Origin of the sequence: Proteus sp. fly-1089 (genome assembly GCF_040138965.1) — a bacterium.
GTDB classification, from domain to species: domain Bacteria; phylum Pseudomonadota; class Gammaproteobacteria; order Enterobacterales; family Enterobacteriaceae; genus Proteus; species Proteus vulgaris_B.
On record NZ_JBEETS010000002.1, the window covers coordinates 137,363 to 368,048 of the forward strand.

Consider the following 230,686-nt stretch of genomic DNA (forward strand, 5'->3'; position numbering starts at 1 on the left):
CACAGGTTATATCGAAAGCCAAAAAGATAAAACCACAGATTAGTCAATATTATGGCTCTGGATGATTACGTGTAGCCCCTAAAACTCGACCTTTTACACTCATGCGTGGCAATGCAAATTTCATGGCTGTGGGTGTTAAAGGAAGCGTTCTTTTACGTGCAATGATTAAATTTAAACAGCCACCGATGTGATAGCGGCTACCATCACGTTTTATTGGTCTTGAAAATGGCATAATCTGAAAATTCTGTTGTGTCATCACTTCATAATTTAACACACTAAGCCAATCTATTTGGCGACGAAGTGAAAACATACGACTAGAGTAAGGCTGTTTTTGTCGTAATATCGGCGTGCATTTCCCAAGTCCTAATAAACTAATAGGGTTAAAGCTCGTTAATACAATCCAGCCATCATCAATTAAAACGCGATCTGCTTCTCGTAATAGCCAATGGGGATCTGCACTATAATCCAGTACATGTGCCATAAGGCAAACATCAATCGATTTATTTTCAAAGGGTAAATAATCTAAAGAGGCAATAACATCTGCATTTATTTTATTAGATGTCACATTGACTTGATGTGACACGATACTTAATTTGGTATCCAGTTCAGCACTGAGTTGACCGAGTTTCAATAAATGAAAGCCATAAATTTTCGGCCACCAATTTTGTAAACGCAGTTCGATAGCTATGCGATAATATTCCCCCCAGGGAATATCACGCCAAGAATCTGGCATCATAATTGGTTTTGCTGAACGTGCTGCTTTCATCGTTTAACCCTTTATAATTTATAAGTAAGGTAACTTATATGGAGCTTATCAGAATTCCTGCTTTATCCGATAACTACATTTGGCTATTAAGTAATGAAAATAGTGAATGTGTGATTGTTGATCCTTCACAAGCCGAGCCTGTTATAGAAATGCTCTTACAGCGTTCGCTTACACCTATCGCGATTTTGCTCACCCATCATCATGATGATCATGTGGGTGGTGTTGCTGAACTTGTAAAAAAATATCCTAATATTAACGTTTTCGGCCCACAAGAAACACAAAGTAAAGGTGCTGAAAACATTATTCATAACCAAGAGCATATTATTGTCAGCTCTTTTTCTTTTTACGTAATTGGCACCCCTGGTCATACTCTTGGCCATGTAGCTTATTATTGCGAACCTTATTTGTTTTGTGGCGATACGCTATTCTCAGGAGGTTGTGGTCGTTTATTTGAAGGTACTGCACAACAAATGTTTAGTTCATTACAAAGATTAAGTGCATTACCTGATAACACATTAATTTGTTGTGCTCATGAATACACCTTATCAAATATGACCTTTGCACACCATATCATGCCAGAAAATGCGCTTATTACCGATTATTTAGCCCAAGTTAGTGAAATGCGTAAGAAATTACAACCTACAGTGCCAATAACACTGAAAAACGAAAAGAACATTAATCTTTTTTTGAAATCTGACGATATTGATTTACAAAGGATTTTAGGTATAACCACTAATACTTATGCTCCAATTAAGACATTTACAAAATTAAGGGAATTAAAAGACAACTTTTAATACCTATTAGTTGTTTTATTTTGGCACACTAAGTATTATTTGGTTCAAAAAACACACAGGATGAATTTTTCTATTATGAAGACAAAAGCGATTTTGTTCTCCATATTGCTATTGGCGGGTTGCCAGCAATCAGAGAGCATTAAACCTAATTTGTCTGCGACTACGCCAATATCAACGAAAGGGACTTCAACTTCTCATCAACCTCAATATGATGTAAAAACCAATTTATGGGGTTATGTGATAAGTGAATTGAAAATGGACCTCCCTGAGAATGAAAGGATCTCGCAGCAAGAATTGTATTTTTTAAATAATCCCAAACATATACAAAGCGTTGCTTCTCGCGCTGAACCTTATATGTATTCGATTATTGATGAAATCGAAAAACGTGAATTACCGATGGAGCTAGCTTTAGTTCCTGTGGTTGAAAGTGCGTTTAATCCCCATGTTACCTCTTCTGCAAATGCAGCCGGTTTATGGCAATTTGTTCCAATAACCGGTAATTACTATGGCTTGGCACAAAACCAATGGTATGACGGTCGCCGTGATGTCATGGCATCAACCAAAGCTGCTCTTGATTTACTTGAACGCCTGTATGTAATGTTTGATAGTGATTGGGCACTTGCCCTTGCTGCTTATAACGCTGGTGAAGGCCGTGTTATGCAAGCAATAAAGGCAAATGAAAGTAAAAATCTACCAACAGACTATTGGTCACTCTCTTTACCTAAAGAAACAATGAATTATGTACCTAAAATCCTCGCTTTAAGTAAAGTTATCCGTGAAAACGAAGAAAACATTACTTTTCCTAAAAGTAATTATCGTGATAAAGCATTAGCTTCCATTGATGTCGGTGAACAAATCACGCTAAATAAAGTTGCTGAATTAAGTCAGCTGCCTATTAACACTGTGAAAGATTATAACCCTGGCTATAAACGTGGAATAACCGCACCTAATGGCCCTCATGTCATTATGTTGCCTCGTAATAAGCTTGATCAATTCCGTAACGCTTTTGAAGATGAAGCGGTATTAGAGACTATTCGTTTAGCAGTTGCCAAAACAAATCAGTCAATTAAGCAAGAAGGTGTTTATAAAGTTCGCTCAGGAGATTCATTTTACGCTATTGCTCGTCGCTACAATATGAGCATAAAAGATTTACAACGTATTAATGGATTAAATGCAAAAAGCACCCTATTAGTAGGACAAACATTAAAAATTCATAATGCAGGCAGTATCAGTAATACTCCGGTAACAAAACCGACAAAACCGTCTCCGAGTTATTACAAAGTTCGGCAGGGAGATTCTTATTACAGCATCGCTCGTCGTCACGGTATTAACCTCAAATTATTAATGGGTTGGAACTCAGACATTAAAATGTTAAAGCCGGGTACACAACTTACACTTTACACAAAATAATTAATTTATTTTCTATTTTAAATAGCCATCAATGTTACGACATTTTTAGTCTTAATATTGATGGTTTTTTATAGTCCATAAAAGTCATATCACCTCTCATTTTTCTAGAGTAATCCCTATGTTAACGAGAATACCAATCCAAATGACAGATAAGAAAAAGGCAATAAAAAAGCGCCCGATATAACTATCAAGCGCTCTATTTTTATCTCATCAAGGTTAATTTAGTGTATTGACTTACAACCAGAAGAACCAAGCAAACAGAGAGATAACTAAGATACACACTAAGTTCAGCACACCACCTACTCGCACCATCTCGGTCTGTTTAATATAGCCGGAGCCAAAGACAATCGCATTTGGTGGGGTTGCAACAGGTAACATGAACGCACAAGATGCACCGATACCGATAATCATCGTTAACGCCATTACTGGCATACCTAATGCTTGAGCTACGGTTGCAAAAATTGGCACTAATAACGCAGCACTCGCTGTATTACTGGTAAATTCAGTTAATACGATGATAAAGGTCGTTACTGCAAGGATGATGACAAACCAGTGGCTATTACCAAAGGTATCTTTCATAAAATCGGCCATAACCAAGCTTGCACCAGATGATTGTAAAATTGCGCTCAGTGTTAAACCTCCACCAAACAGCATTAATACGCCCCATTCTGTGTTCTCTTGAATTTGGCTCCAACTTGCTACACCGGTTACACCAATAACAATTGCTGCACTAACTGCAATCACAGTATCTAAATCTTTTACACCACCAAAAGCACTGCTGATGAAAGAGCTGAAGATCCAGCATAATACCGTAATTAAGAAGATGATCATGGTAATAACACGTTTGTTATTCCACTCTAATACTTCTAATTTCAGATCAAACTTATGTTTTAAGTTAGGACGCAACATCAGATACATAACGATAAACATGATAGGTAATAATACCAACATGATTGGTACACCGTACTTCATCCACGTAATGAAATCTAAGTTTAATTGGGCTGCAGCAATCGCATTTGGTGGACTACCCACTAACGTACCTAAACCACCAATACTCGCACTATAAGCAACACCTAATAATACGAATACGAAAGTATTACGTTCTGAACGAATATCTAAGTTAGATAAAATACCTAATACTAAAGGCAACATCATCGCAGCTGTAGCAGTGTTACTGATCCACATAGAAAGCAATGCAGTGACACCAAATAACAGCAATACGGCGATTGAAAGTTTACCTTTTGCAATCATCAACAAACGGTTAGCAATTAAGCGGTCTAGCCCTTGAATGTGAAGTGCCGTCGCTAACGCAAAACCACCGAAGAATAAGAAAATGATGGGGTTCGCAAATGATTTTAATGACTCATTGGTATTCATTAGCCCAAGTACAACGGCTAAAATAGGTATAAATAATGCTGTTATCGTAACGTGAATAGCTTCTGTCAGCCATAACACACCCACAAACACCATTAATGCTAAACCTGCATTGGCCTTTGGATCATAAGGTAAAAATTCTAGCAAAAGTAATAATAAAACTACATCGATTGCCAGAATGATTAACCCTCGTTTGTTTATCGGGCTCGACTTCGCCGATGGGGCTAAATTGGACGCGTCCATGATAATACTCCACATTAGCTGATATGAACATTGGGTTCACTAAGCCATAATTGTTAACGAAATAGGTTATATGTGAAATATAAAAACATTTCTCGTCATTGAAAATGCGCAAAACTAATAATTGGGATCTCATCCACGAGAATTAACCAATTTATTAATAAAAGAGTAATAATTGAACACTATTTCCTCTTATACATCACACTTTTTCAAAGGTATTAAAAATAAATATTCTGTTTTCTCTGAAAAAAATCAAAAAAAAGAGGAGAACTTAAGGTTCTCCTCTTTTAGATTAATAAGATTTTTTAATCAAAAAAGCAAGATTATGCTTGGCCTTTAACTTCTTTCAAACCGTTGAAAGGCGCTTTGTTACCTAATGCTTCTTCGATGCGGATCAGTTGGTTATATTTAGCAACACGGTCAGAACGGCTCATAGAACCCGTTTTGATTTGGCCTGCTGCTGTACCCACTGCTAAGTCAGCGATAGTTGCATCTTCAGTTTCACCAGAACGGTGAGAGATCACAGCTGTGTAGCCTGCATCTTTCGCCATTTTGATTGCAGCTAAAGTTTCTGTCAGTGAACCAATTTGGTTGAATTTGATCAGAATTGAGTTAGCGATGCCTTTGTCGATACCTTCTTTCAGGATCTTAGTGTTAGTTACAAACAGGTCGTCACCAACCAGTTGGATTTTGTCACCAAGAACTTTAGTTTGGTATGCAAAGCCATCCCAGTCAGATTCGTTTAAACCATCTTCGATAGAAACGATTGGGTATTGTTTAGTTAGTTCTTCTAAGTAATGAGTGAACTCTTGTGAAGTGAAGGTTTTGCCTTCGCCTTTCAGTTCGTAGTTACCGGTTTCATTGTTGTAGAACTCAGAAGCTGCACAGTCCATAGCCAGAGTAACATCTTTACCTAAAACGTAACCTGCTTTCTCAACTGCTTCTTTGATAGCAGCTAATGCAGCAGCGTTAGATTCTAAGTTTGGTGCATAACCACCTTCGTCACCAACTGCAGTGTTCATACCTTTTGCTTTCAGCACTTTTGCTAAGTGATGGAAGATTTCTGAACCCATACGTACAGCTTCTTTCAGTGAAGGTGCGCCAACAGGTTGGATCATGAATTCTTGGATATCAACGTTGTTATCTGCGTGCTCACCACCATTGATGATGTTCATCATTGGCAGAGGCATAGAATATTGACCGTGAGTACCGTTCAGATCAGAAATGTGCTCGTACAAAGGCATACCTTTTGCAGCTGCAGCTGCTTTTGCGTTTGCTAAAGAAACCGCTAGGATTGCGTTTGCACCAAAGTTTGATTTGTTTTCAGTACCGTCTAAATCGATCATGATTTTATCGATGTTAGCTTGGTCTTTTGCATCTTGGCCAAGGATAGCTTTAGCGATCGGGCCATTAACAGCTGAAACCGCTTTCAGAACACCTTTACCTAAGAAACGTGATTTATCACCATCACGTAATTCTAATGCTTCACGAGAACCTGTTGATGCGCCTGATGGAGCAGCCGCCATACCAACAAAACCACCTTCTAAGTGAACTTCAGCTTCAACAGTTGGGTTGCCACGAGAATCAATAATTTCACGACCAAGTACTTTAACGATTTTGGACATTCGGTTTTCCTCTGTACAAGTTAAATTTCCGAGAAGAGATACCCTATCTCTTCTCATATATCCTATTTCAGCAAACCTTTTTGGTTATCAAAGGCTGCTTTCACAAAGCCTGCAAATAACGGATGGCCGTCACGCGGCGTTGAGGTAAACTCTGGGTGGAATTGACAAGCAACAAACCAAGGATGATTTGGATTTTCAATAATTTCCACCAGCTTGTTATCTACTGAACGACCTGCAATACGTAAACCCGCATCTTCGATACGTTTTAAAAGTAGATTATTTACTTCATAACGGTGACGATGGCGTTCTGTAATGGTGTTTTTTCCATACAGTGTACGTACTAAGCTATCACCACTTAAATGGCAAGGCTGAGCACCGAGGCGCATCGTGCCACCTAAATCACTATCATCTGAGCGTACTTCAATGTTGCCGTCTTCATCGCGCCATTCGGTAATTAATGCGATAACTGGATATTTACAATCTGGTGCAAATTCAGTGGAGTTCGCACCTTCCATACCAACAACATTACGTGCAAATTCAATCATAGCAACCTGCATACCTAAGCAAATGCCTAAGTAAGGGATTTTATTTTCACGCGCATACTGAGCAGCCATAATCTTGCCCTCAATACCACGTTCACCAAAACCACCCGGTACTAAAATTGCATCTAACCCTTTAAGCATTTCTACGCCACGGGTTTCAACGTCTTGTGAATCAATTAGTTTGATATTTACAGCAACACGGCTTTTAAAACCACCATGTTTTAATGCTTCAATCACTGATTTATAGGCATCTGGTAATTCAACATACTTACCAACCATACCGATGGTTACTTCGCCTTCAGGATTAGCTTCTTCATAAATAACTTGTTCCCACTCTGCAAGATTTGCAACTGGGCAATCTAAGCTGAATCGTTTACAGATATAATCATCTAATCCCTGAGATTTCAATAGTGCAGGGATTTTATAAATGGAATCGACGTCTTTTAATGAAATAACCGCTTTCTCTGGTACATTACAGAACAGTGCAATTTTTGCACGTTCATTAGCAGGAATAACGCGGTCTGAACGGCAAATCAACGCATCTGGTTGAATGCCGATTGACAGTAATTCTTTTACAGAGTGCTGTGTTGGCTTGGTTTTCACTTCACCTGAAGCGGCTAAATAAGGCACCAATGTTAAATGCAGGTAGAATGTGTGCTCACGGCCCACTTCTGCCGCCATTTGGCGAATCGCTTCTAAGAAAGGTAAAGATTCGATATCACCAACAGTCCCGCCGACTTCAACTAAAACGACATCATGGCCTTCGCCACCACGGATGATGCGTTCTTTGATTTCATTAGTGATATGAGGAATAACTTGAATTGTAGCCCCAAGATAGTCACCACGACGCTCTTTACGTAATACTTCAGAGTATACGCGGCCTGTCGTAAAGTTATTACGACGAGTCATTTTAGTGCGAATGAAGCGCTCATAGTGCCCTAAGTCGAGATCAGTTTCAGCACCATCGTCAGTAACGAAGACTTCCCCGTGCTGAATTGGGCTCATAGTACCTGGATCGACGTTGATATACGGATCCAACTTCATCATGGTGACATTGAGTCCACGGGCTTCGAGTATAGCCGCCAGAGAGGCTGCGGCAATGCCTTTACCCAGAGAGGATACGACCCCGCCGGTCACAAAAATATAATTCGTTTTCATGCTGAACCTGAAAGTTTAGGTGTATTAGGATGATGGATATAACTGGACGGGAACACAGTATACCCGAACCTTATTTTCGCTACAAACATTCTTAGTAGTATAAAGTTCTTTTTCATCACGCCACTTATCCGTTTAAACACGAAAAAACAGTAAAAATTCAATAAACTAAACCCGTGAAAATATTTCTCAAGCATTTTAGCTTAATCCTTTCAGCTAAGATATCACTTTTACAGAAGAGATGCTTTATTTTTTTCACGATATTAAGTGTAGCAGGTTTCTAGCGCGATATTTTGCTTCTGATCATGCGTTTAATTTTTTTGAGGTCAATCACATTTTTAGTGCAAGAAAATGAAATGACGATATTTTAAGTCACCTAAAAACAAAAAAGCGAAATTAGCTTTTATAATTTCGCTTTTTTCATTTTTTTATAAAATAAGATAAAAAACAATGGCTTTTGCTATTCTTTTTATCGCATTTAATGTCACACCAATAAACATTTTCGAGTCACAATTCACTCAATCAATTGTATTTTAGCTTTCTGCCAACAGATCTCCATCTCTTCCAATGAGGCATTTTCTATGCCTATGCCTTCTTCTGAAAGCATTTTTTCAACAAAGCGAAAACGTTGTTCAAATTTTTGACATGCTCGGTTTAAGGCTTGTTCTGGTTTTTGTTTTAAATGCCGAGATAAATTTACAACTGAAAATAGTAAATCCCCCAATTCATCTTCAATTTTAGATGCATCTTGAGGTGTTTTTTTCACTTCAGTCATCACTTCATCAATTTCCTCAAATACTTTACCTAAAACAGGTTCAAGTTCATTCCAATCAAATCCAACAGAAGCACATCGCTTTTGAATTTTTTCTGCTTTCATCAAAGCTGGTAATGTGACAGGAATATCATCTAATAATGAAAATTGTGCTTTTGCCTCACGCTCTTGTGCTTTAAGTTTTTCCCAGCGATGTTTTTCTGTTGATAAATTGTTTTCGCTTTCAGAGGCAAAAATATGAGGATGACGGCGTTCTAACTTATTACTAATGGCTTCACAAATATCATTAAAATCAAATAACTTTTGCTCTTGTGCCATTCGTGAATAAAACACAACTTGATAAAGCAAATCACCTAACTCTTCTTTTAAATCAGAAAAATCTTTGCGAGCAATAGCGTCTAACACCTCATACGTTTCTTCTAATGTATAAGGCGCGATAGTGTCAAAAGTCTGCACTTTATCCCATTCACACCCAGTATCAGGATCACGTAGCTGTGCCATAATTTCTAATAAACGAAAGATTTCACGATTTTCTGACATCATATTGCCTTTTAAATAAGAGTTGACCTTATCCTGCTTAACACTTTTTCAGATAAAAAAATGCCGAGAACAGTTGTCTCGGCATCTTATCATTTCAAGCTCAAAATCTTAAAAATAACTTTTTTGAAAGAATAATGACATTTTAAATTGAACTATAAATTTGTTATTTACAAACATACTCCTCGCTATAAATCCACGTTTCAACACCATATAAATACGTCATTTTTATCAAAGGATTAATAAAATGAGTGAAAATATAATTCAATTTAGTTCATTAACTGTAACGCCACATAATGCTTATATTCCTGAGTATGCTTTTAATAATGGTTTTTCTTTTAATCAAGCTACAAATATTATTTGTAATAATTTTATACAGGATAAAAAACAAGAATGCCCTGTTTGCGGAAAGAAAAATTGCCCTGTGTTTAAAAATGAATGTAAATCTTACTTGAAACAAAAAACCGAATTAGCATTAAAAAAAGCATTAAGAATGCGACCCTATGGCCGTGCTTTAATGCATAGATCAAACGAGTTTAATGAAAGTTCTCCATTGCTATTATTAAATATGGAAGAAAATAACATTCCATTAAATAATGAAAATATAGGTCGTATATTTGAAACAGATCTAAATCTAAGTAGAATGTTTTACCAAAAAATGAACTATATAAATGGTTTTCTCTTTGATATTCATTTTAGTCCTCATCCAGACCCTATGTTACAAAATATAGGTGAAAGATTTGGGGAATATTCCCGCTGGTTACCCTCAGTTCGATTAGCTTTACATGCCTTATATGCAGATAAAGGTGCAGACAATATAAATAATTTCCCTGAGATGCAAAAATATATCAGAGAACAAGATTTTAAATCCGCATGCCAAGATTTCCATAATAATATGACGTTTACACGTCGTAATTTCCAAATTGCTGATATTTTAGCTCAACAAGCAAATAAAAAAGAACAAACAAACGATGATTTTAAGCAGTTGCATGATTCAATAAAGTTTACTGCTGATTTTTATAAAGAAGTGTTTAATGCTTATGGTGATAAAGCAAGAAAATTAGCGGAATCTTTAGCACAACAAACCAGAGGAAAAACCATCCGTAACGTTGATGATGCGCTAAAAGCTTACGAAAAATACAAAGCGGATATCAATAGAAGAATTAATGCCAAAGATCGTAAAGCTATTGCAACCGCATTGGAATCGATCAAACTCGATGATATAGCTCAAAAATTAAAAAAATTTAGTAAAGGTATGTTTTTTGTGAGTAAAGCTCTTGACGTCAAAGATCTATCGATAGAGTTAATAAAAGCAACAGAAACAGATAATTGGCGTCCATTTTTTGTTAAAGCAGAGACTATATTTGTAGGAATGGCGGCTACATCTGTAGCAGGATTCACATTTAGTGTACTTCTAGGTGGTCCCATAGGGATATTAGGATATGCATTGCTTATAGCAAGTATTGGAGCATTAATTGATAACGACTTAATTGAAAAAGCCAATAATTTGATTGGTATTTAATTAATACTTTAAAGGTTGTTTATTTAGAGGAACAACCTTTTCACTAACACAAATAATATAAAAATTATTGTAATTGGTATAGATAATAAAAACACGATGAAACTATATAAAGCTAAACCACCAGCTTTACCAGCTGTATCTAAAAATAGTCCTCGATTCCAAAATTCTCTAGTAGTAAATTGAAGAAAAAAATATTCAACCCCCCATTTAGCCAATGGATACAATCCAATACCAGCAATACTAATTAACAATATTAGACTTTCATACTTCAACTCATACTCTAAGCAAGAGTATAAAAATAGAGCGCCAATAAACCATCCCCAACACATATTCTTAATATAATATTGTTTAGTTATCTTCATATTTATCTACGAGATCTCTTTTATTTAAAACCATATTTATTTTAAATAAACCCTAGCAATTAAATCACTAACTAAATATACAGTTTTTCTGATTTTTAGATAAAAAAATGCCGAGAACAGTTGTCTCGGCATCTTATCATTTTAATGTTTTAGTGAGAAAAGCGTTTCGCTTCTATCACATCAGGTAGCTGATTAAGTTTTGCCAAAATACGACCCAATACTTGGAGATTATAAATCTCAATATTCATATCAATGGTCGCTATTTGTTGCTTCACATCACTACGGCTACTCACACCAAGTACGTTTACTTTTTCATTCGCTAAGATAGTTGTAATATCACGTAATAATCCACTACGATCATTAGCGACAACACGAACGACTAATGAATAACCGCTGGAATAATTCTCCCCCCATACCGCATCAACAATACGTTCTGGTGCATGAGAGAGTAACTCAGCAAGTTGTTCACAGTCAGCACGGTGAATCGAAATACCTCGGCCTTTAGTAATAAAACCAACAATATTGTCACCCGGAATAGGTTGGCAACAGCGAGCAATATGGTGCATTAAATTACCAACACCCTCAACGACAATACTACTCCCTGAGCCTGTGGTTCTTGGTGCTGGTGTTTTGCTCTCGAGTGTTCTCAGCGCTTCTTTATCTTCATCTTCCGCAGTGGCTTTATTTAATTTACTTTGAATAAAGTTCACTAACTGGTTAATTCTGATATCACCGACACCAATACCAGCTAATACTTCATCAACACTATGCACGTTATAACGCGCAATCAGCAGTTTTTCTGCTTCTTTCATGTTGATATCCATATGTGCCAATTCGTTATCTAAAATCTGGCGCCCCGCAAGAATATTTTTATCACGATCTTGCTTACGGAACCAATTGTGAATTTTCGCACGTCCACGACTTGTAGTGACATAACCTAAGTTAGGATTTAACCAATCGCGACTTGGGTTAGGATGTTTTTGTGTGATGATTTCAATTTGGTCACCCATCTGTAATTGATAGCTAAATGGCACAATACGTCCGCCGATTTTCGCTCCAATACAGCGGTGCCCTACATCACTGTGAATATGATAAGCAAAATCAAGTGGCGTAGAACCAGCAGGTAAATCAACCACATCACCTTTTGGTGTAAAGACATACACTCGATCATCAAAAACTTGGCTACGAACTTCATCGAGCATTTCGCCAGAATCCGCCATCTCTTCTTGCCACGCAATCAGTTTACGTAACCATGCAATGCGGTTTTCATAGCTACCTGTACCGCCTTTCGTCGCAGCACCCGTTGCACCTTCTTTATATTTCCAGTGCGCAGCAACACCCAATTCTGCATCTTCATGCATTTGGCGAGTACGTATTTGGATTTCAACCGTTTTGCCTTCAGGTCCTAACACAACCGTATGAATTGATTGGTAACCATTAGGTTTTGGGTTTGCAACATAATCGTCAAATTCATCAGGTAAATGACGAAAATGCGTATGCACAATTCCCAATGCGGCATAACAGTCTTGAAGACGTTCAACGACGATACGAACAGCCCTCACATCGAATAACTCATCAAATGCGAGGTTCTTTTTCTTCATTTTACGCCAAATACTGTAGATATGTTTGGGACGCCCATAGATGTCTACATCGACATTCTCTTCTTTCATAAAACCACGTACGGTACTGACAAAATTATCAATATACTGTTCGCGATCGATACGACGCTCATGAAGCAAGCTTGCTATTTTTTTATATTCATCAGGATGAAGATAACGGAAACAAAAATCTTCTAATTCCCATTTTAATTGACCAATACCCAATCGGTTGGCTAATGGCGCATAAATATTAAAACACTCTTTGGCAGCCAGTACGCGCTCATCTTCTGTGGCATCTTTCACTTCACGTAAATGGGCAATACGCTCTGAAAGTTTGATGACTACACAACGGAAATCTTCCACCATGGATAACAACATACGACGTACATTATCCACCTGAACTGAACTTGTTTCATTGGTATGTGTCGCTTTTAATTGGCGTATGGCATCCATTTCCATAACACCGCGCACTAAGCTCCAAATAGCATCACCAAAATGTTCAGTAACGATTTCCTGATCAATAAGATTTTCTTCAGCAAGCGGGAAAAGGAGCGCCGCCCTCATGCTGTCTTTATCCATGCTTAGTGTCGAAAGAAGCTCAACCATTTCAACACCACGCCACAATAACAGTTCGGCATTTTCACGCCCTTGAACAGTACGATGGCAGTATTCCCAGGTTTGCATGATTTCACTACCTGCATTGACATGGGTTAAGTTCAAACTGTTGACCCATTTATCAACAGCAAACTCTCCTGCAGGTGTTAAGTGAGCACTTCTTACTGCAACCATATTCTCTCCCTACACGGTATAAATCTTATTTGCGACTTATTTACTGGCTAACTGTTTATTTTCGACTAAACAGTGCCATTGATTCCAGATGACCCGTTTGTGGAAACATATCCAACATTTTTAAACTGGTTAACTGATATCCAGAATCTAATAATATCTTACTATCTCTGGCTAACGTGGTCGGATTACAGGAAACATACACGATTTTTTCTGCGGATAACTTCACAATATGTGACATTACCTCCAAAGCCCCTGCTCTTGCTGGATCTAACAACACTTTGTTAAATCCTTCTTTCGACCACGACATCGCAGAAAAATCAGCCGATAAATCTGCATGCCAAAAATGCGCATTACCTAATTGGTTTAGTTTTGCATTCTGTTTCGCCATTTCAACCAGTGAGGGCACACCTTCTATACCCACCACATCACGGGCTCGTTTCGCGATAGGTAAGGTAAAATTTCCCATACCGCAAAACAGATCTAACACGCGATCTTCTGGCGATAAATCAAGCCACTCAATGGCTTGAGCAACCATCTTAGGATTTATTTCATCATTCACTTGAATAAAATCAGTGGGTGCAAAGCGTAAATTAAGACCGTCTATTAGATAGAAGGGTTCCTTCTCAATTGAAGTTAATCGTGCTATCTCGCTATTATCACCTGCAAGATATATCGTAACTTGATGAGTTTGAGAGAAATCTCGCAAACTTTGTTTATCGTGCTCAGGCAATGGTGATAAATGACGTAAAATCACCAATGGCCCATTATCGGCAAGCACCATTTCAACATGCCCTAAATCACGCACTGACGTTAATTTTTTAAGACATGTCCAAAGAGGCGTTAATAAATCATTTAGCTGTGGTTTTAACACTGGACATGTTTTTATCATGACCAAGTCATTAGAGCGCTCTTGACGAAAGCCCATTACCAAACCTTTTTCAGGTTGATAGCGTAATCCCAATCTTGCTCTACGACGATAACCATATTCAGCGCCTGCAATCACAGGCTCGGCCGAAATCACCACACCGGTTTCGCGTTTAATAAGATGTGATAACACACTCGCCTTTGTTGTTCGTTGCAATGTAATTGGTACATGTTGCTGCTGACAACCGCCACAACGCTCATAATATTCACAATGAGGAGCTATACGCTGTTCACTGGTTGTTAAACGCTTAATAACTTCGCCTTTAGCAAATTGGCGCTTTTCTTCTGTTAAACGAATTCGAGCAGTTTCTTGTGGGAGTAATCCTTTTACAAAAATTGTTTTGCCCTCAGCATGAGCAATACCTTGACCATTTGCATCCAATGCACTGGCGGTCACTTCCAACGTTGCTACCTGTTTTTTCACAGGACGTTTTTTAGGGGAATAAAACTGCACCATAGTATTAAATTAAGTTTCAATGATGGATTAACAGTGAAATGACATCGTTTTAGAATACGCTGTATGTTTTTCAGCGTTACATGAATGACTATGCATTTCAGAAGAAAACATGGGAGGAGTATAACATCGAACAAGTTATTTACTTAACTGATATAAGCAATATTTTTATTAAAAATTGAGAAAACTTTTAATGATAACAACCTAAGACACTTGTCTTGTGGATTTTATATTGTTCTATAACTAACAAATATTATATATAACTTTTATATTGAATATATTTACAATTAACAACACCTATTTTCTGTTATTTTAATAAATCTTTCTTATCACTAAGAAAAGCCTAAAAATTATCATCAATCAATTAGATAGCATTTCTCTTAATGATTACAAATCAATCACAAACCATTAATTTTCTATATTCTTCATAAGCATAATGATCGGTCATTCCACTGATATAATCTTGAATTAATCTTGTGCGATAATAAAACTCTAAAATTTTTCCTCTTTCAGTATTTATATCATCTAGCTTTTCTAACATTTCGTTATAAGCCAGTTTATGTTTAACAGAAAGCTTATGATATAAACGAGTCTCAATGACATATTTAGGGTGTTCGTTATATTTATGCAACCTTACAAAATCTTCAGCTGATAATAAAAGCAAGGGCTTATAGATATCGAGTAATCCACTGATCACGCGATATCCTTTCATTTCAAGCTCTTCAACTTCAGGATGGCTAAACACCCATTTTTTAGCGACACTTTTTAAGGTTGTTAATAAACGATGCTCAGCACTATTACCTTCCAATAGGGCATGGTTAAAACTTCCTTCATAAACTTGAGAAAGATTTTTTATAAATCGATGTGCCGTATAAGGGACTAACTTCCCTGTAATATAAACTCTCAAATACATAAAAAATTGATCTTGCATACTACGTTTGGCTTCATTTTGATCAACTTTTTTATAAGCCCGATTAACTGTTATATCGAATAAATCACCTTCAGTCACATCGCCATTTTCACGCCAAGCATCCCGTAAAAGGTGAACAAGACGGTTGATATCAAAAATCCCCTTTTCTACCGCATCATCTAAATCCGCAATGCAATACGAGATGTCGTCGGCAGCTTCCATAATATATGTGAGAGGAAAGCGACAAAATTCACCCATATCTAATTTTTCTTGTACTTCTTTTACGAAAGCTAATTCAGACCAGTAATACCCCGGTTTTTTCATTAAATAGCTATATTCTTTGGGGATTTCTCCTTGCCAATAAGCAGGACGAGTATATTTTAATACACAGCCAATTTGAGCATAGGTTAAATTCAATTTAAGAAGATGATGTGCCATTCGAATAGCTTGAGCATTGCCTTCAAATTGGCATAAATCTTGGCGTAAAGTTTGTCGTAATTCATTTAATTGCACTTTAGCTGAATACTGCATTGGGATAAACGGACAACTATCGAATTCGGCTGTTGCCTCTGGTGGTAATACTTTTTCAAACCAATGCTTAATTGCGGCTTCACCAAAATGTCCAAAGGGGGGATTACCAATATCGTGCATTAAGCACGCCATCTCAATTAAACTTTCAAGACTATCAATGCGATCAATTAAGCCATAAGCTTCAAGCTTATTTTGCTTTTTTAATTCACCGATGATTTGTTTAGCGATATAACGACCAATTTGCTGAACCTCAAGGGAATGAGTAAGGCGGCTACGGACTGCGGAGTTTTGCTCTAAAGGGAAGACTTGAGTTTTTTGTTGTAAACGGCGAATGGCTGCTGAGTTAATAATACGCCCACGATCACTTTCAAATTGACGAGAAACCTGTATTTCATCGTTAATATCGATATCACTGCTGTTATATTTGCGTTGATAATTTAACTTCAGCTTAAAATCGATCATTTCTGTCCTCTTTCTGGTTTCGATGAAACGAATTCTCTATTCTTTGTGTTATATCGTGTTTTTCCAATAGATGTTAAACTCTATTTAAATTTCTATTTATTATTAACCTACAAGTGAGTATGACACAATGAGAGTTGGCGTAATAGGTGCAATGGAGCAAGAAGTCACACTTCTGCGTGAGAAAATTGAAGATTGCCAAATCTTATCACGTGGCGGTTGTGAAATTTATACAGGCACAATCAACGGTGTTGATGTTGCATTATTAAAGTCAGGTATTGGTAAAGTTGCAGCGGCAATTGGCACAACACTATTACTTGAGCATTTTCGTCCTGATGTCGTTATCAATACTGGCTCTGCGGGCGGCTTAGATTCAAGATTAAATGTCGGTGATATCGTTATTTCAACAGAAGTTCGTTATCACGATGCTGATGTGACTGCATTTGGTTATGAACCAGGCCAAATGGCACAATGTCCTCCTGCTTTTATTGCAGATCCTAAACTTGTTAGCATCGCAGAAGAGTGTATTGAATCGCTAAAATTAAATGCTGTGCGTGGTTTAATTTGTAGCGGTGATGCCTTTATTAATGGTGCTGAGCCTTTAGCACGCATTCGTCGTACATTCCCAGATGTTGCTGCCGTAGAAATGGAATCAACCGCGATTGGCCATGTTTGCCATCAATTCGACACGCCATTTGTTGTGGTTCGTGCTATTTCTGATGTAGCCGATAAAGAATCACATTTAAGTTTTGATGAGTTTTTATCTGTTGCCGCAGAACAATCGAGCTTAATGGTGACAGCGATGTTGGATAAATTAAAAGACTAATTAAGTCGAGATAATCCTAATATCGCTTTATCAATACCCCACCTTTATTTTTTGCTTATTCTAAGATAAAAAATAGGGGGGTATTTTTACTATTGGAAAAGTAATGCGTTTATTTATCAATCTTGGATTATTGCTCAGTTCATTATTTTGGCTAAATTTTGCTATTGCTACTACGCCAGCTGATCGTGTTATTACACTATCGCCGTCAGCCACCGAAATGGCTTATGCCGCTGGAATGGGAGATAATATTGTCGGAGTTAGTGCTTACTCTGATTATCCAGAGGCTGCTAAAAATATTGAACAAGTCGCTAATTGGCAGGGTATTAATATCGAGCGCATTCTATTATTAAAACCCGATTTAGTGATTGCATGGCAAGGCGGTAATCCACAGCGTCCATTAGATCAGTTAAAAGCTTTGGGTATTCCTATTATTTATTCTGATCCACAAAGTATTGAAGAAATTGCAGACGATCTTGTTACCCTTTCCAATTATAGCCATCATCCTGATATTGCAATAAAAAATGCCCAACAATTGCGTCAGCAATATCAAGCATTGCAGCAACAATATGCATCAAATATATCAAATCAACCCAAGAAAAAAGTGTTTATTCAATTTGGGATGCAACCGTTATTTACTACATCAAATAGTACATTACAGAGCCATATTACAGCGCTTTGTGGTGGGGAGAATATCTTTGCTAACAACCCAGTAGTATGGCCCCAAGTAAGTCGTGAGCAAGTACTTACAAAGCGACCTGATTTGATTATATTCAGTGGTAAAGCAGATCAAATACCGACAATAAAAGCATTTTGGCAACCCCAACTTACTGTTCCCGTTATTGCTATTGATGAAGACAGTTTTAGCCGCCCTTCACCACGAATTATTAATGCAGCACAGCAAATTTGTGAGGCGATAGCAATGAACAATTAGTAAAATTATTAATTACTCAATAGCCACTAATACACAGCCATTTAAACAACCGCATTGCACTTTATGTCCTTCTAACGCGACGGGGATATTGTTTATTTTCATCATCGCATCCCCTTCAATAATCCTGCCTTTTTGCTGACAATCAGGGCAATAGACTTCATCGCCTAAACAGGCAATTTCATGAGTTTGTTTTGCTAATAAAGAACCGCTTAATACGGTTCCATTTGTATTGGTCGTATCATTTTTTAAAATGATCTTTCGTCCTTGAATTGTGCTACGCATTTTTTACCATATATTTTAAAATGAAAATTATTACTTAATTAAGGAAAGTAATTTTTTATAGTCTGGTTTTCCATCTCTATTTGAACTCTTTGTACCATCTGGGTAAGAATATATTGTACTTACACCTTCAGTTTTACGCTCTGCTGGATATTCAGAATAAACCACAATATTGGGGTGAATGATTGGTTTCCAAGTAATTTGCTGAGCATCACGAGATTTATAATAAAGATAAAGTTCTTCTCCATATAACCATAAGTTAACATTATTACTATTCTTAAATGAATTACTTACCCAAGGAAAATAATTTTTGACAATATCGAAATCTCCTTTTTTATCAATAGGTTTATGGCCAGTTTGTTGAGGCTGGTTATTATCAAATATAACAATTACTCCAGCTCCCACTATACCAGTAATATTTTTTGAAAAGTGATCATTAATCTTCAATGTCATCCTTAATGTGATATTACTTAATTGCCAATCACATTTCCCACCTCCTCTATAAGGGATCTCCGCACTATATAATGAAAAGGCGGTCGCCATTCCTGCGTACCGGGAATAAAAATGACATTATTTGACAGTTGAGTTCCCTCACCGCCACCGTTAGCCCTTCGTTTAAATCAAACTGAGTGACTTGAAAAGTGCTTTTAGGTAAATCGCCAATTTGGCAAGTAAACACTAATCCCGTATGAAGTAATCCCTTTCCTAGGGTGTCGAGTAATTCGCTGTATTTTTTAATGCGAGCGTGTTGTTCAGAAAATGTCATCCCTATTTCAAAAGGTTGTGATGATGTCGGATCATCTAATACCAAACGGGGTTTAGGGGTGTTGTTAGCGTCATTCGTTGACATAAAAGCTCCCATTTAAATGTGACAAACACGCAATAAAAAAGACAAAAAATGCAGAGAACAATGGGCTCATGACAGAGCCCATAAATAAAGTGTGAAGAATTAACCTTCGAGTGGTGCACGCCAGTCGTCAGAGCCTGAAGTCCCTGCAACCGTGTGTTCCCAATCAATTTTGCGATAAGAAAGAGACACTTCGATCAGTTGAGAAAAGTCAGACTTAGTCGGATCTTGGCTGTGGGGCATTTGGCAATCGATATTCACGATGGTGGCATCAGTTAATGTGGTGGTGAAGAAATGCTCTTACTTCCCTTCAACCGAGGTGCGATACCATTTAAATAGAGACAGAAATATCACCCATAGAGTAATTTTATGAAATAAGCTCAGAAAGAATAAAGAAGAGAAGAGAAGAGAAGAGAGTTTTAACCAATAACCTCTCACAAACAAAAGTCGTGAGCGAGCAAGCAGTGCAACAAGGCAGACAGCGCACAGTAAGCGGAGCATACATTAGTATGTGAGCATTACGAGCACTGCTCTAACGCCGTGGCACTACTGCACAGCCACGACGCCAAAGAATAAAAACAGCGTAAAGCATTACGAGTGTTGCTATAACGCCACAGCACTACTGCACAGCCACGACGCCAAAGAATAAAAACAGCGTAAAGCATTACGAGTGTTGCTATAACGCCATAGCACTACTGCACAGCCACGACGCCAAAGAAGGATCAAATACTAAAGGAAGAGCCACAACCACACGTACTCTTAGCATTAGGATTCGTCACAATAAAACGCGAACCCTCTAACCCCTCGGTATAATCCACACAACCGCCCACTAAATACTGCAAGCTCATTGGATCAACCACTAAGGCAACGCCTTGTTTTTCTATGGTCATATCGCCGTCATTCATGGCATCATCAAAGGTAAAACCATACTGGAATCCGCTACAACCGCCACCCGTGATATAAACACGTAAACGCAGATTTGGATTTTCTTCATCTGCAATCAGATCTTTTACTTTATTTGCAGCCGCGTCAGTAAATTGTAACGGCAGAGCCATATCATCACTCATTGTTCACTCCAGACTGGGTATTCCAGCAAAAAAACAGCCAGCAAAAATTTATCTTTCTTGCTGATATAATGTGATGATTATCTAATACCTGCTCATAACCTTCAAGTTTGTTGTGGACAAAATACACTTTTTGCTACCTATCACTTTTTACGATAAATCACGTACCCACAATAACAGTGATAAATCAAAATGTTGTTGCCGTGTATTTGGCTTCATCTGCGCAGTGCTTTAGAATACGCCTTAATCTTACGCTCACCCATCATTAGGAGTCTGACATGAGCAAGTCTGAAACGCTTTATAATCTCGCACAACAAGTGATCCCCGGCGGTGTCAACTCACCTGTTAGAGCATTTAACGGTGTAGGTGGAACCCCTCTTTTTATTGAACGTGCTAATGGTGCGTATATTTATGATGTTGATGGACGAGCTTACCTTGACTATGTCGGCTCATGGGGACCGATGGTTTTAGGTCACAACCACCCTTCCATTCGTCATGCTGTTACTGACGCGGTACAAAAAGGCCTAAGCTTTGGCGCACCAACGGCGGCTGAAGTTGAAATGGCAAACCTAGTCACTGAACTGGTACCTTCCATGGACATGGTTCGTATGGTGAACTCAGGTACAGAAGCGACGATGAGCGCGATTCGCCTTGCTCGTGGTTACACGGGGCGTGACAAAATCATTAAATTTGAAGGTTGCTACCACGGCCATGCAGATTGCCTATTAGTTAAAGCGGGCTCTGGCGCACTAACGATGGGACAACCCAATTCACCAGGTGTACCCGCTGATTTTGTAAAACACACCTTAACCTGTACTTACAACGATTTAAATTCTGTACGCCAAGCATTTGAAAATTACCCTGAAGAAGTTGCTTGTATCATCGTTGAACCTGTTACGGGTAACATGAACTGTGTACCGCCAAAAGCAGACTTCTTACCGGGCTTACGTGCATTATGTGATGAATTTGGTGCACTACTGATTATTGATGAAGTTATGACAGGCTTTCGCGTGGCATTAGGTGGCGCACAAGCTTATTACGATGTTGATCCTGACTTAACATGCTTAGGTAAAATCATCGGTGGCGGTATGCCTGTGGGTGCATTTGGTGGACATATGGAAGTGATGTCTAAACTCGCGCCAATAGGCCCTGTTTATCAAGCAGGTACGCTATCTGGTAACCCAATTGCAATGGCGGCTGGTCTAGCGTGTTTACACGAAGTATCACAACCAGGTGTTCATCAAACATTAGATGAACTAACAACGATGCTGGCTGATGGCTTACTTGAAAAAGCACAACAAGCGGGCATTCCAATGGTTATCAACCATGTTGGTGGTATGTTTGGTCTGTTCTTTACCGATGCAAAAGAAGTCACTTGCTACCAAGATGTCATGAACTGCGATGTTGAACGCTTCAAACAGTTCTTCCATTTAATGCTAGAAAAACGCGTCTACCTTGCGCCTTCTGCATTTGAAGCTGGCTTTATGTCTATCGCTCATACCAAAGAAGATATTCAACGCACGATTGATGCGGCGGAATATGCTTTTGCTCAGATGAAGGGCTAATATTCCATTAGTTTTTTGATATAAACTTTCTATTGTTAAAGCCATTCATTTTTGAATGGCTTTAACATTTTTTCTGGTCATTAATAAATATAAAAAATCAAACTCCACTAAGAAATAATTATATGGTTATAGTATTATATTTAAAATATTATGACTTTATTTTAGATAAATCTTTCATTAAATCCAGATAATAATCCAAGTCACCTTCACGAGTCATTGTGCTTAATATATAAAGACATTCATTAATATTAAGTTTCCTCTTACCATTAACGACATCCGCAATATTAATATCCTTCTGATTATTGCTATCATCAATATTATAAATATCTTTTAACAGCTCTTTTTCAAAACCTGTAAGAATAACTCTATCCCATTTCTTATTAATTTCTTCTTTTATTTCATTGAGTTTGTTTATACATTCACTATAAATTTTGTTTTCTTTATTAACCTGTGACTTTAAAGAAATATCACCATCTCTTTTTATTAAAAATTTATCTTTAACCTTCCCCAATAAACAAAAAATATCCTGTTGATATTCAATAGACTTTTTTTTAGCTTCTTCGAGCTTACCTTTATTTTCAGGATATAAAATCCTATATTTTTCACACAATGTTTTAAAACTATCCTCTATTTTCTCTAAATCACGAAAAATAGAATCAACTTCCAACAAAATTTCATTATATTTAGAATTTATCGCCTTAATAATACCGTCATTTCTTTTATTTAAATTTATAACCGCAGAATTATTCTCAAAAAGAATTCGTCTCGCTTTTAAAGAGTTAAAATATTTATTTATACTTTCTTGAGTTTTCCCTTTCGTATAAATACTCATCATGTCAGTCAGAGTATGATAGTATTTACTATAATCTTTATTATAATCAACATATTTATGGAAGTCGTTTTCTTCAGGATAAAATTTATTTGAATTAATACAATGTAATAAATCAATAAAATTACTATGGTGTGACTCTTTACTATCATTGTTTTTATTTGATTTTTTTTCGTATTTTTCTATTGTATTACTTAGTTTCTTTATTTTATTTTCCTCTCCAATCTTCCAAAAACATTTTTCACTTTCTAGTTTCCTTATTTCTTCAAATAGATTACTTACTCTAGTTTCACCGGGTATTTTTAACATAAGCTCCCTCTTTTTTAATAAAAAATAATCAATTAAATGAAATAGGCACTTAACCCATACATAACATGACATAAATATTTTATTTTCGTTATCAAAAAAGAAAGATATTAACTTTTATTATTAATAAAAAAGTAAAGGTTTAAAAATGATATTAAATAAAGTAAGAATAAATTAAATCAAAAAAGAAATTAATAACCTTTAGAACAATATATCAAGCTTGTAATAATAAAAACGGCACTTATGTGCCGTTTTTATTTTAGCTAACCGACGTGATTACTCACTCAGAAAACAGATCTTGTAACCACTTTGGTGCCCCGCTTTCATCGGTATCTTGCTGAATAGGTGTGCATAATCCATCAGGGTTTGCTGTCCATACAGGTAATGTACGCACGCCGCCGCCATAACAAGCAAAGTTACCTTGGGCATCAACAGACATCTCTGCAATATCTTCTGGCACTGGTGGATTTAATTTCAGCGGTGCTTGGTTCTCTAAATAGTTGCGATATAACAATAACGCACCTGTTGATCCCGTTAAGTTTGTTGGACCATTATTGTCACGCCCCATCCATGCAATGGTAACTTCTTTACCATCAATTCCCGCAAACCAACTATCACGTAAATCGTTAGTCGTACCTGTTTTACCAGCAAGGTTGTAATTACCAAATTTTGGTTTTAATACACGCCATGCTGTTCCTGAATTAACCACTTGTTGCATACCAAATAACGTCATATAAGCGGCTTGAGGCGAAACAGTCGTTTCAGCTTGAGGATAACTTTGATAAAGCACAGTACCATCTTGAGTAATAACCGAACGCAATGACGATATTTTTGCTCTGTTACCTAAACTACCAATCGTTTGAAATGTTTGAGCAACTTCCATGGGTGTTAAGTTTAACGCCCCTAGAAGCATCGCTGGTACTTTTTCCAGATTCTCCGCAGGTGCTCCCAAGTTAATCCATGTTTTGATCACTTGGTCTAACCCCACTTCTAAACCAAGATTCACAGTGGGTATATTACGCGATGTTGCTAACGCATCCACCAGCATTAATTTGCCTTTATAACCACGATCGTAGTTACGAGGTTGCCAAGGTTTGCCCCCTGGAATAGGCACAGAAATAGGTTCATCTGCAAGCCATGTATTTAAGCGGAAACGTTCTGGTTCACTTAATGCCGTTAAGTAGGTAGCCGGTTTTGCTAAAGAGCCGATTGAACGACGGGCTGATAATGCACGGTTAAAACCTGCATATTGTGGTTGTGAGCCCCCCACTAAGGCACGAACTTCACCACTTAAGCGATCCACAACAACCATCGCCCCTTCAAGATCGTCAATTTTACGAACTTTACGTATATCCGCGACACCCACTTCAACGGCTTTTTCAGCTGCATCTTGCGATACAGGATCTAATGTAGTGAAAATTTTTGTACCTGATAAATCATTTACTTTATCGCCTAAAGTTGTTTGTAGCTCTTGGCGAACCAATTGCATAAATGCAGGTTGCGGTGTTAGTGCTTCACTGCGTGGCTTCACACCTAAAGGACGTGCGCTAAGTACATTGTAAAGCTCTTGGTCGATGATCTCTTGAGTTTGCAGTAGCTTTAACACCACATTACGGCGTTCAAGTGCAGATTTAGGATTACGCCATGGGTTATAAGCCGAAGCACCTTTTACCATTCCTACTAGAAGCGCTTGCTGATCAAGACTTAATTCATCAACAGGACGGCCAAAATAGTAGAGGCTAGCTAAAGGAAAGCCACGAATTTGCTCATCACCACTTTGTCCTAAAAAGACTTCATTAAGATACAGCTCTAGAATGCGATCTTTGCTATAACTTGCATCCATAATGATCGCCATATAGGCTTCATTCAGCTTTCTTTTTAACGTTCTTTCATTTGTTAGGAATAAGTTTTTGACTAACTGTTGCGTGAGTGTACTCCCGCCTTGAACTGCTTTACCCGCGGTAAAGTTTGCCAATACAGCACGCCCAATAGAATAAAGGCTGATCCCGTCATGCTCATAGAAACGGCGATCTTCTGTTGCAATTAATGTATCCACTAATAATTGTGGGAATTTATCTCTCGCCAAGAACAAACGTTGTTCACCATTGGCAGATTGCATCATGGTAATTAATTTAGGATCAAGACGGAAAAAACCAAACTGACGCTGATTTCCCATATTTGTGATGCTAACGAGAGAATTTTGCTCAAAAGACAACTTAGCCAAAATTTGCTCTTCACGGCCATCTGGGAAATCAAAAGGTCGACGCAACATCTCAATCGTGTTGCCTCTTACCACAAATTCACCGGGACGTGTGATTTTGTTGACATTACGATATTGCATGCCTTCAAGTAAGCTCACCATCTCTTTTTGGCTATAATTCATGCCCGGCTCTAAGTTAACGGTGCGTCCGTAAACAGCAGCAGGCAATTCCCAAACATTGCCATCAAGGCGCTCTTTGATTTGAGAATGTAAATAAACACCATAAATGCCCATTAAAACCGCAACTACAACCGCAATTTTGACAAATAACCAAAACCAAAAACGACCTCTTTTGGCTTGTTTTGCTGGTCTTTTCTTTCTACTCATGAACTGTATCTCTCATTAAAACCCCTTTATCACGGGATAAAGAAGCCTAACATTGTCGCTATTTTTCTGTGTGATCACACAAGAAAGCTCTCAAATATAAATAACACTAGGTTAAAACTTGCATTTATTTATTGGCTATATTTTTTTACTCGCCGTGTAGGTGCAGTATTAGCGGGTGAATCAGGCCACAAATGTTTTGGGTAACGCCCTTTCATCTCTTTTTGTACCTCTTTATAACTTCCAACCCAAAACGTTGCTAAGTCTTGTGTTTTTTGAATAGGCCGATGAGCGGGTGATAATAACTCCATTACAACAGGTAATTGACCATTTGCTACAATAGGGCTTTGTTTCTCACCATAAACTTCTTGAATGCGGATCGCGATCACTGGTGGTAACTCTAGATCATATTGGATAGCCACTTTTGTACCTGTTGGTGCTAAATAGTGCGTTGGAAATAAATTTTGTAGCAACTGATTTTCATGCCATGTTAATTGGTTTTTAATAATTGTATTAATATCAATTTGTTGCAATGCTTTTAATGTTTGAATTTCACCCAATTCAGGCAACAACCATGCTTCTAAAGTTTCAAGTAATACAGATCCACCTAAATCAGGTAATAAGGCTTCTGGACACCATTTTTTCGCTAAAGAAAGCCGTATAAAAAACTGATTAGTCTCTTCACTAAGGGCTAATGCATTTAAGCCGTTATCTCTCAACCAACTCAATAATGCTTGTTGCATTTGTTGTTTATTGGGTTTGTCTAATTGACGCTGACTTAAGGTTAGTCGCCCTAATTGGCGTTGTTGCCAAGCAATTAACGTACCGCGTTTTTCATCCCATTCAACCGTGGTATTTTCTTCAATAAGTTCAGAAAAGGTCGTTGATATTTCATCAATATCAATAGGCAGCGCTAATAAAATCCTCGCATCAGCATAATGTGTATTTTGAAGTAACAACGGCGCTAAAATCCAAGGCGCACCACTTATTGCTTGAGTGTCGTCCATCATTGCCCCCTGCCCATTGGCTAAACGAAAACGGCCTTGATTATCACGATTTTTAGCAATTCTATCAGGAAACCCGACTGCTAATAATGCCCCTAATAATTCTGGACAAAAAGTCCCTTTTCGATGTTGAGAAAGTTGCTTTTCACGCCGTGTCCAGAAAGTATTTTTTTGTTGAGCAATCCACTCTAAATTAATTTCTTGCCCTCGTGGTGGTTCTTCTAGGATTGCACATAATCGAGAAGCCGTAACAAGATGATTGTCACTTTGTTCACTAGCATAATCTAATATTGCCGCGAGTCGAGGCTCTATTCCCCATTGCGCCATACGCAAGCCACGCGGTGTTAACCCATCTTGTTTATCAATAGCGCCTAAACGATACAATAAATCTTTAGCTGCATTCAATGCTTGTGACGAAGGTGTATCTAACCAGTTTAACTGGTTAATATCGCGACATCCCCATTGCAATACGGAAAGCCATAATGAGGATAAATCGCTACTTAAAATTTCTGGTACTTGATGAGAGGCAATGCGTTGTGATTGTTCTTGGCTCATTAAATGCCAGCAAATTCCAGCCTCAAGGCGACCCGCACGCCCAGCTCTTTGTGTTTGTGATGATTGACTAATTCTCTGGCGTAGCAAGCTGGTGATACCGCTTTTTAAATCAAACTGAGCGCGTTTCTCAATTGTACTATCCAATACAAGGCGGATACCTTCAATTGTTAAGCTGGTTTCTGCGATATTGGTCGCAAGTACCACTTTTCGATAGCCTTGCTCTGTTGGTTCTATCGCCTTTTGTTGTTCAGCTAATGAAAGAGCGCCATACAGTGGGAACAGCAATACTGAATTGTCTACTTTATCTTTTAGTATTTCAGTAACACGCATAATCTCTGCGCTACCCGGCAAGAATATCAACATGGAGCCTGTTTCTTGTGCCAGTAATCGCAAAGCCATGGTGGCAATTTCTTGTTCAAAAGGTTGATGTGTATTGATAGGAAAATAGCATCGTTCTACGGGATAACTGCGCCCTTGAGCGCTGATTATGGGCGCCTCAGGTAATAATGTCGTGAGTTTTTGATTATCTAATGTTGCAGACATAATCAAAACACGCAAATCATCGCGTAATCCCATTTGGACATCGAGTAATAGAGCCAGCGCTAAATCAGCCTGTAAACTGCGTTCATGAAATTCATCTAATATCACAAGACTGATACCTGTCAGTTCTGGATCTTGCTGTAACATGCGGTTTAATACACCTTCTGTTACCACTTCAAGTCGAGTGTGCTGGCTCACTTTGCTTTCTGCTTTCATACGATAGCCTATCGTATGACCCACTTCTTCATTAAGTTGGCTTGCTAAACGATAAGCAATGCTTTTAGCGGCAATTCGTCTTGGCTCTAGTAAAATTATTTTGCCATCAAAAAGGTTTTGCTGAAGTAAATAGAGGGGAAGCGCTGTTGATTTACCTGCACCTGTTGGCGCATGAAGTAAGACTTGTGGGGATTGTTTTAACGCAGTAACGATATTTTCCGTTACCTCAAAGATTGGCAATAAATGCACACAGGCTCCATGACTCATTAACTTTCTCGGCTTGGCATTGTAGCATTAGCGCTTTATTAAAGATCGTATTTTCATCGGAGTTGTCATGAAATTTGAGCAACCGCTACAATCTGCCACTTTACTAAAACGATATAAGCGTTTTTTAGCAGACGTTGTTACCCCTGATGGGGAAGAATTCACGCTTCATTGTGCCAACACAGGCGCAATGACAGGATGTGCGACTCCCGGTGATACGGTTTGGTATTCCACCTCTTCAAATGCAAAAAGAAAATACCCACATAGTTGGGAACTGACACAGACTCAAACTGATGATTGGATTTGTGTTAATACCTTAAGAGCGAATGGTATTGTTGCAGATGCCATTGAAGCAGGTGACATTCCAGAATTATCTGAATATGAAGAGATAAAAAGAGAAGTCAAATACGGGAATGAAAATAGTCGTATTGACATTTTACTTAAATCAAATCATAAAGTTGACTGCTATATTGAAGTGAAGTCAGTCACATTATTAGATAGCGGAATGGGTTATTTTCCTGATGCCAAAACACAACGTGGCCAGAAACATCTTCGAGAGTTGACGGCTATCGCAAAATTGGGCTTAAGGGCTGTCTTATTCTACGCAGTTCCCCATACTGGCATTACGGAAGTGACTGTTGCTAAAGAGATTGACCCTGACTATGCTTCATTGCTAAAAGAAGCGCATGATGCAGGGGTTGAAATTTTGTGTTATCGCATCAATATTAGTGAATACAATTTAACAATTGGACAGCAATTACCTTTCATTTCAAATGGTTAATTGTTTTTCATGGCCTTAGTTAAGCATTTTTTAACTAAAAAGGGACATTTACTTGCGTGCCTTCACACCATGAGAAAACTTATTAAAGGAATAATTGCTATCCTCGCGGGCATCTGCTATTTATAGCGCCCTATTTTTTCCCCTTCCTGTTTTGAAGGTGGGGATTATTCAGAAATGCGTATGTAGGAGAAGCATTATGCAAGAAGGGCAAAAGCGTAAAACATCGTCCATGAGCATTCTCGCTATTGCTGGCGTTGAGCCATATCAGGAAAAAGCGGGCGAAGAGTACATGAACGAAGCCCAATTAGCGCATTTTAAGCTAATACTTGAATCTTGGCGCAATCAGCTCAGGGATGAAGTCAACCGCACCGTTACTCATATGCAAGATGAGGCGGCAAACTTCCCTGATCCCGTTGACCGTGCTGCACAAGAAGAAGAATTCAGTCTTGAGCTGCGTAACCGTGATCGTGAACGTAAACTCATTAAGAAAATCGAGAAAACACTGAAAAAAGTTGAAGATGATGACTTCGGCTTCTGTGAATCTTGTGGCGTTGAAATCGGCATCCGCCGTTTAGAAGCTCGCCCTACCGCCGATTTATGTATCGACTGTAAAACATTAGCTGAAATCCGTGAAAAGCAGATGGCTGGCTAATTGATGAGCCAACGCCTCAACCTGATACGTTGAGGCGTTTATCTGAATCTTTCGATGCACGAGATTACAGACTATATTGGGCGCTTTGCGCCATCACCAACGGGTCAACTTCATTTTGGCTCATTGGTTACTGCACTTGGTAGTTACCTTCAAGCTCGCGCATACCACGGGCGTTGGCTTCTTCGCATCGATGATATTGATCCTTCTAGAGAACCTCCTAATACGGCATCCTTAATTATTCGCACATTAGAGCGTTATGGATTGTTTTGGGATGGTGATATTCTTTATCAATCACAACGCCATGATGCTTATCATGAAATACTGTCCGCACTTTGGCGAGAAGGTATCTGTTATCACTGCCAGTGTAGCCGTCATCGTTTGCATGATTTGGGTGGCGTGTATGATAATCACTGTCGCCACCACGCTCCGTTAGTGAATAGCGAGACACCTTTTGATAAAAACAGTGCATGGCGACTGATCCAGCAGCATCCTGTTTATCATTTTGAAGACATGATCCAAGGCACCTATTATTCTAAAAGTACATCTATCGTACTAGAAGATATGATTATTCACAGAAAAAATAACTTATTTGCGTATAATCTAGTGACGGTGATTGATGATAATTATCAAGGTGTGACCGAAGTGGTAAGAGGTGCTGATCTACTTGATCCCACATTGCGACAAATCAGTTTACATAAACAACTGAATTTACCTATTCCGCGTTATGCACATTTGCCTTTAGCAATAAATCATGACGGTAATAAATTATCGAAACAAAATCACGCGCATGCGTTGCCGGATTCTGATCCAAGACCCGTCATTATCGATGCTTTACAATTTCTTAATCAGCCAATTATCGCTGGCTGGCAGGATTATTCGTTAGCATCATTATTAGAGATTGCGATTGCGCAGTGGTCACCTTCTGAGATTTTAAAACAAAATCATCAGCAACAAGGATACGAATAAACCACACAAAGCATTCTCAAAAAATGTTCAGTAGGCTATGATTAGCCGCTTAATTTTTTTAATTATTAGAATTTATTATTCGAGGTGTCATATTTTTAATCGAGTAGCACATTTCTGCCGTAATCTGCTAGGGCGACAAACAACGTCATCAGACACACAACCGGTAGCAAGTGAAAGGCCAGTCACAACTGCATCTGACCGACCAATACAAGAAACACAGAAACCTGTGCGTCGGCGTCCTGCTATATCCGCAGACCGTCCCCGTAAGAAAAAGAGTAATAAAGAAAAGGCGAACGGGAGTGATTTGCCAATGACTGTGATCCCAAGAGATCAACACCCAATTTCACGTAAAGACATCAGTGACAATGCATTAAAAGTGCTTTATCGCCTAAACAACTCTGGTTTTCAGGCTTATTTAGTCGGTGGTGGTGTCCGTGACTTACTACTGGGAAAAAAACCAAAAGATTTTGATATTGCCACAAATGCAACCCCTGAAGATGTACGTCGATTATTCCGCAACAGTCGTTTAGTTGGTCGTCGTTTTCGTCTTGCACATATCATGTTTGGCCCTGAAGTGATTGAAGTGGCCACTTTCCGTGGCTCTCATGAAGATCATGAAATTTCAGATAACAACCAATCACAGCAAGCACAAAGCGGTATGTTACTGCGCGACAATATTTTTGGCTCCATTGAAGAAGATGCCATCCGTCGTGACTTTACATTAAACAGCCTCTATTACGGTGTTGATGATTTTGCTGTGCGTGATTACGTTGGAGGTTTAGCTGATCTTAAAGCTGGCATTATTCGTTTGATTGGCGATCCTGAGACGCGTTACCGCGAAGATCCCGTTAGAATGTTAAGAGCTATTCGCTTTGCCAGTAAGCTTGATATGCAAATTGCACCTGAAACCGCAGAGCCAATTAGCAGACTTGCGCCATTATTACGTAATATTCCTTCAGCTCGTCTGTTTGAAGAATCACTGAAATTATTACAAACAGGACAAGGCTATAAAACATATAAACTCATGTGTCGCCATCAGTTGCTTGAGCCGCTGTTCCCGCTAGTAGCATCAAAAATGACAGAACAACATGATACGCCGATGGAGAGAATGCTGGATCAAGTTCTCAAAAATACAGACTATCGTATTAATAAAGATATGCGTGTTAATCCGGCATTCTTATTTGCGGCAATGTTGTGGTATCCATTAATCGAACATGCAGAGAAATTAGTCCAAGAAAGTGGTCTTTCTTACTATGATTCTTTCGCTATGGCAATGAATGATATTTTAGATGAACAATGCCGTACAATTGCAATTCCAAAACGCATTACAACCATGATGCGTGATATCTGGCAATTACAGCAACGTTTACCTAAACGCCAAGGTCGTCGTGCAAATAAACTGCTTGAGCACCCTAAATTCCGTGCAGCATTCGACTTACTGGAATTACGTGCCAATGTACAACGTAATCCAGAACTTGAAGCATTAGCTAGTTGGTGGGCAGATTTCCAAGCCTCTAACAATACACAACAACGCTCAATGGTCTCAGAATTAGGTCAAGCACCTGTTCGTAGACGCCCTCGCCCACGTAAGCGTCCTCGCCATCCAAGTGCAAAAACAGCATCAAGACAAGAGAACAATAATGAGTAAACAGACAAAACGTGTTTATATCATTTTAGGTAGCAATTTGAATTCACCTGAGGATCAGGTAAATTCAGCAATTAAAGCAATCAGTGAGATCCCACAAACCACACTGATTGCTCAATCTTCCTGGTATCGTACTCGCCCTATGGGGCCACAAGATCAACCAGATTTTCTTAATGTTGCCGTCGCCGTTGATACAACCTTGGCGCCAGAAATCTTGCTTGATAACACTCAAGCGATTGAATTAGCACAAGGTCGCGTCAGAAAAGAAGGTAACCGCTGGGGCCCTAGAACGCTGGATCTCGATATTATGTTATTTGGTGATGAAGTGATCCAAACAGAGCGTTTAACAGTGCCTCATTACGGGCTAAAAGTCCGTGAATTTATGCTCTATCCATTAGCCGAATTAGCACCAGATCTTCGCTTTCCTGATGGTGAGTTATTAGCAGATAGATTAGCGTTAGTGCCTGAAAATGGCATGGAAAAGTGGTGATACCACGTAAATCCTCCACTAAAGCTAAAGGTTGATACTGTAAAAAATAAATACGGTATCAGCCTCTATCTCACTCCCACACATTCACTGTATTACAACCCCACCTTTATGACCTTCTCGCCATTTGAATGATTGTAGCTTTATTCCTATCACTAACTGATTGACATATATAATCTTTTCTTATTAATAATTCTTTTTTATTACTCATTTAACTACTTTTTCTTCGTTTTTAGTCCTTAAATGCTACAATCGAAAGCGGCTTTATATTTGTGATTTAAAAATTTACTTAATAAACAAATAATTATGTGAAGCATTTTATTTTATCTGCACACAAAAACCAACAATGATGGAGTTTGTTATAATGAAACCCACGACGCTTTCAACGCTAAATCGCTATAAGCAAGAAAAGAAAAAATTCGCTACGATCACCGCTTATGATGCAAGTTTTTCCCGCCTTTTCGCACAAGAAGGTATTCAAGCCATGCTTATTGGTGATTCATTGGGAATGACGCTACAAGGCCATAGCAGTACATTACCGGTTACTGTTGAGCAAATCGCCTATCACACCCGCTGTGTCAGAGCAGGTGCGCCGGACGCTTTTTTAATTGCTGATATGCCCTTTATGTCATATGCAACCCCAGAACAAGCTTGCCTTACTGCTGGTACCTTGATGCAAGCAGGGGCAAATATGGTGAAAATTGAAGGCGGTAATTGGCTTATTCCTACTGTTAAAATGCTAACAGAGCGCGCAGTACCCGTGTGTATTCACCTAGGATTAACGCCACAATCAGTCAACGTATTTGGCGGTTATAAAGTCCAAGGCAGAAAAGATTATGAAGCAGAGCAATTAAAGCAAGATGCAATCGCTCTTGAGAATGCAGGTGCTCAACTTGCGGTATTAGAGTGTGTGCCGGTTTCACTCGCCAAAACCATCACCGATGCATTAACAGTACCTGTGATAGGTATTGGTGCTGGAAATGTCACTGATGGGCAAATTCTGGTTATGCACGATTTATTAGGTTTAACACCTCAAGCACCGAAGTTCTCAAAAGATTTTTTACAAGAAGCCGGCTCATTAAAAGGCGCAGTTAGCCTTTATGTTCAGCAAGTAGAACAAGGCCTGTTTCCACAAGAGCAACATTCATTTAACTGATTTACCATCTCAATTTATAAATATCGTTTAAAGGAGTCACGCCGTGCTAATTATTGAAACTACGCTTATCTTACGCAGAGAAATCAAGCGATTAAAGCAAGAAGGTAAACGCATTGCATTGGTTCCAACAATGGGCAATCTTCATGAAGGTCATTTGAAACTGATTGAAGAAGCTCGTATTCATGCCGATGTGGTGATTGCGTCTATTTTTGTTAATCCACTTCAATTTGATAGAGAAGCCGATTTAGCAAATTACCCTCGTACTTTACAAGAAGATTGTGAATTATTGCGTGATAAAAATGTAGATATCATCTTTGCACCATCAGCAAAAGAGATGTATCCACATGGTATGGAAAATCAAACAACGGTTGATGTACCTGTACTTTCTACTGTATTGGAAGGTGCAAGCCGCCCAGGACATTTTCGTGGTGTAACTACTGTCGTCAGTAAACTGTTTAATCTTGTTCAACCCGATATTGCAATGTTTGGTGAAAAAGATTTCCAACAACTGCAAATTATCAAGAAGATGGTAAGTGATTTATGTATGGATATCAGCATCGTTCCTGTTGCTATCGTACGTAATAAAGAAGGGCTTGCATTAAGCTCTCGTAATCGCCTGTTATCCGAGAATGAAAAACAGCAAGCCCCTAAGCTTTATCAAGCTATACAAGTTATTGCCGAGCAATTAAAGTCAGGCAATCACGATGTAAACCAATTACTGCAAAATGCAAAAAGCACATTAGAAAGCCAAGGCTTTCGTACTGATGAATGCTTTATTTGCGATGCAGATACACTCACTCCATTAAATGAAGAGAGCCATCGTGCTGTTATTTTGATGGCTGCGTGGTTGGGTAATACTCGCCTTATTGATAATCAGCAAGTTGATCTTGTTTAATTAATTTGGTGTATTGATTATAAAAGAATAGGAAACACAACAATGCTACGCACTATGTTACAAGGCAAACTTCACCGCGTAAAAGTAACACAAGCCGATCTGCATTATGAAGGCTCTTGCGCGATTGATCAGGATTTTATGGATGCCGCTGGTATTCTTGAAAATGAAGCAATTGATATTTATAACGTAGATAATGGTGAACGCTTTTCAACTTACGCAATTTGTGCGGAAAGAGGTTCACGAATTATTTCAGTCAATGGTGCAGCTGCACGTCGAGCCGCCGTTGGTGATCGCTTAATTATTTGCTCTTATGTACAAATTCCTGATAGTGATGCGCGTAGCCATAAACCCAATATTGCATATTTTGAAGACAACAATGAAATGAAACGCATAGCCAAAGCCGTGCCGGTTCAAGTTGCCTAATTAATAAAATATTAATCACTTCCCATAGGCAGAGGTTCCCTGCTTATGGGAAATAATAACAATAAATAACCTATTGTTATTATTTGCTTGTCACGATTCACCTTGATAAAAACGAGATATAAGATTCAAAACCGTATTTCTTCTCCCTTTTTGCTCGCTTATCATCCTGTAGCTTGTTATAAATCAGGTAAGTATTATCTGACTACTCTCTGACTAATAAAAAATTATGATAAAAGTTGCTTTAGTGGATGATCACATTGTTGTGCGTTCTGGCTTTGCACAGCTGTTAATGCTAGAACCCGATATTCATATTGTAGGTGAGTATTCTAATGGGCAAGAAGCATGGCCTTATTTAGCATATGATGATATTGATGTTGCTGTCATGGATCTCTCTATGCCGGGTGAAAGTGGTTTACAACTGCAGAGCCGTTTAAAACAAAAACGCCCTGATTTTCGTACAATTATTTTAAGTATTTATGATACCCCCGCCTTTGTTCAAAGCGCACTTGATTCAGGTGCTCGTGGTTATTTAACCAAACGTTGTGGCCCCGAAGAATTAGTTCAAGCAGTACGCGCCGTACATCAAGGTGGCTGTTATCTTTGCTCTGATGCCATGAAAGCATTACGACATACCCCTGAGAAAGAAGATGCTCTGCATACATTAACGCCCCGTGAAAGAGAAATTTTCAACCTTTTAGTTCAAGGCGTTAATGTCAAAACAATTGCTGTACAACTTAATCTTAGCCATAAAACTGTACACGTTCATCGCGCTAATGTACTTGGTAAATTAGGCTGTGAAACAACCATCGACTTAGTCCATTTCGCCTTAAAAAATCAGTTGATCACAGGATCGCTGTAACATGAAAAGAGGACTGCGTTTTCTTCTTCAATCCCTCTTTTTATTACTCACCTACTCTTTACTTTGGCTATCACTTTGGGTGATTGGTTTCTATTTAAGTAAAAATGGGCAACAAGCAGCCCTTTTCTTACCTCAAGGTCTACGATTAGCCTTGATTATTTTGCTTTGGCGGCGCTTTTGGCTACCGATGTTATTTGCTGAATGGGGGCTTTATTACTGGCTAACACAAGAGCAGTTAATTACCCATGCTATTATTTATCTTTCTCCATTATTAAGCCTAATTATCGCCTTAGAAGTTCAACGTATTTGGTGGCGGTATCCACTCTACTGGCAACGCTTAACCTTGTTAATTGGCGCTGTTGGCTTTAATAGTCTGTTACAAGCCTTTATTCTTGGCTTTTTTATTAATACCACCAGCGGAGTTTTTCTAACCTCAGTCACCGGTGGCATATTACTCGCACCTTTTGTTTTTTTACTTTATGAATATCTTCGTGAATTACAAAGTCGAGCGTTAATCTCTGATGGAACACCTGATCCTCCATTAAGAACATCATTATTAATGTGGGGATTTTTATTTTGCCTTATTGGATTAAGCGCACAGTTTTTCTTAACACCAGAAATAGAGCGTTTATTAGTTATTCTCGTTTTTATTCCTAATGTCTTTATGGCCTACCGTTATGGCTGGCAAGGTGGCGTATTATCGGCATTACTCGGAAGCTTAATTATTACCTTTGCTCGCCAAGTAAACGGTGCTTTTAACGACTTACGTGAATTAGAAATGTTCTTAACCACGCAAGCCATTATTGGCATTGGTTTAGGGATAGCAATAAGCCGCCAACAGCAATTAGCCCATAATTTACGTCATTATCGATTACGTCTAGAGCAAGAACTTCAAGCCAGACGTGAATTAATGGAGCAACTGGTTCACACCGAAGAAGATGTAAAAAAAGCTATTGCCCGCGAGTTACATGATGAAATTGGGCAAAATATTACTGCAATCCAAATTCAATCGATGCTAATGAAGAAAACGGCTAATAACGATAAAACGCGACAAACGGGCGAACAAATAGAACGCCTAGCATTGCAAATTCATCAATCTACACGTCAACTTCTGCGACAATTGCGCCCGCCTGTTTTAGAAGAAATGTCGCTTGAAAAAGCCCTTCACCATTTAATCAATGAATTTGCCTTCAATGACAATGACATCATCTGTAATTTTAATTATTCATTAGATAAAGAGCCTGAAAACGAAACCATAATTTTTACGCTCTACCGTTTGGTACAAGAGTTATTAAATAATATTAGTAAACATGCCAACGCAACCTATATTGAAGTCTCATTAACCCAAAACAAAAACCGCCTACGGTTGATCATTAGCGATAATGGTATTGGTATGCTCCCCACATCATTATCAACACAACAAAGTAGCGGTTTTGGATTGCGCGGCATTGAAGAACGCATTCGCGCTTTAGGTGGAGAATGGGAAGTGATAAATCATCACGGCACGAAAATAATTGTTAACTTACCCACAAATTCAAAAGAAAACAGTGAAAACTAAGAATAAGTCTTAGTCATCTACAACCTTATCTCATTCTTTTTCGCGACATTTTTTTTACATTTGCAACATCAAAGAGGATGTTATGTCAGGTAAAAATTCGGCATCAATAAATAAGACCTATAACTTTTGGCGCAAAAACTTAATGCTGTCGATGATTATTGGTTATGCCACTTTCTATCTTACACGTAAAAGCGTCAACTTTGTGATGCCCGTTATGCAGATTGAATTGAATTTAGATAAAGGAGATATCGGTTGGATAGCCAGCCTTTTTTATCTCACTTACGGTTTATCTAAATTTGTTTCTGGTATTTTCCATGATAGATGGGGATACCGCTGGTTTATGGGTGTGGGATTAGTGATGACTGGCATTATGAATATTATTTTTGCCTATTGTCTTTCATTTCCTGCACTGCTTTTGGTCTGGGCACTAAATGGTTTCTTTCAAGGCTTTGGCTGGCCGCCTTGTGCAAGGTTGTTAACACACTGGTATTCACGTAATGAGCGCGGCTTCTGGTGGGGATTATGGAATATTTCAATCAACCTTGGCGGGATGAGTCTTCCCATTTTAACAGCGTGGCTAGCGACGCATTATAGTTGGCAAGTGGCACTGCTTGTACCCGGTATTATCGGCATTATTATTGGGTTATGGCTATGCGTGCGGTTAAAAGGCACTCCGGTAGAAGAAGGATTGCCTACCGTCGGTGTATGGCGACGTGATGTTTTTGAACTACGTCAAGAGCAAGCTTCTCCACCTAAACCGATGCTAACTATTTTGAAAGAGAGCATTTTATTTAACCGAATGATTTGGTTGCTAGGATTTTCTTATATTTTGGTTTATCTCATACGTATGGCGATAAACGATTGGGGAAATATCTGGTTATCAGAAACACATGGTGCCAACTTATTGAGTGCTAATGCCATCCTCTCTTTATTTGAAGTGGGTGGTTTATTAGGGGCGTTATGTTCAGGTTGGGGCTCGGATCTCTTATTCCGAGGCCAACGAGCACCAATGATATTACTGTTTTCACTCGGACTTTTTACCGCAGTGGCAGCCCTTTGGTTAATTCCAATTCATCATTATGCTCTACTCGCAGCCTGTTTTTTTAGTATCGGTTTTTTCGTGTTCGGACCACAGATGTTAATCGGGCTTGCTGCAACAGAATATTGCCATAAAAACGCGGCAGGCACGGTAACTGGCTACTTGGGATTGTATGCCTACTTAGGGGCAGCAATGGCAGGTTGGCCATTAAGTCAGGTCATGGCGCATTATGGTTGGACTGGGATGTTTGCATTATTAACCAGTGCTGCGGCCTTAATGGGACTACTGCTAATGCCGTTGTTGATTGCTGATGTCAGCAAACAAGAGCATTTAGTAGGCCCTCTTTCATTTTCCGATGACGACACATTTAAAAGGTTCTGAACATGAAATTGAAAACCCTCTCTACACTTGTTGCTACTGGTCTGGCACTTTCTGCTGTTAGCTTATCAACCCACGCTGCCGGTCGCTTAGTGGTTTACTGTAGTGCGACAAATGCAATGTGTGAAGCTGAAACAAAAGCCTTTGCCGAAAAATATGATGTTAAAACGACCTTCGTTCGTAATGGTTCGGGGAGTACTTTAGCCAAAATCGAAGCTGAAAAACGTAATCCACAAGCTGACGTTTGGTATGGCGGTACAATGGATCCTCACTCACAAGCGGGTGAAATGGATCTGCTAGAGCCTTATGTTTCACCTAATCTCGATCAAATCATGCCACAATTTCGTGATCCCGCTAAACGCAAAGGTAACTACTCTTCTGCGGTTTATGTCGGTATCTTAGGCTTCGGCGTTAATAAAGATCGCTTAAAGGAAAAAGGAATTGCTATTCCAACTTGTTGGAAAGATTTAATCAAACCTGAATATAAAGGTGAAATTCAAATCGCCGATCCACAAAGTTCAGGAACTGCTTATACCGCACTAGCAACCTTCGACCAGTTATGGGGTACTGAACAAGCCTTTGATTATCTAAAGAAAATCAACACCAACATCTCTCAATACACAAAATCAGGTATTGCCCCAGCACGAAATGCAGCCCGTGGTGAAGCAGCCATTGGTATTGGTTTCTTACATGATTACTCATTAGAAGTTGAAAATGGCGCACCACTTGAATTGATTTCACCTTGTGAAGGTACAGGCTATGAAATCGGTGGTGTCAGTATCATCAAAAATGCCCGTAATATGGATAATGCTAAATTATTTGTAGATTGGACACTCTCAAAAGAAGCGCAAGAAATTAGTTGGAAAGAAGGTAAATCTTACCAAATTCTAACCAATACCTCGGCTGAATCTTCACCAATGGCACTGAAATTATCAGACTTAAAACTCATCAACTACGACATGGATAAATATGGCGATAGTGAAGTACGTAAAGAACTGATTAATAAGTGGGTTACCGAAGTAAAAATGGGTAAATAGCCCATTAATAGAGCGAGATAACCTCTCGCTCTCTTTTTCACATAATAATAAATATATTTACTCTCGGGGGATTTATGTCTCACACACTCGCTTTACCTGAAAAAAAGAGGCGGGACCCCATATTTTTATGGGTCCTAATTGCTTGGATGGCTTTTGCATTACTGCCGTCATGGAGCCTTGATTACGGTCTTTTAGATTCTACAGCAGATGAATTACTCACCTATTACGGTTGGAGTAGCGTCAATATCAGTTGGCTCTGGTTTGTATTACCGAGTTTACTGCTCTTTCGTTCATTAAACGAACCTAAGCGTGAAAATCGCTCTCGCCACTATTTTGATGCCGGTTTTGCCTTATTTTGTGCTGTTATTACAATAGTTAGTGCAACGTTTGAAGGACGAGGTTTAGGTTATTCTGCGATCATCCTCTTTATTTCTCTGGGAATGATCATGAAAACCGCCTTAACACGCTTGGAATGGCTTGGCGGTGATAGCTTTGTTATTGGCTCTTTGATAGCCGTTGTTGCTCTGATTGGCGCCTTTATTATCTTTCCTAGCATCGCTATTTTTATTCCAATGTTTAAAGATAGCGCAGGCAATTTCGCTCCATTTGAATTTATTGCTATCTTAAGCCAAGCTCATATTGTACAAGTGATGCTCAACTCCATAATGCTCTCTATTGCTGTGGGCATAGGTTGTACTTTCTTTGGTTTAATTCTAGCAATTTATACATCTCGTATTGCGGTACGCTCTGCCATTATTGGTCGCGTATTTTCTATCTTACCTATCGTAACGCCTCCTTTTGTTGTCGGTTTAGGGGTCACACTTATGATGGGGCGCTCTGGTTATGTGACAGAGTTTCTTGCCACTTACGCTGGGCTTGAAAATACCAACTGGTTATACGGTTTTACAGGAATTTGGTTGGCTCAAGTTCTCGCCTTTACCCCAATGTCGTTTATGATTTTAGACGGTGCTATTAAAACCATTCATCCTTCATTAGAAGAGGCGTCTTACACATTAAGAGCTAACCGTTATCAAACCTTCTTTAACGTCTTTATGCCGTTACTTAAACCCGCATTAGCTAATGCGTTTTTAATTGTGATTGTGCAATCTCTTGCTGACTTTAGTAACCCATTGGTTTTAGGGGGTAACTTTGATGTTATCGCCACACAGATTTATTTCTATATCACCGGCTCTCAACTAGATTATCAATCAGCCAGTACATTAGGTGCGTCACTCTTAGTTTTCTCACTATTAGTGTTCTGTGTGCAGTATATGTGGATTGGTAAACGCTCTTACGTCACCGTATCAGGGAAATCCTATCGTGGTGATGTTCAACCTTTACCATCGTCATTAATTGCATTTGTAACAACTGTTCTTGGCATTTGGGTTGTCTTTAATATCTTGTTATATGGCAGTATTTTCTATGGTAGTTTTACCGTTAACTGGGGTGTTGATTACACCTTAACCCTTGATAACTTTATCAAGTTATTTGGTCAAGGAATGAGTGATGGAGCATGGCCTTCATTATTGGATACCTTGTTATATGCGGGTATTGCAGCACCTATTACAGCCATTCTTGGATTGCTAATCGCCTATATCGTTGTGCGCCAAGACTTTAAAGGTAAGAAAAGTATTGAGTTCACAACCATGCTTTGTTTCGCTGTGCCGGGAACTGTTGCGGGTGTCTCTTATATTCTTGCGTTTAACGACTCACCGTTCTATTTAACGGGCACTGCGGCGATTGTGATTATCTCTATGACAATGCGTAATGTGCCAGTAGGGATACGTGCAGGTATTGCGGGATTAGGGCAAATTGACAAATCACTTGATGAAGCCTCTTTAAGCTTAAGAGCAAATTCAATGAGAACGATTTTCTATGTGCTATTACCGCTATTGCGCCCAGCTATTTTGTCTGCGCTGATTTATAGCTTTGTGCGTGCCATTACCACAGTCAGTGCCATCGTCTTCCTTGTTACACCCGATACGCGTGTTGCAACTGCTTATATTTTAAACCGTGTTGAAGATGGTGAATACGGCGTCGCAATTGCCTACGGCTCGATTTTAATCGTCGTTATGTTGGCAATTATTTTCTTATTTGACTATTTGATTGGCGAAGCCCGTGTTTCACGCTCTAAAGCCAAGAATGCACAGTAATACGGAGTATCAATCATGACACAACAACATTTCGTTGAACTGAAAAATGTCATTAAGCGCTTTGGCTCTAACACAGTTATTGAAGATCTCAGCTTGTCTATTCCACAAGGTAAAATGGTTTCATTATTAGGACCTTCTGGTTGTGGTAAAACAACTGTTTTACGTTTAGTGGCCGGGTTAGAAAAACCAACAGAAGGTAAGATTTTTATTGATGGTGAAGATGTCACTGAACGCTCAATTCAACAACGCGATATCTGTATGGTGTTTCAGTCTTATGCCCTTTTCCCTCATATGTCATTAGGGGAAAACATTGGTTATGGCTTAAAAATGCTCGGGCGTCCGAAAGCAGAAATCAAACAACGAGTAACTGAAGCCTTAGAGCTGGTGGATTTAGCCGGCTTTGAAGATCGTTTTGTTGACCAAATTTCAGGCGGTCAACAACAACGTGTTGCATTAGCTCGTGCGTTAATTTTAAAGCCGAAAGTGCTGCTTTTTGATGAACCACTCAGTAACCTTGATGCGAACTTGCGTCGTAGTATGAGAGAGAAAATTCGTGAATTACAACAACAGTTTAATATCACTTCTCTTTATGTAACCCATGACCAAAGTGAAGCTTTTGCGGTTTCTGACATGGTATTGGTGATGAATAAAGGTAAGATAATGCAATTAGGTTCACCACAAACTCTTTATCGCCAACCGGCTTCTGAATTTATGGCCAGCTTTATGGGTGATGCAAACTTATTCCCAGCCACGTTAGGCGCTGATTATGTTGATATCTTCCAATATCGCCTACCAAAGCCAGATACATTTAATACCACTAAAACAGACGTTAGAGTTGGAGTTAGACCCGAAGCTATCACCTTATCTCAACAAGGCGATGCCTGCCAGCAATGTAAAATAGTGCATGTGGCTTATATGGGACCTCAGTATGAGGTAACCGTCGAATGGCAAAATCAGACTTTACTATTACAAGTCAATGCCACACAGCTTCAACCAAATGTAGGTGACAGTTATTATCTCCAAATTCATCCTTATGGCATGTTTATTTTAGAATAAATTTAATATTTAAAGCGGTAGATATAAGTGAGGCACCCTATGGGTGCCTCTTTTTTTATGATTATAATACTACGACATTTTCCCCTGGTGCGACATCCTGGTGTGAATGTTTGATGTAACACTTGGTTTAATCCATTGTTACTATATTATTGTTTTATATAATAATTATTGGATACTCGCACTACTCCCTTTTATTTTATATGGAACGATAAAGGCAAACCTTATCGCCCCAGATCTACGCTCTATTTTCCTTGAGCGAGATATTTTTGCATTTCATCCGCAGGAACCATGCCACCACCTGTGGCCCAGACTAAATGCGTTGCATTTTGCATTTTTTGACTGTCTAGTGATAAATCTTGCAGATAATCTTTAGCTTGAGTGACGTGTACAGCTCCCGCCATTCCTGCTAATGCCGAAGGTTCTAACTTAATGCCTTCTTCTTTATTTAACAGACTTAGCAAATCATAAAGCTCTTGATCATCAATAGTGTAATAACCATCAATTAAGCGCTCCATTGCACGCCCCACGAAGCCTGATGCGCGACCAACAGCCAAACCGTCAGCGGCAGTCACGTTGTCGATGCCAATTTCTTGTACTGAAATACCTTCATGTAACTGGGTATAAACGCCCAATAACATACAAGGTGAATGTGTTGGCTCAGCAAATAAACAATGCACTGCATCACCAAATGCCAGTTTTAGCCCAAACGCAACACCACCAGGACCACCACCAACACCACAAGGCAAATAAACAAACAGAGGATGTTCACTATCAACACGAACACCTTGCTCTTCAAATTGACGTTTCAAACGTAATCCGGCAACGGCATAACCCAAGAACAAGGTTTTTGAATTTTCATCATCAATAAAGAAGCAGTTAGGATCTTTTTCTGCTTCTTTACGGCCTTCTTCTACAGCAATACTGTAATCTTGTTCATATTCAACAACATTAACGCCATGGGAGCGTAATTTGTCTTTTTTCCACTGACGTGCATCAGCAGACATATGAACGCTTACACTAAAGCCTAATTTCGCACTCATGATCCCAATAGACATACCTAAGTTGCCTGTTGAACCAACCGCGATGCTGTATTGGCTAAAGAATTTACGGAATTCATCAGAGAATAATTTTTCATAATTATCATCTGTATTCAGTAATCCCGCGTTTATTGCCAATTTCTCAGCGTGCGTTAATACTTCATAAATTCCACCTCGTGCTTTAATTGAGCCTGAAATTGGTAAATGGCTATCCTTTTTCAAACGCAACTGACCGCAAATGGTTGTGTTATAACGCTTTTCAAGAGCAATTTTCATCTTAGGAATATCAACCACTTCTGATTCGATAATTCCTTGAGTAATCGCCGTTTCTGGAAATGCTTTAGCTAAATAAGGTGCAAAACGTTGTAACCGTGCTTGTGCATCAATTACGTCATCTTGCGTTAAACCAACATATGGAAGTCCCTGGTCAGTGGTGGTCACCTTTGGGTTAAACCAAACCACTTCTTTTAAGTCCACTAAGTCACGAACTAGTGGAAAATTACTTATTAGTTTATTTATATCTATATGGCTCATAGTCGTTCTCTTTTATATGACAAAAGAAAGCATAAATGTACCGCCTAATGCGACAAAGGAGGCAATAAAGGTCGCGACGCTGTAAAAACGAAAAGTTTCACTTAAAGTTGCATTACAATACTGTTTCACTAACCAAAACAGTGAGTCTGTGACGATGGTACAACCAATAGCACCTGAACCAATTGCTAAGGTAATAATTTCAGGGCTAATGTCTGGGTATAAAGGCATTAATGGTGCAACAATTGCAGTAGCTCCCATCATTGCAACCGTTGCAGAACCAACAGCAGCATGAAGGATAATGGCAACCAACCAAGCCAATAAAATAGGATGCATGTCCAAGTTAGAAAGAATTAACGCTAAAGATTCACTTAAACCACTGCCTTTTAAAATACCATTAAAAGCACCACCAGCACCAATGATTAATAAGATATTGGCAATAGAGCTAAAACTATCTTCTGTTTTCTTTAATAAGATATTCATACCCATATTACGGCGAATACCTAAAACATAATAAGCGACAAAAGCAGCAATAAACATCGCAGTAATTGGGTTACCAATAAACTGTAATGCAGTATAAAGCGAAGTGCCTTTTGTCATATTTAATTCTGCGGCTGTTTTTATCAGCATCAGAACAATTGGCAATAATACCGTAAAGAGAGTGGCACCGAGCGAAGGCAAATCTTTTTCTTCACGCACTTCCATATCTGAAAATTCTTCAGGTACAGTTTTAAACGGCAAACGCTCACCTAATACTTTTAAAAATAACGGACCACCGACTAATGAAGCTACTAAACCAACCGCAAGTCCGGCAACAATCACGGTTCCCATATCTGCGCCTAATTCATTAGTAACAAACAGCGCGGCTGGATGAGGAGGAACAATACAATGAACGGCCATTAATGCCGTACATAAAGGAATGGCTAATTTTAATAATGATGTATTTGTTTTTTTCGCAATTGAGAAAGCAAGTGGAATAAGTAATACCACACCAACTTCAACAAAAAGTGTAATACCACAAATAAGACCAACTAATACCATAATAACGTCTGGAGATAACCAACGGCACTTTTGCAATGTAATACCGATGCGTTCTGCGGCACCTGATATTTCCATCATTTTACCTAAAATAGTACCTAAACCGATAATTGCTGCTAAAAATCCGAGTGTACCGCCAATACCATTTTCAATCGCATTCACCATTTCTAAAGGGTTCATCTTCATTGCAGTGCCTACAAAGAAGCTGGCCAATAGTAAGGCTAAAAATGGGTGAAACTTAAGTTTTATTATAGTAAAAACAATGAGCAAGATACTAATTATAAGAGTACCTAGTACCCATAATGTTGAATCCATATATCCATCCCAAATCTTTTATTTATTGTTAAACATATTGAATATTAATCATTCGATACTTACAAATGATGAAAATTTACACTAAGATGAATTCAATTAACTCAAATAAGTGATCTTATCCACAAATAATCACATTTTGATGAGTGATAGCATGGTATTTCATCTTAACATTACCTTGATTGTTAACTAACGTTACTATCAATAATAAAATGAGAATAAAAGAATGTTTGAATCTTCTAGCGTGATTTTAAGAAATAAACGATTATCTAGTTATCAATTAGCCAGACTTCACACTTTTGAAGCAACAGGTCGTCACCTTTCATTTGCTTTAGCAGCAGAAGAGCTATCATTAACTCCCAGTGCTATTAGCCATCGTATTAATACACTAGAAGAAGAATTAGGCATTAAGTTATTTAACCGCTTTCATCGCCGAATTGAACTAACAGAAGAAGGTGAACGTATTTATTGGGCACTTAAAAAAACGTTAGAAGACATTAACCAAGAAATTTTAGATATCCATAACCAAGAAATCTCTGGTGTACTTACCGTTTATTCACGTCCTTCTATTGCCCAATGTTGGTTAGTTCCTCGTATTTCAGATTTTACTGAGCGTTACCCCTCCATTGAATTGAATCTGCTCACAGGAAATGATGACATTAACTTTCGAGGCTATGGTATTGATCTCGCAATCTATTTTGATGATAAGCAACTACAAAATCTTTATTGCGAAGACTTAATTTCAGAATCGATTATTCCGGTATGCAGCCCTGAGTACGCTAAAAAACATGAGCTTACAAATAATATTCATCATCTCTCTAATTGCACTTTGCTACATGATAGACAAGCATGGAGTAACAATTCTGATTTTGATGAATGGAGAGCTTGGAGTGAGCATATGGAGCTTTCACTTTTCCCTAATCGCAGTAATATCTGTTTTGATCGTTCTGATCTTGCAGTGATTGCTGCCGTTAATCACTCTGGCGTCGCGATGGGAAGAAAACGTTTAGTACAGAAACAACTGGCCAATAAGGAATTAATTATCCCTTTTAATAATAGTGAGCTTTTTTGTGCTCAGCGTTATTACCTTGTCACTCGAAACGAAAAGAATAATGCCAAAGTACAGCTTTTCATTCAGTGGCTGAAAAAACAGATCAAGGAAAGCATGTAATTTTTTAAGGAAAACCCTATGAAAGAGATGACATTTTCAACACAACAGATAGTCGCTATTGCAGAATATGCTGGTTTATCCATCAGAAATAAAGAACAACTCACTGAGAATAAACGTTATATCTTAGTTGACTTAATGGATCTGAAAACAGATGAAGGGCTTTATTATGGTGCTGCGGTACTAGATTTTAGTGACGTTTATCGCAAAGCACGTATTTTAGAATTTGGTGACGAGGGCTATCAACGAGCTCAAGCTCGAGAAAAACAAATTCAAGACTATAAAAATAATCGAAAAGCCCAAGAGCCAGATACCTACCAGCCACCGATCCATCGTTATAGTCACTACACAGATTTTCAAATAAACCTAACAGCTATCTATCGCCGTTATGGTTATGAAATCGAATTTGATACAGAAACCGAAAAAGTTTGGAGCTCTTTAGATCCCGATGGCGCACTATTTGATCTACTCAAAAATGCTGATGATGCACTTTCCTTATTAGAAGATTGTGAAATGTCATGCTCTTATCATCAAGAAAACAAAGTGTGGTCTGTCATTTCAATAGAAAATGATACCGTTGAACATAAATCTTTAAACCGTGCCGTGGCTGAATGTTTTTTATTAATGACAGATCATTATGCTGATGATTGGCCTAACATTGAAAACATTCTTTATTAAAACAAAAAAATCACAAATAAATCATTAATTATCAAATAATTATAGTTTATTACTTGATAATTATTGCTAAAGCAACATCTAACTCAAACACCGAAAAGCATCATATTCACGATAATAGTTAATTTCTTCAATAACCCACTGTAAGGTTTTTTTTTCGACTTGTTGAACTTGATAGAATAATGCCAAATCACAAATCACCATCCAGCCTCGTAAATTTTTATCTTTAACAATTTTTGGCATTTCCAGATCTTCATCATCAAGGTAAATCTCATCATCAGGTAATTCTTGAAGATAATCCCAAGGAATATAATAAAAAATCGCCTGATTAGGATCACTATTCCAAGTTGCAATTTCCGTATAAATCCACTCATTAGATTCAAGTGTTGAAAGCGCTGCTAATAACTCACTAAGCGTTTCAAATTTTTGTATCATTCTATTTCTCACTAAGCATTCTGGTTATTTTTAAAATAAACCCGCCAATTAGGCGGGTCTATTATTTCTTAATTCTAAACGTGATCTTATTTAGTTAAAAAGTATTTATCTTCAACCACGATCAACGGTTCTATATCACTCTCTTTTTTAATGACTAGTGTAGGATCAGAACGTAAACAACAACCACCGTAATGTCCACCGACTGTAAAGGTGCAAACTTGAATATAACGGTTTGCGACTTTCGGTAAACACCATAATTCCTGATAAATATTTTCTTGGTGATCAAATTGACCTTGGGTTTCATCTAACACATTTTCTTTATGATCAACTAAGCCAATGTTACTACCACAACGTCCCGCTATTGGTTTAACTGCATAACCACTTTGTGCAAGATGAGGAGTCACTTTAAAATCCGTATCTAGCAAATAAGGATTATCAGGGAACAGTTGCCATAAAATCGGTAAAATGGCTTTATTACTTGGGATAAGTGTCCAAAGTGGCTCAAAAACGGTAATTTCAGGACGTAAAAGTACATCGACCAAACGGACTTCGTCTTCAGGATGCCCTGTACGAATAGGGATCAGTGCTTGTTGCTCACTCTCTTCTCTTAGTTGATCTAATGCCGTTTCCCAAGCCCATGTTTTCCAGACACACTCAACAACGCGTTTGTCTGCATCAATCAATTGACCGCGACTATTCCAATGAAGCTCATCTAATCCACGTAGAATTTTACTGTTATAACCTGCTTGGGTCAGTGATTGTTGCATAAAGAGAGCATGATAATCTTCTTCACTATCATCATCTTGAAGAATATGTACAAAAGGTTTTGCATCACAATGTTTCCAAGCATCGGCTAATGCATCAAGTAATCGTTCGCCGGGGTTAAATCCCTCTTTAATTCCACCTTTCTGTGCCCATTTTTCGATGATTAAGCCAGCTTCTGTATGGCAAGAGGCTGAGTCTGCATTATATTCATAAACTTTGACACCACGTTCATCCATACAAAAATCTAATCGTCCCGTGATCATTTGATGACGTCTGTTTTGCCATGACAAACGAATGCGAGGCCATAGAACTTCAGGGATATCGAATAAACGCAGTAAATTATCATCTTTCAACACTTTTTCAGTTGCATGCAAATACATCAAATGCATTTCATTACTTGCGCGAATAAGCTCCTGCTCTGCACTTTCTGAAATGGTAAAATATTCGTAACTATCTTGATTGATAATATGACCATGTTGCGCATAGATATAAGCTTTCTCTAATGGCGAGCTCTCATCTAGCCATTTCCCATCGAATTGACCTTTATTTTCAAGTTTTTCGGCATGAATATTTAATAGTTCAGGTGTGATTTTAGGCTCAGGAAGACTATAAGCATTAGGTTCAGTTTGGATCATCCAACCTAAAAGCGTTGTGTTCTCAAAAGTATCTTGAATAAAGTAGCCGTCATCACTGACGCGAAGCGGTAATTCTCGTGTCCATTGCTGGCCTGCTGGTAATCTAGTATGGATAACATTTTGTTCTGCAATACGGATTTTATCTTCGAGCACTTCAGTGATCACTGCAACATGACCGGTCACTTTAAACTCACCACCTTCTTGCCAAATCAGCAAAGCACCAACAGCTGGTGCCTGCTTACCGCCATTAGCAAACGCTTGGAGAGGCAATATATCGTCATCAATAGTTTTACGTAAAAAACGCAATGAAAAAATCTCATAAGCCATTCCCACATCAGTAAATACAGCGCCGTAATGCAGATAAAGGAAACGACGAGCAAATTCAACACACTGCCACTTGTGTCCCATATATTCATTACCAATATAACTACGGAATGAATCATTAGCAGCATAGTCTTCTTTATCGATACTACTGTAATCTGAAGAGTAAATCGCGACACCACCAGGCGCATAACCTAGCAATGTTCCAAATGGTTCATGACGAATGATATCTTTTACATTCATAATCTCGACCTTGACGATAAATAGATAATTACCTGTAATACTTATAATCTACCTAAGTATTATAGATAACAATATTAACGCCATGGACTATTCGAAGTGAATGTAATTTTAGTAATTTCGATAAAGTAAAAAGAGGTATGTCGCTTTAAAGCTATTTAAGAAGAAAAATTGGGCCAAATAAAAAAAAACTCAAAAATAACCCATCATAAAAAATATATAAAAGGTATTTTCGAGTATAAACACAGTCAAAGAGGGCTTTATCTTTTTTGTTATAGTTTCATTATTTACTCTTTATCAATCATAAATGCGAGCACAAATAATGGATAAAATGGCATTTTGACAATATATAGCACTGTTTATCAAATTTTTCTCGATTTTCCTGCTAGAAAAAAGAATGATATCAAAATAGTTTAATAAAAATTATTATCATCTTATAGCCTGACGGGTATAAATAATTCCGCCTATTAACCGATAACACTATAGAATGGATTTTACTCATTCAAGCCGGAGTGCTTGTTTACTTTGAAGATCCATCACAGAAACTTGATATTCGAATTATTGAATATTATTGGTGGTTGATAGGAAGAATGAGGTCACTAATGTCAAAGATTTATCCCATTTCTCAAATTATTGGGCATAAAATTCGTAAACAACGCCAGCAACTTCGCTTATCAGCAAAGGTTGTCGCTGAACGAGTGGGTATTAGCCAGCAACAATTTTCACGATATGAGAATGGGCTATGTAAAATTGATGTTGATATGCTCTTTCATATTGCTCAAGAGCTAAAAGTGACACCAGCGTTTTTTTTACCCCCTAATGAAGAGCAAGTTTCTGCTATCGCACTGACACAATCCAAACAATTTTGGAGTGCTCAAAGCCAAATTTAATATTCTTGGTATGGAAATCTTCTATTTTATCTTTTTATTAAGATAAATAAGGTTTCCATATATCACTCTTAATTTGATAATCATAATGAGTATAATTACTTTGAGTTATCAATTCTATTTATCTTTTATATTTAAACCAACAAATTTTTTTCTTTTATAAAATAAAATGTTAATACATTTTTCACTGTTTTTTTCGTAACTTAAGCGATATTTTTCGTATAGATTATCTCCTCTCTTTAATACAAATTGTGTTAACCTAATTAAGAATAATAACAATTATCATTTGAAATAAGGGTTAAACATGAAATATCGCTATGCACTCTCTCTTACTGCATTATCGTTTCTCTCAACCTCGGCTTTTGCTCTAGAGTACCCTGTAGGTCATCCTATTATTAAAAATGGTATGGAAATTCAGGGGGTTTACCTTCAACCTATCACTATGGATACCGAAGAAGGTCATCATGCAATGAGCCATCTCGCGGCTGATAAAGCCGATATCCATTTAGAAGCCGATATCCATGCTACAGAAGACAATCCTAATGGCTTTGCAGAAGGTGACTGGATCCCTTACCTCACTGTTGAATACACCGTGACAAAATCAGATGCGCCAGCGAAAAAACAGCAAGGCGTTTTTATGGCAATGGTGGCTAATGATGGTCCTCACTATGGCGAGAATCTGAAACTCGATGGTAATGGCCAATATAATGTTACTTATAAAATTTACCCACCTTCATACAATAAAGATATTACATTTGGTCGCCATATTGACAAAGAAACCGGTGTTGCACCTTGGTTTGAACCCTTTGAAGTTTCATGGGATTTCACCTATAGCGGCACAGGTCGTAAAGGTAGTTATTAATTAGCTTGATAACGGATAAGCTCAATAAAATTGAGTTTATCCTTTTTCTCTTTTTTTAAGTGAAACGCTGATGATGAAACATCTCTATAAATACACGTTATTACTGCTATTAATGATAACAAGCTCTGTTTTTGCTGCTGAGAAATTTACTGTTGAATTAGAAATGAAAGACGGCGAGCTTATTCCTCAAGTACTTGAAGTACCTGCCAAAACCCCCATTAGAATAAAAATCCGTAATACAGGCACCAGCCCTGTTGAATTTGAAAGTACACAGTTACGTAAAGAAAAAGTATTAGCTCCTGGCGCAAATTCTGTCGTTGTGATAGCACCACTAAAACCCGGTCGTTACACCTTCTTTGATGATTTTCACCTTTCTCACCCTCAAGGTGAAATTGTTGCAACTGAAAAGGCAGAGTAAATATGGGACAAGTTCTGTTTGTTGTCTGGCGAGAAAGTTTTGAAGCGCTACTGGTAATTGGTATTATTTATGCTTGGATAAAGCGCTCTCCAGCGCCAAAACAAGGTATGAAATACTTGTGGAGTGGCGTTATATTTGGACTATTTCTTGCTGTTATCTTGGCTCTGAGCATTTATGGTGTATTTAGTTCACTGGAAGATATGTGGCAATCTCTATTTATGATCGCAATGGAGATCCTCGCCTGTGTGCTTATTGTTCAAATGGTTTATTGGATGAATGGGCAAGGAAAGTCACTAAAAACCAACATAGAAAATGAACTCACACAAAAAACACAGCAACAAAGTGCATGGGGTATTTTACTGATTATTGCCATTGCAATTGCCAGAGAAGGCAGTGAAGTTGTTGTCTTCCTCTCTAGCCATATTATGGCTCTCAATGCACAAACAGCACTGCCTTTCTTTATTGAAGTCTTTATTGGCTTACTTGTCGCAGCATTCACTCTATGGCTATTTTTACTGACGTCAAAAGTTATTTCATGGCGTTATTTCTTTACTGTAACGGGATTTTTACTGCTATTCCTTGCCGTTTCTTTGCTCTTAAAAGCCGTAGAAGAAATTGCAAATCTACTCATTGAAATGGATTTTGAATTACCTGATTTCTTGATATATCCGCTTTGGGATATTAGCCACATTCTGGATGACTCGAGTGTCTTTGGTAATTTCTTAGTATCATTCTTCGCTTATCGCTCTCAACCCATTGGTTTAAGCGTGGTGACGTTTATTGTCTACTGGGTGATTGTTGCACTGTTATTTAAGCGAGGTACTCAGCATGCGAAATAACACAAAATTTAAAAGAAGAAATATTACTGTTTTTTTCTTTATTTTGCTGTTTTCTCTACCTATTTACGCTGAAAAAATCATTCAAGGAATTATTCAAGATAGCGAAAATATCATCGTTGCAAAAGGAGATATTCCTACTCCTGAAAAATTTAAAACTGATATTTTAATGTACCGAGAAAAGGCTGTTGAGCAATTAACTCAAGTTGAAAAAGCACTCAATAAATTAATAGTAAATAGCGAAAAAAATCAGCTTATTAATGCTCAAAATGCCTATCAACAAGCGCATTATCACTATGAAGTTATTCGCCCTATTATTGCGCTTTTTGGATCAAGCGAACGTTTATTAAATAATCGAGCTGATTTCTTTATTGAAAGAGAAAACTCATCGCGTTTTTCAGGATTTCATTTAATTGAATATCAACTCTTTAAATTAAAAGATACGCAAAAAGCTACAGAGTCCGCAAAAGCGCTATTAAGAGGCATTAGTGATCTAAAAAAACGTTTAGCCATTGAAGATATCCCAATCCCCAAATTAGTCCAATCGGCGGGGGATAGCTTGGAGTTTATTTTAACGGACAAATTAGCAGGGATTGAAAACCAATACTCAAATAGCGATCTAGGTGATAGTTATGCAAATTTATCCGGATCACGCTTAATAGTGGAGAGCTTATCCGAACATATTCCCCCTACTGAATATCAATCTCTGATCAAGCAATATAATGATATTGGTGCTCTGCTTTTAAAATACCAGCGTGATGAAGGTTTATTCCAGCCTTTAAATGCGCTTCCTGAAACAGAAAAAAGCTGGCTTTTCTCTCAAGTAACACAATTAGCAGAGCAAGTGGCGAATTTACGTAGCACGCTCGATATTGATGTTTACTATCACTATAAAGAAGCAAGTGATGAAAAATAAAACTCTCTTTAAACCGTTATTAAAAAGTCCAGTTAACCTCGATAAACGTACAACGTTAAAATGGTTAGGTGGAAGCTTATTACTCGCCAGTATAGGGGCTAATGCACAACAAAAACAAAGTGCTTCATCTGTGCCCCGTTATCAACGTACGATTGCTTATTTAGGTAAACACCAAGCAGGCGTTATTACTCCAGAACAAAAACACGCCTCATTTATTGCTCTTAATCTAACAGTCACTACTGTTGAGGAAGTAAAAAAAATATTCGCAACTCTGACACAACGAATTGCTTTTTTAACGCAACCTCGTGAGCTAGAGCAGAGAGCAAATCCACATCTTCCTCCTGCTGAGTCTGGTATTCTGGGCACTCAATTACACCCAGATGAATTAACCATTACTGTCGCGTTAGGTGATAGCTTTTTTGATAATCGTTTTGGTTTTCAGCCTAAAAAACCCAAACGCTTAGAGCCCATGAAACCCTTTCCTAATGATCGATTAGATCCAAAATGGTGTGGTGGCGATGTTCTACTCCAGTTTTGTGCTAATAGCCAAGAAAGTGTCATTTATGCGTTAAGAGATATTTTAAAATATCTTTCTGGTCAAGTTTATGCGGTGTGGAAAATTGATGGTTTTCTTCCTGCTCGCGATATTGATAATCATCAAACGCCGATTAACCTTTTTGGTTTTAAAGATGGCTCAGGGAACGCGCCTTCATCTGATAATAACCTGATGGACTCGCTAGTCTGGATCACAGAAGAACAAAAAGAGCCACAATGGTGTTTAGGCGGAAGCTATCAAGCAGTGCGTCTTATTCGGTTTGCATTGGAATTTTGGGATAGAACACCGCTTGAAGATCAAGAGAATAATTTTGGCCGTCATCGATCAACGGGTGCGCCAATTGGAATGAAGCAGGAAATGGACGATCCACAGTTTGAAAAAGATCCTCATGGTGACCGAGTGCTGTTTGACTCTCATATGCGAAGAGCAGAGCCAAGAAATCCAGAACGTTATAGCGCCAAACTACGCCGACGTAGTTACAGCTATTCATTAGGTTTAACACCTTCAGGTCAATTAGATATGGGACTGATTTTTATCTCATTTCAAAATAACCTTAAAAAAGGCTTTATTGATACCCAAAAACGCTTAGATGGTGAACCATTAGAGCGCTATATCAAACCTTTTGGTGGCGGATACTACTTTGTATTACCCGGCATCCCACACCAAGGTGATACCCTTGCAAAAGGGCTATTTGATTAATTCTTCTCTGCATATTAGGCACTTGGCTTTTCCTGCCAAGATGCCTAAATTCAATACTCCACTCAATTAACGTGAAAAGCGTGTCATCTTAGCTTTAAGTGTATTACCCAATTCAGTTTGTCTTTCAGACTCAATAAAACCCATCGTTAATACTGCTGCCACCATTTCTCCTTTTTTATTAAAAACAGGGCATGAAATGGATTGTGCACCAGGAATACCTTCAGCCGGTTCATGACGAATAGCAAAACCTTGTTGGCGAATAGTATTTTTCTGTTTTTCTGATAAACCCGCATCTATCTCTAAATTACTAAAAACAGCAAAAATAGAGCCCGCAGCACTAATTTTATAAGGCACAGGTGTATCGGGTAAAAAATCAATATCAACATGTTTAAAACTGCGATTATATCGCGTTAAAAAAAGCTGATTGCCTTGCGCAATAACTAATCCTGTAGACATATTATGTTCATCTCTAAACTCACATAATAGCTGATTAATTTCATCCACCATGGATTGTGGCTTAGGTGTTGCCTGCGCTAAAAGAAGAATTTTACTCCCCAAGCAATACTGGCTTCCGCCGCTTTCTTGGTACAACATTTCAGAGCGACAAAGTGACACTAAATATTTATGTAAGCGACTTTTTGAAAGCGAACAGGCTTTTGCAATATCTGACGATCGGGCGATACCTCCATTCGATGCAATAAATTCGAGAATGGTAATAGCAATATCAACCGAGTTAACTCCTTGAGAATTCTGCATTTATTTATTTCACACCTATTCGTTATTTATTTTGATTTATGACGATATCCCATTATTCTTTTTTTGTCATTTTTGCTAGTTTATTTCACTAAAACCTTATTTTAAATATGGCTTTTTAGCTATTTTCTGTCGATTATTTTCTTTGTCTATTTTTAGATGATCTACCTCAATGTTAACTATATATGAATTGAGTTTATATATAGTTAACTTTTCTTGTGCGTGAGAATGTCTATGTCTAAAAATCAAAAGTGGGAATTAAATAGAAGAACGCTGTTAAAAGGAATGGGTGCCATTGGCGTGGCAGCTCTTTCTCCTAACGCGTTCAGTCTAGTTAATGAAAATAAACCCATATTTAACCAGAAACCACGGATAAAATTATCCGAATATAAAACCTTTCGTTCAACCTGTGCGATGGAATGTTTGCACTGTAACCTAACAGCTTTTACACATAAGGGGCAACTTATCAAAGTTGAAGCCACTGAAGGCTTTAATGTGAAATGTTGTTTACGGGGTATGAGCCGAACCAAATGGGTATACCACAAAGATCGTTTAACCACACCTTTATTGCGTGTCGGTGAAAAAGGAAAAGCAGAATTCAAACCCATTAGTTGGGATGAAGCACTTGATCTCATTGAAAAAAACATCAGAGAAACCATTGATAAGTTTGGTAATGAGGGACTGTTTATCTCTACTCATGCCGGCAATATGGACTCGATTAAAAATGATATGGGTAAGGCCTTTTTCGATTACTTAGGTGGCTCCACAAAACAAGCGGGATCACTTTGTTGCTCTGCCGTAACAGCGGCAATGATCCCAATGGTGGGTCTACGCTACGCAGATACCCGAGATACGGTAAAAGATAGTCGCTATATCCTTTGTTGGGGTAATAACCCCGCAGTGACGATGCAGGCCTATTTCAAAAATTACAACCAAGCTCGTCGAAATGGCGCCAGAATGGTGGTTATTGATCCTCGCTTTAATGAAACAGCCGCTAAAGCAGATGAGTGGATCCCTATCGTTCCTGGTACTGATACGGCACTTGCGTTAGGTATGATCAAAATTATCATTGAAGAAAATCTCACTGATAAACCTTTTTTACGTGCACACACAGGTGCCGTCTACCTTGTTGACTCACAGCAAAAACTATTACGTCAATCTGATGATGATCAAGATAGTTATCTAGTTTTTGATACTTTAAGTCAGCAACTTGTTCACCATGAGACACCGAATATTATTCCTGCGTTAACTCATGATGAACTACCTACTAATGCTGATTATGTGACTGTCTTTGAGCAAATTTACCAACAAGCACAACCTTGGACTGTCGAAAAAACCAGTCAAGAAACGGATATCCCGAAAGAAACTATTATTCGTTTAGCTCGTGATTATGCCACCACCAAACCCGCTATGATTGTGCAAAATATGTCCGGCGCTCAACGTACCGAATTTGGTGCTTATGTTGCAGCTAGCCAATTTTATCTTGCATTATTAACCGGCAATATCGGTAAAAAAGGTGCTGGAATTTGTGATGCCGGTGGTGCTCGCCAAATGGCAAAATTTAGTCCAATTATTCCACCAGCACCTAACGCAAAACCAATAAAACCCATTCCTGTTGCGAAAGTGGGTGATTGGATTGTCAATGAAAGACCACACCCAATTAATTTTTGGTGGATCATGACCATGGGTGTGATGACGCAACTTCCTAACACTAATATGGTACGTAATGCACTGAAAAAAGTACCTTTTGTGGTTGTTGCTGATAACTTGATGTCATCCACTGCACTTTATGCCGATCTTGTACTCCCTGTTACGACTATTTTTGAAGATACCAGTTTAATGGCAGGTGTTCGTAGTCAATATGTACAATTAATGGAAAAAGCGGTTGAGCCACCAGGAGATGCAAAACCTGATTATTGGATCTTTGCTCGTCTTGCCGAACGTTTTGGCTTTGGTGACGTTTTCAACCAACCTATTGAACACTATATTGATGCTTGTCTTAAAGGCTCCGGCATTACACGTGAAATGTTAGAAAAAGGCCCAGTGCGCCCAGTTGAAGGCGACTGGATCCCTTTTAAAGATGGCATTTTCCGTACTTCAACGAAAAAAGCACACTTCTTTATTGAAGAGTGGCAGGATAAAAACTTCTCTCCGATTGTCACCTATTATCCCGTAAAAGAATCGACAAAAGGCTCACCTGAACTTGCTAAAAAATACCCACTAATGGCGGTGCAACGCAAGCTCGCTCGTAGTGTTCACTCTAGCCATGGTATGAATGAGTGGATCTTAGAAGTACAGCGTAATCAACCTAATATTCTTATCCATCCTAATGATGCTTTAGCCAGAGGAATTAAAGATGGTGAATGGGCTATTGCATTTAATGATCGAGGAGAGCACCGTGCGATTGCCGTTGTGACCACGCATATTAAGCAAGGCGTTATTTCATTAGATAATGGATGGTGGGAACAACAAGGCGGAAGTAGTAGCCATGTTACCAATGACCACGTTGAACCTTTAGGTAACGGCCATTGCTGTAATAGCACCTTAGTTAACGTAAGACGGGAGGCTTGATCATGGCGAAGAAACAGTATGGTTTTCTAATAAATACCAAAGATTGCTATGGTTGCCGAACTTGCTCGATGGCCTGTAAATCTGAAAATGTCACGCCTCCAGGTGTGTTGTGGCGTCGAGTTCGCGAATTCAATGAAGACCAACCCAATGCACAAGCTTTTATTACCATGTCTTGTAACCATTGTGACGATCCACAGTGCCTAAAAGTTTGCCCTGCTGACACTTATACCAAACGTGAAGACGGTATTGTCGTGCAAGATCATGACAAATGTATCGGTTGCCAAATGTGCATCATGGCGTGCCCTTATAACGCTCCGGTTTATGATCCAGTAGAAGGAAAAACCAGTAAATGCAATATGTGTGCGGATAGACTTGATGAAGGCTTAAAACCCCGTTGTGTTGAATCTTGTCCTACTGGGGCTATTGAGTTTGGTGAAATTGAAGATCTACGTAAAAAACACACGACAAATTGGGCTTTATTAGAAAAACGCTATGGTGTACCTGATCACACCATCAGTAATCCTAATATTGTCATTATTGGTATGGAGGATTAATCATGCATGATTATCAACTGCCGTTAGTCCTGTTTACGGTTATGAGTCAATGGGGTATTGGTGCGGTATTGGCACTTTCACTGTATCAATGGCAAAACCAAACTCAAAATGTTGCAATGCTAAACACCAAAGCATTACGAACAACCATTGCACTCATTTGGCTGATTGAAGTTGTGGGTTCATCAATGTCGATGGGACACTTAGGTGATCCGCTCGGTGCTTATCGTTCAGTATTAGGTATTGCACATTCTTGGTTAAGTCGCGAAGCAATTGCCTTTGTGATGCTAAATGGCTTAATTTCATTATGGGCACTAGCCAGTTGGGTACAACCTCATGCTATTCGCCGTAATAGTCTATTTGGGTTGTTTTGTGGCGTTATTGGTTTACCTGTTATTTTGATTACAGCACAAATCTACTACCAAATGCAGGCTCATCCTCTTTGGCATACACCAGCAACACAAATTAGCTTTATTGGCACAGCGTTATTGCTTGGTTTTGGCTCGATGATCCCTTGGTTGCGTTTACAAGGTAAAACCATTAGTAACTCATTAAAAATAGGAACCTTAGTTGGTGCATTCTTAGTTCTCATAGGCTTGGTTATGAGAACACAAGTACCCGGTGCAGATGTTGCAAGCTTATTATTATGGTGGCAAGTCATTGCTAGTCTAATTATTGGTATCTGCATTATTACTTTGTCTCACAGCACGTCATTTAACAAAACTTCGCTCTCTATCATCACTATTTTGATGTTATTTAGTGGTGAAATCACGGGAAGAATGCTGTTTTATGGCAACGTAATGGCACAAGCACCTTGGTTCTAAATGTTTTACCTCTGAGTTAAATAGTTTCGTTAACTCGATTATTTAACTCAGATTCATCCCCTATGTTTCACTTGATATTTTTTATTTGCCCTAGCATTACCTTTAATTTTTACCTCGAATTTATTCGGGGTATTTTTTTATCTCAATCAATATCATTAATTTTACTTTATTCATGTTCTTTTTGTTTTTGATGAAATAATCATCTAGCTATCTTTATCAATAATAGGCAAAATTAACATTAAAGATTTAACACAATTTCCTGTTTACGATTAGAAAAGAGAGCACTTCACCATGACTGGATTAATTATTACTATCGCGTTATTGGGTCTTATTTTTTATTATTACAACCGTATTATTTCTATGCGTGAAGCTGTTATCTCAAGTGAAACCGAAATTTCGGTACAATTAGATCGTCGTGGTAAAGTCTTTGATAGCTTATTAGCTACAGTAAAAAAATATCTCAGCCATGAATCTGACGTATTTACTAAAATCACTGAATTAAGAACACAAACTCAAAGTGCCAATGGCAAAGAAGCCAAAGCAGCTGAAGACGAATTATCAAAAATTGTTTCAAGTGGTGCCATTAATGTTGCGGTTGAAAATTATCCTGAATTAAAATCCGATACCATTATGGCAAATTTACAAGAAGAGATTGTTTCAACGGAAAATAAACTCTCTTTTGCAAAACGCGGTTATAACCGTACTTTAGAACAATATCGCGCTTTTATTGCTTCTATTCCTGCTGTGTTTATTGTCAAGATTTTCCCAAGCTTAGTTATTGATAAAGAGTACTGGCGTCTTGATGAAGGAACTATTAAAACAGAAGAAGCTCGCCGCATTAATTTCGATTAATTTTTAAAGTGATAAAAAGATACTTATGCCTTCTTGATTGATAAAACAGCACTTAGCGGTGCTGTTTGGAGTCACCAATGGATTTCAGAAATGTTCTACGAAAAAATGCTATTCGAACTCGTTTTGTTATAGCAACTTATTTACTATTAATGCTAATGATCGGTTTGCTGGTGGATACAGCTATTGGAGCAAATCCTTATCTAGATCTCACTGATAATATGTTGGCATTTCTGACTTTCCAATCTATTCCCATTGCTTCACTCATTATTTTAGCTATCTCGATTTTATTGCTTCTTTTTATTCATTTTAAAGGGCACAAAATCATGCTGACAGGAATGAATGCTAAATTAATTAGCCCAGATGAAACAGTAAATGCACAAGAGCGCCAATTGCTCAATATTGTGGAAGAACTTAGTTTAAGTGCCACGCTAGGCTATATTCCTAAGCTCTATATTCTTGATACACCTGAAGCAAATGCTTTTGCAGCTGGTTGGTCTGAAAAAAACGCCTTTATTGGTGTAACCACTGGCTTATTAAGTCGCCTTAATCGCCAAGAAGTGCAAGCAGTATTAGCCCATGAAACAGGGCATATTATTCATGGTGACTCACGACTAACGTTATATGTTGGCATCTTAGCCAACGTTATTTTGACGGTTACGAATATCTTTGGTAGCCGTTTATATATTGCATCAGGCAACCGGGGTGGAAAAGGTAATGATGCAGCAAGCAAGGCTCGCCTTATTTTGATTGTATTAAACCTTGTTTTACCGATTATTACCCAAGTCCTTTATTTTTATTTATCTCGTACTCGTGAATATATGGCTGATGCTGCCGCTGTCGATTTAACGCAAGATAATCAAGCAATGATTAATGCACTAAAGAAAATTTCGGCACAACATAACACTGAAAGTTTTGAAGATGGTTCAACGGGACGTGCTTATCGCAAAGCGGCCTTTATTTTTAATAAAGGAGACTCATTTTTCTCAACACATCCATCCATTGAAAATAGAATTGCGGTACTTGAAGGTAAAAAGACTTTTTGATCCGTATGATACGATGCAATAAAAAGAAAAAAGCGTTTACACCTGTTTATTAAAACGGTTAAAACGCTTTTTAAATACTTATTTCTTAGTCATAATCCGATTAGCGATGTTTTTCGCCGTGATGGAAAATAGCTGTTCGTAAACGCTCTTGTTGCTCATAACGTAATGGAAATTCAATCGTTTTATCTTTACCTAATTCCACTAAAAGTTCATTCATGGTTTCAATACTGGTTGTCGCAATAGCATCATCAACCTGTTTAACCACTTCATCATAATGAGACATCTTTTATCCCCTTTCTTCATAAAATTCTTAATCGCTATCATATTACAAGTAAGGGGATTTCTGTATTTTTAGCCACATAAAGTGTGATTAAATTGAGTTAAGCGGTTTATTCTTTGTCTCTTTACCCAATAACATCACTGCCAATATCCCAATAACAATTGAAAAACTGAAAATAAGAAATATGGAGCTTATTTCAAATTGATATTGGACTAAATATCCCACCATTAAAGGCCCTAATATTCCACCAATACGCCCTATTGCTGTTGCTGTTCCTGCACCTGTTGCTCGTATTCCATCAGGATATTGCTCTGGCGTATAAGCATATAAAGCCCCCCAAGCCCCTAAATTAAAGAATGACAGTAACATGCCAAAAATAAGTAGCGTTGTCGTGGTATCAGCCACACTAAAATAATAGGCACTAATAGCAGTTCCTGCTAAATAAGTGACTAACACAAATTTTCGCCCATAACGTTCAATTAACCACGCAGCGGTAAAATAACCGGGTAACTGTGCTAATGTCATAATAAGCACATATTGAAAGCTTTTTATTAAACTAAAGCCTTTTAACATAGCCACACTTGGTAGCCATAAAAAAATACCATAATAAGAAAAAACGACACAGAACCATAAGATCCACAACATTAGCGTTGAACGTCGGTACTGAGGTGACCAAATTAATGCCATTGATTGACGGATCGATAAGCGTGTTTTTTTCTGTGAGATATGGGATGGAGTTGGTTCAGGTAATTTTGATCGTAAATAAAGAGCATATACAGCTGGTAATGCACTTAATAACATCGCCATACGCCAGCCATAATCAGGAATAATAAAATAAGCAATCAAAGCCGCAATTAACCAACCGACAGCCCAAAAACTCTCTAATAAAACAACAATTCGACCTCGCTCATGAGTTTCAACACTTTCACTGACAAGTGTTGAAGCAACAGGTAATTCCCCACCCAATCCCATTCCAATAAAGAAACGTAAAATAAGCACCACCATCAAAGAGCTTGCTAATGCAGTTAATCCACAACCTAAGCTAAACAGCAACAAAGTAAAGATAAAAACGGGTTTACGTCCTTTTCTATCTGCAATAATACCAAATACAAAAGCACCGACAGCCATTCCAATTGAGTTTACGCTACCAATCCAGCCTAATTGTGATGCAGTTAATCCCCAATCTTCTTTTAATGCTGTGAGCAAAAAAGCAAGTAGCCCTACATCCATTGCATCAAAAGTCCAGCCCATACCAGCGATACATAAAAGCTTATTACGAGAGATTGCCTCAGGTGCTTTGCCTGTTTGGCTTGCCGTTGTCATTACATTTCCTTTCTATCCCCTACCAAAGTGTTTAGTATACTAAACAAGAAAAATCATTTTGTTAATAGCAAAGCGTCAATTTAAAGAAAAATTAACATTTATGCTGAAAAAACAGTTAAAAAAAATCGGTATCTCTAATTAAGATACCGATTTCAAACATTATAACTATTATTTTCGTTTTATTGATTAGCTTCTTAAACCTCTGCCTTTTTCAATCAAGTACCATGCTATAACATAAAACACGGCAATGAAAAGACACAACACACTGATGGTAACCGTTAAAGAAACATCGGTAATACCCAAAAAGCCATAACGAAAACCACTAATCATATACACAATAGGGTTTAATTTTGACACACCTTGCCAAAATTCAGGTAAGAGTGAAAGTGAATAAAATACACCACCTAAATAGGTTAAAGGCGTTAAAACAAACGTTGGAATAATGCTGATATCATCAAAGGTTTTCGCAAAGATTGCATTTAACAATCCGGCAAGTGAAAACACAATGGATGTCATCAGCAATGTCACCACGACCATTGTCCAAGAATGCATTTCTAAAGGTACAAAAAATAGCGAAACTAGAGTCACTAAGATACCGACACAAACACCACGAGCCACACCACCACCCACAAAGCCCGCAATAACAACATGCGTTGGCACCGGAGAAACTAATAACTCTTCGATACTACGCTGAAACTTGGCACCAAAAAATGAAGAGGAAACATTGGCATAAGAGTTTGTTATTACTGCCATCATAATCAGGCCAGGAACAATAAACTGCATATAATCAACACCACCCATATCGCCAATTCGCTTACCAATTAGGTTACCGAAAATAACGAAATAGAGAGACATAGTTATTACAGGTGGAATTAACGTTTGTATCCAAATACGACCAAAACGGGTAACTTCTTTAATCCAAATTGTTTTGAGGGCTACCCAATACAGCTGAATCATTCCCTCTCTCCTTCTACTGTATGCTCTTCATTAACTAAATGAACAAATAATTCTTCAAGGCGATTGGCTTTATTTCTCATACTTAACACTTGAATACCTTGTGTATTAAGTTGAGCAAAAACACTATTTAAACCTTGTTCTCTTTTAACATCGACTTCTAATGTTGAAGTATCCATTAAACGATATTGATAATTTTGTAATTCAGGCAATGGACTTTTTGGTGCTAAATCTAAAATAAAGGTTTCAGACTCTAGTTTACTTAATAAGCCTTTCATACTGGTGTTTTCGACCAGTTCACCACGTTGAATAATACCAATATTCCTACACAACATTTCTGCTTCTTCTAAATAGTGTGTCGTTAAAATAATGGTGGTTCCTTCAGTGTTTAATTGTTTTAAAAACATCCACATTGAGCGACGTAATTCAATATCAACACCTGCTGTTGGTTCATCAAGGATCAGTAATTTTGGCTGATGCATTAATGCACGAGCAATCATTAAACGGCGCTTCATTCCCCCAGATAAAAAACGGGCTCTATCATCACGTTTTTCCCATAAATCTAACTGAGTTAAATAGGTTTCAGCACGTTCTAATGCTAACTTACGAGGAACACCATAATAACCGGCTTGATTGAGGACGATTTGTAATACGGTTTCAAATGGGTTGAAATTGAACTCTTGTGGCACTAACCCTAGCTGGCGCTTTGCATTAACCATATCGGTATCTGTGTCATAGCCAAAGACTTTAACTTTGCCACTACTCTTATTAACTAAAGAGCTGATAATACCAATGGTGGTCGATTTTCCTGCGCCATTAGGACCTAATAAAGCATAAAAATCTCCCGCTTCCACGGTGAGATTAATTCCTTTTAGCGCTTTTACGCCATTGTGATAAGTTTTCGTTAACTCCGTTAACTCCAATGCATACGTCATAAGTGGGAATTACCTTTTATCAACTGCATTATTCAGCATTGACTGAGCTGAAATCAGAAAATAGCTATTCAACTAAGCCTTACTAACGCTACGTATTGCTCACACGCTTCGAATTAGAAAATAAGCTTAGTTCAATATGATCAAAATGGAATAAGGATATTCTAGAGAAAATAAGGCCGTAAATAAACCGTTTTAGGGTTTATGACACAAACGAATAAATAAATTTATTTTAACTATTACAGATAATAAGAATAAAACTTAATGTAAGAAAAAATCAGAGATGAAGATGCTATATACTGTTACTTCTTGCTTATATTCCTAATGTATTAATCAATTCATCCCTTGATGTAATCATTTAGCCTCGCTGATAGCAATAAAATTATTGCCCTTGTTCCTCAATCTTACTGATTGATATTATCTCGCCATTTATTATCTCAATCAATGCTGACTATCGATTTTTATCATCCCTGTATTTATCCATATCAAAAAGCAAAAAAACATAAACATAAGATTTATTTATAATATGTTTTAATAAACCTATTTTTGGATAGTATAATAGTAGTCTTAACAATCAGTTATCTTTTTACACATTTGATTTACATCAAAGAATGTATTGATAAATTCATTAAACAAATGCTATAAAAAGATCTATCTTATTTGAAAGCGAAAAAATACAGACAATTATCTGTCACTTGGCTTTAAAAAGCCTTCTGATTAATTCAAAAGTAATGGTATAAAAATACCCTTTCTTAGTGGATCTCTCGCATCCAACAATAACACAGTGCTATTTCGTGTTGGCGTACTGTCAGCGCAAATGGTGAGAAACCGAATTTACAGGCAGTCACGTCATGATGAGAAAAATTGAAGAGCTGTTAGCCAATAACAAGCAATGGTCAGAATCTGTTACTGAAGAAAATCCTCAGTTTTTTAAAGATCTCTGTAAAGGCCAAAAACCCCATTTTTTATGGATTGGTTGCTCTGACAGCCGCGTTCCAGCAGAAAAATTGATCAATGCTGCACCCGGCGACCTATTTGTTCACCGTAATGTCGCAAACTTAGTGATCCACACCGACTTAAACTGTCTTTCTGTTATTCAGTATGCTGTTGATGTATTGCAAGTTGAACATATTATTGTATGTGGCCACTATGGTTGTGGTGGTATTGAAGCTGCTATTGAAGGAACTGAATTAGGACTTATTAATAACTGGTTATTGCATATCCGCGATATTTGGTACAAACACAGTTCAATGTTAGGCGAACTTGCTCCTCATGATAGATTAAACCTACTTTGTGAGCTAAACGTTATTGAACAAGTATATAACCTAGGCCACTCAACGATTATGCAAGCCGCATGGAAACGTGGGCAAAAAGTGATGATCCACGGTTGGGTTTACGGTTTAAATAATGGTGAATTACACGATCTCGATGTCACCTCAGATAGCCGTGAGAAACTTGAACTTTCTTATCGCCAAGCGATGGCAAAATTGAGTCACCCTCGTTAATAAGCACATTCAATTCAATAAAAAACCCGCCTAAAGCGGGTTTTTTTACTTCTATTTAAGTAAATAAATTACTCATCTAATAACGTTACATGCCCAATATAAGGCAGATGGCGATAACGCTGTGCGTAATCAATGCCGTAACCAATAACAAATTTATCTTCAATAGAATAACCTATCCACTCAACCGGTACATCCACTTCACGGCGTGATGGCTTATCCAATAAAGTACAGATAGAAATAGAAGCTGGCTCACGTAAGCTTAAAATCTCTTTAACACGATTTAAGGTATTACCTGAGTCAATGATATCTTCAACAATCAGAACATCTTTACCACGAATATCTTCGTCGAGATCTTTAATGATTTTAACGTCACGTGTTGACGTCATACCATTACCGTAACTTGATACAGTCATAAAATCGACTTCATGGTTCACGTTAATTTCACGGCATAAATCTGCCATAAAAATAAAAGAACCTTTTAACAAGCCGATTAAGACAAGATCATGTTGATCTTGGCGTGGGCGGTAATGTTCTGTGATTTCACGACCTAGCTCAGCAATACGCTGTTTGATCTCTTCTTCAGAGATCATGACATCAACAATATGTTTCATGATTAATTTCGATTGGGTTAACGGGGAAAGCAAACGATTGTACCAGAACTTCCCTCATCATGCGATGATCTGATTTAATGAAAATAAAGGCACAAAATATTAATCCTGTGCCTTTTTTCAACTTATCTTACTGATATTAATGATTTTTATAGTGATAGATTATTTACTAACGGTAAATCCCGCCATCATACCTGTATCTTCGTGCTCTAATAAATGGCAATGCGCCATAAATGGGTGCTCTTTTGTTGCTAAATGGTCAAATTTCACAAGAATTTCGCTAAATTGTCCTTCAACTTTTACTATATCCTTCCAACCTTGGCGATGTTTCTCTGGTGCACGACCGTTTTCAGATAAAATACGGAACTGTGTACCATGTACATGGAATGGATGTAGCATCATATCACCACGACCTGATACAACCCATTTTTCATAAACACCTTGCTTCACATCAAATGCAGGCTCTGTCATTGAGAATGGAATACCATTGATACTATTAGCATTATAGATATCTAAATCACCATTTCCATGACCGCAATTCATCCCACCGCCCATCATACCATTACCGTTACCTTGGCGCATATGGCTCATTCCATGATGAATACCCGCTAATGCTTTATCACCATAACGTTCTGTTAATAACATCATACCTTGCATATCTAAACGCATATCCATACGTAAATGTAATGTCCGCGTTGAAATATTGCTGAGTGCTGGTAATGCTGGCATAAGCGCTAATTGATCAGGTAATAAGCCTTGCCCTTTTTCTGCTGATGGTAATAAACGCAACACAGGGAGTACATTATCAAATGGCGCTAAAACCATCCCCATTTGGCGTACAGGTAAAGTAACAATATCAAAATCACGCCCATCAGACGTATCCACTAAAACTTCAAAACGCTCCCCCATTAAAATCGGTAATTCCGTCACTTTGACCGGTTCCGCTAACAATCCACCATCACTGGCGATCACATACATCGGTCTGCCATCACTGGTTGCCAAATTTAAGCTACGCGCATTACAACCATTTAAGAAACGTAATCTGATCCAGCCTTTTGGCACAATATGTTGTGGCTGAATAGCGCCGTTAGTTAACATCATGTCGCCAAACCAACCAATTGCGGCACTCATTACATCAAGTTGATAATCTATCTGCCCATTACTGTCTAAACGTTTGTCTTGTAAAATCACGGGCAAGTCATCAATACCCCAACGATTAGGTAATTTACGGTTTGCTGTTTCATCATCTTCAATAATGACCAATCCACCTAATCCCATAGCAACTTGTTGTCCAGTAACACCATGAGTATGAGGATGGAACCAACACGTTGACTCGGCTTGATTAGGTGTAAAAGTCACTGTACGAGATTTTCCTGGTTCAATCATGGCTTGTGGGCCACCATCTTCTTCACCACTAATCTCAAGACCATGCCAATGAACCGTTGTCGTTTCAGGCAATTGGTTATTGATATTAATAGTGACTGGTTGGCCACGTTTAAGCTTTAGTGCAGGGCCTAATAAACTGCCGTTATAACCCCATGTGGTTGTGCTTGCCGTGGGAATAAATTGAGAAACACCTTGTTGAATATTAAGAACAATCTTTTGTTGAGCGTCTGGGATAATTTGAGGTGGAATCGCCAATGAAGGCGTGTTACTTTGGGCAAACGCAAAACGACTCCAGCTTGGTAATAATGTTACAGCACTTAATGTGGCGCCTAATTTTAAAAATTCACGACGTTGCATAATATATTCCTTTGAATAAAAACAAGTTGTTCTGTCTTTATCGAAATAAGATAAGTAAAGAAGCCTTGTAAACTATTACCGATGCTAAAGTTTCCCCTTACTGGAAGGTCAATTTAAAACCCAACAAAATAGCGGGTCTTTGCAAAACTTTTAACTACATTAAGCCAAATAACAAAACTTGCTAAATCATCACACAAAGGAACAACACACCTAATGAAAAAAATGTTCGCCTTGTTCTGCACGCTAACGCTTTCTTTTTCTATGCTCTTTTCTTCGGGGGCAAAAGCGTTAACCTACACGCAAGCAGAAGACTTGGCAGATTTAACTGCAATCTACCTTTTTTTAAATAAAGATTGTGGTTATGAGCAAATATCAAAGTCTAAAATTGAAAGAGCCTTAATGGTCTTTTCTCGCTCGCAACAATGGGATGTCAGTAATTATTCAACATTACCGATGAGCCAATTAAATGAAGACAGTTACAATGATTTAAAAGGTATTGAAGTGTCACATAATAAGAAATGTCAGCTACTCGCGAATAAGTCATTAAGTCTATTAAATTATTAATACCTGTTGAGTAACATTGAGATAAATAGAAAAAGATAGCCTCTTGGAATAGCTTGCTTATTAACAAGAACCATATAAAGCAACTAATTAGAGGTTATCAAAGAAACTGACTTTCTTTTCCTGCTCTTTATTCCTTTTTGTGCTGATTATTTTTCTTCTGCCTATACTCATTCCAATACAGAGCCACAGAAGGAATACTTTGAATAATCAACATTCTAAAAATATGATTCGACATCACAAAAGCGGCATCCACGTTCATTGTGATAGCGGCAAAAGTCATGGCTTCCATACTTCCCGGTGCCCATGCTAATACTAATGTTTCCCAAGGAACACCCGTTAGATAAGCGGCTCCATATGCTACTATTACCGTTAAAATCACATTAATAATAACTACTTGAACAGAAGAAAAAGCATTTTTAATTAGTGAGGAAAATGGGAAAACAACAAAATGAGCCCCGATATTCATGCCAATTAAAACCATACTCAATTCATTAAGTAACATTGGAAAAGCAATAGGTTCACTGATAAAAGATTGAATAAATATTGCACTACCTAATGAAGTCAACATAAAGGGTGCAGGGAATCGGATTTTCTGTAATAAAAGCCCAGTACCTAACCCTAAAGCTACAATCAATAATAACCACAACAATGAAACCAGTGTCATTTCGGGTATAGCAAACTCAGGCATATTGGCTTTATCAGATCCCACAATAAAACCTGCCAGAATAATCAATACCATTAAACGAATAGTATGAGAAATAACAATTTTTTGGGGTGGTGTTTTAGTATGATCAGTCAATGCCAAAATAGCAGCCATAGCACCAGGCACAGCACCTAACATTGACTCTTCTTTCGTCCAACCAATATGGCGATGGAACCAAAAATAACTCACAAAAAACTGAATAGCTAAACAAACAACAAGAGTGAGTAAAAGAATAATTAAATTATCAGCACTGCCTAAATGAACTTGGTTAAACATTAAGCCAACCGATGTACCTAAAGTCAGTTGAATAAACGTTAATGTATGTTTAGGAACCGCAAGCTCCCATTTAAAGCGATAAGCAATAATGACAACAAGGATCGGCCCAAACATCAGCGCCATGGGCAAACCAGAAAGGGTAAGAACACCACCTATTAATGCACAAAATAGAATACCTGGTAGAGTTTTTAAAAACGACATGTTGTGTTACTCAGTTTTTTTAATTATTGTTTCCATCCTAGCATTTGTATAAATATTTAATAACCAAATAGTGATAAAGTAATTATTATTTTTTTTAATACATAGAGCCAATTATGTCGCTAAAAATAACCACAAATCCCTCATCAAATGAGATCAATGAAATTTATGAAGGTTTGTTAACACATAACCTCAACTATATTCATATGGATCAATACACGCCACTTGCTGTTTTTAAGGAAGAGAATGGTAAAAAAATAGGTGGGATCACTGGTGATATTTTAGGAAATTGGCTACGTATTCGTTATTTGTGGGTAGATAAAGCCTATCGTAAAAAAAACATAGGTACAGAATTACTGCAAACAATGGAAAACACGGCAAAAGAAAAAGGTGCCAAATATGCTGAAGTTGATACCTTTAGCTTTCAAGCCCTGCCTTTTTATCAAAAGCAGGGATTTGAAATATTTGGTACGTTAGAAAATTATCCGGTTAGTGATAAAAAATATTATTTAAGGAAAGATTTATAGTTTTTTGTTATTTTTATTTTCTTCACTTATTTCATTAGTATTTCCCTCCTTCTCAAAAAACAATCGATAATTATCTTTTGAATATTTTACCTTCTCATCTAAATTCAAAGTAGTTTCTCCTTCAGTAGAACTTTCATCTATATCGAAAATAATTGAGTCTAATTTACTTATTATTTTATTGAATTTTTCATTTGACTTTAACTCTGAATTAAGACTGTCTATTTTTCCCATTAAAATATCCAATTCTAATTTTTCCTCATGAACATGATTTATATTAAGACCTTCATAATCCCATTGAAAATCCAAACTATCATCTTCATCTATTTCACTTTTATTATCTATTTTACTTTCTGATATTAGTTTATAATTATCAACATCTGAATTATCATCCTTATCTATCTCATTTACATTTTCTGCTTTACTTTCTAATATTGGTTTATAATCTCCAACATCAAAATAATCAACATTAATATATTTATCACCCAAGTCTTTTTTAGGTGCTTTTTTAGGTATTTCTATTATTTCTTCCGTCTCAAAATCATTAAGTATGTCTGTATATTCTGATATATCTGTATCTACTTGTGTATCTGTATCTACTTGTGTAGCTGTATCTACTTGTGTATCTGTATCTACTTGTGTAGCTGTATCTACTTGTGTAGCTGTATCTACAGTCATATTTCTTTTTATCGCATTATGGTTATCACTAATATATTTTCCTATCCATTCTTGCATTAAATCATTAAAGGAACATTCACTCCCCACCTTTTTATCAAGAGCCATCATCATAATAGTAGATAATTTACTTTCTATTTTATTTTTTATATTATTATCAAATTTATTAAGAACTTGAACTTCTTCGATAGCAATAAGTAAAATATTCATTGATTTTATAAAATTATCTCTTTCTTTTTCTGTTGAAAAATTATATATAAAATCATATTTTTTATTTAAATGAATGTTTTCAAAATTAAACTTAGAATTTATTAATTTAAATATATTTTTTATACTATCATTATTTATTGCATTAATTCTATTTTTAATAATTTCATTTAAACATTCTACAATTAACTTATTGTCAGAGCCTTCTTTTCCTATATCATCTTGTGCTGAAAAAAAATCTTTAGCTCTTTTTACTTCAGTCAAATAATCACAGTAACTATAGAAATCAAATTTATCATTTGCATGAGAAATTATGTTACTTATAGTGTTTAAATTTTTATTTCTTATTTCATTTTCCTTATCTGGTAAATTCTTTATTTCACACTCTTTTTTATTTATTTCATTATCTACTCCATTAAAGATGTGACTATGTTTACTTATATCTACAATACTAGATTGTTTATTATTTTTTATATCTCTTATAAGAAAATGAATCTCTAGTTTATGGAATAAAGAAGCCAATGACTGAATAATTTTCTTACCAAAAGAAGGTATGACAGGCGTATTTTTTATTTCACTTATGTTTTTTGTGAAAATATAACTTTCCTTTTTTGGAAAGTAATGCGGTTTATTTAAAAATAATAATTTTGGTTCAAATAAATTTGTTTTAACAATCATAGGTTATCCATCCATATGTAAATCAATATAACTTTATTATTACGCATATAAATAAAAAACATTTAATAAAACAATTATATATGTTCAAAGTAATTTGAAAAATATTTTCTCAACACTTCATCTTTAGAACCATCCAAGTTGTTCGTATCCAAACCTATTCGACTAAAAATACCCTTTAAATAATTTTCTATTTCTGTATTTTTAGTACTCACAACTCCCGCTCCCCCTAAATCTCTTACGCCATTGTTTGTATAAGAGCTTATTTTACTTTCTTGGTTTTCAAATGTCTGATAACTAATTAATAAAACTATTGCATCTTGAGCCCATTTATAATTAATGTTATTGCTTGTATTTTTAAAAATTCGAATAAGTAATTCATTACCTCTTTCATTACTCTTTATATTTTCATAAAAACTTTTATCCAATGATTTTATAATTTTCTTTGTTGCAACACCTATATTTTTAGAGATATCTTTATTTGTCAACCTTATCAAATTATCTATTTTAGAAATAGTATTTCCCTCACCAATAAAATCTTTATTTTGTGACAATTGATTAAATAGCTCTTTTGTTAATGTTAAAGAGATAATATTTTTGTCGTATTTAAAATCGCCATTAGATTTAGAAATAATATCAGCCCTACTTTTCTCACTCATTAATGAATCAAATATTTTTACAATAATACTATCTGTATCAATATTTTCATTTAATGTATTTATTCTATCTCTTAGTAAATTTTTTAGTTCATTAACTGTATCCCTAGAAAAAACCATGCCTATATTCTTGTTTATATCATCAGATTCTTCCTTAAGAATTAAATTCAATTTACTATTAATTTCAGAGGGTAAACCAGCATAGCTTTCTTCAAATTTACTTTTAGCTAAGTCAGCAATAAACTCACTTTTTAGTATTTTAATATCATTAATAAGTTTACATTCTAATGCTCTTTCTAATGTTTGATATTTTATTATATTATCTATATTTTTATTATTATTTTTTCTATTTATTACTTCATTTGTATTTTTGATAAATGTGTTATTTAATTCATTTAAGCGTTTAATTAAATTATCAACAGGTTTGTTATTCCCTGATATTGAATCAAGTTTAAACTCACTTAATGCTTGATTAACATTTAGATTTACAGTGTTTATTCTTAAAGGTAGTAGATTTCTATTGATAAACTTAAAAGGAGAAATTAAAATTTTAAATAAGTTTTTAATGCTTCTTTTTTTCTCTTTTTTTAATTTAATATCTTCATTAACATTTAATTTTTCTCTCCCTGACTCTGTGACAAAATCAGATAGTTTATTTATGTTATTTTGTTTTTCTAAGCTATTAATTTCTGTTCTATTTAAATTATTTTTTTCATTTAATGTTTCAATACTTTGTTGAATAGTAGAAAGTATTTCGCTAAATTGATTATCTATATTGCTCGAATCAATAACCGGATAATTATCTTCAGGGATTCCATCCAAACTATTTTTACAATTTCTTATATACTCTGAAATATTCTTTACTGGTGATCTATAATCATTTACTTTATTAAATTTCACGTTATTTTTAGAAATAGAAAGTAATGAATCTATACATTTAAAATCCTGAGTTATTTTATTATCCACATGATGCAAATTTGTAGTCAGTGAGAAACTATACATATTAATGCTTTTCATTTTATCACCCTTAATAAACATTATTACAAATAGTTTATCCCTTAATTTTTTTTAAGTTTGTAAAAATCGCACAATAGTAATCAATTAATAACTTTCAATAAAAACACGATATATTATTTAAAAATAAGACACCCCAAAAAAAAGATATCAACTAAGTGATATCTTTTTTTGGGGTGTCTTTTAAAAAATGCCTCTTGTTTTATTCTTTTAAATCGTTATACACCGTTGCCCTTGAAACGCCTAAATACTGCGCTGTAATTTCCATTGCCTTACGCAGTGAAAGATAACCTTCATCCTGTAAACACAATAGCAATTCACGTCGCTGATGCGGTTTTAATGCTCTTGGTGTAACAGAATAAGTTGCTGAAAATTCATCAATACGTTTTTTCAGCGAATCTTCTGTCACTGAGCTAAAGGTTTCAATAATGTCATTACCTTCTTCAAGGGTTGCGAATTGGTTTAGTACCATTTGCAATCCTTTGATCATTGAAATATCAATATTTAAGCATAATGCCGCAACATAATTCCCTTGTTTATCTTTAATTCCAATAGACGTACTTTTTGCGGTTCTACCATCAGGGAATTGATTTGGGTAATTAGCTACAATTTGTGGGAAATCAGACGATTCAATACGTGCCATTCCCAATTCTGTTGCTCTATCCCCAACTTTTCTACCTGATAGATTATTTTCAATGACCATAATGGTATTTTCACTATCAGTTAGATCATGAAGTACAACCTCACAAAAAGGCGATAATGTTTTACCAATGCCTTGTGCAATAAATTGTAGTTGTTCTACCAGCCACTCTTGGTCTTCTGTTTTGTGTGACATAACGATCCCTGCAATAGCTAAAACGTAAATGATTTATACAATTTTAACCGATTTATTCAAATAATTAATCGTTATCTGCAGGATAATCAGATTTTGCCTGATTTAGAATAGCTTTTGCCATCCATTGAGTCATATCAATGACCTGTTGATCATCCATTTTCCAGATATCTTTCATTACCAAAAAGACTTCTGACCCATAAATTAAAGAGAACGATTTAATCACCTTATCCCACATTTCTTGAGGATAGTGTGCTTTTAAAGGTTCAATAACTTTGAGTAAAATCTCTTTACGGTGACCACGAATAAATCGTTTTTCTGCATATTCACTCGATTGTCTCTCTTTTGCCCATTGCTGTAATGAAACTTGCAAAGCACCACGCAGTGCGCCTTCATGTTTAAACATTTGTGGATAGGCAAGATTGAGCAACTCAGTAATGCGTTGTTGCGTATTATCTTCGGGAGTTGGTGTCCATGCAATGATCGGCGCTAAACTTGCATCAACTGTGGCACTAATTAAATCACTTTGTGTGGGAAAATAACGATATGCGGTTGCCCTCGAAACACCGGCATGTGCAGCTAACTCTGACACTGTCGGTAACATTCCTTGCTCAAAAAGCCCCAATGCAGTTGTTACCAATAATTGATAGGTTCTTTTTCGTGTACCGGACATGGCATCCGTTTCATCACTATAACTCATAGAAAATCCTTCGTTATTCCTACACTTTTATGTCTGGGCTTATCTTAAGCGAAATACTCACAACACTTAACGTTTACTTTAGGTGATTAATTACACCTTATCGACCTTTAATGTGCAAAAAATAAAAATAATGAGACAGCAGTCTCAAAACAGTGCTATGATAAATGAAACTCAAGTCTCATTATGATTATAATCTATCCGTCGATAATTATAAAAGGTATGGGAAGGCTTATGAAACAGTATGCTGGTTCTATTTATATTGCCACAACGCTTGATACTAAAAGTGCTGAGATTTTTTATGTCAGTGATTTAATTAAAAAAGCAGGCCTTCCTGTTAAGACCGTTGACTTGACAACCAAACCCACGGCACTCGCACGAGAAGCGGATGTCACAGCAGCCGAAGTTGCACGCTTTCATCCAGATGGCCAAGAAGCTGTGTTCTGTGGTGATAGAGGGAAAGCAATAGAAGCGATGTCGGTCGCTTTTGAACACTATTTAACTCACTGTGATGATGTCTTAGCCATTCTTGGACTAGGCGGCTCAGGGGGGACGGCTCTGATTACACCAGCAATGCAATCTCTGCCAATTGGTGTTCCTAAATTGATGGTATCGACGATGGCGTCTGGCGATATTTCAGGCTATATCGGTGCAAGTGATATCTCAATGATGTATTCCGTTACAGATGTATCAGGCCTAAATCGTATTTCTCGTAAAGTTTTAAGAAATGCAGCGAATCAAATCGCTGGCGCTGTTTATTTTTACCAAGAAGAGCATGTTGTTGATAAGCCTGCGGTAGCACTGACAATGTTTGGTGTAACCACTCCTTGTGTACAACAACTCACTCAAAAACTTGAAAATAATTATGACTGCCTTGTTTTTCATGCAACAGGAAGTGGCGGCAAAGCCATGGAAAAACTGGTAGACAGTCACCTTCTTCATAGTGTGTTAGATCTTACAACAACTGAAGTGTGTGATTACTTGTTTGATGGTGTACTTGCTTGTGATGAAGACCGTTTTGGTGCAATCGCCCGTACTAAAACCCCTTATATCGGTTCTTGTGGCGCATTAGATATGGTCAACTTTGGTCGCCCTTCTAGTGTTCCTGAGAAATATAAAGGGCGTCAATTTTATCATCATAATGCACAAGTCACCTTAATGCGCACAACACCAGAGGAAAACCGTCAATTGGGTGTTTGGATCGCTGAAAAAATGAATCAGTGTGAAGGCCCATTACGGTTTGTATTACCACAGGGCGGTTTTTCTGCTCTGGATATTGAAGGGGGCCCTTTTTGGGATCCAAAAGCAAACCAAGCGTTTTTTGATGCATTTATAACAACATTTAAAGAGACAGAGACTCGTCAATTAGTCATCAGTCCTTATCACATAAACTCAGCTGAGTTTACTCAGCAAATTTATGATTTACACCAGGAACTTATTTGTTAACCACGGAGAAAGAAGAATGACTCATTCACGTGAAACGTTACTAAAAAAATTCAACGAAATGATTGCACGCCATGAACCAATTATTGGTGGTGGTGCAGGTACTGGCCTGTCAGCTAAATGTGAAGAAGCAGGTGGTATAGACCTTATCGTTATTTATAACTCAGGTCGTTACCGTATGGCCGGTCGAGGATCTTTAGCGGGTTTATTAGCTTATGGCAACGCTAATGAAATCGTTATGGATATGGCAAAAGAAGTATTACCTGTTGTTAAACATACGCCTGTACTTGCAGGAGTAAATGGTACAGATCCATTCTGTAACTTTGATAAGTTTTTAGATGATGTCAAAGCAACAGGTTTTGCAGGCGTACAAAATTTCCCAACGGTAGGCTTAATTGATGGTAATTTCCGTGCCAATTTAGAAGAAACAGGTATGGGTTATGGGCTTGAAGTAGATATGATCCGCCAAGCTCACGAAAAAGATCTACTAACCACGCCTTATGTCTTTAGTCGTGAAGATGCCATTGCAATGACTGAGGCTGGTGCCGATATTATTGTGCCACATATGGGATTAACGACTGGCGGTAACATTGGTGCAGAAACTGCATTAACATTAGCGGACTGTGTTCCTTTAATTAATGACTGGGCAAAAGCAGCAAAAGCAGTACGTGCTGATGTGATTGTGCTTTGTCATGGTGGCCCGATTGCAACCCCTGAAGATGCACAATATATCTTAGATAATTGCCCTGATTGTCATGGGTTCTATGGTGCAAGTTCAATGGAACGCTTACCAACAGAAGTGGCATTAACTGCAACAACAAAAGAATTTAAAAGTATTAAACGCTAATTCAAAATCATCAAGTTTGCCTAAGCGTTAATCCATATTGCCCACATTATGTGGGCAATATTTTATGCAAAAAATCCTAATTCAAATTAGACTAATTTTGCAATTAATGTATTTAAATCACCCGCTAAGAAATCCACTGGTGGAATTTCAATAACGGTATAAGCACCCGCACGTTGTTTCATACTTGCTCTTGCCGCTGAAACCATAAATTGAGACGTCAATGCAGGGTTGTTAATACGCATTGAATATTCAAATAATTGGTTATGTGTTTTACCCGAAACACCTTTATGAGTCATATGAACACCATGCCCAACATCTTTTAAGCTATCGACACAATCGACTTGCTTCACATGGGTTTCATCAGAAGAGAAATAGCTATCAGCTTTAATCGCTTGCTCTACTTGATTAAAATCTACACCCGCTTCTAATTCGACATAAACCATACGGCGATGAACGCCCGTACCTAGCGGAATAGTCATTGAAAGTGCATCTTTAACACCTTCAATGCTTTTAGCCGCAACACTGTGCCCCATACTCATACCTGGTCCAAAATTAGTATAAGTAATGCCTTTGGGTGCCATGGCTAACATTAATGTACGAATAATAGAATCAGAGCCAGGATCCCAACCTGCTGAAATAACAGCAACACGGTCATGTTTTTTAGCCACCTCATCTAATTCTGTTTTTAATGACACAATTTCGCTGTGAACATCAAAACTATCTACTGTATTAATGCCTAAGCCTAAAATAGATTTAGCTAACTCTTTAATTGCACGGGTTGGTGAACATAAGAGAGCAACATCAACATTACCTAATGTTTTAATATCGTTAGTTACGGTAATATTTTGTAGCTCTTCTGGGATGTTGTTTATATCGCGGCGAACAACTCCCATTAATTCAAAATCTTGTGCCGCTTGGACAGCTTCTAATGCAAATCGACCAATATTACCGTAGCCTACAATCGCCACTTTTATTTTAGTATTCATTAATTCCCCTGACTTTAACGTTAATCATCTCTTAATGATAATAGTGATTAGTTATCAATGAATAAACCATATAAATATCTTTTTTGCCAGATAAACATTATTTGCGCTATTCCCTTATAAATAAACCTTGTAGAATCCCCCTTCTTCCGACACGTTTATATTAATAAATCGATTTCACTCTGTTTTTAAGAAGGTTTTCAATGCATCAGTCTGATGTAGCGGATCGCTCGCTTTTCTCTCTTAGTTGGCCAATATTTATAGATATTTTCCTACATCTAGCCACACTATTAATTAATACTTACATGGTAAGCCACGTTTCTACCGCTTACTTAGCCGCAATGGGCGTCGGCAACCAGGTTTTTGATCTTTTCATCACCATTTTTAGTTTTATTAGTGTGGGATGTAGCGTCGTTATTGCCCAATATTTAGGTGCGGGTAAAAAAGAAAAAGCCAGTCAGGCAATCCATATCTCTATTGCATTTAACTCATTACTGGGGATAAGTAGTGCTGTAATTATTCTCTTTTTTGGCTACAACATTCTTAATTTAATGAATACGCCATCTCACTTGGTTCAAGATGGCTACAATTACTTGCATATTATTGGTATTTGTCTTATTCCTGAGGCAATTTCAATTATTCTTGCTGCATGTTTAAGAGTTTATGGCAAATCAAAAGCCGCCATGTATGTCACATTGATTGCTAACATTGTTACCGTCATTGGTAATATGATTGTACTTTATGGCTTCTTTGGTTTACCACAATACGGATTAGTCGGTGTTGCTTGGTCTACTGTTGTTGGTCGTATTATTGCCGTAATTTTATTATGTGGGTTATTGTTCTACGGCTTACGCATTAAATTTCAAGCAAGACAACTCTTTATCTGGTCCAAAAATATGCTGGGGAAAATCCTACATATTGGATTACCGGCTGCTGGTGAAAATCTAGTTTGGATCTTACATTACATGACTGCATCCGCCTTTATTGGTTTAATGGGCGAAGTTCCTCTTGCAGCACAAACGCTCTATTTCCAATTGTCATTATTTTTAATGCTCTTTGGTATTGCTATTAGTATTGGTAATGAAATTCTTGTGGGGCATTTAGTTGGCGCTAAACGCTTTGATGATGCTTTTGTTAGAGGCTGGAAAAGCTTAAAAACAGGCGTGATATTTACGATTGGAGTAGTTATTGTTTATTGGTTTATGCGTGATCCTATTTTGTATTCCATTACAGAAGACCAGCGCATTATCGACCAATTGATCCCACTGTTTATTTTGTCCGTCTTTTTAGAGCCAGGTCGTACTTTTAATATCGTAATGGTAAATGCCTTACGTGCGGCCGGCGATGCTAAATTTCCTCTGATGACAGCAATTTGTTTTATGTGGGGAGTGGCAATTCCGGTGGGTTATTTCCTCGGTATAAAAATGGAAATGGGCCTAATTGGTATATGGATTGGCTTCCTTTGTGATGAGTGGTTACGCGGATTAACTAACGCATGGCGTTGGCGTTCACGTAAGTGGCAAACTAAGCGTTTGGATATTTAAATAATAATACAATAAGCCCTACAATATAGATAAAGTGTAGGGCTAAAAGTATGAGAAAAATACCATTATTTAATTATAGATCTATTTTTTGATAAATTAAGTCTAATTGGTAATCGATTTTATCATATAAATCAACATTTTTATTAATTTTTATTATATTATTTCGCTTTAAATAATCAACAAAAGACTCAATAATACTCTTTGTAAACGTTCTATTTTCACGAATAAAAAACAATTCAATTGGTATATCATTTATTCTATTAGATAATAAGTCAAACATTTTCTTTTTAGATTCACTTTTATCAACTATTATTTTAGATAACTGTTTACAAAATTCATTTGAATTCGTTTCTTTCAAACTTAATATTTCTTGTAAAATTTCAGCCTTACTCTCGTCTGATAATTTAATTTTATTGAATGTATTTTCTTTATTTAGTTTTTTAATACTTTCTTCAATAACTTTCTTTATAGAATCATATTTATGACCTTTTTCTTGAATATTTTCCTCCTTATCATTATTTATTGATCTTCTTAACTCTTTTAAAAAATTAATTAATCTACTTTTTTCTAAAATCATACTCAATGAAGAACTCACGCCATCCTTATTAATAATATTACCATACACCACATCTATTACATCGCCATTTAACTTATCTTTTACAGTTTTATTTAACTTTTCAATTTTAGAAAAGTCTTCAATAAAGAACTCACTTTGATTATTCTCAGTCTCTTTATTAAAAATATAAGAATATAGGAAAATATAACTTATAAAACTATTTTTTAAAATTTCATTTTCTTTAATATTCTTATAGTGTAAGGTTGGAATATCATTTATACATTGAAGCATAACACGTTTAAAAACTTTACTATTTATATCTTTTTCTGAAAATAAATCCAAGTTTTTATTTAAAATAATATGTAAGCTATCTTTAGATACTTTCAATTTATTTTCAGTAAAAATACGCACTAAATGCTCAGTGAGTTCTAATTTCTTTTTCTCTAATATAATTCTTTTTCTATCCTGATTTATAGGTGGCAAGCTTGGTTTTTCTTTATTTTTATTAATTTTCATTTCAAATTGGCATTCAATCTCTGATTCATTACCACCATCTAAATCCATATAATCATGATACTCATCGTCTATATTGTTATTTTCATTCATACAAGTATAAATAAGCTCATCTTGTGTATTTATAGATTTATTATTGAAAACTTGAGTGACAATGGCCCCCTTGTCCATATTAAAATAAATAGACTCTTTTTGTGTATTTATAGATTTATTATTTAAACGTTCAGTGACAATGAGGCTATTTGGTGTATTTTTTATTGAAGATATTTTATAAGATTCTTTATTTGATGTATTACCTTTTGAAATTTCAGTGATTATTTCTGTCCTTGAACTGCTAATGCTACTACTACGGTTAACATCAACGCACATAATTATCATCCTATTAGTTTAACATAGGCACTATTCTATAAATTCCCCCCTATTCTTCTATCATTTATCTGCCATATATGCCATTGACTCACTTAATGAATGCATCAAACTAACTTTCATTAATTGCTAAAAAACCTCATAAAAAGTCAATAAAATATAATTATTAAAGAAAATAACACATTAAAATAAATAATGATTAGTTTTATTCTTTTAACATATCTAATGCGATGTGTGTTTTTTTACATGATTTAGATCACAGAAAAGTATCTCGATAAGGTAAACAAAAATAACCTCACCTACAAAAAACACTAATTTTTTTAATAAAGAAAAAACCAAAAATTAAATATTAATCAACATTAAACTTTTCTTATAAAAATAATTATTTTCCTCTAATTCCCTGCTGGTTTTTTTATGATACAACAAGTAGGTGTTGCCCTTTCCAATAAATGAGACAACTAAGCTTTAATAGAGAGAATACAAAAAATCAAACACAATGGAGTCTTGTCATGAATCTCGTCGAACGGTTTATTTCTTATACAAAAGTTAACACCACCACAAATAGGGAAAATGGCGCAGCTGGTATTATGCCTTCTTCAGAAGGTCAGCGAGTCCTAGCATTACAATTGGTTGAAGAACTCAAGGCTTTAGGCGTTGAAGATATCAAAATTCGCGATACTGCCATTGTTACCGCAACACTACCTTCCAACCTTGATTATGAAGTACCTACTGTTGCTTTCTTTGGTCATTTAGATACCAGTGCAGAACAAACTAATGACACCAAAGCGCAAATTCTACCTTATAAAGGTGGTGACCTCTGCTTAAACAAAGAACTTGATATTTATCTACGCCAAAGTGAATTTCCAGAACTAGAAAACTATATTGGTGACGATATTATCGTGACAGATGGCACCAGTTTATTAGGTGCTGACGATAAAGCCGCTATCGCCTCAATTATGGATATGTTGCAATACTTTAAACAACATCCCGAAGTTAAACACGGTACGGTTAAAATTGGTTTTGTGCCAGATGAAGAGCAAGGTTTACGTGGTGCAAAAGCCTTTGATACTAAAGAATTTGGTGCTGATTTTGCCTATACATTAGATTGCTGTGGTATTGGTGAGTTAGTGTATGAAAACTGGAATGCAGGAGATGTTGAAATTACCTTTACTGGTGCTTCAGCCCATCCAATGTCTGCGAAAGGTAAATTAAAGAACTCACTATTAATGGCACATAAATTTGTTGCTATGTTACCGGGTGGCGAAGCACCAGAGTATACCGAAGGCCGTGAAGGTTATTATTGGGTAAAACAATTAGCAGGTAATAGCGCTCGTACTGTATTAAAAATGGATGTGCGTGATTTCACCGAAAAAGGTTATGCCCACCGTATGGCATTTTTAAAACAACTTTCAGATTATTGTGAAGGTTTATGGGGTGAAGGCTCTGTAACTTGTAAACTCGCTGACCGTTATGCCAACGTCTTTAATAGCCTACAAGGTGATAATCGCTACCCTATCGATATTGCAGTTGCCGCTTATGAAGCAAATGGAATTACTCCTCGCCCGATCCCAATGCGTGGTGGTTATGATGGTGCAGCCCTTTCTCAAAATGGCTTACCTTGCCCAAACATCTTTACTGGTGCTCATAATTTTCATTCTATTTATGAATATCTGCCTGTTAAATCCCTTTATGCTGCCAGTGATGTCTTAAAGTCCGTCGTGAAAATTACAGCAGAGCGTTTTGCACCTGGAGCTAAAGAATGATCCAAATTCTTGCGGTCTTAGTCGTCGTTGTTATTGTCGCTAGGATGATTTTGAAAGGATATAAAGCAGAACCTGTTTTGTTAGTCGCCGGTCTAGCCTTAATGGTGCTAACCATGATGTTTGGTTGGGGAGATATTCTTCCTAAAAATGTCAAAACAACAGGCATTGGCTGGTTAGATCCTTTTGAAGTAATGCGTGATCTCTTTAGTAGTCGTGCTGCTGATCTTGGTTTAATGATCATGGCACTGATGGGGTTCGCACATTATATGGATCACATTGGCGCTAATGAGGCCGTTGTACGGGTTGCAACTCGCCCGTTGAGAAATATGCGTTCACCTTATGTGTTGCTATTTTTCTCTTTTTTACTCGCGAGCATTTTACAACTTGCTATTCCTTCAGCAACTGGATTGGCTGTTCTATTAATGGGTACAATGTTCCCAATTATGATAGGACTTGGTTTATCTCCTGCATCGGCCGCAGGTGTAATTGCAACTTCATTAGGCGTGGCTTACACCCCAACGGCTATTGATGCCATTCGTGGTGCAAAAGCGGTTGATTTAGGGGTCGTTGAATATGTACTTTATTACCAAGGGCCTGCGGCGATTGCGACTGTGCTCGCTGTTGGTATTACACATATCTTCTGGCAGCGCCATTGCGACCGTAAATCTGGATTTGTGCCTCAATTAGGCAAAATGTCTGAAGAAACAAAGAGTGATAAAAACGTACCTGGCTTTTATGCCTTACTGCCAATGTTACCGATCATTATGGCGGTAAGTTCATCAAGCCTATTTGTTGCAGGAATTCACCTTGATGTAGTTACTATTGTATTGATTTCAATGGCAATTTGTATGCTAATTGAAACATTACGCTTACGTGATTTTAAATCAGTGTGTGCGGGCTTCCAGCATTTCTTAAAGGGTATGGGTTCTGCATTTAGTAACGTTGTGGGGTTATTAGTCGCAGCGGGTGTCTTTGCTCATGGTATTAAAGTCAGTGGTGCAATAGATAGCCTGATTGTGATGGCGGAGTCTGTAGGCTTGCCACCATTTGCTATGGCATTGGTCTTCGCTATCGTGACATTAGCGGCTGCAATTATTATGGGTTCAGGTAATGCTCCCTTCCTTGCATTTGTTGAACTTATTCCACAAATTGCACATAGCATGGGTGTCAACCCAATTGCGATGATTTTACCAATGCAACAAGCGTCACATATGGGACGAGGTATGTCTCCTGTAGCTGGAGTTATTATTGCAGTATCTAGTGGTGCTAAATTGCAACCGTTTGATGTTGTAAAAAGAACAGCGATCCCGCTTATGGTCGGCTTTGTATTTCATAGTGCTATTATTGCTATCTTCTATTATTAATAAATATACCTGAAGCAATATTTGTTGCTTCAGGTTGTTTTCAAATAATAAACATATTAAAAATAGACAAAGATATTTTATTGTTATTTTTATAAATAAAAACTAGTTAACTGTTTTTCTAAATATAGACTTAATTATTTATTTAAAAAAACATCAAATCTATCATCATGAAAATATTAACAAAATAATAAATCATTATTCTTATACACTAAAATTTAATGAGCCTATTATCTGCTTTGTTAAAATAAAAATGTGATATTGAAAATATTCATTATTTTTATTTTAACGATTCTGAGTTAGCCCACATTAAGTATGATGATTATACTAGCAATAGAATTGTGTATTCGTTCTATTGCCTTTTTATTTAATCTTATCGTCAATTTTTTAAATTATCTTATTTAACTTCATTTTTATCCTCCTTAATTTATACACTAGATACAAAATATACCTTCTTTAACACTCATAAATTACATTAAAGAGTCAGAACGTTTGCTTTTATTTTATGTGGAAAAAATTACCAATACAGAAGCTATAAAGGGTAATATTTTCTCAAAATTTGTACAATGTTAGTAAATTCAGAAAAAACTTTCTCCAATAAATTCAGTATGATGGTGGTATTAAAAATAGAATAACCCTTTGAATTCTCATACTGTTTATTGGATGCATGCAATGAAAGAACAACTATCTTCTCGTTGGAAAATATTGATAGCGGCAGTTAAGCAACAAGTTAAACCCGCTTTAGGTTGTACTGAACCTATCTCGCTTGCATTAGCGGCTGCAACAGCAGCAAGTTACTTACAACACCCTATTACCCGTATTAGTGCAGAAGTTTCTCCCAATTTAATGAAAAACGGTATGGGCGTAACTGTACCCGGTACGGGTATGGTGGGATTATCCATTGCTGCGAGCTTAGGTGCCGTTGGGGGTGACTGTAATGCAGGTCTTGAAGTATTAAAGAATGCAACGTCAGATAACGTTGAACAAAGTAAAGCACTGTTAGCTTCTGGTATCGTTAATGTTTCTATTAAAAAAGCGTGCCAAGAAGTTCTTTATAGCGAAGTCACTGTTGAAGACGGTGAAAACAGTGCAACTGTCATTATTGCAGGCAATCACACCAATATCGTTAAAATCATTCATAATGGTGATATTGTTCTTGATAACACTTGTGATAGTACAGAACAATCTACATCGCCTTGCGAAATAAAAGAAACACTAACTCAAACAAACACCCAAGAAATTTATCAATTTGTTACTCAGGTACCAGTAGAAGAAATTTCTTTTATTCTTGAATCAGCACATTTAAATGATGCACTATCAAAAGAAGGCTTGAACAATAGTTATGGTTTACATATTGGACAAACTTTACAACGCCAGCAACAACGAGGCCTATTAGCAAAAGATCTATTATCAGAGATAATGATCCGCACATCTGCTGCATCTGATGCACGTATGGGGGGCGCTATATTACCTGCAATGAGTAATTCTGGCTCAGGTAATCAGGGCATTGCTGCCACCATGCCTGTGGTTGTTGTCGCTGAATACTTACAAGTTGACGAAGAGAAAATGGCTAGAGCATTAATGCTTTCCCATTTACTGGCTATTTATATTCACCATAAATTCCCTGCTCTGTCTGCATTATGTGCAGCAACAACAGCATCAATGGGTGCTGCTGGTGCAATTGCGTGGCTAATGGATGAATGCTATGAATCCATGGCAATGGCGATTAACAGCATGATTGGTGATATCAGCGGTGTGATTTGTGATGGTGCTTCAAATAGCTGTGCGATGAAAGTTTCAACTGGTGCAAGTGCCGCTTATAAAGCTGTATTAATGGCTCTTGATAATACATTTGTGACAGGTAATGACGGTATTGTGGCACATGATGTTGACTCAACGATTGAAAACTTATGTGCATTAGCAAGTCGAGCAATGCAACATACCGATATTCAAATTATTGAGATTATGGAATATAAAGCCGTTGCTAATGGCTAATTTCAGTAATTAAAAAAGCACCCCATAATAGTGATTATTATGGGGTGAAACATAAGATCCTAGGAACAGGATCCTCCTCAAGTCAGGAGCTTATCAATATTCGTTACTGCTATTTACGGCTAGACTACGGTTACTTCTATTACTTGCTTTCTAACACTCACTACAGGGTATTGGGTTAATGTGCATTCTCTTGCGTACTTGGCATTAATGCATCAAAACTAGCTCTTATCTCATCTTCAGGTAATTGAATACCAATAAAGACCAATGTGCTTTCGCGAACTTCGCCTTCATTCCATGCTCTATCCCAATCAGCACTATAAAGGCGTTGCACACCTTGGAATAACAAGCGATTAGGTTGATCTTTAATATTTAATATCCCCTTATAACGTAAAAGATTATCAGCAAAGCTTAATAATAATTTTTCCATTACATCAGAAACTTTTTGTAGCTCAACGGGATAATCAAATTTCAGTACAATAGAATGGATATCATCTTGTTTTTCTGCTTGAAATCGGAAAAGAGGCTGTTTTACTTCAAGGTTATCATTCAACATAAAGCCTTTTACATTAAACAATAAACCTAAATCAATTTGTCCATGAATAACCGTATTAACGGGCGCTCTTGCATTAATGCGTCTTAATCGAGCCATTAATTCGGGTGATGCTGGTGCAACATCAGTTTTTGTTAATAAGATGCGATCAGCATAACCAATTTGAGATTGTGCAATAGTAAATTGATCCAGTTGTTGTTGAGCATGAATATTATCAACAAGAGTAATAATCCCATCTAACAAATAGCGTTGACAGATCACCTCATGAGAAAAAAATGTTTGGCTAATAGGACCGGGATCAGCCATACCTGTACATTCAATAACTAGCCTATCAAACTCAATTTCACCACGATCAAGGCTGTCACATAAGTCTAATAATGTGTCTTCTAATTCATTCGATTTACTACAACAAATACAACCATTGGTAAGTGTTTTAATTTGAGTGGCTCTATCACCAATAATTTCGTCATCAATAGGCACTTCACCAAATTCATTTTCAATAACTGCGATTTTATAACCATGCTCTTCATTAAGCATATGACGCAAAAGCGTTGTTTTTCCTGATCCTAAAAAACCAGTCAATATCGTCACTGCAATAGGTTCCATTATGTGTCTCCTTTACAGATTATTAGCAACAGCGAAAACCGCCTTTACCATCACCACCACCATAACGGGCTTCCTGACGTTCACGGAAAAACTCGTTATAGGTCATAACTGGCTTATCAGGATGGTTATCTTTCATATGCTGTACATAGTTATCATAATCAGGAATACCTATCAGCATACGGGCAGCTTGCCCTAGATATTTTCCAGCTTGTCCTAAATTGCCAAACATAAGTTTCTCCTAAACCCCGTACTAGCTAAACCAGTACGGGGCTAAACTATTTACCTAAGATTAGTGACCAGAGGACACTTTAACGTCTTTTGGCATAGGCACATACGGGGTTTCTTGTGCTGTTTCTTCAGGGTTTTTACGCGCTTTCATTGCTGTACGGAAACCGTAGAAAATGATGCTGTAAACAACCACTAAGAACAGAATACTTAAGCCCGCATTGGTGTAGTTATTGATTACAATATGATTCATATTAGTAATCTCTGCTGCAGTTAAGTCAGCACCACCTGCTAAGATCTTCGCTTTGTATTCATTTGCTAAGTAGAAGAAACCTTCCATTTGTGGGTCATCGCTGAGAAGTTTCAGACCTAATGCCCATGTTGTACAAATTAATAGCCATACCGCAGGAACCACTGTTACCCAAATATATTTAGTGCGTTTCATCTTAATTAAGATAACCGTACCTAATACTAGTGCAACAGCGGCTAACATTTGGTTTGAGATACCAAATAATGGCCATAAGCTCTTAACACCGCCTAATGGGTCAACAACACCTTGGTATAACAGATATCCCCATAAGCCTACACAACCCGCTGTACCAATAACACCTGGAATGAACGAATTTGTTTTCTTTAAGTAAGGAATAAAGTTACCTAATAAGTCTTGAAGCATGAAGCGACCAGAACGTGTACCTGCATCTAACGCAGTTAAAATAAAGAGCGCTTCAAACAAGATCCCAAAGTGATACCAGAAGCCCATATCCGCAGCAGGAATGATTTTATGGAATACCATCGCGATACCAACCGCTAAGGTAGGCGCACCACCAGCACGGTTTAATACAGAAGGTTCACCAATATCTTTCGCTGTTTGTAAGATTTCTTCTGGAGAGATAACAAAGCCCCATGAACTGACTGTTGCAGCTGCATGTACGGTAACTTCTTTTAACTGCCCCATGATAACAGCTGTATTTTCACCACCTAATTCATGTAGATTCGGCATCGTAATACCTAAACCTGATGGTGGGGTATTCATTGCAAAATACAGACCTGGTTCAATGATAGATGCAGCGACTAATGCCATGATCGCAACGAATGATTCCATTAACATTGCACCATAACCAATAAAACGAGCATCCATTTCATTTGCAATAAGCTTAGGTGTTGTACCTGAAGCAATTAGAGCATGGAAACCAGAAACGGCACCACAAGCGATAGTGATAAATAAGAATGGGAATAAAGCCCCTTTCCATAATGGTCCAGTACCATCGATGTATTGAGTAACTGCTGGCATTTTCAGTTCAGGGTTTAAAATTACAATACCCACAGCTAAACCAACGATAACACCAATTTTCAGGAAAGTTGCTAAATAGTCACGTGGTGCAAGAATTAACCATACTGGTAATAATGCAGACACAAAAGCATAACCAATAAGACCGAAAGTAATTGTTGTGTCTTTAAAGGTTAACGCTGGGCCCCAGAATGGGTCGTGAGCAATAACACCACCAAACCAAATCGCTGCAATCAGTAAAACAATACCAATAACTGACACTTCACCCACACGGCCTGGGCGAATATAGCGCATGTAAATACCCATAAATAGGGCAATTGGTACTGTTGAACAAACAGTGAACACACCCCATGGGCTTTCAGCTAATGCTTTAACAACAATAAGTGCAAGCACAGCAAGGATGATGATCATGATAAGGAAACAGCCGAATAAAGCGATAGTACCCGGAATTGGCCCCATCTCTTTCTTTATCATCTCACCAAGTGAGTTACCATTACGGCGTGTAGAAATAAACAACACCATAAAGTCTTGTACTGCACCCGCTAACACTACCCCAGCTAATAGCCAAAGTGTACCGGGTAAGTACCCCATTTGAGCAGCAAGAACAGGACCGACTAAAGGACCTGCACCAGCGATAGCCGCAAAGTGGTGACCAAATAAGACATAACGGTTGGTCGGAACATAGTTCAAACCATCATTGTTAATAACAGAAGGTGTCGCTCTCGTTGGGTCAAGCTTCATCACTTTTTGAGCGATATACAGACTGTAATAACGATAAGCAACTAAGTAGACGGCAACAGAAGCAACAACTATCCATAGCGCACTAACGTGTTCACCACGGCGAAGTGCAACCACTGAAAGACAAAAAGCACCGATAATCCCGAGGATCACCCAAGGTACGTGCTTTAAAAATGCATTTTTGTTCATGAGACACCTTTTTTTCAGGCAAGACCGAACAGCCAAAGAGTAATGCGGGACAGCAAAGAATGATTTGAGCGAATCTGAAAGATAACTGCCCGCAGCTACATAATAAGAATTTTGACTCAAGAATGGTGTGACTAAATCGCTTAGCGGTTGTATACCGAATTAAGCGGTCTGTTTTCTCAGTTAAGTGGTTTTGCTGTTTTCAAAAGACGTTTTTTTTGTGATCAAGATAACAATTTTATGTCTTTCAATAAGTTAGCGAATAAAAAAAGATAAAAAAACGCCTCAACATCAACAAAAAAGGCGTTTTTTCATAACATTTTTTAAACAAAATAAGCTTATTGACTAAATTGAACGGATATCAAAAATACATTACCTGTTCGAGAAGGTGAGCCATTAAATCGCCACTGATAAGCAACATCAATTACTGCATTATCAATATTCATATCACCACTATTGGTTTTTAACATAACCACAGTAGGAACACCTTGAGGATCAACATCAAGCTGTAGGATCATATCGCCCGTTTTAGGTGCAGTAATTGGAGCATTTACTTTCGGTAATAGCTGAGTACTACCTTTGATATTTGCTGATGCAAAATCGACACTAAAGGTACGGTTTGATTGCTCAGTTTTATCTGTATTTAAAGGTAAGCGAACCACTTTGCTATTCGGATCTGATGCAGGTATCGCACGTTGAGCCAATTGAATCTGCGTTAAGTCATCACTGAGATAATCATCTGAAGGCTTAACTTCAACACCTTCAGGTAAATAGCGCATATCCATTCTTGCTCTCAAAGTTTGGTAACGTTCTAAACGAGCACCTTCAAGAGTATTTATCACCATCCTCATTTCCAGCATTTGCATGACAGAACTAATGCTTTCTTGTGACTTTTGCTGTGCTGCTTTCGCAAATGCGCCCGCTGCAATTTCAGGATCTTCATCTAGCCACGTTATCCCCCAACCTAACCAAACATCTTCACGATTTGGATTTAGTGCAATAGCTTGCTCAAAATGACGACGTGCTTGTGATAACAAGTTTTGCCAATACTCTTTATTTTGTGGGTAAATATCAGGAGATTGAGATAAATTATTTGTTCCCACATTGTAATATTGCAATTCAAAGCGGGCTACCATTCTTACAACATCTTCATTATCTTGATGAAGTGCCAATTTTTCGTTTAAGAAACGTAGACTATTATCCCAACTTTCGTGGTTATTTTTTCCATTCGGTAATGTCTGGATCTCTTTTAAAATATTTTGTAATACTGCCCGTTCTTCTTGCTGTTGTGCACGTTTTGAATAAATAGAAGAATAGGGATCATAAGTAGAATGCGATGACGATTTACTCGACTCTTTTTCTGGTGCTTGCTTTTGTAAAGCTACGAACGCATTTTCAGCACTCGAAATACCTTTAATGTTTTGCCTTGCATAAGCTTTTGCCAATGTGATTAATGTAGGTTGTTGTTTAATGGTGTAGTCATTCCAACCAAGACGTGTGCTTTGAAAACGAACGGTAACACGTTGATGATATCCCTCTTTTGTTGGCATAAAACGCCAGCCACGAGCATCACTTAATGCTTTTGTATCAAACGCATTGTATCCACTACTTTTTTGTACCCAAAGACCTAAAACGCGTCCTTGCGGATCAACATCAACGGATAAAATGGTTTCTGCAATAGGAATATATTGCCCAACAGAAGGGTAATGCATTTCCGTCCAATTCTGTATTTTATTTGGTGAATCAACAAGAACAATCCCTGGATATTCCCTATCATTCATCATTGATTTCCATTCGACATAAGTTTCATTGTTATCCGCTATTGCATAAGTGACAGGCAGTACTTTTTCTGCCAATTTAGCCACCTCGTCAGGAATTGCATTTTTTTGTCGATATAGACGGTCTTCTATCACCCGTGCTTGAAGGATTTGATAAATCTGACGCTGATTTTCTGTCAATTCAGAAATCGCTTTTTCAATAAGCGGTTGTAATGAAGGATTATGATGCCCCAATTTGTCATATTTTAGCGTATCGGCAACCATTAACGTGGCCATTGCTTTTTCTATCTGCATATTGGGTGGCGTATGAGCGATATAGGTTAATGCTAACGTTTGCCATGCTTCAGGTACTAATGGTGCAGTAGTAATAGCGTTAATACCTGATTGTACTAATTTTTCATTACTACTTGTAAGAAGCGATGATAATGCTTGGGCAGTAATAATTTCGGGTTGATTCAGCAACCAATCACCATAAAAAGAGAGCGTTTTAATTGCTTCTTTTTGTTCTGGTGTTCCTTTTGCATGAGTCAGATACGCCTCTTTAGCTTGCATTGCAGAAGTTACATCATCCGTTAAATAAACAAGTCCCGGTAATTCGATACGTTTTTTTTCAAGCTCTTTGAGATACCCCAGCGTTTTAGGCTGATTAACAACAATCGTTTTAATGATGTTATCTTCAGCATTAATCACGCTATAACGAAAATCACTCCACTGTGACTGTTCTATATTTTGTAAAACAAAGCGACGGCGATCTTCTAATTCACTATGAGGAATGATTGAAAATGAAAGACTAAATGTCGTTAGAACAACAACAACGCTCCCCAAAAAATAGAAGATATTTTTAGCCCGCCACGATTGCAATAACATGACAATCGTCATAATGACAGAACCTAACCATAATCCCAGCAAGAAATTACGCTCATCGAAACGAACTGATGAGGGAAGGATCTTGATACTAACGCTATCGATAGTGCTAATGATTGAAACTAATAATGCAGGTAGCCAAAAAGGAAATAAAAGTGTGGTAATCCCAACAATAATGAGGATCGGTTTAATTGTTTTATTCATATAAATTCCCTCTCATTAAGGTTTTCTTTTCAAAATACGTAATGAAGGGAGAATAAAAATGATGAGTATAATAATGGCTATCATCATAAAAAAAATCACACTTAACATTGTTATTAGTAGCTGCTCAATATAATTCGCTTTTATTAAGTCAGTGATCCAAGTAAAACCTAAATCGCCACTTATTCCTTGCGGAATAAAATACATCAAAAATAATCCGAAAATAATCGGCGTTATGATGGCAATAGCGGTGTGAAAAATAACAGCAGGAACTTTACTTAGTGCTTGTTTTAACGCGATAAAAATAGCAGGTGGCTGTATTGGTTTAGCTGGAGCCGTGTGTATGGGGGTATGCCTAATATTAGCATTTTTGACGCTATTTTGACGTATTTGCTCTCGTTGTTTTTGGCTTTGTTTTTGAGTTATAGCCACTTGCTGTAGCTGGGTTTGTCTTGCACATGCTGCACAGGCTTTACCCGCAAAATATTGGTGGTTTTTATCCTTCTGACATACCAACATTTGCTGCTTTTCAGGTTGTGCGTATTCATAAAGCGCCGTAGCCCATGTTTTCGCACTGGGTCTTAATGTAGGATTTCCTGAAAAAGCTTTATCAAATAATGTTCTCAGTTTATCGGGTAATTGTTTATGGCCACTAGCAACATTTGGGGTAATTAAATTATGCGCCTTCATACCATAACCATAAAAACGACCAGCAATACGTCTAGGAATATCCGTAGGAACTGTATCGTTTTTAGGGCGACCACTAAAAGGATGGATACCAAAATTAAGCAGTTGAAAAATAATAACAGCTAAGGCAAATAGATCTTGTCGCTCTTCTTGGTCTTGTGGGATAGCTTGTTTTGCGTGAAATTCTGGTGCTAAATATTCGACAGTAAATTGCCCTGCGGGATAGCGTATGTTTTCCCCTTGAATACTAAAACCATCACAATCAAGAAGAGACATATACAAACTTGATTTATAAAACCGCAGGTTTAATGGCTTCATATCAATAATACGATGCCCTTGTTGATGCAATGCATCAATCAATGAACAAAGATTATAAGCAAGGATAACTTTAGCACCCATTCCCGTGGGTAAATGATGGGCTTTAGCTTGACGCTCTTGAAGAATATATTCCAACTCAATGGTGTTTTTCACATCAAGTTCAGGCATCACGAAGCCAACAAATTGCTTTTGACTATTGTATAAACGTGCTTGAGGCCAGGCGAGTTGAATTATTGGGATATCATTAACAGAAACGGCCTTTAATGTGGGCTCTAGTTTCTGCATTGCGGTAATTTTTTTCAGATAATAGGCTTTATCAATTTTATCATGATAAACTTTTGATACTTGGAAAGGTGCATTGTTAATGTGACTAACACTCCCTGCCCCCCCACTTTTTATCAAATCGCCAATCTGATAAATCTTGCCATTTTCATCTTGTAGTTGTGTCGTCCCAGATATCGCCATCCCTTTTTTTCTCGCTTTTACCACAACTCTTCATCCCTGATACAAATCACTAAAGTTTTATCATCTCCCGTAATTGAATGTGTCCGAGGATCGGCTAATGTTCCCGCGAGCGCTTCACTTCCGCTATCTTCAGATACTGTTTTTAAATAACGGATCACTGGCGTGATAAACGGTTCATAAAGGGCATCACACGCTTTATTCATGGCAAAAGGCTGTACACCATCAGACATCAAAATAACTTGTTTTACTGGTTTATCAAGAGGAATAACGCGTAAATGCGCTTCCCAATTTTCTGACGTCACAAACCACGTTTGATTAGCATATTCTCCATTTTCAGGTCGTGATACATAACTTGTACCATCGCAATATTCCACTACTGCAATACCATCACCCAAATGGAATAAATAGCCACTATCATCACCAACCCAACATGCAACCAGTGTTGATGCATATTCATTAAGCGCACATTGTTTTATTTCTGCATATTCAGCCAGTTGGAGTCGAATATCTTCAATAAGTTGTTTTGCGCCTTGTGTTATCTGTTTTTCGGTTAATAAATTAATGTTTGGCCACTCTGTGATACGTAACGTAAATAACCGAGCAACGAGCTGAGCACCTTGCTCACTATAACGAGAGGAGCCAGCACCATCACAAACAGCAGCGATAAGATACTCACCTTTACGACGAATAAAATAAGCATCTTGGCAAGGAATTTGTCGTTCTTGATGGGCAATTCCTGTCACCGATGCCCCATAAGCTAACCAATCGTTCATCAAACAGGTACACTCGCCCAAGGATCTGTTGACGGTAATTGTGCAGTGCCACCCGGCGTTGATTGAGAAACCACTTGCATACTGGCACTTAACCACAAGAATAATTCTTTAAATTGCAACCCTTTAAGCATTTTCACGCCATTAACACCATTACGACTAAAACTTCCCATCACTTCTGCTGATGCACCATCAACCATAATCGGAAATACAGTTGTTTTTTGGTTTTCTTCTGCTTCGCGACAAAGCTGCGCTGCTTGTTCCCATTGATCGGTTGGTACACCATCAGACATTAAAAATAACCAAGGACGTGTATAAGCAACGCCTGCTTGTTTAAAGCGCTGTTTTTCAGCTTCTATTTCTTCAAGCGCCAGCGTAACAGCTTGCCCCATCGGGGTTGTGCCATTTGCTTCTAAAATGGGGGCGGTAAAATCCATAGCATCTTTCCAATCACCATGCACAGTACATTGATCATATCCACCATACTCAATCACTAAAATACGTACGCGTTTTGCTGCAATAACATCATTTTTTAGTTCTTGTTCTAGTAGCTTAAGGCCTTCATTTAATTGTTGAATAGGCTGACCATACATACTACCGGAGCTATCTAATACTAAGATCAGAGGGGTACGTTGTTCACTGTTATCAACTAAGGCTACGTCAGGGATCATAAGATGCTCCATCATTCAGTTATTATTTTTCATGATAATGATTAATGTAACATAAAGGTGCTAAATTCATCAGAAAGAAAAAAGGAATAAATTGAAGATAAAGATATTTCTTAGAAAAAGAAATTTTAAAGGGTAATTACCTTACTTTTAATAAAAATTGCGAAGCTTTCCATGGTGTTAAATGAAAAAAGCACCTTATTACATCAAGTAAAAGGTGCTTTTTTAATAATTGATTTATGATGTTAATAGTGGATCTTTTGGCGTCCAGCAATAGAGTGTGAAAGTGTTGTACCATCAACCATTTCAAGCTCGCCTCCCACAGGAACCCCGTGAGCAATCCGACTTGCTGTAATATCATACTGAGCACAGATCTCAGCAATATAGTTGGCTGTTGCTTCACCTTCCACTGTCGGGTTTGTAGCCAAGATAACTTCTGAAATTGTTTCCTGGCTCAAACGCTCTTCAAGCCTATCTAAACCTATATCCATCGGTCCGATACCATCTAAAGGGGATAAATGTCCCATTAAAACAAAGTATCGCCCCGCAAACTGCCCTGTCTGCTCGATAGCATGAATATCCGCAGGACTTTCCACAACACAAATTTGCCCATTTTGCTGGCGACGAGCATTGGCACAGATAGTACAACGCTCTTCTTCAGTAAAAGTTCGGCAATCACAGCAATGACCGATTTCAGACATTGCACGTGTTAACGCTTGTGCAAGCCGCATACCACCGCTTCTATCACGCTGAAGCAGTTGGAAAGCCATTCGTTGCGCTGATTTAGGCCCGACGCCGGGTAAACAACGCAACGCTTCCATTAATGATTCAAGAAGTGGGCTAGTTTGCATTAGAATGGCATCTTAAAGCCTGGTGGTAATTGCATACCATTAGAGACAGAGGCCATTTTCTCTTTTTGCGTTTCATCAATACGACGCGCAGCATCATTAAAGGCGGCAGCAATCAGATCTTCTAACATCTCTTTGTCATCTTCTAACAGACTAGGATCGATTTCAACACGACGGCAATTATGAGCACCATTGATAGTGATCTTGACTAAGCCAGCGCCAGATTCACCGGTCACTTCTAAGTTTGCGATCTCTTCTTGCATTTGTTGCATTTTGTCTTGCATTTGTTGGGCTTGCTTCATCAGATTGCCCAAACCACCTTTTCCGAACATAATTGTCTCTCTTTGTAAAAGCCACACAGTATGAAGTCATACAATATGTTGCGATTAAACAGGTCGGATACTCTCTTCATCCAATTCAGCATCAAAATATTGCTGTAATGTTTGAATTGTTTTATCCGTAATAATCGATTGACGCGATAACGCCAATTTTTCATCATAAATGGCTTGTCGCCACTCCAACGGCGTTTTTACCGCTGGATTATCATCTTCTATAATTGTGAGTGAAATTGCTTTTCCATGCAATTCACTTAATGCATTTGTGAGTGTGCGTAATGCATTTGCTGAATTTAAATGTTTCTGTCTAGTTCGTAAATGCAAAATCACATTTTCTTCACTTACTGTCTCTTTATACGCATTTAATGCCAGTTGTTGCACCAACTTAGGTAATGGCATTTTTTCAATTTCAGCAGCCCACGCATCTCTTTCTTGTGATTCTTTCGCAATTTTGGCCGCTAATTCTGGCGTTTTTTCGTATTCGAGAACTTCTTTAATTTCTTTAGGCGAAGACACTGTCTCTTGCGTTGACATCAACTCAGGATTTTGAGGACGCCATTGATACGCTTCTTTTTTCTTTTTTTCAGGTGCATTAGGATTAGGTTGACGCTTAGCAACTTGTTGGCGTCTTTCACTCACGGCTGCTAGCCGTTCTAATGCACTAGCAGCCGGCTTAGCCTGGTTTGGCGTAGCCGGTTCAGACTTTTTTGGCGGGGTTTGTTGTTCTGTCCCCTTTATTGCCTGCCGTGCTCTTAAAAGTTGTGCCGCTGGACTATTACCTAACGAGGCATTATCCATGGGCGAAGAGGAACGAGTATTTTGTGACGAATGAGTTTGAGGCACTTGTTGCGCATGACTCACTGGCATTCGATTCGTTGGCGATGACGTAGAGGGCAAAGTTTGCGCTAATGGCGCAGAAGAAACCTCATCAATCACTGTTTTGGGATGAAAAGCTAACGCCCTTAATAGCGTCATTTCAACGCCCATGCGTCTATCTGGCGCATAAGCCAGTTCTTTTCGTCCAACTAATAAGGTTTGATAATAGAGTTGTAAATCTTGTGGTGAAACAGATTTAGCCAATAGACGTAAACGCTCTTGGGTAAATTGTTCTTGGGGATTATCCTCACTAGGCAATAATTGCAGCATGGCAACTTGATGCAATAATGAAAGAGTTTCAACCAAGAAGTTTTCCCAATCAGTTCCTCTTGAAGCCACTTCATTGACCAACGACATCACTTGTTGACCATCTGCTTTTACCAGTGCTTCAATCAATGCTAAAGGTTGTGCATCATCAATAGTGCCAAGCATTTGGCTTACAACATCTGCTGTGACAACACCTTCACCACTTGCTATAGCTTGATCTGTTAAGCTTAAAGCATCTCGCATACTACCATCGGCGGCACGAGCAATAAGCTGGCGTGCTCTTACATCATTTTCAATGTGTTCGGCAGTAAGCACTTTTTCGAGTTGCGTTGCAATTTGGTCAATGTCTAATGCACGCAAATGAAATTGCAAGCAACGCGATAAAATCGTGACTGGTAATTTTTGTGGATCGGTTGTCGCCAGTAGAAACTTAACGTGCTCTGGTGGTTCTTCTAGTGTTTTTAATAGCGCATTAAAACTGTGGCGAGAAAGCATGTGAACTTCGTCAATCAAGTAGACTTTAAAACGTCCACGTGCTGGCGCATATTGCACATTATCAAGCAATTCACGGGTATCTTCTACCTTGGTACGCGATGCAGCATCGATTTCGATTAAATCGACAAAACGCCCTTGTTCTATTTCAAGGCAATTTGCACATTGACCACAAGGTTTACTCGTAATACCTGTTTCACAATTGAGCCCTTTGGCAAATAATCGGGCAATAGTGGTTTTTCCGACACCTCGAGTGCCAGAAAAAAGATAGGCATGATGAAGTCGCTGATGATCAAGACCATTAGCTAAAGCCGTCAACACATGACGTTGACCGACAACATCGTTAAAAGTTTGTGGGCGCCACTTACGGGCAAGTACCTGATAGCTCATTGATTCCGCTAAATTTGAACGAGATTTATCTCTATGCTAACACAGGGATGCCCCATTGAGCGAGATTTGTCAGAAACAAATGAGATATTGATGAAAGAACCGTCAAATATTTGACATGTATTAGAGAGGAAAATCAATTGTGCGGGCCGTAGATATTTATATATCACATCATAAATAAAACAAAAGCACCCGCACTATTACTCATGTTTAAAATAATGGCGTATATCACCCCATTTTAAACAGTGAAGAAATTAATGTCCTGGAAAATCAACCAGAGTAAAGCTGTGAACACCTTGTTTTTCTAAGCGTTCAATACCGCCTAAATCAGGTAAGCAGATAATAAATGCAGCTTCTGTCACGGTTCCACCTAAGCGACGGATAAGACGTGCAGTTGCTTCAATGGTGCCACCTGTTGCCAGTAAATCATCAACCATTAATACTTTGTCTTTATCCGTAATGCTATCTTTGTGGATCTCTAAAGTATCTGTGCCGTATTCCAAATCATAAGTTTCACTGAGCGTTTCGCGAGGCAATTTACCTTTTTTACGAACAGGAACGAAACCAACGCCGAGGCGTAAAGCAACCGGAGCACCAAATAGGAAACCGCGAGCTTCGGTACCCACGACTTTAGTGATACCCTGACCTTGATAGTGTTCTACCAATAAATCAATGGTTGCCTGATATGCAGCAGGATTATCCAGTAATGTAGTGATATCACGGAATAATATCCCTTCTTTTGGATAATCAGGAATGGTTTCAATACTGTCTTTAATAAATTGCAGTTGTTGCGCGTTAGCAGTCATAATCAGTGCCATAATAAAAAACGAAACGATAGAATCTATGCAATATGCCGTTAAAATGCAACAGAAAGCCAGTTAACAACTCTTTTTTTGTTGCTTTAAGTCAATTCATGTTTTTATCAAACCAGGAACAAGAACCAGATGAATAAACCCGATCCTTTAAGCTTGTTTAAAAAACAGATAGACAATCTTGCCGAAACACTGGCACCTATTGCAAACAAAAAAATTGCAGCACCTTGCTTCGACACAGCACTGTTCCACCGCCGGAGTGATTCACTTGGCGGCTATATGCAACAGATCCGCGATAATTTTACCCAGTTAATCGCTTGTGTTGAGGCACAACGAAGCCAGCAGGTTAAATTTCTGGCCACACAAATCCTACAACAAATAGAAGCATTAACTCGTGAATTATCGACACAAACACTAAGAAAGCAAGAGAACCAGCTTACTCAACGAAAAAAAAGTGTCGATTTATACCAAAAACTTGCCCAACATCAGGATTATGAGCGCAGATTACACGCCATGATCCAAGATAGAGAGCTTTCATTAACGCAAGCACAGAGTTTTATGCAACAACAAGAATTGCAAAAAGAGATTGCCGCACTTGAGAATCGCCTAGCGCGTTGTAAAAACGCCCTTTTCTCCATTGAAAAAAGCATTGAAAAACAAGAAGATAAATTTTAAAGGCGATAATTATGAGTTTAAAAGAAGCACCAAAATCTGTTCAGTTGGCCGTTGATCTTATCTACTTACTTGAAAGTCACCATATTGATCCTAAAACAGCACTAGAAGCCCTTGAGATTGTGCGCCAAGATTATGAAAACAAATTGGCGACACAATCAACAAACACGCCCCTTAATTAAGCAAAAGGGGTATTGGCTTCAGGTGTCGAACCATCAAGGGGTCGTTTTACCTCTTGTATTTCATCACCTTGTTTATTATGCAAATAAACATCAAGTTGGTTAAACGCAATATTAATATCGTTTTCATTACAAAGCTTATCAATTGCACGGTTTACTTCATCAATTGCAATGCTTCTATCACCTAATGTTCTGACATAAAAACGTAAATCGTGGTTTAGCGTACTGGCGCCGAACTCGGTAAATAATACGACGGGCTCAGGTTCAGTCATCACTCTGGTATTCTCTTTCGCTGCTTTCATTAAGATAGCTTTGACCTTATCAAGATCAGATCCATATGCCACCCCTACCTGAATAATAATGCGTGTGACAGTATCAGATAATGTCCAGTTAATAAGCCGCTCTGTTACAAAGGCTTTATTAGGAATAATCACTTCTTTACGATCAAAATCTGTCACTGTTGTTGCTCTAATTCGAATTCGGCTAACAGTACCGGAATAACTACCAATAGTAACCGTATCACCAATTCTGACAGGCCTTTCGAACAAAATAATTAAACCAGACACAAAGTTTGCGAATATTTCTTGTAAACCAAACCCTAATCCTACCGTTAAAGCCGCCGCTAACCATTGTAGTTTTTCCCATGCCACACCTAATATACCCAGAGAGACAATAGTACCTATTGCAATAATAACGTAGGTTAAAATAGTCGTAATAGCGTAAGAAGCGCCTTGTTGCAGTTTGATACGCGATAAAATTAATACCTCTAATAAACCCGGTAAATTTCGCGTCATAAACCAAGAGATTGCCATGATAGAAACAGACAATAAAAGATCTGCCACTGTGACGGCTTTAACAACATTCCCTAACTCTGTGGGTAATGTATAACTCCAGAGTGAAATACCATCTAAATAGGTAAACACAGTAATAAAATCGGACCAAATCCCGTAGAAACTAGACGCAAAAATGATAAACAAAATCATTGTTGTCAGTCTTAATGATTGCTGATTGATTTGATCCATATCCATTGGAGGCTCTTGGATAGGCTCCAGACTATTATCTTCGCCCTCTTTTTTTTCTTTTAACATCGCTTGTCTACGCTCAAGAGCTCGACGGTAAGCAAGTCTTCGAGCCGCCACGGTTAATCCCCGCAAACTGGCATGATAAGCAATAAACCACAACATAAGCAGATATAAGCTATCAATCCAGCGATTTGCTAAACGCAACGCCGTATAGTAATAACCAAAAATCACTAATCCCATTAAAATTAAAGGCGAGAACGTTAATAGGGTGATCACAACCGTTCTAACAACATGATTACCCTTTTCTTGCCACATTTCGCGACAAAACGGCAATGCACATAAACTAATACAAAACAGTGAAATAATCGCAACCAACTGCCCAATAACATCGCCCACCAGTGATAATGGGTTATTAATACCGTAAGCAGAAAGTAAAATAATCGGCAACATAGGAAGAGAAAGACGCAATAAACGTTTACGATTTTGCTGAACTCGCTCTACAGGGATTTTAAAATGTTTTACAGCAACGCCATTATCAGACATTAAACGATAAGACCATTCAAACATCAGCCAAAATACCGCAAATTGCCAAGCAAAAGACCAGATAAACTCTTGTTGCACGTTAAAACTATTTATTAGCCAATAGCCAATTGCTAAAACAAAACAAGAAAGAGGTAATGTTTTTAAGAAAACAATACCTAACGCCAGTGGTGTATGTAGCTGAGAATCTTTATTGAGCTTATTAATGTCCCCATTAAGTTTTTCAAACTGAGTATCAAGTTTTTTACGTTGCCAAATTAGTATTAAACCAAACAGGATCAGGGCAATAAGGACAGGGAGTGATTTCTTAGCCCCGATCAACAGATTTTCATTTGACCAATTCAATTTAAAACTTTGGAATTCTGCCACCGCTTGTGAAGGAAACGTTGAAAACCAATTGAGATTGATAGGTTTATTACTACTCACCCAGAAAATTTGTTGTGCTAATGTACTTTCTAAAGAGCTTACGACACTGCGTAATTGTTGCTGATCCATTTGCAGGTTAATCGATCCTGAAATTTGATTACCTAATTGATTATTAAGTTTATCAAGCAACTCCCGACGCGCATCAACAAGTAATTCTAATGCACTATGTAACTCTTTTAGTGCATTAGGATCGGTGACTTCAGGATGCGTGATTTGGTATTCCTGCATCAACCGATCAATATAGATATTGGGTTGTATTATCTGATCACGTTGTTTATTAATTTCAAATTGCTCTAACCGCAAATCAGCAATTTTATCCGGCAAATTATTAATAAAAATACCATCTGGTAAATCAACTTGCTCTTCAAATAAAATTCTGGAAAGTAATAAACTTCCTTTTAATACATCAATTTGTTCTTTTAGGTTTCGTTCAGATTGGATGGCTCTATCTAAGCGATTTTTCACCATTAAGCTATGGCGATTTAGTTCGTTATTATTTTGTGTTGTAACGATCAGTTTATCACTAAGATGCTTATTGATTTCTGTTTGCGCTAAATAGAATGGATCAGTATTAATGGCTTGATTATCTAGTTCTGTGCTTTGTGCTTCTTTAGCTGTTTCTTCTGAACTGTCTAGACGTTTATCACTGATAGCATCTTGAAGCAGTTGTGCACGTTCCTGTGAAAGGTCTATATACGCAGAGCTATAGTCACGTTGGAGTTGTAACAAGCTTTGTAATTGCACATTTGACTGTAATGTACGCTTTTGAAAATTATTTTGTTGCTGAAGATAATATTGCTCTAATTGTAATAACTGCACAGCAGAAGGCCGCATTTGTGCTTTATCTGCACTACTTTTATTCAGCAATGTCCTTATTTGTTGCAATCTATCTGAATTATTAAATAAAACAGATTGGGCCCTTTCAGGTTGTGTCTGTAATACGATAAGTTCATTACTGTAATTAGCTAAATCATCTTGGGATTTTTGTAAGGATTGTAAAACACTTTCTAATTGTGATTCTAATGTTGATAATGGCAATGCTTCCAATGATTTTTGGTAGTCACCCACTTCTTTATTGGCGACTTTTTGCTTTAATTGATTAAGTTGATATTGCGTACTACGCAGCTTTTCAGGTAGTTGATCTACCGTTTTATCGTAATTTACTGATTTTTTTTCTAGCTGTTGAATATTATCGAGTAATAAAAGAGATTGTTCTAAATCCGCAATTGTTAATTTATCTTCTGCGCTTAACTCACTACGTTTATTTAATAAATTAAGCTGGTTTTGAATATTTTCTTGAGTAGGTAAATTACTGGGAACCGCAGCTAAAACTGAGGTAATGGAGAGGCACCAAAGAATAAAAATAATAGCAGTGGCGGCGACAATCGTCGTCATTCGATTATTGAATTGAGAAAAAAAAGTTTGTATCCGCATGGTTAAGCAACTTGTTCAATTAATATTGAAAAACTGTTTATTAGTATAATCCAATTACGTTCAATTGGCAGTGTAAACAGAACAAGTTGCTTGGGTTGTTTCTCGCCTGAGAAAATGAAGTGACAATCAGAATGTTAGAATTTTATCCGCATCGAGCGTCCATTGTGCCAAATCAACTAATGTACCTAACTCGGCACCATCAACTAATGGTAACTCACTGATACCACGAGTATCTGTACATGTTTTGCATAATTTAACCGGAACATTTTGTGCCGTTAAAATTTCCAGCATTTGTTGTAAGTTATAACCTTCTTTAGGCTGTTGGCGAGCTAAAGCCCCAGTAACAGCATCTGACATTAAAAAGATATTTAATTGAGTTTCTGGGTGTTGTTCTTTTAATGTAATAGATAAACGCAACGCGTTAAATAATGACTCATTACCATAAGCTGCACCATTAGCAATAACTAAGACCTTACTCATAAATGTCTTCCTTTTGTTTAATAATAAATTAAGAGGACGCAGATATTCTCATATTTGCACTGTGCTTTATCATATCAATAAAGCTATCAACCAAATATTGACTTTCATCTTTGATAGAAAAGCTTTCTGGTGAAAATAACCAATTTTCAGCAAGACCAGTCATCATAGCTCTTAACATAATGGCGGCTCGTCTTAAATTAAGGTTGGCAGGAAGTTGTTTTTTTTCAACACAACGAGATAAAGATTGCTCTATTCTAGAGTAATCAGCTGCACACAATTCTCTGCGAATTTCAACAATTGGTGTCATTTCACCGACAAATTCGCATTTATGGAAATATATTTCTAAAAGTGCATTATGTTTAGGATCTTCGACAATCGATGTCAATATGTAAATAAGCAATTCTCTTAATACAAATAGTGGATCATCTGGGTATTTTGTTTGATACTCTATTTCTAAAGATTCTATTTTTAAGTCGGTGAGTTCGCACGCTTCAGTAAATAAATCCACTTTATTTTTAAAGTGCCAATATATTGCACCACGGGTAACTCCTGCAGCGGTTGCAATATCTGAAAGTGATGTGGCAGAAACGCCTTGCACAGTAAACAGCCTAAGTGCAGCATCAATAATCTGCTGTCTTGTCTCTTGTGCCTGCCGTTTAGTTTTTCGTGCCATTAATCCTCGATTTTGACTGAAGTTAATTTACATACATTCATGTATGTTTGTACTATACATCGCAATCAATCATCAACTTAATTATTTTTATCCCGGGAAACAACGTTTGAATAGAGGTTTTCTTATGCGAAAAAACAGAGGGGTTTTGCCTCTGGCTCTGTTAGTGCTATCAGGCAGCTTGGTTCTTGCTGGATGTGACGACAAAGCTAAACAGTCTGCTGGAGGTCCACCTCCTGCACCTGCTGTAGGTGTTGTGACGTTAGGCTCGCAAGCTCTGACAATCACCACTGATTTACCAGGTCGTACATCAGCTTTCCGTATTGCTGAAGTTCGCCCTCAAGTTGGCGGTATTATTTTAAAGCGCAATTACACAGAAGGAAGCTATGTAGAAGCAGGTACATCACTGTACCAAATCGATCCAGCTCTTTTTGAAGCAACTTTAAATAGTGCACAAGCTGAACTTGCGAAAGCGAAAGCAAATGCTGAAATAGCGCGTCTCACTGTGGAGCGTTATAAGCCTCTGCTAGGTACAAACTATGTCAGTAAACAAGATTTTGATGCCGCAACATCTCAATACGCACAAGCCGTTGCTGCTGTTAGAGCTGCAGAAGCTGCTGTGACAAGTGCAAAAATCAATCTTGAATACACAAAAGTAACATCTCCAATTTCAGGCCGTTCAGGTAAATCAACTGTCACTGAAGGCGCATTGGTTTCAATGGGTCAACAAGTTGCACTGACAACTGTTCAGCAAATCGATCCGATTTATGTCGATGTGACACAATCGAGTGAAGATTATCTGAAATTAAAAAATGAAATTGATAGTGGTGCTATTCGCCAAGAGCAAGGTAAACCAGTTGTTCATTTAACACTGACCAATGGGCAATCTTATGCACAGAAAGGGCATTTAGAGTTTTCTGATGTCACTGTTGATGAAACAACAGGTTCTATTACTATGCGAGCTATCGTACCTAACCCGAAAGGGGAACTATTACCAGGTATGTTTGTTCGTACTAAATTAGAAAATGGTATTCGTCAAGATGCTATTTTAATCCCACAACAAGCTGTTATTCGTACTGCGCGTGGTGATGCAACAGCAATGGTTGTTAATAAAGACAACGTTGTTGAAGTTCGTACTATTCAAGTATCACAAGCTGTTGGTAATAAATGGCTAGTAACTAGTGGTGTTCAGGTAGGTGAGCGCGTTATCGTTTCTGGATTGCAAAAAGCAAAACCAAAAATGACCGTAACACCTCAAGAAGAGAATTTAGATGCGAAGCCATCACCTGAACAAACTGAGCCAGCTAAGAATCCTCAATAAGGAGTCGGTGATCCATGCCTAAGTTTTTTATAGATAGACCGATATTTGCGTGGGTAATTGCGATAATTACCATGCTCGCAGGTCTTCTGGCACTCATCAAACTGCCTGTTGCCCAGTATCCAACGATTGCACCGCCAGCGATTTCTATCTCTGCGGTTTATCCAGGTGCTGACGCCACTACGGTGCAGAATACAGTTACCCAAGTTATCGAACAAAATATGAATGGTATCGATAACATGGTGTATATGTCTGCAACCAGTGACTCTGCAGGTATGATGAATATCACTCTGACCTTTGAAGCAGGTACTGATCCTGATATCGCGCAAGTCCAAGTGCAAAATAAACTGCAATTGGCAATGCCGCTATTACCTCAGGAAGTGCAACAGCAAGGGATTAGTGTTGATAAATCCTCAAGTTCATTCTTGATGGTCGCCGGTTTCATCTCAAATGACGGTTCAATGACACAAGATGATATCGCAGACTATGTGGGTGCAACGATTAAAGACCCGTTAAGCCGTGTAACCGGTGTGGGTGAAACCCAGTTATTTGGTACTCAATACGCAATGCGTATCTGGTTAGACCCAGATAAACTGGTGAAATACAACATGACAACACTTGATGTTACTAATGCGATTAAAGCACAAAATAACCAAGTGGCAGCAGGTCAATTAGGGGGCACACCTCCTGTACCTGGTCAGCGTTTAAACGTCTCTATTATTGCTCAAACCCGACTTAATACCGCAGAACAATTCGGTGATATCCTGATGAAAGTCAATACAGACGGTTCACAGGTTAAACTAAAAGATCTCGGTGTAGTTGAGATGGGTGCTGAAAACTACAGTACTGTTGCTCGTTTTAATGGATTACCCGCTTCTGGTATCGGTATTAAGCTAGCAACGGGCGCTAACGCATTAGATACAGCAACCGCTGTGCGTGCTGCATTAGCTGAAATGGAACCGTTCTTCCCAGCGGGATTAGAGGTCGTTTATCCTTATGATACAACGCCGTTCGTTAAGATCTCTATTTTCGAAGTGGTAAAAACGCTTATTGAAGCCATTATGTTGGTATTCGTAGTTATGTATCTGTTCTTACAGAACTTCCGAGCTACGTTAATTCCAACTATTGCAGTACCTGTTGTATTGTTGGGTACTTTCGCCATACTCTCGGCGTTTGGTTATTCGATAAATACCTTGACGATGTTTGCGATGGTGCTTGCCATCGGACTTCTGGTGGATGATGCCATCGTTGTGGTTGAAAACGTCGAACGTGTTATGCAAGAAGAAGGTTTATCACCTAAAGAAGCAACACGTAAATCTATGGGGCAAATCCAAGGTGCACTGGTGGGTATTGCCCTCGTGCTTTCTGCGGTATTTATTCCAATGGCATTCTTTGGTGGTTCAACAGGTGCGATTTATCGCCAGTTCTCTATCACCATCGTATCAGCAATGGTTCTGTCTGTTTTCGTTGCATTGATTTTAACACCAGCGCTTTGTGCCACAATGTTAAAACCAATACCAAAAGGCAGTCATGGTGTGCAAACCGGCTTCTTTGGTTGGTTTAACCGCACCTTTGAAAAAAGCAGCCATCACTATACTGACAGTGTATCCCGTACTCTTCGTGGTACTGGCCGTTACTTATTAATTTACGTTTTATTAGTCGCAGGCATGGCATTAATGTTTATTCGCTTACCTGCATCGTTCTTACCAGAGGAAGACCAAGGGGTATTACTGACAATGGTTCAGTTACCTGCGGGCTCCACACAAGAACAGACTCAAGACGTATTAGAAAGAGTAAACGACTACTTCAATACCGATGAAAAAGAACTCGTTAAATCCGTCTTTACCGTAAGTGGCTTCGGCTTCGGTGGTCAAGGCCAAAATATGGGTCTGGTCTTCGTTGTATTGAATGATTGGGATGAACGTAAAGCAGATGAAGACAAAGTTCCGGCAATTGTAGGTCGTGCCAATATGGCATTATCCCAAATTAAAGAAGCCTTTGTTTACTCCTTTAACATTCCAGCGATTGTTGAATTAGGTTCTGCGGGTGGTTTCGAATTCGAGTTAGTCGATAAAGCTAACCTCGGTCATGAAAAACTAATGGAAGCCCGAAATCAACTTCTTGGACTTGCTGCACAACAACCTCAAATGTTAACGGGTGTGCGCCCTAATGGTCAGGAAGATACATCACAGTATCGTCTATATATTGACCTAGAAAAAGCGCAGGCTCAAGGTGTTGCAATCAGCGATATCTATTCAACATTAGGTACCATGTTTGGTGGTAGCTACGTAAACGACTTTATCGACCGTGGTCGTGTTAAGAAAGTTTATGTTCAAGCTGAATCACAATTCCGCATGTTGCCACAAGATATTGGTAATCTTTATGTTCGTAACAATGTCGGTCAGATGGTTCCATTCTCATCGTTCATTGATACAAGTAAAGATCCTTGGTTATATGGCTCTCCGCGTTTAGAGCGTTATAACGGTTTACCAGCAGTCCAAATTCAAGGTAGTGCAACACCAGGCCAAAGTAGTGGTGATGCAATGCTAATGATGGAAGATCTCGCAAGTAAATTACCAAGTGGTATTGGTTATGAATGGACAGGAATGTCATATCAAGAACGTTTATCTGGTAACCAAGCGCCTGCGCTGTATACCATTTCCTTGATAGTTGTATTCCTCTGCCTTGCGGCTCTTTATGAAAGCTGGTCAGTACCGTTCTCCGTTATGCTCGTGGTTCCTCTGGGTGTTATTGGTGCGCTGTTGTTTACCACATTCCGAGGCCTTGAGAACGACGTTTACTTTAAGGTTGGGCTCTTAACAACCATTGGGTTATCGGCGAAAAACGCAATCTTGATTGTTGAATTCGCCAAAGACTTGATGGAAAAAGAAGGCAAAGGACTCATAGAAGCAACGTTAGACTCTGTTAGAATGCGTCTACGTCCAATTCTAATGACCTCTCTGGCCTTTATGTTAGGGGTTATTCCTCTGGTATTAAGTAATGGTGCAGGTTCTGGTGCACAAAACTCAGTAGGTACCGGTGTATTCGGTGGTATGATTGCCGCAACCTCTCTTGCTATCTACTTTGTTCCTATTTTCTTCGTCGTGATCCGTAGACGATTTGCGAAGAAAAACGAAGATTTAGAGCACCCAAGTAATTCACACTAATTTATCGGTGAATACCAAAAAGGTCGCGTAAGCGACCTTTTTCTTTATCTATTGATATATCATTTAAAATGAAAACTTATCTCAGTATATTATTTTAAAAAAATATCTCTTTAATCAATAAACTCATTTTATTTTTTTTCTTATATATGACTTTTTGTCAAAATCAAACAGACTGTTATTTATAAATAACAACGCTAAATAGACCTCATTTACACGCTTAAACATGTAAAACACAATAAAAACAAAGATAATCATAATGTTAAAAAATTACCATCTTGATTGGAATATATTAATTTTTACGAAAATAGACAAAATTCTGTTGTTCAGATAGTGACTTATGCGATAATAGTGCTATATTAAGCAAAGAAACATTTTATTGTGTGTTTTTTAAACTCCCTTGTATGCAATGAGTATTTGATATCATCTTTTGGTATGCTATTACTTTGTTAGAAATAATATATATAATTATTAAACTCTTTTAGCATACGGGTAAATATAAATGCCCAATCTCGAGTTTGTGTTTTTTTATTAATCCATTAATGAATTATGTGAAGTGTCTCATTAATAAGTCTAACTCTACGTATTTACCATTATTAATGAATATTTTCTATTAATTCAGCCACGATAAGTTATGGACGAATATTCACCAGAAAAAGTAGATTTAGCTGAATTGTCGTTTTTATGTGAAGAGCTATTACAGCAAGCTTTAGGCTCATTAGATAAAGGCAACACCGTTTGGCACAATGATCTGAGTAGCACAAAAAGCGTTGACCTTAATGTCTTAATTGAACACATTATGGACTTTAGTTGGAAATTTAAGATTAAACACCCAGATAAACAAATAATTAACACTCTTATAGAAGAGTACCTTGAAGAAACATATCGTTTATTTGGTAATACATCAATTTCTTACTCAGACATCAATAATTGGAAAGAGTTAAATCATTCGCTTTTAACCCTTATAGCCAACAACCCAAAAAGTTATATTAAGTAAATTTAATTATCTTTAGTTTTATTCTAAATAATAGAGAAAAGACAACATGACTAAGACAGACTATCTAATGCGTTTAAGAAAATGCACCTCAATCGAAACATTAGAGCGAGTAATTGAAAAAAATAAATACGAACTCTCTGATGATGAGCTGGAGCTATTTTATTCAGCGGCTGATCATCGTTTAGCTGAGCTCACAATGAATAAACTCTATGACAAAATTCCAGCATCTGTTTGGAAATTTGTAAGATAATTTAGTTCTATTTAATTACCTTAATTTTATTTTTGCTATTTTTATTTTTTATAGTAGTAGGGTTATTAGTTCTTAATTTAGATATCGTTTTTATTCACGTTTTCTTATCAGTAGTATGATTACACACCATCATGCCGTTAACTTATTACGGCATGACTGCATTATTTTACCCAAAATTCCCCTTCTATATTATAAATATCATCATTCGTTTTCTAAAAATACGGCCATATACATTGAATTTATTATTTTCTACATACGTAATGTTGATATTCAAAAATGGGGAAATAACACACAAAAAGCGTATTAGTGGAAAATTAGGAAGAGATAAATTACGAAGGCTAGAAATTGGGTGGGGCCTTGCCAGCGACATCCCGGCACACGCGACACCTGCCATGGCTGCTTCCTTCCGGACCTGACCGAGTTAACAAGTTAGCGTTGCGGGAGAACCAACAAGACCCCATAGATTGTCTTATTGCTAAGACGTCACGCATTATGTTTTAAACTCACAAAAATAGCAAGGACAGTGAGCCTAAGTGATGATTAATTACCCAAATTAAGGCATATCTCTTATTCATCTACCTTTAGCGCTCTTTTTGTCTTTCATAAACCCATAAGATCGTATTCAATAAGCTAATAAACAATAATCTCATTGCCTATGTTCATTTATCATTAGGTTGCTATTGAAGATAAAAAGGAGATTATTTTTTTATATTTTTAGGATTGTATATAATCACTTTATAAAAAATAACCCGATCTAATGGTACAGGTACACTATGAGTCAGGCATTGAAAGATCTCATCAATTTAATGGCACTTGAAAAAATAGAAGAAGGTCTATTTAGAGGGCAAAGCGAAGATTTAGGATTACCTCAAGTTTTTGGTGGTCAAGTTGTAGGACAGGCACTGTATGCAGCAAAACAAACTATTGCAGATAATCGCTATATTAATTCCTTTCACAGCTATTTTTTACGTCCCGGTGATAGCCATAAACCCATTATTTATGACGTAGAATTTATTCGTGATGGAGGTTCATTTAGCACACGCAGAGTCAGTGCTATCCAACAGGGTAAACCTATTTTCTATATGACGGTTTCTTTTCAAGAATTTGAGGAAGGTTTTGAGCATCAAGATACAATGCCTGATGTTCCTTTTCCTAATGAGCTTATCTCACAAGATGATATTTTGAAAAAATTGGCACCTAAATTACCAGAGCCGATTAAATCTTTAGCATTACGAGAAACCCCTTTTGAAGCTCGTCCAGTACAATACTTTAGCCCTTTTGGCTATTCTAAGGCACCCCCTGAACGCTATGTTTGGTACCGTAGTCGTGGTGAAATGCCATCAGATCCTTTTTTACATCAATATATGTTGGGCTATGTTTCTGATTTTGACTTCTTACCCACTGCACTCCAACCTTATGGTTTAGGATTTATGGACCCAAATCTTCAAGTAGCAACAATAGACCATTCAATGTGGTTTCATCGTCCATTCCGTATTGATGACTGGTTACTGTATGTGATTGAAAGCCCTTCAGCATCAGGAGGGAGAGGATTTGTTAGAGGTAAATTCTTTAACACGAATGGCCAATTAGTTGCTTCATCCGTTCAAGAGGGAGTTATTCGTCAAAAACGCCCTAAAATTAAATAAACATATTCCCCCCTCAAAAGAGGGGGAATAGACAATTACTGCTGATAAGCACGTTCACCATGAGAAGTTAAATCTAATCCATCATGCTCTTCTTCTTCAGAAACCCGTAACCCCACCAGCTTATCTGCGATTTTAAAACTAAGATAAGCGACAACACCTGACCAAATCACTGTAATAACAACACTCATTAACTGTATTAAAACTTGCTTGCTTAATGTCATGCCATCGCTATAACCCACTCCCCCTAAAAATGAAGCCGTAAATACCCCCGTTAATAAACACCCCACAATGCCACAAGTTCCATGAATGCCAAAAACATCACAAACATCATCGGCTTTTAGCCACCGTTTTAAAATAACAACTCCCCAAAGCCCGATAATTCCACCTGTCACACCAATAAATAATGCGCCCATAACACCGACTGTACCCGCTGCTGGCGTAATTGCCACCAGTCCAGCAATACAACCCGAGCAACTGCCTAACATTGATGGCTTTCCTCTGACTAGCCATTCAGATAAAGTCCAAGAAAGTACCGCCCCCGCAGTTGCAATCACTGTATTCAAAAATGCTAAGGCTGCAATTGCATTTGCACTTCCCGCAGAGCCTGCATTGAAACCAAACCAACCAATATAAAGCACAGCCGTTCCAATAAATACCATCGGTAGATTATGAGGTTTAAGGGCTGTATGTTGGTAATCACGTCGTTTACCGAGTAAGTAAGCACCAACAAGGGCAGCAACAGCCGCATTGATATGGACCACTGTTCCGCCTGCAAAATCAAGAGCGCCATCATCAATTAACCAGCCACCTTCTCCCCATACCATGTGAGCGATCGGAATATAAGAAAACGTAAACCAAATAATCGTAAAAATAATCAACGCAGAAAAACGGACTCGCTCACCCAATGCACCAACAATCAAAGCAATCGTTATCACAGCAAAGGAGCCTTGAAAGGCAATGTGTACATATTGATTAATGGAACCTGAAACAGACGCCAAAGAAATATTACTTAAAAAAGTAAGTGACCACCCACCCCACACTTTATTACCCGCAGTAAAAGCTAAGCTGTAGCCAAAAGTTATCCAAAGAATGACCACGACACTAAAGATCATCATCACTTGTGTTATCAACGAGAGCACGTTTTTACTTCTCAGCAATCCTCCATAAAACAAGGCAATACCAGGGATAGTCATAAAAAAGACCAGTGCAGTGCAAATCAACATAAAACCATTATCAGCTTTATCGATAACCGAGACTTCAGAGGCAAATGCTGATGAAGAAAAGTTTGTAAGCACCAACATTAATAATAAAGAAAGTAAGCTTTTCATCGAAATTCTCCTTTAAAGAGCCTCATCACCAAACTCACCCGTACGAATACGAACAGCTTGTAATAATTCTAAAACAAAAATTTTGCCATCTCCCACTTTACCCGTATCTGTCGCTTGCATAATTGTTTGCATAACAGGCTCAAGTTGATCATCGCTGATGGCGAGTTCTATTTTCACTTTAGGAAGAAAATTGACTTCATATTCGGCCCCTCGATAAAGCTCAGCATGCCCTTTCTGTCGCCCATATCCCTTTACTTCACTGATTGTCATCCCTTTTATACCCAACTCAGAAAGTAACTCTCTGACCTCTTCTAATTTAAATGGCTTAATTATGGCGATGATATATTTCATATAAACCTCGTCTATGTAAGAAAGAACAACGTTTATAAAGCAAAGGACATGCCAATTTTTAATATAATGATATTTAAAGAAAAATTTAAATTATTAAAAAATAGAACTAATAAACTCACCGAATTGGTGCAAACAGAAGCCTGCTATTTTGATAAAAGCGAAATAATGGGAAATAAAAAAGGGCACATTGTTTTATGTGCCCTTTAAAAAAATCAGATATTAATTTTAAGTCAATTATTCTACTTCGACAGGATTTTGTTCTTGTAAAGATTCCCTAACCTGCTGTAATTGAAACATATTATAGTATCGTCCTTTTTGTGAGAGTAATTCCATGTGATCACCCTGTTCAACAATTGCACCACGATGAAGCACCACAATTTCATTGGCTTCAATAATAGTTGAAAGTCGATGAGCAATAACAATCAGGGTTGTTTTTTCTCTTACTACTTTTAATGCCTTTTGTATGGCTTGCTCTGTTCCTGAATCAATATTCGCTGTTGCTTCATCAAGAATAAGAATACAAGGTGGTATTAATAATACACGTGCTAATGCAAGTAACTGTTTTTGCCCCGCAGATAAGCGACTACCTTGTTCGCCAAGTTCTGTTTGTAATCCTTCTGGTAATGCTTTAGCCCATTGATCAAGTTGTACTGTTTCTAACACCTGCCATAAATGTGATTCATCACATTCTCGCCCTAATGCAATGTTGTCATACAACGAACCTGATAATAAAACTGGATCTTGCTGCACCATAGCAATACCACTGCGCAACGCATAATGAGAGTAATCCTCTAAAGGTTGCCCATCTAAATAAATATTCCCTTTTTGCCAAGGATAATTTCCCATCAACAGACTTGCTAATGTACTTTTACCGCTCCCTGTATGTCCAACAAATGCCACAAAATGACGAGCAGGAATAGCTAAGTTGACATTCTTTAATACCCATTGTTCATCACGATAGGCAAACCATAAGGAATTAACATCAATATTACCTTGAGTAATGATATGTGATGATGAGCCGTAATGTTGTGAAGGTGCATCCATCAATTCAAAAACACGTTCACCTGAAACAACCGCTTGTTGCAAAATGGACTGCTGCGATGTCAATGTGATTAACGGTTCATTTAATCGCCCCAAATAACTAATAAACGCATAAATCACCCCAACGCCGATAACTGCACTGCCTTGATAGCCAAATAGCATCAATAAGCCACACAAAACCAACGCAGAGAGCATGCTTAGCAAAGGACGCAATAACAGTCCATCAAGTTTTAATGCTTTCATACGGGCCTGATAATGCTGCCAGCTATCATCTGACATTCTTTGACCAAATCGAGCTTGTTGCCTAAATTGCTGGATCACTGACATTCCATTGATAACTTCATGGAAACCATCATTAATATTGGCAAGAAAATGGCGTACATTGCGGACTATCGGTGTACTGAGTCGCTGATAAAGCATCATCACACCAATAACAGCAGGGAAGATAGTCATCGCTACCAATGCCATTTGCCACTCTAATAAGAACATGGCAATTAACATAACAACCACTAACGCAATGGCACGAAACAATGTCGGTAAGACGTTAACAAACAAATCCTTAATTGTTTCGGTATCATTCGTTACACGAGAAATTAATTGACCTACAGGTTGATTATCAAAAGCACTTAATGGTTGCTTTAGTGCAGCGCTCATCACATCTGTGCGTAATTGTTGTACAACCCCAACAGCCGCATGGTTAAACACAATTGCCTGATAATAATGAAGTGTCGCTGCAATTATTTGTAAAAGAATAAATGCCAATGCCAAACCTAATGAAGATGTTAATTCAACATTATTCGTAGCCACTTTTTTATCAATGAAATACCCCACAATTAATGGGCCTCCCACCTCTGCAACTGCGGCTACCCACAACATAATGACGCCCCATGTCATAGGTTTGCGATAGGTTTTACCATAAGTTAAAAGACGCTTTAATGCAGGGAATAGCGCTTTAACGGATTTATTTTTACTGATCGTCATCCAGCGCGGCCTCTAATTGCTGATAATGGTACATATCTTGATACCAACCAGGTATTGAAATTAATTGTTGATGCGTACCTTGTTCTACAATTTCGCCTTGTTTTAACACTAGGATATTAGTAGCACCAACCAAAGCAGATAAACGATGTGCACTGATAATCAACGTTCTATCTTTTCGCCATTGCGACAAATTTTGTAAAATTTGATATTCAGTTTGTCCATCAACGGCAGATAATGCGTCATCTAATAACAAAATTTCCGCATCTAAGAGTAGCGCTCGCGCAATAGAAATACGCTGTTTTTGCCCGCCAGATAGCATCACACCTTTTTCACCTACCTGCGTTTGATACCCTTCAGGTAAACGCAGAATATCATCATGAATATTTGCCAGTTTAGCTACCGCTTCAATTTCATCTTTAGTTGCATTAGGACGTCCTAATGCGATGTTTCCTGCAATGGTATCTGAAAATAAAAAAGGTGTTTGATTAACTACAGCTAAACGCGCTCGCCACTCATCGAGTTTTAATTGGTAAATAGGTATGGATTGAAAACAAATTTCACCTTCAGTTACATCGTAAAGTCGTTGGATAACGGTGAGTAGTGTACTTTTCCCACTACCAGTCATTCCGCAAATTCCCAACATATCGCCGGGAGATAAGGTGAAATGAATATTTTTAAGCACATCTGTTGTTTGTTCAGGATACTGAAAGCGATCGATATCAACAGATAATATCCCTCGACCTTGTTTCGGTGATAAATCACCATCAATCATATCGAGTTTTTCATTCAATAAGCTATTAATTCGGCTGTAGGCAGCACTGCCACGTTCAACAATATTAAACATCCATGCCAGCGCTAACATAGGCCAAATCATTTGACCTAAATACATAACAAAACTAGTTAATTCACCTAATGTCATTTTGTCATTGAGTACCAGATAGCTCCCACCAGCAACTGCGAGCAAATTAGCAAAACCGATCGCCATAAAAATGGTGGGATCAAACAAAGCATCAATTCTTGCAACACGCATATTTTGACGCCCAGTTTCTTTTGCAACATCATCAAAACGAGAAGCATGCTGTTGTTCAAGCCCGAATGATTTGATCATGCGAATACTGCTCAGGCTTTCTTGTGCTTGGTTATTCAGTGACGAAAAAAGTGCCTGCGCGGTTTTAAAACGGCTATGTAACTTATCACCATAACGTTTAATCAAAATGGCCATTAGTGGCATAGGTAATAGTGAAATTAGTGTTAGTTCCCAGCTTAACTGGATACTCATCATCACAAGGACAGCAAGTCCCATCACCATTGAATCAACTAAAGTTAGAACGCCTTCTCCAGCCGCAAAAACGACTTTATCAACGTCATTAGTGGTACGAGCGATCAAATCGCCAGTACGATAACGATGATAGAAAGAAGAGGATTGCTGATTAAGCTGTTGATAAATCTGCATTCGCAGTTTTACGGCTAATTGATAAGAAGCACCAAATAACCAAAGTCGCCAAAAATAACGTAAAAGATAAACTGCGAGGGCAATTAACACCATCACACCAACCCAATTCATTACTTGGCTAAACGACAGACTATGATTATCAACACCATCCACAATGATCCCTACAATTTTAGGAGGGATCACCTGTAATACTGCGATAACCATCAATAAGAAAATGGCACCGACATAACGACGCCATTCACTGAGAAAATACCAACTGAGCTGTGAAAATAGAGCCACGCCTTAAATCCTAAGGTTATACAAAAAATAAAAGTGCCAGTTGGTAAAGATGAACCTTATTCAGGTATCGGCATTGCCGTTGTGTATTTAATTTTTTCCATTGCGAAGTTAGAAGTCACGTCAATAAGACCTGGTACACCATTAACCATACGCTTATAAAACAAGTCGTAACTTTTCATGTCTACCACTTCAACATGCATTAGATAATCACACTCACCCGCCATTCGATAGAATGTCAGTACTTCTGGCATTTGCTTAACAAATGAAACAAACTGTTCGTACCATTCGCTATTATGTTGCTGTGTTCTAATCATAACAATAACTGTTAGACCTAGCCCAATTTTTTCGCTATCAAGTAAGGCAACTCGTTTACGAATATAACCGTCATCCTCAAGTCGTTTCAATCGTTTCCAGCAAGGTGTTGAGGTTAGGTTAACAGCCTCAGCCAAAGTATTCAGTGAGAGGCTTGAATCTTCCTGTAATAGCGCTAATAATTTACGGTCAATCTTATCTAACATAGATACTCCTTCAAAATATGCCCCTACAAAAAATAATGATAACCTGCCCCTTAGTATAAGAGTAATCATCTAATGATAAATCGGTAATAAATTGTCATAATATATGTACTTTTATGCGTACTAATCCTTATGTAAATTCGATTTTCAGGAGTATTCCGATGAAAAAAACGGTCGTTGTCTTTAGTGGTGGGCAAGATTCGACAACATGCCTTATTCAAGCAAAAGAAAAGTACGATGAAGTACATTGCATCACATTTAATTATGGGCAACGTCATAAAGAAGAAATTGAGGTAGCACAAAAAGTAAGTCAATTACTAGGAGCAACTGCGCATAAGGTTTTGGATGTAAATTTACTCAATGAACTCGCTATCAGTAGCTTAACTCGCGACAATATACCTGTTCCTGATTTCAAAGAAAGTGAAGAAAGTGATATTCCAAGTACCTTTGTACCGGGTAGAAATATTCTTTTCCTCACTTTAGCCGCTATTTATGCCTACCAAATTGGGGCTGAAAGTGTCATTACAGGAGTTTGTGAGACTGATTTTTCTGGCTATCCTGATTGTCGTGATGAATTTGTCAAAGCACTAAATCATGCAGTCAATTTAGGTATTGCGCGTGATATTAAATTCATCACTCCATTAATGTGGCTAGATAAAGCTGAAACTTGGGCATTAGCAGATTATTACCAAAAATTAAATTTTGTTCGCCATGAAACCTTAACCTGCTATAACGGTGTTCAAGGTGATGGCTGTGGTGAATGTGCCGCTTGCCATTTAAGACAACGCGGATTAAACACTTATTTAGCTGATAAAAAGCAAATCATGCAGGCAATGAAACAGAAAGTAGGATTAAAATAGTTACTGTAATATCGCCCACTTGATCGTTATCACTGCAACTTGTTCGCTTAGGCAGTGATAACCACTCATGCATTATCACTACCTTAAATTACGTTGAGTTAACTCATCTTGGTCAAATTACTCTTATTTATAATGTGAAATCACTCTAGATTATGATGCTTGACGTACATACTCTAGTTTTTCTCTTAACTGATCCGTTAAGGTCAGTGCTTTTTTGGTATTAATGTCTACAAGAACAAACGTGATTAATGCATCAGAAATAAGCGCACCATCTTTTTTTCTGACTATCTTTTGAGACAATACACCACTTTTAATCCCAACTTCAGCAACTTCACAGTCAATAATTAACTCATCACCAAGACTTGCAGGTAAGCGATAATTAATATTGATATTAGCGACTACTAACGCCAAACCATTACGCTTAAACCAAGCAAAATCTAAATGTTGTTCAATCCAATCCCATCGGGCTTGTTCTAAAAACTCAAGGTAACGTGCATTATTCACATGTTCAAAAACATCTAAATGAAAACCATAAACTTTAATTAATGTACTCATACAAATCCATTACCTCTTGATTATTATATTAAAAATTTTGATAACGTTTCTTTGCGATACAATAAATATAGTCAAAAAAATAAATTTAGTAATATCTCAATTTAGCTGTTTTATCTTTCACTCCATTTAACGAATCAATTCAATGGAAATGTGTTTCTCTTATTACAAAGAGAAACACACGTTATTAAAACAATATTTGTCTTTTCAGTAAACGAGCTACATGCAATATAAAATGCAAGTTAGCTCATTAGTTTATGACGATAAAGTCACGATTTTGTTCGACTAATTTCATCCCTATACCAAATGCTTTTTCAAGTTGTTCAATAGAGGTAAATCGACCCAATTGTTCACGGTAATCAATAATAGCTTGAGCTTTTGCTTTACCAATACCTTTAAGTCCCATTAACTCATCAACCGTTGCTGTATTTAAATCAACCTTATCTCCTACATTTGCTTTTACTTCTTTTGCATCTTTATCAACAGATGTGCTCGTTTCAATAGAAATCGAGGGGGTTGAAACAGGTGTTTCTTCTGCATAAGAAAGCGGTGAAAGTCCTAGTCCTAAAGCAAGGCAGATTGATGCCATAAATCCTGATAACACTTTTTTATCCATCGTCATAATCATAATTTCCTTTTATAAAATAACTTTAAATTCAATAGCAAACAGTGTTTTCTGAATGCAAAAAAATAATGACAAGATATTAATAAACCTGCAATTACATAAAAATAAAATGTCGAGAGAAGAGGAAAAACAAAATGAACAAAAGCTGAGTTACAAAAAAATTATCGGGATTGCTCTCAAATATTCTTTTTTAAGAAAAAATAGATATAAGCCCTCAATATCAATATTTGATACCCATAAAAAAACCCAGCCTAAGCTGGGTTTCTATTAAGATTTAAAGATAACTTATTGATAATCTTTGTCGAAAATCTCAATTTTAGCGTTGTCTTTTAAATCACGTAAAATCAGTTGTAAGGCTTCTTCGCCCATCTGCGCACGATAGAGGTTAGCCATAAACTCTAATTGCTCTGATGTTGGTTTGCCATCTGTCACGCTATCTAATTGAATAAAGACAACCTTAGTGCCGGGTACATTAGTCATACCATATTCTTTTTTGCCGTCAGCAGGCTTAGGCATAGCAAAAATAGCGGTTTGAACTGCATCTGTCGCAGATGAATGAACAATGCTTTCCACATTACCAAAAGAAAGGTTAGCCGCTTTTAGTGCTTCATCACCTTTGCCTTCTTTTAATGCAGCTAAAATTTTCTGCGCTTGTGTATTCATTGCTTGCGATGCTTTTTGCTGTTTAACAAGCATAACGACTTGATCACGTACTTTATCTAACGGTAGGCTTGCAGAAGGCTTATAACCCTCTACACGCACAACAAATGCACTGTCATTGCCTAACGTCACCATATCTGAGTTCATGCCCGTAGGGCCATTTTCATCAACTAATGAGCCACCAAAAATTAATTGGGTCAGTTTTTCATTATTTAATGGTGCTGGTACGGTATTTTCATCAAACCAATCTGTATCAACAACCGTCACATTACCCGCTTTAGCCGCGGGCGCTAATGTGTCGTTATCATTAGAGGCTGCCTGACTCACGCGTTGTTGCAATGCAAAGAAATCATCGATAGCTTTGTTTTCGCGCATTTTTGCCAGTAAATCTGTTTTCACTTCGTCAAATGGTTTTACAACAGATTGTTTAATATCATCAAGGCGGAAAATTGCGTAACCATTGCTGATTTTAACAGGCTTAGAAAGTTGGCCTTTTTCTGTCAAACTCGCATTAGCCAGTTCTGGTAATTCTTGCCCTATGGTTATCCAACCTAAAGAACCATTTTGTTTTGCAGAGAATGTATCAACTGATTTTTCTTTGACTAACGTAACGAAGTCTGCACCTTTTTTCAGTTCTTCTTCAGCTGCTTTCGCGGTAGTTTCATCAGCTAACACTAAGATGCTGTATTGTTTCTGTCCCGCGGCTGTAAATTCATCGATGTTGCTGTCGTAATACGCTTTTGCTTCATCATCGGTAATATTAATGCTATTAAGATCTTTTTGAGCATTTAATTGAATATAACTGACTTTAAATTGCTCTGGCGCGATAAACATTTGGTTATTTTGTTCATAGAACGCCTTCACTTCATCGTCTGACGCCGTTTCTTTTTCAAGGAATGGCTGAATATCTAATGACGCTAAGCGTACGTTACGGCTTTGCAACATCAGTCCTGCAAATTCTTTAACTTCGCTTTCTAAGGCAAAATCAGTGCCTTGGATAGAGAATCTTAATTGCTGATTGATAAGATTTTGGCGAATACCTTCTGCAAATGCATCAGCATCAATATTATTACCTTTCAATAAATCGACGTATTTTTTATTGTCAAATTTGCCATTAGTTTGAAAGTAAGGAAGCGCAAAAATTGCTTCTCTAATTTGTTGATCGCCCGCTGAAATACCAAGATTTTGTGCAAATTGATCAAGTAAAGCTTGATTAATAAGTAAATCAAGTGATTGTTGGCGGATCAGTTTCTGACCTTCTTCTGAAGAAGCAAGAGCAGCAAAGTTTTCACCCATATCTTGTTGTAACTGAGCGCGACGTTGCTGGTAAGCTTGCTCTAATTGAGAACGGCTAATTTTATATCCGTTAACTTCCGCAGCATCATTAACGCCAGAACTAAAGAGATATCCGCCCACACCAGTTAGGACGAAAGAGAGGATGATCACAGCTAATAATATCTTGATAAATGGATTATTAGCAGTTGAACGAATGTTGTCCATCATAACGAGACGAGGCTCCGTTTGGTGAAATAAAAATTATTTTTATGAGTGTTACACGACTATTTTGAGCACAGCGAAAAGATAATATGCCCATGCTGGCTTAATATCAAAATATCGCGACACGCGACAATCATTAAAAACAGCCAGTCCCGTATTCAATGTGCAGTCTTAAACACGCACTTTCTATCACTAAGAAAACTAAACAGCATTATTTGATTCATTGATTTAACTCACCACTGAATCCTTCATTGTTGTCTATTTCAGTTATAGAACAACGCGACATTCTATCAAATGACTACTTTAGTTTCACGTCTTATCGCCAGAGAATTCAAGGTTTAATCGTGATTTAACATCTAAAAAAAGAAAAGCGCATCTCAAAAAGATGCGCTTCATTTTTTAATTGAGTCGTTTTCTGTTTATCCATAACGTTAAATTAATAACTCTTTGGCAGAAATTTCGTTCAACTATTATTGATTAACTGCGTCTTTTAAGCCTTTACCCGCACGGAATGCAGGAACTTTTGCAGCTTCAATTTGAATTTCTTTACCAGTTTGTGGGTTACGGCCAGTACGAGCTGCACGATCACGTACAGTAAAAGTACCGAAACCTACTAATGCTACATCATCACCTTTTTGTAAAGATTCAGTGATAGAAGCAACCAGAGCATCTACAACACGACCTGCTGCCGCTTTTGAGATATCTGCATTTGCAGCAATTTTGTCGATCAGTTGAGTTTTATTCACGCTTTCATCCCCATAATTTTATGCGTTATTTTTCACCATTAATGGCAAATTTTGCAAACGTCGTTATATCAAGCCTTTTTAGATATAGCAAGACCGATAAAACAGCATTATTAATTAAAATCCCCATTAAATTAGCGACACAAAAAAAGGCTGGCAAGCTTTTATTACTTATCCAGCCTTTTTTTTAGCTATAATTTATGACTAGCATCACTTTTTAGTGCGATTTATCTGTCACAATTTCCATGCCAAACGGCGAGTTTTGTAGGGCTAACGATAAAACTTCCTCAATTGTTTTCACCGGGTGAATATCCAGGTCAGCAACAATATTTTCAGGAATTTCTTCTAAATCACGTTTATTTTCATCTGGGATAAGAACAGTCTTAATTCCACCACGATGTGCAGCAAGTAACTTTTCTTTCAGTCCGCCAATTGGCAATACTTGTCCGCGTAACGTAATTTCACCCGTCATAGCAACATCAGAACGAACAGGGTTACCTGTTAAGCTTGATACCAAAGCGGTACACATTGCAATACCCGCACTTGGGCCATCTTTTGGTGTCGCACCTTCAGGAACGTGTACGTGCATATCACGTTTTTCATAGAAATCGCTATTGATACCCAGCTTATCCGCACGAGCACGAACAACCGTCATTGCTGCTTGGATAGATTCTTGCATAACTTCACCTAAAGAACCGGTGAATGTTAGCTTACCTTTACCTGGGACACTCGCTGTTTCAATTGTTAGTAGATCACCACCAACTTCTGTCCATGCAAGTCCTGTTACCATGCCTACTCGGTTTTCAGTATCAGCACGACCGTAGTCTACTTTACGAACACCTAAATAGTCTTTGAGATTATCTTCGTTAATCTCAATATGTTTGATTGTGCTATCCATCAGCAGTTGTTTCACTGCTTTACGGCATAATTTAGAAATTTCGCGCTCTAAACTACGTACACCTGCTTCACGAGTGTAATAACGAATAATACCCATAATGGCGCTGTCATGGATTGTCAGCTCACTTGGTTTTAATGCATTACGTTCAATCTGTTTTGGTAACAAGTGCTGTTTAGCGATGTTCAGCTTTTCATCTTCGGTATAACCCGATAAACGAATAACTTCCATACGATCTAACAACGGTGCAGGTATATTCATGGAGTTAGATGTCGCCACAAACATAACATCAGACAGATCGTAATCAACTTCCAAATAATGGTCGTTAAATGCGATATTTTGTTCTGGATCTAACACCTCTAGCAGTGCAGATGCTGGATCACCTCGCATGTCTGATGACATCTTATCAATTTCATCTAATAGGAAAAGTGGGTTTTTCACACCAACTTTTGCCATTTTCTGAATTAATTTACCTGGCATAGAACCAATATATGTACGACGGTGACCACGGATTTCGGCTTCATCACGTACTCCACCTAACGCCATACGAACATATTTACGACCTGTTGCTTTAGCAATAGATTGGCCCAGAGAGGTTTTACCCACACCAGGAGGCCCTACCAAGCACAGAATTGGCCCTTTAATTTTGCTAACTCGAGACTGTACCGCAAGATATTCAAGGATACGCTCTTTAACACGTTCTAAACCATAATGGTCTGTATCAAGCACTTCTTGTGCTTTCACTAAGTCTTTTTTAACTTTGCTACGACTATTCCAAGGAACTTGAACCATCCAATCGATATAACTACGTACAACCGTAGCTTCTGCTGACATTGGCGACATCATTTTTAATTTCTGAAGTTCTGCTTCTGTCTTTTCTTTTGCCTCTTTTGGCATTTTTGCAGCATCGATTTTACGTTTCAGCGATTCCATTTCATCAGGTGCATCATCCATCTCACCTAACTCTTTTTGAATCGCTTTCATTTGTTCATTGAGATAATACTCTCGCTGACTTTTTTCCATCTGCTTTTTAACACGGTTACGAATGCGTTTTTCGACTTGTAGCAGATCGATTTCTGATTCCATCATCGCCATTAAGTACTCTAGGCGTTCAGTCACATCAGACATTTCAAGTACAGCTTGCTTATCTTTCAGTTTCAGCGGCATATGAGAAGCAATGGTATCTGCTAATTTTGCTGATTCTTCGATAGCATGTAATGAGGCCAATACTTCTGGCGGAATTTTTTTATTCAGTTTGATATAACCTTCAAACTGATTAATCGTTGTACGATTTAAGACTTCTTGTTCACGCTCATCAACAGCTGGCGTTTCAAGGTATTCTGCTTTCGCCTGAAAGTACTCACCATTGTCAGATAACATCGTAATTTTGGCACGACGAATACCTTCAACAAGGACTTTTACTGTTCCATCAGGCAATTTTAGCATCTGTAAAACAGAGGCAACGGTACCGACAGAAAAAAGATCATTAACACCTGGTTCGTCAGTAGATGCATCTTTCTGCGCAACCAGCATAATTTGTTTGTTGTCGTTCATCGCGGCTTCTAAGCAATGAATAGATTTTTCACGACCAACGAACAACGGGATCACCATATGCGGATATACAACGACATCACGTAATGGCAATACAGGTATTTCAATACGTTCTGGACGCTCAGGATTCATAGAGCTCTCTCTTCGTTTTTAGCTTAACGCTTTTACAGGTAATTTTATTCGCATGTCACCAAATAAAATTAATTCCACGGATTGTCAAAATATATAAGGGCACTTTTCTGACATTCAATAGCCTTACCCATTAAAAAAACAAAATGAGGGAAAATTCCCTCATTTTTATTGCGTTGGCGCGCTTTATCTTAAATTTCTCGTCTATTTAAGAGAAAATTACAGATAATGTCAGATAAGAGACATTGCCAAATTACGATGCATTATTCACCTGATGCTTGGTTTTCTGGTTGGCTATAAATAATCAACGGCTCAGATTTTCCATTGATGACACCTTCATCAATAACAACTTTCTCTGCATTTTCAAATGAAGGAAGGTCATACATCGTATCAAGTAATGCAGCTTCAACAATTGAGCGTAAACCACGAGCACCTGTTTTACGTACCATGGCTTTTTTTGCGATTGCAGTCAGCGCTTCTTTACGGAATTCTAAATCCACACCCTCTAACTTAAATAATGCCTGATATTGTTTTGTCAGTGCATTTTTAGGTTCTTGTAAGATTTGGATCAATGCATCCTCGTTTAACTCACCTAATGTCGCAACAACAGGTAAACGTCCAATAAATTCGGGAATAAGTCCAAATTTAATCAGATCTTCTGGTTCAACTTGAGCTAATAATTCACCTTCACTGGCTTTTTCTTTTTGGCTTTTGACTTCTGCACCAAAACCAATACCAGAGTGTGTATTTAAACGCTGTGCAACAACTTTATCAAGGCCAGCAAATGCACCGCCACAAATAAAGAGGATTTTAGAGGTATCAACCTGTAAAAATTCTTGTTGTGGGTGCTTACGTCCACCTTGGGGAGGAACCGAAGCCACCGTTCCTTCAACTAGTTTCAATAATGCTTGCTGTACACCTTCACCAGACACATCGCGTGTAATTGATGGGTTTTCAGATTTACGAGTGATCTTGTCAATTTCATCAATATAAACAATACCACGTTGTGCTTTTTGCACATCGTAATCACATTTTTGTAGCAGTTTTTGAATAATGTTTTCAACATCTTCACCCACATAACCCGCTTCTGTCAGCGTTGTGGCATCTGCCATAGTAAAAGGAACATCAAGGTAGCGTGCTAATGTTTCTGCTAATAGCGTTTTACCACTACCTGTAGGCCCAATCAGCAAAATATTACTTTTTCCTAGCTCAACACCATTGGCTTTATCGCCATTACGCAGGCGTTTATAGTGATTATAAACGGCAACAGCCAGAACTTTTTTAGCCAATTCTTGACCGATAACATAGTCATCAAGGTGCTTACGAATTTCATGTGGCGTTGGCAATTCACTGCGTTCATGATGAGGCGCCAGTTCTTTTATTTCTTCACGAATGATATCGACACAAAGATCAACACATTCATCACAGATATAAACCGACGGGCCAGCGATCAATTTCTTCACTTCATGCTGGCTTTTACCGCAGAAAGAGCAATACAGAAGCTTCCCTGAGCTATCTTTGCGCTTATCTGTCATCAGTCAACCTCACTTAGTTATTCTTCTTATTGATTGATAAGAAGAAGAAAGACTTTTTACATAGAGATATTAATGGCAGTTTCCTTTGCCTAATTCTATAACAAAGGAAACATGTTAATTCAGTTGCTATTACAACGCGCTGTAATTAACTACGTTGTGTATAGACTTTATCCACTAATCCGTATTCTAACGCTTCGTTAGCGGATAAGAAACGATCACGCTCAGTGTCTCTTTCTATTTCTTCAATAGATTTACCCGTATGCTGAGCCATTAATTCATTCATACGCGATTTTACTTTCAAAATTTCTTGTGCATGAATTTGAATATCTGTCGCCTGACCTTGGTAACCACCTAATGGTTGGTGGATCATCACACGAGAGTTAGGCAAGCAAATACGTTTACCCTTTGCACCCGCTGATAATAAGAAAGCGCCCATTGAACATGCTTGTCCCATACAAATCGTGCTGACATCAGCTTTGATATACTGCATGGTGTCATAAATGGACATACCCGCAGTAATTACACCACCTGGTGAATTGATATATAGATTGATGTCTTTTTCTGGGTTTTCTGCTTCTAAAAATAGCATTTGAGCGACGATCAGATTAGCCATGTGATCTTCAACTTGGCCAGTCAGGAAAATGATACGTTCTTTTAATAAACGTGAATAAATGTCGTAAGAACGCTCTCCTCGCGAAGTTTGCTCTATAACCATCGGCACCAGAGCCATATTAGGTGCGAATTGTTCCTGTGTGTCGTTAAATGACATGTCTGTCTCCTATTGCATTCTTATTGGTGCCAATGACAACAATTTTACTTGAGATAATTGATCATGACCATTTCTAATGATCTAATCTCTCACAAGACATTCAAGGCGCCTCGCGAGGAGTGATAAAGAGAATATAGAATTATCTGGAGATAATCGCTCAGATTTCAAGGCTAATTTTGATAAATATATACAAACTGAAAAAAACCCGTGGTAAAAACCACGGGTTTTTGCTTAAAACCGATATCGCGGTTAAGAATTAACCCATTTGAACTTCATTCATCAGTTCAGTGAAGTTAGTCTCTTTTTCAGTTACTTTAGCATTTGCTAAGATTTTTTCTACCGCTTGCTCTTCTAATGCAAGATTACGGATGTTATTCATAAGCTGTTCGTTCTTGTTGTAGAACTCAACAACTTCTGATGGATCTTCGTAAGCTGAAGCCATTTCGTCGATCAGTGTATTAACACGCTCGTCTTCTGCTTTCAGTTCATTACTATTGATCACTTCACCTAACAATAATCCAACGATTACGCGACGTTTAGCTTGTTCTTCGAACAATTCACGTGGTAATTGCAGAGCTTGTTTCTCGTCGCCACCAAAGCGTTGAGCTGCTTGACGTTGCAGAACTTCAATTTCGCTGTCTACAGCAGCTGCAGGTACGTCAACTTCGTTTGCTTTAACTAAGCCATCAATAACTTGTGTTTTAACACGAGTACGGATTGCATTTTTCAGTTCACGTTCCATGTTTTTACGTACTTCTGCACGCAAACCATCAACAGAACCATCAGCAATACCAAAACGCTTGATGAACTCTTCAGTTAATTCTGGCAGTTCACGCTCTTCAACTTTTTTCAGGTTGATAGCGAATTGTGCTTTTTTACCTTTCAGGTTTTCAGCGTGGTAATCTTCTGGGAAAGTCACATCAATTGTGAATTCTTCACCAGCTTTATGACCGATAACGCCTTCTTCAAAACCTGGGATCATACGACCTTGACCCATTGCCAGTACGAAATCTTCAGCTTTTCCGCCTTCGAATTCTTCACCGTCAATAGAACCGTTGAAATCAACAGTTACGCGATCTTCTGCTGCAACTTCGCCGTCTTTGTCTTTCCACTCTGCTTGTTGCTTACGCAGTGTTTCTAACATGTTATCAACGTCTTCGTCTTTAACAGTGACAACTGGTTTTACAACTTCAATGCTTTCCAGACCTTTCAGTTCGATTTCTGGGAAAACTTCGAATTCCACAGAGTAAACAAAGTCTTCACCTTCTTTGTATTGCTCTGGTTTGTAGTCAGGCGCGCCAACTGGGTTTACTTTGTTTTCGATGATAGCGTTAATGAAATTACGCGACATTAAATCACCAAGAACATCATTCAGTACAGACATACCGTAACGCTGTTTAACCATAGACATTGGGACGTGACCTTTACGGAAACCATCAATGCGAACAGTCTTAGCAGCTTTTTTCAGTTCACTGTCTACAGCAGTTTGGATATCAGCGGCTGGTACGGTGATTGTGACACGACGCCCTAGGCCTTGAGTCGTTTCAACAGAAACTTGCATCTTGTTACCTCAAAATAAGTTTTAGTGCTCGGTCTACTTTAAAGGAAACTAATATGACATTGACATATTTAGATTTATTTTCCTTTCAGAACCGGGGCCGCCACATTTAAAAAAACGAGGATCCCTGATATCAGAAGCATCCCGAAACCTTACTGAAAATTAGACGCGACATTATAACGATCTAGAGGGGTTGAGTCGAGAAAGAGCCGTTTTATTCCTCAATTTTTTCATAAAATCGAGTAAGTCGCCCCTTTTTCCCTCTATAAAGAACAAAAAATACGCATCTTAAGATCTATTTATTCACGATTAACGATAACATTGTTAATCTTCTTGGCTACCACCACGACATCCAGGAGAGCGTAATGCTTTATCCTGTTGTTCATTCCATTCACTCAACGTAAAAGTATGCAATGCGAGAGCATGAACACCATTTTCCATTTCATGAGCTAAGGTTTGATACACATCACGATGGCGTGAAACACTGCGCTTGTCATTAAATTCATCACTAACAATAATGACTTTAAAGTGACTTTCAGAGCCTTCAGGCACATTATGGCGATGGCTTTCGTTTATTACTTGTAAAAAATGCGGTGAAAAGCGTGAAATCAGCTTATTCTCAATATCATCACGGATCATTTCTGCCCCTAATACTCTGCCTTTATATCATGGCGAACAAAAAATAAGTCGACCAGATTATATTGATTAAGTCTTTATCAATACAAAATGATGAACTCATTCTTTTTTATTTTGCTGATGATAATCGCTTATTTTTCATCTTGAGTAAAACCATTGACCGAATATTGTCAAATTTATAAGCAAAAATGAGGTTAATTTGAAATAAAATCAATTGATAAAATCAGATAATTTCGTTCGTTAAAAGGATATTAGCAACCTATTAGCAGTGGTATGATAGGCTAAAGTTTGAAACCTATTCTACTTGTTAACACAACAGACTTATTTAACCGAGATTACCTCATGATTAAACATTTACTCTGTGCTGTTTTTGCATTAACACTACTTTCAGGTTGTGCAACTCCTAGTAACAAACTCTCTATTGAGCCTGTAATGTCAGTTCCTGCGGCCGATCCAACCATGCGCCCAATTTCACTGAATATTTCAAGCCAAGACAAACGTACATCTAAAAACCTAGCGGAAATTAACCGTAATGGAAAACTAGACGTACTTGTTCCAACTCGTGATATTGCATTTTTAATGCAAGAAGTATTGCAAAAACAAATGACAGCCCGTGGTTTTATGGTAGGTTCTCCTGCTAGCGCTGATGTGATCATTGTTATCAATAAACTCAACGCTGATGTAGGTGAAGGAAGTGTTCGTCATAATATCAGTGCGAAAGCAGATATCTCAGTTATTGTCACCTTGCCAAATGGTAGTTCAAATACCAAAACATTCCGCACTAGCTACAATGTTCAGGGGCCATTTGGTGCCACTAATGAGAAAATTGAGGCTGCAATTAATAATGTCTTAAGTGAGCTCGTTAGCGATATGGCAAAAGACGCTTCAGTCAGTCAATTTATCAAATCTAACGCCCGTTAATTTATTAGAATAAACGACCTGTTATCTTAAACAGGTCGTCGAAAGGAATTCTTGCATGGTTCAGCCTGCCTTCAAACAAACCACTTGGTACAAATCATTTATTTTACTGTTACTTGGCTTTACTTCTGGGTTACCACTTGCATTAACCGCTGGTACATTACAAGCATGGATGACGGTAGAAAACATTGATTTAAAAACCATTGGTTTCTTCTCATTGGTGGGGCAAGCTTATGTATTTAAATTCCTCTGGTCGCCCTTTATGGATCGCTATACGCCCTCTTTTCTTGGGCGTCGTCGAGGGTGGATGTTACTTACCCAAATAGGGTTGGTAATAGGTATTGCAGGTATGGGGTTTTTAAACCCTAATGATCATTTATGGTGGCTTGCTTCTTTAGCCGTTATTGTCGCTTTTTGTTCAGCTTCACAAGATATTGTCTTCGATGCTTATAAAACAGATATTTTAAAGGCTGATGAACGTGGTACTGGGGCGGCAGTTTCTGTATTAGGCTATCGTATTGCAATGCTTGTTTCTGGTGGGATGGCACTTTGGCTTGCTGATAAATATATTGGCTGGCAGAATATGTATTGGTTAATGGCTGCTTTAATGGGGATTGGTATTATTGCCACACTACTCGCCCAAGAGCCAGAAACCGCGGTAAAACCCCCTCGGACACTCTATGAAGCCGTAATTGAACCCTTAGCTGAATTCTTCTCTCGTAATAATGCTTGGCTTATTTTACTCCTCATTGTCCTATATAAAATGGGCGATGCTTTTGCTCTGAGTTTAAGTACCACATTCCTTATTCGTGGCGCTGGCTTTGATGCTGGAGAAGTTGGTTTAGTCAACAAAACATTAGGGCTTGCTGCCACGATTATCGGTGCCTTATTAGGTGGCTTATTAATGCGTCGTTGGAGCTTATTTAAAGCACTGATGATTTTTGGAATAATGCAAGGTGGCTCAAATATTGGCTATTGGTATCTCGCCATCTCAGAACAAAATATTTATAGCATGGGTGCCGTAGTTGCTTTTGAGAATATCTGTGGAGGAATGGGTACAGCAGCATTCGTTGCACTTTTAATGACTCTTTGTCATCTTTCTTTTTCAGCAACACAATTCGCACTTCTTTCAGCCCTATCCGCCATTGGTCGTGTTTATGTAGGCCCTGTTGCGGGTTGGTATGTCGAAAGCCATGGCTGGGAGGCGTTTTATCTTTTCTCTATCGTGGCTTCAGTTCCTGGCCTTATTTTGCTGATGGTTTCAAAAAATACGCTTATGTACACACAAAAAACAGGCGAATTTCTTAGAAGAACACAATTTATAAAACAATACCGTTTTGCTCTCTATGGTTTGATGCTAGCCGTTTTCTTCTTTATTTGTAGCTTAATTCTAGTTATTACAAATTCATTATCAGGTTTGGAGATATCCCAATCTATTGATTTTATTCAATCAATAGATAATGAATTATTAGGCTATTGGGCTTCATCACTGTTTTTATATGGTGTTGTTATTGGTGCAATAAGCCTCGTTGTAGGCACAATATTAGATTATTTAGCACTCAGAATAACAACACATTAGTTTTGTTATAATTAATGAAAAAGGACAGCTTAAGCCGTCCTTTTTCATATTTATATTAATTTTGGTATTAGTAGAAACAGTTACTGATTATTTAAGTTATCTAAACAATCTGACCTTGACCGATTTACCTTTAATTTTACCTTGTTGTAGCTGCTTCCAAGCTTGCTTAGCAATTGATTGTTTTACCGCAACGTAAGCATGAGTCTGATTGATCATAATCTTACCAATATCAGCACCATTAAAACCCATATCTCCCGTTAATGCGCCTAAAATATCACCTGGACGCATCTTGGCTTTTTTACCACCGTCAATACATAATGTTGCCATCGTTGCTTCAAGTGGCGTAATTTGTAGACCTGTAGGAACAGGTAACCAATTTATCTTCATATGAAGCATTTCTTCTAGGGCATTAGCACGTTGAATTTCTTCCGGTGCACAAAAACTGATGGCTAATCCACTCTCACCCGCCCTTGCTGTACGCCCAATTCGGTGAACGTGCACTTCAGGATCCCATGATAATTCGTAATTGATCACCATTTCTAACGCTTTAATATCAAGCCCGCGAGCTGCAACATCCGTTGCAACTAACACACGACAACTCCCATTAGAAAAACGAATTAAAGTTTGGTCGCGTTCCCTTTGTTCCATATCGCCATGTAAAGCAAGCACACTTTGATTGCTTTCTGTCAGTGTTTCATACACATCTTGGCAATCTCTTTTTGTGTTGCAGAACACCACGCAGGAAGCTGGTTGTTCACGGCTTAACAATTTTTGTAGCAATCCTATCTTGCCATGGCGAGATATTTCATAAAATTGCTGTTCAACAGCCGGGAGCTCATCAACTGAATTTATTTCGATAGTGATAGGGTTTTGCTGTATTTTACGGCTGATTGCAGCGATTTCATTTGGCCATGTTGCAGAAAAAAGCAGGGTTTGGCGAGCCGTTGGCATACGAGAAATAATATCATTGATATCATCAAAAAATCCCATATCCAGCATTCTGTCAGCTTCATCAAGCACTAACGTTTTTACATCATCTAAATTGACAGTCTCTTTTTTCAGGTGATCAAGTAATCTGCCCGGTGTCGCCACAATAATATGTGCAGCGTGAATTAATGAATCACGTTGAATACTAAAGGGGACTCCGCCACATAGCGTTAATACTTTGATATTAGGCAAATAACGAGCAAGGCGACGTAATTCATTTGCAACTTGATCGGCAAGCTCTCTCGTTGGGCATAATATTAATGATTGGGTATTAAATTGTTTTGCATCAATATGTTGTAACACACCCAAACCAAAAGCAGCCGTTTTACCACTACCTGTTTTTGCCTGAGCACGGACGTCTTTTCCTGCAAGAATAGCAGGTAAAGCGGCTTCTTGAACTGGAGTCATAGTTAAATAACCCAGTTCATTAAGGTTAGCGAGTTGTTCTGCAGGAAGGGCGTTAAGTTCAGCAAATGAGGTCACAATGAAAATTCCAAGTAAAGTAAAAACAAATATGAGCTAATGATACTATCCCTTCATTCTTGTGTCGTGAGGTATTTTTGCACTGTTCATATTACTTTTTCATCTAAGTGTTATTTTTTATCATTATCTTCTTAAATTTCCTCTTCTTATCAAAAATTCCTTTTTTATTTTTACTATTAACTCGAAAAAATAAATAAAAAAATACAAAACTTCCTATTTTTTAAACTAATATCAAAATTCTAGAAATAGATCTTATTTGGAGCTCAAATTCCTACAAAATGGATTTTTATAGTTTATTATTCCAATAAAAAAGAAAAACTGAACATTCACCGCAACCATAACCGACCATAAAACATCGAGATAATTTATGATCAAAAAACCATTTTTGTTTGTCATCGCAACAACATTCTCTTTATCTTCACAGGCAAGTTATTTAGGGGGGTTTGCAAGCACAAGTATTAACTACTTGGATTGGACAACACATACAACACACAAAACAGGCAAAACTTCCCATAAAGATGATTTTGCCTATTTAGAACTTGAAGGTGCTGCTAATTTTTCATGGGGGGAGTTTTATGGCTTTTTCGATTTAGAAAATCCCTTTAATAAAAGAGAAACTCATCCGGGAGATAATCAGCGCTATACCATTAAAAGTACTGCTCGTATTTATTTAGGCAAAAGTAACTTTAATTTATATGGACATGTTTATGGTACATGGTCACTCCCCGGTAAAAAGTATGGTGGTAACTTCCATGAAGTAAATACACTTTACGGCTTTGGCTATAACACTCAAATTGCTAATTTATGGTTTAAACCTTTTATTGCCCTTCATTATGTCGATCAATCTAAATATTCAGGTAACAACGGTTATGTAGCTGGTTGGGTTGCTGGATATGATTTTAATATAAAAAATCAAAAATTTAGCCTAACAAACTGGCATGAGATGGAATTTCAACGACACAAACGTTATGGCAATGGAGGTAAAAATGGCATTAATGGCGCTTTAGCCATTTGGTGGCATCCGACAACATCTATTACTACAGGAATTCAATATCGTTATGCTTATAAAAAGCTAGGAGAGAGTTTTCTTCAAGACGGCATTGTATATAGCTTGAAATATAACTTCTGATAGCAAATTGTTAATTTTTATTACAGCGGATCGATTTTTATCCGCTGTAATCCTTTTTTCTTATTTAATGAACAAAATCCTCATTGAATATAAACATTCAACAAATGATCTATTATCAATATTAAAAATCATATAATAGGCAAATTAAGACATTAAACATCAGAATAAAAAGGATTTAGCTCATAAACTCTCCTCAGACCTGCTTACTGTCACTTTTTTAATCAAAATACGTTTTATTACATTTTTTATTGCATTTTTATTTGTAAAAATATGTATTTAATTTAGAAATATGATACTTTATGAAATTAACGTTAATATCCAATAATTAAATTAACAATTATTTAATAGTTTGATTACTTGTGATCACATTAACACAAAAGAACAACCAATCACCCACTTACCATTACAATTGTTTACACTGTAGCAACCTTACCGTAAAATGTCCTTACTGATACTGATGAAACAACAATAGAACCTTTGTCATTTAGGTCGTTGGATGAGACTTATGAAATACATAAAAAGTATTGGGACACTCTCGCTATTAGCAGCCGCATTCTTATTAAGTGGCTGTGACATGGCGTTAATGGATCCCAAAGGCGCTATCGGCGCTGAGCAAAAAACATTAATCCTTATTGCACTTGGTTTAATGTTAATTGTTGTGATACCGGTGATACTGATGGTGATTGTTTTCGCTTATCGCTACCGCGAATCCAATACAAAAGCCACCTACCGCCCAAACTGGGCTCACTCAAATAAAATTGAACTCGTTGTTTGGACCGTGCCAATTATCATTATTGTTATTTTGGCAAGCATCACATGGAAAACAACCCATGAGCTTGATCCTTACAAACCCTTAGAGTCCTCAGAAAAACCGGTCACCATTGAAGTTGTTTCAATGGATTGGAAATGGTTATTTATCTATCCAGAACAAGGCATTGCGACAGTCAATGAATTGGCTTTCCCTGCTAATGTACCTGTTAATTTCAAAATCACTTCTGACTCAGTCATGAACTCGTTCTTTATCCCTCGCTTGGGTGGCCAAATCTATGCGATGGCAGGAATGCAGACCAAACTTCACCTAATCGCTAATGAACCAGGTGAATATCCAGGTATGTCAGCAAGTTATAGTGGACATGGTTTCTCGGATATGAAATTTACCGCAATAGCAACGCCTGATCGTGCTGGTTTTGATGCATGGGTTGAGAAAGTAAAACAATCATCAGATACGTTAAATACTACTGCTGCATTTAATGAACTTGCTAAACCAAGCCAGAAAAATCCAGTGACATACTATTCAAGCGTGAAGCCAATGTTATTCCAAGAGACTATTTCTAAATTTGGTCATACAGGTCATGGCGCTCACACAAGTAGCAATCAGACAGCACATGCTGATGCAACAATGAATATGAACATGAGCCATGCGGCGCATGCAGGAGCAGAGGAATAAAGGCATGTTCGGAAAATTAACTCTTGATGCAGTCCCGTTACATGAACCTATTATCGTAGTAACTTTACTCGGTATCGTTCTGGGCGGACTTGCTGTTGTTGGCGCACTAACTTATTTTCGCAAATGGAAGTGGTTATGGAGCGAATGGTTAACCAGTGTTGACCATAAAAAAATTGGTATTATGTATATCATCGTTGCAATGGTCATGATGTTCCGTGGCTTTGCCGATGCCATTATGATGAGAAGCCAACAAGCACTAGCCTCAGCTGGTGAAGCGGGCTTTTTACCTCCTCATCACTATGATCAGATTTTTACCGCACACGGCGTTATCATGATTTTCTTCATGGCAACCCCTTTCGTTGTGGGTCTGATGAATCTCGTTGTGCCTTTACAAATTGGCGCTCGTGATGTGGCCTTCCCTTTCCTAAACTCACTGAGCTTCTGGTTCTTTGTCGTTGGTGTGGTACTTATCAACCTTTCTTTAGGTGTTGGTGAATTCGCACAAACAGGTTGGTTAGCATATCCGCCACTTTCAGGCTTAGAGTATAACCCTGGAGTCGGGGTCGATTACTGGATATGGAGTTTACAGATATCTGGTATTGGTACACTTCTAACAGGGGTTAACTTCTTCGCAACTATCCTGCGTATGCGTGCGCCAGGCATGAGCATGATGAAAATGCCAGTATTCTCTTGGGCGGCTTTATGTACTAACGTCCTGATTATCGCTGCATTCCCAATTTTAACCGTTACGATTACATTGTTAACATTAGACCGCTATCTTGGTACGCATTTCTTTACCAATGATATGGGCGGTAACATGATGATGTACATCAACCTCGTATGGGCTTGGGGTCATCCAGAAGTTTATATTCTTGTTCTGCCTGTATTTGGTGTATTCTCTGAAGTCACGGCAACATTCTCTAAAAAACGGTTATTTGGTTACACCTCATTAGTCGGTGCAACTGTTGTTATTACCGTATTGTCATTTATCGTTTGGTTACACCACTTCTTTACTATGGGTTCAGGGGCTAACGTAAACGCCTTCTTTGGTATCGCCACCATGATCATCGCCATACCAACAGGGGTTAAGATCTTTAACTGGCTGTTTACGATGTATCAAGGCCGTATCGAGTACAAAAGCCCAATGCTATGGACTATCGGTTTTCTAATTACCTTCTCTGTAGGAGGAATGACCGGAGTTCTGCTGGCTGTTCCAGGTGCTAACTTTGTTTTACATAACAGCTTATTCTTAATTGCTCACTTCCATAACGTTATTATTGGTGGTGTGGTATTTGGCTGTTTCGCAGGTATGACTTACTGGTTCCCTAAAGCGTTCGGTTTCACACTGAATGAAAAATGGGGTATTCGTGCATTCTGGTTCTGGTTTATCGGCTTCTTTATGGCCTTTATGCCACTGTATATTCTTGGCTTTATGGGTATGACTCGTCGTTTAAGCCAAAATATCAATCCAGAGTTTAACCCAATGCTGTTAGTTGCCGCTGGGGGTGCTGCACTGATTGCTATCGGTATCGCTTGCCAAGTTATCCAAATTTACGTGAGTATTCGTGACCGTGATCAAAACCGTGATTTAACGGGCGATCCATGGGGTGGACGTACTCTCGAGTGGTCAATTTCTTCCCCTGCACCTTTCTACAACTTCGCTGTTGAACCTAATGTTCAAACTCGTGATGAGTGGTGGGATCAGAAAGAAAAAGGTACCGCTTATCAACGCCCAACCAAATACGAACCAATCCACATGCCTAAAAATACTGGTGCAGGTGTAATTATTTCAGCATTCAGTTTAGTCCTTGGTTTTGCCATGATCTGGCATATCTGGTGGTTAGCTATCGTTGGTTTCGCTGGCATGATTGTCACTTGGATCGTGAAAAGCTTTGATACAGATGTGGATTACTATGTCCAAGTGCCTGAAATTGAAGCTATCGAGAATAAGCATTATGAAGAACTGAAAAAAGCAGGTGTGAAATAATGTCTACTCAAACTGTAAATAACACAAACGCCCATGAGCATCATGGGCATCACGATGCAGGAGCGACGAAAGTTTTCGGCTTCTGGATCTACCTAATGAGCGACCTTATCCTGTTTGCCAGCTTATTCGCCACTTATGCGGTGCTTGTTAACGGGATTGCTGATGGTCCTTCAGGTAAAGAAATTTTTAGCTTACCTTTTGTTTTAGTTGAAACCTTCTTACTGCTATTTAGTAGTATCACTTTTGGTTTCGCTATGCTGAGCATGAATAAAGGTAGCGTTAGCCAAGTTAATCTGTGGTTATTTGTTACTTTCTTATTAGGCTTAGGTTTCGTCATCATGGAAGTTTACGAATTCCATGAGCTAATCGCAGAAGGTTACGGCCCAGATCGCAGTGCATTCTTATCTGCATTCTTTGCATTAGTTTCAACGCATGGTCTTCACGTAACAGCAGGTTTAATTTGGATTGTGATCCTAATGATCCAAGTATCACGCCGTGGCTTAACAGAAGTTAACCGTACTCGCTTAAGCTGTTTAAGTCTGTTCTGGCACTTCCTTGACGTTGTCTGGATTTGTGTGTTCACCGTAGTTTATCTGATGGGAGCGATGTAATGAGTCATCCAAATACTTCTCCTTCAGGCGCAAGCCACGGCAGTATGAAGTCTTACCTGATTGGCTTTATTCTGTCTGTTATCCTCACCGTTATTCCATTTTGGATGGTGATGGAAGGAACCGCGACACCAGCAACTATTCTATGGACCGTTGTCGGTATGGCTGTTGTGCAGATTGTTGTTCATTTAGTCTTCTTCTTACATATGAATACGTCATCAGAAGAGCGCTGGAACGTCGTTGCATTCCTGTTCACACTGCTTATTATCGGCATTGTTGTCGTAGGCTCGTTGTGGATTATGTACAACCTGAACATCAATATGATGATGGATTAAGAGTTGTCGCTATGATTAAGCAATACCTACAAGTCACCAAACCAGGAATTATTTTCGGAAATTTAATTTCTGTAATAGGTGGTTTTCTTCTCGCCTCCAAAGGTGAGATTGACTATCCCCTATTTGTCGCGACTCTACTTGGGGTGTCTCTGGTCGTTGCTTCTGGTTGTGTTTTTAACAACTATATTGACCGTGATATTGACCGTATCATGGAAAGAACGAAGAACCGCCCATTAGTTAAAGGATTAATTGACCCTCGAATTAGCCTAATTTATGCCTCAGTATTAGGTATTGCAGGTGTTGTGCTGCTCTATGTAGCAGCCAACCCGCTTGCAATGTTTATCGCTGTATTTGGTTTTATTATTTATGTTGGGGTTTATAGCCTCTATATGAAGCGTAAATCTGTTTATGGCACACTGATTGGAAGTTTATCTGGCTCTGCTCCCCCTGTTATCGGTTATTGTGCCGTTAGCGGTGAATTTGATGCGGGCGCGGCAATCCTATTACTTATCTTTAGTTTGTGGCAGATGCCTCACTCTTATGCCATTGCTATTTTCCGTTTTAAAGACTACCAAGCAGCTAATATTCCGGTATTACCCGTTATTAAAGGGATCTCAGTCGCTAAACGCCATATCATTCTTTATATTCTGGCATTTATGATTGCAACCTTAATGCTGACATTAGTTGGATATGCGGGCTATAAATATCTAATAGTTGCTTCTGCCGTCAGTATTTGGTGGTTGGGCATGGCTTTATCCGGTTATAAAGCAACCAATGATAAAGTGTGGGCACGAAAATTATTTATTTTCTCTATTGTGGCAATCACTTCATTAAGTGTAATGATGTCGGTTGATCCAACAAGCTCAACAGAAACTGTCTTTGCTTATTTAAGATAATGTATTTACTAAAGTAACCAAAAGACCAGTCAGCCTTCTGACTGGTCTTTTTTTATCCTGTTTTGCGACTAAAGAAGATATCAGTACAGTTTTGACTTTTTTGCATCCCATTTATTGATTAACCTCGTTATAAAATGTCATTACAATGGGGTATCAGTAATACGAGGTAATCCATGAATGATAATAAAATGACCCCATTAGAGCGCAAAGCAACATGGGGACTAGGCACTGTTTTTTCTCTTCGCATGCTTGGCATGTTTATGGTACTCCCTGTTTTAACCACCTATGGGCTTCAACTACAACACGCAACAGAATCACTCATCGGATTAGCCATCGGTATTTATGGATTAACACAAGCGGTATTCCAAATCCCTTTTGGTATTTTCTCTGATAAATTCGGCCGAAAACCGATAATTGTTTTCGGCTTAATTATTTTTATTATTGGTAGTTTGATTGCCGCACTTAGTGACAATATTTACGGCATTATTATTGGACGAGCATTGCAAGGGGCTGGAGCTATCTCAGCAGCGGTAATGGCTTTATTGTCTGATTTAACGCGGGAACAAAATAGAACAAAAGCAATGGCCTTTATTGGTATTAGCTTTGGGATAACGTTCGCTTTAGCCTTAGTTTTAGGCCCTATTTTAGCGCATATTTTCGGCTTACAAGGTCTTTTTTGGGGCATTGCCCTACTCGCCTTTAGTGGCATTATTATTACGCTTTTTACTGTACCGAACAGTGAACATCATATTCTTAATCGAGAATCTGGTTTTGTCCGTGGCAGTGTCAAAAAAGTCTTATTTGATGCACAACTTCTTAAGCTTAATACCGGTATTTTTTCTCTACATACTTTATTAATGGCAGCCTTTGTTGCGCTTCCTCTTGTCATGAGTGAAGCTGGCTTAGCAAAAGAGAAACATTGGATTGTTTATCTTGTCACTATGCTTATCGCCTTTATTACAGTATTACCTTTTATTATCTATGCAGAAAAGAAACGAAAAATGAAACAAGTGTTCTTATTCTGTATTTTCTTACTGATTATGGCTCAGGCAATTCTTATTATTTCAGGCTCTAGCTTGTGGTTAATTATTGCGGGTATTCAGGTCTTCTTTATTGGCTTTAATATTATGGAAGCCCTTCTTCCTTCATTAATCAGTAAAGAAGCACCAGCAGGTTATAAAGGTACAGCTATGGGAATTTATTCCACCAGCCAATTTTTAGGAGTGGCATTGGGCGGTATTTTAGGTGGATGGCTTTATCAGCATTATGATGCACAAATCGTATTTCTAGGTTGTTTAGTGATTGGCATTATTTGGTTTTTGATTAGTTTAACCTTACGTCAACCCGCTTATGTTAGTAGTTTACGGGTTGAATTACCGTCTAATCTATCTTTAGGTCAGCAACAAAAACTACAACAAATATTTAAACAACAACCAGGTGTTAATGAAGTTGTGATTATTGCTGATGAGCAAAGCGCCTATATAAAAGTGGACACTAAACAAACACCGAGAGCAACATTAGAGTCTTTAATCCCTTCGGTTTAACTCACAATCAGTTTGTCGAATGAAAACAAAAATGCGCTGTTTATTCAGCGCATTTTTTATAACTAAATGAATAAATTGTTAGTCACGGAAATTATTAAATTGGAATGGCTGTCCTAGCTCACCTTCTCGAACTAATTTCATTACAGCTTGTAAATCATCACGAGATTTACCGGTTACTCGAACTTGTTCGCCTTGGATTTGAGCTTGTACTTTTAATTTACTGTCTTTGATCAGCTTAACAATTTTCTTCGCTAATGCAGTATCAATACCTTGTTTTAAGGTTGCTTCTACACTGTACATTTTTCCGCTGTGAGTCATTTCTTCAGGGATATTTAATACTGCACCATCGATCCCTCTTTTTGCCATTTTCTCACGCAGAATATCTAATAATTGCTGAACCTGAAATTCAGATACGCTGGTTGTTTTCACTGACTCTGCTTTTTCGTTTAATTCAAAACTGGCTTCGACATTACGAAAATCCCAACGAGTAGTCAGTTCACGTTGTGCGTTTTCTACCGCATTACGCACTTCATGTAAGTCAACTTCAGATACGATATCAAAAGATGGCATTCTTTCTTCCTCAATAAATAAATACAACCCAAATAATAGCTTCTTTTAAGGTTGCAAAAAAGTATTGCACATTCAATAACGACTTTATCACTCAATTTCATACTGATAGTAAAGAGCAAACATACTTTAAACAGAGAAGCACAATCAATGTTATAATTTCAGAAAGATAGTCTAGTGACAGCAGGCCACCGCCTTACTCTATTACGATTTTCAAAAGAAGAGGCACAATGAAAATTACCGTTTTAGGATGTGGTTCAATAGGTAAACTTTGGATCGCCGCATTAACACTTCAAACTCACGAAGTACAAGGCTGGCTAAGAGTGCCACAACCTTTTTTAGATGTGAGCGTCGATAATATTAATGGTGAGCCTTTTTATCAGCGCATTATCGCGAATCAGCTTGAATGGTTAAAACAAAGTGAATTACTTATTGTTTGCTTAAAATCGTGGCAAGTCTCAGATGCTGTAAATGCGCTTCTACCTTATTTATCTGCACAATGTCCTATCTTATTAATTCATAATGGCATGGGAACTGCTGATGAATTAACAGCAACACAACACTCTATCACTAGACCAATTTTGCAAGGCATTATTACTCATGGAGCTTATCAACAAGGCCAGCACGTTATCCACACAGCTACAGGTATAACACACATTGGCCCATTAAATAGTGCTGCCCAACAATACAGTCATTTAGCAGAAATACTGCATCATGCATTACCTGATGTCGCTTGGCACAATGATATCCACACCATTAGTTGGCTCAAGCTTGCGGTTAATTGCGTGATTAATCCATTAACTGTTTATTATCAGTGTCGTAATGGGGATTTATTGCGCTACCCTGAGCATATTCACAAAATTTGTGATGAAGTTTATCAAGTGATGGAGCGCGAAGGTGTTATCCCTACTTCTAAAACACATCTGCATGGCTACATTATTGATACCATAGAACAAACAGCAAATAATTATTCATCTATGTATCAAGATGTGAAATATCAACGCCATACAGAGATTGACTATATTACCGGTTATTTATTACGTCGGGCGTCAGCGCAAGGCCTTGTCTTACCAGAAAATAACCATCTTTTTCAATTTATCAAACAACAGGAAGGCAATTATGACCATATCAGCGATCATCTGCCTAGCTAATGGAAGTGAAGAAACCGAAATCGTGACCACGGCAGACTTATTAGTCAGGGCCGGTATTCATGTTGTACTTGCTAGCGCAGAAGATGATGTTGATGATCTTGTTATCACTTGTTCTCGAGGTATTAAACTGGTCGCTGATGCGCCTCTAGTTCGTGTTGTTGATCATCTCTATGATGTTATTATTCTCCCCGGTGGATTACAAGGTACTGAAACATTAAGAGATAGCCCTCTAGTGGTCGAAAAAGTACGTCGCATGCACAGTGAAAATAAACTTGTGGCCGCGATTTGTGCTGCTCCTGCAATAATTCTTGAAACTCATAATATTTTCCCTATTGGGAATATGACGGGCTTCCCTGCATTAAAAGATAAAATATCACCCAAAAAGTGGGTGGATTATCGTGTCTATTATGATGAAAGAGTTAATTTAATTACTAGCCAAGCGCCTGCAACCTCTATCGATTTTGCACTAAAAATTATCGAACGCTTAAAAGGTAAAGAAGCTGCAGCTGATGTCGCCAAACAACTCGTATTGCCACCTGGTATTTATAATTACCAAGATGAATTTACAGGCTTTGGGGATAAGCATTTTGTAAAAAATATGGGCTCGCGCAAGCACCATGATGATGGTCAAGCAATAAGAGCGAAGTAATCATCTGGAGAATGGCAGCGACATTCCCCAACATAAAAGTTGTATAATTAAAAAAAGCCACTTTTCAGTGGCTTTTTTATTCGCAAGATCAAATCGTTAGCGTATTATTTTTTACGATACACTTTAACGTTTTCAAAACCTTGCTCACGTAAATAAAGTGCTTGTAAGCGACTCATCATTCCGCGATCACAATACAATAAATAGGTTTTTGCTTTATCTAAATCACCAAACTGCGTACTGAGTTTATAGAATGGTAACTCTTTAACATCAATGCCACCCATTTTTAATGGTGATGTTTCTTGCTCTTCGGGGGAGCGAATATCAAGAATAACGTCATTTGTACCGAATTCGGAGACCATTTCAACTTCTATGACTTGTTGTACAGTTTCTTCGGCAATACGACGAATATCCATATTCTTAGCATTTTCAACAACGCTATCAAGAATAGAAAAATCAAACTTCTCTTCTTCTGCTTCAATTTTCGCTTTAACAGCTTTCACTGTTGGGCTTTTTGAAATTACCCCACAGAATTCTGGCATTGTGCGAGCAAAATCTTCTGTGCCAATTTGACGTGCAATATTGATAATGTTTTCTTTATCATGAGTGATAAGAGGACGTAAGATTAACGTATCTGTCGCATTATCAATTAAACGCAAATTAGTTAAAGTTTGACTAGAAACTTGGCCTAAGGCTTCACCCGTTACAATTGCTTGAACACCATAACGCTCTGCCACTCTTGATGCTGCGCGCACCATCATACGTTTTAGTACAACGCCCATTTGCCCATCATCGACCTTTTCTAAGATTTCTGCGACAACAGGCTCAAAGTCAACCGCAACGAAATGCACTTTATGAGAACGACCAAAGCGATTCCATAAATAATGCGCAACTTGTTTAACGCCAATTTCGTGTGCAGAGCCACCTAAGTTAAAGAAACAATAGTGAACTCGGCTACCACGACGCATTAGCATATAGCTTGATACACCTGAGTCATAGCCACCAGAAATCAGCGATAAGACATCTTCTTGCGTACCAATTGGAAAACCACCAATACCTTCATAGCGTGCATTAACTAAAATAAGTTTATCGTCTTCAATTTCTAAATTAATGGTGACATCAGGACGAGTTAACTTCACTTTTGCGCTTTCAACGTGTTGGTTAAAACCACCACCCACATAACGCTCAACTTCATTAGAAGTAAAACTGTGTTTACCACGACGTTTTGCACGAACACAGAATGTTTTGTTTTCAACTAAATGCTTAAATGCTGCAAAAGTTTGCTCAAAAATATTATGTAAATCGGTATAAGGATGTTCTTCGACTTGTAAAAAGTGATGAATACCAGGAATACGTGTTAATGCATCACATACTGCTTCACTTTTACTTTCATCTTTACTCACAACCACAATGTTATCCCAATTACGGACAACTGTGATTTCATCGCCGATTGTATTTAATACATTACGGATATTGCTAGTGAGGATTTTGATAAAACGTATACGAACAGATTGGCTTTTGATCGTAATTTCGGGGAATAATTTAATAATAAACTTCATAGTCAATGGTCATAGGTTATTAAGTAGAAACATAAACTACAGTGATGTAAATTGACTGGAGTTTATAAAAGTCACAAAGTATATCACCAATATTTAGGGCTCACCCGCAAAAATCATCGACTGAATAAGAAATTTTCATCTTACTTGTAGTAAGATGATCGCTATTATTCAGCGCTAACATGCTTTATTATCAAAAATATTATGGCTAAGAAAACGACATCAATTAACGAAGACATCGCAAAAGCACCAAGTTTTGAAGCATCCATGCAAGAACTTGAGCAAATCGTAAACCGCTTAGAATCCGGTGAACTCCCTTTAGAAGAAGCGCTTAATGAGTTTGAACATGGCGTTCGACTAGCCCGTGTTGGACAAAAAACATTACAAGACGCTGAACAGCGTGTTCGTATTCTTCTAAAAGAAGACGACAATGCAACTCCTGATGATTTTATCCAAGAGGCAGAATAATTGAGTAACGCAACTTCAAGTACGGATGCGTTCCGTCATAAATTAGATTCCGCCCACCAGCGTGTCGATGATGCGCTAAATCAAGCGCTCTTAGCTTTACCATTTACTGACATGCCTCTAGGTAAAGCCATGCATTATGGCGCTCTTTTAGGTGGGAAGCGCTTACGTCCTTTCCTTGTTTACGCTGTTGGCGAGATGTTTAAAGTCCCTGCGCTAAACCTTGATGCTCCGGCAGCTGCTGTGGAATGTATTCACGCCTATTCCCTTATTCATGACGATTTACCTGCGATGGATGATGATGATCTGCGTCGAGGTAAACCAACATGTCATATCGAATTCGGTGAAGCTAACGCTATTTTAGCGGGTGATGCACTACAAACTCTGGCTTTTGAGATCTTAGCAAAAAAACCAATGCCCGATGTCTCAATGGCTGATCGCGTTGCAATGATTGCTGAATTAGCCACAGCGAGTGGTCTTGCAGGTATGTGTGGTGGTCAAGCACTTGATCTTGAGGCCGAAGATAAATCAATTGATCTTGCATCTCTTGAAAAAATCCATTTACACAAAACAGGTGCATTAATTCGTGCAGCTGTACGTTTAGGTGCATATAGTGCAGGTTCTAAAGGCCATGATGTATTACCTGCATTAGATAAATATGCTCACTCCATCGGCCTTGCATTCCAAGTGCAAGATGACATTTTAGATGTCATCGGAAGTACAGAAGAAACTGGAAAACGACAAGGTAGCGACCAAGAGTCAGGAAAAAGTACGTACCCAGCCCTCCTTGGTTTAGAACGAGCTCAAAAAAAAGCACAGGAATTGTATAACGAAGCACTGGATGCCTTAGCGTTTCTTGAGCAATACGAGTACGATACAACCACGCTTAAACAATTAGCGAGTTTTATCGTCGAACGGAAAAACTAATAAAAAATAAAGAGAGCAGCTTACCTGCTCTTTCCCTATTACAAGTGATTAATTAATAGGCATCACATGAGCATTGATATCGAAAAATATCCCACATTGGCGTTGGTTGAAACACCAGAAGATTTACGCCTATTACCAAAAGAGAGTTTACCTAAACTCTGTGATGAGCTAAGGCTATTTCTTCTTAACAGTGTCAGCCGCTCAAGTGGTCACTTCGCCTCAGGTTTAGGTGCTATTGAGTTAACGGTTGCTCTTCATTATGTCTATAAAACCCCTTTTGATAACCTCATTTGGGATGTCGGTCATCAGGCATATCCCCATAAAATCTTAACTGGTCGCCGTGACCGTATTGATACCATTCGCCAAAAAAATGGACTACATCCCTTCCCTTGGCGAGAAGAGAGCGAATACGACAAACTTTGTGTCGGTCACTCTTCAACCTCTATCAGTGCAGGTTTAGGTATGGCTGTTGCCGCCGAACAAGAAAAACTGAATAGAAAAACAGTTTGTGTCATTGGTGATGGCGCAATTACTGCGGGCATGGCTTTTGAAGCGATGAACCACGCGGGTGATATTGAACCTGATATGCTCGTTGTTCTTAATGATAACGAGATGTCGATTTCAGAAAACGTTGGTGCGCTGAATAATCACCTTGCACAATTGTTATCTGGCAAACTGTACACCACCTTACGTGAAGGTGGGAAAAAGGTCTTTTCTGGTATTCCACCAATTAAAGAATTACTGAAAAAGACAGAAGAACATATCAAAGGCATGGTCGTTCCTGGCACCATGTTTGAAGAGTTAGGATTTAACTATATTGGTCCTGTTGATGGTCATGATGTTATTGCATTAGTACAAACCCTCGCTAATATGCGTGATCTAAAAGGCCCTCAACTTCTGCATATTATGACCAAAAAAGGTCGTGGCTATGCTCCTGCTGAGCGAGATCCTATTAGCTGGCACGCTGTACCAAAATTTGATCCACAAACAGGGACATTACCTAAAAGCCCTAATGCACGACCTACGTTTTCCAAAATTTTTGGTGACTGGTTATGTGAAGAAGCCTCAACCGATCCAAAACTGATGGCAATTACCCCTGCAATGCGTGAAGGTTCTGGTATGGTGCGTTTCTCAAAAGAGTACCCATCACAATACTTTGATGTGGCGATCGCGGAACAACATGCCGTTACTTTTGCAGCAGGTTTAGCAATTGGTGGTTATAAGCCGATTGTTGCTATTTACTCGACGTTCTTACAACGTGCTTACGACCAAGTGATCCACGATATTGCGATTCAGAAACTGCCTGTTTTATTTGCCATTGATCGTGGTGGTATTGTAGGAGCAGATGGTCAAACTCACCAAGGTGCTTTTGATCTCTCATTCTTACGTTGTATTCCTAATATGGTTATTATGGCACCAAGCGACGAAAACGAATGTCGTCAAATGCTTCATACCGGTTATCACTATCAAGATGGTCCTGTTGCCGTACGTTATCCAAGAGGCTCCAGTATTGGTGCGCAATTGCAACCACTTAACCCACTCCCTATGGGTAAAGGTATTATTCGTCGCCAAGGCAAAGGTATTGCGATCCTAAACTTTGGTACATTACTACCTGAAGCATTAGAAGTCGCTGAAAAGTTGGATGCCACTGTGGCTGATATGCGATTTATCAAACCTCTTGATAAATCACTTATCCTTTCTCTTGCTGAGCAACATGATATGTTGGTGACACTAGAAGAGAATGCCATTATGGGTGGTGCTGGCAGTGGTGTTAATGAATTACTCATGCAAGAGCGTTGCTTAATGCCTGTCTTAAACCTCGGTATTCCTGATTTGTTTGTACCACAAGGTGGACAAGAAGAGATCCGAGCTGACTTAGGGCTTGATGCCGTTGGTATTGAAAAATCTATTACGGATTATCAAGCTAAATAACGTCTAAAATGCCCGTACTAAACGGGCATTTTTCTATGCCCATAACTTACCAAAACGACTATTAACTCTTTGATTACTAATTTTTCTGTTCATTTTTTAATTACAATTTGCTCTATCTATCCCATACAGCCTATTTACATAAGAAAAACTTAATAAAAAATTAAATCTAGTACTATTATTACTCAAACTCCTCTATATAAGATGTAGCCTATAACTCATATTTTATGAAAATCATTGCAAATAAAGCATTTTCTTATTGAATCCATTCAGCGTTAATTTATTCAGTTAGTTAGATTTTTCTTTCTTTTTGTTTACCAACGAAACGTTTCGATCGCGCTCACAATCTGAATAAATCAGACTTGTTTTCCCCTTTTTCTTTTCTACTATATAAACAGCGAAACGTTTCGCTGAGGAGGGAATATGAAAAAAGGCGTATTACTAAATAGTCCTATTTCTAGCGTAATTTCACGTTTAGGACACACCGATAAAATCACTATTGCAGATGCCGGATTACCCATTCCCTCTTCTGTTGAACGTATTGATCTTGCTCTAACACAGGGTATTCCTGACTTTATGTCAGTATTGCAAACAATCACTCATGAGATGCAAGTTGAAGCAGTCATGCTGGCGGAAGAAATTAAGACCATTAATCCCATCCTTTTTAAGGAGATAGTCTCTTATCTTAATTTATTAGAGCAAGAACAGAAGAAACCCATTCAAATAACGTATGTTTCACATGAAGCATTCAAAAGACAACTTACTGAAAATAAAGCTGTTATTAGAACAGGTGAATGTACACCTTATGCCAATATTGTGTTGTTTTCTGGTGTGACTTTCTGAGGACAATATGAAACCTTTACTTGAGCTTAAAGATATTGATAAGTCATTCCCTGGTGTAAAAGCACTATCAGGCGCTACTTTGCGAATTTATCCCGGTCGAGTGATGGCCTTAGTGGGTGAAAACGGTGCGGGCAAATCAACACTGATGAAAGTGCTTACTGGTATTTATAAAAAAGATGCAGGCGAAGTTATTTATCAAGGTGAGCATTGCTCCTTCAATGGTCCTAAATCATCACAAGAAGCAGGAATAGGCATTATTCACCAAGAGCTTAACCTTATCCCAGAATTAACCATTGCAGAAAATATCTTCTTAGGCCGTGAGTTCACACGTGCATTTGGGGCTATCGACTGGAAGAAAATGTATGCTGAGGCTGATAAGTTATTAGCTCGATTAAACCTCGCTTATAGCAGTCACCGTTTAGTATCTGAATTATCGATTGGTGATCAGCAAATGGTAGAAATCGCCAAAGTTCTCAGTTTTGGTTCTAAAGTCATTATTATGGACGAACCTACAGATGCATTAACCGATACAGAAACTGAATCCCTGTTTAGTGTTATTCGTGAACTAAGAGACCAAGGTTGTGGCATTGTTTATATCTCACATCGTTTAAAAGAGATCTTTGAGATTTGTGATGATGTCACTGTACTGCGAGATGGTCAGTTTATTGGTGAAAAACCCGTTAGCGCATTACAAGAAGATACGCTTATTGAAATGATGGTTGGCCGTAAGTTAGAAGACCAATATCCTCGTATCAACATTCCCCAAGGCAAAACCAAACTCAATGTCATTAACCTTAGTGGTGAAGATGTTCACGATGTCAGTTTCTCATTACATGAAAGTGAAATTCTCGGTATCTCAGGTTTAATGGGGGCTGGTCGTACAGAATTAATGAAAATTATCTACGGCGCATTACCCAAAACCAATGGCACCGTAGAGCTCGATGGAAAACTCTGCCAAATCAAAAAGCCGGTTGAAGGATTGGAACAAGGCATTGTTTATATATCTGAAGACAGAAAACGAGATGGCTTAGTGCTAGGTATGTCAGTAAAAGAAAATATGTCACTGACCGCACTTCGTTATTTTAGTCGTGGCATGGGAGTGCTCAATCATAAAGAAGAGCAACTTACTGTCGGTGATTTTATTAAATTGTTCAATATAAAAACCCCCTCAATGGATCAAACAATTGGTTTTTTATCTGGGGGAAATCAACAAAAAGTGGCTATCGCAAGAGGCCTAATGACTCGCCCTAAAGTGCTTATTCTTGATGAACCCACTCGTGGTGTAGACGTTGGTGCTAAAAAAGAAATTTATCAACTAATTAATAAATTTAAACAAGAAGGATTAAGCATCATCTTAATTTCTTCTGAAATGCCTGAGGTAATGGGAATGAGTGACCGTATTTTGGTGATGCATGAAGGGCGTATTAGCGGTGAGTTTTCAGCTCACAATGTCACACAAGAAATGCTAATGGCGGCCGCTGTTGGTAAACAATATGACGCTAAGGTAGGAGTTTGATATGAGCACAAATTCAATTCCAGCGTCAAAACGTTGGTTCTCAAAAGCATGGCTATTAGAGCAAAAATCACTGATAGCATTACTACTTCTGATTGTTGTCGTTTCCACACTCAGCCCTAATTTCTTTACCTTAAATAATATCTTCAACATTCTCCAACAAACATCCGTTAACGCCATAATGGCGGTTGGTATGACCCTTGTTATTTTAACCTCTGGTATCGACTTATCCGTGGGTTCATTACTTGCGTTAACTGGCGCTGTCGCAGCATCTATGGTTGGCGCTGATGTTAATGCCCTTGTTGCGGTTTTCGGTGCATTAGCACTTGGTGCAGCTATTGGTGGTGTAACAGGCATTATCGTAGCAAAAGGTAAAGTTCAAGCCTTTATTGCTACGTTAGTCATGATGTTATTACTGCGCGGTGTTACCCGTGTTTATACCGACGGCAGTCCAATTAATACTGGATTTAGCGATAATGCTGATCTCTTTAGCTGGTTTGGTATTGGTCGTCCATTTGGTATTCCAACTCCAATCTGGCTCATGATGATTGTCTTTTTGAGTGCATGGTATTTATTACATCATACCCGTTTAGGTCGTTATATTTATGCGCTTGGGGGAAATGAGTCGGCAACACGTCTATCCGGTATTAGCGTCGATAAAATAAAAATTATTGTTTATGCACTTTGTGGTTTATTAGCTGCCCTTGCTAGCGTAATTGAAGTTGCTCGCCTTTCATCAGCACAACCGATGGCAGGTAATGGTTATGAGTTAGATGCCATTGCTGCGGTTGTTCTGGGTGGTACCAGCCTTGCAGGTGGTAAAGGACGAATTATCGGTACATTAATTGGTGCACTTATTCTAGGCTTCTTAAATAACGCACTAAATTTATTAGGAATATCATCAAACTATCAAATGATAGTAAAAGCGGTGGTCATCTTACTTGCTGTTTTGGTAGATAACAAAAAATAACTCTCTATTCTCTTAATCCGAACCCCGACAGGAACTTATATTATGAAACTCAAAAAAATGGCGACACTTCTTTCTGTTGTTGCGTTAAGTGCCACGCTCAGTGCTAACGCGTTTGCAAAAGAATCTATCGCCCTTGTTATCTCTACACTCAATAATCCATTCTTTGTTACCATGAAAGACAGTGCACAGAAAGAAGCAAATCGTTTAGGTTACGATTTAGTTGTACTTGACTCGATGGATAACCCAGCTAAAGAGCTTGCTAACGTGCAAGATTTAACCGTAAAAGGCACACGCTTAATGCTCATTAACCCAACAGACTCAGATGCTGTAGGTAATGCAGTTATTTTAGCGAATAAAGCTAAGATCCCAGTTATCACGTTAGACCGTGTTGCAAATAAAGGTGATGTTGTCAGCCATGTTGCTTCTGATAATCGCCTTGGCGGTAAAATGGCAGGTGATTATATTGCCGAAAAAGTAGCTAATGATGCCAAAGTCATTCAACTAGAAGGGATCACCGGAACTTCTGCATCTCGTGAACGTGGTGAAGGATTTAAACAAGCTGTTGATGCCCATAAATTAAATGTACTTGCAAGCCAACCCGCTGATTTTGACCGTACTAAAGGTCTTAACGTAATGCAAAACCTATTAACTGCTTACCCTGCTGTTCAAGCTGTTTTCGCACAAAATGATGAAATGGCATTAGGTGCATTACGTGCATTGCAAACTGCGGGTCGTACCGATGTATTAGTGATTGGTTTCGATGGCACAGACGATGGTATCAAAGCGGTAAACCGTGGCATGTTAGGTGCAACCATCGCTCAACGCCCGGATCAAATTGGTATCATCGGCATTCAAACCGCTGATAAAATTCTCAAAGGCGAAAAAGTGGATGCAACAATTCCAGTCGAACTTGAGTTAGTTATTAAAAAATAACAACAAATGCCACGGAGTGATATTGCTCCGTGGTGGCTTTGATCATTAAAACATGTTTTCACAAGGATAAAAGGCTATGACAACACCTCGCCTTGCTGTTCTAGGTAGCATTAATGTTGACCACATTATGAATATTTCACAATTTCCAAAACCTGGTGAAACCATTATTGGTCATCAATACAAAATAGCCTTTGGTGGTAAAGGTGCAAATCAAGCGGTTGCTTGTGGTCGTAGTGGTGCTGATATTACCTTTATTGCTTGTGTTGGTGATGATGCGATTGGTAGTGAGATAATTTCACAACTTAAAACAGATAATATTCATATCGATGCAATTAGTATTATTCCGCAAACACCAACTGGTGTTGCAATGATCCTTGTTAATGAGCAAGGCGAAAACGTAATTAGCATCATTGCAGGTGCTAATGGCGCACTAACTCCTATACATCTTGAGCAATATCATCATGTTATTGAACACGCCGATGCCTTATTAATGCAGTTAGAATCACCGTTAGATACCGTATTTGAAGCAGCTAAACTGGCAAAATCACATCATACAAAAGTTATTTTAAACCCTGCTCCAGCTCAACCTTTATCTGATGAATTTCTGAGTTTTATTGATGTTATCACCCCAAATGAGACAGAAGCCGAAATATTAACAGGTATTTCTGTGCATGATGAAGCAGGTGTGGCTAAAGCAGCCGATATTTTACATCACAAAGGTATCAAACAAGTACTGATTACATTGGGTAGCCGTGGCGTCTGGTTTAGTGAACAAGGAAAAGGCATGATAATTCCTGGATTTCGTGTCGAAGCTGTTGATACCATTGCCGCAGGTGATACATTTAACGGTGCATTTGTCACAGCAATATTAGAAGGCAAACCTTCTGTTGAGGCTATTCGTTTTGCCCATGCAGCAGCTGCCATTGCAGTTACACGTCATGGTGCGCAATCTTCAGTTCCTTGGCGTCATGAAATCGAATCATTTTTAGCAGAGCGAGCATAGTACTTTGGCAACAATGAAAGATGTCGCCCGTTTAGCGGGCGTTTCAACATCAACAGTCTCTCACGTTATCAATAACAATCGTTATGTCAGTGAAGGCATTCGTAAAAAGGTTAACGATGCTATCGAAACCTTAAATTACGCGCCTTCAGCTTTAGCACGCAGTTTAAAAATGAACTGTACTCACACTATTGGTATGTTAGTGACAGCTAGTAGCAACCCTTTCTATGCAGAAGTTGTGCGTGGTGTTGAACGCAGTTGCTACGAAAAAGGCTATAGCCTAATTTTATGTAATACCGAAGGGGATTACGAGCGCATGGATAGTAGCCTTGAAACGTTGCTACAAAAACGTGTTGATGGTTTATTATTGATGTCAACAGAAGCCAGAGCGCCCTCTCATGAAGTACTCAATCGTTATCCTCGCTTACCTATGGTCATGATGGATTGGTCTCCGTTCGAATACGGTGGAGATATTATTCAAGATAACTCCCTACTTGGGGGAGAAATCGCCACCAATTATCTGATTGAAAAAGGCTTTACTGAAATTGCCTGTATTGCAGGCCCACAAGATAAACTCCCAGCAAAACATCGTTTGCAAGGCTATTACAATGCGATGCAAAAAGCAGGACTCACTATTCGGGAGGAGTTTGTGTTAACCAGTGATTTTGAATTTGCGGGTGGATTTAGCGCAATGCAAGAATTACTCTCACATTCTGTCTTACCACAAGCAGTTTTCACCTGTAATGACGCAATGGCTGTTGGTGCTTATCAAGCTATTTATCAAAAAGGTTTGCGTGTACCTGATGATATTTCAGTCATGGGTTATGACGATATCGACCTGGCCTCTTATATGATCCCTCCTCTTTCTACCATTCACCAACCTAAAGATGAATTGGGTAAACTTGCTGTCAGCCAATTATTACATCGTATGGAAAATATCGATGCTGATGACAATGTTCTGGTGCTTACACCCAAACTTATAGAGCGTGGCTCAGTGAGTCATTTTGTAAAACAATAATAAGAAGATTAACACTATTATTGATGATGCTCTCTTTTAAGATGGGGGCATTTATTTTTAGTTATATTTATAAAATTATTACTTTAATATCATTAAATTAGGAGGTATTTAAAACTACCTTTATCTATCCTTATTTTCCATTTAACTCTCTATATTTGTTCTACTTTTTCTCATTTTTACGCCATAACCTGTGAAAGATGCAAATTTTCATTAAATCCATTATACTATCGCCCTTTCGCATTATCTGATGCCGGATCATTGAGGGCATTACTTTAAAATTTTCATGCTTAAACGATAATGTGTCCTTTAATTTATGGGGCAAGTGTTATCCTCATTTTGACGATTAATCACTTCCCATTTTGATAAAATTTGAGAGTATTATTATGTCATTACCTTCTTGTCCTAAGTGCAATTCAGAATACACCTATGAAGATGGTGCAATGTATGTTTGCCCTGAATGTGCACACGAATGGAACGATGCTGAACCTGTCGTTGATAACGATGAGTTAGTAGTTAAAGATGCTAACGGAAATTTATTAGCTGATGGCGATTCAGTGACCGTGATTAAAGATCTGAAAGTCAAAGGTAGCTCAACCATGCTAAAAATCGGTACTAAAGTAAAAGGTATCCGTTTAGTAGAAGGCGACCATAATATTGATTGTAAAATTGATGGTTTTGGGCCAATGAAATTGAAGTCTGAATTTGTGAAAAAGAACTAAGATAATAGATTATTAATAATCTCTTTAAACATAGATTTAGAAATTATAAAAATCATCAAAGGCGCTAATAAAGCGCCTTTTTAATTGAGGTAAGATTACTCATTACTCTCACTAAAATGATCAAACCCTTTCAGATTAGGGTGGACATCTTTACCATCACGTAAATAACGAATACCTTCAGCAATCGGCATAATTTGCCCTATGCAATGAAAATCAGCACCAGTATGTGCTAACGCGATTTCAAGTGCGCCTCGATTAATTTCAGGTACAGTAAAACATAATTCATAATCTTCACCACCACTTAATGCCCAAATTTCCGCTTGCTCTGGACTGACAGCTTCTTTCATTGCATCAGAGTACGGTAGAGCATCTAAATTTAAGCGCGCACCACAACCACTTGCCTTGAGAATATGACCCAAGTCTGAAATCAACCCATCAGAAATATCAATTGCTGAGGTTGCTAAATGACGTAATGCCTGACCTTGTAATAAACGTGGTTGAGGGCGCAAATGTCTAGTGACAAAATAATCGCTGTGCTCTTTTTTCGTTGGCTGTAATCTATTTTGTAGTACAGCAAGTCCCGCTGCACTATCGCCTAAAAAGCCAGTAACATAAATCCAGTCACCAATTTTAGCACCAGAACGCAATAATGCCGTTCCTTGTGGAACCAGTCCTTGGATTGTGATTGTTAAACTTAAAGGGCCACGCGTTGTATCACCACCAATTAACTGAATAGCGTAATAATCGGCTAAAGCAAAGAAAGAACGGCTAAAGGCTTCAAGCCAATCACAATTTGTCTCAGGAAGTGTTAAAGCAAGTGATGCCCATGAAGGGTCAGCCCCCACGGCAGCTAAGTCACTAATATTTACAGCCAGCGCTTTATAGGCTAAGTCTTCAGGTGAGATAGAAGGAAGAAAATGAATGCCACTAACTAAAGTATCGGTGCTAATCGCAACTTGCTGCTTTTCAGGTACTGTCAATATTGCGCAGTCATCCCCAATTCCTGTACTAACATCTTTGCGTTTTACAGGCTGTGAAGTGAAATATTGTTTGATAAGGGAGAATTCACCACAAGGCATTATCAATTTCCTATTTAGCTGTGCCGACTAAACTCGTTTTATTAAACAAAAGGCCGGAAATACCGGCCTTAAATTATTTACCATAGAGGAAACGTGAAAAACGTTATTTTTTACGTCGTACTGTTGGTGCCGCTTTATCAAGCACGCCATTAACAAATTTATGGCTATCGTCAGCACCAAATACCTTAGCAAGTTCAATCGCTTCGTTAATCGCAACTTTGTAAGGAACATCTTCGCGGAAGCTTAGTTCAAACATTGCTAAACGTAAAATTGCTTTTTCAACTTGACCAAGCTCTTCAAGTTGGCGGGATAAATAAGGCTCCATTGCCTTATCTAAACGTGCTGCATTAATGGCAACACCCACTAAAAGCTCACGAAAATAAGCAATATCTACACCTTGGGTATCCTGCTCGGATAAAAACTCCAATTCCACATCCGCGATGTCATTTCCGGATAATTGCCATGAGTAGATAGCCTGAACAGCACACTCACGAGCACGACGACGAGCAGCAGGTTTCACAAAATTCCCCTTTAGTTAAAACAGATGATTAGCCTTTTATGGCTTTAAGTACATTGATCATTTCAAGTGCTGTCATTGCAGCTTCAGCACCTTTGTTGCCCGCTTTGGTTCCAGCGCGTTCAATAGCCTGCTCAATATTTTCAGTGGTTAAAACACCAAAAGTCACAGGGATCTCACTTTGCATTGCAACTTGAGATAAACCAGAGCTACATTCGCCAGCAACGTATTCAAAATGTGCGGTTCCACCACGGATAACAGTACCTAACGCGATAACTGCATCATATTTGTCGCTTTCAGCTAATGCTTTAACTGTTAACGGTAGCTCGTAAGCACCAGGAACCCAAACGACGGTAATATTTTCAGAGGAAACTTGTCCAATACGTTCTAATGCATCAACCGCACCTTCTAATAAGCTGTCGTTGATGAAATTATTAAAACGGGCAATTGCAATTGCTACGCGTGCGTTTGGCGCCGCGACAACACCTTTGATTACGTTCATAGGTTACCTTTTTCTCCTATCCGCGGGGCGCGGATTTTATCATATTCTTTCCCTTACTGCGCTCTGTTTTATTATCACACAGCAAAGGAGCCAAAAACCCTTGATAAATCAAGGCATTTAGTTGGCTGATAACGATGTCGTAACGACAGGAAATAACACACACGGCGCTATTTTACTACAAATAGCGCCGTAGACACACTTATTTGCGTCTATTAATAACGAGGTTTTAAACAAACTCTGATATCAGAACCAATTTGTTGAAGAGAATCTACTGTAAATTCAGGTACTTCAGATAATGATGAAAGGGGAGATAGTGCAAATAAACCTCGAGCATCATTCCCTAAAATTTTAGGTGCGATATAAATAATAAGTTCATCAACAAGTCCGGCTTCCAATAAGGCTCCTGCAAAATGTGCCCCACTTTCAACCCATACACTGTTAATATTACGTCGCCCTAATTGCATCATTAGCAACACTAAATCTACGCCACTGTTTTTACCATTCGTTGGTAATAGGATTTCTGAAATATTACCTTGCCAATCACTTGACTGTGATTTCGTGCGTGCTAACCAGCATTCGCCTTCAATTTGTGTGATTTTATGATTTTCAGTAACCCGATTTTGGCTATCAGTGATAATACGAATAGGTTGACGTAGTGTTTCTTTAGGATAAATAGCTTTAATTTCATCTGAAAGCTCATCCCAACGCACATTCATGGAAGGATCATCTGCTAATACTGTCTCACTAGTAGTTAAAATAGCACTTGCTTGGGCTCTGAAATTTTGTACGTCTCGACGGGATGCTTTAGAGGTTATCCATTGGCTTTCGCCTGATGCTAATGCTGTTTTACCATCTAAAGAAGCTGCTAATTTTAGTTGGATGTATGGAAAGCCAGTTCTCATACGTTTAAAAAAGCCAACGTTGAGTTTCTCGGCTTCTTGCATTAATACACCATGTGAAACATCGATGCCCGCAGATAATAATTTGTGTAATCCTCGTCCGGCGACTTGAGGATTAGGATCTTGCATAGCAGCAACAACACGTTTTACCCCTGCATTAATCAAAGCATCAGCGCAAGGTGGTGTTTTACCGAAATGGCTACAAGGCTCAAGCGTAACATAAGCTGTCGCCCCTTTTGCTTTATCACCTGCCATTTTCAACGCATTAACTTCTGCATGTGGGCCACCAGCATGATGATGATAACCTTCACCAACAATGTCGCCTTCTTTAACAATCACACAGCCTACATTCGGATTAGGAGATGTTGTAAAGCGGCCTAGTGCGGCAAGCTCAATAGCTCGACGCATGTAGTATTCATCGTTCAGGCTTTCATTTTCGTATTGGTTGTCGCTGTTGTTATTTGTCATAATTATTACGTTTAATTTTATTATTTATCGTTATTTTTCAAATCATTAAATAAAACACAGTATTAATGTATTAATCCTGTAATTTTGCGATTTCTTCACCAAAATCACGAATATCCTCAAAACTACGATAAACAGAAGCAAAGCGAATATAAGCCACTTTATCGAGTTTCTTTAGTTGTTCCATTACAAAATTGCCAATTTCTTTTGAAGGTATTTCTCTTTCACCAGTTGCTCTTAATTGTGATTTGATATGGCTAATCGCAGCTTCGACATCATCCGAACTAACAGGACGCTTTTCTAATGCTTTAAGCATGCCCCGACGAAGTTTTTCTTCATCAAAAGGCTCTCGTATTTCGTCACTTTTCACAACACGAGGCATCACTAACTCTGCTACTTCAAAGGTAGTAAAACGTTCATGACAAACAAGACATTGGCGACGACGGCGCACTTGTGAACCATCACCAACAAGTCTGGAATCAATTACCTTGGTATCTACGGCTCCACAAAATGGGCAATGCATAGTTATTCCTACTTTTGATAATACTCATAAACAGTGTACCTGTTCAGTGAACAAAAAACACCCTGTCAGTATACACTGGCAGGGTGTTTGCGATGTTTTATCAGAAAAACGCTCTACTATGGTAAGAGTGTTGTCTGATCTGCACCCTCTTTTTCCACTTTTTGTACAATCAAGTGTTCACGTTTCATTCCCATTTTCAGTGCTAATGCAGAAGCCACATAAATAGAAGAAATAGTACCGATAGAAACACCGATTAACATAACTAAAGAGAAGCCTTGAAGCATTGAACCACCAAAGATATACAGCATTAATACAACCAATAATGTCGTTGCTGATGTCATAATGGTACGGCTTAATGTCTGTGTCAGAGAAACGTTCATAATTTCATATGAAGTCCCTCGACGAATTTTACGGAAATTCTCACGAATACGGTCTGATACAACAATACTATCGTTCAGTGAGTAACCGATAACAGACATCAATGATGCCACAATGGTTAAATCAACCTCTATGTGGAACAGTGAAAGCACACCCAGCGTAATAACCACGTCATGCGCAAGTGCAATAACCGCACCTAACGCCAAACGCCATTCAAAACGGAATCCAACATAGATAAGAATACAGATAAGTGCTGATAATAACGCCATTGCACCTGTTTGAGCCAATTCACTACCCACACTTGGCCCAACAAATTCAATACGTTTTACCACTGCATCGTTATCAACTTTAGCATTGATAACATCAATAACTTTCTTACCTAATTCTTGGCCTGCCTGTCCTTCAACAGGAGGCATACGCACCATAATATCGCGACTGCTACCAAAGTTTTGTAACAGAGGATCTTTGAAGCCTGCTGCATCTAGGCTATCACGCATTTTATCAAGGTCAGCTGGTTGACTGAGATTGATCTCAATTACCGTTCCCCCTGTAAAATCCAATCCCCAGTTAAATCCTTTCACGGAAATGATAGCTATTGACGCTACCAAAAGCAGAAACGAAATACTAAAGGCGACGTTGTCCCAACGCATAAAGTCAATGACTCTACGACCATGGTTTAATTGTTCAACAGTATAATCCTGTGCCACAACGTGCTCCTTAAATAGACAGTTTCTTAACGCGTTTACCACCATACAGCAGGTTTACAATCGCACGAGTACCGACGATAGCGGTAAACATGGAGGTTGCAACCCCGATAGCGGTGGTGATAGCAAAGCCTTTAATTGAGCCGGTACCGACTGCATAAAGGATCACCGCTGTGATCAGTGTGGTTAAGTTCGCATCAATAATACTGGAGAAGGCGCCTTTATAACCTTCATGGATTGCTTGTTGTACTGATCGACCATTACGTAACTCTTCTTTGATACGTTCGTTTATCAGTACGTTGGCATCGACGGCGACAGCAAGTGTTAATACGATACCCGCAATACCTGGCATGGTGAGTGTTGCGCCCGGTAATAGTGACATTACCCCAACGATTAACACCAAGTTTGCCATTAATGCCGTACTCGCAATCACACCAAATTTACGATAATAAATTATCATAAAGGCAACAGATGCAATTAGACCCCATAAACACGCCTCTAAACCTTGGGTAATATTTTGCAGACCCAAAGTTGGTCCAATCGTTCTTTCTTCAACGATTTGAATAGGTGCAATCAACGCACCAGCACGTAATAACAGTGATAACTGACGTGCTTCATTCGCATTCGAAATACCTGTAATACGGAAGCTATTTCCTAAACGACTTTGAATGTTCGCAACGTTGATAACTTCTTCGCTTTTCACCAATACTGCGCGATCGTTCTCATCACGTTTACCGCTGTCTTTATACTCTACGAAAAGAGTAGCCATCGGCTTACCGACATTATCTTTCGTAAAGTTAGACATGATAGAACCACCGGCGCTATCAAGTGAAATATTCACTTGAGGTTGACCATATTCATCAGCCTGAGAGGTTGAGTCAGTAATGTGGTCACCCGTTAGAATAACGCGTTTATAAAGAATGGTTGGCATGCCATCACGGGTGTATTTCACTTCTGAATCACCAGGAATACGGCCTGTTTCTAAAGCAGAAGGATCAACACTGGTATTCACTAAACGGAATTCTAATGTTGCTGTCGCACCTAAAATTTCTTTAGCACGTGCGGTATCTTGGATACCCGGCAATTCAACAACAATTCGGTCAGCGCCTTGGCGTTGAACTAATGGCTCAGCAACCCCTAACTGGTTAACACGATTACGTAAGATTGTAATGTTTTGCTGTACCGCATAAGTACGCGCATCACGTAAACGTTCATCAGTAAAAATAGCTCTTAATGAGTTATTAGCACCGTCTCTAAAAATGAGATCTTGGTTACGGCGAGTCAGGTAATCTGAAGCTTTCGAGCGATCATCCGAGTTACGAAAACGGATTTCAACACCATAGTTATCCGTTTTACGGATAGAAGAATACGGAATGCCTTCGTCACGTAATAATGTACGCAGACTTTCAACATTTTGTTCTTGAAGTTTACCTAGCGCAGTTTCCATATCAACTTCCATTAGGAAGTGAACACCACCACGTAAGTCTAACCCTAGTTTCATCGGTTCACCGCCAATGGCTTCTAGCCACTTTGGTGTTGCCGGTGCAAGGTTAAGCGCAACAATGAACTGGTCGCCTAATGCAGGCAACAACACTTCACGAGCGCGTAATTGAACGTCAGGGTTACCGAAACGAGCCAAGATTGCACCATTTTCAAGTGCAATAGATTTCGCTTCAATGTTTTCTTTATCTAATAAAGATCGAACTTGATCCAGTGTTTGCTCATTGGCGGCGGTTCCCCGCGCGCCAGTGATTTGAACAGCCGGATCCTCACCATATAGGTTAGGAAGTGCGTAAAGCAGACCGATGAGGATAGCGGCTATCAACATCAGGTACTTCCACAAAGGATAACGGTTTAGCACGGCAGTTCCCTTTTCCCTTTGGGGAAATGTAATTAAATAGCTTTCATTGTGCCTTTAGGTAATACAGCGGCAACAAAGTCACGTTTGATAGTTACTTCAGTTGTTTCATTCAGAGCAACAACGATATAGCCGTTATCTGAAACCTTAACAACACGACCGATTAAACCACCCGTTGTTAAAACTTCATCACCTTTACCGATAGAATCCATCAGTTTACGATGTTCTTTAGTACGTTTTTGCTGTGGACGTAGGATCATAAAATAGAAAATCAGAATAAAGATCACTAACATCGGTAAAATAGACATAAAGCTAGCTTCAGGTGCTGCTTGTCCAGCAGAAGCAACAGCATCAGAAATGAAAAAACTCATTCACTTTTCCTCATTGTTGTCGATATCGACGATATTCAAGTTATAAGCCCAATATCATACACAGAATTGGGCTTTCTCGTATACATTAATCACATTTACTCGCACTGCCGTTTAGCGGTGGTACGGGTTTTCCAATACGTTCGTAGAATTCGTGTACAAACTCTTCAAAACGCGAGTCTTCAATAGACTGACGAATTTCAGCCATCAAACGCTGATAATAACGCAAATTGTGGATAGTGTTCAGTCTTGCACCTAAAATTTCGTTACAACGATCAAGATGATGCAAATAGGCACGACTATAATTTTTACAGGTATAGCAGTCACAATGTTCATCTAATGTTGATGTATCTGAACGATGTTTTGCATTACGAATTTTAATTACACCATCAGTGACAAACAGATGACCATTTCGTGCATTTCGTGTCGGCATAACGCAGTCAAACATATCAATACCGCGACGCACACCTTCAACTAAATCTTCTGGTTTACCAACACCCATTAAATAACGCGGTTTATTCGCTGGAATTTGAGGGCAAACATGCTCTAAAATACGATGCATATCTTCTTTAGGTTCACCGACTGCAAGGCCACCGACAGCGTAACCGTCAAATCCAATCTCGACTAGCCCTTTTACGGAGATATCACGTAAATCTTCGTAAACACCGCCTTGAATAATACCGAATAATGAATTTTTGTTATTGAGTTCATCAAAGCGTTCACGACTACGTTTGGCCCAACGTAATGACATTTCCATTGAATTTTTTGCGTAATCCCAATCTGAAGGATAAGGCGTACATTCATCAAAAATCATCACAATGTCAGAACCCAAATCGTATTGGATTTCCATTGATTTTTCTGGGCTTAAGAAAATCTTTTCGCCGTTAATAGGGTTACGAAAGTGAACACCTTCTTCTTTAATTTTACGCATTGCGCCTAAACTAAAGACTTGGAAACCACCTGAATCCGTTAAGATAGGGCCTTGCCATTGCATAAAATCATGTAAATCACCATGTAATTTCATGATTTCTTGTCCTGGGCGTAACCATAAGTGGAAGGTATTACCTAAAAGAATTTGTGCGCCTGTCGCTTTTACTTCTTCAGGTGTCATTCCTTTTACAGTACCGTAAGTACCCACGGGCATAAATGCAGGTGTTTCAACAATACCACGTTCAAAAATAAGGCGACCACGACGAGCATTACCGTCGGTTTTATCTAGTTCGTATTTCACTCATCCTCCAAGCATCAGAAAAACAGTCCAATGCGTAATAAAAAACAGCACATTCTAATCATTTGTTAGACGGCTGTATATGTTACTTCAACAAAAACCCATGCTTAGTCGAAGGGATTAAGCCATAAAATTGAAATAACACTTCATAAAATGAAGAAAATCGTTAAAAAGAATAATAAATCTTTATTCTTGTCCGACTTTTTCATTGATAGCTAAAGGATTATGCGTAATAAACATCGCATCACCATAGCTGAAAAAACGATACTCTTGCTCAACAGCTTCTTTATAAGCCTTCATGGTATTTTTATACCCAGCAAAAGCAGAAACCAGCATGATTAATGTTGATTCTGGTAAATGGAAATTAGTTATCAACGCATCAATAACTTGGTATTGGTAACCTGGATAAATAAAGATTTGAGTATCATCAAAGAAAGGAGCAATTAACGCATCGTTTGTTGCTTTTGCTGCACTTTCTAATGAGCGAACAGAAGTTGTACCTACAGCAATTACGCGATTACCGCGTGCTTTACACGCTAATACAGCATCAACCACGTCTTGTGGCACTTCTGCGTATTCAGAATGCATTGTGTGTTCTTCAATATTATCAACACGTACAGGTTGGAAAGTTCCCGCGCCAACATGCAGTGTCACAAATGCCATCTCAACCCCTTTTTCTTTTAAGGCTTGAAGTAATGGTTCATCAAAGTGTAACCCCGCAGTAGGAGCCGCGACGGCACCCGGACGCTCGTTATAAACTGTTTGATAAAGCTCTTTATCTGATTCTTCATCAGGACGATCTATATAAGGAGGTAAAGGCATATGCCCAATGCTATTTAGGATGGTGAGAATATCTCTTTCATCATCAAAGCGAATTTCAAAAAGCGTATCATGACGCGCAACCATAGTTGCTTGTACACTTTCATCCTCGCCTAACACAAGAGCAGCGCCTTCTTTCGGCGATTTAGAGGCTCTAACATGGGCAAGTACACGATGCTCATCGAGCATACGCTCAACTAACACTTCGATTTTACCGCCTGACGCTTTACGTCCATAAATACGCGCAGGGATCACGCGAGTATTATTAAAAACCAGCAGATCACCGGCATTTATTTTATCTAACACATCGGTAAAAATACCATGTGATAAAGCACCAGTCTCACCGTCTAAAGAGAGCAAACGACAACCACTGCGTTGAGGTTGTGGGTAGTGAGCAATCAAGGCTTCTGGCAATTCAAATGTAAAGTCTGATACACGCATAATTAAACGACTACTTTCATAAAAAACAGGCGGACTAGTCTAGTGCTGCCTGCTTATCAGTGCAACAAAGAAGCCCTTTTTTATTCAAAAAGCGCTATGATGATGCAATGAATTATCTCGCTCACCTACATCTGGCCTTTAGAGCAAAAAGCTCTTTATTAGGTAATATGATGGCAGATTACGTCAAAGGCACGCCTAGCTCTGATTACAGCCAAGCTGTTATTGAGGGCATTCGTATGCATAGACGCATCGATATGCTCACTGACACTCACCCGTTAGTTAAACAAGCACGTCTGTTATTTCCTGCTGAATATCGTCGAGTCGCTCCTATAACCTTAGATGTCTTTTGGGATCATTTTCTCTCCTTAAATTGGTCTCAATTCGAACCAGACATGTCTTTAACTGAATTTGTTACTAAATCACGAAACATTATTGAGCCAGATTTATGGCAAACACCTGAAAAATTTCAAGAACTCAACGAATATTTGTGGTCACAATCTTGGTTAATTCGTTACGCTGATAAAACGTATATTGCTCAAACATTGAAAGGAATGGCAAGAAGAAGACCACGATTAAGTGCACTAGCCGGTTCTTATATTGCACTTGAAACCCATTATGATGAATTAAGTGAGATTTTCTGGCAATTTTATCCACAATTGCTAGAAAGAGCACAGCATCATCAACTGGATAACTGATACATTTAACCGCTATATTGAATTTCATCTTTTTGTCACATCGTAGGATTACATTTGATATATCAAAGAGATGCTAAGTCAATTTATCATATTATTCGTAACGATTTGTTAACAAGCATAGTATTCATTTTCAAAGTTGATTAGAATGAATGGTTATACAAGGAGTCATAAATAATCCTACTTTGTTGTATTAAGTTAATAGCTATAATCTATCAAATAGATTGTTCTGTTTGACTTTATCGATAGCGATTGATTATTTATGCTATAAGCATCATTTAAAAGCAGAGTATGCACTCTGAATTTATTCTAAATAGTTCGAGGTGTAGCTAGGCGACAAGTGAACGAGTCTCTAGGCGCATGCAAAAGTATGTGACTAGTGCGAGTGAAAACAGTCAACAACGCTACAACTTGAAATATGACGAATATAAACAGGGTATACACTCTGAATTTACTCTAAATAGTTCGAGGTGTAGCTAGGCGACAAGTGAATGAGTCGCTAGGAGCATACAAAAGTATGTGACTAGTGTGAATGAACGCAGTCAACAACGCTACAACTTGAAATATGACGAGTATAAACTCTTTCAATTTACAGGAGTACATTATGGTTCTGGTTACTCGCAAAGCCCCTGATTTCACAGCGGCTGCCGTTTTAGGTAATGGCGAAATTGTTAACGATTTCAACCTGCATTCATTTATCAAAGGCAAACCTGCCGTTATTTTCTTCTGGCCAATGGATTTTACTTTTGTTTGCCCTTCAGAGCTGATTGCATTTGATCACCGTTTTGAAGAGTTCAAAAAGCGCGGTGTCGAAATCATCGGTGTTTCTATGGACTCAGAATTCGTTCATAACGCATGGCGTAAAACCCCTATTGATGACGGTGGTATTGGTGAAGTTAAATATCCAATGGTTGCTGATATCAAACACGACATCATCAAAGCTTACGGCATCGAACACCCAGAAGCGGGCGTTGCATTACGTGGTTCATTCCTGATCGACAAAGAAGGTGTTGTTCGCCATCAAGTCGTTAACGATCTGCCATTAGGTCGTAATATCGATGAAATGATCCGTATGGTTGATGCACTGCAATTCCACGAAGAACACGGCGAAGTTTGCCCTGCTCAGTGGGAAAAAGGTCAAGAAGGTATGGGCGCATCTCCAGACGGCGTTGCTAAATACCTAAAAGCGAACTCCGGTAAACTGTAATACAGTAATTAAGTTACTTTCTAAAAAGATAAAGCCTCTTTGGAGGCTTTATCTGTCTATAACAGATAGCAAAAGAAAATCTCCTCTTATTATTCTCCTCTCTTTTTGAAAAAATCTATTATTGGTCTCATTTTTCACTCTTTAAATTAAAACTCACATTAAAGACTCGTCATATAATGACGTAAAATAAAAAATGATAATATGACTTAATTTCTATTCTTTATGAAAAATTTAATTATTAGAAACATTTTGTTACAACTATTATTATATTCTTACTAATTTTTGGGATTATTACTTTAGTTGAACTATGCCGGTGATAATTAATATTAAAAATAATCACTTTGTTTATCATTGATATGATTTTCAATATAAAACAATAAGTTAAATATAAACAATGAATTTATCGGAAAAATAAAACCATTTAGAGTGGTAAAATCGATCAATAAAGTGCATTGTGATAGGCACAACCTATCAAACAAATAACAATCGATCGTTTAAAACACTTTTACAACAGGTTTGAATAAATATAGTCTTGGCTCCAGATAAAAATATTTAACTTAAGGCAATTAAAATGAATACTTTAAATACTAAAAACAATTTAAATTTGTTTGTTGGCGGGTTCATAAAAAAAAAAGAAAATTAAAAAACCTATCCGGTAAAGAATTAGGAAAATTACTCAACTTAAGCCAACAACAAATATCTCGATATGAAAATGGTAAAACATCTTTTACTTTAGAACATATATTGAATTTCTCTTCCACATTAGAAATAGACAACTTAGAAATATTCGAGGAGATAAAAAAATGGCTTATAAAAAATGTTATTTTTTAATAAAAAGTAGCATTATAAAAAAATAATTTATCACCTAAAAAATTAAGAAGATTTTAAAATGAATATAAAAACAAAACTTTCGTTATTGTTTATGCTATCACTTATTTCTATTAATGCTGTTTCAGAAGAAATAAATAATGGCGTGAATTTTAACAAAAAAGAGTTTCGCTTAAAATTAGGTGCTTCGCGTGTTATCTATAACAGTGAAGATAAAAAAGGAACTTCTTTTACAATTTATAATGAACAAGATTATCCAATCCTAGCTCAAGTTTATGTTTTAGATGAAAATAGAGGAAAAAAAGATAATAATTTTATTTTAACACCACCATTAGTAAAGTTAGACGCAAATCAACAAAGTAGAATACGTATTATTGACACTGATTACAATAAATCTGAAAAAATTGAAACATTAAATTGGTTATGTGTACTTGGTGTTCCCCCAAAAGAAGCTGACGTTTGGGTTGATGATAAAACTAAAGAAACGCTAGATAAAGCAAATATTAATTTTCAAGTCAGTGTGACGAATTGTATTAAATTGTTAACACGTCCACCTTCTTTAAAAAAGGCATCTGAGAATTTTGCCAATGATTTACAATGGAAAGTAATAAATAATAAAATAGAAGTAATAAATCCTTCACCTTATTATATTAATTTTGATTCAATCTATATCAATGATAGACAAGTCCATTATGCTGGATATATTCCTCCATTTGGTTCTAATGAATATGAAATTATAAATAAGAGTAATATTTATAATATTAAATGGAGTGTCATCACTGATTTTGGTGGCATAACAGAAAAATATACTCGATCTATTAGATAGTCTATTAACTAACAGATAATAGAGGTTTTCTGTGAGAGTCAATCAGTTAACATTATTAATAATATCTTTAAGCTATTCAGTTTCATCTTATTCTGGTAGCTATACTTTTGATAAGAATTTTTTCAATAACTCAATTAATAGCATTGATTTAGATACTATTGAAAATGATATAAAAGAGCCAGGAAATTACTTGCTCGATATTTATCTAAATAATAAAATTGTCGATATAAAAGAAATTGAACTAAAGAATATAAACAATAATTTAATACCTTGCTTATCATCAGAACAACTAGAAGCTTATGGTATTAATATAAAAAAACTAGGAATATCAAAAACAAATTGTGCTGATCTATCAAAAATACCTTATATTATAACCAATATTGTTTTTAGTGAACAAAAATTAAATATTTCTATACCGCAGATATATCTTGATAATAAAGAAAAGGGTTCTATTGCATCAAAAAGCTTATGGAATAATGGTATTAATGCTCTTATTTTAAATTATAACGCAATGATAAATAACATATCTGGAAATAGTTATAATAATGATTCATCTTATATTCAACTCTCCCCAAGAGTTAATTTAGGTGCTTGGCGATTTTATAATCAAACAAATTGGAATAAAAATAAGAGCAATAGTGGTAAATGGGAAAATGTATATAACTATGCTGAAAGAGCAATTAATAGCATAAATAGCAGAGTTACATTAGGTGATAGCAGCACACCAAGTGAAATATTTAATAGTGTTCCTTTTCGTGGCGTCATGCTGGCAAAGGATGACAGTATGATAGCGAGTATACAACGTCGATTCTCGCCAACAATAAGAGGGATAGCTCGTACACAAGCTATTGTTGAAGTAAAACAAAATAATTTTACTGTTTATAAAACCTCTGTTGCTGCAGGTCCCTTTGAATTAAGCGACTTTTTGACAACAAGTTCTAACGGAATTTTAGAAGTCACTGTTTATGAGTCAGATGGAAGTGAGCAATATTTTACAGTGCCATTTAATAAACCCGCTATCGCGGTAAAAGAAGGGTATTTAAATTACCATACAATGCTAGGAGAGTATCGTCCAACAAATAGCAGTATTGATAAAGCAGCTATAGTACAAGGAAGTGCAATCTACGGTTTACCATGGAATATGACTATTTTAGGGGGTTTTCAAGGTGCTAAAAATTATCAATCTGTAGCTTTAGGTGTTGGGAGTGATCTTGGTAGTATCGGTGCTGTCTCTATTGACGCGATCGTGAGTCATTCACAGAAAAAGAATCAAAACACTGAGTCTGGGGCTGCTTGGCGATTGCAATATAGTAAAGCGCTATTAACAACCAATACAATGATCGCGTTATCAAGTTATCAATATGCATCACCAGGATTTAACGATATTAGTAATGTACTTGATACTTATCAAGATGATAATTATACGACATATCAAACAAAAAACTACACAACACTTTCTTTAATACAAAGTTTTAAAGATTTAGGAAACTTCACTTTATCAGGTAGTAAGCGAAAATTTTATAATAATAGAGATGAAACCAGTTATTCTGCTAGCTATTGGTATGGATGGAAATACGCGTCTCTTTCTCTGGGTTTAGTAAAAACGAGTACAACACGCAATAATAAAAAAGAATCAGATAATATTTTTAATTTACAATTAAGTATCCCTCTGGAGAAATTAACAAATACGGATACAACATTAAGATATCAAACAATATCAAATAAAAATGGCTCAGATAGTAATCTTATTGATTTAACAGGTTTAGCGTATGATCGCCAATTAAATTGGAATATTAGCCAAAATATCGATTCCGATAGTGAGTCAAATGCAAGCTCACTAGGATTAGGTTGGACTGGCACTTATGGAAAAATATCAGGCAATTATAACTATAATAAAAATGTAACACAAAAAGGCGCAGCTATTTCTGGTGGCTTTATTGCTTCTGAAAATAATGTGACTTTTAGCCAAACAATTGGTAATACGGCTGCATTAATAGATGCTCCATATGTTACAGGTAGTCAGATTAATAGTTATCCTGGTTTACGTACCGATTTTAAAGGAAATGCTGTTTTATCTAATTTAACACCTTATCACGTTAATGTTGTCTCCATCGATCCGACAACATTACCTGATAATGTAGATCTAGCACAAACAGACATGAAAGTTATTCCAACAAAGGGAGCGATTATTAATACTCAATTTACTACTAGAGTAGGTGAACGTGCCTTAATAGATATAAATACACGTGAGAATAACAAAATTAGTTTCGGTTCAATTGTCAAACTTGAAAGTAATACCAACATCATGGGGGTTGTAAATGATAACTCTCAAGTCTATTTATCAGGATTACCTGAAAAAGGAACTCTAGTTTTATATTCAAGTAAAGATCAATGCAAAATAAATTATGACTTAAAAAATAAAGAAAATAAAAATGGAATTTACTTTTTAACATTAGCTTGTCAATAACAATCGTGAGACTAAAAATGAGTTTATTAAAAAAGAATAAAACGTCAATCTTTAAAAAAAATATACCTATTTTATTAGGATTGTATTTAACATCTTTTTATAGTTATGCACAGCAATTAAATTTTGACATTAGCATTAATAACAAATACTTAGCAGGACATTATTCTGACGGAACTGTTATTGGTTATGGTAAATTATCACATCCAGATGAACATAAAGGTTTTTTTATTAGTCCAACCCAAAAAAAATCTTCAATTATAGGAAAAAACTTTATTATTACAGGAAAAACAAATATCAATAACACAATCAATATAAAAATATCAGGTAATAACTGGATATTAGATAAGGATAGTAATTTTATTTTAGTTACTAATGATAAAGATGCTTACTTTCAAATAGTTTTAGATGGAGAACAATATATAAAACCAGATAAATACAGCATTTCATTAAATGGTGCATATATTATTAATTAATAATAAAAAATCACTACCTTTAGTTAAAGAGTTAACCTTATTATTTATTTAAATAACAAGTATAGGCTATTTTTTTAAATAATAACAAGCTATGAAAATAGTAAGTAATAAGGTTGGTTATTTATAATAACGACTATTAAATATATTAATTATTGGAGAATTTAAATTGAAAACATTAACATTAAAAAATATCGTATTAGCATCAACTTTAGCAGTTATCTGTGGTTCAGCTAATGCAGCGACAGCTGTTTCCGATATCAAAACGGCAACTGCTGATATCACTTTTGGCTCAACAAGTAGCATTACTCACACATTAACACCAGTAAAAGATCTTGTTGCGGGTAAAGTTGCAGATAAAACAACTGTTGCTAATGGCTCTGTTACTGGCACAGATCTAGAAAACAACAATGTTTCTCTTCGTTTTACACCTAATACCGCTGAAGATATCGAGCCAGTTTTAGGTAACGTTGCAACTATTGTTGGTAAAAATACAAATAATAAGTTGACGTTATCTATTCAACCTGTAGTTGGCACATCCTTTACCGGAGCAGTTATTGATGGTGCTACTTGGCTTGCATTATTAAAAGGTCAAAATGGTTATAAATTACAAACAAATGGTGAGCAGACAGTAGCTGCTGATATTTATACCGCTTCTATTGATGCGTTAGAAATCACACAATAATGTGAAAGGTCATAACCACCCGCTATGCGGGTGGCTATGTTTCCATATGTCTACGTATATCGATAATACTCTTCTTATTCCTTATTCCTTGTTCCTTATTTTTAATTATCACATCAAAAAATTCACTTCACTTGTTATGCATTCTTATATTTATTATTACTAAATTGTTATTTTTAACTAATTATAACGTATTGTTTTTTTCTCATTTCGGCTAATAAGAACCTATCAGCTATTACTCACTGTCTTTTTTAAAATTCACTTTCTACCGCCTATAAGCCAATGGTTGAAACGCTGCATAATATGATTATCTCTTCACTATATTTAGCGTCCTAATCACAAGTAGGAAGGTGATATTTTATAAAAATAAGATATTGCCGGATTGCCGTGGGTTATAAAGCTAAAGCGATAGAATAAAAAATGATCTAGTCATGGTTTTACAATTTATTCATATATCATTCTATTAATAATAATCAATATCAATTTTTGGTTAAATAAATAATTAACATCAAATATCAATTTATTATTAATGTAATAATATTAGATAGAATATAAGAGCAATCCACCTTTAATTCAATTTCAATAATAGAATATATATAAATGGTATTTATTCTCCTTCTTAATTACAGATAAAAATAATAATCATTTAATTAAATTAGATTAATAGCATGCGCTATTTTTATTTCTATGATAGCAGTCACAGTATTAATTTATTAATACCCACACTATCAGAGAGGATAATAAAAATACGCAAAAAGTGGAGATAACACATTGTAAACACAAATATTTAACATTTCATCACAATGTATTTTTATCATAAAAATAGTTGAAATTTATAATATATCCCTTAACGACCTCGTTATTATATTTTTTATATAACGGTAAGGCAAGCGGATAAATAATTTATCATCACAACTTATTTCTTATTAAATTAGTTAAGCGGAGATAAATATTAATGTCTGATACACATCATCGTCCAATATTAAATATTGGACTATCAAGACTAGAGTTTCTGCGAATATCCGGTAAAGGGCTTGCAGGGATCACTATAGCACCCGCATTGCTTTCTCTTTTAGGTTGTAAGCAAGAAGAAATAGACAGCGGCATCATTCAATTAACCACAACACCTAAAGGCGTTTTAGTCACTAATCGAGCACGCTGTACTGGCTGTCACCGTTGTGAAACAGCATGTACAACATGGAACGATGGAAGTGTTGGTTCTTTCTTCTCTCGAACAAAAATTCATCGCCATTTCTATTTTGGTGATAAAGGTATTGGCTCCGGTGGTGGACTTTATGGTGATTTAAACTTTACAACGGATACTTGTCGTCAATGTAAAGATCCAGAATGTATGAAGGTTTGTCCTGTAAAAGCTATCCGTTATCAAGAAGAGTTTGGCTGTATTGTCGTAGATACACGCCGCTGTATTGGTTGTGCGGCCTGTACAACGGCTTGCCCGTGGATGATGGCTACTGTCAATCCACAAACTAAAAAATCCGGCAAATGTAATTTATGTGGTGAGTGTGCATCAGCGTGCCCAACAGGCGCGTTGCAAATCATTGAATGGAAAGAAATTACTGTTTAATAAAATCCATACAATCACATCACTGAACCACATTTAGATTAGGAAGCAATATTATGATTAACGGCTGGACTGGAAATATTCTAAGAATCAATTTAACTACCGGTGCCATCACTCGTGAAAGCTCAAGTAAATTTAAATCCTTAATTGGTGGTATGGGCTTTGGTTATAAAATTATGTATGACGAAGTGGGTCCTGGAGTTAAACCTTTTGATGAAGAAAACAAAGTTGTCTTCGCTGTAGGCCCTTTAACTGGATCAGGTGCACCTTGTAGCTCTCGTGTCAATATCACCTCTCTTTCCACTTTTACTCGTGGCAATCTCGTTGTTGATGCTCATATGGGCGGTTTTTTTGCAGCATGGATGAAATTTGCAGGCTATGACTCTCTGATTATTGAAGGTAAATCAGATAAGCCTGTTTGGATCCATATTGATGATGACCAAGTATCTATTGAAGATGCCTCTTTCTTATGGGGTAAAGGCGTTCGCCAAACCACAGAAGAGTTATGTGCTCAAACAAGCCCTGAAGCTTGTGTTGCAACCATTGGCCCCGCAGGTGAAAACCTTGTACCTTTATCTGGCATCATTAATAGCCGTAACCACAGTGGTGGTGCTGGTGTTGGTGCCGTATTAGGTTCTAAAAAATTAAAAGCCATTGTGGTAGAAGGTAGCCGTGGCGTTAACGTTGCTGATCGTAAAGCATTAAAAGAGCTTAACGACTACATGATGACACAATTAATTGGCTCTAATAACAACCACGTTGTACCAAGCACACCACAATCTTGGGCAGAATATTCTCACCCAGGCTCTCGTTGGACTGCGCGTAAAGGCCTTTATTGGGGAGCAGCTGAAGGCGGCCCAATTGAAACAGGCGAAATTCCTCCTGGTGATATCAATACTGTCGGTTTCAGAACCATGAAGTCCACCTTTGACTTAGGCCCTGAAGCAGAAGAATACACTGTGAAAATGGGAGGATGCCACTCTTGCCCTATTCGCTGTATGGCACAACTTAACGTTCCACAAGCGAAAAAATTTGGTGTGCCACAAACAGGTGGTAATACTTGTGTTGCTAACTTTGTTCACACAACCATTTTCCCTAATGGCCCTAAAGATGTAGAGAAAAAAGGTGATGGTAACGTTGTTGGTAACTTAGTGGGTCTGAATATTTTTGATGATATGGGTTTATGGTGTAACTACGGCCAACTTCATCGGGACTTCACTTATTGTTACACCCACGGTGTCTTTAAACGCGTTCTTTCTGAAGAGGAATATAATGATATTCCTTGGGATAAACTTGAAGAAGGTAATCCCGAATTTATCAAAGATTTCTATTATCGCTTAGCGCACCGTAAAGGTGAATTTAGTCACCTAGCTGATGGCTCTTACCTAATTGCACAACGCTGGAACTTAGGTGAGGAGTATTGGGCGAACAAGAAAAATAAACTCTGGTCACCTATGGGCTTCCCTATTCACCACGCCAATGAAGCCTCTGCCCAAGTTGGTTCTATCGTTAACTGTATGTTTAACCGCGATGCGATGACACATACCCATATCAACTATATCGGCAGTGGTTTACCTCTGAAACTGCAAAAAGAGATTGCTGGTGAGCTATTTGGTTCTGGTGATGCCTTTGATGAAACCAAAAACTACACACCAATCAATAAAGCAAAAATTGCTTACACCAAATGGACAATTTTACGTAGTTGCTTACACGACGCAGTCACTTTATGTAACTGGGTTTGGCCAATGACGGTTTCACCTCATAAAAGCCGTAATTATCGTGGTGACTTAGAAATGGAAGCTAAATTCTTTACCGCTATTACAGGTGAACCAACAACCTCTAAAGATCTGGATTTAGCCTCAGAGCGTATCTTCACTTTACACCGTGCTTATACCGTTAAATTAATGAATACCATGGATATGCGTAACGAACATGACCAAATTTGCTCATGGGTATTCGATAAAGATCCTGATATTCCTGTCTTTACTGAAGGTACAGACAAAATGGACAGAGAAGATATGCAGCTTTCTCTCACCATGTTCTATGAAGAAATGGGCTGGGATCCACAGTTAGGTTGCCCAACAAAAGAAACGTTGGTGCACCTTGGATTGCAAGATATTGCTGACGATTTAGCGTCTCGTGGTTTATTACCAAGTTAATCGGTAAAAGAAGGAGATCATGATGATAGAACAAAATGCATCAGCTTCTATACCACCCGATATTGCTGATGATGCAGATTTTGCGTTAGAGCAACCTGATATCTCTCGTCGCCGTTGGCTACTGCCTCTATCAGAAACAGGTGTTGGACGCAGTGCAAACACCACAACGGCGCTTAAGGAAGAACAGGTTGAAGAAATCGCAGAATTATCTGCTGAACAACATCTAGCGAATGCAATACGCCAATGTTCAAAAGAAGGTGAACTGCTAGCTATTTCAACGCTGTATGATGCGCCCTATTCTCTTACTCAAGAAGATATTGTGCAGTTAGAAACCGCGTTAAAAAGCGACGAGTTTATTGATATCGCCCATTTAAGTCTCAATGGTGAGGATTATTTTTACTCTGATGAATTTATGTCAGATAACTTCGCACAACTGCAATTATTAAATCGTCACGCTGATGTTTGCACCGCAATTGCAGGGGTTGTTCGATTTGAGTGCGAAACTTATCCTCGTCCATTGAAACAAAGCATGTTGATGTCTGAACCCTTTCATTACACAGCTTCAGAGATCGAAGATGCACTGACACTGATGAAAGACCACCCTGACTTTCAAGATATTCAGCAAGTTTTAGCGTCTAACGACGCACCTTATCTCTTTAGCAATACGTTAATGAGTTATGGAAAAGCACGAGGCTTAACTGAATGGATAGAGGTAGAACAACATGAAAATCCTTAACGTTCTATCTTATCCACGAAATGTCATGTGGGTATTACAACATCATCAGACTGAGGAGCAAAAATAATGCGTGTTTCTCGCCGTAAATTTGTAGCAGGCATGGGTTCGGTCATTTTTTTCAGTGCGCCACTAGGAAGTGCACTTGCAGCAACCGCTGAAAAGAAACCAATCCGTTATGCCATGATCCATGATGAGACGCTTTGTAATGGTTGTAATATTTGTGCCACTGCATGTCGTCGATTAAATAAAGTTCCAACGGGAATGGCAAGAATGGATATTGCTCATATTCCATTAAGCCTAAAAGAAGACAACGATAAGTACCATTTCTTTAGACACTCCTGCCAGCAATGTGAAGATGCTCCTTGTATTCCTGTATGCCCTACAGGCGCATCTTGGCGTGATGAAACCAATGGCATTGTGCGTGTCGATAAAGAGAAATGTATTGGCTGTAGCTACTGTATATCAGCATGTCCATACCAAGTACGTTATCTTAACCCTGTGACGCATGTTGCTGATAAATGTGATTTTTGTCTTGAGTCTCGATTACAAAAAGGTTTCCCACCAATTTGTGTGAGTGCTTGTCCACAAAATGCCTTGTTATTTGGTAGAGAAGACAGCCCCCAAGTTCAAGAATGGCTTAAAACACACGATTATTATATTTATCAACTTGATGGTGTAGGAAAACCCCATCTCTATCGCCGTGTAGGGCCTCATGTTCAAGAGGAGGGTAAAGTATGAGTATCGTCAATACCATGCCAGACAGTGCCCAGTTTCAAGCCGCACTAAAAGAGTATGTTTTAATTTATACACCAGATTATTTACCGCTTTGGCTCATTGTTGCAGGTGTATTATTTGTTGGCATGCTACTCGTGCTCGCACTTCATGGCTTTTTACGTTATCGCTTTGCTACACCACATGGTCAATCACATAAAGAAGAGAAACTCTACCTTTACTCTAAGGCAGTACGTTTATGGCATTGGAGTAATGCCTCTTTATTTATTTTATTGCTCCTTAGTGGTGGCATTAACCATTTCGCTCTACTTTCTGCTCACGATACAGCCTTATTAGTTAGTGTGCATGAGATCTGTGGTTATCTCCTCTTAGTGTGCTGGTTATCTTTTGTGTTAATTAATCTTGTCGGCGGTAATGGTAAATTTTATCGCATTGATGGTAAAAACTGGTTTCAACGTGCTTTTATGCAAACTCGTTTTTATCTCTATGGGATTATTAAAGGAGAAGATCACCCTTTCCCAGCGACTCCTAATGTGAAATTTAACCCACTGCAACAAATGGCTTATTTAGGTGTGATGTATGCATTAGTTCCACTACTTTTGATAACCGGTGTTTTACTTCAAAATCCAGCGTTTATTCCTGCTGATGCTGTAACGTTTAAAGCTTGGTTATTAATTGCACACCAAATATTAGCAGTATGTAGTGTCTTTTTTATCATTGGTCACCTTTATCTGTGTACAACAGGAAAAACACCATTCCAAACATTTCGCAGTATGGTTGATGGTTATCACAGACACTAATAAAGAATTTTATTGAGGAGCTTATATGTCAGTCCCTTTAAAGGAAAATATCACATTAACAAAAGAAGACTTACGACAACTGCATGTTTCAACTTCGCTTTATCGTTGGTTTCTACGTTATTTTCCTAATGGAGGCACTTACAGTGCTATTCATTGTGAGTTAATAAAACAGCGCCGTACACAATGGATAGAAAGCTTTATTCAATATATTTATTTACGTCATTTTAACGAAGCCTCCTTTGCCAAACAGGAACAAGAAGTGATGGAAAACATCTTGTTCCTACTTGGTGATGAACAACAACAAGGCGTCACATTACAACGCTTGCCATACCACAACACCTTGCCTAGTGCTGAAAATATTCAATTCTCTACCGAATGGCATCAGTTAATCTTAAAAAGTCAGCAACTCAGCGCCGATCTCGCTTTATGTGGTAGTAATAACATTGTGGCATTTTCCGGTGATGAAAATAGTATTGCCAATACAGGCTATAGTAATCAATTGATGAATACTGGTTTTGCAGGAAAAGTGTGTAATACAGGCAATCAGTGTCGTATTGGTAGCTTAGGTGGGCGCTCTCGCATTTGTAATAGTGGCAATGATGTCAAAATTTATGCCTCAGGCAATGGTGTTCATATCGCCAATAGCGGTATGCGTAACTTTATTACAGCCTCTCAAGATCGCGCAAAAGTCACTAATACAGGTGATTTAGCGCAAATCAATGTTACTGGAAATAATGCTGTGGCAATTAATACGGGTGATAATTGTAAAGTCACGGTATCTGGCGACAACAGTATTTGTATCTCAACCGGTGATCTCCATCAGTTCTGCTTAGGAAAAGGCGGTAGTGCCGTGATTGCTTATCATGATGGTCAACGTACTCGTTTTAACATTTTCTATGAAGGTGAAGATAATATTGTTGCTGGAGTTCATTATTATTTAGATGAAAACCAACGCCCAGTAACAATGGATAATTTTACTGAAACGCATAATTAATAGAAAATCCCCACTAAAGCCGCTTTCATTAAATGGATACTATAATGTCTAAAATAGCTAATTTATGCTATAATTAGACATTATAGTATCCATTTAATACTTAGAGCTAATAATGAAACTCTCATTACTGACTGATCTCGATGTAAGTCGAGCCTTTGCTACTCATTTACGAAAACAGCGTGAAAAAGAAAAATGGTCACGCGAACAACTTGCTGAGCGCAGTACCGTCCCAGCATCAACGATTAAAAAATTTGAACTACAAGGCAAAATTTCACTACGTCAATTATTGTTACTTTGGCAATGCCTTGATGATTTAAATAATCTTTATGCCGTTGTTGACCCTAAAAAAGTCAATAAGCCTCGTATACCAAGAACGATTGAGGAGGTATTGCAAGATGAGTTTTAAGCCAACAAAACAATTAAATGTAACACGAACATTGTCTACGGGTGCTCCTATTTTAATGGGGACATTAGTACAAAACAATAATGATGTATTTTTTCAATATGATGCACACTATTTAACACAATATGGCAATAGCTCTCCTTTTAATCTGAAAAATAATACAGATTTACAAATTGCACCTAAAAAACCTCATGATAATTTGCATGGGATTTTCTCTGATAGCTTACCTGATGGGTGGGGACGATTATTACAAGACAGAATTTTTCGCCAACACGGCATACAACCACATGAAATTACAGCAATGGATAGGCTAGCCTTTGTTGGTAATAAAGGTATGGGGGGATTATCTTATTTACCTATCTCTGACTACCAAGCAGATGAACATTTTGAAGTTGACTTGATTAATTTAGGGTTAGAAGCACAAGCTGTATTTGACGGGCAAACGGAAACGGTTTTATCTGAGCTTGCTATTGTTGGTAGTTCTGGAGGGGCGAGACCTAAAGCCTTACTTTATTTTAATCAAGACGACTTTAATAAATGTAAAACATATGAAGAAGAAGGTGATGAGTCATGGTTGATCAAATTTACGTCCAAAAACTTACCTCTTGGTCACGATGAAGGATTATGTGAAGCCATCTATCTCACTCTAGCAAAAGAACTAGAGCTTAATCCTCCACAATGGCGACTTATTGACGTTCCTAAAAACAGTAATGGAAAATCTTGGCTAGCATTAAAACGCTTTGATCGTATCACAAATAGTTCTGGTAAATCAGGACGTTTAATCATGCACAGCGCATGCGGATTATTAGATGCTGATTTTAGGTTACCTTCTTTAGATTATGAAGATTTAATCAAAGTAAATCGTGTACTATGCAAATCAGTTTCAGCTGGAAAACTCCAATTTAAACGAGCCATTTTTAATCTATTCGCTTCTAATCAAGATGATCACAGTAAAAATTGGTCATTTCTACAATATGATGATGGACATTGGGAACCAGCCCCTTTTTATGATGTGACTTATAATCCCAATCCAAGAAATGAACATATCACTTCATTTGCTGGATATGGTAAAAAGCCACCATTAAATACAATAAAGCAACTTGCTGAAATTGCCGGTTTTGAAAGTTGGCAACAAGCACAAGCGTATATTCATCATACCGTTGATGTTATTGCTCAATTCTCATCACTTGCCAAAGAATATGATGTCTCCAAATTAATACGAGCAGATATAGAAAAAACACTTGCTGATCGCTTAAAGGAAAATCGACACTTGCTTTAACTCCAATAAAAAAAGGGAAACTTTCGTTTCCCTTTTTATTTTTCAAATCAACGTACTTTATTGCTTATGGATGGCTTCAGTATGGATCACTTTTTTATTCTGTGAGCCCGCCACTTTATCGTAAATACCACATACAACAATTGTCACTAATACTGGGATCAACCATGCTAAACCTTGCTCACTTAACGGCAGTTTTGTCGCCCATTCTGGTAATAAATGCTTCAAATAATCAGAGGCTTTTATGGCATCAAAAATACCAAAAAATAAACTAACCGCCATTGCTGGTGCGATAATACGGCTTGGGTTATTCCACAATCGTAATGTGAAACTCATTAAAATAATCACAATACAAGGTGGATAAATCATAATCAGCACAGGAATAGAAAACGCGATCAGTTTGCTTAATCCTAAATTTGAAACAACAGCTGAAAATATCGCTAAAATCAGTACCAATGTACGATAAGAGATAGGCAAATAACGACTAAAGAACTCTGCACATGCACACGTTAAACCAACAGCTGTCACCATGCAGGCTAAGAAGATCAAGACAGCTAAGAAGAAGCTACCAAAGTTACCGAACGTATATTGAACATAGGCATGTAAAATATCTGCACCATCTTGGGCGCCCGGAATAATGCTGCCACTGCTAGAGCCTAATTTAAATAAACTCAAATAAATCGCAGTTAATAATATACCTGCAATAATTCCCGCCCACATCGTGTAACGCGTCAACAAGGATGAATTATCAATACCTCGAGAGCGAGCCGCATTAACAATCACGATACCAAAAACCATAGCTCCCAATGTATCCATGGTGAGGTAACCGTTAATAAAGCCCTGAGTTAACGCCATATCTCGATAAGCTTCAGTAGCAGGAATAGCACCACCAGCAGGCCAAAATATCGCAGCAATACCCAATGCAGCCAATGCCAAAATTTTAATCGGTGCCAAAATATGACCAACGCTATCTAGTAATTTTCCCGGATAAAGCGAAATACCAATAACAATTAAAAAATAGACAATACTATAAATCAGTAATGACATTTCAGTATCACCCACTAAAGGAGCAATACCCACTTTAAAAGAAACGGTTGCAGTACGCGGTGTTGCGAAAAGAGGGCCAACAGCAAGATAAGCAACAATTGCTAATAACAGTCCCATTGATTTACCAATAGGTGTACTTAATGCTTCAATGCCACCACCAACTTTAGCTAATGCAACGATGGTTAATACAGGTAAACCGACACCAGTAATAAGAAAGCCGATTGCGGCTGTCCAAACAAATTCACCGGATTGCAAACCCACCATAGGAGGAAAAATAATATTGCCAGCACCGACAAAAAGGGCAAAGGTCATAAACCCTAATGCCAGAATATCTCTGGAAGTTAATCTATGTGCCATAAGTTTTGTTAATATGTAGTTACAATAATGGTTAAATAACGCCGAGATGACGTAACATAAAATCAACAATGTCTATTTGCGCTCATGTCATTATTATTCAGGATAATATCCACATATAATCATTTCATGCAGAGCAATTAAGTATCAAATAGAAAAAATTGCCGATAACTGGGCACAAGTAAAACTTTTATAATGAAAAAAGGCAATAGCCAATCTAAAAACCAGAATAATCATCTAAACTATTTTTCAGTGCTAGTTATAACTATCATATATCACCGAATATACACGATATGATTTGTGCATTTTATCACCAACAATATTGTTTATTAGCAATACTTAAAGTTCTTATTAATTAATAATATTAAAATTTAACGCTACGATATTAGTTTTTATTGACATCGAAAAGAGTGATAAAAAGACAAAAAACCTTTATCACTAATTAAACATTAGGTGATAAAGGCTTTAAATAGAAAAGATGATTAGTGTACTTTTTTAGCTGATAGTAAGGTTTGAGGCAGAATAAAAGAAAACGTACTTCCACTCCCAACTTTACTTTCAATATTCAATTGTGAATGATGATGAAGCAATGATTTTTTCACAATTGCCAACCCTAACCCTGTCCCACCAGAATGGCGAGAGCGTGCTTTATCAACACGATAAAAACGTTCTGTTAAACGTGTTAAGTGTTCAGCACTGATCCCTGAACCGTTGTCGGAGACACTAAATAACATACCTTGAGGAATTTTCTTCCAGCTGACTTTTATTGTTGTCCCATCTTCTGTGTGATTAATCGCGTTATAAACTAAGTTAGACACAGCACTGCGTAACTGTTCTTCATTACCACGTACAGCCCACTGTTCATCAATATCAAAGGTAATATGATGCTGTCCTTGGCTTAGTGAGTTCGCCTCTTGTTGTAATAAAGTTAAAATGGCGGGTATATCAACAATTTTATTTAAATCGATATGAGGAGCTGATTCAATACGGGAAAGTTGTAAGAGCTGCTTTACTAACGTATCCATCCGTTTAGCTTGTTCCTGCATTGTCATTATCGCTTTATGTTCTGTGGATTTTTCTGCATTATTTTCTTCCATTATTTCAAGATAGCCTTGAATAACGGTTAAAGGCGTTCTTAATTCGTGACTCACGTTGGCAAAAAAATCACGTCGTGCATTTTCTAGTTTATTTTTTTCTGTCACATCTCGTGCCACCATTAGGCGTTGATCTTCGCTGTATGGCATCACACGAAACTCCACAATAGAACCATTATTAAGAGAAATCGTTAAAGGGTGACTAAAATCGCCTGCGGTAAAATAGTGCAAGAAATCTGGGTAACGTAATAAATTAAAAATATTTTGCCCGTTGTCTTCTGGCCACCGAAAACCTAATAGATGTTGAGCTAAGCTGTTACACCAAAAAATATTACCTTCATTAGTCATCATTACAACTGCATCAGGTAAGCTTTCAGCTCCGCTTCTAAAGCGCTTAATTAAGTCTCCTAATTCTCGACGTCGTTTACGATTACGTTGCTGTGTTTGTCGAATGCCATAAAAAATAGGCTCCCATCCTCCTCTGCCTTCTGGTGGTAAGACTGAGCGATCGAGCCATAACCATTTAGACAATTTCATCAAATTATAAGCATGCCAAACCAAAGCACTAAAAAGTGATGCCACCAGCAGCCAAGGAAGATGGCCAATAAAAAGTGATAATACAAAGGCAGGTAAGCAAAATAGACATAGCCCCCAAACGAGGGCTTTCCATGATAGTCGTTCTAACACCTGACGATTACTCCCATATTGACTTAGAAACGGGCAGAGAAGCGATATCCCGTTCCTCGTACTGTTTGTATCATTCGGTCATGACCATCTTCTTCAATGGCTTTACGTAAACGACGAATATGCACATCCACGGTACGGTCTTCGACATAAACATTCGTTCCCCAAACATAGTTTAGCAGTTGTTCTCTGCTATACACGCGTTCAGGATGCGTCATAAAAAAGTGCAGGAGTTTAAATTCAGTGGGCCCCATATCAATCGGTTTATCTTGACTAGTTACTCGATGAGAAACAGGATCAAGCGATAATCCATTGAATTCAATGATATCTTCCGCTGACATCGGTGATAAACGCCGTAAAATTGCCTTCACTCGGGCGACAAGCTCTTTAGGTGAAAATGGCTTGATAACATAATCATCAGCACCCGTTTCTAAGCCTTGGACTTTATCTTCTTCTTCCCCTTTTGCCGTTAACATAATAATAGGAATGTCACGAGTATTACTTTCTCGCTTCATCTGTTTTATTACCTGTAAACCGGAGCCTCCGGGGATCATCCAATCTAATAAAACCAGATCAGGGTAAGGATCGATAAGAAAACTCAATGCAGAATCATAATCTTCTGCTTCAATGGGCTGAAAACCATTTTGTTCTAAAACAAAACAGATCATCTCTCGAATTGCGGTTTCATCTTCAACAACAAGAATACGCCTTGCCATACTCTATCCTGTGTAATGTATATAGAGGGTCAAAATGATTATGATGCACTTTTATGACAGATTTATGACTAACCTTAACATTACTGAAATACCATGGTGTTGTTAAGGTAAATAAATCATTTTTCGGTGAAAAATCACTCAAAAAAAGGCTTACTGCTGAGTTTTCACTAAAAAAGCAAGGTGCGCTATACTCTCAGCAAATAAAAAAGAGGGATAGCAATGCGGATTATTCACACATCAGACTGGCATTTAGGGCAATATTTTTTTACTAAAACCCGCGCACAAGAACACCAACAATTTCTTGATTGGTTGTTAGTACAAATCAAAGTTTATCAAGTCGATGCCTTAATTGTTGCTGGTGATATATTTGATACTGGCTCGCCCCCAAGCTATGCCAGAGAACTGTATAACCGCTTTGTTGTTGCAATGAGAGACACACAATGCCAATTGATAATTTTAGGTGGAAATCACGATTCTGTCGCAACACTCAATGAATCTAAATCACTATTGGCGTGTTTAAATACCACTGTTATTGCCAATGTTCATACCGAAACGCCACAAGTACCGCTAATTCTTCGTAAAAAAGATAACACGCCAGGAGCCTTACTGTGTGCGATCCCCTATCTACGCCCTAGAGATATGATAACTAGCCGAAGTGGGCAATCCGGTGCTGAAAAACAAAACGCGCTAAAAGAAGCAATTGCTGATTATTATCAAGTTCAATATCAAGCAGCTCTCGATTTACGTGAACAATTAAACACCAAGATCCCTATTATTGCGACAGGCCACCTGACAACGATTGGTGCAAGTGTGACCGATTCTGTACGTGAAATATATATCGGTACTTTAGAAGCCTTCTCTGCAACCCTGTTTCCTGAATTTGATTATATTGCTCTTGGCCACATTCATCGCCCTCAAGTGGTGAATAAATCAGGGCATATTCGTTACAGTGGTTCTCCAATTCCTTTAAGTTTTGATGAGAGTGGGCAACAAAAAAGTGTCTGCCTTATCGATTTTGAGCAAGATAAATTAACTGAGCTTACGCTACTCCCTATCCCCGAATTTCAGCTATTGCGCACAATTACTGGCTCATTAAAAGAAATAGCCACACAGCTTGATAATTTAAAAAAACAATATGCTGAACCAGATACAACTATCTGGTTGGATATTGAAGTTTCTACACAAGATTATCTCAGTGATATACAAGCGCGTATTCAGGAGCTAACTAACGACCCACTTTTTGATGTGGTTTTATTAAGAAGATCCAGAAAACAACGCCAAGTGCTCATTCAAAATGAAAAAGAAACACTGACAGAATTAACGGTCTATGATGTTTTTGAAAGACGTTTAGAACAACATGATTTTGATTCAGAAGAAACTAAAACACGGTTAACCACATTGTTTAAACAAGCAGTTGAGATGGCAGAACAAGAGGATAACGAAGCAAAATGAAAATCTTAAGTCTGCGCTTTAAAAATATTAACTCCTTAAAAGGTGAATGGAAAATTAACTTTAACCAAGAGCCTTTTGTTAGCAACGGATTGTTTGCGATTACTGGCCCTACAGGTGCGGGAAAAACAACCCTTTTAGATGCTATTAGTTTAGCGCTTTATCATCGAACACCACGATTGGACAAAGTCACACAATCGCAAAATGAATTAATGACACGTCATACTGCGGAGTGTTTGGCGGAAGTTGAATTTGAAGTCAAAGGTGTCGCTTATCGTGCATTTTGGGAACAACGTCGTGCTAATTATAAAGAAGATGGCAATCTTCAGGCACCACAAGCTGAACTTGTCAAAATAAATATCACAGAGGGTGAGGACAAAATATTAGCGAGTAAGATAAGCCAAGTAAAAGAGATGATTATTAATATTACAGGGCTGGACTTTGACCGATTTACTAAATCAATGTTGCTTTCACAAGGACAATTTGCAGCATTCCTTAATGCTGATGACAAATCTCGCGCAGAGTTACTCGAAGAACTCACTGGTACAGATATTTATCGTCATATTTCCCAATCAATCTTTAAACATTGGCGTGAAGAAGAACAAACATTAAAAACACTCAAGCAACAGGCTGAAATGATGGCATTATTAGATGAAAATGCCCGCCAAGCTTTATTAACGGAACAAACAGATCTTTTTGCCAAAGAGAGCCTATTACAAAAAGAACAAGAGGAATATCAAGTAGCAAAACAGTGGCAAGAAAAAGAAATTGAACTCAATAAAAACAAAGCGCTAGCGCAAACTGAGGTTAACTTAGCGCAAGAAGCATTAGTTGCTGCAAAACCTGATATTCAACGTCTTGAAAATAGCGAGCCGGCAGAAAAAATTCGCCCGATTTATGATGAAAAAAATCGCCTATTAAAAGAACAAACTTATATTGAATTACAACTCTCAGCATTAAAAGCAGAAAAACAGCTTATTGAACAACAAAGCCAACCAATTAATCAGCATTTAATTGAAGCACGTGACACATTTAAACAACACAATGAGAAAAAACAGCAGATATTACAAGTTATTCGTGAAAAAGTGACGCCATTAGATAATCAATTAGCCTTGCTACAACAAGATATTTCAACAAAAACACAGCAAAAAAATGCACTCGAAAAAACACAATCAGAATATCTGGAAAAAATTCAATCAACAGCACACCAATTAACAACATCACAAAAACAAGCCAGTGAATTAAATGATTATTTAAGTCAACATACGGCTTATGCTCAACTTGCTGAAAATCTACCTTTATGGCAACGCTATTTTGAGCAATATGATGAAATCACAGAAAAATATCTTATTAGCAAAAAGAGTGAAAAAACAGAGCAAGAAAAAGAACACACTCTCAAACTCGCCTTAGAAAAAGCAACTAAAGCACTAGAGCAACAACAACACAGTCTTAATTTACAGCAACAGCAATTAAAGAAGTTGCAAACACAACTTGAGCAACAAAATAAAACTGATGCAATTACAGATATTTCTCCTCGTTTACAGAAAATATCACAACAAAGAAATGCCCTAGCTAAACTGATGGGATTACAGGCTCAATTACAGCGAGCGATAAAAACAGAACTTCAGCACCAAAAAACTCAGTCAGAAAATCAGCAAAAAATAGTTATGCTGACTGAAAGTATCCACAAAAATGACATTGTTTTAAAAGAGAAAGAACAACATCTTAAAGATTTAAATAATAATTATCTTTTAATACGAAAGTTAGCGGAATATGAAGAAGAGAGACAACGTCTAGTTAAAGATAACCCATGCCCTGTTTGTGGTTCAACAGAACATCCTTATGTTGAAAAATATAAAGAAATTAAACCAGACGAAACAAAAACACGATTAGATCTTTTAACACAACAAGTTCATGCATTAACAATAGAGTTAGTGGAACAAAAAACACAATGCGCTAACTATCAAGCTCAAAACAAAAAACTCAATGAAGATAGTGAACAACTCACTCAAGATATAGCGACATTAAAACAACAATGGCAAATCTTAGCACAAACATACGCACTGCCTGATGCTGACTGCAAAGAAGATGCGTTGACTAAATTAGATGCCAAGCTTGAGGCAGAAGATACTTTACTGAAACAAAAACAATCCAGTTATAACGAATTAGAAACCAAAACTCAGCAAGAATACAAACTGTTATCTGATACTAAGGAGCGGTTTAATCAACAACAGCAAGCTATTCTTTATCAACAAAATGAATTTACTCAACAACAAAAAGAAGTCATCAATAAACAGCAACAAACAGCACAATATTTGCAACAACAGACACAATTAGCACAAGAGATCCAATCTCGTGTTGAACAACAAGGCTATCGGTTATGCCAATTCGAAGAAAAAACTCAATGGCTTAATGCGCGTAAAATAGAGAGTCAACAATATCAATCGACATTAAAAGCACATCAGGAATTACTGCAAATAATTCGTGAATTGTCATTAACACAAGATGAGAGAAAACGCTATTTAGCTGAAACTCAAAAAGAACTTGAGTGTGTCTTAATCCACTTTAAACAACTACATCAACAACAAGAACAGTTGAAAGCACAACGCCAAGCTTTATTCGGAACACAATCCACCGAAGATGCACGTAATGAATTAGAACAAAAAAGTCAGTTATTACAAAAATGTATTGAGCAATACAGCGAAGAAAAAAACCAACTCGAAATTCGTCTAAATCAACTTATTGGTCAATATCAGGAAAATGAAAAATCGTTACAACGGCTTCATACACTTTCACAAAGCATTATTGAGCAATATCACAATAGGTTAAAAAACAGTCCCTTTGCTGACGAAAATGCATTTTTAACATCCTTGTTATCAGTAGAAGAAAGAAACCGCTTACAAGAACAACAAAAACAACGGCTTGATAAGCTACTGCAAGAAAAAACTCGTTTGGATACACAAGAAAAGGTATATCAACAACATTTGTCACAACAGCCATTATTGGCAACACAGCAAAATATCGAACAAATTAATGCTCAATTATTGCTGTTAGAAACACAAATTACTCACTTACAAGAGACAAAATTTCGTATCCAAGAGCAACTACGCACTGATGAAGAAAAACGTAAAGAGCAACAAAGCCTACTTACCCATATTTCTAAACAACAAGCTCAATTTGATGATTGGAGTTATTTAAATGAATTGGTGGGTTCTGCTTCAGGAGATAAGTTTAGTCGTTTTGCTCAAGGATTAACGCTCGATCATTTAATTTATTTGGCCAATCGTCGTTTAGAAAAACTACATGGACGTTATTTCTTACAACGTAAAACACCCGCAAGTCTTGAACTACAAATTGCAGACACATGGCAAGCCGATGCTCTACGAGATACACGTACTCTCTCTGGAGGAGAAAGTTTCTTAGTTAGTTTATCGCTCGCTCTCGCGCTTTCTGATTTGGTCAGTAATAAGACACAGATTGAATCACTATTTCTAGATGAAGGCTTTGGCACACTCGATCCTGATACGCTAGATATCGCACTAGATGCACTCGATAGTCTTAATGCTTCTGGCAAAATTATTGGTGTGATTAGTCACGTAGAAGCCATGAAAGAACGCATTCCGGTACAGATCAAAGTAAAGAAAGCCGGTGGGTTAGGTATTAGCCAGCTTGCTCCTGAATTTAGATATGAAAACAAATAGAATATAAATCAATCAGTTAAAAACTAGGTCGAATATTTTGACGTAGCTGATTAAATTTTTTATATATCAATAAATCACCAATAGCCCCTATAGTATGTCCATAGATTAGCCCAAGCTAAGACACGCTTTAAGCGCTTAAATTTATCAAGGAGACATCATGTCTAACGCATTTACTGATTTAATGAAAAAACGTAGAACAATTTATCATTTAGGTAATCAACTTCCAATTAGCGAAGACAGAGTCACGGCGATTATCAAAGAAGCGGTTAAAGAAAGCCCAACTGCATTTAATTCACAAACATCTCGTGTGGTTGTTCTGTTTGGTGAACAACATCAAAAACTATGGGATATTGTTAAAAATACCCTGAAAAAATTAGTCCCTGCAGAAGCATTTAGTGCAACTGAAGCAAAAATTAATAGCTTCGCCGCAGGTGCTGGTTCAATTTTGTATTTTGAAGATACTGACATCGTAAAAGGTCTGCAAGAGCAGTTTCCACTGTATGCTGACAACTTCCCTGTATGGTCAGAGCAAGCAAGTGGTATGGCGCAACTTTCTGTTTGGACTGCATTAGCAGCAGAGAACGTAGGTGCTTCATTACAACACTACAACCCAATTATTGATGATGAAGTTCATGCAACTTGGGATCTGCCAAAAACATGGAAATTAAGAGCTCAAATGGTCTTTGGTTCAATTGAACAAGAGGCTGGCGAGAAAGATTATATGGAAGATGATTCACGCTTTAAAATCTTCAAATAAGTGTTAGAACAGACATCTGACAAAAGACCCTAGCAATAAGTAATACCCTCTTTTTTTCACTTTCATTCCTTGCCCACAGCCTCTGTGGGCTTTTTTTTTATTACATTCCCACAAAGCAAGAATGGTGGTCTTATGCCACCATTCTTTTATGATTTGATTAATTTCAGATCGGTTTTTCGCTGTTTTTTCTGAGCATCATAGAAATTTTCATGAGACCCTATATGCAGTAGATATAGCTCAACTTTGTTGGCTATCCACGAATAACCTAGTAGTACAGTTAATTCATTAAGCCTAAATTTGTGTACTCTAAGATAAGCAAGAGCACCCTTTTTCTGTTCACCAATCAATGGATTATCAATTATTTGATCAATTTCATCTTCAATAATTTTCACATCTGATTCAGGCAATTTTTTCATTGCCTTTTCAAATCGAGCCGACTGATAAACATCAATCTCTTTTTGTGGTTCGGACATATCGAGAAACCTTTTTGTTTTCGACTTCCGCCTGTGCCAGTAACAATTCTTCGATAAAGCTATATGGCAGATCAGGGTTATCTTCAGCTATACGCCCTATTTTAGCCCAGTGCTCAATTTGTTTAGGAACACTTCTGCTTTTCGCTTCCGCATGAATTTTAGCATCAGACACAAAGTCTTCATCTAGTCTTACGGAAATAGCCATGCTTTACACTCCTAATACCTATCGGGTGCTTTAACTTTATAGAATTAATCCTATAAGTTTTTATGTTAAATAATTTATAAGAACTTAGTCTCATAAATTTTTATATTAATAACTCACGATAAAAGATGAAATCTTTTGTCGCTAAACGCAACAATATACCACGTAGTATCTATTGTAAAGACTTCAAATTTAGTTCTCATATCTTAATATTCACTAAGACACACATGTTTCCTAATAGAAACATAAAAAAAGAGCAAAGTGCGCAATGAATACAAAGGTAGGGATGGACCCTTTGTGTTCAACACTTTGCTCTCTTTATTTATTTACGCACCCTTTACCGAAGTAAAAGGTGCGATTTTCACAAGGCGTATGAAAATACGTTATTTACGTGTGATGTTATTTGCTTTTGGTTGAGCAATTGGAGACTGCTCAGCAAAGTATTTCACGACTGCATCAACATCTGGCACGCTGTAAACTGGATCTTTACCTTCTTTCAGGACAGAGAAGTTACTACCACCCGTTGCTAAGTATTCGTTAGCAACAACACGGTAAGATGCTTTCATATCTACTGGTTTACCGTCAATTTTCATTGATTCAACGATAACACGGTTACCATTAGAGGCTTTGCTATCCCATGTGTACTGGAAGTTACCTGAAATCGCTAACACTTGTGGACGTGAACGATCCCATTGTTGTTCTAACAGGCGTTTGATTTGCTCACCCGTTAATGTTTGAGTTAACAGTACGTTAGAGAATGGCTGTACAGTGTAGATTGCGTTATAAGAAACATCACCACCTGTCATATCAGCACGAATACCACCGCTGTTCATAAATGCGATTTGTGCGCCACCCATATCTTTTGGTTTTGCAGTATATAAATGCGCATCAGCAATCACTTGACCCAGTGCAGATTCACCCGCGTCATTGGTTTGCTTAGTTAAATTACCTTCTAACTTACCGATAATACGGTTAGCTAATGGGGTAGCGATTTTTTCGTAAGCTTCTAACAGTTTAGTGACTGCTGGATCTTTTTCATATTTGCGGTTATCAACCCAAATATTACGAGCTTCTACATCAACAACATCTTTAGTTGTTTTATCTAATTTCAGATCGATACGCGTTAACATTGCACCGTTTGATTGCGCAGATGTCACTGATTTACCGTTGATAGTACAGTTGTAAGCTTGGTGAGTGTGACCTGTCACAACGAAGTCAATCGCTGGATCTAATTGATCAACAACACCCAGTACTTTACCTGTAATACCATTACATGCGTTGATGTTTACTGGACCACCATCACGACGCTGTGCAGCCCCTTCGTGAATTAACACACCAATCGCTTGAACACCTTGTGCTTTTAACTGAGGCACTAATGCGTTAATGGTTTTTGCTTCGTTATGGAAACTTAAACCTTCAGTACCTTTAGGTGTTACGATTGCTGCAGTTCCTTCCAAGGTGACACCGATGAAAGCAACAGGAATACCGTTAAATTCTTTGATAACGTATTCAGGCAGTAATGTTTTACCTGTTTCGTTAACAATCACGTTAGCCGCTAAGTATTGGAAATCAGCACCTTTAAACTCAGTAGGACCTTGGCAACCTGTTACTGGATGGCAACCACCATTTTGCTTACGCAGTAACTCGCCCATGCCTTTATCGAATTCATGGTTACCCACAGAGGTCGCTTCTAAGCCCGCTAATGATAATGCTTCGATTGAAGGCTCATCATGGAACATTGAAGATAACAGTGGGCTTGCGCCAACCATATCACCCGCAGCAACAACGATGTTATTCGGGTTATCTTTCTTCATTTCTTTAATTAACGTAGCCATGTGCTCAATGCCACCAGGTTTGTTTGGACCTGGCGCTTTTAGCGCACCGTGGAAGTCATTCATTGCGATAACACGCACATCAACAACATTAGCTTCATCGTAGTTTTTTGCACAACCTGCTAATAAGACTGAGCTTACTGCAAGTGCAACGAGTTTATATTTATGGTTCATTTAAAATTTATCCCTAAGATCAAAATTCACGTTTCGGACAATCAATTACTTCGAAATCTTTGCTATAACAGATATAGAATTCATCTCGATTAATTTGAATTTCTTTATCCTTCAGTGATGGATTGTTTTCTTTTAAGAACTTAATCAATGCACTATTTGAAGGACGGCCCTCTGGTAATACTAACGCTTCATACAACTCTTTTTGTTTACCAAAGAATGCATCTGGTGTATCAAACGCACAAACACCATGTTTTTCCCATTCGCCTTGTAACAGATCGATACCCGGAGAATCACACAGATAAGGTTTGATAGCAGAGTATTCTAAAGGTGGTAAATCGCCTTTACATAAACGAGGATGCTTGCGTATGTCTTTCCAATCACGGCAGTCTTCCCATGATTTACCATCACAGGTTTCAGCCCACAGCCCATGAACAATCCAACCAAATTTATTATCTGAGAAGCATTGGATTTCAAATTTATCGTACTCACGTTTTGCACGATCTTTTTCATTATCGTTATTTAAGCGTTTAATATTATTACTTTTATAATCACAAAAAGCCGGTGAGTAGTTAATCGCTAACTTAAAGTAATCTGTCGATGCTGTGCTGTTTTGACCATAGCGATCATTAGAAGCAATGTAGTCGTAAGGTGCTGTTGGTGCATCAGGTACAATACAAGATACACCTTCAACTAATTTAGCCTGAGGTTTTAATGGTTCTGTAATTTCAGGTGCTTGCGTTGCACATCCTGCTAACACTAAAGCAAAAGCAGCAGGTAATAGCTTCATAAAGCGCATAAAATCCCCCTAAAGAGTTATAAATTCACTCTTTTGGTTCATAAAGGTAAGAAAAGCCTGCCCAGAATGGACAGGCTTAATGGCTTATTTCTTCTCAGTTAAATCGATTTTGTAAATTGCAAAACCAATTTCATCATTTTCCACGAAAGTCATTGGATATTGAGAGAAATCTTTAATAAATGCTGCTGCTTTTTCACTTGGTGAAGTTTCAAAACGGACATCTAACGCTTTGTCAGTCTTAATAGGTAAGAATGACCAGTTGTTAGCGGCTTTAGTCGCAACTTCACCTTTTTCTTTAGTTTGTTTAGCAATATAAGAAGCTAAAATTGCACGGTTTTCATCTGGAGATGCAAACGCAATATTCGCTTCACCTGTACCTGCGAACTTACCGCCGTACCCACGGTAGTTATTTGTTGCGATCAGGAATGTTGCTTTAGGATCGATTGGTTTGCCTTCATAAGTCACTTCTTTGATACGATTCGCATCTTTGTTAACCACTTGGCAATCAACGTCATATTTAGCTGGTTGAGTTAAGTCAACTTTATAGTTCACACCACTAATGGTATCGAAGTTATAAGTACGGAAACCATCCCAGTTGATCAGTTCTTGTGGTTTAGTTGAGTTAGGGTCAACTTGATTCCACATACCCGCTGAACATTCTAACCACTCAACAACATCCGCACCGGTCGCTTTAACAACCACTAATGTGTTTGGATACAGATATAAGTCTGCAGCGTTACGGAATGTTAAGTCACCTTTTTCAACTTCTACGAAGTCTGCTGGTGCATTTTTACGGCCACCCGCTTTAAACGGCGCAGCTGCACCTAATACTGGTAAACCGTCTAAGTTCGGATCACCTTGAATAAAGTGTTTGGTGTAATCAACTTGTGCATCATTAACGATTTGTACTGTTGGATCGCTTTGTACTAATGCTAAGAAGCTGTACATATTGGCAGAAGCTTTACCAATGTGTTTACCCACAAAATCACGGGTACCTTGGTGTGCTTTTTCGATGATTTGAGCTAATTCAGCATCACGTTCAACTAATGCTTTTTTGTTTGCTTTATCAAAGATTGGACGCGCTTCACCTGTTGCTTCTGTCATCACCCATTTACCGCTGTCGTTATTGATAACCATATCAACGACACCTAAGTGATCACCCCATTGACCAGGCATAACAGCAGGAACGCCGTTTACTGTACCTTTAGCAACATCAACGCCTTTAATGCCTTCAAACTCTTTGCTTGGGAATACGCCATGAGCGTGACCAAACATAATTGCATTGATGCCTTCAACTTCGCTTAAATAATAAACAGAGTTTTCAGCCATTGCTTTGTACGGCTCTGACGCGAAACCAGAGTGAGGAATAGCCACAATCAGGTCAGCACCCTCTTTTTTCATTTGAGGGACGAATTTTTTCGCTGTTTCTGTAATATCATTTACAACGACCTTACCATCCAGATTGGCTTTATCCCAGATTAAGATCTGTGGTGGAACGAAGCCGATATAACCAATCTTGATAGTGTGTTCTTTACCATCACGATCTTTTACTGGTGTATCAACAATGATATAAGGTGTGAAATAGTTTTTGCCTGTTTTCGCATCCATCACGTTGGCGTTGATGTAAGGGAATTTAGCACCAGCAATGGCTTTTTTCAGGTAATCTAAACCATAGTTAAACTCATGGTTACCAAAGTTACCTACTGTGTAGCCCATGGTGTTCATCAGCTGGTGAGCTGGATGAGATTCGCCTTTTTCTAAGCCTTTAGCTGCTTGATAGTCAGCCAGTGGGCTACCTTGGATCAAGTCGCCGTTATCAACTAAAATCGCATTGGTTGCTTCAGCTTTTGCTGCTTTAATTAAATTAGCAGTACGGACATAACCAAATTGTTCTGTTGGTTTGTCTTTGAAGTAGTCAAAGTCGATTAAGTTACTGTGAACATCAGACGTCTCCATAATACGAAGATCGACTGTCGCAGCATTCACGTTGAATGCAACAAACATTGCTAATGTTGAAATTTTCAACACATTCTTAACCATTACACACCCCTTATATATTGGTTAACAGGAGAGCAAAATGGCTCTCCTTTCGTTACTTCTGTTAAACAGTCTCTTTGAAAGGACTAGAAGTACAGACGCATACCTGTTTCGAAGATATATTGTTTTTTATCTTCATACGCTTCGCTATCACTACGTGCATCATCGTATGCCATTTCAGCGAATAAACGTAAGTTGTTGTATTTAGATACCGCAAAACGTTTATCTACACCCACAGTATAAGTCTCTTTCTTATAGTTGTATGTGTTAGCATCGCCATCACGTAGGTAGTAACCCGCATACATACCACTTTCGATACGATCCCAGTGCCATTTCACACCAACACCATACAGGTCTGCTTTCCAGTCGCCTTTAACTGAATATGAGCTAGTTGGAGCTGCACCTTGAGCAACTACATTGCTAGAGTTTTTAGCACGGGATTGACCATAGTCTAAACCGATAGAAAACTCACGACCTGGGAAGAAGTATTCAGCACCAAAAGCTAAAATACTGTTCTCTGGTTGCTTACCTTTGTTAGGGCCATCATAGAAGTTTTGTTCACCCGTTGCTGATGAGTACCCACCATCAAACTCTAAACCGAAGGTTGATTTATAGAAACCAACAATAGAGTAAGCATTACGAATATCGCCTTGTTTACGATCACCTGGTTTTCCGTCTTTCTCATCTTTACCATCTTTACCTGTTACAGTTGCGGCTAATTTAAAGCCTTCATAACGGTTAGTTTCAATAAAGATAGTCTGCGGTAAACGGGTCATAAAGTTGTTTTTACCAACACCATTACTTTGACTACCAACAGAACGACTTAATACATCGCTGAAGTAGAATACACCCGTATTACCATAGCCATAGCTTGATTTTTTCACCCAGTCGATCGGAATATAGGTACGACCAAACTGAATTTGACCATAATCACGGTGAGAGAAACCTACATAACCCACACGGTTGAACATATCAAAGTTGGTATATTTGTTATCACTATTAGTTTTTTGGGTATCTGAACCCCACTCTAATTTACCAAATACTTTGATGTCGTTAGTCAGTTCATGTGAACCGAAGAAACCGATACGGCTACCATCATCACGCATACGCATTTCGTGATCTTTGCTAGTCACTTGTGTTTTTAAACGAAACTGACCGTTTACATCAAAACGTGTACCTTTATCGTTATACACGTTTACTGCGTTTGCCGATCCAGAAAGAACCAACAAACCAACCAGTGCTGCTAGAGGCTTCAAGCTTTTCATGATTAAAATACCCATCTATTTTCTATAGTTTTATGATTTTCTTTAAGGTCAAAAATAATACCGCCGTATATAGTTGACCTGATATTCAGACAAAAGATCTCTGCCACGAATTTCGAAAAAGAAAATCGCTCTCACAATTGATAATTTTTATAGCTACTAATTATGACTCTACAAAATTTTCTTAAAGGTTTTAATTTCCTTGACACAGACGTAATCACCAATAAGACACAAAAATAATATCCTCATTATATTTAAATAAGGGCATTGCTTTTATTTCTGTTAGGAAAAGAAATAGGTCGTTGAGTTTTCGTTGGCATGTTACTCAAAAAAAAGCCCTTCTTTCGTGATGTAGCCCACAATTACACCAACATGCAATTTCATGGTTACATACCTAAGTGATAGGTATCACAATTAAAGGTAAAGATACGTGTTTTTTGAACTAAATCAACTTTTCAAAAATAACATTTTTTGATTTTTCTTTTAGATTTCATTTTGTTACAAGACTCTTTTTTTTGCTAATAAAAAATTTATCCCCCTATTTAATATATTTAAAAGGAAGTATTAATTTTAACCACTAAATAAATAACACTAAAGATTTGAATATTGTTATCCCTAATTAATAATTTTTTATCTTTATATTTATTTCTTATTTAAATAAAAGCAAAATCACATTTAAATACAATTTAACTGGTGGTAACGAGTAACACTCGCTCGAAAAAAGAATAATTAACTACAAATATTAAAAAGAGAAGCACAAGAATACCATTCAATCACAATATCTAATCAATACGTACAAGTCACAAAGAAACAGGATAAAACATTATAAAATCTAAACTATAACCTTGGTTAATATAAAAAGCCCAATCGTGCTATTTTGACGATATTTAAAAAACAAATATTCAAATTTGTGATGTGTATCACGTTGGTATTTATGAAAAATCACTCTTTATATTTTCCTATTTTTGTGACAATTATCACACAAGAGCGTCAAGAAGATTTTTGTTTTGTAAATTAATGCAGGGATAAATCTGAAAATGATTTCATATTGTAAACAAAAAATGGTTAAAAAGTGAAATCATGTGATTATTATCACATAAGAGCTTGTGCTAAAAATCTCGTTATTTCAGTATTAATATTCTTAGTTAACCCAATCCAAATAAGAATAAAACTCATTATCATAGAGTAGATTTACTAATTATTCGTTTCAGCTTTTTTTTCTTTTTTATTAAATAACATTATGGATATTTTCTTTTAAGGGATATTACCTTTTAGATACCCTAAACATTCAGTATCATAATGCGGTAAATAATGATTAAGGGGAATGTCAGATGCTGTGGTTTAAAAATATTTTGGTCTATCGATTAAATAAAGAGATAGCACTGTCAATGGATGAGTTAGAACAACAGCTTGCTTCATTGGCATTCACACCTTGCAGTAGCCAAGATATGACCAGAACAGGTTGGGTTTCACCTATGGGCGATCGTGGTGAAGCGCTTATTCATGTTGCTGGTAAGCACGTGATGATATGTGCACGAAAAGAAGACAAAATCTTACCTGCTACAGTAATTAAAAACGCCTTACAGGACAAAGTTGAAAAACTTGAAGGTGAACAAGGGCGCAAACTGAAAAAAACAGAAAAAGCGACCCTAAAAGATGAAGTAGTTCATACCCTACTTCCTCGTGCTTTTAGCAAATTCTCACAAACCTTTATTTGGTTAGATTTAGAAAAACAATTAGTCATTGTTGATTCAGGTAGTGCAAAACGCGCTGAAGATAACTTAGCCTTGTTACGAAAGACCTTAGGCTCACTCCCTGTTGTTCCACTCAACTTTAATGAATCAGTTGAACTAAAAATGACTGAATGGGTACGTTCAGGTGAGCTTCCAGCTGGTTTTACCTTAATGGATGAAGCAGAGCTAAAAGCCGTACTAGAAGAAGGTGGTGTTATTCGTTGTAAGAAACAAGAATTAGTCTCTGATGAAATTGCGACACATATTGAAGCAGGCAAATTTGTCACCAAACTTTCTGTAGATTGGGAAGATCGCCTTCAATTTATGCTCTGTGATGATGGCTCTATCAAACGCATTAAATTCAGTGAAACTTTACGTGAACAAAATGATGATATCGATAAAGCCGATTTTGCCCAACGTTTTGATGCCGACTTCGTTTTAATGACGGGTGAATTAAGCGCTTTAATTGAACGAGTCACTGAAGTCTTAGGTGGCGAAGCCGAGTAACCATATCTTCTCAAGAAAACAGCCTATCATTCACGATGTTAGGCTGTTTTTTTATCTAATAAAAATAAAATTTATTTTTGAATTAAATAACGGATAGTCGGACCATCTTGTTGAATATCTAATACAGTATATCCGTAATTTTTAGCATCAAGCGGAATATTGTTGATTGATTGAGGGCAATCACTCACAACTTCTAATATTTCGCCTTTTTTCAGTGATGGCATGGCTTCGAGCGTTGCCACCGCAGGATAAGGACAAGGTTCACCGACCATATCTAGACGATAATCAGGAATAATAGTGTCTTTTTGGTTCATGCGATTTCCTTATTAATCTGCGTTGAAATAGATTGTGCTTGTTGGGCTTTTTTACGGAAAAAGTGTTTTTCCCACCAAAGTAATAATACAAATGACACACCAAGCATGAGATACGTCACACCTAATCCCCCCACAGGACCAAAGGTATCAAGTAAATTAATCTTGTCGTAATCCGTTGCAATCACTGAGGCAAAATCATCCCAGTAGTAAGCCAATAATGTAGAACCGATAACGTTACCCAATCCAACCCACCAAAAGTGAATTTGGCCTTCCACTGCACGATACATCCAGCCAGTTTCACACCCACCAGCAAGTACAATACCGAAACCGAAGAGTAAACCACCAATTACAGCATTCGGCCCTGCCCACATAATTTTAGGCGCTGCACCTAATTGGACATAGCTGAAGATCCCAATCGCACTTACTGCCATACCAATAATAATCGCTTTTGCCATATGGGTTCTGCCCGTTATCCATAAATCACGGAAAGCAGAGGTAAAACAGATTTGCGCTCGTTCAATTAAAATACCAAAACCAATACCGCCTAACATAGCAAAGCCTAGTTTTGGTGAATCAAAAAGAATAATTAAAGACCACGCAATCATGGCAAAAAAGATAACCATTCCCAATCTAAAGCGACGTTTTGCACGTTGTTTGTCTTGAGTAATCGGTGAGGCTTGACTGACCTTTTGCAGTTTTACGGGAATACGAAACAGTGGCATCAGTGAAAGCTTGGCACCGAAATAAGAACCAATTGCCGTTGCAACCGCGAAAAACCAAGCATGTAAAGAGAATTGAGGAATACCTGTAAAGAAAGCCGCAAGGTTACATCCCATTGCTAGGCGAGCACCAAAACCAGCAATGATCCCACCAAGAACTGCTTGAAGAATACGAATTTTATGTTGAGGATGGCGAAGTTTGACGTTATTTGCCCAAAGCGCTGCCATAATACAACCGCCAAACATCCCAATAATCATCACGCCATCAATACGCGTTAACGGCGTACCTTCAAGACCAATGATTTTAAAATAACCCCATTCTTCAGGATGAGCGCCAAACCACTGCATAACGTGACCACCCCAGCGAGTAAATTCACCGGTGACAGCCCAGAAAGTACCGGTTAAACCGAAGTAGTAAGTTGATAAGATACCTGCCGCAATAACCGCTGGAAGAGGCTTCCAAAAACGGATCAAGTATTGAGATTTAAATTCTGACCAAGACATGTTTTTTCCTAGAGCTTACCTCTACGAGAGACCCTCTCCACGCAGTAGGATTGGCCGAACATGTTACTCCAATAATTTTTTTATCAAAGAGTCAGTATTCAGATAAATGAAGGAAATTTGCGTTATAACAAAGTTTTTGTAACAGGCAGATAACTTATCCCACTTATAAATTCAGCCATAATTCTCATTTATAAGTGGGGGAAGAAGTGTTTAACAAATACGAGGCAGAGGTTCGTTATAAGGTAAGTCTAGAATTCGACTTGTACCGAAAATCCCAGTTAAACGAATATAGTTATCAGTTGTAACTTCACCGATAGTACAAGCATCTTTACCTAAAGGATGTTGATGTAACGCGTCAATAACTTGTGCTTCAACGTCAGGCGATACCACTAAAACGATTTTACCTTCGTTAGCAAAATTAAGTGCTTCAAGGCCTAATAATTCACACACACCACGAACGGCTTGTTTCATTGGCAATTTGCTTTCATGTACATTCATGCCACAACCGCTGGCTTGGGCAAATTCATGCAAAATGGCGGTTACTCCGCCTCGTGTTGCATCACGTAATGCACGAATACCTTCAATTTGACGTAAAGATGCAATCATTGGTTCAAGAACAGCGCAGTCACTTTGTAGATTCGCTTCTAATCCTAAATTTTCACGAAGATTAAGGATTGTTGCCCCATGATCACCAATCGTACCACTCACTAAGATCTTATCACCGGCTTTGATATTGCTTGCGGCCCAATTAATTTGGGTTGGAATAACGCCAATGCCCGCAGTATTGATGAAGATCTTATCTGCAGCACCACGAGGAACCACTTTGGTATCCCCTGTGACAATTTGTATTCCTGCTTGTGAAGCTGCTTTTGCCATCGCTAATACAAGCACTTCAAGGGTTTCAAATGGGAGCCCTTCTTCAAGAATAAAACCACATGACAGGTAACGAGGCACAGCACCACCGACGGAAAGATCGTTAGCAGTGCCACATACAGACAATTTACCAATGTTCCCACCGGGAAAAATGATCGGATCAATTACATAACTGTCTGTACTAAAAGCAAGACGATCGCCAAGAGCCGTTAACTCATTTAACGTGATCCGCGCTTGATCTTCTTTTTCATTTAATAACGGATTATCGAACGCTTTTAAAAACAGGCCTTCGATCAGTTGTTGCATACCTTGCCCACCATTACCTTGGGCTAAGGTGATTTCATCAGGTTGTTTCATATATTACCTTCACGGCGATACTGATAATAAGCCGCACATGCCCCTTCTGATGACACCATTAAAGCACCTAATGCGGTTTCTGGCGTACAGCTTTTGCCAAATAGCGGGCAATCGGAAGGTTTGCATCGTCCTGTTAATACATCACCACAGCGAGATTGTGGGTTATCTGCTACTTTTTGTGGTGCAGGTGTAAAACGTAACTCCGCATCAAACTCAGAATAAGCGGGTGTTAATTGAATACCTGACATCGGGATCTCGCCCAATCCTCGCCATTCACTGGTTTCTTTTAACATAAAGACATCTTTAAGCGCTTTTTGCGCCAGCTTATTACCTTCGTTTGGTACAATGCGACTATATTGGTTTTCAATACTTAAAACATAATCTGCATTTTCTGCTTTTGCTTTAAGCTGTTTAATGACCATCAGTATAGCTTGCAATAAGTCTAATGGTTCAAATCCTGTCACCACAAAAGGCTTTTCAAATTCATCACATAGCGGTTGATATGGTGTACATCCAATCACCATACTTACATGTCCCGGTGCAATAAAGCCATCAATGCGAACATCGTCTTGCTCTAACAAACAACGCAAAGTAGGTACGATAGTTATGTGCTGACAAAATAGAGAAAAGTTTTTAAGTCCACGCAATTTTGCTTGTTGTAGCGTCATTGCAGTACTTGGCATGGTTGTTTCAAAGCCTAAACCGAAGAAAACAACTTGTTTATCAGGGTTATCTTGTGCAATCTTTAGTGAATCAAGCGGTGAGTAAACAATACGAATATCGCTACCACGACGACGCGCATCCAGCATTGAACCATTACGACCCGGCACACGCATTGCATCACCAAATGTGCAAAAAATCACATCAGGACGTGCTGCAATTTCTAAACAGGCATCAATTCGCCCCATAGGTAATACACAAACAGGGCAACCTGGTCCATGAACAAACTCAATTTCTTCTGGTAATAAGCGGTCTAGACCAAATTTAAAAATGGCATGTGTATGCCCACCACACACTTCCATGATTTGTAATGGCCGTGTGATAGGGTGAGGCCATTGTGAAATAGTTTCACGAATTTGGGCTAACAAAGCTTTAGCAAGTTCGGGATCGCGAAATTCATCAACGTACTGCATCATCAGCCTCTTCAAGGGTTACACCATAAACATGCTGTAATGCATCAAGGGTATCTTGTGCTTCTTGCTCATCAAGAATACTCATGGCAAATCCCACATGAATTAGCACCCATTTACCTAATAATTCATGGGGTTCGCCTTCACATACCATTGAAATATTAACAGCACGTTTAACGCCACTCACTTCAGCATAAGCGAGTTGGTGGACATCTTCGCCCACCTCAACAATCTTAGCCGGAACACCTAAGCACATAAACGACTCTCCAACCAAGCTAACCACGCTTCCATACCTTCACCGGTGGTTGCCGATAATGCAATGATTTCGATATTAGGATTAACACGGCGAGCAGATTCGATACAGGATTGAATATCAATATTAAGATGGGGCACTAAATCAATCTTGTTGATAATCATTAAATCAGCTGCAGCAAACATATGCGGATATTTCAGTGGTTTATCTTCGCCTTCAGTGACAGAAAGAATAGCGACTTTATGCTTTTCACCCAGATCAAAACTGGCTGGGCACACTAAGTTACCCACGTTTTCAATAAAGAGAACGCTGTTATCTTGTAAGCCTAATTGGTGTGTCGCATCATGCACCATTTGTGCATCAAGGTGACAACCTTTACCTGTATTCACTTGAATTGCAGGAACACCCGTTTCACGGATACGATCAGCATCATTGGTGGTTTGTTGATCACCTTCAATCACGGCACAAGGGACTCGTTGTGCTAACTGTTTTAACGTTTGTGTTAACAGTGTAGTTTTACCGGAGCCGGGGCTTGAAACTAAATTCAATGCCAACACATTTTGTTGTTCAAAATGTTCACGGTTATGAACAGCAATGCGGTTATTTTTATCCAACACATCCATTTCAATTTTCAGCATACGCTTTTGGCTAATACCAGGAGCATGTGTTCCTGCTTCACCTTGGCCATAATGCATATTCTGATTTTCAATCACTGGGCTAAATTGCTCTTCATGCTCATGATCGTGCTTATGGTTGTGAGAATGCTCATGACTATGATCGTGAGCATGTTCGTGAGAGTGACTATGTGAGTGATCGTGCTCATGATGATCATGCTGGTGATGATCGTCATGCCCATGATGATGCTCATGGAAAACTGGGGTTTCGTTTAGCTGTGTATCGTTATGAAAATGGAGATGAACATCACCGCTGTTATGATAATAGTGGTGATGAACAATGATAGGCTGACCATTAGTTTCGTAGTTATGCTTATGCTTTTGTTCAGACTTATCAATATATTTATGAACAGTATTCGCTGGAGTAGCCTTGTGTTCATGATGGTGATCATGCCCATGATGGTCGTGATCATGATGATGACCGTGGTCGTGATGATCATGGTCGTGAGAATGATGATGGTGATGCTCATGTGAATGAGGCTCTACGCCTTCAATTCTGACATTGCCTTCGCCACAACCGCAAGTGCTACACATATTCTGACTCCTGTACTATTCAATAAGAAGAATGTGACTCTGTGTCGCGTAAAATTTCTACACTATGATCTTAACTGACCACGGAAGAGAGAACGACGACTTAAATCAACTTCTGCTACGGATTGTGTCTGAACAGGAAGAGAAAGTGCCATTTTTACACTATTTTCAACCAACTCAACAGCATGTTCACCTGTTAGGTGCCTATCAAGTGGTGACATTAATGAACAAGCAAGATATTGCATACCCCCCGCAAGCTCGCCGACAACAAATTTAATCTGTCCACAAGGTAATTCTAACCCGATACGATCACCCACTTTTCGATGTGGCCACTCTTGTGAAGGTCCAGGAAAAACCACGAGTTCTAACATCCAAGGCGTCAGAACTGAGCCTATCCACTGATTTTCAAATAAGGTAAAGCCCCCTGCTTTAACAGGAATACCTTCACGATAAAAAGGCAGTCCTTTCATCTCTTTTTCAGCAATTTCACTAAAACGAGCTTCAAGTAACTCTACTGGTGGTTTGTCATAACCGATGATATCCCAGCTTAATTCACTCATGCGATTACCTCTTTTGGTGTCACTGGAATGCCGTATTCACGCAAAATATTCACTACGTGCTCTAACGCAATTTCCATTGATTTTTCACCAATATCAGACAGTGACATGCTTGGCTCTAATGATGCAGGTTCAATACCCACTAAAATAAGCTTACGAGGAAATTCATCCGTCATACGTAAAGCCATTAATACATCAGATAAACCTAATTGATGAGGAGAAATTTTCTGTGTAAAAAGTGCCGGAACATCATCATCATGTAAGATAAAAATACTGCCTGGTTCATGATTACTTCTTACCGCATCGGCAACAATCAGGAGGTCTCTTGCTGCAATATCTTGCAAAATTTCCATACCTGATGTGCCACCATCAATAACATCGACGTTCTCTGGTAAAGAGAAGCGCTCTTCGAGCGCTTCTACTATACGAACACCAATGCCTTCATCGCTTAGTAATAAATTACCAATACCTAAGACGAGAGTTCGCATTATAATACCTTCACCTTACTTAGCTCTTTACCTGTTAAATCAACCATATGCACAGCACATGCCATACATGGGTCAAAGGAGTGTATCGTTCTTACCACTTCTAACGGTTTTTTCGGATCAGCAACAGGTGTACCCACTAGAGAGAGTTCATAAGGACCCGGTTCATCATTAAAATTACGAGGACCCGCATTCCATGTTGATGGAACAACTGCCTGATAGTTAGTGATTTTACCGTCTTTAAACACGATCCAGTGAGATAACATACCACGAGAGGCTTCTTCGAAACCGACACCACGATACTCTTTACCTGGTTCAAATTCTGGTTTAATAAAGGCAGCTGTATCACCACGGCCGATATTATCAACCAATGATTGCCATAAAGAGGCCAGTGATTCTTGTAACACACATGCATGGACAGTACGTCCAATGATGCGTCCCCAAGTCGATTCTAGTTGCTCTGTCACCAGAGTTTCACCGGTTAATTGAGTATAGATCTTATTGATGTCGTTGTAGTTTCTAACAGTTCCTTCGTGCTTACCTGCTAACCCACACACTAACCATGCTAACGTGCCAACTTCTACAGGTTTGCCATAGAATGTTGGTGATTTAACCCATGAGTACTTGTTGTTCTCATCCCAACCAGTGTATTTAGGACGAGTTAAGCCTTCCCATGGTTTTAATGGTTCATCATCTTCATACCATGCGTGTTTACCACTTTCTTCGATACCATCTTTCAGGTTCTGATCTTTCCAGTCTTTAATTGGGCGATAAGTAGAGAAATCAATCCCTTCCATATAACCACCAGACAGTAAGAATTCAGTGTTATTACCATTAATTGGTAATTCAGGTACAGACAGATAGTAGTTAGCACCTTTACCGATTTTTAACCATTCAGGGTAATAAGCCGCAAAAATAGCAGTATCCACTTTATAAACTTGGTTAACAAAATCACCCAATTTGTCGATAAAGCTTTTCACGTACATTAAACGTTCTAAGTTGAGAACACTTGGCGCATCAAGATTAATCGGGTTAGCCACACCGCCCACAGCCAAGTTTTGGATATGAGGTGTTTTACCGCCCAAAATAGCCACAATACGGTTTGCATCACGCTGACACTCAAGTGCTTGCAGGTAGTGAGCAACCGCAATTAGGTTAACTTCTGGTGGCAATTTCATGGCTGAGTGACCCCAGTAACCATTAGCAAAAATACCTAACTGACCACTGTCCACTAAACCTTGGATTTTTTTCTGTACTTTTCTGAATTCTTCGGCAGAGTTCAGATGCCATTCAGAGACCCCTTTTAACATCGCTGATGCTTTTTCAGGATCGGCTTGTAATGCTGATGTGATATCAACCCAGTCCATCGCAGAAAGCTGATAGAAGTGGACGATATGGTCATGGATGATATGTGAACCTAAAATCAAGTTACGGATATACTGCGCATTCACAGGAATATCCATACCTAAAGCATCTTCTACAGCGCGTACTGAGGCAATTGCGTGAACTGTCGTACAAACACCACAAATACGTTGCACGATAATCCATGCATCACGAGGATCGCTTCCTTTTAGGATCTCCTCCATTCCACGCCACATGGTACCGGAAGACCAAGCCTTAACAACTTTTCCGTTATCAATTTCACAATCGACGCGTAAATGCCCTTCAATACGGGTAATAGGATCAATAGTAATGCGTTGGCTCATGATTTAACCTCAGCCTTTTTTAATTGTATATTTGAGTCTGTTTGTGCAGGTAAAACCGGCAGTAAACGGATAATAAGAATGTAAGCTGTTACTTCAAATGCAACGAAACCAATAGAAATCAGCAATTCACTTGCTGTTGGGAAATAGTGGTAACCATTGCCTGGATTGTAAGCAACTAAAGAGTAGTTCATACGCCACATTGCTGCGCCGATTAAAATAAAGACAGCACAGACAAACAGCATTTTTGGACTACGACGGTTATTATTTAAATGCATCAAAATAAGAGGAAGTAATAACAATGCACTTTCAGCAATAAATAACCACGAGAACATATCTCCATTTCCGATATAACTCAGTTTACCGTTCCAAATAATTTCACCCCAACGACAGACCAAGAACGCAATCAGTAGCACTTCGATTACTTTAGTTAACTTGGTAAATAGTGGTGTTTCATCATCATTCATGGTGCGGCTTGCTTTTAGCAAAGAACCTTCAAAAATAACGATAGTGAAACCAAGAAGAAAAGCAGTTAACAGGGAGAAAACAGGTAACATCTCATAAGATTGCCACAGTGGATGTACTTTCCAACCCGCTGAAATCATTAATGACCCCATTGAGGATTGGTGCATGGTTGGCAGTAAAGCACCAAGACCAATAATAAAGAACATCGCTTTGTTAAGACGTTTCAACGACACTTTCCAGCCTAAACGTTCTAATAACGCAGGTAAGAATTCTAATGCCATCACCATAATATAGATGGTCATACAGGTCGCTGTTTCAAACAACACTGAGTTAACATTAAAGTATTGTGGCATAAAGAAGTGAGGCATGTTCCAATAACGACCAATATCAATAGCAATGGATAAACCACCTAATGAATAGCCGAACAAGCTCGCTAATAATGCAGGACGCACTAATGGGTGGAACTCACCTTTATTAAAGACATAAACAGCCCATGCAAGTGCCCAACCGCCACATGCAAAGCCTGTTCCTATCAATAAGTCAAAAGCAATCCAAATACCCCAAGGGTATCCCCCATTCAGGTCAGAGACATCACCCAGACCTAATACCAAACGCTTACCAATAAGAATAAAGCCGAGCACAGCAAGCGGTAAAAACACTCTTACAGCGAGAGTAAATAACTTACCGCCAAGTGGACGAGGATCATGACTCGACATCGTTATCCTCCTTGTGGTGTTCTTGCTCTTGTTTTTTACTATTACGGTTAACCAAATAGGTGATCCCTGCAAGGGCTGCTATTGGTAATACCATGCCTTTATAAAGCGTGTGTTGAATATGTTCAGAACGCGCACCTGTAGATAATGGTGCTACTTCTGGCATACCTAAATTGTCGAAAGGTACCGCTGAAAGTACCATGACTTGCGTACCGCCACCTTCAAACTCACCATAGATATGATCTTGATATTCAGGAATTTTATGCAGATAAGTATCGCCACCACTAATGGTTTGACGTGGGTAATGGTATTCCTCACCCGCTTTTTTCGCTAAACGACGTTTTGCTTCTTCAAGCAATTCTTCTCGTGTACCGAAAATAACCGCACCTGTTGGGCACACTTCAACACAACCTGGTAATAAGCCTTTGTCTAAACGCTCAACACCTTTTTGGTTACAAAGCTCACATTTATAGAGCTTACCAAATGGATCGTCATAGTCGTATTTTGGAATGTTATAAGGGCATCCCACCATACAGTAACGACAACCTGTACAGATATCTGCGTGATAATGGACAATACCGGTTTTTGGATCTTTGGTTAACGCAGAAACAGGACAAACAGAAACACAGTTTGCATCGACACAATGCATACATTGTTTCTTAATAAAGGCATAACCGTTTTCCAGTTGGTCTTTATTTTCACCAGTACCATCACGCCAAATTTGAATAATGTTATTTGTGTAAGGACTTAATTTGTCATTGTTTGACCAAATCGGATCACCATTGGCGTAAGTATCACCACGCTCCATTGGCTCCGGGTGATTGATTTCCTGACATTTTGTGACACATGCTTGACAGCCTACACATAATGTAGAGTCATAGAGCATACCGAGAGACCCAGGAATTGGGGGACGGTTCTGCGCCGCAGCATGACTCGCAGTGGGAGCCATTCCCGCAAGGAGAACCCCACCTGATGCCAGCTTAAAGAAATGACGCCTATTCACCGTTTATCCTCCTGTGAGGCTCCTGTGGCATTCTTGTCACGGCCTAATTGGCGCACCGCCATCACACTGACACCGGCGACAGCACCTACGACAGCACCGAGCAAGCCCGCAGCACCATAAGACACGCCACCACCTTCTTTCGCATTAACATCAGGTACTTGCGCTTTTGGTGTTGGCTGATAAACATTCGCTAATTGGAAAATACCTTTAGTAAAGCCAATCCCTTCTTCGTTACATCCGTAACAAGGATGACCGATACCCACAGGCCAAATTCCACCACCGACATCACAGAATTCCAATGTTGGGCAGTTACCATAGGTTTCAGGGCCTTTACAGCCTAAATGATATAAACACCAACCTTGGCGATGACCTTCATCACCAAATTCTTTAGCAAAACGACCCGCATCAAAATGAGGGCGACGTTCACAGTTTTCGTGAATTAAACGCTCATAAGCAAAAAGCGGTCTGTTTTTGCTATCTAACTTAGGTAATTTGTTGAAAGTAATAATATGTGCAACAGTTGCTAAGAAATTATGTGGATTTGGTGGACATCCTGGAATATTAATAACGGTTTTACCCGGTAAAATTGCTTCCAATGATTTAGCACCTGTTGGGTTACCCCCAGTTGCTGGTACACCACCCCATGCAGAACATGAACCAATCGCAATAATCGCAGCAGCCCCTTCAGCGGCTTCTTTGATATGCTCAAGAATAGGTTTTCCTGCAACCATACAGTAAATACCGCCATCTTTGTCTGGGATTGAACCATCGACAACGAGAACGTACTTACCTTTATATTTCTCCATCGCATTGTGTTTATTTTCTTCAGCTTGATCACCAAAAGCTGAAGAAAGCACTTCATGATATTCAAGTGCGATAACATCAAGTACTAGGTTTTCCAGAGTCGGGTGAGTTGCGCGTAATAAAGACTCCGTACACCCTGTACACTCCTGAGCACCAATCCAAATAACGGGCGGGCGTTCAGATGACGCCATTGCTTCTGACATTTCTGCGGCTGCTTTGCCGCTTAATCCCATGGTAGCTGACAACGCAGCACACAATTTCATAAAATCGCGTCGATTAATACCATGATGGGAAAAAACATTATTCCCCAAGGCCATATATCTCTCCTGATATGATGATTTTTAATTGGAATAATTTTAAAACACCGCCTTTTTAACACTCCGACACAATAATGACTTGATCATTATCAAGCGATAATTCATTAAAAAATAAATTATTCTTTTATGTGAGTAAAAACGTTTCAGCAATATAAGGTTTAACGCCTATATTTTATATATTTCGTCATTTTAAAATTATTAAAATGCTATTTAATAATGATAATTTAAATAGAAATAATTCTCATTATCTCAATAATCAGGGAGATTAAATTTTATTAGTCATTATAAATCAATGTGATACAAACAAGCCAAAAAATACTCAATTTATAAGACAATATATTTAAAATAATACAAAATTAATAATTAATATTTTCAATTTTCTAAAAAAATTTATTAAAGATAAGTTTTAATATATTTTTTAATTATAATGATGACTCTTGTTTTCATATTATCAACCTTTATATTACATCATAAATAATGTTAAAAATTGCATTTCATAAACAAGAAATCATTACATTAATATATTTAATTTCAGTCTATTTTAATTACTAATTTATCCAATCTTCATTTGTTATTATTTTTTAATCATTATGATTCTGTTTACTTTTTAATCATAAATTAACCTGTTTTTCTTATCATTTTTCATATAGTTATATGTATATTCGCTTTTGGAATAAGCTAATATCCTAACGTAAAATCGTTATAAAATTAAATACATATTGATGTGTGATAACATTCAAAAGATAAGATCATTAATTATTACTAATTAGTAACATATCGCGATAATTACATTAAGTTATTTTATAACATATCGAGTTTATAATGAAATTAGCCTAAATAAATTTTCATGTTAAATCCTTGTTGTTATTGTGGATAAAAAAAGCACAAACTATCGATAAAAAATCCCCAAATAAAGCATATTTCTTTTTTTTGTGAGAATAGATAAAAGAAGTGGTCATAAATCTAAAAAATAGAAAAGCACTTTGTTAACTGGTTGTAGTTTTCAATCTAACAAAGACCTTATAAAGAATAAGAGATAAACCCAAAGCAAAGCATCTCCCCTTTAGACTAAAATTTAGGAACGACAGGAACGACAGGAACGACAGGAACGACAGGAACGACAGGAACGACAAAAATAATGATAAAAATAGAATCAGTCAACAAAATAAAAAGCCATAACACCGAAATGTTATGGCCTTTAAATTTATTAAAATAATAAAATGCTATGTGTAGTTCTCTGCCTTTCACGTTTTATTTTACTCACCGCTTATCAAAAATAAGAAGTGGTTTGAATAAGTAAATAAAATCTACTTATCAGAAATTGGAATGACTGAAAACAACGGTCTACCTGGTGCAATAAAAAAATAAGTATCCAAATACGGATAACTTAGATAATAAACAAATTAGGCGTTCTTGTACGTTACAGAATATTTCAATTTGTAACGTGGATGCATTATATCCAATAAGATTTTTTGCGCAAGTATTTTTACACTTAAATCAAATTTATACAAAAACATTACTAATCATATGGTTATAGAGAAATTTAACTTAAAAAAGAAAATATCAATAAATCAAAAAGTGAAAAAAAATGAAGAGTTAATGAATATTAATGTAAGGTAAGTTGAAATAATAATATCTACTTAGCATTAATTGATTCAGCTCGTTATTACCAAGTAACTTAATTAATTATTTATTCTTAAAATTAACCTATCTATTATTAATATTATTCAACACTAAAGCTAAATTTTATTCTAACTCAATTTTATTAATTGTCTCATTAATAACTAAAAACAATAAAAAATATAAGTATAATTTTTTGTACAATAAAAAAGCACCTTATTCATCATTTTACAACGATAAATAAAGTGCTTTTAAAATAGCGTAATAATACTTAGTTGGATGGCGTATTTCTAAACTTTATCCACCTGTAGAGACTGTTTCCATCCCTACTAATCCAACTTTGAGATACCCTGCCTTTCTTAACGAATCCATGGCAGCCATTAACGTTTCATAATCAACGCTTTTATCTGCTTGGAAAAAGATAGTGGTCTCTTTATTTGCTTGTGTCATCGTATCTAACACATTAGCCATCGTTTCATGCGTGACCATCTCTTCACCAATGAAAATTTGCTTATCAGACTTAATAGTCAAATAAACAGGCTTTTCAGGACGTGGCTGTGGTTTTGCACTTGAAGCGGGTAAATTTACTTTTATATCAACGGTAGCTAAAGGCGCGGCTACCATAAAGATAATGAGCAGAACCAACATGACATCAATAAAAGGCGTCACATTGATATCATGTAATTCATTATCATCACCTGAATCATCACCAAGACGCATTGCCATAATTCATTACCTTGCTTTGCTGTTTTCGATATCTAAGTCACGGCTAACTAATGTCACCACACCTGTTGCAATATCACCAATTTCACCACGATAACCTGCGATCATACGAGCAAAAATATTATAAATGATAACTGCTGGGATGGCGGCAATCAGACCAATCGCGGTAGCTAATAAAGCTTCTGCAATCCCTGGAGCAACAACTGCTAAGTTAGTCGTTTGAGAGTGTGCAATACCAATAAAACTGTTCATAATTCCCCAAACCGTACCAAAAAGACCGATAAATGGAGAAATGGCACCAATAGTCGCTAAGTAGCCATTACCACGGCCTAATTCACGAACAATGGCAGCAACGCGACGTTCCATACGCATTTCAACACGTTCTTTAATGCCTGATGCCACTTTACTTTCTTGAGAGTAAGTACGCTCTAATTCAGCATCATTAAAGAAATCAGCAGTCGCACTCTTATTACCAAATTTTTTGCTAATGGTTAAAGCATCATTGAGTGATTTAGCATCAACTAATTGCGCTGTTTCATTTCTTAATCGACGACGTAATGAGAGTAAGTAGCTTCCTTTGGCGAAAAATAACGCCCACGTCACAATAGAAGCTAACAGTAAGCCAATCATGACACTTTTAACGACTAAATCGGCATTACGATACATGCCCATTACGGATAAATCTTCTGCAAACCCACCACCAGCAACCATTTCTGGCTCTACTGCTGGTGATAAATTTTCTGTCGCTGACGGAGTATTTACCGTGTTTTCTGCATTTTCAACCGTTGCAGGTAAAGTATTTTCACCCTCAGGCTTAGCAGGTTCAGAACCCGGTACTTTAGCCTCATTGCTGGTATTCGCAGATGAGTCTGTTGTTGGTGTTGTAGTTGTAGCAGTTCCCTGTGTAGAAGCTGTTGAAGAAACGGCAGCAGTAGTTGGCTGTTCAGTTGGTGTGGCAGGAGTCGTATCCGCAAAAGCAGAGCCTGTCAGACCGATTGCCAATAGAATAGAAGCTGTCAAATTACGCATCAGTTGGCCTTTTACTCTCTTTTTTATCTATTTATTTATTCAGCAATGACGTTTTCCGTCACTACTTACCCAAAATCGTTCGCTTACAATCATCCTGTTTGCCATCAGGAAAGAGAAAACGCTCAAATGATATCAAACATGAAGCATTTTGATAGTAATTATCATTACTATTTGGCTATTTTTTTTTCATTTGTCGATTTTTAAGACAAATTATCGTTATTTCACGTAACGTGAAATTTTATCAACTACATCGATCGTCTTTTGTACTTATCCAAAAAATGAATTAACGTGGAGTAAACACACCATCAATTAAAAGAAGGTATTAAGGATGACGCTAAAAAAACAAGAAACCTCACTCCTCCTTTCTGGTCGAGCTAAAAAATATTCTCATGGCGCAGTAAACCCTATTATACAACGCACTTCATCTGTTATTTTTGATTCAGTTGCACAAAAACGTGATGCAACCAAAAAACGCGCTGAGGGTACACTTTTTTATGGGCGTCGAGGTACAACCACTCATTTTGCCTTACAAGAAGCCTTAACTGAATTAGAACACGGCGCAGGTTGTGCACTTTTTCCTTCAGGTGCGGCAGCTATTACGCAGTCTATACTCGCCTTTGTTGAACAAGGCTCTCATATTCTTGTGACAGGATCAGCTTATGATCCAACGCAAAACTTTTGTGATCAGATTTTACGTAAGTTTTCAGTCGCAACAACCTATTTTGATCCATTAATAGGTAGAAATATCAGTCAACTACTGCGACCTGAAACAAAAATTGTTTTTCTTGAATCCCCCGGTTCAATCACGATGGAAATTCAAGATCTACAAGGAATAGTCAGCTCAGTTCGCCAATATAATCCTGAAATCATTATTATGATTGATAACACTTGGGCGGCAGGATTGCTACTTAAACCACTGACTTTTGGTGTCGATATTTCAATCCAATCTGCCACAAAGTATATTAATGGCCACTCTGATGGCATGTTAGGTTTTGCTGTAGCGAATGAACGCTGTTGGAAACAGTTACGAGAAAATGCCTATCTATTAGGACAATGTGTTGATCCTGATACGGCTTATATGGCAGCCAGAGGATTAAGAACATTACCAGTAAGAATGAAGCAACATGAGCAAAGCGCATTGGAAGTTGCTCGTTGGCTAAAACAGCATCCATTAGTTGATAACGTTTATCACCCTGCGCTAGCTTCTTGCCCAGGACATGAATATTTCCAACGTGATTTCACAGGCAGTAACGGATTATTCTCTTTTAGTTTGAAAAAAAACCTCTCGCCAGAAGAATTTGAGATTTTTTTAGATAACTTTTCATTATTTAAAATGGCTTTCTCATGGGGAGGATTTGAATCTTTAATTTTGGGTTATCAACCTAATGACATTAAAGCAATGCGCCAATATGAAACACAACCTACATTTACTGGCACATTATTCCGTGTTCATATTGGATTAGAGAATGTAGATGATTTAATTGAAGATCTTGAACACGCATTTTTACGTATTTCTTAATTAATCATTAAATTTTTATAAAAAAAATCTATCCCTGTGGTTCCACAGGGATTAAATCAAACTGTTATCTTTATTTTGCGTTAGAATAGCGAACATAAAGTTCTTTTTAATGCGAGTTCGCTAATGGGTACATTAAAAGAGATAATTCACGCATTAATGCAACACGATTATATGGTGTTGGCTAATCCTAATGTGTTATGGGTTATCTATATTGTTCTTTTTGTTATTATTATGCTGGAAAATGGGGTGTTACCCGCAGCATTTTTACCAGGAGATACACTGCTTATTCTTTGCGGTGCCTTAATTGCAAAAGATGTTTTACACTTCTTTCCGACAATCATTATATTAGGTACTGCCGCCAGTATTGGGAGTTGGCTTGGTTTTTTACAAGGTCGCTGGTTAAGTGATACAAAAATAGTTAAACGTTGGATGGCTCAATTACCTGAGCAATATCACCATAAGGCAAATGATCTTTTCCATCGCCAAGGTTTGTATGCACTATTAATTGGTCGCTTTATCGGTTTTGTACGAACATTATTACCAACGTTAGCAGGCTTATCCGAATTGCAACAACGTCGCTTTCAAATATTTAACTGGTTAAGTGGCTTTTTGTGGGTGGGTATTATTGTGTCACTAGGTTATGTATTGAATTTAATTCCCTTTATTCAAAAGCATGAAACATTAGTGATGAATATTTTGATGACACTGCCTGTATTGCTCTTAAGCGCAGGTTTAATTGGCTCTATCGTAATGTATATTCGCCATCGTAAAAATAGCCCCAGTAATAAGTAATTCAAAAAAACGCCATTATTTTAAACATTATAATGGCGTTTTTAATCATCTAAGACTTCAAAAGTTCAGTTGTTCATTGTTTTATCTCCTAATCTATTAATATCTGACTAAAAATCCATTTATATTAATTACAATCATGGTCTTTTTACTCTATTTCTCTTTAAAGCTTAATCGCTTTTGAAGCAAGGAATGTAGGAATATAGCTATCAACAAGAAAACGAGCATGAGGGGCAAAATCTTCAACAAAATCTTGTAATAGAAAACCCGCAGCTAATTGTCCACCAATAAGATCCGTTAAAGAATGACCAAATACAAGCCCATCACCTTTGGCCACTTTTTCTTGCAGAATATCTGAAGGCAATGAATCTTGATCACTATACGGTAAGCGGTAAGTGGGTCTCATTAATCCCTGAGAACGTAATTGCGGATCTCTATCATCAACAAATACAACAGGATTATAAAAACTCGCCATCAAAACACCGCCTTTCTTCAAAACACGGTAGCACTCTTGCCAAACAGGATTTACATCTGGTACATATAAATTGGAAATAGGATGAAAAATAATATCAAAACTTTCATCAGTAAATGCTGTTAGATCTGCCATATCTCCTTGTACTGCTACCAAATCTAACTGATGCTTTTGCGCCAATTGGCTATCTTTACTTAATTGCCCTTCTGATAAATCAAATACTGTCACAATACCACCAGCCGCAGCTAAAATAGGCGCTTGTTGCCCACCCGCAGACGCTAAACAGAGTATTTTTTTACCTTTAATATCAGCTAGCCACTCACTCTTAACTGGGTTAGGCGTTAAATGAACTTTCCAGTCGCCTTGCTTTGCAGCGATAATTTCTTCATCGCTTACAGGCTTAGACCACTGATTTTCCATTGCAGCTTGTTTATCCCAATGTTCTTGGTTTAATGTTAAATAATGACTTTCCATATAACTCCTTATAAATTACAACACGATAGGACGTTGTAGTCATTAAGGCAGATAATTCACCTCTTAATTCTACAACCTTACAGTTATAGTTATGTCATGCTATTTCGTCTAGATACAATAAATAAATTTTTCCTGATTTATTGTCATCCCGCAGAACATCAATTTAAGGTGGAAACAACATGCAAAACTTTACTTATTACTCCCCTACTCGCCTTCATTTTGGTCAAGGTCAAATCGAAAAATTACGTTCTGAAATCGGAAAAAATGAAAGGATATTACTGACCTATGGTGGGGGTAGTATTAAACGTAATGGTGTATTAGACCAAATTTATACCGCACTTCCCGGCCATCAGATTCATGAATTCGGTGGTATTGAACCCAACCCTTCTTATGAAACATTGATGAAAGCCGTCTCTTATGCAAGATACCACGGTATCACGCATTTATTAGCCGTAGGGGGCGGATCGGTTATTGATGGGACAAAATTTATTGCAGCAGCTGTACCCTATCAAGGTGAGCCATGGGAAATTGTTACCAGTCGCGGTAAAGTCGTTGAAAAAGCCCTACCTTTAAGTTGCGTATTAACGCTTCCGGCAACTGGTACAGAAACAAACAGTTTTTCAGTTATCAGTAAAAAACAGACCATGGATAAACAAAGCTTTTCCAGCCCTTATGTCTACCCTCATTGTGCCATTTTAGATCCTACAACTACCTATTCTTTACCCCCAAGACAAACGGCTAATGGGGTTGTAGACGCTTTTATTCATATATTAGAGCAATATCTCACTTATCCTGTGAATGCTCGTGTACAAGATGAATATGCAGAGGGCCTTTTACGTATTTTAATTGATCAAGGACCAAAAGCGCTGACATCACCTACAGACTATGATATCCGTGCTAATATTATGTGGACAGCATCACAAGCCCTTAATGGCATCCTTGGTGTTGGTGTTCCTCAAGATTGGGCTACGCATGCATTAGGTCACGAACTCACAGCTTTACACGGGCTTGATCATGCACAAACTCTCGCCATCGTTTTACCTGCCCTATTAAATGAAAAACGACAGGCTAAATATGAAAAGTTAATCCAATATGCACAAAAAGTCTGGGGTATAAACCAAGGTTCTGACGCTTTTAAAATTGAAACTGCGATTAACGAAACTCGAAAATTCTTTGAATTAATGGGTCTTAGAACTCGACTGGCTGATTTCAAAATCAATGAAGAAGATATTCCCGCATTAGTGCGAAAATTGGAAGAGCATGGACAAACAGCGCTGGGCGAGCACCAAGATATCACGTTAGAAGTCAGCCAACGTATTTATACAGCGGCACTCTAAGGACTTTAATACGACTTTGGAGATATAAATGAATAAACCTAAACTAATCAAATTATCTGATGGCAACGCAATACCTCAATTAGGGCTTGGCGTTTGGCAAGCAGATAACCATCAAGTGGTTAAAGCTATTCACCACGCTCTTGATACAGGCTATCGTCTTTTTGATACTGCGGCAATTTATCACAATGAAGAAGGTGTAGGAAAAGCGCTAAAACAGACGACGGTTCCTCGTGATGAACTCTTTATCACAACAAAATTATGGAACAACGATCAAACCCATGCTCGTGGTGCTGTCTTAGAAAGTCTCCAGCGTTTACAACTTGATTATATTGACCTCTATTTAATACATTGGCCAGCACCATCACGTGAACTTTATGTTGAAACGTGGAAGCAAATGATCATCTTGCAAAAAGAAGGTTTGGTCAAAAGTATCGGTGTCTGTAATTTCAAAGAAGAGCACCTCGAACGTATCATTACTGAAACGGGCGTTACTCCTGTTATTAATCAAATTGAAATTCATCCATTAATGCAACAAGCACCATTAAGAGCATGGAATACGACTCACAATATTGTGACTGAATCCTGGAGCCCATTAGCCCAAGGCGGCGAGGGCGTATTTGATCAACCAATTATTCAAAAACTGGCTGAAAAATACCATAAAACACCCGCTCAAATTGTGTTACGTTGGCATTTAGATAGTGGACTGGTGGTTATTCCAAAATCTGTCACTCCTTCACGTATTGAAGAAAACTTTCACATTTTTGATTTTAAATTAGAAAAAGAGGAAGTTGCGGAAATAACAACACTTGAGCAGAAAAAACGTTTAGGACCTGATCCTGATGTTTTTGTTGATATCTAATATTAATTCACACGTTAAAAGTCAATAGTGTTATTTCCTATTGACTTTTTTCTTATTCAATTCGCTCATCCTCTATTCTTCCTTTTTTTGACGATATATTTTTATTTTTCTGAATGCATTTTTTTATACCTTTAGAAATTAATTAATTCAAGTTCACTTTCTGATATAAAAAAGATATATAAATACGAGAATCTCATCATTATTTGTAACGGTGAGTTTAAAAATGACAAAATTTAAAAGTGAGCTAACACCGCAACTTTCCTCCATTACAAAGAAAGTTGCTTGGTTTAATATTATAATTCAGTTAGCTTTTCCTATTTCAGCAACAATACCTGTCAATGTTTTTGCGGATGGGAATATACAAGAAAATCAACTCATTAATAAAGAAAATACGTATCAAGTTAAAGAAGGTGATACCCCTGAGTCTATTGCAAAGCAGTTTAATATAAAGCTATTTGAGTTAATTGAAATAAATCCTGATTATGTCTCTTTAGTCGGTAATTTAAAGATAAAAACAGGTATTACACTGAATATCCCTAGTAAATCTTTATTGACAAAAAAATGGTTAAATAATAACAATCAAGATAATCCTATTCCTTCAATAGACGGACAAGAACTCGCTCAAATTATTGTTGATAACTCATCTTTATTAAATAAAGAGACTGATGCAACACAATATGCAATTAGCCGAGTATCAAGTAAAGCCAATCAACAAATAGAACAATGGTTAAATCAATTTGGTCATGCTCGAGTATCATTATCCACAGATAAAGATTTTACGTTAGAAAATAGCTCGGCCGATTTATTAATTCCCATTTACGATCAAGAGAAAAATTTAGTTTTTACTCAAACAAGTTATCACCGTAAAGACTCACGTAGCCAATTCAACCAAGGAATTGGTTATCGTCATTTTACCGATAAATTTATGGTGGGACTTAATGCGTTTTATGACTACGACCTCAGCCGCTATCACAGCCGATTTGGTGTTGGTGCTGAAGTTTGGCGAGATTATTTTAAACTCAGCATGAACCACTACCATCGTTTATCCAATTGGCGCACTTCTGATGATGTCATGGATTATAACGAACGCCCTGCTAATGGTTGGGATATCAGAACAGAAGGCTATTTGCCAGCATATCCACAATTAGGTGCAAAGCTTATTTTTGAACAGTATTACGGCAAAGAAGTGGGTTTGTTTGGCAAAGATAATCGTCAAGAAAATCCTCACGCTTATACTGCTGGACTCACTTATACCCCCGTTCCTTTGCTCACTTTTGGTGCAGAACGTCGCTTTGGTTTAAACGACAATAGCGATAATCGCTTAGATATTAGCTTACAATATCACCTTGGTGAATCAATCTCATCACAGCTTAATCCTGATAATGTGCGAGCAATGCGTTTAATGTCGGGTAGCCGCTATGATTTTGTCGATAGAAATAACGATATTGTTTTGGAGTATCAAAAGAAAACGCTGGTTTTCCTCTCCATGGCACCTTCACTTTCGGGTTATGCCAATGAAGAAAAAGATCTCAATGTTCATGTTCACGCTAAATATCCCGTGAAAAATATTGAATGGTCTGCAAGTCGCTTAATCACCAATGGCGGTAAAATTAATCATAACGGTGGCTTTAATTATTCAGTTATTTTACCTCGCCATGTCACAGGTACTGAGCAACAAAATAGCTATACCATCAGTGCAATTGCTATTGATGAACAAGGTAATCGCTCTGATCCTGTACAAAGCAAAATTATAGTTTCTCAATCGGCAATTAATACGCAAAATAGCCAATTTACGCCTAAAATAAGCCAATTAGCTGCTGATGGGCACTCCACGCAATCATTACTGTTAACCGTACTGGATAACGATAAATTACCCGTTGATATTAATCTTAAAGAATTATCGCTAAACAGTGGATCAGATAACGCAATAAGCACCAGCCGAATTTCCGCTTTTACTCGTCTTGATGCAGGGAAATATCAGCTTACGATCACGGCAGGCAGTTCACCTGAAACGGTCACATTAACGCCGAAATTTAGAGATAATACCTTTAATTCGGCAAAGGTTGTTTTTATTGCTGATGATATTACTGCGCATATTGCCAAGGGTGAGTTAACAGTTGTTAAAGATAACGCCCCTGCTGATGGTAAAAGTCAAAATAAAATCCAAGCGATAGTCACTGATCTTAACCATAATCCAATTCCTCATTATCCCGTTAGCTTTAGTGCTGATAATGGTGCAACGATAATGCAACAAGGTGAGACTGACGCACAGGGTAAAATTATTGTTCCTATTACCAATACATTGCAAGGTCAAACAAACATTGAAGTCACAGTGAAAGATATTGCTTATGCGACGAAAGTTAATTTCATTGCTGATGTTAATACGGCAAAATTAGAGACTTTCACCATCACGCCTTATCGCTCCTTTGCCAATAATAGTGATGAAAAAACGTTGGCATTTAAAGTCCTTGATGCCAATAAAAACCCCGTTCCAGATATCACCATTCAATTAACTGCTGACAATAAAGCGCAACTAAAACAAACGACATTAACGACGGATAAACAAGGTCTTGCCTCTACCACAATGACCAGCAAAGTATCAGGAATTGTGACCGTTAGTGCTGAAGTTAATAACGTGGTTAGCCAAGAAAAAACACAATTTATTGCGGATATGTCAAATGGGAAAATCACGTCTATCACCGCATCTGCGCCACCTTATATTGCTGATGGTAAAACCCCAGTAACCTACACCGCTGTGGTAAAAGATAATAATAACAACCCATTAATCAACGCAAAAATTATTTGGTCAACTGATGGAGATCCTAATAGCGTAAAAATTGATGATATGTCTGTTACTGACGATCAAGGGATAGCGACGACGCAAATCACCAGCACCAAAGAGTTAGATGTAATAGTGACCGCCAGCATTAGCAACGATACTGTTGATGCTGCACCTATTCATTTTACTGCCGATATTCAACAAGCTCTTTTTGCTTCATTAACGATTGATAAAAACCAAATTACTGCCGATACCAAAGACAATGCATTACTCACAGCGGTTGTTACCGACAATTTAGGCAACCCGTTATCGGATATGTCAGTGCAATGGCAAGGCTCTCAAGGTGTAGTATTTAGTGCACCTCAGACACGAACTGATAAACAAGGACAAACTCAAACACGTATCACGACAAATCAAGCTGGTTTAACCACCATTAACGCCAAATTGGCAAATGGTAAAACAGCACAAGTTACCTTAATGGCCGTTGCTGATCATAACAGTGCAACTGTCACCATTACTCCACTGAATGGTAAAATCAGTGCAATTGCTGATGATAACGACACCCTGACATTTACGGCTCATGTTGTGGATTCACATCATAATCCATTAATGCAGCACCCTGTTTTTTGGCAGGCAACACACAATACATTAAGCAAAAACTTAGTTAAAACTGATAATAACGGCGACGTTAATATCGAATTAAAAGGAACACAAGCACTACCAACAACACTCACCGCAACGCTGTTAAATAAACAACAAGCGTCATTAGATGTTATCTTCACACCGGGTAATGCTGCCAGTGCACACAGCAGCATGATACTCAATCCACAATCGATTATTGCGGATGGTAAATCGGTTTCTGCTGCCACTATTACGTTAAAAGATAAATTTGATAACCCTGTGCCTCAGCAAGCAAAAACACTGTTATTAACTGGGGATAACAACACCATTCAATTTAGTTCTATCAAAGAAATTGCCAAAGGAATTTATCAACTCAATATCAGTGGTAAACAAGAAGGAATAAGCACCATCAGTGCGCAATATCAGCAAAGCAATACCAAATTTACCTTAACTCAACCATTAGGTTTTGTTGCTGATACCCAAAATGCCGTGATTAAAAGTGTCACAGTTATCAAACCTTATGAAGTCATTGCTAACGGTCATGATAAAGTTACACTTCGCGCAGAAATAGTTGATAAGCAAGGGAATCCAAGCATGGCAAATGTTGCTGTCGGTTGGATAAGTCCATTAGGCACATTCTCTTCCCCTCTCAGCAAAACTAATGCGCAAGGTATTGCCGAAACCACCATTTCCAGTACACAAGCGGGTGTAACACAAGTCAGTGCACTGTTAGACAGTCAGCAATCTTTAGATGCAGACCATATTATTACCTTTAATACTGATGTTATTTCTGCGGATCAATCTCAGTTATCGCTCACTCCTGATAGCATTGTTTCCACAGTAACAAAAGCCACATTGACACTCACATTAAAAGATAAAAATGGGAATTTACTCAAAGGATTAGCAAGTAAAATTAATGCTCGTTACAGTACGGATCTCACGTTTACAATCTCTCCTTTTACTGAAACGGATAAAGGTATTTATCAAGCACAAATTGGCGCGATAAAAGCAGGACAGACGGTCATCAGTGCCGAAGTCAACGCAGTCACTTTAACGCAAACCGCACCATTAACTGTCTTACCTAATGGACAAACGGCAAAAGTCAGCAAATTTGTGATCAGTGATAGAACACCTCATGCAGGAGATACCATCACCTATGATGCTTACTTAATTGATGCCAATGACAACCCTATTATTGCGGGTATGCCTGTCACATGGACAACAAACAAAGACAGTTTATTAGCTACACCGCTCACTTTTACGGATAGCAAAGGTGTAACACAAGCTAAATTAACCCGAGATCCAGCTGGTGTTGCCAAAGTCAGTGTTGTATTAAGCACAGGTACTTATCCTGCTGATGATGTTAATTTTATCGCCGATGATGTTGACGAAAATCGCTCAGAAATTGGTTTATTGCCTTCAAGTATTATTGCTAATGGTAAAGATAGCGCGATACTTTCATTAACGATTCGTGATAAAGGAGGCAATATTCTGCCAGATCAAACTGTTGAAGGTATTTCAGCTAACCCAACCTTGCAATTTAGCACAGCAAAACAGGTGTCCCCTGGTCATTATGAAATCACCGTCACAGGGACTCAATCAGGCACCACACAACTCACTGTTAAAGTGAATGGGGTAGAATTTAAAAAACAAAAAACCTTACAACTGCGTGCCGATCCAGCAACATGGCAAGTTAAAGCTGTTGATGTTGATAGAACAACTATAATTGCCGGTGACAAAGGCGTTAATTACCAAGCTACCATTGTCGATGCCAATGACAATATATTGCCGAATGTTATCGTCTCGTGGAAATTACAAGGCTTGGCGGATGATTATGACTTTAGTACCTATACCGATGCAAAAGGTGTCGCAAGAACGAAAGTCACAAGTCATGTTGCAGGCACATTAAAAATGAGTGCTTACCTTGATTTAAATAATCATAAACCTATTCATGATGTGGTTGTCACACCAGCTGATATTGACGCCAATAAATCAACCTTTAGCAGTAGCCGTCAATCTATTGGTGGAAATGATAAAGATAGCGCCTTACTCTCTGTTAAATTAATAGATAAATATGATAACGCCATTGAGGGTAAAAAAGTGTCGATTACCGCCACCAGTGGCACACCTCACTTTAGCGATAATCCGTTAAAACCCGTGGGAAATGGAGAATATCAAACCAACCTTACGTCGAATGTCAAAACAGATATCGTATTAACGGCAAATTCAGAGGGGATAACGCTTGCCAAACCTATCACCATTAAAGTGACTATTCCTAAACCTGAGATTATTTTTGATAAGCCTATTCAGCAAGAAACCTATGCTTCTGCACCCATTAACGCATTAGGTTATACAGGTGTTCCAAATAACATTCATGTGATGTGGTCTAGTTCTGATCCTTCAGTAGCCTCAATTGATACTCTTAACGGTGAAGTATCGATGAAAAAAGCAGGAACTACGATTATTACGTTACAAACGGCGGGTAATGACCAATATCAACCAGCTCAAAGCAGCTATCCTTTGGTGATTGAAAAAGCGAAACCAAATCTAAAACTAACGTCCCCACTCTCTATACAATCAACATGGAATGATGGGATAACGTATAATGTTAGCGTTACTTTTGGTAATGCTGATGCAAAAAATATTCCTTTAAATTATGTAAGTGATGACCAACACGTAGTGACTATTGATACACAAGGTACTATTACGGAAGTCAAACCAGGTAAAACCAAAATACGTATAAACAGTGATGCCACCGAACAATTTTTAGCAGATACCGTGACCGTTGACTATCAACAAGATAAAGGAACACTGTCCATTCAATTTGCATCAAAAAACATGATTTTATATGAAAATGATACCAATATTAAAGTTCAACAACCCATATCCCCTTTACCTAAAGAGGCGCAAGGTGTTTGGTCAGCAAAAGATCCTAGTATTGTTTCGATAAAAGAAGATGGAACCATTGTTAAAGTCAGCTCAGGTAGCACAGAGATTACATTAACATCAAAAGAAAATGACTATTTCTATGAATCAGAAGGGTATTATTTTGTTAATGTAAGAAAATTGCCTCATGTCACAATTAATTATGTCTCACGAAGAGTGGATAATAATAATAAAGCTCAAATTGTTCCCAATACCAATACACCAATAAGTTGGACACCGGTTTATGAGGATGATGCATTAACTTTTTCTTGGATACCGCCTAAAACATCCGGAATGGAATATGCAGTTAACTTTGAATTATGGGACGGTAACAAGAAAACCAGCAAAATATCTGAAAATTCAGCAAGCGAAATCTCTTCGGGGAAAACAATCACAACGCTATTAACGATGGAAAAAAATTCATTACAAAGCACTGATCTTAAAATCAAAGTTATTGTATTTGATCTTGCTGATAACAATAAAGAATACCCTACTTTCTACCCTTTAGATGTTAAAGCAATCTCTCCTAAATATATGGATTTTACATTAGCTGGAAAAATCTTATTTATTGAAACAAGTAATAATGGCACACACACTAATTCGTGCCGAACATTACCAACAGATACAATGACACATGTTATGGCTGCTCCTGTTACCTCGGTAGGGATATATACTAATAACTTATTATACCCTATAACAATTTCTCATAAACTCATTAATATTCAAGGTGATGCGAGTCGTAGTGAAGTCGATTATCATGATAAACACGAGTATAATACTTCAATTCAAAATTATTCTTTCAATGATACGTTTCCTTCATTAGCGATGAAAGAAAATTGTTTTCAACCTCTAGCAGGTTATCCTGATTCAGGCTCAGCGACATTAATCACAAATATCACGATCAATGGAGTAACAAAAGAATATCAACAAACAGTTCAATGGGACGGCTCAGGTGATCCAAATAAAAATAATGTCAGCACTATTTATAATAAAGCAGTAAATTAAAAAATGACTGATTAATATAAAACCCCCGTAAAGTTTACTTTTTACGGGGGTTTTTTAATCATCAATACTTTTATCTTTTCTAATGTTAAGA

At 37.8% G+C, this 230,686-nt stretch carries 195 protein-coding genes, 1 other RNA gene and 3 pseudogenes (2 of these 199 cut by a window edge); 96 read left to right on the plus strand and 103 right to left on the minus strand.

Annotation, left to right across the window (positions count from 1 at the left end; translation table 11 throughout):
• Positions 1 to 43: the 3' end of a ribonuclease HI gene (rnhA, locus tag ABN080_RS07170; protein WP_349440712.1), read on the plus strand. Its footprint begins 443 nt before the window's first position; only the last 43 of its 486 coding nucleotides appear in the window; its start codon lies beyond the left edge, outside the window; the stop codon is at positions 41 to 43.
• Positions 44 to 49: 6 nt separating this feature from the next.
• On the opposite strand, the gene ABN080_RS07175 is transcribed toward rnhA, so the two are convergent.
• A complete protein-coding gene (locus tag ABN080_RS07175; RefSeq protein WP_072070728.1) occupies positions 50 to 766 on the minus strand; it encodes a methyltransferase domain-containing protein in 717 nt (238 codons plus the stop codon).
• Between the two features lie 38 nt (positions 767 to 804).
• On the opposite strand from ABN080_RS07175, the gene gloB reads away from it, so the two are divergent.
• Together gloB and mltD are read left to right on the plus strand one after the other, a co-directional pair.
• Entirely contained in the window at positions 805 to 1,560 is a 756-nt protein-coding gene (gene gloB, locus ABN080_RS07180) for a hydroxyacylglutathione hydrolase (RefSeq protein ID WP_072070729.1), read from the plus strand.
• 75 nt (positions 1,561 to 1,635) lie between these two features.
• Entirely contained in the window at positions 1,636 to 2,970 is a 1,335-nt protein-coding gene (mltD, locus tag ABN080_RS07185) for a murein transglycosylase D (RefSeq protein ID WP_349440713.1), read from the plus strand.
• Positions 2,971 to 3,204: 234 nt separating this feature from the next.
• Here the strand turns inward: mltD and ABN080_RS07190 are convergent, their stop codons facing one another.
• The 4 genes from ABN080_RS07190 to mazG all read right to left on the minus strand — a co-directional run bounded on the left by ABN080_RS07190 (position 3,205) and on the right by mazG (position 9,218).
• Positions 3,205 to 4,587: an SLC13 family permease gene (locus ABN080_RS07190; RefSeq protein ID WP_072070731.1), complete on the minus strand. Its 1,383-nt coding sequence runs from the start codon at positions 4,585 to 4,587 to the stop codon at positions 3,205 to 3,207.
• Positions 4,588 to 4,907: 320 nt separating this feature from the next.
• Complete coding sequence (gene eno / locus ABN080_RS07195) at positions 4,908 to 6,209, minus strand: phosphopyruvate hydratase (RefSeq protein WP_072070732.1); 1,302 nt, start codon at positions 6,207 to 6,209, stop codon at positions 4,908 to 4,910.
• 62 nt (positions 6,210 to 6,271) lie between these two features.
• Positions 6,272 to 7,909, minus strand: a complete 1,638-nt coding sequence (pyrG, locus tag ABN080_RS07200) for a glutamine hydrolyzing CTP synthase (RefSeq protein ID WP_196553609.1) — start codon at positions 7,907 to 7,909, stop codon at positions 6,272 to 6,274.
• Positions 7,910 to 8,420: 511 nt separating this feature from the next.
• Positions 8,421 to 9,218 (minus strand): nucleoside triphosphate pyrophosphohydrolase, encoded by a 798-nt coding sequence (gene mazG, locus ABN080_RS07205; RefSeq protein ID WP_349440714.1) that lies wholly within the window; start codon positions 9,216 to 9,218, stop codon positions 8,421 to 8,423.
• A 244-nt stretch (positions 9,219 to 9,462) separates the two neighbouring features.
• Here mazG and ABN080_RS07210 point away from each other — a divergent pair, with 244 nt between their 5' ends.
• Positions 9,463 to 10,737 carry a colicin-like pore-forming protein gene (locus ABN080_RS07210; RefSeq protein ID WP_349440715.1) on the plus strand — a complete coding sequence of 425 codons (1,275 nt, stop codon included), beginning with the start codon at positions 9,463 to 9,465 and terminating at the stop codon, positions 10,735 to 10,737.
• 23 nt (positions 10,738 to 10,760) lie between these two features.
• On the opposite strand, the gene ABN080_RS07215 is transcribed toward ABN080_RS07210, so the two are convergent.
• The 4 genes from ABN080_RS07215 to dgt form a co-directional block, all read right to left on the minus strand.
• The gene (locus ABN080_RS07215) at positions 10,761 to 11,099 is read right to left on the minus strand and encodes a colicin E1 family microcin immunity protein (RefSeq protein WP_349440716.1); all 339 of its coding nucleotides are present in this window, start codon (positions 11,097 to 11,099) and stop codon (positions 10,761 to 10,763) included.
• A 149-nt stretch (positions 11,100 to 11,248) separates the two neighbouring features.
• Positions 11,249 to 13,486, minus strand: a complete 2,238-nt coding sequence (gene relA / locus ABN080_RS07220) for a GTP diphosphokinase (RefSeq protein ID WP_349439667.1) — start codon at positions 13,484 to 13,486, stop codon at positions 11,249 to 11,251.
• 55 nt (positions 13,487 to 13,541) lie between these two features.
• Positions 13,542 to 14,867, minus strand: a complete 1,326-nt coding sequence (rlmD, locus tag ABN080_RS07225; RefSeq protein WP_349440717.1) for a 23S rRNA (uracil(1939)-C(5))-methyltransferase RlmD — start codon at positions 14,865 to 14,867, stop codon at positions 13,542 to 13,544.
• Positions 14,868 to 15,258: 391 nt separating this feature from the next.
• Positions 15,259 to 16,767, minus strand: a complete 1,509-nt coding sequence (dgt, locus tag ABN080_RS07230) for a dGTPase (protein ID WP_196553605.1) — start codon at positions 16,765 to 16,767, stop codon at positions 15,259 to 15,261.
• A gap of 127 nt (positions 16,768 to 16,894) precedes the next feature.
• Here dgt and mtnN point away from each other — a divergent pair, with 127 nt between their 5' ends.
• Together mtnN and btuF are read left to right on the plus strand one after the other, a co-directional pair.
• A complete protein-coding gene (gene mtnN, locus ABN080_RS07235; protein WP_072070738.1) occupies positions 16,895 to 17,590 on the plus strand; it encodes a 5'-methylthioadenosine/S-adenosylhomocysteine nucleosidase in 696 nt (231 codons plus the stop codon).
• Positions 17,591 to 17,693: 103 nt separating this feature from the next.
• Positions 17,694 to 18,521 (plus strand): vitamin B12 ABC transporter substrate-binding protein BtuF, encoded by an 828-nt coding sequence (gene btuF, locus ABN080_RS07240; RefSeq protein WP_349440718.1) that lies wholly within the window; start codon positions 17,694 to 17,696, stop codon positions 18,519 to 18,521.
• A 12-nt stretch (positions 18,522 to 18,533) separates the two neighbouring features.
• On the opposite strand, the gene ABN080_RS07245 is transcribed toward btuF, so the two are convergent.
• The 6 genes and pseudogenes from ABN080_RS07245 to erpA form a co-directional block, all read right to left on the minus strand.
• The gene (locus ABN080_RS07245; RefSeq protein ID WP_349440719.1) at positions 18,534 to 18,803 is read right to left on the minus strand and encodes a PAAR domain-containing protein; all 270 of its coding nucleotides are present in this window, start codon (positions 18,801 to 18,803) and stop codon (positions 18,534 to 18,536) included.
• 30 nt (positions 18,804 to 18,833) lie between these two features.
• Positions 18,834 to 19,343: a hypothetical protein gene (locus ABN080_RS07250; RefSeq protein WP_349440720.1), complete on the minus strand. Its 510-nt coding sequence runs from the start codon at positions 19,341 to 19,343 to the stop codon at positions 18,834 to 18,836.
• Positions 19,318 to 19,650, minus strand: a complete 333-nt coding sequence (locus ABN080_RS07255) for a hypothetical protein (protein ID WP_349440721.1) — start codon at positions 19,648 to 19,650, stop codon at positions 19,318 to 19,320. The genes ABN080_RS07250 and ABN080_RS07255 overlap by 26 nt, the downstream gene beginning before the upstream one ends.
• Before the next feature lie 99 nt (positions 19,651 to 19,749).
• Positions 19,750 to 19,980: pseudogene (gene tssD, locus ABN080_RS07260) on the minus strand (type VI secretion system tube protein TssD); the annotation flags it as partial.
• A gap of 185 nt (positions 19,981 to 20,165) precedes the next feature.
• Complete coding sequence (locus ABN080_RS07265; RefSeq protein WP_340895308.1) at positions 20,166 to 20,312, minus strand: hypothetical protein; 147 nt, start codon at positions 20,310 to 20,312, stop codon at positions 20,166 to 20,168.
• A 57-nt stretch (positions 20,313 to 20,369) separates the two neighbouring features.
• Positions 20,370 to 20,714 (minus strand): iron-sulfur cluster insertion protein ErpA, encoded by a 345-nt coding sequence (erpA, locus tag ABN080_RS07270; RefSeq protein ID WP_064719135.1) that lies wholly within the window; start codon positions 20,712 to 20,714, stop codon positions 20,370 to 20,372.
• Positions 20,715 to 20,989: 275 nt separating this feature from the next.
• Here erpA and hemL point away from each other — a divergent pair, with 275 nt between their 5' ends.
• Positions 20,990 to 22,276: a glutamate-1-semialdehyde 2,1-aminomutase gene (hemL, locus tag ABN080_RS07275; protein ID WP_349440722.1), complete on the plus strand. Its 1,287-nt coding sequence runs from the start codon at positions 20,990 to 20,992 to the stop codon at positions 22,274 to 22,276.
• 148 nt (positions 22,277 to 22,424) lie between these two features.
• Here hemL and ABN080_RS07280 read toward each other — a convergent pair whose 3' ends face one another.
• The 3 genes and pseudogenes from ABN080_RS07280 to hrpB all read right to left on the minus strand — a co-directional run bounded on the left by ABN080_RS07280 (position 22,425) and on the right by hrpB (position 28,559).
• Positions 22,425 to 23,414 (minus strand): hypothetical protein, encoded by a 990-nt coding sequence (locus ABN080_RS07280; protein ID WP_349440723.1) that lies wholly within the window; start codon positions 23,412 to 23,414, stop codon positions 22,425 to 22,427.
• Positions 23,415 to 23,691: 277 nt separating this feature from the next.
• Positions 23,692 to 26,010: pseudogene (mrcB, locus tag ABN080_RS07285) on the minus strand (bifunctional glycosyl transferase/transpeptidase); the annotation flags it as partial.
• A 116-nt stretch (positions 26,011 to 26,126) separates the two neighbouring features.
• A complete protein-coding gene (hrpB, locus tag ABN080_RS07290) occupies positions 26,127 to 28,559 on the minus strand; it encodes an ATP-dependent helicase HrpB (RefSeq protein WP_349440876.1) in 2,433 nt (810 codons plus the stop codon).
• A gap of 85 nt (positions 28,560 to 28,644) precedes the next feature.
• Here hrpB and sfsA point away from each other — a divergent pair, with 85 nt between their 5' ends.
• The 14 genes from sfsA to fbpC all read left to right on the plus strand — a co-directional run bounded on the left by sfsA (position 28,645) and on the right by fbpC (position 43,659).
• Positions 28,645 to 29,355, plus strand: a complete 711-nt coding sequence (gene sfsA / locus ABN080_RS07295; protein ID WP_072070957.1) for a DNA/RNA nuclease SfsA — start codon at positions 28,645 to 28,647, stop codon at positions 29,353 to 29,355.
• 196 nt (positions 29,356 to 29,551) lie between these two features.
• Positions 29,552 to 30,007, plus strand: coding sequence for an RNA polymerase-binding protein DksA (gene dksA, locus ABN080_RS07300; protein ID WP_023580786.1), 456 nt, complete (start codon positions 29,552 to 29,554; stop codon positions 30,005 to 30,007).
• 54 nt (positions 30,008 to 30,061) lie between these two features.
• Complete coding sequence (gene gluQRS / locus ABN080_RS07305) at positions 30,062 to 30,973, plus strand: tRNA glutamyl-Q(34) synthetase GluQRS (RefSeq protein WP_349440724.1); 912 nt, start codon at positions 30,062 to 30,064, stop codon at positions 30,971 to 30,973.
• Positions 30,974 to 31,283: 310 nt separating this feature from the next.
• Positions 31,284 to 32,621, plus strand: coding sequence for a polynucleotide adenylyltransferase PcnB (gene pcnB / locus ABN080_RS07310; protein WP_340896625.1), 1,338 nt, complete (start codon positions 31,284 to 31,286; stop codon positions 32,619 to 32,621).
• Entirely contained in the window at positions 32,614 to 33,108 is a 495-nt protein-coding gene (gene folK / locus ABN080_RS07315; RefSeq protein WP_340895295.1) for a 2-amino-4-hydroxy-6-hydroxymethyldihydropteridine diphosphokinase, read from the plus strand. The genes pcnB and folK overlap by 8 nt, the downstream gene beginning before the upstream one ends.
• Positions 33,109 to 33,469: 361 nt before the next feature.
• The gene (panB, locus tag ABN080_RS07320) at positions 33,470 to 34,261 is read left to right on the plus strand and encodes a 3-methyl-2-oxobutanoate hydroxymethyltransferase (protein ID WP_349440727.1); all 792 of its coding nucleotides are present in this window, start codon (positions 33,470 to 33,472) and stop codon (positions 34,259 to 34,261) included.
• Between the two features lie 43 nt (positions 34,262 to 34,304).
• Complete coding sequence (panC, locus tag ABN080_RS07325) at positions 34,305 to 35,156, plus strand: pantoate--beta-alanine ligase (protein ID WP_349440728.1); 852 nt, start codon at positions 34,305 to 34,307, stop codon at positions 35,154 to 35,156.
• A gap of 42 nt (positions 35,157 to 35,198) precedes the next feature.
• Positions 35,199 to 35,579: an aspartate 1-decarboxylase gene (gene panD / locus ABN080_RS07330; protein WP_064719124.1), complete on the plus strand. Its 381-nt coding sequence runs from the start codon at positions 35,199 to 35,201 to the stop codon at positions 35,577 to 35,579.
• Positions 35,580 to 35,805: 226 nt separating this feature from the next.
• A complete protein-coding gene (locus ABN080_RS07335) occupies positions 35,806 to 36,438 on the plus strand; it encodes a response regulator (protein ID WP_349440729.1) in 633 nt (210 codons plus the stop codon).
• 1 nt (position 36,439) lies between these two features.
• Positions 36,440 to 37,996, plus strand: a complete 1,557-nt coding sequence (locus ABN080_RS07340) for an MASE1 domain-containing sensor histidine kinase (protein ID WP_349440730.1) — start codon at positions 36,440 to 36,442, stop codon at positions 37,994 to 37,996.
• Between the two features lie 67 nt (positions 37,997 to 38,063).
• Positions 38,064 to 39,416: an MFS transporter family glucose-6-phosphate receptor UhpC gene (gene uhpC, locus ABN080_RS07345; RefSeq protein ID WP_082151857.1), complete on the plus strand. Its 1,353-nt coding sequence runs from the start codon at positions 38,064 to 38,066 to the stop codon at positions 39,414 to 39,416.
• Positions 39,417 to 39,418: 2 nt separating this feature from the next.
• Positions 39,419 to 40,450, plus strand: a complete 1,032-nt coding sequence (locus tag ABN080_RS07350; RefSeq protein ID WP_023580795.1) for an ABC transporter substrate-binding protein — start codon at positions 39,419 to 39,421, stop codon at positions 40,448 to 40,450.
• A 74-nt stretch (positions 40,451 to 40,524) separates the two neighbouring features.
• Positions 40,525 to 42,603, plus strand: a complete 2,079-nt coding sequence (locus ABN080_RS07355; protein WP_349440731.1) for an ABC transporter permease — start codon at positions 40,525 to 40,527, stop codon at positions 42,601 to 42,603.
• A 15-nt stretch (positions 42,604 to 42,618) separates the two neighbouring features.
• Positions 42,619 to 43,659: a ferric ABC transporter ATP-binding protein gene (gene fbpC, locus ABN080_RS07360; RefSeq protein WP_072070967.1), complete on the plus strand. Its 1,041-nt coding sequence runs from the start codon at positions 42,619 to 42,621 to the stop codon at positions 43,657 to 43,659.
• Between the two features lie 242 nt (positions 43,660 to 43,901).
• Here fbpC and dsdA read toward each other — a convergent pair whose 3' ends face one another.
• Both dsdA and dsdX read right to left on the minus strand, forming a co-directional pair.
• Positions 43,902 to 45,230 (minus strand): D-serine ammonia-lyase, encoded by a 1,329-nt coding sequence (gene dsdA / locus ABN080_RS07365; RefSeq protein ID WP_349440732.1) that lies wholly within the window; start codon positions 45,228 to 45,230, stop codon positions 43,902 to 43,904.
• Positions 45,231 to 45,242: 12 nt separating this feature from the next.
• Positions 45,243 to 46,580, minus strand: coding sequence for a D-serine transporter DsdX (dsdX, locus tag ABN080_RS07370; RefSeq protein ID WP_349440733.1), 1,338 nt, complete (start codon positions 46,578 to 46,580; stop codon positions 45,243 to 45,245).
• Between the two features lie 223 nt (positions 46,581 to 46,803).
• On the opposite strand from dsdX, the gene dsdC reads away from it, so the two are divergent.
• Positions 46,804 to 47,748, plus strand: coding sequence for a DNA-binding transcriptional regulator DsdC (gene dsdC / locus ABN080_RS07375; protein WP_349440734.1), 945 nt, complete (start codon positions 46,804 to 46,806; stop codon positions 47,746 to 47,748).
• An 18-nt stretch (positions 47,749 to 47,766) separates the two neighbouring features.
• A complete protein-coding gene (locus ABN080_RS07380; protein WP_349440735.1) occupies positions 47,767 to 48,423 on the plus strand; it encodes a hypothetical protein in 657 nt (218 codons plus the stop codon).
• Between the two features lie 78 nt (positions 48,424 to 48,501).
• On the opposite strand, the gene ABN080_RS07385 is transcribed toward ABN080_RS07380, so the two are convergent.
• Entirely contained in the window at positions 48,502 to 48,855 is a 354-nt protein-coding gene (locus tag ABN080_RS07385) for a hypothetical protein (RefSeq protein WP_349440736.1), read from the minus strand.
• 86 nt (positions 48,856 to 48,941) lie between these two features.
• On the minus strand, positions 48,942 to 50,819 hold the full coding sequence (gene gss / locus ABN080_RS07390) for a bifunctional glutathionylspermidine amidase/synthase (RefSeq protein WP_349440737.1): 1,878 nt from the start codon (positions 50,817 to 50,819) through the stop codon (positions 48,942 to 48,944).
• A gap of 599 nt (positions 50,820 to 51,418) precedes the next feature.
• On the opposite strand from gss, the gene ABN080_RS07395 reads away from it, so the two are divergent.
• The 6 genes from ABN080_RS07395 (at position 51,419) to efeB (ending at position 55,990) form a co-directional block, all read left to right on the plus strand.
• Positions 51,419 to 51,706 (plus strand): helix-turn-helix domain-containing protein, encoded by a 288-nt coding sequence (locus tag ABN080_RS07395; protein WP_036932801.1) that lies wholly within the window; start codon positions 51,419 to 51,421, stop codon positions 51,704 to 51,706.
• 301 nt (positions 51,707 to 52,007) lie between these two features.
• Complete coding sequence (locus tag ABN080_RS07400) at positions 52,008 to 52,565, plus strand: iron transporter (protein ID WP_115350423.1); 558 nt, start codon at positions 52,008 to 52,010, stop codon at positions 52,563 to 52,565.
• Positions 52,566 to 52,635: 70 nt separating this feature from the next.
• Positions 52,636 to 52,983: a cupredoxin domain-containing protein gene (locus ABN080_RS07405; RefSeq protein ID WP_072070975.1), complete on the plus strand. Its 348-nt coding sequence runs from the start codon at positions 52,636 to 52,638 to the stop codon at positions 52,981 to 52,983.
• 2 nt (positions 52,984 to 52,985) lie between these two features.
• Complete coding sequence (locus ABN080_RS07410; protein WP_196553586.1) at positions 52,986 to 53,822, plus strand: FTR1 family protein; 837 nt, start codon at positions 52,986 to 52,988, stop codon at positions 53,820 to 53,822.
• Positions 53,812 to 54,735 (plus strand): EfeM/EfeO family lipoprotein, encoded by a 924-nt coding sequence (locus ABN080_RS07415; protein ID WP_196553585.1) that lies wholly within the window; start codon positions 53,812 to 53,814, stop codon positions 54,733 to 54,735. Before ABN080_RS07410 ends, ABN080_RS07415 begins: the two co-directional genes overlap by 11 nt.
• Positions 54,725 to 55,990 (plus strand): iron uptake transporter deferrochelatase/peroxidase subunit, encoded by a 1,266-nt coding sequence (gene efeB / locus ABN080_RS07420; protein WP_349440738.1) that lies wholly within the window; start codon positions 54,725 to 54,727, stop codon positions 55,988 to 55,990. Before ABN080_RS07415 ends, efeB begins: the two co-directional genes overlap by 11 nt.
• A 66-nt stretch (positions 55,991 to 56,056) precedes the next feature.
• Here efeB and ABN080_RS07425 read toward each other — a convergent pair whose 3' ends face one another.
• On the minus strand, positions 56,057 to 56,746 hold the full coding sequence (locus ABN080_RS07425; protein WP_196553583.1) for an IclR family transcriptional regulator: 690 nt from the start codon (positions 56,744 to 56,746) through the stop codon (positions 56,057 to 56,059).
• Between the two features lie 231 nt (positions 56,747 to 56,977).
• On the opposite strand from ABN080_RS07425, the gene ABN080_RS07430 reads away from it, so the two are divergent.
• The 5 genes from ABN080_RS07430 to htpX all read left to right on the plus strand — a co-directional run bounded on the left by ABN080_RS07430 (position 56,978) and on the right by htpX (position 62,584).
• On the plus strand, positions 56,978 to 59,314 hold the full coding sequence (locus ABN080_RS07430; RefSeq protein WP_197269518.1) for a molybdopterin-containing oxidoreductase family protein: 2,337 nt from the start codon (positions 56,978 to 56,980) through the stop codon (positions 59,312 to 59,314).
• 2 nt (positions 59,315 to 59,316) lie between these two features.
• A complete protein-coding gene (locus ABN080_RS07435) occupies positions 59,317 to 59,868 on the plus strand; it encodes a 4Fe-4S dicluster domain-containing protein (protein ID WP_072070981.1) in 552 nt (183 codons plus the stop codon).
• Between the two features lie 2 nt (positions 59,869 to 59,870).
• The gene (locus ABN080_RS07440; protein WP_349440739.1) at positions 59,871 to 60,689 is read left to right on the plus strand and encodes a dimethyl sulfoxide reductase anchor subunit family protein; all 819 of its coding nucleotides are present in this window, start codon (positions 59,871 to 59,873) and stop codon (positions 60,687 to 60,689) included.
• A 291-nt stretch (positions 60,690 to 60,980) separates the two neighbouring features.
• The gene (locus ABN080_RS07445) at positions 60,981 to 61,541 is read left to right on the plus strand and encodes a LemA family protein (protein WP_072070983.1); all 561 of its coding nucleotides are present in this window, start codon (positions 60,981 to 60,983) and stop codon (positions 61,539 to 61,541) included.
• A 77-nt stretch (positions 61,542 to 61,618) separates the two neighbouring features.
• Positions 61,619 to 62,584, plus strand: coding sequence for a zinc metalloprotease HtpX (gene htpX, locus ABN080_RS07450; RefSeq protein ID WP_349440740.1), 966 nt, complete (start codon positions 61,619 to 61,621; stop codon positions 62,582 to 62,584).
• 100 nt (positions 62,585 to 62,684) lie between these two features.
• Here the strand turns inward: htpX and ABN080_RS07455 are convergent, their stop codons facing one another.
• The 4 genes from ABN080_RS07455 to ABN080_RS07470 form a co-directional block, all read right to left on the minus strand.
• Positions 62,685 to 62,867, minus strand: coding sequence for a DUF2526 family protein (locus ABN080_RS07455; protein ID WP_109407946.1), 183 nt, complete (start codon positions 62,865 to 62,867; stop codon positions 62,685 to 62,687).
• Positions 62,868 to 62,954: 87 nt separating this feature from the next.
• Positions 62,955 to 64,187 (minus strand): MFS transporter, encoded by a 1,233-nt coding sequence (locus ABN080_RS07460; RefSeq protein WP_349440741.1) that lies wholly within the window; start codon positions 64,185 to 64,187, stop codon positions 62,955 to 62,957.
• Positions 64,188 to 64,373: 186 nt separating this feature from the next.
• Positions 64,374 to 65,144 carry an ABC transporter permease gene (locus ABN080_RS07465; protein WP_072070987.1) on the minus strand — a complete coding sequence of 257 codons (771 nt, stop codon included), beginning with the start codon at positions 65,142 to 65,144 and terminating at the stop codon, positions 64,374 to 64,376.
• Positions 65,141 to 66,076 (minus strand): ABC transporter ATP-binding protein, encoded by a 936-nt coding sequence (locus ABN080_RS07470; protein WP_349440742.1) that lies wholly within the window; start codon positions 66,074 to 66,076, stop codon positions 65,141 to 65,143. The genes ABN080_RS07465 and ABN080_RS07470 overlap by 4 nt, the downstream gene beginning before the upstream one ends.
• Before the next feature lie 848 nt (positions 66,077 to 66,924).
• Between ABN080_RS07470 and can the strand changes: the two genes are divergently transcribed.
• Complete coding sequence (gene can / locus ABN080_RS07475; RefSeq protein ID WP_072070989.1) at positions 66,925 to 67,578, plus strand: carbonate dehydratase; 654 nt, start codon at positions 66,925 to 66,927, stop codon at positions 67,576 to 67,578.
• A 68-nt stretch (positions 67,579 to 67,646) separates the two neighbouring features.
• Here can and hpt read toward each other — a convergent pair whose 3' ends face one another.
• Positions 67,647 to 68,189, minus strand: a complete 543-nt coding sequence (hpt, locus tag ABN080_RS07480; protein WP_072070990.1) for a hypoxanthine phosphoribosyltransferase — start codon at positions 68,187 to 68,189, stop codon at positions 67,647 to 67,649.
• A gap of 159 nt (positions 68,190 to 68,348) precedes the next feature.
• Positions 68,349 to 69,929 (minus strand): multicopper oxidase CueO, encoded by a 1,581-nt coding sequence (gene cueO / locus ABN080_RS07485; RefSeq protein WP_349440743.1) that lies wholly within the window; start codon positions 69,927 to 69,929, stop codon positions 68,349 to 68,351.
• 213 nt (positions 69,930 to 70,142) lie between these two features.
• Between cueO and ABN080_RS07490 the strand changes: the two genes are divergently transcribed.
• Positions 70,143 to 70,493 (plus strand): YacC family pilotin-like protein, encoded by a 351-nt coding sequence (locus ABN080_RS07490; protein ID WP_072070992.1) that lies wholly within the window; start codon positions 70,143 to 70,145, stop codon positions 70,491 to 70,493.
• Between the two features lie 127 nt (positions 70,494 to 70,620).
• Here ABN080_RS07490 and ABN080_RS07495 read toward each other — a convergent pair whose 3' ends face one another.
• Positions 70,621 to 71,673, minus strand: coding sequence for an AbrB family transcriptional regulator (locus ABN080_RS07495; RefSeq protein WP_349440744.1), 1,053 nt, complete (start codon positions 71,671 to 71,673; stop codon positions 70,621 to 70,623).
• A 113-nt stretch (positions 71,674 to 71,786) separates the two neighbouring features.
• Here ABN080_RS07495 and ABN080_RS07500 point away from each other — a divergent pair, with 113 nt between their 5' ends.
• Complete coding sequence (locus ABN080_RS07500) at positions 71,787 to 72,197, plus strand: GNAT family N-acetyltransferase (protein ID WP_196553575.1); 411 nt, start codon at positions 71,787 to 71,789, stop codon at positions 72,195 to 72,197.
• Here ABN080_RS07500 and ABN080_RS07505 read toward each other — a convergent pair.
• From ABN080_RS07505 to ABN080_RS07520, 4 genes are all read right to left on the minus strand, one after another.
• Positions 72,192 to 73,754, minus strand: a complete 1,563-nt coding sequence (locus tag ABN080_RS07505; RefSeq protein WP_349440745.1) for a hypothetical protein — start codon at positions 73,752 to 73,754, stop codon at positions 72,192 to 72,194. The two genes, ABN080_RS07500 and ABN080_RS07505, sit on opposite strands and share 6 nt — an antisense overlap.
• A gap of 74 nt (positions 73,755 to 73,828) precedes the next feature.
• Positions 73,829 to 75,424, minus strand: coding sequence for a hypothetical protein (locus tag ABN080_RS07510; protein WP_349440746.1), 1,596 nt, complete (start codon positions 75,422 to 75,424; stop codon positions 73,829 to 73,831).
• A 199-nt stretch (positions 75,425 to 75,623) separates the two neighbouring features.
• On the minus strand, positions 75,624 to 76,256 hold the full coding sequence (locus tag ABN080_RS07515; protein WP_006535016.1) for a helix-turn-helix transcriptional regulator: 633 nt from the start codon (positions 76,254 to 76,256) through the stop codon (positions 75,624 to 75,626).
• Positions 76,257 to 76,320: 64 nt separating this feature from the next.
• Positions 76,321 to 76,953: a TetR/AcrR family transcriptional regulator gene (locus ABN080_RS07520; RefSeq protein ID WP_072069348.1), complete on the minus strand. Its 633-nt coding sequence runs from the start codon at positions 76,951 to 76,953 to the stop codon at positions 76,321 to 76,323.
• A gap of 231 nt (positions 76,954 to 77,184) precedes the next feature.
• On the opposite strand from ABN080_RS07520, the gene ABN080_RS07525 reads away from it, so the two are divergent.
• The gene (locus ABN080_RS07525) at positions 77,185 to 78,396 is read left to right on the plus strand and encodes a Tm-1-like ATP-binding domain-containing protein (protein ID WP_349440747.1); all 1,212 of its coding nucleotides are present in this window, start codon (positions 77,185 to 77,187) and stop codon (positions 78,394 to 78,396) included.
• A 16-nt stretch (positions 78,397 to 78,412) separates the two neighbouring features.
• Positions 78,413 to 79,240: a phosphoenolpyruvate hydrolase family protein gene (locus ABN080_RS07530; protein ID WP_072069350.1), complete on the plus strand. Its 828-nt coding sequence runs from the start codon at positions 78,413 to 78,415 to the stop codon at positions 79,238 to 79,240.
• Positions 79,241 to 79,326: 86 nt separating this feature from the next.
• On the opposite strand, the gene ABN080_RS07535 is transcribed toward ABN080_RS07530, so the two are convergent.
• Positions 79,327 to 80,226 (minus strand): diaminopimelate dehydrogenase, encoded by a 900-nt coding sequence (locus tag ABN080_RS07535; RefSeq protein ID WP_349440748.1) that lies wholly within the window; start codon positions 80,224 to 80,226, stop codon positions 79,327 to 79,329.
• A 200-nt stretch (positions 80,227 to 80,426) separates the two neighbouring features.
• Here ABN080_RS07535 and ABN080_RS07540 point away from each other — a divergent pair, with 200 nt between their 5' ends.
• The gene (locus ABN080_RS07540; RefSeq protein ID WP_349440749.1) at positions 80,427 to 81,767 is read left to right on the plus strand and encodes an MATE family efflux transporter; all 1,341 of its coding nucleotides are present in this window, start codon (positions 80,427 to 80,429) and stop codon (positions 81,765 to 81,767) included.
• A 73-nt stretch (positions 81,768 to 81,840) separates the two neighbouring features.
• Here ABN080_RS07540 and ABN080_RS07545 read toward each other — a convergent pair whose 3' ends face one another.
• Positions 81,841 to 83,205, minus strand: coding sequence for a hypothetical protein (locus tag ABN080_RS07545; protein WP_349440750.1), 1,365 nt, complete (start codon positions 83,203 to 83,205; stop codon positions 81,841 to 81,843).
• A 506-nt stretch (positions 83,206 to 83,711) separates the two neighbouring features.
• Between ABN080_RS07545 and pepT the strand changes: the two genes are divergently transcribed.
• The 3 genes from pepT (at position 83,712) to ABN080_RS07560 (ending at position 88,321) form a co-directional block, all read left to right on the plus strand.
• Complete coding sequence (gene pepT, locus ABN080_RS07550; protein ID WP_197269526.1) at positions 83,712 to 84,965, plus strand: peptidase T; 1,254 nt, start codon at positions 83,712 to 83,714, stop codon at positions 84,963 to 84,965.
• Positions 84,962 to 86,329 (plus strand): C4-dicarboxylate transporter DcuC, encoded by a 1,368-nt coding sequence (gene dcuC / locus ABN080_RS07555; protein ID WP_349439237.1) that lies wholly within the window; start codon positions 84,962 to 84,964, stop codon positions 86,327 to 86,329. The genes pepT and dcuC overlap by 4 nt, the downstream gene beginning before the upstream one ends.
• A gap of 669 nt (positions 86,330 to 86,998) precedes the next feature.
• Complete coding sequence (locus tag ABN080_RS07560) at positions 86,999 to 88,321, plus strand: L-cysteine desulfidase family protein (RefSeq protein WP_349440751.1); 1,323 nt, start codon at positions 86,999 to 87,001, stop codon at positions 88,319 to 88,321.
• A 175-nt stretch (positions 88,322 to 88,496) separates the two neighbouring features.
• Here ABN080_RS07560 and yjiA read toward each other — a convergent pair whose 3' ends face one another.
• The 11 genes from yjiA to apt form a co-directional block, all read right to left on the minus strand.
• Positions 88,497 to 89,477 (minus strand): GTPase, encoded by a 981-nt coding sequence (gene yjiA / locus ABN080_RS07565; protein WP_349440752.1) that lies wholly within the window; start codon positions 89,475 to 89,477, stop codon positions 88,497 to 88,499.
• A gap of 22 nt (positions 89,478 to 89,499) precedes the next feature.
• Entirely contained in the window at positions 89,500 to 89,706 is a 207-nt protein-coding gene (locus tag ABN080_RS07570) for a YbdD/YjiX family protein (RefSeq protein ID WP_004245057.1), read from the minus strand.
• Between the two features lie 60 nt (positions 89,707 to 89,766).
• Entirely contained in the window at positions 89,767 to 91,917 is a 2,151-nt protein-coding gene (locus tag ABN080_RS07575; protein ID WP_109407961.1) for a carbon starvation CstA family protein, read from the minus strand.
• Between the two features lie 335 nt (positions 91,918 to 92,252).
• Positions 92,253 to 94,760, minus strand: a complete 2,508-nt coding sequence (locus ABN080_RS07580) for a TonB family protein (protein ID WP_349440753.1) — start codon at positions 94,758 to 94,760, stop codon at positions 92,253 to 92,255.
• A gap of 15 nt (positions 94,761 to 94,775) precedes the next feature.
• Positions 94,776 to 96,227 (minus strand): protein kinase domain-containing protein, encoded by a 1,452-nt coding sequence (locus tag ABN080_RS07585; protein WP_349440754.1) that lies wholly within the window; start codon positions 96,225 to 96,227, stop codon positions 94,776 to 94,778.
• Positions 96,228 to 96,244: 17 nt separating this feature from the next.
• On the minus strand, positions 96,245 to 97,000 hold the full coding sequence (locus ABN080_RS07590) for a PP2C family serine/threonine-protein phosphatase (protein ID WP_197269530.1): 756 nt from the start codon (positions 96,998 to 97,000) through the stop codon (positions 96,245 to 96,247).
• Positions 97,000 to 97,668: a vWA domain-containing protein gene (locus tag ABN080_RS07595; protein ID WP_349440755.1), complete on the minus strand. Its 669-nt coding sequence runs from the start codon at positions 97,666 to 97,668 to the stop codon at positions 97,000 to 97,002. Before ABN080_RS07595 ends, ABN080_RS07590 begins: the two co-directional genes overlap by 1 nt.
• A gap of 242 nt (positions 97,669 to 97,910) precedes the next feature.
• A complete protein-coding gene (gene recR, locus ABN080_RS07600) occupies positions 97,911 to 98,516 on the minus strand; it encodes a recombination mediator RecR (RefSeq protein ID WP_072069364.1) in 606 nt (201 codons plus the stop codon).
• Positions 98,516 to 98,845 carry a YbaB/EbfC family nucleoid-associated protein gene (locus ABN080_RS07605; protein ID WP_036932854.1) on the minus strand — a complete coding sequence of 110 codons (330 nt, stop codon included), beginning with the start codon at positions 98,843 to 98,845 and terminating at the stop codon, positions 98,516 to 98,518. The genes recR and ABN080_RS07605 overlap by 1 nt, the downstream gene beginning before the upstream one ends.
• Before the next feature lie 54 nt (positions 98,846 to 98,899).
• Positions 98,900 to 100,873, minus strand: coding sequence for a DNA polymerase III subunit gamma/tau (gene dnaX / locus ABN080_RS07610; RefSeq protein WP_115350449.1), 1,974 nt, complete (start codon positions 100,871 to 100,873; stop codon positions 98,900 to 98,902).
• Between the two features lie 251 nt (positions 100,874 to 101,124).
• Complete coding sequence (apt, locus tag ABN080_RS07615; RefSeq protein WP_036932856.1) at positions 101,125 to 101,676, minus strand: adenine phosphoribosyltransferase; 552 nt, start codon at positions 101,674 to 101,676, stop codon at positions 101,125 to 101,127.
• Between the two features lie 138 nt (positions 101,677 to 101,814).
• Here apt and priC point away from each other — a divergent pair, with 138 nt between their 5' ends.
• On the plus strand, positions 101,815 to 102,357 hold the full coding sequence (gene priC, locus ABN080_RS07620; protein ID WP_109407966.1) for a primosomal replication protein PriC: 543 nt from the start codon (positions 101,815 to 101,817) through the stop codon (positions 102,355 to 102,357).
• Positions 102,358 to 102,368: 11 nt separating this feature from the next.
• Positions 102,369 to 102,536 carry a pleiotropic regulatory protein RsmS gene (rsmS, locus tag ABN080_RS07625; RefSeq protein ID WP_072069366.1) on the plus strand — a complete coding sequence of 56 codons (168 nt, stop codon included), beginning with the start codon at positions 102,369 to 102,371 and terminating at the stop codon, positions 102,534 to 102,536.
• On the opposite strand, the gene mscK is transcribed toward rsmS, so the two are convergent.
• The 3 genes from mscK to acrR all read right to left on the minus strand — a co-directional run bounded on the left by mscK (position 102,533) and on the right by acrR (position 107,108).
• The gene (gene mscK, locus ABN080_RS07630) at positions 102,533 to 105,916 is read right to left on the minus strand and encodes a mechanosensitive channel MscK (protein WP_371032671.1); all 3,384 of its coding nucleotides are present in this window, start codon (positions 105,914 to 105,916) and stop codon (positions 102,533 to 102,535) included. The genes rsmS and mscK overlap by 4 nt on opposite strands.
• Before the next feature lie 165 nt (positions 105,917 to 106,081).
• On the minus strand, positions 106,082 to 106,435 hold the full coding sequence (locus ABN080_RS07635) for a DsrE/DsrF/TusD sulfur relay family protein (protein WP_196553558.1): 354 nt from the start codon (positions 106,433 to 106,435) through the stop codon (positions 106,082 to 106,084).
• A gap of 28 nt (positions 106,436 to 106,463) precedes the next feature.
• On the minus strand, positions 106,464 to 107,108 hold the full coding sequence (acrR, locus tag ABN080_RS07640; RefSeq protein ID WP_349440758.1) for a multidrug efflux transporter transcriptional repressor AcrR: 645 nt from the start codon (positions 107,106 to 107,108) through the stop codon (positions 106,464 to 106,466).
• 124 nt (positions 107,109 to 107,232) lie between these two features.
• Between acrR and ABN080_RS07645 the strand changes: the two genes are divergently transcribed.
• The 4 genes from ABN080_RS07645 (at position 107,233) to hha (ending at position 112,834) form a co-directional block, all read left to right on the plus strand.
• Complete coding sequence (locus ABN080_RS07645) at positions 107,233 to 108,426, plus strand: efflux RND transporter periplasmic adaptor subunit (RefSeq protein ID WP_072069370.1); 1,194 nt, start codon at positions 107,233 to 107,235, stop codon at positions 108,424 to 108,426.
• Positions 108,427 to 108,440: 14 nt separating this feature from the next.
• Positions 108,441 to 111,590 carry an efflux RND transporter permease subunit gene (locus ABN080_RS07650; protein ID WP_340895206.1) on the plus strand — a complete coding sequence of 1,050 codons (3,150 nt, stop codon included), beginning with the start codon at positions 108,441 to 108,443 and terminating at the stop codon, positions 111,588 to 111,590.
• 631 nt (positions 111,591 to 112,221) lie between these two features.
• Complete coding sequence (gene tomB / locus ABN080_RS07655; protein ID WP_196553556.1) at positions 112,222 to 112,584, plus strand: Hha toxicity modulator TomB; 363 nt, start codon at positions 112,222 to 112,224, stop codon at positions 112,582 to 112,584.
• 46 nt (positions 112,585 to 112,630) lie between these two features.
• Positions 112,631 to 112,834 (plus strand): hemolysin expression-modulating protein Hha, encoded by a 204-nt coding sequence (hha, locus tag ABN080_RS07660; RefSeq protein ID WP_006535062.1) that lies wholly within the window; start codon positions 112,631 to 112,633, stop codon positions 112,832 to 112,834.
• A 355-nt stretch (positions 112,835 to 113,189) separates the two neighbouring features.
• On the opposite strand, the gene ffs is transcribed toward hha, so the two are convergent.
• Positions 113,190 to 113,286, minus strand: an RNA gene (gene ffs / locus ABN080_RS07665) — signal recognition particle sRNA small type.
• A gap of 321 nt (positions 113,287 to 113,607) precedes the next feature.
• Here ffs and tesB point away from each other — a divergent pair.
• Positions 113,608 to 114,480: an acyl-CoA thioesterase II gene (tesB, locus tag ABN080_RS07670; RefSeq protein ID WP_196553555.1), complete on the plus strand. Its 873-nt coding sequence runs from the start codon at positions 113,608 to 113,610 to the stop codon at positions 114,478 to 114,480.
• 35 nt (positions 114,481 to 114,515) lie between these two features.
• Here tesB and amtB read toward each other — a convergent pair whose 3' ends face one another.
• From amtB to ABN080_RS07695, 5 genes are all read right to left on the minus strand, one after another.
• Positions 114,516 to 115,808: an ammonium transporter AmtB gene (gene amtB, locus ABN080_RS07675; protein WP_340895200.1), complete on the minus strand. Its 1,293-nt coding sequence runs from the start codon at positions 115,806 to 115,808 to the stop codon at positions 114,516 to 114,518.
• 12 nt (positions 115,809 to 115,820) lie between these two features.
• Positions 115,821 to 116,159, minus strand: a complete 339-nt coding sequence (locus ABN080_RS07680) for a P-II family nitrogen regulator (protein WP_349440759.1) — start codon at positions 116,157 to 116,159, stop codon at positions 115,821 to 115,823.
• Between the two features lie 234 nt (positions 116,160 to 116,393).
• Positions 116,394 to 118,181 carry a SmdB family multidrug efflux ABC transporter permease/ATP-binding protein gene (locus ABN080_RS07685; protein ID WP_349440760.1) on the minus strand — a complete coding sequence of 596 codons (1,788 nt, stop codon included), beginning with the start codon at positions 118,179 to 118,181 and terminating at the stop codon, positions 116,394 to 116,396.
• Positions 118,168 to 119,913 (minus strand): SmdA family multidrug ABC transporter permease/ATP-binding protein, encoded by a 1,746-nt coding sequence (locus ABN080_RS07690; RefSeq protein WP_197269537.1) that lies wholly within the window; start codon positions 119,911 to 119,913, stop codon positions 118,168 to 118,170. The genes ABN080_RS07685 and ABN080_RS07690 overlap by 14 nt, the downstream gene beginning before the upstream one ends.
• A gap of 56 nt (positions 119,914 to 119,969) precedes the next feature.
• Positions 119,970 to 120,431 (minus strand): Lrp/AsnC family transcriptional regulator, encoded by a 462-nt coding sequence (locus ABN080_RS07695; RefSeq protein ID WP_072069378.1) that lies wholly within the window; start codon positions 120,429 to 120,431, stop codon positions 119,970 to 119,972.
• 158 nt (positions 120,432 to 120,589) lie between these two features.
• Between ABN080_RS07695 and queC the strand changes: the two genes are divergently transcribed.
• Positions 120,590 to 121,288, plus strand: coding sequence for a 7-cyano-7-deazaguanine synthase QueC (gene queC, locus ABN080_RS07700; protein WP_196553551.1), 699 nt, complete (start codon positions 120,590 to 120,592; stop codon positions 121,286 to 121,288).
• Positions 121,289 to 121,438: 150 nt separating this feature from the next.
• Here the strand turns inward: queC and ABN080_RS07705 are convergent, their stop codons facing one another.
• The 9 genes from ABN080_RS07705 to bolA all read right to left on the minus strand — a co-directional run bounded on the left by ABN080_RS07705 (position 121,439) and on the right by bolA (position 132,441).
• Positions 121,439 to 121,843 (minus strand): acyl-CoA thioesterase, encoded by a 405-nt coding sequence (locus ABN080_RS07705; RefSeq protein ID WP_072069380.1) that lies wholly within the window; start codon positions 121,841 to 121,843, stop codon positions 121,439 to 121,441.
• A 247-nt stretch (positions 121,844 to 122,090) separates the two neighbouring features.
• Positions 122,091 to 122,456, minus strand: coding sequence for a ComEA family DNA-binding protein (locus ABN080_RS07710; protein WP_502935110.1), 366 nt, complete (start codon positions 122,454 to 122,456; stop codon positions 122,091 to 122,093).
• Between the two features lie 294 nt (positions 122,457 to 122,750).
• The gene (gene ppiD / locus ABN080_RS07715; protein ID WP_349440762.1) at positions 122,751 to 124,628 is read right to left on the minus strand and encodes a peptidylprolyl isomerase; all 1,878 of its coding nucleotides are present in this window, start codon (positions 124,626 to 124,628) and stop codon (positions 122,751 to 122,753) included.
• 464 nt (positions 124,629 to 125,092) lie between these two features.
• On the minus strand, positions 125,093 to 125,368 hold the full coding sequence (hupB, locus tag ABN080_RS07720; protein ID WP_036911695.1) for a nucleoid-associated protein HU-beta: 276 nt from the start codon (positions 125,366 to 125,368) through the stop codon (positions 125,093 to 125,095).
• Between the two features lie 214 nt (positions 125,369 to 125,582).
• Positions 125,583 to 127,943, minus strand: coding sequence for an endopeptidase La (gene lon / locus ABN080_RS07725; RefSeq protein WP_072069382.1), 2,361 nt, complete (start codon positions 127,941 to 127,943; stop codon positions 125,583 to 125,585).
• A gap of 260 nt (positions 127,944 to 128,203) precedes the next feature.
• Positions 128,204 to 129,475 carry an ATP-dependent protease ATP-binding subunit ClpX gene (gene clpX, locus ABN080_RS07730; protein WP_036932880.1) on the minus strand — a complete coding sequence of 424 codons (1,272 nt, stop codon included), beginning with the start codon at positions 129,473 to 129,475 and terminating at the stop codon, positions 128,204 to 128,206.
• A gap of 145 nt (positions 129,476 to 129,620) precedes the next feature.
• The gene (gene clpP, locus ABN080_RS07735; protein WP_004245088.1) at positions 129,621 to 130,244 is read right to left on the minus strand and encodes an ATP-dependent Clp endopeptidase proteolytic subunit ClpP; all 624 of its coding nucleotides are present in this window, start codon (positions 130,242 to 130,244) and stop codon (positions 129,621 to 129,623) included.
• 256 nt (positions 130,245 to 130,500) lie between these two features.
• Complete coding sequence (gene tig, locus ABN080_RS07740; protein WP_072069383.1) at positions 130,501 to 131,805, minus strand: trigger factor; 1,305 nt, start codon at positions 131,803 to 131,805, stop codon at positions 130,501 to 130,503.
• Positions 131,806 to 132,126: 321 nt separating this feature from the next.
• On the minus strand, positions 132,127 to 132,441 hold the full coding sequence (bolA, locus tag ABN080_RS07745) for a transcriptional regulator BolA (protein ID WP_072069384.1): 315 nt from the start codon (positions 132,439 to 132,441) through the stop codon (positions 132,127 to 132,129).
• A 339-nt stretch (positions 132,442 to 132,780) separates the two neighbouring features.
• Here bolA and ABN080_RS07750 point away from each other — a divergent pair, with 339 nt between their 5' ends.
• Positions 132,781 to 133,359, plus strand: coding sequence for a YajG family lipoprotein (locus ABN080_RS07750; protein WP_349440763.1), 579 nt, complete (start codon positions 132,781 to 132,783; stop codon positions 133,357 to 133,359).
• A 55-nt stretch (positions 133,360 to 133,414) separates the two neighbouring features.
• The gene (ampG, locus tag ABN080_RS07755) at positions 133,415 to 134,935 is read left to right on the plus strand and encodes a muropeptide MFS transporter AmpG (protein ID WP_349440764.1); all 1,521 of its coding nucleotides are present in this window, start codon (positions 133,415 to 133,417) and stop codon (positions 134,933 to 134,935) included.
• A gap of 96 nt (positions 134,936 to 135,031) precedes the next feature.
• On the opposite strand, the gene dbpA is transcribed toward ampG, so the two are convergent.
• Positions 135,032 to 136,405: an ATP-dependent RNA helicase DbpA gene (gene dbpA, locus ABN080_RS07760; RefSeq protein WP_349440765.1), complete on the minus strand. Its 1,374-nt coding sequence runs from the start codon at positions 136,403 to 136,405 to the stop codon at positions 135,032 to 135,034.
• A 367-nt stretch (positions 136,406 to 136,772) separates the two neighbouring features.
• On the opposite strand from dbpA, the gene ABN080_RS07765 reads away from it, so the two are divergent.
• The 7 genes from ABN080_RS07765 to ABN080_RS07795 all read left to right on the plus strand — a co-directional run bounded on the left by ABN080_RS07765 (position 136,773) and on the right by ABN080_RS07795 (position 144,351).
• Complete coding sequence (locus ABN080_RS07765) at positions 136,773 to 137,534, plus strand: nucleoside-specific channel-forming Tsx family protein (protein ID WP_072069387.1); 762 nt, start codon at positions 136,773 to 136,775, stop codon at positions 137,532 to 137,534.
• Positions 137,535 to 138,030: 496 nt separating this feature from the next.
• Positions 138,031 to 138,981, plus strand: a complete 951-nt coding sequence (cyoA, locus tag ABN080_RS07770; RefSeq protein WP_115350463.1) for a cytochrome o ubiquinol oxidase subunit II — start codon at positions 138,031 to 138,033, stop codon at positions 138,979 to 138,981.
• 4 nt (positions 138,982 to 138,985) lie between these two features.
• Positions 138,986 to 140,968: a cytochrome o ubiquinol oxidase subunit I gene (gene cyoB / locus ABN080_RS07775; protein WP_349440766.1), complete on the plus strand. Its 1,983-nt coding sequence runs from the start codon at positions 138,986 to 138,988 to the stop codon at positions 140,966 to 140,968.
• Positions 140,968 to 141,579 carry a cytochrome o ubiquinol oxidase subunit III gene (locus ABN080_RS07780; protein WP_349440767.1) on the plus strand — a complete coding sequence of 204 codons (612 nt, stop codon included), beginning with the start codon at positions 140,968 to 140,970 and terminating at the stop codon, positions 141,577 to 141,579. The genes cyoB and ABN080_RS07780 overlap by 1 nt, the downstream gene beginning before the upstream one ends.
• Positions 141,579 to 141,911: a cytochrome o ubiquinol oxidase subunit IV gene (locus tag ABN080_RS07785; protein ID WP_072069391.1), complete on the plus strand. Its 333-nt coding sequence runs from the start codon at positions 141,579 to 141,581 to the stop codon at positions 141,909 to 141,911. The genes ABN080_RS07780 and ABN080_RS07785 overlap by 1 nt, the downstream gene beginning before the upstream one ends.
• A gap of 11 nt (positions 141,912 to 141,922) precedes the next feature.
• The gene (gene cyoE, locus ABN080_RS07790) at positions 141,923 to 142,807 is read left to right on the plus strand and encodes a heme o synthase (protein WP_072069392.1); all 885 of its coding nucleotides are present in this window, start codon (positions 141,923 to 141,925) and stop codon (positions 142,805 to 142,807) included.
• A gap of 173 nt (positions 142,808 to 142,980) precedes the next feature.
• Positions 142,981 to 144,351, plus strand: a complete 1,371-nt coding sequence (locus ABN080_RS07795) for an MFS transporter (protein ID WP_197269538.1) — start codon at positions 142,981 to 142,983, stop codon at positions 144,349 to 144,351.
• 78 nt (positions 144,352 to 144,429) lie between these two features.
• Here the strand turns inward: ABN080_RS07795 and ABN080_RS07800 are convergent, their stop codons facing one another.
• A complete protein-coding gene (locus tag ABN080_RS07800) occupies positions 144,430 to 144,921 on the minus strand; it encodes a YajQ family cyclic di-GMP-binding protein (RefSeq protein WP_072063676.1) in 492 nt (163 codons plus the stop codon).
• Between the two features lie 227 nt (positions 144,922 to 145,148).
• Between ABN080_RS07800 and panE the strand changes: the two genes are divergently transcribed.
• Entirely contained in the window at positions 145,149 to 146,069 is a 921-nt protein-coding gene (gene panE / locus ABN080_RS07805; RefSeq protein WP_349440768.1) for a 2-dehydropantoate 2-reductase, read from the plus strand.
• Positions 146,038 to 146,718 carry a protein deglycase YajL gene (yajL, locus tag ABN080_RS07810; protein WP_340895183.1) on the plus strand — a complete coding sequence of 227 codons (681 nt, stop codon included), beginning with the start codon at positions 146,038 to 146,040 and terminating at the stop codon, positions 146,716 to 146,718. The genes panE and yajL overlap by 32 nt, the downstream gene beginning before the upstream one ends.
• A gap of 104 nt (positions 146,719 to 146,822) precedes the next feature.
• Here yajL and thiI read toward each other — a convergent pair whose 3' ends face one another.
• Positions 146,823 to 148,274, minus strand: a complete 1,452-nt coding sequence (gene thiI / locus ABN080_RS07815; RefSeq protein ID WP_349440769.1) for a tRNA uracil 4-sulfurtransferase ThiI — start codon at positions 148,272 to 148,274, stop codon at positions 146,823 to 146,825.
• Between the two features lie 201 nt (positions 148,275 to 148,475).
• On the opposite strand from thiI, the gene xseB reads away from it, so the two are divergent.
• The 10 genes from xseB to ABN080_RS07865 all read left to right on the plus strand — a co-directional run bounded on the left by xseB (position 148,476) and on the right by ABN080_RS07865 (position 158,588).
• Complete coding sequence (xseB, locus tag ABN080_RS07820) at positions 148,476 to 148,739, plus strand: exodeoxyribonuclease VII small subunit (RefSeq protein WP_196553543.1); 264 nt, start codon at positions 148,476 to 148,478, stop codon at positions 148,737 to 148,739.
• Entirely contained in the window at positions 148,740 to 149,663 is a 924-nt protein-coding gene (ispA, locus tag ABN080_RS07825) for a (2E,6E)-farnesyl diphosphate synthase (RefSeq protein ID WP_349440770.1), read from the plus strand.
• Positions 149,664 to 149,729: 66 nt separating this feature from the next.
• Positions 149,730 to 151,595 carry a 1-deoxy-D-xylulose-5-phosphate synthase gene (gene dxs / locus ABN080_RS07830; protein WP_349440772.1) on the plus strand — a complete coding sequence of 622 codons (1,866 nt, stop codon included), beginning with the start codon at positions 149,730 to 149,732 and terminating at the stop codon, positions 151,593 to 151,595.
• Between the two features lie 420 nt (positions 151,596 to 152,015).
• A complete protein-coding gene (rbsD, locus tag ABN080_RS07835) occupies positions 152,016 to 152,435 on the plus strand; it encodes a D-ribose pyranase (protein ID WP_349440773.1) in 420 nt (139 codons plus the stop codon).
• Positions 152,436 to 152,442: 7 nt separating this feature from the next.
• The gene (gene rbsA / locus ABN080_RS07840; protein WP_072069400.1) at positions 152,443 to 153,951 is read left to right on the plus strand and encodes a ribose ABC transporter ATP-binding protein RbsA; all 1,509 of its coding nucleotides are present in this window, start codon (positions 152,443 to 152,445) and stop codon (positions 153,949 to 153,951) included.
• 1 nt (position 153,952) lies between these two features.
• Positions 153,953 to 154,918 (plus strand): ribose ABC transporter permease, encoded by a 966-nt coding sequence (gene rbsC, locus ABN080_RS07845; protein ID WP_349440774.1) that lies wholly within the window; start codon positions 153,953 to 153,955, stop codon positions 154,916 to 154,918.
• 42 nt (positions 154,919 to 154,960) lie between these two features.
• Positions 154,961 to 155,851: a ribose ABC transporter substrate-binding protein RbsB gene (gene rbsB / locus ABN080_RS07850; protein WP_196553540.1), complete on the plus strand. Its 891-nt coding sequence runs from the start codon at positions 154,961 to 154,963 to the stop codon at positions 155,849 to 155,851.
• A gap of 76 nt (positions 155,852 to 155,927) precedes the next feature.
• Entirely contained in the window at positions 155,928 to 156,854 is a 927-nt protein-coding gene (rbsK, locus tag ABN080_RS07855; protein WP_349440775.1) for a ribokinase, read from the plus strand.
• 4 nt (positions 156,855 to 156,858) lie between these two features.
• Complete coding sequence (gene rbsR, locus ABN080_RS07860) at positions 156,859 to 157,869, plus strand: ribose operon transcriptional repressor RbsR (protein WP_371032640.1); 1,011 nt, start codon at positions 156,859 to 156,861, stop codon at positions 157,867 to 157,869.
• Positions 157,870 to 158,252: 383 nt separating this feature from the next.
• On the plus strand, positions 158,253 to 158,588 hold the full coding sequence (locus tag ABN080_RS07865; protein WP_196553538.1) for a zinc ribbon domain-containing protein YjdM: 336 nt from the start codon (positions 158,253 to 158,255) through the stop codon (positions 158,586 to 158,588).
• 95 nt (positions 158,589 to 158,683) lie between these two features.
• Here the strand turns inward: ABN080_RS07865 and thiL are convergent, their stop codons facing one another.
• The 10 genes from thiL to queA form a co-directional block, all read right to left on the minus strand.
• Positions 158,684 to 159,667 (minus strand): thiamine-phosphate kinase, encoded by a 984-nt coding sequence (thiL, locus tag ABN080_RS07870; RefSeq protein ID WP_349440776.1) that lies wholly within the window; start codon positions 159,665 to 159,667, stop codon positions 158,684 to 158,686.
• Between the two features lie 103 nt (positions 159,668 to 159,770).
• The gene (nusB, locus tag ABN080_RS07875) at positions 159,771 to 160,187 is read right to left on the minus strand and encodes a transcription antitermination factor NusB (RefSeq protein ID WP_072069408.1); all 417 of its coding nucleotides are present in this window, start codon (positions 160,185 to 160,187) and stop codon (positions 159,771 to 159,773) included.
• A 28-nt stretch (positions 160,188 to 160,215) separates the two neighbouring features.
• Positions 160,216 to 160,686, minus strand: a complete 471-nt coding sequence (ribH, locus tag ABN080_RS07880) for a 6,7-dimethyl-8-ribityllumazine synthase (protein WP_036932916.1) — start codon at positions 160,684 to 160,686, stop codon at positions 160,216 to 160,218.
• A gap of 212 nt (positions 160,687 to 160,898) precedes the next feature.
• Complete coding sequence (ribD, locus tag ABN080_RS07885) at positions 160,899 to 162,053, minus strand: bifunctional diaminohydroxyphosphoribosylaminopyrimidine deaminase/5-amino-6-(5-phosphoribosylamino)uracil reductase RibD (RefSeq protein ID WP_349440777.1); 1,155 nt, start codon at positions 162,051 to 162,053, stop codon at positions 160,899 to 160,901.
• A gap of 70 nt (positions 162,054 to 162,123) precedes the next feature.
• On the minus strand, positions 162,124 to 162,573 hold the full coding sequence (gene nrdR / locus ABN080_RS07890; protein WP_006535128.1) for a transcriptional regulator NrdR: 450 nt from the start codon (positions 162,571 to 162,573) through the stop codon (positions 162,124 to 162,126).
• A 116-nt stretch (positions 162,574 to 162,689) separates the two neighbouring features.
• The gene (gene secF / locus ABN080_RS07895; protein ID WP_072069410.1) at positions 162,690 to 163,658 is read right to left on the minus strand and encodes a protein translocase subunit SecF; all 969 of its coding nucleotides are present in this window, start codon (positions 163,656 to 163,658) and stop codon (positions 162,690 to 162,692) included.
• Positions 163,659 to 163,668: 10 nt separating this feature from the next.
• On the minus strand, positions 163,669 to 165,516 hold the full coding sequence (gene secD / locus ABN080_RS07900; protein WP_349440778.1) for a protein translocase subunit SecD: 1,848 nt from the start codon (positions 165,514 to 165,516) through the stop codon (positions 163,669 to 163,671).
• A gap of 32 nt (positions 165,517 to 165,548) precedes the next feature.
• Positions 165,549 to 165,884, minus strand: a complete 336-nt coding sequence (gene yajC / locus ABN080_RS07905; protein WP_006535133.1) for a preprotein translocase subunit YajC — start codon at positions 165,882 to 165,884, stop codon at positions 165,549 to 165,551.
• Positions 165,885 to 165,969: 85 nt separating this feature from the next.
• On the minus strand, positions 165,970 to 167,112 hold the full coding sequence (gene tgt, locus ABN080_RS07910; RefSeq protein WP_072069411.1) for a tRNA guanosine(34) transglycosylase Tgt: 1,143 nt from the start codon (positions 167,110 to 167,112) through the stop codon (positions 165,970 to 165,972).
• Between the two features lie 183 nt (positions 167,113 to 167,295).
• Positions 167,296 to 168,369, minus strand: a complete 1,074-nt coding sequence (gene queA / locus ABN080_RS07915; RefSeq protein WP_349440779.1) for a tRNA preQ1(34) S-adenosylmethionine ribosyltransferase-isomerase QueA — start codon at positions 168,367 to 168,369, stop codon at positions 167,296 to 167,298.
• A 107-nt stretch (positions 168,370 to 168,476) separates the two neighbouring features.
• Here queA and ABN080_RS07920 point away from each other — a divergent pair, with 107 nt between their 5' ends.
• The 15 genes and pseudogenes from ABN080_RS07920 (at position 168,477) to ABN080_RS07990 (ending at position 184,226) form a co-directional block, all read left to right on the plus strand.
• Positions 168,477 to 169,064 carry an acyl carrier protein phosphodiesterase gene (locus ABN080_RS07920; protein WP_349440780.1) on the plus strand — a complete coding sequence of 196 codons (588 nt, stop codon included), beginning with the start codon at positions 168,477 to 168,479 and terminating at the stop codon, positions 169,062 to 169,064.
• Between the two features lie 601 nt (positions 169,065 to 169,665).
• The gene (locus ABN080_RS07925) at positions 169,666 to 170,268 is read left to right on the plus strand and encodes a peroxiredoxin C (protein WP_072069413.1); all 603 of its coding nucleotides are present in this window, start codon (positions 169,666 to 169,668) and stop codon (positions 170,266 to 170,268) included.
• A 684-nt stretch (positions 170,269 to 170,952) separates the two neighbouring features.
• A pseudogene (locus tag ABN080_RS07930) lies at positions 170,953 to 171,099 on the plus strand (helix-turn-helix domain-containing protein); the annotation flags it as partial.
• Between the two features lie 58 nt (positions 171,100 to 171,157).
• Positions 171,158 to 171,922, plus strand: coding sequence for a fimbria/pilus periplasmic chaperone (locus ABN080_RS07935; RefSeq protein ID WP_349440781.1), 765 nt, complete (start codon positions 171,158 to 171,160; stop codon positions 171,920 to 171,922).
• Between the two features lie 31 nt (positions 171,923 to 171,953).
• Complete coding sequence (locus ABN080_RS07940; RefSeq protein ID WP_349440782.1) at positions 171,954 to 174,389, plus strand: fimbria/pilus outer membrane usher protein; 2,436 nt, start codon at positions 171,954 to 171,956, stop codon at positions 174,387 to 174,389.
• A 17-nt stretch (positions 174,390 to 174,406) separates the two neighbouring features.
• Positions 174,407 to 174,862: an AfaD family invasin gene (gene afaD, locus ABN080_RS07945; RefSeq protein WP_349440783.1), complete on the plus strand. Its 456-nt coding sequence runs from the start codon at positions 174,407 to 174,409 to the stop codon at positions 174,860 to 174,862.
• Positions 174,863 to 175,028: 166 nt separating this feature from the next.
• Positions 175,029 to 175,544 (plus strand): hypothetical protein, encoded by a 516-nt coding sequence (locus ABN080_RS07950; RefSeq protein WP_349440784.1) that lies wholly within the window; start codon positions 175,029 to 175,031, stop codon positions 175,542 to 175,544.
• A gap of 952 nt (positions 175,545 to 176,496) precedes the next feature.
• The gene (locus ABN080_RS07955; protein ID WP_072069415.1) at positions 176,497 to 177,126 is read left to right on the plus strand and encodes a ferredoxin-like protein; all 630 of its coding nucleotides are present in this window, start codon (positions 176,497 to 176,499) and stop codon (positions 177,124 to 177,126) included.
• Positions 177,127 to 177,179: 53 nt separating this feature from the next.
• Positions 177,180 to 179,282, plus strand: a complete 2,103-nt coding sequence (locus ABN080_RS07960; protein WP_349440785.1) for an aldehyde ferredoxin oxidoreductase — start codon at positions 177,180 to 177,182, stop codon at positions 179,280 to 179,282.
• 22 nt (positions 179,283 to 179,304) lie between these two features.
• Positions 179,305 to 180,018 (plus strand): YdhW family putative oxidoreductase system protein, encoded by a 714-nt coding sequence (locus ABN080_RS07965; RefSeq protein ID WP_241254017.1) that lies wholly within the window; start codon positions 179,305 to 179,307, stop codon positions 180,016 to 180,018.
• A 66-nt stretch (positions 180,019 to 180,084) separates the two neighbouring features.
• Positions 180,085 to 180,756, plus strand: coding sequence for a 4Fe-4S dicluster domain-containing protein (locus ABN080_RS07970; protein WP_072069418.1), 672 nt, complete (start codon positions 180,085 to 180,087; stop codon positions 180,754 to 180,756).
• On the plus strand, positions 180,753 to 181,550 hold the full coding sequence (phsC, locus tag ABN080_RS07975; RefSeq protein ID WP_197269547.1) for a thiosulfate reductase cytochrome B subunit: 798 nt from the start codon (positions 180,753 to 180,755) through the stop codon (positions 181,548 to 181,550). The genes ABN080_RS07970 and phsC overlap by 4 nt, the downstream gene beginning before the upstream one ends.
• Before the next feature lie 25 nt (positions 181,551 to 181,575).
• Complete coding sequence (gene ydhT, locus ABN080_RS07980; protein WP_349440786.1) at positions 181,576 to 182,544, plus strand: protein YdhT; 969 nt, start codon at positions 181,576 to 181,578, stop codon at positions 182,542 to 182,544.
• 112 nt (positions 182,545 to 182,656) lie between these two features.
• On the plus strand, positions 182,657 to 182,950 hold the full coding sequence (locus tag ABN080_RS07985; RefSeq protein WP_164525946.1) for a helix-turn-helix domain-containing protein: 294 nt from the start codon (positions 182,657 to 182,659) through the stop codon (positions 182,948 to 182,950).
• Positions 182,940 to 184,226 carry a type II toxin-antitoxin system HipA family toxin gene (locus ABN080_RS07990; protein ID WP_349440787.1) on the plus strand — a complete coding sequence of 429 codons (1,287 nt, stop codon included), beginning with the start codon at positions 182,940 to 182,942 and terminating at the stop codon, positions 184,224 to 184,226. Before ABN080_RS07985 ends, ABN080_RS07990 begins: the two co-directional genes overlap by 11 nt.
• Positions 184,227 to 184,283: 57 nt before the next feature.
• Here the strand turns inward: ABN080_RS07990 and brnQ are convergent, their stop codons facing one another.
• The 3 genes from brnQ to phoB form a co-directional block, all read right to left on the minus strand.
• Entirely contained in the window at positions 184,284 to 185,627 is a 1,344-nt protein-coding gene (gene brnQ / locus ABN080_RS07995) for a branched-chain amino acid transport system II carrier protein (RefSeq protein ID WP_072069422.1), read from the minus strand.
• Positions 185,628 to 186,106: 479 nt separating this feature from the next.
• Positions 186,107 to 187,405 carry a phosphate regulon sensor histidine kinase PhoR gene (phoR, locus tag ABN080_RS08000; protein WP_349440788.1) on the minus strand — a complete coding sequence of 433 codons (1,299 nt, stop codon included), beginning with the start codon at positions 187,403 to 187,405 and terminating at the stop codon, positions 186,107 to 186,109.
• A gap of 23 nt (positions 187,406 to 187,428) precedes the next feature.
• A complete protein-coding gene (phoB, locus tag ABN080_RS08005; protein WP_072069424.1) occupies positions 187,429 to 188,118 on the minus strand; it encodes a phosphate regulon transcriptional regulator PhoB in 690 nt (229 codons plus the stop codon).
• Positions 188,119 to 188,337: 219 nt separating this feature from the next.
• Here phoB and sbcD point away from each other — a divergent pair, with 219 nt between their 5' ends.
• The 3 genes from sbcD (at position 188,338) to ABN080_RS08020 (ending at position 194,025) form a co-directional block, all read left to right on the plus strand.
• Positions 188,338 to 189,570, plus strand: coding sequence for an exonuclease subunit SbcD (gene sbcD / locus ABN080_RS08010; protein WP_349440789.1), 1,233 nt, complete (start codon positions 188,338 to 188,340; stop codon positions 189,568 to 189,570).
• A complete protein-coding gene (locus ABN080_RS08015; protein WP_349440790.1) occupies positions 189,567 to 193,268 on the plus strand; it encodes an AAA family ATPase in 3,702 nt (1,233 codons plus the stop codon). Before sbcD ends, ABN080_RS08015 begins: the two co-directional genes overlap by 4 nt.
• 157 nt (positions 193,269 to 193,425) lie before the next feature.
• Positions 193,426 to 194,025, plus strand: a complete 600-nt coding sequence (locus ABN080_RS08020) for a nitroreductase family protein (protein ID WP_349440791.1) — start codon at positions 193,426 to 193,428, stop codon at positions 194,023 to 194,025.
• 146 nt (positions 194,026 to 194,171) lie between these two features.
• Here ABN080_RS08020 and ABN080_RS08025 read toward each other — a convergent pair whose 3' ends face one another.
• From ABN080_RS08025 to ABN080_RS08050, 6 genes are all read right to left on the minus strand, one after another.
• Positions 194,172 to 194,498, minus strand: a complete 327-nt coding sequence (locus ABN080_RS08025; protein ID WP_349440792.1) for a type II toxin-antitoxin system RelE/ParE family toxin — start codon at positions 194,496 to 194,498, stop codon at positions 194,172 to 194,174.
• Positions 194,473 to 194,703, minus strand: a complete 231-nt coding sequence (locus ABN080_RS08030; RefSeq protein WP_004245167.1) for a ParD-like family protein — start codon at positions 194,701 to 194,703, stop codon at positions 194,473 to 194,475. Before ABN080_RS08030 ends, ABN080_RS08025 begins: the two co-directional genes overlap by 26 nt.
• Positions 194,704 to 195,083: 380 nt before the next feature.
• Complete coding sequence (locus ABN080_RS08035; protein WP_115350484.1) at positions 195,084 to 196,706, minus strand: bifunctional metallophosphatase/5'-nucleotidase; 1,623 nt, start codon at positions 196,704 to 196,706, stop codon at positions 195,084 to 195,086.
• A 19-nt stretch (positions 196,707 to 196,725) separates the two neighbouring features.
• Positions 196,726 to 197,502 (minus strand): ribonuclease T2 family protein, encoded by a 777-nt coding sequence (locus ABN080_RS08040; RefSeq protein ID WP_072069429.1) that lies wholly within the window; start codon positions 197,500 to 197,502, stop codon positions 196,726 to 196,728.
• Positions 197,503 to 197,586: 84 nt separating this feature from the next.
• On the minus strand, positions 197,587 to 199,542 hold the full coding sequence (locus ABN080_RS08045) for a bifunctional 2',3'-cyclic-nucleotide 2'-phosphodiesterase/3'-nucleotidase (protein WP_197269551.1): 1,956 nt from the start codon (positions 199,540 to 199,542) through the stop codon (positions 197,587 to 197,589).
• 83 nt (positions 199,543 to 199,625) lie between these two features.
• Positions 199,626 to 200,804 carry a porin gene (locus tag ABN080_RS08050; protein ID WP_231619330.1) on the minus strand — a complete coding sequence of 393 codons (1,179 nt, stop codon included), beginning with the start codon at positions 200,802 to 200,804 and terminating at the stop codon, positions 199,626 to 199,628.
• A gap of 1,328 nt (positions 200,805 to 202,132) precedes the next feature.
• Here ABN080_RS08050 and rdgC point away from each other — a divergent pair.
• Complete coding sequence (gene rdgC / locus ABN080_RS08055) at positions 202,133 to 203,041, plus strand: recombination-associated protein RdgC (RefSeq protein ID WP_072069432.1); 909 nt, start codon at positions 202,133 to 202,135, stop codon at positions 203,039 to 203,041.
• A 71-nt stretch (positions 203,042 to 203,112) separates the two neighbouring features.
• Here rdgC and yedF read toward each other — a convergent pair whose 3' ends face one another.
• The 14 genes from yedF to exbB form a co-directional block, all read right to left on the minus strand.
• Positions 203,113 to 203,355 (minus strand): sulfurtransferase-like selenium metabolism protein YedF, encoded by a 243-nt coding sequence (gene yedF, locus ABN080_RS08060; protein WP_072069433.1) that lies wholly within the window; start codon positions 203,353 to 203,355, stop codon positions 203,113 to 203,115.
• Positions 203,352 to 204,578, minus strand: coding sequence for a selenium metabolism membrane protein YedE/FdhT (gene yedE, locus ABN080_RS08065; RefSeq protein ID WP_075674241.1), 1,227 nt, complete (start codon positions 204,576 to 204,578; stop codon positions 203,352 to 203,354). Before yedE ends, yedF begins: the two co-directional genes overlap by 4 nt.
• Before the next feature lie 210 nt (positions 204,579 to 204,788).
• Positions 204,789 to 205,808, minus strand: coding sequence for a hydrogenase expression/formation protein HypE (hypE, locus tag ABN080_RS08070; protein ID WP_349440793.1), 1,020 nt, complete (start codon positions 205,806 to 205,808; stop codon positions 204,789 to 204,791).
• Positions 205,805 to 206,941, minus strand: coding sequence for a hydrogenase formation protein HypD (gene hypD / locus ABN080_RS08075; RefSeq protein ID WP_072069436.1), 1,137 nt, complete (start codon positions 206,939 to 206,941; stop codon positions 205,805 to 205,807). Before hypD ends, hypE begins: the two co-directional genes overlap by 4 nt.
• A complete protein-coding gene (gene hybG / locus ABN080_RS08080; protein WP_196553523.1) occupies positions 206,928 to 207,194 on the minus strand; it encodes a hydrogenase maturation factor HybG in 267 nt (88 codons plus the stop codon). Before hybG ends, hypD begins: the two co-directional genes overlap by 14 nt.
• The gene (hypB, locus tag ABN080_RS08085; protein WP_349440794.1) at positions 207,185 to 208,399 is read right to left on the minus strand and encodes a hydrogenase nickel incorporation protein HypB; all 1,215 of its coding nucleotides are present in this window, start codon (positions 208,397 to 208,399) and stop codon (positions 207,185 to 207,187) included. Before hypB ends, hybG begins: the two co-directional genes overlap by 10 nt.
• A gap of 62 nt (positions 208,400 to 208,461) precedes the next feature.
• Positions 208,462 to 208,956 carry a hydrogenase-2 assembly chaperone gene (gene hybE, locus ABN080_RS08090; RefSeq protein WP_196553521.1) on the minus strand — a complete coding sequence of 165 codons (495 nt, stop codon included), beginning with the start codon at positions 208,954 to 208,956 and terminating at the stop codon, positions 208,462 to 208,464.
• Positions 208,953 to 209,441, minus strand: coding sequence for a HyaD/HybD family hydrogenase maturation endopeptidase (locus ABN080_RS08095; RefSeq protein WP_072069440.1), 489 nt, complete (start codon positions 209,439 to 209,441; stop codon positions 208,953 to 208,955). The genes hybE and ABN080_RS08095 overlap by 4 nt, the downstream gene beginning before the upstream one ends.
• Complete coding sequence (gene hybC / locus ABN080_RS08100; protein ID WP_072069441.1) at positions 209,441 to 211,144, minus strand: hydrogenase 2 large subunit; 1,704 nt, start codon at positions 211,142 to 211,144, stop codon at positions 209,441 to 209,443. Before hybC ends, ABN080_RS08095 begins: the two co-directional genes overlap by 1 nt.
• Complete coding sequence (hybB, locus tag ABN080_RS08105) at positions 211,141 to 212,322, minus strand: Ni/Fe-hydrogenase cytochrome b subunit (RefSeq protein ID WP_072069442.1); 1,182 nt, start codon at positions 212,320 to 212,322, stop codon at positions 211,141 to 211,143. The genes hybC and hybB overlap by 4 nt, the downstream gene beginning before the upstream one ends.
• A complete protein-coding gene (gene hybA, locus ABN080_RS08110; protein ID WP_036911746.1) occupies positions 212,309 to 213,322 on the minus strand; it encodes a hydrogenase 2 operon protein HybA in 1,014 nt (337 codons plus the stop codon). Before hybA ends, hybB begins: the two co-directional genes overlap by 14 nt.
• Complete coding sequence (hybO, locus tag ABN080_RS08115) at positions 213,319 to 214,443, minus strand: hydrogenase 2 small subunit (protein WP_349440795.1); 1,125 nt, start codon at positions 214,441 to 214,443, stop codon at positions 213,319 to 213,321. Before hybO ends, hybA begins: the two co-directional genes overlap by 4 nt.
• 1,917 nt (positions 214,444 to 216,360) lie before the next feature.
• Entirely contained in the window at positions 216,361 to 216,789 is a 429-nt protein-coding gene (exbD, locus tag ABN080_RS08120; protein ID WP_072069444.1) for a TonB system transport protein ExbD, read from the minus strand.
• A 6-nt stretch (positions 216,790 to 216,795) separates the two neighbouring features.
• The gene (gene exbB, locus ABN080_RS08125) at positions 216,796 to 217,815 is read right to left on the minus strand and encodes a tonB-system energizer ExbB (RefSeq protein WP_349440796.1); all 1,020 of its coding nucleotides are present in this window, start codon (positions 217,813 to 217,815) and stop codon (positions 216,796 to 216,798) included.
• A gap of 328 nt (positions 217,816 to 218,143) precedes the next feature.
• Between exbB and metC the strand changes: the two genes are divergently transcribed.
• The gene (gene metC, locus ABN080_RS08130; RefSeq protein WP_349440797.1) at positions 218,144 to 219,334 is read left to right on the plus strand and encodes a cystathionine beta-lyase; all 1,191 of its coding nucleotides are present in this window, start codon (positions 218,144 to 218,146) and stop codon (positions 219,332 to 219,334) included.
• Between the two features lie 123 nt (positions 219,335 to 219,457).
• A complete protein-coding gene (locus ABN080_RS08135) occupies positions 219,458 to 220,126 on the plus strand; it encodes a DedA family protein (RefSeq protein ID WP_340895121.1) in 669 nt (222 codons plus the stop codon).
• A 160-nt stretch (positions 220,127 to 220,286) separates the two neighbouring features.
• Here the strand turns inward: ABN080_RS08135 and ABN080_RS08140 are convergent, their stop codons facing one another.
• Positions 220,287 to 221,069, minus strand: a complete 783-nt coding sequence (locus ABN080_RS08140; RefSeq protein ID WP_349440798.1) for a class I SAM-dependent methyltransferase — start codon at positions 221,067 to 221,069, stop codon at positions 220,287 to 220,289.
• A 179-nt stretch (positions 221,070 to 221,248) separates the two neighbouring features.
• On the opposite strand from ABN080_RS08140, the gene ABN080_RS08145 reads away from it, so the two are divergent.
• The 3 genes from ABN080_RS08145 to ABN080_RS08155 all read left to right on the plus strand — a co-directional run bounded on the left by ABN080_RS08145 (position 221,249) and on the right by ABN080_RS08155 (position 230,595).
• Positions 221,249 to 222,406, plus strand: coding sequence for an iron-containing alcohol dehydrogenase (locus ABN080_RS08145; protein ID WP_196553515.1), 1,158 nt, complete (start codon positions 221,249 to 221,251; stop codon positions 222,404 to 222,406).
• 28 nt (positions 222,407 to 222,434) lie between these two features.
• Positions 222,435 to 223,265, plus strand: coding sequence for a 2,5-didehydrogluconate reductase DkgA (gene dkgA / locus ABN080_RS08150; RefSeq protein WP_196553514.1), 831 nt, complete (start codon positions 222,435 to 222,437; stop codon positions 223,263 to 223,265).
• A 223-nt stretch (positions 223,266 to 223,488) separates the two neighbouring features.
• Positions 223,489 to 230,595, plus strand: a complete 7,107-nt coding sequence (locus tag ABN080_RS08155; RefSeq protein ID WP_349440799.1) for an Ig-like domain-containing protein — start codon at positions 223,489 to 223,491, stop codon at positions 230,593 to 230,595.
• A gap of 85 nt (positions 230,596 to 230,680) precedes the next feature.
• Here ABN080_RS08155 and ABN080_RS08160 read toward each other — a convergent pair whose 3' ends face one another.
• Positions 230,681 to 230,686: the 3' end of a RhtX/FptX family siderophore transporter gene (locus ABN080_RS08160; RefSeq protein WP_349440800.1), read on the minus strand. 1,218 nt of this gene lie beyond the right edge of the window; 6 of the gene's 1,224 nt are visible here — the last part of the coding sequence; its start codon lies beyond the right edge, outside the window; it ends in the stop codon at positions 230,681 to 230,683.

What these genes read in the sequence shown, in the direction of transcription:
- ABN080_RS07175 (WP_072070728.1), bottom strand. Translation starts at nt 766, where the DNA reads ATGAAAGCAGCACGTTCAGCAAAACCAATTATGATGCCAGATTCTTGG.
- gloB (WP_072070729.1), top strand. Translation starts at nt 805, where the DNA reads ATGGAGCTTATCAGAATTCCTGCTTTATCCGATAACTACATTTGGCTA.
- mltD (WP_349440713.1), top strand. Translation starts at nt 1,636, where the DNA reads ATGAAGACAAAAGCGATTTTGTTCTCCATATTGCTATTGGCGGGTTGC.
- ABN080_RS07190 (WP_072070731.1), bottom strand. Translation starts at nt 4,587, where the DNA reads ATGGACGCGTCCAATTTAGCCCCATCGGCGAAGTCGAGCCCGATAAAC.
- eno (WP_072070732.1), bottom strand. Translation starts at nt 6,209, where the DNA reads ATGTCCAAAATCGTTAAAGTACTTGGTCGTGAAATTATTGATTCTCGT.
- pyrG (WP_196553609.1), bottom strand. Translation starts at nt 7,909, where the DNA reads ATGAAAACGAATTATATTTTTGTGACCGGCGGGGTCGTATCCTCTCTG.
- mazG (WP_349440714.1), bottom strand. Translation starts at nt 9,218, where the DNA reads ATGTCAGAAAATCGTGAAATCTTTCGTTTATTAGAAATTATGGCACAG.
- ABN080_RS07210 (WP_349440715.1), top strand. Translation starts at nt 9,463, where the DNA reads ATGAGTGAAAATATAATTCAATTTAGTTCATTAACTGTAACGCCACAT.
- ABN080_RS07215 (WP_349440716.1), bottom strand. Translation starts at nt 11,099, where the DNA reads ATGAAGATAACTAAACAATATTATATTAAGAATATGTGTTGGGGATGG.
- relA (WP_349439667.1), bottom strand. Translation starts at nt 13,486, where the DNA reads ATGGTTGCAGTAAGAAGTGCTCACTTAACACCTGCAGGAGAGTTTGCT.
- rlmD (WP_349440717.1), bottom strand. Translation starts at nt 14,867, where the DNA reads ATGGTGCAGTTTTATTCCCCTAAAAAACGTCCTGTGAAAAAACAGGTA.
- dgt (WP_196553605.1), bottom strand. Translation starts at nt 16,767, where the DNA reads ATGATCGATTTTAAGCTGAAGTTAAATTATCAACGCAAATATAACAGC.
- mtnN (WP_072070738.1), top strand. Translation starts at nt 16,895, where the DNA reads ATGAGAGTTGGCGTAATAGGTGCAATGGAGCAAGAAGTCACACTTCTG.
- btuF (WP_349440718.1), top strand. Translation starts at nt 17,694, where the DNA reads ATGCGTTTATTTATCAATCTTGGATTATTGCTCAGTTCATTATTTTGG.
- ABN080_RS07245 (WP_349440719.1), bottom strand. Translation starts at nt 18,803, where the DNA reads ATGCGTAGCACAATTCAAGGACGAAAGATCATTTTAAAAAATGATACG.
- ABN080_RS07250 (WP_349440720.1), bottom strand. Translation starts at nt 19,343, where the DNA reads ATGGCGACCGCCTTTTCATTATATAGTGCGGAGATCCCTTATAGAGGA.
- ABN080_RS07255 (WP_349440721.1), bottom strand. Translation starts at nt 19,650, where the DNA reads ATGTCAACGAATGACGCTAACAACACCCCTAAACCCCGTTTGGTATTA.
- ABN080_RS07265 (WP_340895308.1), bottom strand. Translation starts at nt 20,312, where the DNA reads ATGCTTTACGCTGTTTTTATTCTTTGGCGTCGTGGCTGTGCAGTAGTG.
- erpA (WP_064719135.1), bottom strand. Translation starts at nt 20,714, where the DNA reads ATGAGTGATGATATGGCTCTGCCGTTACAATTTACTGACGCGGCTGCA.
- hemL (WP_349440722.1), top strand. Translation starts at nt 20,990, where the DNA reads ATGAGCAAGTCTGAAACGCTTTATAATCTCGCACAACAAGTGATCCCC.
- ABN080_RS07280 (WP_349440723.1), bottom strand. Translation starts at nt 23,414, where the DNA reads ATGTTAAAAATACCCGGTGAAACTAGAGTAAGTAATCTATTTGAAGAA.
- sfsA (WP_072070957.1), top strand. Translation starts at nt 28,645, where the DNA reads ATGAAATTTGAGCAACCGCTACAATCTGCCACTTTACTAAAACGATAT.
- dksA (WP_023580786.1), top strand. Translation starts at nt 29,552, where the DNA reads ATGCAAGAAGGGCAAAAGCGTAAAACATCGTCCATGAGCATTCTCGCT.
- gluQRS (WP_349440724.1), top strand. Translation starts at nt 30,062, where the DNA reads ATGCACGAGATTACAGACTATATTGGGCGCTTTGCGCCATCACCAACG.
- pcnB (WP_340896625.1), top strand. Translation starts at nt 31,284, where the DNA reads ATGACTGTGATCCCAAGAGATCAACACCCAATTTCACGTAAAGACATC.
- folK (WP_340895295.1), top strand. Translation starts at nt 32,614, where the DNA reads ATGAGTAAACAGACAAAACGTGTTTATATCATTTTAGGTAGCAATTTG.
- panB (WP_349440727.1), top strand. Translation starts at nt 33,470, where the DNA reads ATGAAACCCACGACGCTTTCAACGCTAAATCGCTATAAGCAAGAAAAG.
- panD (WP_064719124.1), top strand. Translation starts at nt 35,199, where the DNA reads ATGCTACGCACTATGTTACAAGGCAAACTTCACCGCGTAAAAGTAACA.
- ABN080_RS07335 (WP_349440729.1), top strand. Translation starts at nt 35,806, where the DNA reads ATGATAAAAGTTGCTTTAGTGGATGATCACATTGTTGTGCGTTCTGGC.
- ABN080_RS07340 (WP_349440730.1), top strand. Translation starts at nt 36,440, where the DNA reads ATGAAAAGAGGACTGCGTTTTCTTCTTCAATCCCTCTTTTTATTACTC.
- ABN080_RS07350 (WP_023580795.1), top strand. Translation starts at nt 39,419, where the DNA reads ATGAAATTGAAAACCCTCTCTACACTTGTTGCTACTGGTCTGGCACTT.
- ABN080_RS07355 (WP_349440731.1), top strand. Translation starts at nt 40,525, where the DNA reads ATGTCTCACACACTCGCTTTACCTGAAAAAAAGAGGCGGGACCCCATA.
- fbpC (WP_072070967.1), top strand. Translation starts at nt 42,619, where the DNA reads ATGACACAACAACATTTCGTTGAACTGAAAAATGTCATTAAGCGCTTT.
- dsdA (WP_349440732.1), bottom strand. Translation starts at nt 45,230, where the DNA reads ATGAGCCATATAGATATAAATAAACTAATAAGTAATTTTCCACTAGTT.
- dsdX (WP_349440733.1), bottom strand. Translation starts at nt 46,580, where the DNA reads ATGGATTCAACATTATGGGTACTAGGTACTCTTATAATTAGTATCTTG.
- dsdC (WP_349440734.1), top strand. Translation starts at nt 46,804, where the DNA reads ATGTTTGAATCTTCTAGCGTGATTTTAAGAAATAAACGATTATCTAGT.
- ABN080_RS07380 (WP_349440735.1), top strand. Translation starts at nt 47,767, where the DNA reads ATGAAAGAGATGACATTTTCAACACAACAGATAGTCGCTATTGCAGAA.
- ABN080_RS07385 (WP_349440736.1), bottom strand. Translation starts at nt 48,855, where the DNA reads ATGATACAAAAATTTGAAACGCTTAGTGAGTTATTAGCAGCGCTTTCA.
- gss (WP_349440737.1), bottom strand. Translation starts at nt 50,819, where the DNA reads ATGAATGTAAAAGATATCATTCGTCATGAACCATTTGGAACATTGCTA.
- ABN080_RS07395 (WP_036932801.1), top strand. Translation starts at nt 51,419, where the DNA reads ATGTCAAAGATTTATCCCATTTCTCAAATTATTGGGCATAAAATTCGT.
- ABN080_RS07400 (WP_115350423.1), top strand. Translation starts at nt 52,008, where the DNA reads ATGAAATATCGCTATGCACTCTCTCTTACTGCATTATCGTTTCTCTCA.
- ABN080_RS07405 (WP_072070975.1), top strand. Translation starts at nt 52,636, where the DNA reads ATGATGAAACATCTCTATAAATACACGTTATTACTGCTATTAATGATA.
- ABN080_RS07410 (WP_196553586.1), top strand. Translation starts at nt 52,986, where the DNA reads ATGGGACAAGTTCTGTTTGTTGTCTGGCGAGAAAGTTTTGAAGCGCTA.
- ABN080_RS07415 (WP_196553585.1), top strand. Translation starts at nt 53,812, where the DNA reads ATGCGAAATAACACAAAATTTAAAAGAAGAAATATTACTGTTTTTTTC.
- efeB (WP_349440738.1), top strand. Translation starts at nt 54,725, where the DNA reads ATGAAAAATAAAACTCTCTTTAAACCGTTATTAAAAAGTCCAGTTAAC.
- ABN080_RS07425 (WP_196553583.1), bottom strand. Translation starts at nt 56,746, where the DNA reads ATGCAGAATTCTCAAGGAGTTAACTCGGTTGATATTGCTATTACCATT.
- ABN080_RS07430 (WP_197269518.1), top strand. Translation starts at nt 56,978, where the DNA reads ATGTCTAAAAATCAAAAGTGGGAATTAAATAGAAGAACGCTGTTAAAA.
- ABN080_RS07435 (WP_072070981.1), top strand. Translation starts at nt 59,317, where the DNA reads ATGGCGAAGAAACAGTATGGTTTTCTAATAAATACCAAAGATTGCTAT.
- ABN080_RS07440 (WP_349440739.1), top strand. Translation starts at nt 59,871, where the DNA reads ATGCATGATTATCAACTGCCGTTAGTCCTGTTTACGGTTATGAGTCAA.
- ABN080_RS07445 (WP_072070983.1), top strand. Translation starts at nt 60,981, where the DNA reads ATGACTGGATTAATTATTACTATCGCGTTATTGGGTCTTATTTTTTAT.
- htpX (WP_349440740.1), top strand. Translation starts at nt 61,619, where the DNA reads ATGGATTTCAGAAATGTTCTACGAAAAAATGCTATTCGAACTCGTTTT.
- ABN080_RS07455 (WP_109407946.1), bottom strand. Translation starts at nt 62,867, where the DNA reads ATGTCTCATTATGATGAAGTGGTTAAACAGGTTGATGATGCTATTGCG.
- ABN080_RS07460 (WP_349440741.1), bottom strand. Translation starts at nt 64,187, where the DNA reads ATGACAACGGCAAGCCAAACAGGCAAAGCACCTGAGGCAATCTCTCGT.
- ABN080_RS07465 (WP_072070987.1), bottom strand. Translation starts at nt 65,144, where the DNA reads ATGATTCAGCTGTATTGGGTAGCCCTCAAAACAATTTGGATTAAAGAA.
- ABN080_RS07470 (WP_349440742.1), bottom strand. Translation starts at nt 66,076, where the DNA reads ATGACGTATGCATTGGAGTTAACGGAGTTAACGAAAACTTATCACAAT.
- can (WP_072070989.1), top strand. Translation starts at nt 66,925, where the DNA reads ATGATGAGAAAAATTGAAGAGCTGTTAGCCAATAACAAGCAATGGTCA.
- hpt (WP_072070990.1), bottom strand. Translation starts at nt 68,189, where the DNA reads ATGAAACATATTGTTGATGTCATGATCTCTGAAGAAGAGATCAAACAG.
- cueO (WP_349440743.1), bottom strand. Translation starts at nt 69,929, where the DNA reads ATGCAACGTCGTGAATTTTTAAAATTAGGCGCCACATTAAGTGCTGTA.
- ABN080_RS07490 (WP_072070992.1), top strand. Translation starts at nt 70,143, where the DNA reads ATGAAAAAAATGTTCGCCTTGTTCTGCACGCTAACGCTTTCTTTTTCT.
- ABN080_RS07495 (WP_349440744.1), bottom strand. Translation starts at nt 71,673, where the DNA reads ATGTCGTTTTTAAAAACTCTACCAGGTATTCTATTTTGTGCATTAATA.
- ABN080_RS07500 (WP_196553575.1), top strand. Translation starts at nt 71,787, where the DNA reads ATGTCGCTAAAAATAACCACAAATCCCTCATCAAATGAGATCAATGAA.
- ABN080_RS07505 (WP_349440745.1), bottom strand. Translation starts at nt 73,754, where the DNA reads ATGATTGTTAAAACAAATTTATTTGAACCAAAATTATTATTTTTAAAT.
- ABN080_RS07510 (WP_349440746.1), bottom strand. Translation starts at nt 75,424, where the DNA reads ATGAAAAGCATTAATATGTATAGTTTCTCACTGACTACAAATTTGCAT.
- ABN080_RS07515 (WP_006535016.1), bottom strand. Translation starts at nt 76,256, where the DNA reads ATGTCACACAAAACAGAAGACCAAGAGTGGCTGGTAGAACAACTACAA.
- ABN080_RS07520 (WP_072069348.1), bottom strand. Translation starts at nt 76,953, where the DNA reads ATGAGTTATAGTGATGAAACGGATGCCATGTCCGGTACACGAAAAAGA.
- ABN080_RS07525 (WP_349440747.1), top strand. Translation starts at nt 77,185, where the DNA reads ATGAAACAGTATGCTGGTTCTATTTATATTGCCACAACGCTTGATACT.
- ABN080_RS07530 (WP_072069350.1), top strand. Translation starts at nt 78,413, where the DNA reads ATGACTCATTCACGTGAAACGTTACTAAAAAAATTCAACGAAATGATT.
- ABN080_RS07535 (WP_349440748.1), bottom strand. Translation starts at nt 80,226, where the DNA reads ATGAATACTAAAATAAAAGTGGCGATTGTAGGCTACGGTAATATTGGT.
- ABN080_RS07540 (WP_349440749.1), top strand. Translation starts at nt 80,427, where the DNA reads ATGCATCAGTCTGATGTAGCGGATCGCTCGCTTTTCTCTCTTAGTTGG.
- ABN080_RS07545 (WP_349440750.1), bottom strand. Translation starts at nt 83,205, where the DNA reads ATGTGCGTTGATGTTAACCGTAGTAGTAGCATTAGCAGTTCAAGGACA.
- pepT (WP_197269526.1), top strand. Translation starts at nt 83,712, where the DNA reads ATGAATCTCGTCGAACGGTTTATTTCTTATACAAAAGTTAACACCACC.
- dcuC (WP_349439237.1), top strand. Translation starts at nt 84,962, where the DNA reads ATGATCCAAATTCTTGCGGTCTTAGTCGTCGTTGTTATTGTCGCTAGG.
- ABN080_RS07560 (WP_349440751.1), top strand. Translation starts at nt 86,999, where the DNA reads ATGAAAGAACAACTATCTTCTCGTTGGAAAATATTGATAGCGGCAGTT.
- yjiA (WP_349440752.1), bottom strand. Translation starts at nt 89,477, where the DNA reads ATGGAACCTATTGCAGTGACGATATTGACTGGTTTTTTAGGATCAGGA.
- ABN080_RS07570 (WP_004245057.1), bottom strand. Translation starts at nt 89,706, where the DNA reads ATGTTTGGCAATTTAGGACAAGCTGGAAAATATCTAGGGCAAGCTGCC.
- ABN080_RS07575 (WP_109407961.1), bottom strand. Translation starts at nt 91,917, where the DNA reads ATGAACAAAAATGCATTTTTAAAGCACGTACCTTGGGTGATCCTCGGG.
- ABN080_RS07580 (WP_349440753.1), bottom strand. Translation starts at nt 94,760, where the DNA reads ATGAATAAAACAATTAAACCGATCCTCATTATTGTTGGGATTACCACA.
- ABN080_RS07585 (WP_349440754.1), bottom strand. Translation starts at nt 96,227, where the DNA reads ATGGCGATATCTGGGACGACACAACTACAAGATGAAAATGGCAAGATT.
- ABN080_RS07590 (WP_197269530.1), bottom strand. Translation starts at nt 97,000, where the DNA reads ATGAACGATTGGTTAGCTTATGGGGCATCGGTGACAGGAATTGCCCAT.
- ABN080_RS07595 (WP_349440755.1), bottom strand. Translation starts at nt 97,668, where the DNA reads ATGATCCCTGACGTAGCCTTAGTTGATAACAGTGAACAACGTACCCCT.
- recR (WP_072069364.1), bottom strand. Translation starts at nt 98,516, where the DNA reads ATGCAAACTAGCCCACTTCTTGAATCATTAATGGAAGCGTTGCGTTGT.
- ABN080_RS07605 (WP_036932854.1), bottom strand. Translation starts at nt 98,845, where the DNA reads ATGTTCGGAAAAGGTGGTTTGGGCAATCTGATGAAGCAAGCCCAACAA.
- dnaX (WP_115350449.1), bottom strand. Translation starts at nt 100,873, where the DNA reads ATGAGCTATCAGGTACTTGCCCGTAAGTGGCGCCCACAAACTTTTAAC.
- apt (WP_036932856.1), bottom strand. Translation starts at nt 101,676, where the DNA reads ATGACTGCTAACGCGCAACAACTGCAATTTATTAAAGACAGTATTGAA.
- priC (WP_109407966.1), top strand. Translation starts at nt 101,815, where the DNA reads ATGAATAAACCCGATCCTTTAAGCTTGTTTAAAAAACAGATAGACAAT.
- rsmS (WP_072069366.1), top strand. Translation starts at nt 102,369, where the DNA reads ATGAGTTTAAAAGAAGCACCAAAATCTGTTCAGTTGGCCGTTGATCTT.
- mscK (WP_371032671.1), bottom strand. Translation starts at nt 105,916, where the DNA reads ATGACGACGATTGTCGCCGCCACTGCTATTATTTTTATTCTTTGGTGC.
- ABN080_RS07635 (WP_196553558.1), bottom strand. Translation starts at nt 106,435, where the DNA reads ATGAGTAAGGTCTTAGTTATTGCTAATGGTGCAGCTTATGGTAATGAG.
- acrR (WP_349440758.1), bottom strand. Translation starts at nt 107,108, where the DNA reads ATGGCACGAAAAACTAAACGGCAGGCACAAGAGACAAGACAGCAGATT.
- ABN080_RS07645 (WP_072069370.1), top strand. Translation starts at nt 107,233, where the DNA reads ATGCGAAAAAACAGAGGGGTTTTGCCTCTGGCTCTGTTAGTGCTATCA.
- ABN080_RS07650 (WP_340895206.1), top strand. Translation starts at nt 108,441, where the DNA reads ATGCCTAAGTTTTTTATAGATAGACCGATATTTGCGTGGGTAATTGCG.
- tomB (WP_196553556.1), top strand. Translation starts at nt 112,222, where the DNA reads ATGGACGAATATTCACCAGAAAAAGTAGATTTAGCTGAATTGTCGTTT.
- hha (WP_006535062.1), top strand. Translation starts at nt 112,631, where the DNA reads ATGACTAAGACAGACTATCTAATGCGTTTAAGAAAATGCACCTCAATC.
- tesB (WP_196553555.1), top strand. Translation starts at nt 113,608, where the DNA reads ATGAGTCAGGCATTGAAAGATCTCATCAATTTAATGGCACTTGAAAAA.
- amtB (WP_340895200.1), bottom strand. Translation starts at nt 115,808, where the DNA reads ATGAAAAGCTTACTTTCTTTATTATTAATGTTGGTGCTTACAAACTTT.
- ABN080_RS07680 (WP_349440759.1), bottom strand. Translation starts at nt 116,159, where the DNA reads ATGAAATATATCATCGCCATAATTAAGCCATTTAAATTAGAAGAGGTC.
- ABN080_RS07685 (WP_349440760.1), bottom strand. Translation starts at nt 118,181, where the DNA reads ATGACGATCAGTAAAAATAAATCCGTTAAAGCGCTATTCCCTGCATTA.
- ABN080_RS07695 (WP_072069378.1), bottom strand. Translation starts at nt 120,431, where the DNA reads ATGTTAGATAAGATTGACCGTAAATTATTAGCGCTATTACAGGAAGAT.
- queC (WP_196553551.1), top strand. Translation starts at nt 120,590, where the DNA reads ATGAAAAAAACGGTCGTTGTCTTTAGTGGTGGGCAAGATTCGACAACA.
- ABN080_RS07705 (WP_072069380.1), bottom strand. Translation starts at nt 121,843, where the DNA reads ATGAGTACATTAATTAAAGTTTATGGTTTTCATTTAGATGTTTTTGAA.
- ABN080_RS07710 (WP_502935110.1), bottom strand. Translation starts at nt 122,456, where the DNA reads ATGGATAAAAAAGTGTTATCAGGATTTATGGCATCAATCTGCCTTGCT.
- ppiD (WP_349440762.1), bottom strand. Translation starts at nt 124,628, where the DNA reads ATGATGGACAACATTCGTTCAACTGCTAATAATCCATTTATCAAGATA.
- lon (WP_072069382.1), bottom strand. Translation starts at nt 127,943, where the DNA reads ATGAATCCTGAGCGTCCAGAACGTATTGAAATACCTGTATTGCCATTA.
- clpX (WP_036932880.1), bottom strand. Translation starts at nt 129,475, where the DNA reads ATGACAGATAAGCGCAAAGATAGCTCAGGGAAGCTTCTGTATTGCTCT.
- clpP (WP_004245088.1), bottom strand. Translation starts at nt 130,244, where the DNA reads ATGTCATTTAACGACACACAGGAACAATTCGCACCTAATATGGCTCTG.
- tig (WP_072069383.1), bottom strand. Translation starts at nt 131,805, where the DNA reads ATGCAAGTTTCTGTTGAAACGACTCAAGGCCTAGGGCGTCGTGTCACA.
- bolA (WP_072069384.1), bottom strand. Translation starts at nt 132,441, where the DNA reads ATGATCCGTGATGATATTGAGAATAAGCTGATTTCACGCTTTTCACCG.
- ABN080_RS07750 (WP_349440763.1), top strand. Translation starts at nt 132,781, where the DNA reads ATGATTAAACATTTACTCTGTGCTGTTTTTGCATTAACACTACTTTCA.
- ampG (WP_349440764.1), top strand. Translation starts at nt 133,415, where the DNA reads ATGGTTCAGCCTGCCTTCAAACAAACCACTTGGTACAAATCATTTATT.
- ABN080_RS07765 (WP_072069387.1), top strand. Translation starts at nt 136,773, where the DNA reads ATGATCAAAAAACCATTTTTGTTTGTCATCGCAACAACATTCTCTTTA.
- cyoA (WP_115350463.1), top strand. Translation starts at nt 138,031, where the DNA reads ATGAGACTTATGAAATACATAAAAAGTATTGGGACACTCTCGCTATTA.
- cyoB (WP_349440766.1), top strand. Translation starts at nt 138,986, where the DNA reads ATGTTCGGAAAATTAACTCTTGATGCAGTCCCGTTACATGAACCTATT.
- ABN080_RS07780 (WP_349440767.1), top strand. Translation starts at nt 140,968, where the DNA reads ATGTCTACTCAAACTGTAAATAACACAAACGCCCATGAGCATCATGGG.
- ABN080_RS07785 (WP_072069391.1), top strand. Translation starts at nt 141,579, where the DNA reads ATGAGTCATCCAAATACTTCTCCTTCAGGCGCAAGCCACGGCAGTATG.
- cyoE (WP_072069392.1), top strand. Translation starts at nt 141,923, where the DNA reads ATGATTAAGCAATACCTACAAGTCACCAAACCAGGAATTATTTTCGGA.
- ABN080_RS07795 (WP_197269538.1), top strand. Translation starts at nt 142,981, where the DNA reads ATGAATGATAATAAAATGACCCCATTAGAGCGCAAAGCAACATGGGGA.
- ABN080_RS07800 (WP_072063676.1), bottom strand. Translation starts at nt 144,921, where the DNA reads ATGCCATCTTTTGATATCGTATCTGAAGTTGACTTACATGAAGTGCGT.
- panE (WP_349440768.1), top strand. Translation starts at nt 145,149, where the DNA reads ATGAAAATTACCGTTTTAGGATGTGGTTCAATAGGTAAACTTTGGATC.
- yajL (WP_340895183.1), top strand. Translation starts at nt 146,038, where the DNA reads ATGACCATATCAGCGATCATCTGCCTAGCTAATGGAAGTGAAGAAACC.
- thiI (WP_349440769.1), bottom strand. Translation starts at nt 148,274, where the DNA reads ATGAAGTTTATTATTAAATTATTCCCCGAAATTACGATCAAAAGCCAA.
- xseB (WP_196553543.1), top strand. Translation starts at nt 148,476, where the DNA reads ATGGCTAAGAAAACGACATCAATTAACGAAGACATCGCAAAAGCACCA.
- dxs (WP_349440772.1), top strand. Translation starts at nt 149,730, where the DNA reads ATGAGCATTGATATCGAAAAATATCCCACATTGGCGTTGGTTGAAACA.
- rbsD (WP_349440773.1), top strand. Translation starts at nt 152,016, where the DNA reads ATGAAAAAAGGCGTATTACTAAATAGTCCTATTTCTAGCGTAATTTCA.
- rbsA (WP_072069400.1), top strand. Translation starts at nt 152,443, where the DNA reads ATGAAACCTTTACTTGAGCTTAAAGATATTGATAAGTCATTCCCTGGT.
- rbsC (WP_349440774.1), top strand. Translation starts at nt 153,953, where the DNA reads ATGAGCACAAATTCAATTCCAGCGTCAAAACGTTGGTTCTCAAAAGCA.
- rbsB (WP_196553540.1), top strand. Translation starts at nt 154,961, where the DNA reads ATGAAACTCAAAAAAATGGCGACACTTCTTTCTGTTGTTGCGTTAAGT.
- rbsK (WP_349440775.1), top strand. Translation starts at nt 155,928, where the DNA reads ATGACAACACCTCGCCTTGCTGTTCTAGGTAGCATTAATGTTGACCAC.
- ABN080_RS07865 (WP_196553538.1), top strand. Translation starts at nt 158,253, where the DNA reads ATGTCATTACCTTCTTGTCCTAAGTGCAATTCAGAATACACCTATGAA.
- thiL (WP_349440776.1), bottom strand. Translation starts at nt 159,667, where the DNA reads ATGCCTTGTGGTGAATTCTCCCTTATCAAACAATATTTCACTTCACAG.
- ribH (WP_036932916.1), bottom strand. Translation starts at nt 160,686, where the DNA reads ATGAACGTAATCAAAGGTGTTGTCGCGGCGCCAAACGCACGCGTAGCA.
- ribD (WP_349440777.1), bottom strand. Translation starts at nt 162,053, where the DNA reads ATGACAAATAACAACAGCGACAACCAATACGAAAATGAAAGCCTGAAC.
- nrdR (WP_006535128.1), bottom strand. Translation starts at nt 162,573, where the DNA reads ATGCATTGCCCATTTTGTGGAGCCGTAGATACCAAGGTAATTGATTCC.
- yajC (WP_006535133.1), bottom strand. Translation starts at nt 165,884, where the DNA reads ATGAGTTTTTTCATTTCTGATGCTGTTGCTTCTGCTGGACAAGCAGCA.
- queA (WP_349440779.1), bottom strand. Translation starts at nt 168,369, where the DNA reads ATGCGTGTATCAGACTTTACATTTGAATTGCCAGAAGCCTTGATTGCT.
- ABN080_RS07920 (WP_349440780.1), top strand. Translation starts at nt 168,477, where the DNA reads ATGAATTATCTCGCTCACCTACATCTGGCCTTTAGAGCAAAAAGCTCT.
- ABN080_RS07925 (WP_072069413.1), top strand. Translation starts at nt 169,666, where the DNA reads ATGGTTCTGGTTACTCGCAAAGCCCCTGATTTCACAGCGGCTGCCGTT.
- ABN080_RS07935 (WP_349440781.1), top strand. Translation starts at nt 171,158, where the DNA reads ATGAATATAAAAACAAAACTTTCGTTATTGTTTATGCTATCACTTATT.
- afaD (WP_349440783.1), top strand. Translation starts at nt 174,407, where the DNA reads ATGAGTTTATTAAAAAAGAATAAAACGTCAATCTTTAAAAAAAATATA.
- ABN080_RS07955 (WP_072069415.1), top strand. Translation starts at nt 176,497, where the DNA reads ATGTCTGATACACATCATCGTCCAATATTAAATATTGGACTATCAAGA.
- ABN080_RS07960 (WP_349440785.1), top strand. Translation starts at nt 177,180, where the DNA reads ATGATTAACGGCTGGACTGGAAATATTCTAAGAATCAATTTAACTACC.
- ABN080_RS07965 (WP_241254017.1), top strand. Translation starts at nt 179,305, where the DNA reads ATGATAGAACAAAATGCATCAGCTTCTATACCACCCGATATTGCTGAT.
- ABN080_RS07970 (WP_072069418.1), top strand. Translation starts at nt 180,085, where the DNA reads ATGCGTGTTTCTCGCCGTAAATTTGTAGCAGGCATGGGTTCGGTCATT.
- phsC (WP_197269547.1), top strand. Translation starts at nt 180,753, where the DNA reads ATGAGTATCGTCAATACCATGCCAGACAGTGCCCAGTTTCAAGCCGCA.
- ydhT (WP_349440786.1), top strand. Translation starts at nt 181,576, where the DNA reads ATGTCAGTCCCTTTAAAGGAAAATATCACATTAACAAAAGAAGACTTA.
- ABN080_RS07985 (WP_164525946.1), top strand. Translation starts at nt 182,657, where the DNA reads ATGAAACTCTCATTACTGACTGATCTCGATGTAAGTCGAGCCTTTGCT.
- ABN080_RS07990 (WP_349440787.1), top strand. Translation starts at nt 182,940, where the DNA reads ATGAGTTTTAAGCCAACAAAACAATTAAATGTAACACGAACATTGTCT.
- brnQ (WP_072069422.1), bottom strand. Translation starts at nt 185,627, where the DNA reads ATGGCACATAGATTAACTTCCAGAGATATTCTGGCATTAGGGTTTATG.
- phoB (WP_072069424.1), bottom strand. Translation starts at nt 188,118, where the DNA reads ATGGCAAGGCGTATTCTTGTTGTTGAAGATGAAACCGCAATTCGAGAG.
- sbcD (WP_349440789.1), top strand. Translation starts at nt 188,338, where the DNA reads ATGCGGATTATTCACACATCAGACTGGCATTTAGGGCAATATTTTTTT.
- ABN080_RS08015 (WP_349440790.1), top strand. Translation starts at nt 189,567, where the DNA reads ATGAAAATCTTAAGTCTGCGCTTTAAAAATATTAACTCCTTAAAAGGT.
- ABN080_RS08020 (WP_349440791.1), top strand. Translation starts at nt 193,426, where the DNA reads ATGTCTAACGCATTTACTGATTTAATGAAAAAACGTAGAACAATTTAT.
- ABN080_RS08025 (WP_349440792.1), bottom strand. Translation starts at nt 194,498, where the DNA reads ATGTCCGAACCACAAAAAGAGATTGATGTTTATCAGTCGGCTCGATTT.
- ABN080_RS08030 (WP_004245167.1), bottom strand. Translation starts at nt 194,703, where the DNA reads ATGGCTATTTCCGTAAGACTAGATGAAGACTTTGTGTCTGATGCTAAA.
- ABN080_RS08035 (WP_115350484.1), bottom strand. Translation starts at nt 196,706, where the DNA reads ATGAACCATAAATATAAACTCGTTGCACTTGCAGTAAGCTCAGTCTTA.
- ABN080_RS08040 (WP_072069429.1), bottom strand. Translation starts at nt 197,502, where the DNA reads ATGCGCTTTATGAAGCTATTACCTGCTGCTTTTGCTTTAGTGTTAGCA.
- ABN080_RS08045 (WP_197269551.1), bottom strand. Translation starts at nt 199,542, where the DNA reads ATGGTTAAGAATGTGTTGAAAATTTCAACATTAGCAATGTTTGTTGCA.
- ABN080_RS08050 (WP_231619330.1), bottom strand. Translation starts at nt 200,804, where the DNA reads ATGAAAAGCTTGAAGCCTCTAGCAGCACTGGTTGGTTTGTTGGTTCTT.
- rdgC (WP_072069432.1), top strand. Translation starts at nt 202,133, where the DNA reads ATGCTGTGGTTTAAAAATATTTTGGTCTATCGATTAAATAAAGAGATA.
- yedF (WP_072069433.1), bottom strand. Translation starts at nt 203,355, where the DNA reads ATGAACCAAAAAGACACTATTATTCCTGATTATCGTCTAGATATGGTC.
- yedE (WP_075674241.1), bottom strand. Translation starts at nt 204,578, where the DNA reads ATGTCTTGGTCAGAATTTAAATCTCAATACTTGATCCGTTTTTGGAAG.
- hypE (WP_349440793.1), bottom strand. Translation starts at nt 205,808, where the DNA reads ATGAAACAACCTGATGAAATCACCTTAGCCCAAGGTAATGGTGGGCAA.
- hypD (WP_072069436.1), bottom strand. Translation starts at nt 206,941, where the DNA reads ATGCAGTACGTTGATGAATTTCGCGATCCCGAACTTGCTAAAGCTTTG.
- hybG (WP_196553523.1), bottom strand. Translation starts at nt 207,194, where the DNA reads ATGTGCTTAGGTGTTCCGGCTAAGATTGTTGAGGTGGGCGAAGATGTC.
- hypB (WP_349440794.1), bottom strand. Translation starts at nt 208,399, where the DNA reads ATGTGTAGCACTTGCGGTTGTGGCGAAGGCAATGTCAGAATTGAAGGC.
- hybE (WP_196553521.1), bottom strand. Translation starts at nt 208,956, where the DNA reads ATGAGTGAATTAAGCTGGGATATCATCGGTTATGACAAACCACCAGTA.
- ABN080_RS08095 (WP_072069440.1), bottom strand. Translation starts at nt 209,441, where the DNA reads ATGCGAACTCTCGTCTTAGGTATTGGTAATTTATTACTAAGCGATGAA.
- hybC (WP_072069441.1), bottom strand. Translation starts at nt 211,144, where the DNA reads ATGAGCCAACGCATTACTATTGATCCTATTACCCGTATTGAAGGGCAT.
- hybB (WP_072069442.1), bottom strand. Translation starts at nt 212,322, where the DNA reads ATGTCGAGTCATGATCCTCGTCCACTTGGCGGTAAGTTATTTACTCTC.
- hybO (WP_349440795.1), bottom strand. Translation starts at nt 214,443, where the DNA reads ATGGCCTTGGGGAATAATGTTTTTTCCCATCATGGTATTAATCGACGC.
- exbD (WP_072069444.1), bottom strand. Translation starts at nt 216,789, where the DNA reads ATGGCAATGCGTCTTGGTGATGATTCAGGTGATGATAATGAATTACAT.
- exbB (WP_349440796.1), bottom strand. Translation starts at nt 217,815, where the DNA reads ATGCGTAATTTGACAGCTTCTATTCTATTGGCAATCGGTCTGACAGGC.
- metC (WP_349440797.1), top strand. Translation starts at nt 218,144, where the DNA reads ATGACGCTAAAAAAACAAGAAACCTCACTCCTCCTTTCTGGTCGAGCT.
- ABN080_RS08135 (WP_340895121.1), top strand. Translation starts at nt 219,458, where the DNA reads ATGGGTACATTAAAAGAGATAATTCACGCATTAATGCAACACGATTAT.
- ABN080_RS08140 (WP_349440798.1), bottom strand. Translation starts at nt 221,069, where the DNA reads ATGGAAAGTCATTATTTAACATTAAACCAAGAACATTGGGATAAACAA.
- ABN080_RS08145 (WP_196553515.1), top strand. Translation starts at nt 221,249, where the DNA reads ATGCAAAACTTTACTTATTACTCCCCTACTCGCCTTCATTTTGGTCAA.
- dkgA (WP_196553514.1), top strand. Translation starts at nt 222,435, where the DNA reads ATGAATAAACCTAAACTAATCAAATTATCTGATGGCAACGCAATACCT.
- ABN080_RS08155 (WP_349440799.1), top strand. Translation starts at nt 223,489, where the DNA reads ATGACAAAATTTAAAAGTGAGCTAACACCGCAACTTTCCTCCATTACA.